General features: G+C 70.9%; 183 protein-coding genes and 12 pseudogenes (2 of these 195 running past the window's edge). 111 read left to right on the forward strand and 84 right to left on the reverse strand.

The window, feature by feature from the left end; genetic code table 11:
• From ACZ4N5_RS06135 to ACZ4N5_RS06150, 4 genes are all read left to right on the forward strand, one after another.
• A protein-coding gene (locus ACZ4N5_RS06135; protein WP_467755932.1) for a xanthine dehydrogenase family protein molybdopterin-binding subunit crosses the window boundary here: on the forward strand, positions 1-953 show its 3' portion. Its footprint begins 1,435 nt before the window's first position; 953 of the gene's 2,388 nt are visible here — the last part of the coding sequence; its start codon lies beyond the left edge, outside the window; its stop codon occupies positions 951-953.
• Positions 954-1,237: 284 nt separating this feature from the next.
• A complete protein-coding gene (locus tag ACZ4N5_RS06140; protein WP_467755933.1) occupies positions 1,238-2,695 on the forward strand; it encodes an NCS2 family permease in 1,458 nt (485 codons plus the stop codon).
• A 44-nt stretch (positions 2,696-2,739) separates the two neighbouring features.
• Complete coding sequence (locus tag ACZ4N5_RS06145; RefSeq protein ID WP_467755934.1) at positions 2,740-3,894, forward strand: XdhC family protein; 1,155 nt, start codon at positions 2,740-2,742, stop codon at positions 3,892-3,894.
• 192 nt (positions 3,895-4,086) lie between these two features.
• Entirely contained in the window at positions 4,087-5,262 is a 1,176-nt protein-coding gene (locus ACZ4N5_RS06150) for a glycoside hydrolase family 6 protein (protein WP_467755935.1), read from the forward strand.
• Positions 5,263-5,333: 71 nt separating this feature from the next.
• On the opposite strand, the gene ACZ4N5_RS06155 is transcribed toward ACZ4N5_RS06150, so the two are convergent.
• Positions 5,334-5,780 carry an SRPBCC family protein gene (locus ACZ4N5_RS06155; protein WP_467755936.1) on the reverse strand — a complete coding sequence of 149 codons (447 nt, stop codon included), beginning with the start codon at positions 5,778-5,780 and terminating at the stop codon, positions 5,334-5,336.
• A gap of 558 nt (positions 5,781-6,338) precedes the next feature.
• Here ACZ4N5_RS06155 and ACZ4N5_RS06160 point away from each other — a divergent pair.
• A complete protein-coding gene (locus ACZ4N5_RS06160) occupies positions 6,339-7,583 on the forward strand; it encodes a cytochrome P450 family protein (RefSeq protein ID WP_467755937.1) in 1,245 nt (414 codons plus the stop codon).
• Positions 7,584-7,678: 95 nt separating this feature from the next.
• Here ACZ4N5_RS06160 and ACZ4N5_RS06165 read toward each other — a convergent pair whose 3' ends face one another.
• The 3 genes and pseudogenes from ACZ4N5_RS06165 to ACZ4N5_RS06175 form a co-directional block, all read right to left on the reverse strand.
• Positions 7,679-8,485 carry a polysaccharide deacetylase family protein gene (locus ACZ4N5_RS06165; protein WP_467755938.1) on the reverse strand — a complete coding sequence of 269 codons (807 nt, stop codon included), beginning with the start codon at positions 8,483-8,485 and terminating at the stop codon, positions 7,679-7,681.
• Positions 8,486-8,690: 205 nt separating this feature from the next.
• Positions 8,691-10,055 (reverse strand): diacylglycerol/lipid kinase family protein, encoded by a 1,365-nt coding sequence (locus tag ACZ4N5_RS06170; protein ID WP_467755939.1) that lies wholly within the window; start codon positions 10,053-10,055, stop codon positions 8,691-8,693.
• A gap of 239 nt (positions 10,056-10,294) precedes the next feature.
• Positions 10,295-10,750, reverse strand: a pseudogene (locus tag ACZ4N5_RS06175) (winged helix-turn-helix transcriptional regulator); the annotation flags it as partial.
• 141 nt (positions 10,751-10,891) lie between these two features.
• Here ACZ4N5_RS06175 and ACZ4N5_RS06180 point away from each other — a divergent pair.
• From ACZ4N5_RS06180 to ACZ4N5_RS06205, 6 genes and pseudogenes are all read left to right on the forward strand, one after another.
• A complete protein-coding gene (locus ACZ4N5_RS06180; RefSeq protein ID WP_467755940.1) occupies positions 10,892-11,377 on the forward strand; it encodes a PaaI family thioesterase in 486 nt (161 codons plus the stop codon).
• A 126-nt stretch (positions 11,378-11,503) separates the two neighbouring features.
• Positions 11,504-12,145 carry a DUF1345 domain-containing protein gene (locus ACZ4N5_RS06185; RefSeq protein WP_467755941.1) on the forward strand — a complete coding sequence of 214 codons (642 nt, stop codon included), beginning with the start codon at positions 11,504-11,506 and terminating at the stop codon, positions 12,143-12,145.
• A gap of 134 nt (positions 12,146-12,279) precedes the next feature.
• Positions 12,280-13,317 (forward strand): Dyp-type peroxidase, encoded by a 1,038-nt coding sequence (locus ACZ4N5_RS06190; RefSeq protein ID WP_467755942.1) that lies wholly within the window; start codon positions 12,280-12,282, stop codon positions 13,315-13,317.
• Positions 13,314-14,177, forward strand: a complete 864-nt coding sequence (locus ACZ4N5_RS06195) for a family 1 encapsulin nanocompartment shell protein (RefSeq protein WP_467755943.1) — start codon at positions 13,314-13,316, stop codon at positions 14,175-14,177. The genes ACZ4N5_RS06190 and ACZ4N5_RS06195 overlap by 4 nt, the downstream gene beginning before the upstream one ends.
• Before the next feature lie 248 nt (positions 14,178-14,425).
• Positions 14,426-14,611 (forward strand): annotated as a pseudogene (locus ACZ4N5_RS06200) (hypothetical protein); the annotation flags it as partial.
• A 93-nt stretch (positions 14,612-14,704) separates the two neighbouring features.
• Positions 14,705-14,983 carry a hypothetical protein gene (locus ACZ4N5_RS06205; RefSeq protein ID WP_467755944.1) on the forward strand — a complete coding sequence of 93 codons (279 nt, stop codon included), beginning with the start codon at positions 14,705-14,707 and terminating at the stop codon, positions 14,981-14,983.
• 302 nt (positions 14,984-15,285) lie between these two features.
• Here ACZ4N5_RS06205 and ACZ4N5_RS06210 read toward each other — a convergent pair whose 3' ends face one another.
• On the reverse strand, positions 15,286-15,768 hold the full coding sequence (locus ACZ4N5_RS06210; protein ID WP_467755945.1) for a GreA/GreB family elongation factor: 483 nt from the start codon (positions 15,766-15,768) through the stop codon (positions 15,286-15,288).
• Between the two features lie 178 nt (positions 15,769-15,946).
• On the opposite strand from ACZ4N5_RS06210, the gene ACZ4N5_RS06215 reads away from it, so the two are divergent.
• Both ACZ4N5_RS06215 and ACZ4N5_RS06220 read left to right on the forward strand, forming a co-directional pair.
• Entirely contained in the window at positions 15,947-16,024 is a 78-nt protein-coding gene (locus tag ACZ4N5_RS06215) for a 50S ribosomal protein bL37 (protein ID WP_373287922.1), read from the forward strand.
• Between the two features lie 14 nt (positions 16,025-16,038).
• Positions 16,039-16,871 (forward strand): annotated as a pseudogene (locus ACZ4N5_RS06220) (molybdopterin-binding domain-containing protein); the annotation flags it as partial.
• A gap of 346 nt (positions 16,872-17,217) precedes the next feature.
• Here the strand turns inward: ACZ4N5_RS06220 and ACZ4N5_RS06225 are convergent.
• Together ACZ4N5_RS06225 and ACZ4N5_RS06230 are read right to left on the reverse strand one after the other, a co-directional pair.
• Positions 17,218-18,855: a trypsin-like serine protease gene (locus ACZ4N5_RS06225; RefSeq protein WP_467755946.1), complete on the reverse strand. Its 1,638-nt coding sequence runs from the start codon at positions 18,853-18,855 to the stop codon at positions 17,218-17,220.
• A gap of 317 nt (positions 18,856-19,172) precedes the next feature.
• On the reverse strand, positions 19,173-19,694 hold the full coding sequence (locus tag ACZ4N5_RS06230; protein ID WP_467755947.1) for a hypothetical protein: 522 nt from the start codon (positions 19,692-19,694) through the stop codon (positions 19,173-19,175).
• A 594-nt stretch (positions 19,695-20,288) separates the two neighbouring features.
• Here ACZ4N5_RS06230 and ACZ4N5_RS06235 point away from each other — a divergent pair.
• Both ACZ4N5_RS06235 and ACZ4N5_RS06240 read left to right on the forward strand, forming a co-directional pair.
• Positions 20,289-23,645, forward strand: coding sequence for an ALF repeat-containing protein (locus ACZ4N5_RS06235; protein ID WP_467756292.1), 3,357 nt, complete (start codon positions 20,289-20,291; stop codon positions 23,643-23,645).
• Between the two features lie 152 nt (positions 23,646-23,797).
• The gene (locus ACZ4N5_RS06240; protein ID WP_467755948.1) at positions 23,798-24,271 is read left to right on the forward strand and encodes a hypothetical protein; all 474 of its coding nucleotides are present in this window, start codon (positions 23,798-23,800) and stop codon (positions 24,269-24,271) included.
• 64 nt (positions 24,272-24,335) lie between these two features.
• Here the strand turns inward: ACZ4N5_RS06240 and ACZ4N5_RS06245 are convergent, their stop codons facing one another.
• Positions 24,336-25,046, reverse strand: a complete 711-nt coding sequence (locus tag ACZ4N5_RS06245) for an HRDC domain-containing protein (protein WP_467756293.1) — start codon at positions 25,044-25,046, stop codon at positions 24,336-24,338.
• Between ACZ4N5_RS06245 and ACZ4N5_RS06250 the strand changes: the two genes are divergently transcribed.
• The 3 genes and pseudogenes from ACZ4N5_RS06250 to ACZ4N5_RS06260 all read left to right on the forward strand — a co-directional run.
• Positions 25,030-25,305 (forward strand): hypothetical protein, encoded by a 276-nt coding sequence (locus ACZ4N5_RS06250; protein ID WP_467756325.1) that lies wholly within the window; start codon positions 25,030-25,032, stop codon positions 25,303-25,305. The two genes, ACZ4N5_RS06245 and ACZ4N5_RS06250, sit on opposite strands and share 17 nt — an antisense overlap.
• A gap of 286 nt (positions 25,306-25,591) precedes the next feature.
• Positions 25,592-26,551: pseudogene (locus ACZ4N5_RS06255) on the forward strand (glycoside hydrolase domain-containing protein); the annotation flags it as partial.
• A pseudogene (locus tag ACZ4N5_RS06260) lies at positions 26,544-26,921 on the forward strand (O-methyltransferase); the annotation flags it as partial. The pseudogenes ACZ4N5_RS06255 and ACZ4N5_RS06260, both read left to right, overlap by 8 nt.
• Positions 26,922-26,932: 11 nt before the next feature.
• Here the strand turns inward: ACZ4N5_RS06260 and ACZ4N5_RS06265 are convergent.
• Positions 26,933-27,751 (reverse strand): hypothetical protein, encoded by an 819-nt coding sequence (locus ACZ4N5_RS06265; protein ID WP_467755949.1) that lies wholly within the window; start codon positions 27,749-27,751, stop codon positions 26,933-26,935.
• A 271-nt stretch (positions 27,752-28,022) separates the two neighbouring features.
• Here ACZ4N5_RS06265 and ACZ4N5_RS06270 point away from each other — a divergent pair, with 271 nt between their 5' ends.
• Positions 28,023-28,175, forward strand: a complete 153-nt coding sequence (locus ACZ4N5_RS06270) for a hypothetical protein (protein WP_467756326.1) — start codon at positions 28,023-28,025, stop codon at positions 28,173-28,175.
• 211 nt (positions 28,176-28,386) lie between these two features.
• Here the strand turns inward: ACZ4N5_RS06270 and ACZ4N5_RS06275 are convergent.
• A pseudogene (locus tag ACZ4N5_RS06275) lies at positions 28,387-28,506 on the reverse strand (IS5/IS1182 family transposase); the annotation flags it as partial.
• Between the two features lie 199 nt (positions 28,507-28,705).
• The gene (locus ACZ4N5_RS06280) at positions 28,706-29,938 is read right to left on the reverse strand and encodes a magnesium and cobalt transport protein CorA (RefSeq protein ID WP_467755950.1); all 1,233 of its coding nucleotides are present in this window, start codon (positions 29,936-29,938) and stop codon (positions 28,706-28,708) included.
• 152 nt (positions 29,939-30,090) lie between these two features.
• Between ACZ4N5_RS06280 and ACZ4N5_RS06285 the strand changes: the two genes are divergently transcribed.
• The gene (locus ACZ4N5_RS06285) at positions 30,091-31,197 is read left to right on the forward strand and encodes a winged helix DNA-binding domain-containing protein (RefSeq protein ID WP_467755951.1); all 1,107 of its coding nucleotides are present in this window, start codon (positions 30,091-30,093) and stop codon (positions 31,195-31,197) included.
• Between the two features lie 238 nt (positions 31,198-31,435).
• Here ACZ4N5_RS06285 and ACZ4N5_RS06290 read toward each other — a convergent pair whose 3' ends face one another.
• The 3 genes from ACZ4N5_RS06290 to ACZ4N5_RS06300 form a co-directional block, all read right to left on the reverse strand.
• A complete protein-coding gene (locus tag ACZ4N5_RS06290; protein ID WP_467755952.1) occupies positions 31,436-32,227 on the reverse strand; it encodes a S1 family peptidase in 792 nt (263 codons plus the stop codon).
• 818 nt (positions 32,228-33,045) lie between these two features.
• Positions 33,046-35,895, reverse strand: a complete 2,850-nt coding sequence (locus ACZ4N5_RS06295; protein ID WP_467755953.1) for an AAA family ATPase — start codon at positions 35,893-35,895, stop codon at positions 33,046-33,048.
• A gap of 151 nt (positions 35,896-36,046) precedes the next feature.
• Positions 36,047-36,898 (reverse strand): helix-turn-helix transcriptional regulator, encoded by an 852-nt coding sequence (locus ACZ4N5_RS06300; protein WP_467755954.1) that lies wholly within the window; start codon positions 36,896-36,898, stop codon positions 36,047-36,049.
• 101 nt (positions 36,899-36,999) lie between these two features.
• Between ACZ4N5_RS06300 and ACZ4N5_RS06305 the strand changes: the two genes are divergently transcribed.
• Positions 37,000-38,679 carry an AMP-binding protein gene (locus tag ACZ4N5_RS06305; protein ID WP_467755955.1) on the forward strand — a complete coding sequence of 560 codons (1,680 nt, stop codon included), beginning with the start codon at positions 37,000-37,002 and terminating at the stop codon, positions 38,677-38,679.
• Positions 38,676-40,283, forward strand: a complete 1,608-nt coding sequence (locus tag ACZ4N5_RS06310; RefSeq protein ID WP_467755956.1) for an AMP-binding protein — start codon at positions 38,676-38,678, stop codon at positions 40,281-40,283. Before ACZ4N5_RS06305 ends, ACZ4N5_RS06310 begins: the two co-directional genes overlap by 4 nt.
• A 61-nt stretch (positions 40,284-40,344) precedes the next feature.
• Here ACZ4N5_RS06310 and ACZ4N5_RS06315 read toward each other — a convergent pair.
• Positions 40,345-40,728, reverse strand: a pseudogene (locus ACZ4N5_RS06315) (hypothetical protein); the annotation flags it as partial.
• Between the two features lie 1,155 nt (positions 40,729-41,883).
• On the opposite strand from ACZ4N5_RS06315, the gene gcl reads away from it, so the two are divergent.
• Positions 41,884-43,668: a glyoxylate carboligase gene (gcl, locus tag ACZ4N5_RS06320; protein WP_467755957.1), complete on the forward strand. Its 1,785-nt coding sequence runs from the start codon at positions 41,884-41,886 to the stop codon at positions 43,666-43,668.
• 98 nt (positions 43,669-43,766) lie between these two features.
• Entirely contained in the window at positions 43,767-44,675 is a 909-nt protein-coding gene (locus tag ACZ4N5_RS06325) for an alpha/beta fold hydrolase (protein WP_467755958.1), read from the forward strand.
• Here ACZ4N5_RS06325 and ACZ4N5_RS06330 read toward each other — a convergent pair.
• The 4 genes from ACZ4N5_RS06330 to ACZ4N5_RS06345 all read right to left on the reverse strand — a co-directional run bounded on the left by ACZ4N5_RS06330 (position 44,644) and on the right by ACZ4N5_RS06345 (position 48,504).
• Positions 44,644-45,231 carry a TIGR04222 domain-containing membrane protein gene (locus ACZ4N5_RS06330; protein ID WP_467755959.1) on the reverse strand — a complete coding sequence of 196 codons (588 nt, stop codon included), beginning with the start codon at positions 45,229-45,231 and terminating at the stop codon, positions 44,644-44,646. The two genes, ACZ4N5_RS06325 and ACZ4N5_RS06330, sit on opposite strands and share 32 nt — an antisense overlap.
• A gap of 256 nt (positions 45,232-45,487) precedes the next feature.
• Positions 45,488-45,727: a hypothetical protein gene (locus ACZ4N5_RS06335; RefSeq protein ID WP_467755960.1), complete on the reverse strand. Its 240-nt coding sequence runs from the start codon at positions 45,725-45,727 to the stop codon at positions 45,488-45,490.
• A 999-nt stretch (positions 45,728-46,726) separates the two neighbouring features.
• Positions 46,727-47,620 carry a 2-hydroxy-3-oxopropionate reductase gene (locus tag ACZ4N5_RS06340; RefSeq protein ID WP_467755961.1) on the reverse strand — a complete coding sequence of 298 codons (894 nt, stop codon included), beginning with the start codon at positions 47,618-47,620 and terminating at the stop codon, positions 46,727-46,729.
• A gap of 44 nt (positions 47,621-47,664) precedes the next feature.
• Positions 47,665-48,504, reverse strand: coding sequence for a TIM barrel protein (locus tag ACZ4N5_RS06345; RefSeq protein ID WP_467755962.1), 840 nt, complete (start codon positions 48,502-48,504; stop codon positions 47,665-47,667).
• Between the two features lie 238 nt (positions 48,505-48,742).
• Here ACZ4N5_RS06345 and ACZ4N5_RS06350 point away from each other — a divergent pair, with 238 nt between their 5' ends.
• Both ACZ4N5_RS06350 and ACZ4N5_RS06355 read left to right on the forward strand, forming a co-directional pair.
• Positions 48,743-49,003, forward strand: a complete 261-nt coding sequence (locus ACZ4N5_RS06350; RefSeq protein ID WP_467755963.1) for a YkoF family thiamine-binding protein — start codon at positions 48,743-48,745, stop codon at positions 49,001-49,003.
• Positions 49,000-49,413 (forward strand): helix-turn-helix domain-containing protein, encoded by a 414-nt coding sequence (locus ACZ4N5_RS06355; RefSeq protein ID WP_467755964.1) that lies wholly within the window; start codon positions 49,000-49,002, stop codon positions 49,411-49,413. The genes ACZ4N5_RS06350 and ACZ4N5_RS06355 overlap by 4 nt, the downstream gene beginning before the upstream one ends.
• Before the next feature lie 38 nt (positions 49,414-49,451).
• Here ACZ4N5_RS06355 and ACZ4N5_RS06360 read toward each other — a convergent pair whose 3' ends face one another.
• The 4 genes from ACZ4N5_RS06360 to ACZ4N5_RS06375 form a co-directional block, all read right to left on the reverse strand.
• Positions 49,452-50,075, reverse strand: a complete 624-nt coding sequence (locus tag ACZ4N5_RS06360; RefSeq protein ID WP_467755965.1) for a hypothetical protein — start codon at positions 50,073-50,075, stop codon at positions 49,452-49,454.
• Positions 50,076-50,404: 329 nt separating this feature from the next.
• Positions 50,405-50,710 (reverse strand): hypothetical protein, encoded by a 306-nt coding sequence (locus ACZ4N5_RS06365; RefSeq protein ID WP_467755966.1) that lies wholly within the window; start codon positions 50,708-50,710, stop codon positions 50,405-50,407.
• Entirely contained in the window at positions 50,691-61,415 is a 10,725-nt protein-coding gene (locus tag ACZ4N5_RS06370; RefSeq protein WP_467755967.1) for a LamG-like jellyroll fold domain-containing protein, read from the reverse strand. Before ACZ4N5_RS06370 ends, ACZ4N5_RS06365 begins: the two co-directional genes overlap by 20 nt.
• A 180-nt stretch (positions 61,416-61,595) precedes the next feature.
• A complete protein-coding gene (locus tag ACZ4N5_RS06375) occupies positions 61,596-62,060 on the reverse strand; it encodes a type 1 periplasmic-binding domain-containing protein (protein WP_467755968.1) in 465 nt (154 codons plus the stop codon).
• Between the two features lie 725 nt (positions 62,061-62,785).
• Between ACZ4N5_RS06375 and uraD the strand changes: the two genes are divergently transcribed.
• From uraD to ACZ4N5_RS06400, 5 genes are all read left to right on the forward strand, one after another.
• Positions 62,786-63,373, forward strand: coding sequence for a 2-oxo-4-hydroxy-4-carboxy-5-ureidoimidazoline decarboxylase (gene uraD, locus ACZ4N5_RS06380; RefSeq protein ID WP_467755969.1), 588 nt, complete (start codon positions 62,786-62,788; stop codon positions 63,371-63,373).
• Positions 63,370-63,771, forward strand: a complete 402-nt coding sequence (uraH, locus tag ACZ4N5_RS06385) for a hydroxyisourate hydrolase (protein ID WP_467755970.1) — start codon at positions 63,370-63,372, stop codon at positions 63,769-63,771. The genes uraD and uraH overlap by 4 nt, the downstream gene beginning before the upstream one ends.
• A 5-nt stretch (positions 63,772-63,776) precedes the next feature.
• On the forward strand, positions 63,777-64,724 hold the full coding sequence (pucL, locus tag ACZ4N5_RS06390) for a factor-independent urate hydroxylase (protein WP_467755971.1): 948 nt from the start codon (positions 63,777-63,779) through the stop codon (positions 64,722-64,724).
• Between the two features lie 183 nt (positions 64,725-64,907).
• Positions 64,908-66,284 (forward strand): 8-oxoguanine deaminase, encoded by a 1,377-nt coding sequence (locus tag ACZ4N5_RS06395; RefSeq protein WP_467755972.1) that lies wholly within the window; start codon positions 64,908-64,910, stop codon positions 66,282-66,284.
• Positions 66,285-66,746: 462 nt separating this feature from the next.
• Positions 66,747-68,081 carry a nucleobase:cation symporter-2 family protein gene (locus ACZ4N5_RS06400; RefSeq protein ID WP_467756294.1) on the forward strand — a complete coding sequence of 445 codons (1,335 nt, stop codon included), beginning with the start codon at positions 66,747-66,749 and terminating at the stop codon, positions 68,079-68,081.
• 96 nt (positions 68,082-68,177) lie between these two features.
• On the opposite strand, the gene ACZ4N5_RS06405 is transcribed toward ACZ4N5_RS06400, so the two are convergent.
• Positions 68,178-68,993, reverse strand: a complete 816-nt coding sequence (locus ACZ4N5_RS06405; protein WP_467755973.1) for a chitosanase — start codon at positions 68,991-68,993, stop codon at positions 68,178-68,180.
• Between the two features lie 267 nt (positions 68,994-69,260).
• Here ACZ4N5_RS06405 and ACZ4N5_RS06410 point away from each other — a divergent pair, with 267 nt between their 5' ends.
• A complete protein-coding gene (locus ACZ4N5_RS06410; RefSeq protein WP_467755974.1) occupies positions 69,261-69,899 on the forward strand; it encodes a TMEM175 family protein in 639 nt (212 codons plus the stop codon).
• Here ACZ4N5_RS06410 and ACZ4N5_RS06415 read toward each other — a convergent pair.
• Positions 69,827-71,365 carry an MFS transporter gene (locus ACZ4N5_RS06415; RefSeq protein ID WP_467756295.1) on the reverse strand — a complete coding sequence of 513 codons (1,539 nt, stop codon included), beginning with the start codon at positions 71,363-71,365 and terminating at the stop codon, positions 69,827-69,829. The genes ACZ4N5_RS06410 and ACZ4N5_RS06415 overlap by 73 nt on opposite strands.
• Positions 71,366-71,501: 136 nt before the next feature.
• Here ACZ4N5_RS06415 and ACZ4N5_RS06420 point away from each other — a divergent pair, with 136 nt between their 5' ends.
• Positions 71,502-71,903: a winged helix-turn-helix transcriptional regulator gene (locus ACZ4N5_RS06420; protein WP_467755975.1), complete on the forward strand. Its 402-nt coding sequence runs from the start codon at positions 71,502-71,504 to the stop codon at positions 71,901-71,903.
• Positions 71,904-71,930: 27 nt separating this feature from the next.
• Here ACZ4N5_RS06420 and ACZ4N5_RS06425 read toward each other — a convergent pair whose 3' ends face one another.
• The 4 genes from ACZ4N5_RS06425 to ACZ4N5_RS06440 all read right to left on the reverse strand — a co-directional run bounded on the left by ACZ4N5_RS06425 (position 71,931) and on the right by ACZ4N5_RS06440 (position 75,188).
• On the reverse strand, positions 71,931-72,353 hold the full coding sequence (locus ACZ4N5_RS06425) for an acyl-CoA thioesterase (protein ID WP_467755976.1): 423 nt from the start codon (positions 72,351-72,353) through the stop codon (positions 71,931-71,933).
• Between the two features lie 148 nt (positions 72,354-72,501).
• Positions 72,502-73,137 (reverse strand): hypothetical protein, encoded by a 636-nt coding sequence (locus tag ACZ4N5_RS06430; protein ID WP_467755977.1) that lies wholly within the window; start codon positions 73,135-73,137, stop codon positions 72,502-72,504.
• A 54-nt stretch (positions 73,138-73,191) separates the two neighbouring features.
• The gene (locus ACZ4N5_RS06435; RefSeq protein ID WP_467755978.1) at positions 73,192-73,842 is read right to left on the reverse strand and encodes a histidine phosphatase family protein; all 651 of its coding nucleotides are present in this window, start codon (positions 73,840-73,842) and stop codon (positions 73,192-73,194) included.
• Between the two features lie 137 nt (positions 73,843-73,979).
• Positions 73,980-75,188, reverse strand: coding sequence for a pyridoxal phosphate-dependent aminotransferase (locus ACZ4N5_RS06440; RefSeq protein WP_355211894.1), 1,209 nt, complete (start codon positions 75,186-75,188; stop codon positions 73,980-73,982).
• 84 nt (positions 75,189-75,272) lie between these two features.
• Here ACZ4N5_RS06440 and ACZ4N5_RS06445 point away from each other — a divergent pair, with 84 nt between their 5' ends.
• Positions 75,273-75,911, forward strand: coding sequence for a winged helix-turn-helix transcriptional regulator (locus ACZ4N5_RS06445; protein WP_467755979.1), 639 nt, complete (start codon positions 75,273-75,275; stop codon positions 75,909-75,911).
• A 171-nt stretch (positions 75,912-76,082) separates the two neighbouring features.
• On the opposite strand, the gene ACZ4N5_RS06450 is transcribed toward ACZ4N5_RS06445, so the two are convergent.
• The 3 genes from ACZ4N5_RS06450 to ACZ4N5_RS06460 are packed head-to-tail and all read right to left on the reverse strand — an operon-like array spanning position 76,083 to position 79,753.
• On the reverse strand, positions 76,083-76,925 hold the full coding sequence (locus ACZ4N5_RS06450; RefSeq protein WP_467755980.1) for a hypothetical protein: 843 nt from the start codon (positions 76,923-76,925) through the stop codon (positions 76,083-76,085).
• Entirely contained in the window at positions 76,925-78,187 is a 1,263-nt protein-coding gene (locus ACZ4N5_RS06455; protein WP_467755981.1) for a VWA domain-containing protein, read from the reverse strand. Before ACZ4N5_RS06455 ends, ACZ4N5_RS06450 begins: the two co-directional genes overlap by 1 nt.
• A 54-nt stretch (positions 78,188-78,241) precedes the next feature.
• Positions 78,242-79,753: an IucA/IucC family protein gene (locus tag ACZ4N5_RS06460; RefSeq protein WP_467755982.1), complete on the reverse strand. Its 1,512-nt coding sequence runs from the start codon at positions 79,751-79,753 to the stop codon at positions 78,242-78,244.
• A gap of 92 nt (positions 79,754-79,845) precedes the next feature.
• On the opposite strand from ACZ4N5_RS06460, the gene ACZ4N5_RS06465 reads away from it, so the two are divergent.
• Genes ACZ4N5_RS06465 through ACZ4N5_RS06475 form a run of 3 tightly spaced genes read left to right on the forward strand, consistent with a single transcriptional unit; the run spans position 79,846 to position 82,624 of the window.
• On the forward strand, positions 79,846-81,375 hold the full coding sequence (locus ACZ4N5_RS06465) for an IucA/IucC family protein (protein WP_467755983.1): 1,530 nt from the start codon (positions 79,846-79,848) through the stop codon (positions 81,373-81,375).
• Between the two features lie 41 nt (positions 81,376-81,416).
• A complete protein-coding gene (locus ACZ4N5_RS06470; protein ID WP_467755984.1) occupies positions 81,417-82,331 on the forward strand; it encodes a HipA family kinase in 915 nt (304 codons plus the stop codon).
• Positions 82,328-82,624 (forward strand): Rdx family protein, encoded by a 297-nt coding sequence (locus ACZ4N5_RS06475; RefSeq protein WP_467755985.1) that lies wholly within the window; start codon positions 82,328-82,330, stop codon positions 82,622-82,624. Before ACZ4N5_RS06470 ends, ACZ4N5_RS06475 begins: the two co-directional genes overlap by 4 nt.
• 92 nt (positions 82,625-82,716) lie before the next feature.
• Here ACZ4N5_RS06475 and aceB read toward each other — a convergent pair whose 3' ends face one another.
• Together aceB and ACZ4N5_RS06485 are read right to left on the reverse strand one after the other, a co-directional pair.
• A complete protein-coding gene (aceB, locus tag ACZ4N5_RS06480; RefSeq protein ID WP_467755986.1) occupies positions 82,717-84,351 on the reverse strand; it encodes a malate synthase A in 1,635 nt (544 codons plus the stop codon).
• Positions 84,352-84,641: 290 nt separating this feature from the next.
• Positions 84,642-85,241, reverse strand: a complete 600-nt coding sequence (locus ACZ4N5_RS06485) for a nucleotidyltransferase family protein (RefSeq protein ID WP_467755987.1) — start codon at positions 85,239-85,241, stop codon at positions 84,642-84,644.
• Between the two features lie 222 nt (positions 85,242-85,463).
• On the opposite strand from ACZ4N5_RS06485, the gene ACZ4N5_RS06490 reads away from it, so the two are divergent.
• Positions 85,464-85,787, forward strand: coding sequence for a DUF5955 family protein (locus ACZ4N5_RS06490; protein ID WP_467755988.1), 324 nt, complete (start codon positions 85,464-85,466; stop codon positions 85,785-85,787).
• 170 nt (positions 85,788-85,957) lie between these two features.
• Here ACZ4N5_RS06490 and ACZ4N5_RS06495 read toward each other — a convergent pair whose 3' ends face one another.
• Both ACZ4N5_RS06495 and ACZ4N5_RS06500 read right to left on the reverse strand, forming a co-directional pair.
• On the reverse strand, positions 85,958-86,590 hold the full coding sequence (locus ACZ4N5_RS06495) for a response regulator (protein WP_467755989.1): 633 nt from the start codon (positions 86,588-86,590) through the stop codon (positions 85,958-85,960).
• The gene (locus ACZ4N5_RS06500) at positions 86,587-87,855 is read right to left on the reverse strand and encodes a sensor histidine kinase (protein ID WP_467755990.1); all 1,269 of its coding nucleotides are present in this window, start codon (positions 87,853-87,855) and stop codon (positions 86,587-86,589) included. The genes ACZ4N5_RS06495 and ACZ4N5_RS06500 overlap by 4 nt, the downstream gene beginning before the upstream one ends.
• 223 nt (positions 87,856-88,078) lie before the next feature.
• Between ACZ4N5_RS06500 and ACZ4N5_RS06505 the strand changes: the two genes are divergently transcribed.
• Together ACZ4N5_RS06505 and ACZ4N5_RS06510 are read left to right on the forward strand one after the other, a co-directional pair.
• Positions 88,079-89,116, forward strand: coding sequence for an ABC transporter permease (locus tag ACZ4N5_RS06505; protein WP_467755991.1), 1,038 nt, complete (start codon positions 88,079-88,081; stop codon positions 89,114-89,116).
• 247 nt (positions 89,117-89,363) lie between these two features.
• Complete coding sequence (locus ACZ4N5_RS06510) at positions 89,364-90,050, forward strand: ABC transporter ATP-binding protein (RefSeq protein ID WP_467755992.1); 687 nt, start codon at positions 89,364-89,366, stop codon at positions 90,048-90,050.
• Between the two features lie 44 nt (positions 90,051-90,094).
• Here the strand turns inward: ACZ4N5_RS06510 and ACZ4N5_RS06515 are convergent, their stop codons facing one another.
• Positions 90,095-90,901: an IclR family transcriptional regulator gene (locus tag ACZ4N5_RS06515; RefSeq protein ID WP_467755993.1), complete on the reverse strand. Its 807-nt coding sequence runs from the start codon at positions 90,899-90,901 to the stop codon at positions 90,095-90,097.
• A 349-nt stretch (positions 90,902-91,250) separates the two neighbouring features.
• On the opposite strand from ACZ4N5_RS06515, the gene allB reads away from it, so the two are divergent.
• Together allB and alc are read left to right on the forward strand one after the other, a co-directional pair.
• A complete protein-coding gene (gene allB / locus ACZ4N5_RS06520) occupies positions 91,251-92,591 on the forward strand; it encodes an allantoinase AllB (RefSeq protein WP_467755994.1) in 1,341 nt (446 codons plus the stop codon).
• Positions 92,592-92,805: 214 nt separating this feature from the next.
• The gene (alc, locus tag ACZ4N5_RS06525) at positions 92,806-93,954 is read left to right on the forward strand and encodes an allantoicase (protein ID WP_467755995.1); all 1,149 of its coding nucleotides are present in this window, start codon (positions 92,806-92,808) and stop codon (positions 93,952-93,954) included.
• A gap of 240 nt (positions 93,955-94,194) precedes the next feature.
• On the opposite strand, the pseudogene ACZ4N5_RS06530 reads toward alc, so the two are convergent.
• A pseudogene (locus ACZ4N5_RS06530) lies at positions 94,195-94,580 on the reverse strand (SDR family oxidoreductase); the annotation flags it as partial.
• 143 nt (positions 94,581-94,723) lie between these two features.
• Here ACZ4N5_RS06530 and ACZ4N5_RS06535 point away from each other — a divergent pair.
• On the forward strand, positions 94,724-95,539 hold the full coding sequence (locus tag ACZ4N5_RS06535; RefSeq protein WP_467755996.1) for an AIM24 family protein: 816 nt from the start codon (positions 94,724-94,726) through the stop codon (positions 95,537-95,539).
• A gap of 205 nt (positions 95,540-95,744) precedes the next feature.
• Positions 95,745-96,353, forward strand: coding sequence for a dihydrofolate reductase family protein (locus ACZ4N5_RS06540; RefSeq protein ID WP_467755997.1), 609 nt, complete (start codon positions 95,745-95,747; stop codon positions 96,351-96,353).
• 271 nt (positions 96,354-96,624) lie between these two features.
• Here ACZ4N5_RS06540 and ACZ4N5_RS06545 read toward each other — a convergent pair whose 3' ends face one another.
• Together ACZ4N5_RS06545 and ACZ4N5_RS06550 are read right to left on the reverse strand one after the other, a co-directional pair.
• On the reverse strand, positions 96,625-97,239 hold the full coding sequence (locus ACZ4N5_RS06545) for an arsenate reductase/protein-tyrosine-phosphatase family protein (RefSeq protein WP_467755998.1): 615 nt from the start codon (positions 97,237-97,239) through the stop codon (positions 96,625-96,627).
• Positions 97,236-98,678 (reverse strand): tyrosine-protein kinase domain-containing protein, encoded by a 1,443-nt coding sequence (locus ACZ4N5_RS06550; protein WP_467755999.1) that lies wholly within the window; start codon positions 98,676-98,678, stop codon positions 97,236-97,238. The genes ACZ4N5_RS06545 and ACZ4N5_RS06550 overlap by 4 nt, the downstream gene beginning before the upstream one ends.
• 489 nt (positions 98,679-99,167) lie before the next feature.
• On the opposite strand from ACZ4N5_RS06550, the gene ACZ4N5_RS06555 reads away from it, so the two are divergent.
• From ACZ4N5_RS06555 to ACZ4N5_RS06570, 4 genes are all read left to right on the forward strand, one after another.
• Positions 99,168-99,677, forward strand: coding sequence for a hypothetical protein (locus tag ACZ4N5_RS06555; protein WP_467756000.1), 510 nt, complete (start codon positions 99,168-99,170; stop codon positions 99,675-99,677).
• Between the two features lie 62 nt (positions 99,678-99,739).
• Positions 99,740-101,554 carry a DUF4012 domain-containing protein gene (locus ACZ4N5_RS06560; RefSeq protein WP_467756001.1) on the forward strand — a complete coding sequence of 605 codons (1,815 nt, stop codon included), beginning with the start codon at positions 99,740-99,742 and terminating at the stop codon, positions 101,552-101,554.
• A gap of 352 nt (positions 101,555-101,906) precedes the next feature.
• Positions 101,907-103,379, forward strand: a complete 1,473-nt coding sequence (locus ACZ4N5_RS06565; RefSeq protein WP_467756296.1) for a sugar transferase — start codon at positions 101,907-101,909, stop codon at positions 103,377-103,379.
• 96 nt (positions 103,380-103,475) lie between these two features.
• On the forward strand, positions 103,476-104,741 hold the full coding sequence (locus ACZ4N5_RS06570; protein WP_467756002.1) for a hypothetical protein: 1,266 nt from the start codon (positions 103,476-103,478) through the stop codon (positions 104,739-104,741).
• On the opposite strand, the gene asnB is transcribed toward ACZ4N5_RS06570, so the two are convergent.
• Complete coding sequence (gene asnB / locus ACZ4N5_RS06575) at positions 104,717-106,624, reverse strand: asparagine synthase (glutamine-hydrolyzing) (protein WP_467756003.1); 1,908 nt, start codon at positions 106,622-106,624, stop codon at positions 104,717-104,719. The genes ACZ4N5_RS06570 and asnB overlap by 25 nt on opposite strands.
• Complete coding sequence (locus ACZ4N5_RS06580) at positions 106,624-108,921, reverse strand: bi-domain-containing oxidoreductase (protein ID WP_467756004.1); 2,298 nt, start codon at positions 108,919-108,921, stop codon at positions 106,624-106,626. Before ACZ4N5_RS06580 ends, asnB begins: the two co-directional genes overlap by 1 nt.
• Before the next feature lie 261 nt (positions 108,922-109,182).
• Between ACZ4N5_RS06580 and wecB the strand changes: the two genes are divergently transcribed.
• The gene (gene wecB / locus ACZ4N5_RS06585) at positions 109,183-110,511 is read left to right on the forward strand and encodes a non-hydrolyzing UDP-N-acetylglucosamine 2-epimerase (protein ID WP_467756005.1); all 1,329 of its coding nucleotides are present in this window, start codon (positions 109,183-109,185) and stop codon (positions 110,509-110,511) included.
• Here wecB and wecC read toward each other — a convergent pair.
• Both wecC and ACZ4N5_RS06595 read right to left on the reverse strand, forming a co-directional pair.
• Positions 110,413-111,591 (reverse strand): annotated as a pseudogene (wecC, locus tag ACZ4N5_RS06590) (UDP-N-acetyl-D-mannosamine dehydrogenase); the annotation flags it as partial. The gene wecB and the pseudogene wecC sit on opposite strands and share 99 nt — an antisense overlap.
• Before the next feature lie 73 nt (positions 111,592-111,664).
• Positions 111,665-112,573: a glycosyltransferase family A protein gene (locus tag ACZ4N5_RS06595; RefSeq protein ID WP_467756006.1), complete on the reverse strand. Its 909-nt coding sequence runs from the start codon at positions 112,571-112,573 to the stop codon at positions 111,665-111,667.
• A 579-nt stretch (positions 112,574-113,152) separates the two neighbouring features.
• On the opposite strand from ACZ4N5_RS06595, the gene ACZ4N5_RS06600 reads away from it, so the two are divergent.
• Entirely contained in the window at positions 113,153-114,205 is a 1,053-nt protein-coding gene (locus tag ACZ4N5_RS06600) for a glycosyltransferase (RefSeq protein WP_467756007.1), read from the forward strand.
• A 21-nt stretch (positions 114,206-114,226) separates the two neighbouring features.
• Here ACZ4N5_RS06600 and ACZ4N5_RS06605 read toward each other — a convergent pair whose 3' ends face one another.
• Entirely contained in the window at positions 114,227-115,633 is a 1,407-nt protein-coding gene (locus ACZ4N5_RS06605; protein ID WP_467756008.1) for a lipopolysaccharide biosynthesis protein, read from the reverse strand.
• A 343-nt stretch (positions 115,634-115,976) separates the two neighbouring features.
• Here ACZ4N5_RS06605 and ACZ4N5_RS06610 point away from each other — a divergent pair, with 343 nt between their 5' ends.
• Entirely contained in the window at positions 115,977-116,696 is a 720-nt protein-coding gene (locus ACZ4N5_RS06610; RefSeq protein WP_467756009.1) for a methyltransferase domain-containing protein, read from the forward strand.
• Between the two features lie 82 nt (positions 116,697-116,778).
• Here ACZ4N5_RS06610 and ACZ4N5_RS06615 read toward each other — a convergent pair whose 3' ends face one another.
• Both ACZ4N5_RS06615 and ACZ4N5_RS06620 read right to left on the reverse strand, forming a co-directional pair.
• Complete coding sequence (locus ACZ4N5_RS06615; protein ID WP_467756010.1) at positions 116,779-117,651, reverse strand: class I SAM-dependent methyltransferase; 873 nt, start codon at positions 117,649-117,651, stop codon at positions 116,779-116,781.
• A gap of 114 nt (positions 117,652-117,765) precedes the next feature.
• Positions 117,766-119,028, reverse strand: coding sequence for an O-antigen ligase family protein (locus ACZ4N5_RS06620; RefSeq protein WP_467756011.1), 1,263 nt, complete (start codon positions 119,026-119,028; stop codon positions 117,766-117,768).
• 462 nt (positions 119,029-119,490) lie between these two features.
• Here ACZ4N5_RS06620 and ACZ4N5_RS06625 point away from each other — a divergent pair, with 462 nt between their 5' ends.
• From ACZ4N5_RS06625 to ACZ4N5_RS06650, 6 genes are all read left to right on the forward strand, one after another.
• Positions 119,491-120,558, forward strand: coding sequence for a glycosyltransferase family 4 protein (locus tag ACZ4N5_RS06625; protein WP_467756012.1), 1,068 nt, complete (start codon positions 119,491-119,493; stop codon positions 120,556-120,558).
• Between the two features lie 138 nt (positions 120,559-120,696).
• Positions 120,697-121,392, forward strand: a complete 696-nt coding sequence (locus ACZ4N5_RS06630; RefSeq protein ID WP_467756013.1) for a WecB/TagA/CpsF family glycosyltransferase — start codon at positions 120,697-120,699, stop codon at positions 121,390-121,392.
• Between the two features lie 264 nt (positions 121,393-121,656).
• Entirely contained in the window at positions 121,657-122,907 is a 1,251-nt protein-coding gene (locus ACZ4N5_RS06635) for a sensor histidine kinase (protein WP_467756014.1), read from the forward strand.
• A gap of 165 nt (positions 122,908-123,072) precedes the next feature.
• Positions 123,073-123,744 carry a response regulator transcription factor gene (locus ACZ4N5_RS06640; protein WP_467756015.1) on the forward strand — a complete coding sequence of 224 codons (672 nt, stop codon included), beginning with the start codon at positions 123,073-123,075 and terminating at the stop codon, positions 123,742-123,744.
• 42 nt (positions 123,745-123,786) lie between these two features.
• Positions 123,787-124,962 (forward strand): cytochrome P450 family protein, encoded by a 1,176-nt coding sequence (locus ACZ4N5_RS06645; protein ID WP_467756016.1) that lies wholly within the window; start codon positions 123,787-123,789, stop codon positions 124,960-124,962.
• A gap of 31 nt (positions 124,963-124,993) precedes the next feature.
• A complete protein-coding gene (locus ACZ4N5_RS06650) occupies positions 124,994-125,485 on the forward strand; it encodes a hypothetical protein (protein ID WP_467756017.1) in 492 nt (163 codons plus the stop codon).
• A gap of 49 nt (positions 125,486-125,534) precedes the next feature.
• Here the strand turns inward: ACZ4N5_RS06650 and ACZ4N5_RS06655 are convergent, their stop codons facing one another.
• Entirely contained in the window at positions 125,535-126,548 is a 1,014-nt protein-coding gene (locus ACZ4N5_RS06655) for a Gfo/Idh/MocA family protein (RefSeq protein ID WP_467756018.1), read from the reverse strand.
• Between the two features lie 128 nt (positions 126,549-126,676).
• Between ACZ4N5_RS06655 and ACZ4N5_RS06660 the strand changes: the two genes are divergently transcribed.
• The 12 genes and pseudogenes from ACZ4N5_RS06660 to ACZ4N5_RS06715 all read left to right on the forward strand — a co-directional run.
• Positions 126,677-127,414 carry a GntR family transcriptional regulator gene (locus ACZ4N5_RS06660; RefSeq protein WP_261704626.1) on the forward strand — a complete coding sequence of 246 codons (738 nt, stop codon included), beginning with the start codon at positions 126,677-126,679 and terminating at the stop codon, positions 127,412-127,414.
• Positions 127,415-127,418: 4 nt separating this feature from the next.
• A pseudogene (locus tag ACZ4N5_RS06665) lies at positions 127,419-127,704 on the forward strand (P-loop NTPase family protein); the annotation flags it as partial.
• Positions 127,705-127,833: 129 nt separating this feature from the next.
• Complete coding sequence (locus ACZ4N5_RS06670; protein WP_467756019.1) at positions 127,834-129,021, forward strand: ROK family glucokinase; 1,188 nt, start codon at positions 127,834-127,836, stop codon at positions 129,019-129,021.
• Positions 129,018-129,599, forward strand: a complete 582-nt coding sequence (locus ACZ4N5_RS06675) for a sugar kinase (RefSeq protein WP_467756020.1) — start codon at positions 129,018-129,020, stop codon at positions 129,597-129,599. The genes ACZ4N5_RS06670 and ACZ4N5_RS06675 overlap by 4 nt, the downstream gene beginning before the upstream one ends.
• A 244-nt stretch (positions 129,600-129,843) precedes the next feature.
• Entirely contained in the window at positions 129,844-132,720 is a 2,877-nt protein-coding gene (locus tag ACZ4N5_RS06680; RefSeq protein ID WP_467756297.1) for a DEAD/DEAH box helicase, read from the forward strand.
• Between the two features lie 896 nt (positions 132,721-133,616).
• Complete coding sequence (locus ACZ4N5_RS06685) at positions 133,617-135,260, forward strand: SWIM zinc finger family protein (RefSeq protein WP_467756021.1); 1,644 nt, start codon at positions 133,617-133,619, stop codon at positions 135,258-135,260.
• Between the two features lie 250 nt (positions 135,261-135,510).
• Positions 135,511-136,806: a bifunctional 3-oxoadipate enol-lactonase/4-carboxymuconolactone decarboxylase PcaDC gene (gene pcaDC, locus ACZ4N5_RS06690; RefSeq protein ID WP_467756022.1), complete on the forward strand. Its 1,296-nt coding sequence runs from the start codon at positions 135,511-135,513 to the stop codon at positions 136,804-136,806.
• 75 nt (positions 136,807-136,881) lie between these two features.
• The gene (locus ACZ4N5_RS06695) at positions 136,882-137,517 is read left to right on the forward strand and encodes an MBL fold metallo-hydrolase (protein WP_467756023.1); all 636 of its coding nucleotides are present in this window, start codon (positions 136,882-136,884) and stop codon (positions 137,515-137,517) included.
• A 145-nt stretch (positions 137,518-137,662) separates the two neighbouring features.
• Positions 137,663-138,442 (forward strand): exodeoxyribonuclease III, encoded by a 780-nt coding sequence (locus ACZ4N5_RS06700; RefSeq protein WP_467756024.1) that lies wholly within the window; start codon positions 137,663-137,665, stop codon positions 138,440-138,442.
• Positions 138,443-138,776: 334 nt separating this feature from the next.
• The gene (locus tag ACZ4N5_RS06705) at positions 138,777-139,217 is read left to right on the forward strand and encodes a DUF6278 family protein (RefSeq protein ID WP_355840209.1); all 441 of its coding nucleotides are present in this window, start codon (positions 138,777-138,779) and stop codon (positions 139,215-139,217) included.
• Between the two features lie 164 nt (positions 139,218-139,381).
• Positions 139,382-139,519: pseudogene (locus tag ACZ4N5_RS06710) on the forward strand (amino acid ABC transporter ATP-binding protein); the annotation flags it as partial.
• A 245-nt stretch (positions 139,520-139,764) separates the two neighbouring features.
• Positions 139,765-140,010 (forward strand): annotated as a pseudogene (locus ACZ4N5_RS06715) (amino acid ABC transporter permease); the annotation flags it as partial.
• Between the two features lie 48 nt (positions 140,011-140,058).
• Here ACZ4N5_RS06715 and ACZ4N5_RS06720 read toward each other — a convergent pair.
• Positions 140,059-141,633, reverse strand: coding sequence for an alpha/beta fold hydrolase (locus ACZ4N5_RS06720; RefSeq protein ID WP_467756025.1), 1,575 nt, complete (start codon positions 141,631-141,633; stop codon positions 140,059-140,061).
• A 237-nt stretch (positions 141,634-141,870) separates the two neighbouring features.
• Positions 141,871-142,689 carry a hypothetical protein gene (locus ACZ4N5_RS06725; RefSeq protein WP_467756026.1) on the reverse strand — a complete coding sequence of 273 codons (819 nt, stop codon included), beginning with the start codon at positions 142,687-142,689 and terminating at the stop codon, positions 141,871-141,873.
• Positions 142,690-142,792: 103 nt separating this feature from the next.
• Between ACZ4N5_RS06725 and ggt the strand changes: the two genes are divergently transcribed.
• A complete protein-coding gene (ggt, locus tag ACZ4N5_RS06730) occupies positions 142,793-144,610 on the forward strand; it encodes a gamma-glutamyltransferase (protein ID WP_467756027.1) in 1,818 nt (605 codons plus the stop codon).
• Positions 144,611-144,691: 81 nt separating this feature from the next.
• Here ggt and map read toward each other — a convergent pair whose 3' ends face one another.
• A complete protein-coding gene (gene map / locus ACZ4N5_RS06735; RefSeq protein ID WP_467756028.1) occupies positions 144,692-145,459 on the reverse strand; it encodes a type I methionyl aminopeptidase in 768 nt (255 codons plus the stop codon).
• A 32-nt stretch (positions 145,460-145,491) separates the two neighbouring features.
• On the opposite strand from map, the gene ACZ4N5_RS06740 reads away from it, so the two are divergent.
• The 10 genes from ACZ4N5_RS06740 to ACZ4N5_RS06785 all read left to right on the forward strand — a co-directional run bounded on the left by ACZ4N5_RS06740 (position 145,492) and on the right by ACZ4N5_RS06785 (position 158,758).
• Positions 145,492-145,746, forward strand: coding sequence for a helix-turn-helix domain-containing protein (locus ACZ4N5_RS06740; protein WP_467756029.1), 255 nt, complete (start codon positions 145,492-145,494; stop codon positions 145,744-145,746).
• Positions 145,747-146,040: 294 nt separating this feature from the next.
• Positions 146,041-146,976: an HAD family hydrolase gene (locus ACZ4N5_RS06745; protein ID WP_467756030.1), complete on the forward strand. Its 936-nt coding sequence runs from the start codon at positions 146,041-146,043 to the stop codon at positions 146,974-146,976.
• 451 nt (positions 146,977-147,427) lie between these two features.
• Positions 147,428-149,230, forward strand: a complete 1,803-nt coding sequence (locus tag ACZ4N5_RS06750) for a hypothetical protein (RefSeq protein WP_467756031.1) — start codon at positions 147,428-147,430, stop codon at positions 149,228-149,230.
• 298 nt (positions 149,231-149,528) lie between these two features.
• Positions 149,529-150,371, forward strand: coding sequence for a nitrilase-related carbon-nitrogen hydrolase (locus ACZ4N5_RS06755; protein WP_467756032.1), 843 nt, complete (start codon positions 149,529-149,531; stop codon positions 150,369-150,371).
• Complete coding sequence (locus tag ACZ4N5_RS06760; protein ID WP_467756033.1) at positions 150,368-151,651, forward strand: aspartate aminotransferase family protein; 1,284 nt, start codon at positions 150,368-150,370, stop codon at positions 151,649-151,651. Before ACZ4N5_RS06755 ends, ACZ4N5_RS06760 begins: the two co-directional genes overlap by 4 nt.
• 151 nt (positions 151,652-151,802) lie before the next feature.
• On the forward strand, positions 151,803-153,359 hold the full coding sequence (locus tag ACZ4N5_RS06765) for a PucR family transcriptional regulator (RefSeq protein ID WP_467756034.1): 1,557 nt from the start codon (positions 151,803-151,805) through the stop codon (positions 153,357-153,359).
• A gap of 237 nt (positions 153,360-153,596) precedes the next feature.
• Positions 153,597-154,439, forward strand: a complete 843-nt coding sequence (locus ACZ4N5_RS06770; protein WP_467756035.1) for a nitrilase-related carbon-nitrogen hydrolase — start codon at positions 153,597-153,599, stop codon at positions 154,437-154,439.
• 221 nt (positions 154,440-154,660) lie between these two features.
• Positions 154,661-156,061: a dihydropyrimidinase gene (hydA, locus tag ACZ4N5_RS06775; protein ID WP_467756036.1), complete on the forward strand. Its 1,401-nt coding sequence runs from the start codon at positions 154,661-154,663 to the stop codon at positions 156,059-156,061.
• Between the two features lie 19 nt (positions 156,062-156,080).
• Complete coding sequence (locus tag ACZ4N5_RS06780) at positions 156,081-157,103, forward strand: TIGR03842 family LLM class F420-dependent oxidoreductase (RefSeq protein WP_467756037.1); 1,023 nt, start codon at positions 156,081-156,083, stop codon at positions 157,101-157,103.
• A 128-nt stretch (positions 157,104-157,231) separates the two neighbouring features.
• Positions 157,232-158,758: an NCS1 family nucleobase:cation symporter-1 gene (locus ACZ4N5_RS06785; protein ID WP_467756038.1), complete on the forward strand. Its 1,527-nt coding sequence runs from the start codon at positions 157,232-157,234 to the stop codon at positions 158,756-158,758.
• Positions 158,759-158,798: 40 nt separating this feature from the next.
• On the opposite strand, the gene ACZ4N5_RS06790 is transcribed toward ACZ4N5_RS06785, so the two are convergent.
• Both ACZ4N5_RS06790 and ACZ4N5_RS06795 read right to left on the reverse strand, forming a co-directional pair.
• Positions 158,799-159,467: a hypothetical protein gene (locus ACZ4N5_RS06790; protein ID WP_467756039.1), complete on the reverse strand. Its 669-nt coding sequence runs from the start codon at positions 159,465-159,467 to the stop codon at positions 158,799-158,801.
• A 246-nt stretch (positions 159,468-159,713) separates the two neighbouring features.
• Positions 159,714-160,709: a carboxymuconolactone decarboxylase family protein gene (locus ACZ4N5_RS06795; RefSeq protein WP_467756298.1), complete on the reverse strand. Its 996-nt coding sequence runs from the start codon at positions 160,707-160,709 to the stop codon at positions 159,714-159,716.
• A gap of 226 nt (positions 160,710-160,935) precedes the next feature.
• On the opposite strand from ACZ4N5_RS06795, the gene ACZ4N5_RS06800 reads away from it, so the two are divergent.
• Genes ACZ4N5_RS06800 through ACZ4N5_RS06810 form a run of 3 tightly spaced genes read left to right on the forward strand, consistent with a single transcriptional unit; the run spans position 160,936 to position 163,522 of the window.
• Positions 160,936-162,048, forward strand: coding sequence for a sensor histidine kinase (locus ACZ4N5_RS06800; RefSeq protein ID WP_467756040.1), 1,113 nt, complete (start codon positions 160,936-160,938; stop codon positions 162,046-162,048).
• The gene (locus ACZ4N5_RS06805) at positions 162,045-162,749 is read left to right on the forward strand and encodes a response regulator (protein ID WP_467756041.1); all 705 of its coding nucleotides are present in this window, start codon (positions 162,045-162,047) and stop codon (positions 162,747-162,749) included. Before ACZ4N5_RS06800 ends, ACZ4N5_RS06805 begins: the two co-directional genes overlap by 4 nt.
• Before the next feature lie 35 nt (positions 162,750-162,784).
• Positions 162,785-163,522 (forward strand): DUF4232 domain-containing protein, encoded by a 738-nt coding sequence (locus tag ACZ4N5_RS06810; RefSeq protein WP_467756042.1) that lies wholly within the window; start codon positions 162,785-162,787, stop codon positions 163,520-163,522.
• A gap of 324 nt (positions 163,523-163,846) precedes the next feature.
• Here the strand turns inward: ACZ4N5_RS06810 and ACZ4N5_RS06815 are convergent, their stop codons facing one another.
• Together ACZ4N5_RS06815 and ACZ4N5_RS06820 are read right to left on the reverse strand one after the other, a co-directional pair.
• Positions 163,847-164,584, reverse strand: coding sequence for an alpha/beta hydrolase family protein (locus ACZ4N5_RS06815; protein WP_467756043.1), 738 nt, complete (start codon positions 164,582-164,584; stop codon positions 163,847-163,849).
• Positions 164,585-165,175: 591 nt separating this feature from the next.
• Positions 165,176-166,009, reverse strand: a complete 834-nt coding sequence (locus ACZ4N5_RS06820) for a PIG-L family deacetylase (protein ID WP_467756044.1) — start codon at positions 166,007-166,009, stop codon at positions 165,176-165,178.
• 435 nt (positions 166,010-166,444) lie between these two features.
• Between ACZ4N5_RS06820 and ACZ4N5_RS06825 the strand changes: the two genes are divergently transcribed.
• From ACZ4N5_RS06825 to ACZ4N5_RS06840, 4 genes are all read left to right on the forward strand, one after another.
• Positions 166,445-168,265 (forward strand): gamma-glutamyltransferase family protein, encoded by a 1,821-nt coding sequence (locus ACZ4N5_RS06825; protein ID WP_467756045.1) that lies wholly within the window; start codon positions 166,445-166,447, stop codon positions 168,263-168,265.
• 363 nt (positions 168,266-168,628) lie between these two features.
• Positions 168,629-169,495, forward strand: a complete 867-nt coding sequence (locus ACZ4N5_RS06830) for an inositol monophosphatase family protein (RefSeq protein ID WP_467756046.1) — start codon at positions 168,629-168,631, stop codon at positions 169,493-169,495.
• A gap of 165 nt (positions 169,496-169,660) precedes the next feature.
• Positions 169,661-171,070 carry a phytoene desaturase family protein gene (locus ACZ4N5_RS06835; protein WP_467756047.1) on the forward strand — a complete coding sequence of 470 codons (1,410 nt, stop codon included), beginning with the start codon at positions 169,661-169,663 and terminating at the stop codon, positions 171,068-171,070.
• On the forward strand, positions 171,067-171,576 hold the full coding sequence (locus ACZ4N5_RS06840) for an O-acetyl-ADP-ribose deacetylase (protein WP_467756048.1): 510 nt from the start codon (positions 171,067-171,069) through the stop codon (positions 171,574-171,576). The genes ACZ4N5_RS06835 and ACZ4N5_RS06840 overlap by 4 nt, the downstream gene beginning before the upstream one ends.
• A gap of 279 nt (positions 171,577-171,855) precedes the next feature.
• Here ACZ4N5_RS06840 and ACZ4N5_RS06845 read toward each other — a convergent pair whose 3' ends face one another.
• From ACZ4N5_RS06845 to ACZ4N5_RS06855, 3 genes are read right to left on the reverse strand one after another with little or no spacing between them, the layout of a single operon-like run.
• A complete protein-coding gene (locus ACZ4N5_RS06845) occupies positions 171,856-172,809 on the reverse strand; it encodes an endonuclease/exonuclease/phosphatase family protein (RefSeq protein ID WP_467756049.1) in 954 nt (317 codons plus the stop codon).
• A 52-nt stretch (positions 172,810-172,861) separates the two neighbouring features.
• Positions 172,862-173,755, reverse strand: a complete 894-nt coding sequence (locus ACZ4N5_RS06850) for a M48 family metalloprotease (protein WP_467756050.1) — start codon at positions 173,753-173,755, stop codon at positions 172,862-172,864.
• On the reverse strand, positions 173,752-174,135 hold the full coding sequence (locus ACZ4N5_RS06855; RefSeq protein ID WP_467756051.1) for a BlaI/MecI/CopY family transcriptional regulator: 384 nt from the start codon (positions 174,133-174,135) through the stop codon (positions 173,752-173,754). The genes ACZ4N5_RS06850 and ACZ4N5_RS06855 overlap by 4 nt, the downstream gene beginning before the upstream one ends.
• Before the next feature lie 229 nt (positions 174,136-174,364).
• Here ACZ4N5_RS06855 and ACZ4N5_RS06860 point away from each other — a divergent pair, with 229 nt between their 5' ends.
• The 3 genes from ACZ4N5_RS06860 to ACZ4N5_RS06870 all read left to right on the forward strand — a co-directional run bounded on the left by ACZ4N5_RS06860 (position 174,365) and on the right by ACZ4N5_RS06870 (position 178,036).
• Positions 174,365-175,870 (forward strand): hypothetical protein, encoded by a 1,506-nt coding sequence (locus ACZ4N5_RS06860; RefSeq protein WP_467756052.1) that lies wholly within the window; start codon positions 174,365-174,367, stop codon positions 175,868-175,870.
• Between the two features lie 200 nt (positions 175,871-176,070).
• Positions 176,071-177,105, forward strand: a complete 1,035-nt coding sequence (locus ACZ4N5_RS06865; protein ID WP_467756299.1) for a lysylphosphatidylglycerol synthase transmembrane domain-containing protein — start codon at positions 176,071-176,073, stop codon at positions 177,103-177,105.
• A gap of 85 nt (positions 177,106-177,190) precedes the next feature.
• Entirely contained in the window at positions 177,191-178,036 is an 846-nt protein-coding gene (locus ACZ4N5_RS06870; protein WP_467756053.1) for a COG4705 family protein, read from the forward strand.
• A gap of 121 nt (positions 178,037-178,157) precedes the next feature.
• Here ACZ4N5_RS06870 and ACZ4N5_RS06875 read toward each other — a convergent pair whose 3' ends face one another.
• The 4 genes from ACZ4N5_RS06875 to ACZ4N5_RS06890 form a co-directional block, all read right to left on the reverse strand.
• A complete protein-coding gene (locus ACZ4N5_RS06875) occupies positions 178,158-179,525 on the reverse strand; it encodes a sensor histidine kinase (RefSeq protein WP_467756054.1) in 1,368 nt (455 codons plus the stop codon).
• A gap of 64 nt (positions 179,526-179,589) precedes the next feature.
• Positions 179,590-180,252, reverse strand: a complete 663-nt coding sequence (locus ACZ4N5_RS06880) for a response regulator transcription factor (protein WP_467756055.1) — start codon at positions 180,250-180,252, stop codon at positions 179,590-179,592.
• A 9-nt stretch (positions 180,253-180,261) separates the two neighbouring features.
• On the reverse strand, positions 180,262-180,885 hold the full coding sequence (locus ACZ4N5_RS06885) for a phosphatase PAP2 family protein (protein ID WP_467756056.1): 624 nt from the start codon (positions 180,883-180,885) through the stop codon (positions 180,262-180,264).
• Complete coding sequence (locus tag ACZ4N5_RS06890) at positions 180,882-181,553, reverse strand: DedA family protein (RefSeq protein WP_467756057.1); 672 nt, start codon at positions 181,551-181,553, stop codon at positions 180,882-180,884. The genes ACZ4N5_RS06885 and ACZ4N5_RS06890 overlap by 4 nt, the downstream gene beginning before the upstream one ends.
• A gap of 117 nt (positions 181,554-181,670) precedes the next feature.
• Between ACZ4N5_RS06890 and ACZ4N5_RS06895 the strand changes: the two genes are divergently transcribed.
• The 8 genes from ACZ4N5_RS06895 to ACZ4N5_RS06930 all read left to right on the forward strand — a co-directional run bounded on the left by ACZ4N5_RS06895 (position 181,671) and on the right by ACZ4N5_RS06930 (position 189,345).
• Positions 181,671-182,066: a BlaI/MecI/CopY family transcriptional regulator gene (locus ACZ4N5_RS06895; protein ID WP_467756058.1), complete on the forward strand. Its 396-nt coding sequence runs from the start codon at positions 181,671-181,673 to the stop codon at positions 182,064-182,066.
• The gene (locus tag ACZ4N5_RS06900) at positions 182,063-182,992 is read left to right on the forward strand and encodes a M48 family metalloprotease (RefSeq protein ID WP_467756059.1); all 930 of its coding nucleotides are present in this window, start codon (positions 182,063-182,065) and stop codon (positions 182,990-182,992) included. Before ACZ4N5_RS06895 ends, ACZ4N5_RS06900 begins: the two co-directional genes overlap by 4 nt.
• 253 nt (positions 182,993-183,245) lie before the next feature.
• On the forward strand, positions 183,246-184,835 hold the full coding sequence (locus ACZ4N5_RS06905) for an AlkA N-terminal domain-containing protein (RefSeq protein ID WP_467756060.1): 1,590 nt from the start codon (positions 183,246-183,248) through the stop codon (positions 184,833-184,835).
• Entirely contained in the window at positions 184,832-185,317 is a 486-nt protein-coding gene (locus ACZ4N5_RS06910; protein ID WP_467756061.1) for a methylated-DNA--[protein]-cysteine S-methyltransferase, read from the forward strand. The genes ACZ4N5_RS06905 and ACZ4N5_RS06910 overlap by 4 nt, the downstream gene beginning before the upstream one ends.
• Positions 185,318-185,682: 365 nt before the next feature.
• The gene (locus tag ACZ4N5_RS06915) at positions 185,683-186,321 is read left to right on the forward strand and encodes a hypothetical protein (protein WP_467756062.1); all 639 of its coding nucleotides are present in this window, start codon (positions 185,683-185,685) and stop codon (positions 186,319-186,321) included.
• Positions 186,322-186,430: 109 nt separating this feature from the next.
• On the forward strand, positions 186,431-186,688 hold the full coding sequence (locus ACZ4N5_RS06920) for a ferredoxin (protein WP_467756063.1): 258 nt from the start codon (positions 186,431-186,433) through the stop codon (positions 186,686-186,688).
• On the forward strand, positions 186,678-188,069 hold the full coding sequence (locus ACZ4N5_RS06925) for an NAD(P)/FAD-dependent oxidoreductase (protein WP_467756064.1): 1,392 nt from the start codon (positions 186,678-186,680) through the stop codon (positions 188,067-188,069). Before ACZ4N5_RS06920 ends, ACZ4N5_RS06925 begins: the two co-directional genes overlap by 11 nt.
• A gap of 40 nt (positions 188,070-188,109) precedes the next feature.
• A complete protein-coding gene (locus ACZ4N5_RS06930) occupies positions 188,110-189,345 on the forward strand; it encodes a cytochrome P450 (RefSeq protein ID WP_467756065.1) in 1,236 nt (411 codons plus the stop codon).
• A gap of 39 nt (positions 189,346-189,384) precedes the next feature.
• Here the strand turns inward: ACZ4N5_RS06930 and ACZ4N5_RS06935 are convergent, their stop codons facing one another.
• From ACZ4N5_RS06935 to ACZ4N5_RS06960, 6 genes are all read right to left on the reverse strand, one after another.
• On the reverse strand, positions 189,385-190,128 hold the full coding sequence (locus ACZ4N5_RS06935) for an SIR2 family NAD-dependent protein deacylase (protein ID WP_467756066.1): 744 nt from the start codon (positions 190,126-190,128) through the stop codon (positions 189,385-189,387).
• Between the two features lie 735 nt (positions 190,129-190,863).
• Positions 190,864-192,009: an MFS transporter gene (locus ACZ4N5_RS06940; protein ID WP_467756300.1), complete on the reverse strand. Its 1,146-nt coding sequence runs from the start codon at positions 192,007-192,009 to the stop codon at positions 190,864-190,866.
• Between the two features lie 278 nt (positions 192,010-192,287).
• Complete coding sequence (locus tag ACZ4N5_RS06945; RefSeq protein WP_467756067.1) at positions 192,288-194,105, reverse strand: glycoside hydrolase family 15 protein; 1,818 nt, start codon at positions 194,103-194,105, stop codon at positions 192,288-192,290.
• A gap of 22 nt (positions 194,106-194,127) precedes the next feature.
• Positions 194,128-195,546 (reverse strand): DUF2252 domain-containing protein, encoded by a 1,419-nt coding sequence (locus ACZ4N5_RS06950; RefSeq protein ID WP_467756068.1) that lies wholly within the window; start codon positions 195,544-195,546, stop codon positions 194,128-194,130.
• Positions 195,543-197,177, reverse strand: coding sequence for a GMC oxidoreductase (locus ACZ4N5_RS06955; RefSeq protein ID WP_467756069.1), 1,635 nt, complete (start codon positions 197,175-197,177; stop codon positions 195,543-195,545). Before ACZ4N5_RS06955 ends, ACZ4N5_RS06950 begins: the two co-directional genes overlap by 4 nt.
• 100 nt (positions 197,178-197,277) lie before the next feature.
• Complete coding sequence (locus ACZ4N5_RS06960) at positions 197,278-197,487, reverse strand: hypothetical protein (protein WP_467756070.1); 210 nt, start codon at positions 197,485-197,487, stop codon at positions 197,278-197,280.
• Between the two features lie 924 nt (positions 197,488-198,411).
• Between ACZ4N5_RS06960 and ACZ4N5_RS06965 the strand changes: the two genes are divergently transcribed.
• Positions 198,412-199,056, forward strand: coding sequence for a GAP family protein (locus ACZ4N5_RS06965; RefSeq protein ID WP_467756071.1), 645 nt, complete (start codon positions 198,412-198,414; stop codon positions 199,054-199,056).
• Positions 199,057-199,241: 185 nt separating this feature from the next.
• The gene (locus tag ACZ4N5_RS06970; RefSeq protein WP_467756301.1) at positions 199,242-199,661 is read left to right on the forward strand and encodes a DUF6325 family protein; all 420 of its coding nucleotides are present in this window, start codon (positions 199,242-199,244) and stop codon (positions 199,659-199,661) included.
• 393 nt (positions 199,662-200,054) lie between these two features.
• Here ACZ4N5_RS06970 and ACZ4N5_RS06975 read toward each other — a convergent pair whose 3' ends face one another.
• Complete coding sequence (locus ACZ4N5_RS06975; protein ID WP_467756072.1) at positions 200,055-200,483, reverse strand: DUF7144 family membrane protein; 429 nt, start codon at positions 200,481-200,483, stop codon at positions 200,055-200,057.
• 254 nt (positions 200,484-200,737) lie between these two features.
• Here ACZ4N5_RS06975 and ACZ4N5_RS06980 point away from each other — a divergent pair, with 254 nt between their 5' ends.
• Positions 200,738-201,025, forward strand: a complete 288-nt coding sequence (locus ACZ4N5_RS06980; protein ID WP_467756073.1) for an SHOCT domain-containing protein — start codon at positions 200,738-200,740, stop codon at positions 201,023-201,025.
• A gap of 197 nt (positions 201,026-201,222) precedes the next feature.
• On the opposite strand, the gene ACZ4N5_RS06985 is transcribed toward ACZ4N5_RS06980, so the two are convergent.
• Both ACZ4N5_RS06985 and ACZ4N5_RS06990 read right to left on the reverse strand, forming a co-directional pair.
• Positions 201,223-201,714 carry an NUDIX domain-containing protein gene (locus ACZ4N5_RS06985; RefSeq protein ID WP_467756074.1) on the reverse strand — a complete coding sequence of 164 codons (492 nt, stop codon included), beginning with the start codon at positions 201,712-201,714 and terminating at the stop codon, positions 201,223-201,225.
• A 162-nt stretch (positions 201,715-201,876) separates the two neighbouring features.
• Positions 201,877-202,956, reverse strand: coding sequence for an ADP-ribosylglycohydrolase family protein (locus ACZ4N5_RS06990; protein WP_467756075.1), 1,080 nt, complete (start codon positions 202,954-202,956; stop codon positions 201,877-201,879).
• Positions 202,957-203,217: 261 nt separating this feature from the next.
• On the opposite strand from ACZ4N5_RS06990, the gene ACZ4N5_RS06995 reads away from it, so the two are divergent.
• Positions 203,218-204,354 (forward strand): glycerate kinase, encoded by a 1,137-nt coding sequence (locus ACZ4N5_RS06995; RefSeq protein ID WP_467756076.1) that lies wholly within the window; start codon positions 203,218-203,220, stop codon positions 204,352-204,354.
• A 179-nt stretch (positions 204,355-204,533) separates the two neighbouring features.
• Here the strand turns inward: ACZ4N5_RS06995 and ACZ4N5_RS07000 are convergent, their stop codons facing one another.
• Entirely contained in the window at positions 204,534-205,763 is a 1,230-nt protein-coding gene (locus ACZ4N5_RS07000) for a PucR family transcriptional regulator (RefSeq protein WP_467756077.1), read from the reverse strand.
• A gap of 179 nt (positions 205,764-205,942) precedes the next feature.
• Here ACZ4N5_RS07000 and ACZ4N5_RS07005 point away from each other — a divergent pair, with 179 nt between their 5' ends.
• The 5 genes from ACZ4N5_RS07005 to ACZ4N5_RS07025 are packed head-to-tail and all read left to right on the forward strand — an operon-like array spanning position 205,943 to position 210,828.
• A complete protein-coding gene (locus ACZ4N5_RS07005; RefSeq protein WP_467756302.1) occupies positions 205,943-206,749 on the forward strand; it encodes an ABC transporter ATP-binding protein in 807 nt (268 codons plus the stop codon).
• A gap of 6 nt (positions 206,750-206,755) precedes the next feature.
• On the forward strand, positions 206,756-207,556 hold the full coding sequence (locus tag ACZ4N5_RS07010; RefSeq protein WP_467756078.1) for an ABC transporter ATP-binding protein: 801 nt from the start codon (positions 206,756-206,758) through the stop codon (positions 207,554-207,556).
• Positions 207,553-208,443, forward strand: coding sequence for a branched-chain amino acid ABC transporter permease (locus ACZ4N5_RS07015; RefSeq protein WP_467756079.1), 891 nt, complete (start codon positions 207,553-207,555; stop codon positions 208,441-208,443). Before ACZ4N5_RS07010 ends, ACZ4N5_RS07015 begins: the two co-directional genes overlap by 4 nt.
• On the forward strand, positions 208,436-209,569 hold the full coding sequence (locus tag ACZ4N5_RS07020; RefSeq protein ID WP_467756080.1) for a branched-chain amino acid ABC transporter permease: 1,134 nt from the start codon (positions 208,436-208,438) through the stop codon (positions 209,567-209,569). Before ACZ4N5_RS07015 ends, ACZ4N5_RS07020 begins: the two co-directional genes overlap by 8 nt.
• Complete coding sequence (locus ACZ4N5_RS07025; protein WP_467756081.1) at positions 209,566-210,828, forward strand: ABC transporter substrate-binding protein; 1,263 nt, start codon at positions 209,566-209,568, stop codon at positions 210,826-210,828. Before ACZ4N5_RS07020 ends, ACZ4N5_RS07025 begins: the two co-directional genes overlap by 4 nt.
• A 93-nt stretch (positions 210,829-210,921) precedes the next feature.
• Here ACZ4N5_RS07025 and pssA read toward each other — a convergent pair whose 3' ends face one another.
• The 9 genes from pssA to ACZ4N5_RS07070 all read right to left on the reverse strand — a co-directional run bounded on the left by pssA (position 210,922) and on the right by ACZ4N5_RS07070 (position 221,915).
• On the reverse strand, positions 210,922-211,704 hold the full coding sequence (gene pssA / locus ACZ4N5_RS07030; RefSeq protein WP_467756303.1) for a CDP-diacylglycerol--serine O-phosphatidyltransferase: 783 nt from the start codon (positions 211,702-211,704) through the stop codon (positions 210,922-210,924).
• 58 nt (positions 211,705-211,762) lie between these two features.
• Positions 211,763-212,410 (reverse strand): phosphatidylserine decarboxylase, encoded by a 648-nt coding sequence (locus ACZ4N5_RS07035; protein ID WP_328552592.1) that lies wholly within the window; start codon positions 212,408-212,410, stop codon positions 211,763-211,765.
• 170 nt (positions 212,411-212,580) lie between these two features.
• Positions 212,581-213,786 (reverse strand): acyl-CoA dehydrogenase family protein, encoded by a 1,206-nt coding sequence (locus ACZ4N5_RS07040; protein WP_355840279.1) that lies wholly within the window; start codon positions 213,784-213,786, stop codon positions 212,581-212,583.
• Between the two features lie 2 nt (positions 213,787-213,788).
• Positions 213,789-214,316 (reverse strand): MaoC family dehydratase, encoded by a 528-nt coding sequence (locus tag ACZ4N5_RS07045; RefSeq protein WP_261705053.1) that lies wholly within the window; start codon positions 214,314-214,316, stop codon positions 213,789-213,791.
• A gap of 5 nt (positions 214,317-214,321) precedes the next feature.
• Positions 214,322-215,287: an HpcH/HpaI aldolase/citrate lyase family protein gene (locus ACZ4N5_RS07050; protein WP_467756082.1), complete on the reverse strand. Its 966-nt coding sequence runs from the start codon at positions 215,285-215,287 to the stop codon at positions 214,322-214,324.
• Positions 215,284-217,332 (reverse strand): protein meaA, encoded by a 2,049-nt coding sequence (locus ACZ4N5_RS07055; RefSeq protein ID WP_467756083.1) that lies wholly within the window; start codon positions 217,330-217,332, stop codon positions 215,284-215,286. The genes ACZ4N5_RS07050 and ACZ4N5_RS07055 overlap by 4 nt, the downstream gene beginning before the upstream one ends.
• Before the next feature lie 9 nt (positions 217,333-217,341).
• Positions 217,342-218,679, reverse strand: coding sequence for a crotonyl-CoA carboxylase/reductase (gene ccrA, locus ACZ4N5_RS07060; protein WP_467756084.1), 1,338 nt, complete (start codon positions 218,677-218,679; stop codon positions 217,342-217,344).
• A gap of 481 nt (positions 218,680-219,160) precedes the next feature.
• On the reverse strand, positions 219,161-219,973 hold the full coding sequence (locus ACZ4N5_RS07065) for a TetR family transcriptional regulator (protein ID WP_467756085.1): 813 nt from the start codon (positions 219,971-219,973) through the stop codon (positions 219,161-219,163).
• A 136-nt stretch (positions 219,974-220,109) separates the two neighbouring features.
• Positions 220,110-221,915, reverse strand: coding sequence for a 3-hydroxyacyl-CoA dehydrogenase family protein (locus ACZ4N5_RS07070; RefSeq protein WP_467756086.1), 1,806 nt, complete (start codon positions 221,913-221,915; stop codon positions 220,110-220,112).
• Positions 221,916-222,284: 369 nt separating this feature from the next.
• On the opposite strand from ACZ4N5_RS07070, the gene ACZ4N5_RS07075 reads away from it, so the two are divergent.
• Positions 222,285-222,863 carry an adenylosuccinate lyase gene (locus ACZ4N5_RS07075; protein WP_467756087.1) on the forward strand — a complete coding sequence of 193 codons (579 nt, stop codon included), beginning with the start codon at positions 222,285-222,287 and terminating at the stop codon, positions 222,861-222,863.
• Between the two features lie 130 nt (positions 222,864-222,993).
• Here the strand turns inward: ACZ4N5_RS07075 and ACZ4N5_RS07080 are convergent, their stop codons facing one another.
• From ACZ4N5_RS07080 to ACZ4N5_RS07090, 3 genes are all read right to left on the reverse strand, one after another.
• Complete coding sequence (locus tag ACZ4N5_RS07080) at positions 222,994-223,527, reverse strand: GNAT family N-acetyltransferase (RefSeq protein WP_467756088.1); 534 nt, start codon at positions 223,525-223,527, stop codon at positions 222,994-222,996.
• Positions 223,528-223,709: 182 nt separating this feature from the next.
• Positions 223,710-225,299: an alpha/beta hydrolase gene (locus ACZ4N5_RS07085; RefSeq protein ID WP_467756089.1), complete on the reverse strand. Its 1,590-nt coding sequence runs from the start codon at positions 225,297-225,299 to the stop codon at positions 223,710-223,712.
• Between the two features lie 222 nt (positions 225,300-225,521).
• Positions 225,522-226,589, reverse strand: coding sequence for an Rv2578c family radical SAM protein (locus ACZ4N5_RS07090; protein ID WP_467756090.1), 1,068 nt, complete (start codon positions 226,587-226,589; stop codon positions 225,522-225,524).
• A 183-nt stretch (positions 226,590-226,772) separates the two neighbouring features.
• Here ACZ4N5_RS07090 and ACZ4N5_RS07095 point away from each other — a divergent pair, with 183 nt between their 5' ends.
• The 3 genes from ACZ4N5_RS07095 to ACZ4N5_RS07105 all read left to right on the forward strand — a co-directional run.
• A complete protein-coding gene (locus ACZ4N5_RS07095; protein ID WP_401331001.1) occupies positions 226,773-227,216 on the forward strand; it encodes an SRPBCC family protein in 444 nt (147 codons plus the stop codon).
• A 226-nt stretch (positions 227,217-227,442) separates the two neighbouring features.
• A complete protein-coding gene (locus ACZ4N5_RS07100; RefSeq protein WP_467756091.1) occupies positions 227,443-229,830 on the forward strand; it encodes an MFS transporter in 2,388 nt (795 codons plus the stop codon).
• Between the two features lie 246 nt (positions 229,831-230,076).
• On the forward strand, positions 230,077-230,686 hold the 5' portion of the coding sequence (locus tag ACZ4N5_RS07105; RefSeq protein ID WP_467756092.1) for a SpoIIE family protein phosphatase. Its footprint extends 1,844 nt past the window's final position; only the first 610 of its 2,454 coding nucleotides appear in the window; its start codon is at positions 230,077-230,079; its stop codon lies beyond the right edge, outside the window.

The following is a 230,686-nucleotide window of genomic DNA, read 5'->3' on the forward strand; positions in this document are numbered from 1 at the left end:
TCGGCATCAAGAACGTCGGCTTCTCCGAGGGCTTCGACGACTACTCGACCGCCCGGGTCCGTATGGAGGTCGTCGGCGGCGTGCCGGTCGCCACCGTGCACACCGCGATGGCGGAGGTCGGCCAGGGCGGCGTCACCGTCCACGCGCAGATCGCCCGCACCGAACTGGGCGTCGCGCAGGTGACCATCCAACCGGCCGACACCCAGGTGGGCAGCGCCGGTTCGACGTCCGCGTCGCGCCAGACATACGTCACCGGTGGCGCCGTCAAGAACTCCTGCGAGCTGGTCCGCGAGAAGGTCCTGGAACTCGGCCGCCGCAAGTTCGGCACGTACCACCCCGCGTGGGCCACCGCCGAACTCCTTCTGGAAGGCGGCAAGGTCGTCACCGACGGCGGCGAAGTCCTCGCCGATCTCGCCGATGTGCTCGAAGGGGAGGCCGTCGAGATCGAGGCCGAGTGGCGGCACCGTCCGACCGAGGCCTTCGACCTGCGCACCGGCCAGGGCAGCGGCCATGTCCAGTACTCGTTCGCCGCGCACCGCGCCGTCGTCGAGGTGGACACCGAACTCGGCCTGGTCAAGGTCATCGAACTGGCCTGCGCCCAGGACGTCGGCAAGGCTCTCAACCCGCTGTCCGTCATCGGCCAGATCCAGGGTGGCACCACCCAGGGCCTGGGCATCGCGGTCATGGAGGAGATCATCGTCGACCCGAAGACCGCCAAGGTGCGCAACCCCTCCTTCACGGACTACCTGATCCCCACCATCCTCGACACACCGACCATCCCCGTCGATGTGCTCGAACTCGCCGACGACCACGCCCCGTACGGGCTCCGTGGCATCGGCGAGGCCCCGACCCTGTCGTCCACCCCGGCCGTCCTCGCGGCGATCCGGAACGCGACGGGTCTGGAGCTCGACCGGACGCCGGTACGCCCCGAACACCTCACGGGTACCGCGTAGGCGCCGGGCAGTTCTCTCCGGGCGGCGCCGGTAACGTCATACTTCGCCGCGCCGTCCGGAGTACCCGGTCACCGCACCGCTCGCGGAACCGGGACCCAGCAGGGAGCAGCAAGCAACAGGCACGTACCGCAGGAGAGTTCATAGCGTTCTTCACGTTCGTCTCGGGCCGTCCCCCGGGTTCGTGCGGCCGAAGCGCCATCCCAAATCCCGCAACCGCTCCGGCGGTTGACCAGCCGTCAGGACGGCTGTCCGGGTGCCCCTTTGAACCTTGGGAGCAGGCCCACATGACCCAGCAGTCACTGGAGCCGAAGACCACCGCGCAGGACGCGGGCGCGGGCAGCCGCGTCCCGGCGGGACGGTCTTGGCTCGACCGGTACTTCCACATATCCCAGCGGGAAAGCTCGATCGCGCGTGAGGTGCGCGGCGGCGTCACCACCTTCATGGCGATGGCGTACATCCTGCTGCTCAACCCCCTCATCCTGTCCGGCAAGGACGTGGCGGGGGACATGCTCGGCCAGAAGGCCCTGATCACCGCGACCGCGTTCGCGGCGGCCTTCACCACACTTCTCATGGGGTTCGTCGGCAAGGTGCCGCTCGCCCTCGCCGCCGGACTCTCGGTGTCCGGTGTGCTCTCCTCGCAGGTCGTCCCGCAGATGACCTGGCCGCAGGCCATGGGCATGTGCGTGATGTACGGCGCGGTCATCATGCTCCTGGTCGTCACCGGGCTGCGCGAGATGATCATGAACGCGATCCCGCTGGCCCTCAAGCACGCCATCACCATGGGCATCGGCCTGTTCATCGCGCTGATCGGCCTGGTCAAGGCCGGCTTCGTGCACCAGGGCAAGGCGACTCCTCTCACCCTCGGCCCCACCGGTGAACTCGGGGGCTGGCCGGTACTGCTCTTCGCCGCCACCCTGCTGCTGATCTTCATGCTCCAGGCGCGCGGCATCCCCGGCGCGATCCTCATCGGCATCGTGTCCGGCACGGTCGCCTCCGTCGTCCTCGACGCCGCCGGGGTCATCGACCCGAAGCAATGGGCCGGCGGCGCTCCCGAACTGCACGGCAGCGCCGTCTCGATGCCGGACTTCTCGCTCTTCGGCAAGGTCGAGTTCGGCGGCTGGGGCCAGGTCGGCGCGATGACGGTGGGCATGATCGTCTTCACGCTCGTGCTCGCCGGGTTCTTCGACGCGATGGCCACCATCATCGGCGTCGGCACCGAGGCCGGACTCGCCGACGACAAGGGCCGGATGCCGGGCCTGTCGAAGGCGCTGTTCATCGACGGCGCGGGCGGAGCGGTCGGCGGGGTGGCCGGCGCCTCCGGTCAGACGGTCTTCGTCGAGTCCGCGACCGGCGTCGGCGAGGGGGCCCGTACCGGCCTCTCCGCCGTGGTCACCGGCCTCTTCTTCGCGGCCTGCCTGTTCTTCACCCCGCTCACGGCGATCGTCCCGGGCGAGATCGCGGCGGCGGCCCTGGTGGTCATCGGCGCCATGATGATGATGAACGCCCGCCATGTCGACTGGGCCGACCGCGCCACCGCCATCCCGGTCTTCCTGACCGTCGTGATCATGCCGTTCACCTACTCGATCACCGCGGGCGTGGCGGCCGGCGTGATCAGTTACGTCGCCATCAGGATCGCCCAGGGCAAGGCCCGGGAGATCGGGGCCTTCATGTGGGGTCTGACGGCGGTCTTCTTCGTCTACTTCGCGCTCCACCCGATCGAGAGCTGGCTGGGCGTCCACTGACGCCCGCGTTCCTTCCACGCAACCGCAGACCAGGAGGCCGACAGATGCTGGACATCGCCGAAGAGCTCCACCGGTGGGTCGAGCAGGGCCGCGACTTCGCCGTCGCCACCGTGGTGGCGGTCGGCGGCAGCGCGCCCCGTCAGCCGGGCGCCGCACTCGCCGTCGACTCCGACGGCACGGCGATCGGCTCGGTCTCCGGCGGTTGCGTGGAAGGAGCGGTCTACGAACTGTGCGTCCAGGCGCTGGAGGACGGCGAGACCGTCCTCGAACGCTTCGGCTACAGCGACGACGACGCCTTCGCGGTCGGCCTGACCTGCGGCGGCGTCATCGACATCCTGGTCACCCCGGTCCGCTCGCGGGACACCGCCCGCCGGACGGTGCTAGCGGCAGCGCTGGCCGCCGCGGCGGGCGGGGAGGCGGCGGCGCTCGCCCGCGTCGTGAGCGGGCCCGCCGAACTGATGGGACGCGCCCTCGTCGTGCGTTCCGACGGCTCGTACGAGGGCGGCTTCGGCGCCCACCCCGAACTCGACCGTACGGTGCTGGGCGAGGCGGCGGCCCAACTGGACGCCGGCCGCACCGGCACCCTGGAGATCGGAGAGCAGGGCTCTCGTTGCGGAGCGCCGCTCGCGGTCCTGGTGGAGTCGTCGGTCCCGCCCCCACGCATGATCGTCTTCGGTGCCATCGACTTCGCCTCCGCCCTCGTCCGCATGGGCAAGTTCCTCGGCTACCGGGTCACGGTGTGCGACGCCCGCCCGGTCTTCGCGACGGAGGCCCGCTTCCCGGACGCGGACGAGATCGTCGTGGACTGGCCCCACCGCTATCTGGAGCGCGCGGAGGTCGACTCCCGCACCGTCCTGTGCGTCCTCACCCACGACGCCAAGTTCGACGTCCCGCTGCTCAAGCTGGCGCTGCGGCTCCCGGTGGCGTACGTCGGCGCCATGGGCTCACGCCGCACCCACCTGGACCGCAACGAGCGGCTGCGCGAAGTCGGCGTGACCGAGATGGAGCTGGCCCGCCTCAGGTCACCCATCGGCCTGGACCTGGGAGCCCGCACGCCCGAGGAGACGGCACTGTCGATCGTCTCGGAGATCGTGGCCGACCGGCGCGGGGGAAGCGGGGTTTCCCTCACGGGGGCGCACACGCCGATCCATCACGACGCGTCCTCGGTTCCGGCGCGGCGGATCGGGTCGGTGGCCTGAGAAGCCGTTGCGGGAGGGGCGGCGGAACCAGCTTCCGTGCCTCCTCCTCCGGGCTCGTCCTCCGGGCCGGTCCGCTGTTTCTGCGCCTCTCTTCTGTGTCTTGTATTGACGCAGGCATGCCTCTCGGCGAATCTCCTGTGGGAGCGCTCCCGCAAGTCCCTCGTGACCGTTGCGAACCAGGAGTGAACGCGCATGAGACGACGTACCCCCACATGGCTCGCCGCCCTGTCCGTAGGGCTGGCCGCCCTCTTCGCCGTACCCCCGGCGCACGCCGCGCAGTCCACGGACCGCGGACCGTCGCTGTACGTCCCGGACCCGAACCCGGCGGCGTACCAGCAGGCCCTCGGCCTCGCCCGGGCCGGCTGGTTCCGCGACGCGGCCGGCATTCTGGCGATGGTGAACACCCCGCAGGCCGTGTGGTTCGGCGATCAGACACCGGCCGAGGTGGAGCGACTGGTCCGCGCGGTGGTGCGCGACGCGGGCCGTGACCACGCGATTCCCGTGCTGGCGCTGTACGACATCCCCGGCCGGGACTGCTCCAACTACTCGGCGGGCGGCGCCGCCGACACCGCCGAGTACGAGGCGTGGATCGACGCCGTGGGGCGTGGGATCGGGCGCGGCGACGCGATCGTCACCCTCGAACCCGACGCCCTCGCCCTGCTGCCCTCCGACTGCGGCCAGGACGACGCGCAGGGCACGAAGACAGCCGCGCGGTACACCGAGGTCAACTACGCGGTCGACGCCCTGGAGCCACTGCCCGGGACGCGGGTCTATCTCGACACCGGGCACCCGGGCTGGCACACCGTGAACTCCATCGTGCCGCGCCTGATCAAGGGCGGGGTGGCGCGGGCCTCCGGCTTCTACACCAATGCCTCGAACTACCACACCGATGACGCCAACTCCTGGTACGGCAAGCTGATCTCGTCCTGTCTGGCCTATGCCGACGGCGGTGGTGACGTCGCCGACTGTCCGAACCAGTGGTGGCCGCGGGCCGACGCGCAGGCCTGGCTCGACGCGCACGTGACGACGCCGCCCTCCCGGATGAAGCACTTCGTCACGGACTCCAGCCGCAACGGCCAGGGGACCTGGACCCCGCCCACGGGCAAGTACACGGACGCGCAGGACTGGTGCAACCCGCCGGACCGGGGTCTCGGCGCCCGCCCCACGCTGAGCACCGGCGACCCGCTCCAGGACGCCCGGTTGTGGATCAAGACGCCCGGCGAGTCGGACGGCCTCTGTCTGCGCGGAACGGCGGGGCCCGAGGACCCGGAGCGCGGGACGGTCGACCCGAAGGCGGGGGACTGGTTCCCGGAACAGGCGCTGGAACTGGCTCAGTTGGCCGATCCGCCCCTTCTTCCGGCGGGCTGACGGACGAGGGACGGGGTGGGGGCGTCGACCTGTCGGCCGCGTCCCGCCGCTCTCACCCCGACCCCGCCGCTCTACCCCCGCCCCAGCAACCCGTCCATCGCCCGTCCGAACATCCACCGCGCCGACCACCCCAGCGGCCGGTCGGTGAAACCGGGCAGCCCGCGCACGCTCAGATCCTCCCGCCAGACCACCCGTGAACCTCCGCCGTCGCCGTCCGCCGGGTGCACCTCGAACTCGGCCCAGCCCGTGACGAACGTGCCGCGCTTGACCAGCCGGCACGTTCCCGGGCCCCCGTCGCGCGGCGGCCGCCACGCGACGACCTCCATCGGGTCGTCGAAGGCGAGCGGCCCGAGCCCCGACCGCGCCACGAAGACCGTGCCCTCCCGCGTCGGCGGCGGTGTGCGCACGGTGACCCGGGTCAGCGGGACGACGTCCGCGTGCCGGGGCCAGTCGGTCAGGCGCCGCCAGTTCTCGGCGACGGAGTGCCGGGACACGCGTTCCAGGACGAAGAGGACCACGGCGTGATCGTAGGCGGCCGAGGGCCGTTCACCCGAAGGGGGACTCTCCCGCAACCGGATGAAATCGGCCGTACTCGCCCCGGCCTCGTCCCCGGGGAGCGGGCAATGCCGCCCCTCCCGCGCGGGGAGTTGGTCACCAGGTTCTGAAAGGCGTACGGGGTACTGATCGCACGGGCCTCGACACCCACCCGGCAGGGTGCGTCCAGCAGGCCCGGCGCCAATGCTGGACGGGATTGTTCCGAGGCTCCGCCGTCCCGCCCACGGCGCGGCCGGGAGCCCCGCTGCCCCGACCGGCCCCTCTCGATCGGGACCCCTGAGCTGTACCCGCTCGACTCCCCCTCTCGGTCGGGACCCCTGAGCTGTACCCGCTCGACTCCCCCTCTCGGTCGGGGCTCCTGATCCGTACCCGCTCGACTCCCCCTCGCGATAAGCGTGTTGAGCGCTCTCTCCGTGCTGCCCGGTCCGGAGGTCCACCCGTTACGATGTCGCCGAACGTGATCCACCGTTTGCCCGAGACACCGCACCTCGACTGGTGCCCCTCCCGCGACAGGAGCCCACGTGCCGGACCAGCCCTTCGTCATCGACCCCACAGGTGCCGACATCCATGGGGAGGCCGAGTGGTTAGGCGGTCTCCGTCGCACCCCGCACGACACGGGAGACGCCCCCGCCGCCGCCCTCGTCGAACTCCCGGGCGGGATGAGGGCCTGGTTCCCGACCCGGTACGACACGCTCAAGCAGCTCCTCGCCGACGACCGGGTCTCCAAGGACCCCAACCAGCACTGGCCCGCCTGGATCGACGGCGCCTACCGCGAGAGCTGGGTCAGCCTGTGGGTCGGCGTCACCAACATGTTCACCGCGTACGGCGCCAACCACCGCAGGCTGCGCAAGCTCGTCTCTCCCGCGTTCACGAAACGGCGTACGGACGCGCTGGGCCCCCGGATCGAGGAGATCGCCGCCGAGTTGCTCGACCACATGGCCGAAGCACCGGGCGACCGGGCCGACCTCCGGTCCGCCTACGCGCACCCGCTTCCGATGCGGGTGATCTGCGACCTGTTCGGCCTGCCGGAGGAGAAGCGGCCCGACATCGCGCGCCTCATCGAGGCGAACATGGACACCACCCTCACCCCCGAGCAGGCCATGACCACTTACCGGGAGATACACGAACTGCTCGCGCGGCTCGTCGAGTCGAAGCGGGAGCAGCCGGGCGACGACATGACGACCGCGCTCATCGCGGCCCGCGACGAGGAGGGATCACAGCTCGCCGAGGCCGAGTTGATCGACACTCTCCTCCTCGTCATCGGCGCGGGCCACGAGACGACCGTGAACCTCATCGGCAACGCGGTACACGCCCTGCTCGCCCACCCCGACCAGCTCGCCCGCGTGCTCGCCGGTGAGGTCGCGTGGAGCGAGGTCATCGAGGAGACCCTGCGCTGGGCCCCCTCGATCGCCAACCTCCCGCTCCGTTACGCCGTCGAGGACATCAAGCTCCCCGACGGCACCCTGATCCCGCGCGGTGACGCGATCCTGGCGACCTACGCGGCGGCCGGCCGCGACCCGTTGCGGCACGGCGAGAGCGCGGCCCGCTTCGACATCACCCGCGTGGACAAGGAGCATCTCGCCTTCGGCCACGGCGTCCACTACTGCATCGGCGCGCCACTGGCCCGGCTGGAGGCCTCCATCGCGCTCCCGGCACTCTTCGAGCGCTTTCCCACCCTGAGCGCGGACGCGTCACAGGGTCCGGCGCGCCTGGCCGAGTCGTTCATCGGCCACGGCTACCGGATGCTGCCCGTGCGCTGGAGCTGATCTCCCGTCAGGAGCCGGATTGGGAGCCGGGAGTGGGAACGGCGGCGGGGGAGCCGACCTCGGGGGCGAGTGATCGCGTCGGAGATGATGAACCGTCAGGGGCGGTACACCGTACCGGGCTCGGCCTTCCCCGGTGCCAGCAGTTGCGGCACCGTCACGAACACGTACCCGCGCTCCTTCAGCGCGTCGATGATCCCGGGTACCGCCGGTACGGTGCCCGGGTAGAGATCGTGCAGCAGGATGATCCCGTCCCGGGAGGACTGCTGCAGGACGCGCTCGCGTATCAGGCCGGAATCGTTCGTCCGGTAGTCCTTGGCGGTCACGCTCCACAGGACCTCGGCGAGACCCTGCTCGCGCGCGATCTTCTGCACCGTGTCGTTCGTCCGGCCCTGCGGCGGCCGCATCAGTGTCGGCCTGTGCCCGGTGAGGCGCTCTATCTCGTCGTTCGGACGGCGCAGTTCCTCTCGTATCTCCGCCGGCGAGATCCGGGTGAGGATCTTGTGGTCCCAGGTGTGGCTGGCGACCTCGTGGCCCTCGTCGGCCATGCGCCGCACCAGTTCCGGGTATTTCTCGATGTGCCGCTTGCCGAGCAGGAAGAAGGTCGCCTGGACCTTCTTCTCCTTGAGGATGTCGAGCAGCCGGGCCGAGTGTTCGCTCGGCCCGGCGTCGAAGGTCAGGGCGATGCACTTGGCCCTTCGGCAGTCCACCGCCCCGAACTGCGCCTGTCCGGCGGCTCCGGCGGCTCCCGTGGCTCCCGCTTGCGCCCTCGCGGCGCTCGGCGCGGTGGTGTTCATGGATGTGCACCCCGTCAGTGGCAGGGTCAGCGCGACGGCGGCGGAGATCGCGGCCGCCGCACGGAACCTGGTCGCCGGTCTTTTCATCTTCCTGGTCAGAGAAGGCATGCGGCGACTATATATGGAGTGTATACACTCGATGTATAGCGCTGTGAGCTGCGTAAACGCGCTGATCGGCTGATGTCGTCAGGAGTCCGCGTCGCGCCGTCCGGTGGTGCTCACGGGTTGTCGGATCGTTGCTACGGCGGTTGCTCCGACCCGTTGCTCCGACCGTGATTACGGCGGTTGCTCCGACCCGTTGCTGTGGCGGTTGCTACGGCCGCTGCACCGGCCTCGGTTTGTGGCCGGGGCGGTGTACGCCGGCCGTGCGGCTCACGAGCATCGCCATGGCGAGCAGTCGCCGCCAGTCCAGGGCGGGTTGGACCGTGGGGACACCCGGCCGTTTCTTCGGGACGCGGACGCGGAGCACGCCCGGTTCGACGCGGCAGTGCACCGGGATGGGCAGGATCATGGCCTCGCCGTCGATGCCGACCTCCAGCTCGTCGCTGTCGGCGCCGACGACCACTTCGTGCGCGGTGAGGACCGACAGGCCCTCCGGGTCCGGGGAGAGCAGCAGGGCGGCGGCCTCGACCGCGCTGTCCACCTTGACACCGAGGATGCCGAGCAGTCCCGTGTCGAGCCGTTCGCGGCGGCCCAGACCGGCCGGATCGTCCGTTCGGTAGGGGTTGTTGCTCACCAGCAGCGCCTGCGGCGCGTCGAGCGTCGTGCCGGCGGCCCGGGCGGTCAGCCGCGGTCCGCGCTGGCGGGTGAGCAGGTCCGGAAGGAGCTGCAGGATGGTGCCGATCTTGTCGTCCCGGTAGGCGGGATCCTGGACGACCGCCGCGTACGCGCCGAACGAGGCGTTGTTGACGAAGGGGTGCTTCCCGGCGAAACCGAGGTCCACCCGGAGTTCGACGCCGTTCGTCAGCGCGTCGAGGCAGGTCGCCGGATCGTCGCGGTCGAGGCCGAGGTCCATGGCGAAGTGGTTGCGGGTGCCGGCCGAGACGACGAGGAACGGCAGACCGTGCTCGGCGGCGACGGCCGCGACGAGAGCCTGTGTCCCGTCGCCGCCCGCGACGCCCAGCAGATCCGCTCCGTCCGCGACCGCCTCCCGGGCCAGCTCGGTGACGTCCTGGTGGTGCTCCGGGTCGAGGAGGACGACGCGGGCGCCGAGTCGCTCGGCCTTCTCCACGAGACCGAACCGCGCCACCTTGCCGCCGCCGGACCGGGGGTTCATGAGGACGAAGGGCCGCCGCGGCGGTGGGGTGCGGAGCTCCTTCATGGGCCGGACCCGGCCGCGGGCGCTCCGCAGCGCGTAACGGCCGGTCCACACGGCGACGATCCACAGCACGGGGGACAGCACCAGGGTCCACAGCAGTGTGACCGCGAGGGCCACGATGACGGCGATGGGCACGACGACCGCCAGCAGCCCCGCGATCCAGCGCACCGGGCCGCGCCGGGTCAGCATCCACCACAGCGCCGCCGCCGCGACGGCCATGCCGGCCAGAGCGGCGAGGAGGAGCAGGAAGCCGCGTACACCTCCGAAGACGAGCGGCAGCGCCACGGCGAGCGCCGCCGATGCCAGTGAGGCTCTCGCCGCCCACCGTTCGCGGGCCGACGGACCCGTATCCGTGCTCATCGTTCCTCCACTGGTCGGTCCCTCGCGCGCCGCGTCACCGGACGAGAGGCACCGTTCCATCCGTCACGCGAACCTGGCATCCGGGGGGTGGACGACCATGGCCGACGTGCCGGGACGGCCCGTATGAGGTCACGCTGTCACGAGCCGGGCTCCGGCACCACGAGGCGGCCTGTGTCCCGGCCCGTTTCCTGGCTCGCTTTCCGGCCGGATGTCGGTCGGCCGACGGCGGGGTCCGCGTGCCTCGCGGACGGGCCGGGGCGGGTGCGTGCCTCCGGCGGAATCAGCGCGCCGTGCCCGGCGCCGCACACGACCGCCGTGTGCACCTGCTCGCCGCAGTCCGCGTGCACGACCTCCAGGGGCGGACCCTCGGGATCCGCCGTGTAGCGGTCGCCCCACTGCTTGAGGGCGATCATGGCGGGCCACAGTTCCCAGCCCTTGCGGGTGAGCCGGTACTCGTACCGGGTACGGCTGCCGGGCTCGCTGTACGGCACGGTTTCCAGGATCCGGGCCGCGACCAGCTTCCGCAGCCGGTCCGCCAGCACGCTCTCGGAGAGCCCGACATGCCGCCGGAAGTCGTCGAAGCGCCGTACGCCGTTCATCGCGTCCCGCAGCACCAGCATCGACCACTTCTCGCCGACCAGGTCGAGTGTCCGCTGGATCGTGCAGTTCTCGGTACTTGTGTCGAGCCACGTCATGCGCCCCATCGTAGGCTGACTGTGAGATTGACAGCCAGGCGTCCCGCTGGCTAGCTTCGAAAAGCAGAGTCAGAGGGACGGAGCCGGATCGTGGAGAGACACGGAGCCGGATCGTCGACGAACAGGGAGAGTGGCAGAGCCATGGGCAGGTCTCGTACGTACGACTGGGAGGACCCGGCCGTCTCCGCGGCTGTCGTCGGCCAGTACAGCGGTCTCGAATTCCTCCGCGAGGTGCAGGCCGGACGGCTCCCCGCAGCGCCGATCTCGGCGACCCTCGGCATGACCCTCGAAGAGGTCGAGCACGGCCGGGTGGTCTTCGCCCTGGTTCCGGGGGAGGAGCACTACAACCCGATCGGAAGCGTCCACGGAGGCGTCTACGCCACCCTGCTCGACTCCGCGGCGGGCTGCGCGGTGCAGTCCGTGCTGCCCCGGGGCACCGGATACACCTCACTCGACCTGAACGTGAAGTTCCTGCGGCCGATCACCCTGGACACCGGCAAGGTCCGCGCGGTCGGCACCGTCCTCAACAGCGGCCGCCGTACCGCCCTCGCCCAGGCGGAGCTCTTCGACGCGGCCGACCGGCTGCTCGCCCACACCACCAGCAGCTGCCTGCTGTTCCCCGTCTGACCCGCTGCCCGCTGTTCCTCGTCCGAGGGCCGGGCGGGCGATGCGGCCGAGCGGTGCCCCCACCCTCGGTCATGGCGACGCGTTCCGCCGGGCCGGCCGGCGGTCCCGGGCATACCGTGGCGGCGTATGAGGACGAACCTTCCGCGCCTGCCCCTGAACGCCGTGCCGCGCCTGACCGGAGCGGTGGTCCTCGGTGCCGCGGTCGGCGCGGTCGTGGGACTGTCGACCGACGTCTTTCTGGGCCTGCTGGCGGGGATCGCCGCAACGGAACTGTTCTTCGTCCTGGCAGGCTGGGCGGTGCTGTGGCCGATGACCGCCACGGCCACCCGCGACAACGCGCGACGCGAGGACTTCCGCCCCCTGACCGACGAACTCGTGGTGGTCGCGGTCGCCCTGTGCGGGCTGTTCGCCATCGTGCTGCTGCTCCTGCGCGGCAAGTCCGACAACGGCCACGCCGCGGCCGTGACCGCCCTGTGCGGGGTGTTCCTTGCCTGGTCGGCCCTGCATCTGATGTACGCCACCCGCTACGCCTACGTGTACTACGAGGCCAACGGCGGCATCGACTTCAACACGGACAACCCCCCGGCGTACCGCGACTTCTTCTACTTCAGCTACAACCTCGGAATGACCTACCAGGTGTCCGACACCGGCGTTTCGAGCTCGAAGATCCGCTCGATCGTCCTGCGGCACTGCCTCCTGTCGTACGTGTTCGGCACCAGCATTCTCGCCACGGCCATCAACCTCGTCGTGGGACTCGTGGGCGGCTGACGGTACCGGCGGTGCGCTCGGTTCTGGTGCGGTTTGTCCCAGGACGAAGCAGGATGGGAGGAAGAACCGACCGGTCCGTGTACGAGGACACCGTGTACGACGGACACCTCCGCGTCTCATGAGGAGGCCGACTCTTGGCCGAGCCACAGGCTGTGATCTCCCGACCGGCCAGGGCCACCGTGTTCCTCGTGGTCACCGTCGCGCCGGGGCACGAGGACACGGTCCGTAGCCTCCTGGAGGATGTCTCGGGACTGCGCCGTTCCGTCTCCTTCCGGGCACCCGGCGACGACCTCGGGTGCGTCGTCGGTATCGGATCGGCGGCCTGGGACCGGCTGTTCAGCGGGCCTCGCCCCCAAGAACTGCATCCCTTCGTGGAGTTGGCGGGCAGGCGCCACCGGGCCCCGTCCACGCCGGGAGACCTCCTGTTCCACCTCCGGGCCCGCCGGATGGACCTCTGCTTCGAACTCGCCCGGCTGATCGTTGAACGACTCGACGGCGCGGTCACGGTGGTCGACGAGGTCCATGGGTTCAAGTACTTCGACGAGCGGGACCTGCTCGGATTCGTCGACGGCAGCGAGAACCCCGAGGGCCGTCCGGCCGCCGACGCCGTGTTCATCGGCGACGAGGACCCCGCCTTCGCGGGCGGCAGTTACGTGATCGTCCAGAAGTACCTGCACGACCTGCGGACATGGAACGCGCTGCCCGCGAACGAGCAGGAGAAGGTCATCGGGCGCACGAAGCTCGCCAACGTGGAACTGCCCGACGACGTCAAGCCGGCCGACTCCCATGTCGCGCTCAACACCATCACCGACGAGGACGGCGACGAACGCAAGATCGTGCGGGAGAACATGCCGTTCGGCACCCTGGGAGAGGGCGAGTTCGGCACCTTCTTCATCGGCTACGCCCGCACCCCCGAGGTGACCGAGCAGATGCTGCGGAACATGTTCCTCGGAGACGGCCGCGCCTCGCACGACCGCATCCTCGACTTCTCGACCGCGATCACCGGATGCCTCTTCCACGTGCCGACCGTCGACTTCCTCGACGACCTCCCCGCCGCCCCGGACCGGCAGGCGGCGGAACGGCAGCCGGCGGACCTCCCCGCCGCCTCCGGCGAGCGGGCGGCCGTGGACGGCTCACTGGGGATCGGCAGCCTCAAAGGAGTCCGCACATGACGACCACGCCCGATGCCGCCGCCTCCGCCACCAGCACCGGCAACCTGCACCGCGAACTCGCCCCCATCGCGCCCGCCGCATGGAACGAGATCGAGGACGAGGCGCGCCGCACCTTCCGCCGCAACCTCGCCGGCCGCCGCGCCGTGGACGTCTCGGGCCCCGACGGCCCCGGTCTCGCCGCCGTGGGGACCGGCCACCTGTCCGGCATCGACGGGCCGTCACCCGGTGTCTCGGCACGGCTGCGCCAGGTACAGCCCCTGGTCGAGCTGACGGTGCCGTTCAGGGTGAGCCGCGCCGCCGTCGACGACGTGGACCGTGGCGCCAAGGACTCCGACTGGCAACCGGTCAAGGACGCCGCCCGGACCATGGCCTTCGCCGAGGACCAGACCGTCTTCAACGGGTACACGGCGGCCCGTATCGACGGTCTTCGCGCACGCACCTCCAACCCCGTGCTCCGTCTTCCCGTCGAGCCGCGCGACTTCCCGGACGCCGTGAGTCATGCCCTGAGCACCCTCCGGCTGGCGGGCGTGCAGGGCCCGTACGCACTGCTGCTGGGCGCGGAGGCGTACACGGCGGTCAGCGAGACCTCCGACCACGGCTACCCCATCGCCGCCCACCTCGGCCGGATGCTCGACGGCCGGCTGATCTGGGCGCCCGCCATGGAAGGCGCCTTTCTGCTGACCACCCGGGGCGGCGACTACGAACTGCGGCTCGGTGAGGATCTGGCCATCGGCTACACGGCCCACGACGCCATCGGCATCGACCTGTACTTCCGCCAGACCCTGACCTTCCTGGTCCACACGGACGAGGCCGTGGTGGCACTCGACCCGTGGACCGACACGAGCACGGACACGGCCTGACCTCGCCGGGTGCGCGCTGCTCAGCGGGGGTCCGCCCCAGCCGCCGGCTCCATCTTCCGACGTCCCTCAACGCACCGTTCCCCTGAGCGAGTTGCGGCCTCTCCAGGGAAAGACCGCAGGCCAGGGCCCTCGCAGCGCAGATGTCCGCTCCAGTTGCGGAGCAATAGGCGCCGCGAAATGGTGGAAAGGACTCATCGCCGCACCGGGAGCTGCCCATGTCGATGTCGTCCTACGGTTTCGGGCCGTCCGACAGGATCGCGGAGCTCCTGCTAGGTGGCGAGGCCGAACCCGGCGACACGATCGTCGCCGACGACCGGGACGGCTCCGTTCACTGCACCGTGCGCAAGGCCGCCTCGGGCGACGGCGACCCGGGCGACGGCACGGACGCGGAGCGGGGGAGCGGAAAGCCCGCCGACGCCACGCAGAACGAGTGATCAACGTACGACGAAGGACGGGACGGAGGACTCCTGACACCGAAGACGTACCCGGGCGAGCGAACGCCGGGTAGTGGTTTGAGGAGGCTGCGCATGACGCACCACAAGTCCAACCGGGCTGTCGAAGGCGATCCGGAGCATGCCCACAACAGGGGAATGCCGCTGCGGTCCGATGATGACGAACTCCACGCACGTACGGTCCGTGAGCGGCGGGAAGCCGGTCTGCTGGGCGGTCCCATGGACGACCCCGAAGCCGCGTACAGGCGTGAGCGCGTGGAGATCGATCTAGAGGTGGGCGCCGGCCGGATCCCGACGGGCAACTTCACCCGGCGGACCCGGGACCCCTATCCGCCCTCCAGTTACGGGGACTGAATTCACCGTAGGACCGAGATCACCGTAGGACACCGTAGGACCGGGATCACCGCAGGACCGAGATCACCGCAGTACTCAAATCGCCGTGCCGAGGGGCGAGTTCACGGGCGCGACGGGTTCACGGGCGCGCGCCCGGTCCCGGAAATGACGCCTTTGCGCCGCGGACCGGGCAGCCGGACGCGCGCCTCGGCCTCGATCCCCGGCCTCTCCGCCTCCAGGTCGCCGGGCGCGGGTCGGTCAGGCGTGGCTTCGATCAGCGTCAGGGCCCGATCGGCTGCGGCTTCGGTCGGCGGCAGGACCGATCAGCCGCTGTCCCCCGGCGACTGGCCCAGGGAGACCACCACCGCGCTCTCCGATCCGTCGGGTGCCTGGAAACTGACGGTGTCTCCCGCCCTGTGGCCGAGGAGAGCACGACCGAGCGGGCTGTCGGCCGTGACGAGCGTCCGGTCCAACACCGCGGCGGTTTCGCCGATTTGAACGGTGTCCGTCGTGCCGTCCGAGAACCGGACCGTGACCGTGCTGCCCACGCCGACCAGGTCGGTGGGCGGCGGACCGGCCACGTCCGCCTGCTGGAGCCGCGTGGTGATCTCGGAGATACGGTCGTCCAGACGCAGGAGATCGTCGGCGCGCTGCAACTCGTCCGCTTCGTCGGCGCTGTCGCCCACCTCCGCGTCGGAGTCCCGCAGGGTCGCCGCGACCGTGGCGCGCTCGGCGTGGAGGTCGGTGAGTTCCTGCTCCAGGGCGTGCCGGGCAGCCTCGCTGATCGGTGCTGGTTCGCTGGGCATGCCTACTCCTCGGGTGCCGAAAGGTGAGTCGAATCGGAGCGATATCAGCATATCCATGTGCTTTGATGCGCTATCGAGTCGAATCGCGACGATATGTGATGTATGGAATCGTGGGTCCCTGGAATTCAGGACGCTTCCTGATGAGCTTCCTGATGTCCTGCGAACAAGGGAGGTCCCCATGTCCTCGAAGCGACGCCGGAAGAAGAAGAGCCGCCGCAAGCACGCCGCGAACCACGGGAAACGACCCCAGTCCTAGGCCCGGTGAGACTCTTGAACGCATCCCAGGACGGGCGGGACGGGCTGGAGCCCCATGTGGGGCCCGATCCCCTGGGCGAGCCGGAATTCCATCCGTACCGTCACCCGGCCGCCGGCTGGGGTGCGGCCAAGAGCGTGGGGCGGTTCCTGGTGCGCGAACGTGCCCTTGTGGACGGCCCGCGGGCGATCATGCGCATGAACCACGAGAACACGGGCTTCGACTGCCCCGGATGCGCATGGCCCGACGACACCAAGGGCCTGCACCTGGACATCTGCGAGAACGGCATCAAGCACGTCACCTGGGAGATGACGAACAAGCGGGTCGGCCGTGAGTTCTTCGCCGCCCACTCGGTGACCGAGCTGTTCGGCTGGAGCGACTACGACCTGGAGAACCAGGGCCGGCTGACCGAACCGATGGTCTACGACCCGGAGTCGGACCACTACGTGCCGATCAGCTGGCGCGCCGCGTTCGAACCCTCCAGCCGCGCATCGGCGGCGACATGGCGCTGCTGCGGGGCATGGCCAAGGCGATCCTGGAGCAGTCCGGCACCGACCCCAAGGCCCTGGACCAGGAGTTCATCGACCGGCACACGGCGTACTTCGACAAGTACCGCGCGGTGTGCGAGGCCACGTCCTGGGACGAGATCGAGCGCCAGTCCGGGATCGACCGGGACGGCATTCTCAAGGCGGCGCGGGTGTACCGCGACGCCGACCGCTCCATCATCAGCTGGTGCCTCGGTGTCAGTCAGCACGAACACGGCGTCGACACCGTGCGGGAGATCGTCAACCTCCTTCTGCTGCGCGGCAATCTGGGCCGGGAAGGCGCCGGTCCTTCACCGGTGCGCGGCGGGCTTGCCGGCGGGGACCTGCTGGCCGGGGGTCTGCGCGAAGCAGCTGGCGGCGGTGGCGATCCACCACTCGTCGACCAGGGTCGCGGTGCAGGCACGGGAGGTGGCCTCGTCGCCTATGTTCACTTTGCGGCGTGTGCGAACTGGCCGACGGCGGCCTCAGGACCGGTGACCGCCTGGGCGGGAGCACCCGAGATCAAGGCCAACGAAACCACGGTGGTGGAGACCAGGACACCGGCTGTCCGCGCCGAGCGCGGACGGGATGCAATCATGCCTTCTTCCTTCAGGATGCACTGCACACCGCATGCCGGTCCCCGCGGCGCCGCGGGGACCGGCATGCGGTGTGTCAGAGGGTGCCGACGAGGGAGATGGAGCCGAAGGTTCCGGTGACGCCCTGGGTGTTGACCCCTGTGGTCGGGGACCAGGTGCGGTCGGTGTGGCGCACGACGTGCAGGATCCGGTTGTCACTGGTCGTAACGGCGAGCTGGAGTTCGCCGTCGACGGTGCCCGCGCCGACGGACTTGGCCGTCACGGTGCCGAGAATGCCCCTCAGGTCGCCGAAGGGGGCCCAGGTGCCGTTGGCGTAGCGGATGGAGTGGTACTGCCGGGTGCCGTTGTCGGTGGCGATCACGATGTGGTTGTCGCCGCCCGCACCGGCCGTGCTCACGGACGAGATGGGGCCGGTGGCTCCGGCGGCCTGGGCGACGTCACCCCATACGACCCAGTGGCCGGTGGTCCGGCGGATGGTGTGGAAGGCCTTGCCGCCGCTGACGGCGATGACCTGGAGCTCGCCCCCGGCACTGGCGGTGGCGACGGAGGTGACGGCGCCGATCGGGCCGGTGGCGGCGGCGACGTCACCGAAGGCGGCCCAGTTCCCGGCGGCGGTGCGCACAGTGTGGAACACCTTGCCGCCCGCGACCACCACGACGTGGAGTTCGGTGCCGATGGACACGGTGGAGACCTGGGTGATGTTGCTGAGGGTGCCCGCCTCGGCGTTGAGGTCACCGAAGGTGCCCCAGGTGCCGTCCGCCTTGCGGATCGTGTGCCGCAAGCGCCCGTCGGTACCGAGCGCCACCACATGGGTGTCGCCATTGATCCCGGCGGCGGCGGCGGTGCGTACGCCGCCGATGTTCCCGGCCTTGGACTGGACGTCGGTGAAACCGGTCCAGGATCCGTCGGCCAGGCGGATGCCCTGGTAGAGGCCGGTGCCGGCCTGCACGAGGGTTTCGGCCTTCCAGCCCGGCGTCAGGGCCCTCACCTGCTGCACCCAGTCGCCCAGGTCGTCGATCCGCGCGGAGACGGCGCCGGTGCGGGTTTCAGTGGCGGCGGCGCCGAGGCAACCACCCTGCCAGGAACGGCTGTTGACGCCGACCAGTTCACCGGACGCGTTCAGGAGCGGGCCGCCGGTGTCGCCCTTGCAGATCGCGTCGGTGCCCTTGCCGGTGATGGTCAGGGTGGTGGCGTCGGCGGAGCCGACGGTGAAGGTGCCGGTGTGCAGCTTGTCGGGGACCCACTCGGTCTTCGTACGGCCGAACCCGGCCGAGGTGAGGTCGATGCCGGCGGCCGGGGCCGCGGCGCTGCGCTTGATGCCGGCGATGCCGGTGGCGGGGCTGGCGAGGCGGGCCAGAACCAGGTCGCGGTCCGTACGGGGCACGAGGTCGACGACCTCGACGGCCCGCCCGCTGCTCAGGGTGGCGGTGCTCTTCAGAGCGGGCTTGCCGGCGGGGACCTGCTGGCCGGGGGTCTGCGCGAAGCAGCTGGCGGCGGTGGCGATCCACCACTCGTCGACCAGGGTCGCGGTGCAGGCACGGGAGGTGGCTTCGTCGCCGATGTTCAGCTTCGCCACGGACGCGAGCTGGCCGGCGGCGGCTTCCGGACCGGTCATCGCCATGGCGGGAGCGGACGGGATCAGCCCGGCCGAAACAGCGGTGGCGGAGACCAGGAGACCGGCTATCCGGGCCGAACGCGGACGGGGTGCAAACATGCGTCTTCCTTCGGTTGATCAGGTGCGTAGGAAATCGGTCGAGGGTGCTGCCGCGATTGCCTCTTCGGCCGTCGCGCGCTGTGCGCCGGGTTCCGTCGAAGGCTCTTCGCCTCGACAACTCGTCGCCGAACGGCGGACGGTGATACACCGACCGTTCTCCCCGGACTTCAGATGCCTCAGGGAGCCGAGCCGCTGGTCGGATTCGATGACGACGGCCGCGAACCTCTGTCTCGGAGCAGATCGGATTAAACGTGAGGGAATCAGAGTCGACGATTCCGTGAACGGAAGTCTTCGATCGTCTTCGATTCCTACGCGTGTTACGCGGAGGTCCTGATTTCCATGAGCATGAAGTCACGCCCCTGCTCGTCCGCGCTCTCGCCGACCGGAGTCCAGGCGCCCTTGTTCACGTCGAACGTCTTCGATTCGGTGCCAACGGACATGTCGACCTGGGCGGAGTAGTTGTTGCCCTTGACGGCGAAGACCGAGGGAATCTCCAGGGTCAGGTAGCCCTTGGTGCCCGTGACACGGAAGCAGATTTTGTCGTTCGCACGAGACCAGACCTCAAGCAGGTCGGTCGCGCTCGCACAGTCGGCGAGGAGGATGTGGCCGTCGCCGCGCTTGAGCGTGATGTGCTGCTCCGCGAGGATCTTGTCGGCGTTCGGGTACCCGAAGTCCTCGATGGCGTATCCGGGGCCGTCTTCGGCGATCGCCTTCATGTCGTTGCCGCCCGCGGCCGCGGCGGTCCCGCCCGTCACACCGCCGGCGATCGCGACCCACGCCAAGGCGCCCGCGCCCACGGCCGCGCCAACAGTTCGCACAATTGCCTTGCGTACCTTCATCGCTGTCCTGTCGTCGGTCTCGGGGAAGACCCGAAACATGTACCAACGCGGAGGTGAAGGCCATGACTGACCAACGGGAAATGCACTCGCCGACGAGTGCATCACCCCCCGGAAGTCCCCCACTCCCAGCAAGATCGTAACTGCGCGCCCAGTCTGCCATAACCTCCGGGAAAGAAAAGGGCGTTGATGAAACAGCGGGGCGAGCACACCCTGGCGGTCCCCGGTATGAAAACACCCGCCCCGGTGCCCGTCCATCGATATATTTTGCGTGAACCAGGACAAGTTGGCCGTCTGGAACGTGACGTGCGCCACGTCGTCAAGAAATCGTCAGCTACCGGAATCTTGAATTCAAAACCCGCCGCCGGAAGATTTGATTCCAGTTTTCCTCACGGCCGGACCGTGTCTCGCCATTGCGTGGCGGCGGGTGTTCAATTCACTGATTGCCGCATAGGGTCATGCTGCGCATCTCCCGTGCCCCCCGACTTCCTTACGGGCTGGGGGACATGGGCACGGCCAAAACAACTCCCTGTCTGGCGATGCCGCCATGTGTGCGCCGCCCACAGGCACTGATTGCTAAGGACAGTTTTGGACACCATGTATTGGAGCAGGCGGCGCATCCTCGGTGCCGTCGCGGCCACCACGGCGGTCATCACCACCTCCAGCCTCGTGCTCAACCCCGCGGCCGCGTGGGCCGCCACGCCGCCTGCGGACGACAACGGTGACCCCTTCCTGCTGCCGGACACCGACCGGGCCAAGGTCGTCAAGGCGTGGCTGCTGGGCGGCAAGGCTGTTCGCGCGTCCGCGGCGGCGGCGCTGACCGGATCCGACGCTGAGGTACAGAACTTCCTGGCCGTCTTACTCCCTGCGGACACGGCCATGGACAACCGCGTCGCGATCATCACCTCCCTCGCGGGAGGCGGTAAGGGAAGTCGGCGCGAAGCCGCGGCCGCGATCAACGGGGGCGACTCGACCATCGCCGCCTACCTCGCGGGCGGCTTCAAGACCGCCATCGCCGAAGACCTGCGGGTGGCCACCGCCACCGTGATGGCCGTCGGTGGCAAGGCCGTGAACCGCGTCGGCAACACCGCCCTGAACGACGGCTCCCAGGCCGCGTTGGAGGCGTTCCTCACCGACGGGCAGTACACCGCCCGCCAGGAGGACATGCGCGTCGAGGCCTCCAAGATGATGGTGCAGGCGGGCCCGGAGGTGCAGAAGTACGCCTCCCGGGCACTGTCCGGCACCGCCGCCGACGTCGAGTGGTTCCTGGAGACCGGCCAGCACATCGCCCGTGCCCGCGACCAGGAGGCTTCGAAGATCCAGGAACTCGTGGCGGTCGTCCAGCGCGAAGGCAAGAAGGCCGACGCGATGACGAAGCAGGCCGAGGAGGCCGCCGCCCGTGCCATCGAGGCCGCGGCGAAGGCCAAGGAAGCGGCGGAGAACGCCGCGGCCGAGGCCCAGGCGGCCCAGGACGACGTGGCCAAGGCCGGCAAGGCGGCCCGCAAGGCCGGCGAGGCCGCGAAGGGTGCCGCCGACTCCGCGCGGGTCGCCATGAGCGCGTCCAACGCCGCTGTTCAGGCCTCGCGCCGAGCCGCCTACGCGGCCGCTGCCGCGAGCCAGGCGGCGGCCAGCGCGGGCTCCGCCGCCTCTCGGGCGTACGGCGCCGCCATCGCCGCCTCCAAGGACGCCTCCCAGGCAGCCGCCTGCAAGGACGCCGCCGTCGCCGCCCGCACCGCCGCGGCCCAGGCGCGCAGCGCCGCCACGGCCGCCGACTACGCCGCCAGTGCGGCGTCCCAGGCCGCGGGGGCCGGGGACGCCGCCGCTTCGGCAGCGCGCAACGCCTCCGCCGCCGCGAACGCTTCGGCCGCCGCGGCCAACGCCGCGGGTGCGGCCCAGGCCGAGGCCGCGGAGGCCCGGCGCGAAGCGCGGATCGCCGGCGCCAACGCCCAGATCGCGACCAACGCGGCGGGAACGGCGCAGCTCCTGGCGAACGCGGCGGCCACGGCCGCACGTACCGCACGCGACGCCGCGAACAGCGCGGCCACCCACGCGGAGAAGGCCGCGGCCGCCGCCGACTGGGCCGTCCAGTACGCCGGCCAGGCGGTGGACTACGCGAACAAGTCCACCGAGTTCGCCAACGAAGCCACCAAGGCCGCGAACACGGCCACCGACGCCGTCACCCAGGCGGTCGCGGTGGAGAAGAGCGCGCGGGAGGCCGAATGGCAGCGCCTGGACCAGGACACGAAGCAGGCGATCGAGGAGACCCGGCTGCTCGCGCAGGCCGAGGCCCAGGAGAAGGTGGCGTTCGCCGAGCGGCGGACCCAGGCCGAGCAGGCCGAGCAGGTCACGAAGGACTTCGTGACCCAGGCCGAGTCAGCGCTCAAGACGGGTGACATGGGAGGTGCGGCCGTCCTCGGACGCAAGGCCGCCATCGCCCTGATGAGCTCCAAGGGCTCCTGGTCGCAGGAGGCCGCGCGGTTCGCCCTGGCCGGCACGGACTCCGACGTCCACGTCTGGATCGACACCGACCGGCAGATCGCGCAGCGACTGGACGACCGGGAAACCAGCCTCTACCTCGCCAGGACCTGTACTCCGGACGTCGCCTCCGCCGCGACGACGGCGTTGGCGAGCACTGCCCCGGACGCCGCGACGAACTTCCTCAGCACCGGCGTGATCCAGGCCGCCGCGATGGACAACCGCGTCGCGGTCAGCCGCGTCCTGGCCAACAACCCCGGCCGCTCGGTGACGAACGCGGCGAACACCGCACTCAACGCCGGGACCCCCGAGGCCCTGTACGAATTCCTCGGCAGCACCTTCGAGGCGGCGCAGCAGGAGGACGACACCGTCGCCACCGCGACCCTCCTCCACACGGGAGGCCCGTACACCAAGGCCCACGCCCAGGCCGCGATGGAGGGCCCGGCATGGATGCGCCGCAACTTCATCACCTCGGTCCAGCACAAGACCGCGCAGCTCGACTACGACTCGGCCACCCACATCGCCGCGATGCAGGGGGCGATCGCCGCCGCCGCGAAGATCGCGTACAAGGCACAGGAGGACGCCGCCCGCGCCCAGGAGGCCGCGGCCAACGCCCGTAACGCCGCCAACGAAGCGCTGGACTGGGCGAACAAGGCGAAGAAGTCGGCCGCGCAGGCCGTCACCTCCGCGCAGCAGGCGAACACGTTCGCGAACAGCGCCGAGCAGTCGGCGGCGTCCGCGCAGGCGTCGGCCGACAAGGCGAAGCAGGCGGCCGCCACCGCGCGCACCGCCGCGCGCTCGGCGAACTACTCCGCCAACCGCGCCGTGGACGCCGCTTTCAACGCGGTCGCGTCCGCCAATGCGGCCCAGGCGTCGGCCGCTTCCGCTCACTCCTCCGCGGTTCAGGCCGGCCAGGACGCGAATGCGGCGGCGGCGGCCGCGAGCCAGGCCCACCAGATCGCCATGGACAAGCGGGTGGCTGAAGTCGCGGCGGCGGCCAAGAAGGCGGCCGATGACGCGAAGGCGGCCAAGGACGCCGGGCTGAATCCGTGCGACAAGCCGGAGAACGACAGCGTCAAGGGTGGCCTTCCCTGGTGGAAGGAGGACGCGCGGTGGCTGGCGGACGCCACGAACGCCCTCAGCATCATGTTCGGGCTCGCCTCCGCCTTCACCGGTCTGGCCGGTCTGGCCGTCGGTATGTTCTTCCCGCCGGCGGTCCCCTTCGTGGAGTCTCTCGCCGCGGGCTTCGGGTACACCTCCATGGCGTTCGCCGGACTCAACACGCTGTTCACCGGAATCGGCTACGGCTGGACGAGCAGCCAGTTCAAGTCCTCCCTCGCGAGCACCGCCCTGGGTGTCCTCACCTTCGGCCAGTCCAAGTGGATCGGCGCCATCGGCGCGGGTACCGTCGCCACGAAGATCACGCAGTTCGGGCACGATCTCGTTTCGCCGGTGACCAGCCTCCTGTCCCTCTTCTAAACGGACGGGGCGCGGCATCGCGTCAAGGGCCGGCGGCGGACATGCCGTCGGCCCTTGTCCACCCCGCGCCCGGGTGGACCATGTGATCAAATGAACCCGTGGGGTATGCGCACATGGCTCTGGGGCCATTGGAACTGGTCAACGGACACTGGGTGGTTGGGGATTCTCTCCGTCCCGGCGGATCCTGGCTGGAGTTCCGTACGGAGGGACTCTGCTGGCAGGGCCGCCTCGGGGGCGGCGAGTTGATCCCGTGGTCCAGGATCATGCTCGGGATCAGGGTCTACATCGGGCGCGGGTACCCGAACCACGGGCAGTACTCGCTGCTGGGGATGCTCGGCAACCTTTCCGGTCCCTTCAAGGGGCGCGGCGGTGGTCACATCGACATGACGCTCCGCCACCCCTACGAGGACCGCAAGCTGACCTTCGACCGGCATGCGCGCCCCTACCGTCTCCTCGACACCTTCCTTCTGGAGGAATTGCTGTCACAGGTCGTCGCCGCAGGCGAGGCGCACCGGCTCGGTGACCCCGACTGGCTGGGACACGTGCTCGGCCGCATGGCGCTGCTGACCCCTTGGCTGACTCGCCGCAAGCTCGGCGAAGCGGTGGAAGAGGCCTGGCGGGGCTGAAACACGCCCGCGCCGAGCGTCGTGGCCACCGGGACGGGCCGGCCCCGGCGGCCCTCGCCGCGGACTACTCCCAGTCGTCCCAGGGCGGGTCCATCTCGTCCAGGTCGAAGGGCGGCTCGTCGGCGTCGGACGCCGCGGGCCGGGCTGCCGCCGCGCGTACGGCGGGAGCCGGGCCGACGGGGGCCAGGCCTGCGGCGGCAGCCGGCGCGGACTCGGCCGGGGGCACGGCGGCCGGGGCGGGGACCGTGGCCGTCGGCGCGCCGGCACCGCACTCCGCCAGGGTGTCCAGAACACCCTCGGCGTACATGGTGAGCTTGGCCTCGCCGATCCTGCCGATCGTGCCCAGCTCCTCCGCCGTGGCGGGCGGCCGGGTCGCGATCTCCCGCAGCGTCGCGTCGTGGAAGACGACGTACGCCGGTACGCCCTGTTCCGTTGCCGTCGCGGCCCGCCAGGTACGCAGGGCCAGGAAGACCGGTTCGGCCGCGGCGGGTAGGTCGACCGGCACGCGCGCGCCCTTCCCGGAGCGCGATCCGGATTCCTTCCGGGCCGGACCGGCGACCGCCTTCTCCTTCCGCATGGAGACGGTGCGGCGCCCTCCCAGCACCTCGCCGCTGTCGTCCGCCGGCACGAGCGCCCCGTACTCGCCCTCCACCGACAGCAGCCGCAACACCAGCAGCTGACGCACGACCCCGCGCGACTCCGCGGTGCTCTGATCCGCCCCGACGTGGAACACCGAGAGGGCGTCGTGGTCGAACTGGATGACCTTGGCCGACATCTTCAACGACGAAGTATGGAAGCCCGCCCTCGCGAAGGCAGGCGTTATCCCCTTTCGGGAGAAGGGGAAGCGCTGGAAGGCATCTCGCAAGGACGGCTTCCAGGTGCGGCGCCTGGTCTGTACTGTGCTGGGCTGCCCTCGGCAGACCTTCCGCGAGCAGGTCCCCGAACTGTTGGAGCGGTACCAGCGCCGCACGACCCGCTTGGCTGGCCAACTCGGCTTCATAGTCAAGGGGTGGGCCTACTTTCGGCCGATTTGATGCGAGGTGACGCTCGGGCGACCCTTGCTCTTCACGGGGGATTCTCCGTGACCACAACAGGATCATGATGTCAGCCGACCGGTCGATGTATCGCTTTCGCGCCACAGGAGAGGGGCGATCTGCCGGTTTTCTCTTGCGTCTCAGGGATATCGCCTGCCTACAGTGGTCCCGCTCGCCTCGAACACGTCTGACCAACCGCTCGAAAAGAGGGGGGTATTGGCGCGGACCATGGGGGAGCCGCTTGCCTCTTCGTGTGATTTCCCCTGCCCGAAACGGAGGGGTGCCGATGGCCGACGAGATGGTGTTACAGGCGCAGAAATTCGTCAACGCGACTTATGGCAGCCGCATCGGCATGACCGTCAAGGAGGACGGGCAGACCAGCTGGAATACGATGGAGGCCCTCACTCGCGCCCTGCAGTGGGAGTTGGGGATCGCTTCCCTGTCCAACAGCTTCGGACCCGGAACATTGTCCGCTCTGCAGACGAAGCATCCGGTTGTCAACGCTTCCACGGCGCCGTCGGCGGACTTCATACGTATCGTTCAGTCTGCCCTGTACTGCAAGGGCTATGACGGCGGCGGCATCGACGGCAAGTTCAGTGACCGGGTCGCTTCTTCGATTTCGCTGCTCAAGCAGCGCATGGGCGTGGACCAGGTCTACGGGGGCAGCGATCTCGTACCGAAGGTGTTCAAGGGTCTGCTGAACATGGACGCCCATGTCGGCGTCGGCAACGGCTCCGACTCCGTCCGGAGCATTCAGCAGTGGCTCAACGGACGCTACGTCGACCGGCAGGACTTCTTCATCGTCCCATGTGACGGGATCTACTCGCGCGATGTGGCCAAGGCCGTGATCTACGCCGTGCAGTACGAGATAGGCATGGCCGACGGTACGGCCAACGGGAACTTCGGCTCCGGCACTCAGGAAGGCCTGAAGAGGCACACGATCACGGTCGGTGCGAGGGGCACCTGGGTCCTCTTGTTCACTGCGGCCATGATCTTCAACAGGCGTTACGGTGTGGCATTCGAGGGAAGTTTCACCGCCGGCCTGGCCGACGCGGTGCGCGAGTTCCCGGCGTACGTGAAATTGCCGGTCACCGGAGCGGGCGACTTCTCCACGTGGGCCTCGCTGCGGGTCTCCTTCGGCGACCAGTCCCGTAAGGGCGAGGCATGCGACTGCGTCACCAAGATCACGCCGACGCGTGCGGTGGCGCTCAAGGCGGAGGGCGTCAAGTACGTGGGCCGCTACCTGTAACATCGCGCGGGCGGGCCTCAACGCGCTCGTCCAGGTGTGGGTGGGCCCGGCCCTGGAGTCGCTGCCCAAGCTCGCCGACGAGAACCCGGCCCCTTCGACCTGGTCTTCATCGACGCCGACAAGAGCAACAACCCGCGGTACCTGGAGTGGGCGCTCCGCCTCCCCCAGCGCGGGCAGCCTGATCGTGGTCGACAACGTCGTACGGCAGGGCCAGGTCGCCGACGCCCGCAGCACCTCGCCGGACGTGGTGGGCAGCCGGGCCGTGATCGAACTGATCGGCAGCCACCCAAGGTTGACCGGCACGGCGCTGCAGACGGTGGGCAGCAAGGGCCACGACGGCTTCGCTCTGGCGCGCGTGCTGGCGTAGCCCCAGGCCGCTCAGCTCTTCGGGGTGAGGTCGAAGGCGGGGTAGGACGGCGTGGACAGCCCGAAGCCGGACGACGGGTAGCCGGACGGTGCGGGGGATGCCGTGGGGATGCCGTTGTCGTCGCAGAGCTGGGGCGCGGACGGCGCGAACACGTGGTAATCGACCACGCGCTTGGTCGGGAAGGTGACGTCGTCGCCGACGATCGTGTTGCCCGTGCTGATCTTGGTCGGCAGTTCGCGGTTCTTGAGCGGTGCGCCGACGTAGATCGCCTCCAGGAAGCCGTCACAGGGGCTGGCCTTGGCCGAGGCGAAGCCCTTCGGCGGCTTCACGTCGTGGACCTTGCGGCCGTCGATGTGCAGTTCGGTGCGCTTGAGGAACTGCAGGGCGTAGTCGTAGTTCACCTCCCTCGAAAGCGGGTCGGCGGCCGAAGTGGCGCTGGACGGCCGGTAGTTGACGCGCCAGTACTGGACCTGGACGGTCACCCGGTCGCACAGGGGCCCGTCGAAGCCGGGCATGGACTTGGGGAACCGGACCTCTCCCGGGCCCAGGGCCGGCGTGCCGACCTGCCCCCAGTCGACCCAGTCCACCGCCTTCGCCGTACTCCACTTCGCGTTCGGATGGCAGCCGGCCGCGTTCGTGGGGTAGATGTCCGACGGTTTGACCGCAGGGGTGGGCGAGGCCGTCGAAGGGGTGGTGGCCGGGGCCGCCGCGGTTGTCGTCGCGGAGGGGCTGGAAGCGGCGTCGTCACCGCCCCCGCCGGAACAGCCGGCGGCCGCCAGCACCGCCGCAACGATCACGGCCGCACGAACCCGTCTGTGCGCAGTGGTCATCCCGCTTTCCCCCCGTCCACCCGATGGGCCACCATGCTCCCAGGTGAAGTTGCCCGTCGGCCATGACGGAAAACTCACGTTTCGCGGGGTTCGAAGCGGGGCCGCGAGCCTCACCCGTGCCGCCCTTGGACGTACTGACAGCCCGTCAGGACGGGGCGGCACGGGCGGCCCCGGCATCGACCCGGGCTAGGGCCGTGCGGGGCCGGGAGCGTCGCCGATGTGGGCGGCGCGCTGACGAGCAGACCGGCGAGCGCGGACGGGAGGAGCCGCCATGATCCCTTCCCACCTGCTTCCCGAGGACAGGCTGAAGAACTACTGCCTCGGCTTCGCCGACACGCTGATCGCTCGCGCCGGACTGGAGGCCCGCAGCCAGGCGGCGATGAAGTCCAATCACGCCAAACTGTTCGCCGGCGGTTCGACCTGATGGGTTCCTGGATCTGGCGGTTCGCTCCATCTGCTTCGGCCTGGCCTTCGTACGCTTCCGCTGGGACCGATGGCTCCCCAGCCTGGTCGAGGCATCCGTCGCCACCGGAACCCTCTGCTACCTGCTCGGCTGGGCGCAGCTGTCCTTCGCCTTCTCCTCGCATGCGTGCCCCGACCACTTCGACCGGACCCCCATCGCGCGCTTCGACCGTCTCCGGGATCACTGCCTTGATGTTGCGTTGACGTAGGTGGGCCCGGTTGCCGCGGGACGAGTAGGCCTTATCGGCGGCGACCGCGTCCGGCCGGGTGCGAGGGCGGCCGAGCGTGAAGCGTGGGCCCGCCAGTCGTTTCTCCCCGGATTCTCCCCGGCGTTCACCGACGACCAAAAGACCAGGTCAGGGGCCCGCCGCCAGCAGGGCGAGGAGATCACCCGCATCACTTCTCCCGGGGACTCCCCACGGCCGATCCTCGCTCGATCCGCAGTGGATGCGTGAGCAAAGTGTGAACAGGAACTGAGCGTGGCGCGAGGGACTAGAGCCAGTCCCGTCGCTTGAAAATCACGTACAGACTGGCGCAAACCACCCCCATCAAGCCGATCGCGAAGGGGTATCCGAAGGTCCAGCCAAGCTCAGGCATGTGCTCAAAGTTCATGCCGTAGATAGTTCCTACGAGTGTGGGAGCAAAGAGAATCGCCGCCCAGGACGAGATCTTCTTGATCTCCTCGTTCTGTTCGAAGCCCGCCTCCGCCAACGCCCGCATCTCGGCGTTCTGTTGCTGGGTGACCAGCGTCGCGTTGACGGTGAGAATGTCGGTGAGGGCCTGGCGGAAGCCGTCCACGCGTTCGCTGGTGTGGGTGACGTGGTCGGCGACGTCGCGGAGGTAGCGCTGGAGCTCCTCGTCCGTGCGGTACTTGGCGAAGCCGGCCATCAGGCTGTGGAGCATGCCGACCAGCGGACGGGTGGCGCGCTGGAACTCGACCATCTCGCGCGAGAGTTCGTAGATACGGCGGGACACCGCGGGGTCGCCGCGGAAGACCTCGGTCTCGATCTCGTCGATGTCGTTCTGGACGCCGGTGACCACCGGGACGTAACCGTCGACGACCGAGTCGAGGATCGCGTAGAGGACGGCCTCCGGTCCGAGCCTCAGCAGTTCCGGGCTGCCTTCCATGCGGCGGCGCACCGCCGAGAGGTCCGGCGCGGCGCCGTGCCGGACCGTGATCACGAAGTCCGGTCCCACGAAGACGTGCAGCTCGCCGAAGTCGACCTCCTCGACCGCGTCCAGATAGCGGGCGGCGCTCAGCACGACGAAGAGCGTCTCGCCGTAGCGCTCCAGTTTCGGACGCTGATGCGCCTCCATCGCGTCCTCGACGGCCAGCGGATGCAGGTCGAACTCGGCCGCCAGCGAGAGGAGTTCGGCCTCCGTCGGACGGGCCAGGCCGATCCACGCCATGCCGTGCGGATGCTTGCGCAGCTCACGGAAGGTCTCGGCCAGCGACGTGGGCGTCGAGACCCGCACCCCGTCGCGGTACAGCGCTGACTGGACGACGCTGACGACATCGGCGGGCTCGGGCGCGGGAGCGGAGTCGTGCGGCGCCGGAGGCTGCGGCGGCGGCGCGGCCGGCGGGGTCAGGGCGCGGCGCCAGAGGGACTTCCGCACGGCCTTCGCACCGTTCGGAACCTCGGAGTTCTTCGTCTCCGCGGAGCTGTTCGTGTCCCGCGTGCTCTTCCGGTTCTTCGAGGCTTGGCGGGCGCGTCGCTCGGACATCGCGGCTGCCTCCAGGGTCGAACGTACATCTGTGTGATCACGGAGCAGGATATACGGGGCAAAGAGTCAGCGAGTGCCCGGCGGCGTCGGGATCGGGATCGGGCGAGAGTTGCGGACAGGAGGTGTCCGCAAGCAGCGTTAGCGTGCCGGACATGACGAAGACGACCGCGACGGCCCCCGTGCTCGGCACCCGCGCGCTCAACCGCGCGACCCTCGACCGTCAGCTCCTGCTCCGCCGCTCCCCGCTGTCCGCGACGGCCGCCGTCGAACACCTACTGGGCCTCCAGGCGCAGAACGTGAAGCCGCCGTACTACGCCCTCGCCGCCCGGGTGGACGGCTTCCGGCCCGAGCAGCTGTCGGCCGCCATGGAGGCACGCGAGGTCGTACGGATCGTCACCATGCGCTCCACCATCCACACGCACACCGCCGAGGACGCCCTCACCCTGCGCCCGCTGGTGCAGGCCGCCCGCGACCGGGAGCTGGGCCAGTTCCGCAAGGGGCTCACCGGCGTCGACCTGGAGCGGCTCGCCGCGGTCAGCCGTGAGCTGGTGGAGACCGAGCCGCGCACCATGAAGGAGCTGCGTGAGGCGCTGCTCGCCGAGTGGCCGGACGCCGATCCGTTCGCCCTGTCCATCGCGGCCCGCTGCACCCTGCCGCTCGTCCAGGTCACCCCGCGCGGTCTGTGGGGCCTCAGCGGCCAGGTCGCCCTCACCACCGCCGAGCACTGGCTGGGCCGCCCCGCCGAACCGGCCCCGGCACCCGACGGGACCGTGCTGCGCTATCTCGCCGCCTTCGGCCCCGCCTCGGTCAAGGACATGCAGACCTGGGCCGGCCTGACCCGGCTCCGCGAGGTCTTCGAACGGCTCCGGCCCCGCCTGACGACGTTCCGTGACGAGAACGGCGTGGAACTCTTCGACCTGCCCGACGCGTCCCGGCCCGACGCGGACACCCCTGCCCCGCCCCGCTTCCTGCCCGAGTTCGACAATCTGCTGCTGTCCCACGCCGACCGCTCCCGGGTCGTCCCCGCCGACCTCAAGGGGCGTTCCTGGCAGGGCAATCAGGCCTACTGCACCCTGCTCGTCGACGGATTCCTGTCCGGCCTGTGGAAGCTGGAGGCGGGCGAGCTCGTCGTCGAACCCTTCGGCCGGTTCACGAAGGCGCAGCGGGACGAGGTCACGGCGGAGGGGGAGCGGATGCTCGCGGCGATGCACGAGGGGGAGGGGTACGACCTCCGGTTCGGCACGGTCGCACGGCCTTGAAGCCCTGCCGCGGTGTGCGACCTGAAGTGCCGGCGGACGGTTGGGGGGCTGCGGGGAAGCAGCCGTCCGCCGGCAAGTGTGAGGGCCACCGAGCGGAGACCGAGGTGGAACCCGTGAGGAGGCCGAGGTGGAGGCCGAGGGGGAGGCCCAAGTGGATGAGGGGCGTTGCGGACCGCTCGTGGAGGCTCGCAACGCCCCTCGGCTTTTACCTGAGGGGTACTCAGGAGATCATTGGTTACTACGAGTTGACCTGCGCGGTCACCAGGCTGGAGAACGTCGTCAGGCGGGTGTAGACACCCGGGTAGCCGGCCTCGGCGCAGCCTTCGCCCCAGGAGGTGATGCCGGCCAGCACGCCACCGATGAGCAGCGGGCCGCCGCTGTCGCCCTGGCAGGTGTCGACGCCGCCGGCGGTGTAACCGGCGCAGACCATGTCGGAGGCCACGTAGTTGGAGCCGTACGAGCTCGCACAGCTGGAGTCGGACACGATCGGGACGGTCGCGGTGCGCAGCTGGTTGGAGGAGCTGCCGTTCTCCGCGGTGGTACCCCAGCCGACGATGCGTGCCGTGGTGCCGGTCGCGTACAGGCCGGTGTCCGAGGTGGAGACGTACTGCGCCGGGGTGTACGACATGGACGTGGACAGGGTCAGTACGGCCACGTCGTCGCCGTTGGTGGCGTCCGTGTAGTCGGGGTTGATCCAGATCTTGCTGACCTTGCTGACGGTGCCGTTCGTGCCGTTGAGGTAGGTTCGGCCACCCACCACGCGGATGCTGCCGGTGGTCTCGTCGGCCATGCAGTGGGCCGCGGTCACGACCTTGTTGGCGGCGACGAGGGTGCCGCCGCAGAACTGGTTCTGCGAGGCGTCGGTGATCTGCATCATGAACGGGTACGCGGTTGTCGTGGTCGTCGTGCCGCCGACGATGGGCTGGGGCGCGGCTGCGGCGGAGGGGGCGCCGAGCAGCGTGGTCGCGGCGGCTGCGGCGGTCGCCGCACAGACGGCGGCGGTCTTTTTGACGCGGTTGAGCCCGAACATCGGTCTCCTTGAAAGTTGCCGGTGGGGGGACGCGCGGGTGTGGGGGGTGAGTCACGACGCCCCTGGGTGGGGTGTCGTGTGCCCGAGCGAGCGGCACGCCCACACGCTAGGGCGTGGGACCGCTCCCTCCCAATGAGGGAACCCCCTAGTGGAGATGGGGGAGGGAAAACCCTTGCCCGGGGCGAGCGGTGTTTGACGCGGGCGCCGTCCGGTTGGTCCCGGCCCGGGGGCCCCGCCCGTCTGACGCCCGTTCACCCGAAGGAGTCACCCAGCAGCTCTACCGCCCTGGCCGGGAGCTCTACCGTTCCAGGCCGGAGTGTCACCGTTCCGGCCCGCAGTCTCACCGGTCCGGCCGCTTCCCGCCAGGGCCGCGTCACCGTCCCGGCCTGCACTTCCGCCGGCCCGGCCGCTTTCCGCCGCGGGCGGCGTCAACGTTTCGGCCCGCATCTCTGCCGGTCCCGCCGCTTACCGCGTGGGCGGCGTCACCGTCCCGGCCCGCGCCTCCGCCAATCCTGCTGCTTCCCGCCGCGGGCCGCGTCACCGTCCCGGCCCGCATCTCCGCCGGTCCAGCCGCTGCCCGCCGGGGCCGCGTCATCGGTCCGGCCCGTACTTCCGCCGGTCCGGCCGCTTACCGGCGGGGCTTCGTCACCGTTCCGGCCCGTACTTCCGCCGGTCCTGCCGCTTCCCCCCCCGGGGGGTGCGTCACAGACCCGGCGGCGGCGTCACCGGACGGCCCGCTTCGCACCGGAGGCGCATCGCGGTTCCGGTCAGCGGTCTCGCCGAACGGAGCCGCTTCCCGCCGTCATCCGCCGGAGGTCTCAGCCGGGCCTGCGCTCCGCCGCCAGCCGCACGATGTCCACCCGCGACCGTATCCCCAGCTTCCGGTACACCCGGGTGAGGGTGGCCTCCACGGTCTTGACGCTGATGAACAGGCGCGCGGCGATCTCCCGGTTGGTGGCGCCCTCCATGACGAGCGCGGCGACCTGGCGCTCGGTCGCCGCGAGGGTGTCGAGGGCGGCGGAGGCGAGGGGCGGAGCGGCCGGCCGGGGCGCGGACGCCGTCTCGACCTGACGGAGCCAGGGCAGCGCACGGCACCGGCGGAACAGCCGGGCCGCCTCGTCGTACGCCGTGGGTCCCGGGACGGGGGTCCCCCCTGCCCGAGCGGAGGCGAGAGCTTGGGGGAGGGTGCGCAGACCGGCGAGGGCGTACGCGGCGCGGGCCTCCTCCAGGCCGTAGCCCAGCTTGGCGAGACGGTCCTGCGCGGAGGCCAACTGGCGTTCCGCGGGCCCCTGTTCGCCGCGCGCGGCGCGGACCAGGGCCTCGGCACGGTCGAGCACGGCGAGCACGCTCTCGCGTTCCAGCCGCAGCGCGCGTCGGCGGGTCACGTCGATGACGTCCTGCGCCTCCGCGGTCTCGCCGATGCGGACCAGGGCCTCGGCGAGGTCCCCGTGCCAACGGCCCCGGGCGGGGTCGATGACACCGAGTCCCTCCTCCAACTCCCGGACCCGGCGCAGGGAGTGGACCGCGGCGGACGCGTCCCCGGCGACCAGCTGGGCGTGCCCGAGGGCGCCCAGGGCGCGTGAGAGGTAGACCAGGTCGCCGTCCTCCTCGGCGCGGTCCACCGCCTCGTGGGCGAGGGCGAGCGCCCGGTCCACGTCACCGCCCGCCGCCTCGGCGAGCGAGGTGAACATGGCGGTGGCCGCCTCGCCGATGCCGGTGTCGCGGGCCAGCCTGAGGCTCTCCCGGGCCAGGTCGAGGGCGCGGCCGCAATGTCCGGAGCGCAGTTCGGTCTCGGCGAGACCGCGCAGGAAGTGCAGCTCGCTCTCGACCATGCCGCGCCGCTGCACCTCGCGCAGCAGTGCGGTGATGGCCGTACGGGCCTCGGCGAGCCGGTCGCCCATGATGAGCCAGCGGAACCGGGCGGCGCCGGCGCCGTTGTGGTCGCAGGCGACCCGGGGGTCCTGCGGCTCGCGCATCGCCCGCTGGATGGTCGACGGCGCGTCCGGGTGCCCCATCAGGGTCTCCATCTGCGCCTGGAAGCCGAGCGCGAGGAGTTCGGTGCGCCGGTCCCCGGCACGTGCCGCGAGCCGCGCGGCCCGGGCGGCCTCCTCGCGGGCCTTGGTCATCTCGCCGTCCATGAGCAGGGCCCGCCAGGCGAGTTGGTAGCGGACGAGGGCGACCAGGCCGGGGTCGTCGCCCGCGTCGGCGAGCGCCTGCGGGAAGACGGCGTCGATCTCGGCCATGGCCTGCCCGGCGGCGTCGACGACGACCATCCAGGCCCGCACCCGGTCGGCGGGGGCGGTGGCCCGGGACAGCACCTGGCGCGCGATGTCCCGTGCGAGGTCCGTCTCCCCGGCCGTCAGCGCGTCCTCGGCCGCCTGCAGGCGCCGCTCGTCCGGGCCCGGCCGGGTGTCGGCCGGTGTGTGCCGGGCGGCGAGCAGCCCGAGCCCGACGGCGACGGAGGGGGCGCCGCGGTCACGGGCGGCGGCCGCGGCCTCGCCGAGCCGGGCGGCGACCGCGGGGTCCGTGCCGGTGGTGGCCAGGGCGAGGTGCCGGGCCCGTTCGATGGGATCGGAGGCCGCGCGGGACAGGGCGGCGTGCGCGGCGCGCCGTTCCTGGGCGTCGGCCTCCGCGTACAGGGCGGCCGAGACGAGGGGGTGCGCGAAGCGGATGCCCGGCGTCTCGCGTTCGGTGGCGAGGAGTCCGAGCGCGGTGGCCGAGGCCGTCTCCGCCTCGGCGTTCTCCCGGCCCGCGGCATGCAGCAGGGCCAGTGTCGGGCGGGCTCCCGCGCTCACCACCAGCAGGGTGCGGCGTGCCTCGGCGGACAGCATGTCGAGACGGCTGAGGACGAGCGCGCGCAGGGACGTCGGCACGGGGAGCGGCTCGCCCGGACTCGGCCGGGTCGGGGACTCGGCGAGGGCGCGGCCCAGCTCCAGGGCGAAGAGCGGGTTGCCGCCGCTGGTGCGGTGGATGTCGCGCACGGTGGAGCGGGGCAGACCGGTGTAGCCGCGCTGTCCGAGGAGTTCGGCCACCTGGGTGCGGGCCAGCGGGGCGACCCGCAGGGCGAGGGTCTCGGGCACAGACGCGCGCAGAAAGCGGTCGTGGTCCTGTTCCTGCGGCTCGGTCTCCGTACGGACCGCGCAGAGCATGCGGACCGGCGTGCCGCCGAGCCTGCGGGCGGCGAAGCCGAGCAGTTCGGCGCTGGCCGGGTCGAGCCACTGCAGGTCGTCGGCGACGATCAGTACCGGCCCCTGGGCGGCCAGGGCGCGGAACGCCGACAGCACCGCTAGCCGCAGCGCGAGACCGTCGCGCTGGAGGGTGGATTCGCCCCGGCCGGTGAGCGCCGACTCCAGGGCGGTGCGCTGCGGGGCGGGCAGCCGGTCGGCGATCTCGTCGACGACCAGACCGAGGAGGTCGGCCAGCGCGAGGAAGGGGAGATGGGATTCGGACTCGGTGGCCGAGCACCGCAAGACGGTCCGGGCCGATTCGGCGCATTCGGCGGCCAACGCCCGCAGGACGGTCGACTTTCCTATTCCCGCCGGCCCGTGCACGAGCACACTGCCACCGCCGGAGAGCTGTTCACGCGCCCCGGCGAAGAGTTCCTCCCGGCCGATGACCAGGTCGGGGCGCGGTCTCGCAGGTTCCTTGAAGTCCCCTCGCACGGTCACCGCTCCCCTCGTGTGTCGTGTCCTGGCCAATATTAGGCAAGGTCTCTTTGAATTTCGGACAGTCTGGGTGGTGAGGGAAATAACAGATGTCGCGCATAAGTCATTTCACGGTCCGGTCGATTGAATGGGGAGCGCCAGAACGGATGGTCCGCTAGGGCAGCACACCGGCCCGGCGCGCCGCGACGACCGCCTCCAGACGGGTATGCGCGCCGAGCCTGCGCATCGCCGAGCGCAGATACCCCTTCACGGTCTCCGGACGGAGCCCGAGCCGCTCGGCGGCGGCCGCGTTGGTCGCGCCCGCCGCGACACAGGCGAGGACGTCCACCTCCCGCGGAGCGAGTCCGACCTCGCGCTGCACCCCCGTGGACGGTGCCGCCGCGTCGGCCAACCGGCCGCACGCGGAGAGGAGTTCGGCCCGCAGCTCCGGGTCGGCGATCCGTGGCGCCAACGCCCGCAGCGTCCCGTGCGCCTCGCGCACCCGCTCCCATGCCGCACCTCCCGTCGCCGCCGTACCCGGGCCGGGCTCGCGGACGACGCCGAGCAGATCGCGTGCCTCGTCCCGGACGACGAGTGCCTGTTCCACGTCCCGGGCCGCCGCGACGGCCGCCCCCAGCGTGCGGTCGCCCAGGGGCTGCGCCGTCCGCAGGGCGCCGTACAACACCCCGCGCACCCGGCGCCGTACGACCACGGGAACCGCGAGGACGGAACACAGCCCCTCCGTCGCCACCGCCGTGTCGTACTCGTGGCTGATCTGCCGCGAGGCCGAGTAGTCGCTCACCGCGCAGGGCCGGGCGAGGGCCACCGCCTTGCCGCCCAGGCCGTTGCCCGAGGAGACCGCGAGCGCGCTCAGCGCGGGCGTCGCCGTACCGCTCAGCTCACTGATGCGCACCAGCCGGCCACCGGAGTCGACCAGGCCGCCGAAGGCGACCGGCAGCCCCGTGGCACGGCGCAGCCGTACCAGCGCTGCTCGCACTTCCACCGACTCGGCCGTGTCTGCTGCCACCTGCTCTCCCCTTCATCGCGGCCCACCCCCGTTCGGGGGTGGTGAGACCTGCATCACGGAATACACGATGGTAGGCGGCGGTCCGGCAACGAGGAGGACACATGACGGCGACAACGGGCAGGGCGGACGAGTTCCGCGTCGCACGGGACTTCCTGCTGGAGCACCGCGCGGACTACACCGCGGCCTACGAGGGCTTCAGCTGGCCCCGCCCGGAGCACTTCAACTGGGCCCTCGACTGGTTCGACGTCATCGCGCGGGACAACGACCGCACCGCCCTGCACATCGTGGAGGAGGACGGCGGACGTGTCGAGGTCTCCTTCGCCGCGATGTCCGAGCGCTCCGACCGGGTGGCCAACTGGCTGCGCGACCGGGGCGTACGGGCCGAGGACCGCATCCTCGTCATGCTCGGCAACCAGGTCGAGCTGTGGGAGACGGCCCTCGCCGCGATGAAGCTGCGCGCCGTCGTCATCCCGGCCACCCCGCTGCTCGGCCCCGCCGACCTGGCCGACCGGGTCGAACGCGGCCGGGTGCGACATGTCGTCGTGCGGGCCGAGGACACCGCGAAGTTCGACGAGGTGCCCGGCCGCTACACCCGGATCGCGGTCGGCGGCACGCGCCCGGGCTGGCAGGCGTACGAGGAGACGGCCGCCGCCGACGCCGCCTTCGAGCCGGACGGCCCCACCCACGCGGACGACCCCCTGATGCTCTACTTCACCTCGGGCACCACCGCCCAGCCCAAGCTGGTGGAGCACACCCACGTCTCGTACCCGATCGGCCACCTGGCCACCATGTACTGGATCGGGCTCAAGCCCGGGGACGTCCACCTGAACATCTCCTCACCCGGCTGGGCCAAGCACGCCTGGTCGAACCTCTTCGCGCCGTGGAACGCGGAGGCGACCGTCTTCCTGTACAACTACACCCGCTTCGACGCGGGCCGTCTGATGGCGGAGATGGACCGGGCCGGCGTCACCACCTTCTGCGCCCCGCCCACCGTGTGGCGCATGCTCATCCAGGCCGATCTGAGCCTGCTGCGGACCCCGCCGCGCGAGGTCGTCGCCGCGGGCGAGCCGCTGAACCCCGAGGTCATCGAGCAGGTCCGGCGCGTCTGGGGCGTCACCATCCGCGACGGCTTCGGACAGACGGAGACCGCCGTCCAGGTGTCCAACAGCCCCGGCCAGCCGCTCAAGACCGGCTCCATGGGCCGGCCCAGTCCCGGATTCCGCGTCGAGCTGCTGGATCCGGTCTCGGGCGCGCCCGGCGCGTCGGAGGGCGAGATCTCCCTCGACCTGTCCGAACACCCCGTGGGCCTGATGACCGGCTACCACGGCGACCCCGACCGTACGGCGGAGGCGATGGCGGGCGGCTACTACCGCACCGGGGACATCGGCGCGCGTGACGCCGACGGCTACATCACCTATGTCGGCCGCGCCGACGACGTGTTCAAGGCCTCCGACTACAAGATCTCGCCCTTCGAGCTGGAGAGCGCGCTCCTGGAGCACGAGGCGGTCGCCGAGGCCGCCGTGGTCCCGGCCCCCGACGAACTGCGCCTCGCCGTCCCGAAGGCGTACATCGTCCTCGCCGCCGGCTACGAGCCGGGCCCCGACACCGCCAAGGTGCTCTTCGAGCACGCCCGTACGGTCCTCGCGCCGTACAAGCGCATCCGCCGCCTGGAGTTCGGCGAGCTGCCCAAGACCGTCTCCGGCAAGATCCGCCGGATCGAGCTGCGCGAGGCCACGGCCGCCGGCTCGGACGCCGAGTACCGCGAGGAGGACTTCCGGTGAGTGAACTGTCGTACGCGCACGGGACGAGCGGCACGGCGCTGCTCGGCGACACCATCGGGGCCAACCTCGACCGGGCGGTCCAGGCCTGGCCGGATCGCGAGGCGCTCGTCGACGTGCCGTCCGGGCGACGCTGGACGTACGCCCAATTCGGCGCCGAGGTCGACCGGTTGGCGTGCGCCCTGCTCGCCGGTGGCATCGCCGAGGGCGACCGGGTGGGCATCTGGGCGGTCAACTGCCCCGAGTGGGTGCTCGTCCAGTACGCCACCGCCCGCATCGGCGCGATCATGGTGAACATCAACCCGGCGTACCGCACCCACGAGGTGGAGTACGTCCTCAACCAGGCCGGGATCTCCCTGCTGTTCGCCTCCCTCAGCCACAAGAGCAGTGACTACCGGGCGATGGTCGAGGAAGTGCGGGGCCGGTGCCCGCGGTTGCGGCAGGCCGTGTACTTCGGCGACCCGAGCTGGGACGCGCTGCTGAGGCGCGGAACCCCCGACCGGTACGACGAACTCCACGAGCGCGGCGCCGAGTTGTCCTGCGACGACCCGATCAACATCCAGTACACCTCGGGCACGACAGGTTTCCCGAAGGGGGCCACGCTCTCCCACCACAACATCCTCAACAACGGATATTTCGTGGGTGAGTTGATCGCCTACTCCGAGCAGGACCGGGTCTGCATCCCCGTGCCCTTCTACCACTGTTTCGGCATGGTGATGGGGAATCTGGCCGCCACCTCGCACGGCGCGTGCATGGTCATCCCCGCGCCGTCGTTCGACCCGGCGGCGACACTGAAGGCCGTACAGCAGGAGCGGTGCACATCGCTCTACGGTGTACCCACCATGTTCATCGCGGAGTTGAACCTCCCGGACTTCGGGGCGTACGACCTGTCCACTCTGCGCACCGGCATCATGGCGGGCTCGCCCTGCCCGGTCGAGGTGATGAAACGGGTGGTCGCCGAGATGCACATGGAGGAGGTCTCCATCTGCTACGGCATGACGGAGACCTCGCCCGTCTCGCTCCAGACCCGCCGGGACGACGATCTGGAACACCGCACCGGCACGGTCGGCCGGGTCCTGCCCCACCTGGAGGTGAAGGTCGTCGACCCGGTGGACGGGGTGACGCGGTCGCGCGGCACCGCGGGCGAGCTGTGCACCCGCGGCTACAGCGTGATGCTCGGCTACTGGAACGAGCCCGAGAAGACCGCCGAGGCTGTCGACGCGGGGCGCTGGATGCACACGGGCGACCTCGCGGTGATGCGTGAGGACGGGTACGTCGAGATCGTCGGCCGCATCAAGGACATGATCATCCGAGGCGGCGAGAACGTCTACCCGCGCGAGATCGAGGAGTTCCTGTACGCCCACCCGAAGATCGCCGACGTCCAGGTGGTGGGCATCCCCCACGAGCGCTACGGCGAGGAAGTGCTCGCCTGTGTCATCCCGCGCGATCCGGCCGACCCCCTCACCCTGGACGAGCTGCGCGCCTTCTGCGAGGGCCGGCTGGCGCACTACAAGATCCCCAGCCGGCTGCGCATCCTGGAGACCTTCCCGATGACGGTGTCGGGGAAGGTGCGGAAGATCGAACTACGGGAGACGTACGCGGAGTAGGCGCCCGGGGTGCCCGTGTTCTGCCCGTGCCCGGCCCCGCGTACGGCCTCGTGCCCGGTGGTCAGCCCGTGACGGCGATGAGCTCGTCGGCCGGGTTGTTCACCGGCTGCGGGGTGCCGGTGAGGTCCAGGACGAAGAGGGGGACGCCGAGGGTGTCGGCGCGGGCGCGGGCGTCGTCGGCGTACCCCGCCAGGGAGAAGAACACGCAGTCGGCGGACTCCGTCATGGCGGTCAGCCACAGACACTCCACATCACGCAGCGAGGCCGGTCGCACGGTGGGGTCCACCTGGGCCAGGATGCCGCGCGCGGCGAGCCCGATCCCGGACGGGGGCCGCTGGTCCGCGCGCCGGATGTCGCGATAGCCGAGCCAGCCGAGATAGAGCGCGGCGGCGGTGACGGCGTCGCGTGCGGTGCGGATGGTGACCGGCTGGAACGCCGGTCGGCGCTCGGGGGAGCCGTCGGGCCCACGCCCGCCGACGCCCCGGGCCGCACCGACCCCGGCACCCCGGTCAGGCGTCCGGGCCTGCACGGTGCCCCGGCGTGAGCCGGCCTCGGTGCCCTGGTCCCGGTTCTCGCCGTGGGCGGCGCTTCGGGGTGTGCGGGATTCGGTGTCCGGGTCCCGATCTCGGCCCCGGGAGGTGCGCCGTGGCGCTCGGGGTTCGGCGTCCCGGTCCTCGCCGCGGCCGGTGCCCCGAGGTGCCCCGGCCTCGGTGTCCCGGTCCCGGTCCTCGCTCCGGCCGGTGCCCTGAGGCGCGCCGGGCTTGATGTCCTGGCTCGGAGTCCGGGTCCGGACGCTGTCCTGGGGCGTGCCGATTCCGGCGGCCCTGTCCTGTTCCTGTTCCTCGCCCCTGTCCCCGTCGTTGTCGTTGTCCGGGAACGTGCCCCGGCCGGGGGCTCGATGGTCGCTTCCGGGCCCGTCCGGGGTGCTGCCCTGGCAGTCGGCTTCGCCGTTGTCGGGAGGGCCACCCACTCCCGCGCTCCGCCGGCCGCCCTCGCCGCCGGGCGTCGGCGCGTCGGTGCCGTCGCGCCGCGTGGTGTCGGCCGAGCCCGGCGCGCTCTCCGCACGCGGCGGACGGCCGACGCCTCGCGCTTCTCCGGCCCCGCGCAGCGGAATCCGCAGCGTCGTTCCGCAGGGGCAGCCCAGTTCCGGCTGCGGCCACTGGCTCTCGCGGCGGCAGACATCGCAGCGGACCGGGACCCAGTCGTCGTCCCACGCGCGATGGGTGACGGGGATCGGCTCCGCGAGGCGGTCGAGCGGGGCCGTCACGGGTGCTCCGCACACGCACGGATACGACGGGGCCGCGTAGACGTGCTCGCGGCGGCACGCCGGGCACCGCACCGGCACGCTCTCGGCCATGGCCCACTCCAGAAGGTCACCTCGGGTCAGCGCGTCCATCGTCCTCCTGCCGGGCGGCGTCCGGCAGCGAAACGCCGCGACGCGCACCGGCCCGGTCCGTCACGCAGCCCCACCCTTGACGCTCCTTGCCTCGACGCCTACATTGCTTCCAGATAGTAGAAGTTAGTTTCCATAATACGGAATAGCGACTCTTCGCGGGGCGCGACGGGAGCGCGAATCCGACAGCCGAAGCAGGAGTACTCCATGGCTCGTATGACCGCTGCCCGCGCGGCAGTCGAGATCCTCAAGCGCGAGGGCGTGACCGACGCGTTCGGCGTCCCGGGTGCGGCGATCAACCCCTTCTACGCGGCGCTCAAGGCGTCCGGAGGGATCAGTCACACCCTCGCCCGGCATGTCGAGGGCGCCTCGCACATGGCGGAGGGCTACACCCGGACCCACCCGGGCAACATCGGTGTCTGCATCGGCACATCGGGCCCCGCCGGCACCGACATGATCACCGGTCTCTACTCCGCGACCGGCGACTCGATCCCGATTCTGTGCATCACCGGCCAGGCGCCGACCGCGGTGATCCACAAGGAGGACTTCCAGGCCGTCGACATCGCCTCGATCGCGAGGCCCGTGACGAAGATGGCCGTCACCGTGCTGGAGGCCGCGCAGGTTCCCGGCGTCTTCCAGCAGGCCTTCCACCTCATGCGCTCCGGGCGCCCCGGGCCGGTTCTCATCGACCTGCCCATAGACGTCCAGCTCACCGAGATCGAGTTCGACCCCGACACGTACGAGCCGCTCCAGGCGTACAAGCCCGTCGCGACCCGCGCCCAGATCGAGAAGGCGATCGGGCTGCTGAACGCGTCCGAGCGTCCGCTGATCGTGGCCGGCGGCGGAGTCGTCAACGCCGACGCCGCCGAACTCCTAGTCGAGTTCGCCGAGTTGACGGGCACCCCGGTCGTCCCGACGCTCATGGGCTGGGGCGTGCTGCCCGACGACCACGAGCTCAACGCCGGCATGGTGGGCCTGCAGACCTCGCACCGCTACGGCAACGCGACCTTCCTGGAGTCCGACTTCGTCCTCGGCATCGGCAACCGCTGGGCCAACCGCCACACCGGCAACCTGGATGTCTACACGGCCGGACGGAAGTTCGTGCACGTCGACATCGAGCCCACCCAGCTCGGCAGGATCTTCGCCCCCGACTTCGGCATCGCCTCCGACGCCAGGGCCGCCCTGGAGCTCTTCGTCGAGGTGGCAAGGGAGTTGAAGGCCGCGGGCGGGCTGCCCGACCGTTCCGCGTGGGCAGCCTCCTCGCAGGAGAAGCGGGCCACGCTCCAGCGCCGGACGCACTTCGACGACATCCCGATCAAGCCGCAGCGCGTCTACGAGGAGATGAACAAGGCCTTCGGCCCGGAGACCCGGTACGTCACCACCATCGGCCTCTCGCAGATCGCCGGCGCCCAGATGCTGCACGTCTACCGGCCGCGCCACTGGATCAACTGCGGCCAGGCGGGCCCGCTCGGCTGGACCGTCCCGGCCGCGCTCGGCGTCGCCAAGGCCGACCCCGGCGCGCAGGTCGTCGCCCTCTCCGGCGACTACGACTTCCAGTTCATGATGGAGGAACTGGCCGTCGGCGCCCAGCACCGGATCCCGTACGTCCATGTCCTGGTGAACAACGCCTACCTGGGCCTGATCCGGCAGGCGCAGATCGGTCTGGACATCGACTTCCAGGTCAACCTGGAGTTCGAGAACATCAACTCCCCGGAGCTCGGCGTCTACGGCGTCGACCACATCAAGGTCGTCGAGGGCCTCGGCTGCAAGGCGATCCGTGTCACCGACCCGGGCGAACTCGGCGCCGCCTTCGAGCGGGCCAAGAAGCTCGCCGCCGAGTTCCAGGTCCCGGTCGTCGTCGAGGCGATCCTGGAGCGCGTCACCAACATCGCCATGAGCAGGACGAACGACATCGGAAACGTCGTGGAGTTCGAGGAGATCGCCACCGAGCCGGGCCACGCGCCCACCTCGATCAGGACGCTGAAGGTCTGACGCGGGCGCTCGTCCGCACGCAAGGGCGGCCCACCCCAAGTGATGGGCCGCCCCGGCGCGTTGTTCACAGGGGCGGGCGGGTCCGGCATGCTCGCCCCATGCGGATGACCGTCCCCACCCCCCTCGGCGACATCGCCGTACGCTGCCATCCCCCGTTTCCCGGCGCCCGCCCGGAGGGAGCCCGCGTACCGCCCGACGCCCCCGCGCTGCTGCTTCTGCACGCCAACCCCGGGGACGGCCGTGACTTCGACGCCGTGCTGCCCGCCCTCGCCGACCGGCACCGCACCTTTGTCGTGGACTGGCCCGGGTACGGCGACTCCACCGCGCCGGAACCCGCGCGGGTCACTCCCGAAGGGCTGGTGGAGGTCGCCGAGCGGGTGATCGACGCGCTCGCCGAGGAGCAGGGTGTGCGGGAGGTCGCCGTGCTCGGCAACAGCGTCGGCGGCTATGTGGCCTGCCGCCTCGCCGAGGGCCCCCGCGCCGCGTCGGTCACCGCGCTCGTCCTGGTCGACCCCGCGGGCTTCACCCGGCACACCGCGCTCACCCGCTGGTTCTGCCGTGAGGTGATGGGCCGCCCCGCCCGCGCCCGCCGGCTGGTCGTCCCACTGGCCCGCGCCTATCTGGGCGGGCTGGGCACGCCGAGCGCGCGGGAGACGTACGCCCGTGTCCGTCGACTGCCCCACGACGAGCGGAGACTGGCGGTGCACTGCGCGCTGTGGCGCGGTCTCGCCGACCCGGGATTCGGCCTCGCGGACCCGGCCGCCCTCGGCCTGCCGATCCTGCTCTTGTGGGGCACCCGTGACCCGGTCGTCCCCGCGTTCCTCGACGGCCGGCGTGCCCGGCGCGAGCTCCCCGCGGGCACGTCGAGCGTCCGGCTGCCCACGGCCCACGAGCCGTACAACGAACGCCCGGGTCTCTTCCTCCGGCATGTCCTGCCGTTCCTGGAGAATCCGCGGGCGGTCACCGCACGGAGTGTCAAGCCCCCCAGCCGCCCGCGCAGCCGGTGAAGCCATCGCCCCCCACGTCGCCGCTCCGGGGCATCCCGCGCTCCTCCCGGCCGCCGCGCCCCTTCAGACCGGCAGCCTCGGTGAAGCGCGGCACCAGCACGGTCAAGGCGGCGTCGCCGTACAGGGCGACCGCGAGCAGGACGTCGGCCGTGGACAGGCCCTCCGGTCCGGTGGGAGGCGGGACCGCGGCACGCAGCTCCCGGAGGACACGCCGGGCCGCGCGCGTCCGGCGCGGGGGCAGGCGGCGCAGCAGGCCGGCTGCTGCGGCCTCGCCGCGCAGCTCCGCCAGCGCCCGTCGCACGCGCGGCCGGTCCATCAACTCCCGCATTCCCGACGGGAGATAGAGCGAGCCGCGCAGGGCCCTCTCCAGGGGGAGCCCTGACACGAAGGGCGTCCCCGGGGGCGGGGTCGAGGTCCGTATCGTGACCGGCGGGCCCGGGACCACCGCGCCCCTCAGATACAGGGCGACCACGGCGACCTTCACGGCCGCGCGGGGCCCGCCACGCAGCAGCGCGACGGTCAAAGGCCCAGGCCCGACCGCCGCGCTCCCGCTCATGGTGCTTCCCCCGTACCCCCGTTCGGGACCCGCCGCCCCCGTGCCGGCGGGCCCCGTGTGCCGAGGATGTGCCTCATCCGGCGGGAGGTGAAGCCCCTGGGGCAGTGTTCAGAGGTTGATTTGAGGATTCCGTAGGCGTTCTACGCCCGCTTGTGTACGGACGGAGCCCGTTTGCCGCCCGTTTCCGCTCGTGGTCCGCGGTCCGCGGCTTACGTCCGGCGTCCAGGGTTCGACCGGTGGCCGATGCCCGCGGTCCTCATCCGTCCGAGTGTTCCGAGTGCTCCGAGAGGCCCGGCCAGTCGTCCGGACCACCGCCCTGCCACTCGATGATGTCGCTCTCCTCGACCTCGATCGCGTCGAGGTCGACATCCGCCTGACGCAGGATCTCGACCACGTCGTCGAGGTGGTACGCGATGCCGAGCATCCGGTCGCCCTCGGTGACCCGCCGCGACCCGTCCAGCGCCGGTGTGTGCACCACGATCCTGGGAAAAACCACGCCGTCAGCCTCCATGCTCCCAGGCTGCTGCGCGCGGCCGGAATCCGCACCCGGAGCCGGGCTCGCCGTGCTGCGGGGTGGTGGCCGTCCGACGGCGCGAGGCTGGGCGCGACAGTACGTTCGCGCCGCCGGACGGGGTCTGTGGCCCTTGAGGGCCGGTGGGGGCGGCCCCCGTGGGCCGGTGTGGCTGGGACCGCGGCGGATGCGACGGAACCGTGACACCGCTTCCCTCAGGTCGAGAAGCGGGTCCCGGGACCTTCACCACCGCACTGGCTCGCATGCCGCCGCGGTCCTCGCCTCGCCCGCGGTCCTGTCGTGCGGCCACCCCTCATCCGGGCCGCTCGATCCACCGCGGGCTACGCGTACCGTTCCTGACCTCCCGTCAGGGGCGGTACGCGAGCTGGGTTCTCAGTTCCCGACCGGCCGGTCTCGGCCGGGCCGTCGTGGGTGTTGGCTCGTGGCGGAGTTCCGGTGGTCGCAGACAGGGGCGCCGGACTCGGTCGTGAGCACGTGCTTCGACATCGTGGACCTTCCGTACGAGAGGGCGGCGGGTTCAGCGGAAATATTCTTCCGCCATGTGGATATCGTCCGCCCGGTGGAACCTAGGTTCGATGCGAACCGAACGTCAACAGTTTGTTGAAGTGGGCTCCTTGGAGCGGTCGGCTCAAGGCGGTAGGGGGTTCGGTGAGCGGATCCGGGCCGCGGCGGCGCCTGGGCGCGACAGGACAGGTGTCAGCGCCGCCGCGGCCCGGAAGTTCGAGATGCCCGGAAGTTCGAGATGCCCGGAAGTTCGAGAAGTCCGGGCCGGCCCGGCGGGGCATCCGGCCGTGTTCGGCCCTCGGCCGAGCCGGCGGAGTCGGCCATGGTTCGGCTCCAGGCCGTGGTGTCCAGGACCTGGCCTTTGCTCGGCTCTCGGCCGTGGTGTCCAGGACCTGGCCGTTGCTCGGCTCTCGGCCGTGGTGCCCAGGGCCTGGCCGTTGTTCGGCTCTCGGTCGTGGTTCAGATCTGTGCGCCGGAGAGGCGCTCGACCGCGCGCAGCAGCGCGGAGTGGTCCAGGCCGCCGTCGCCCTGTGCGCGCAGACTGGCGACGAGCTGGGCGACCACGGCGCCGACGGGCAGCGCGGCGCCCACGGTGCGGGCGGCGTCCGTGACGATGCCCATGTCCTTGTGGTGCAGGTCGATGCGGAAGCCCGGCTTGAAGTCGCGGTTCAGGAAGTTGTCCTTCTTGCGGGCCAGCACGGTGGAGCCCGCGAGGCCGCCGCCGAGGACGTCGAGCGCGGCCCTGAGGTCCACGCCGGACTTCTCCAGGAAGACGACGGCCTCGGCGCACGCCTGGATGTTCACGGCGACGATCAGCTGGTTGGCCGCCTTCACGGTCTGGCCCGAACCGTGCGGACCGCACAGCACGATGGTCCTCCCGAGCGCCTCGAACAGGGGCTCTGCCTCGTCGAAGTCCGCCTGATCGCCGCCGACCATGATCGACAGTACGGCCTCGATCGCACCGGCCTCACCGCCGGACACCGGGGCGTCCAGTACGCGAACGCCCTTCTCCGCACCGGCCTTCGCGAGGTCCACCGAGGTCTGCGGGGTGATCGAGGACATGTCGACCAGCAGCGCGCCGGACCGCGCGTTCTCCAGGATGCCGTCGGGGCCGTACGCGATGGCCTCGACCTGCGGGGAGGCGGGCACCATGGTGATCACCACGTCGGCGTCCCGCACGGCCTCGGCGATCGAACCGGCGGCGGTGCCGCCCGCGGCGGCCAGGCGCTCCAGCTTGTCCCGCTCCAGCGTGTAACCGGTGACGTCGTACCCGGCCCTGATCAGGTTCTCCGACATGGGCGAGCCCATGATGCCGAGACCGATCCATGCCACCTTGGGGAGGTTGTTGCTCATGAGGGTGCCTCTCTGAAATCTCTGCTGCGTCATCGGGATGCCGCTCAGCGGGCGGCTCGGGCGTCGGCGGGCAGCCAGTCGAAGGCCTCGGCGCTCGGCCGGTCGCCCGGCTTGTACTCCAGGCCGACCCAGCCCTCGTAACCGGCCTTGGCCAGCTGGTCGAGGAGCTCCTCCAACGGGAGGGTGCCGGTGCCCGGCGCGCCGCGGCCTGGGTTGTCGGCGATCTGCACATGACCGGTCCGGTCGGTGTGGTCGGCGATCACCCGCGGCAGGTCCTCGCCGTTCATGGAGAGGTGGTAGAGGTCCATGAGGAACCTGGCGTTGCCGAGGCCGGACGCCTCGTTGACCTTGTCGACGACGGCGACGCCGGCCGGGGCGGTCACCAGCGGGTAGCGCGGTGACTCCCGCTCGTTGAGGGTCTCGACGAGGAGGATCGCGCCGATCCGGTCGGCGGCGCGGGCCGCGAGGACCAGGTTCTCCAGGGCGAGCGCGTCCTGCTCGGCCGGGTCCACGCCCTCGACACGGTTGCCGTACAGGGCGTTGAGCGCCGTGCAGCCCAGCGACCCGGCGAACTCGGCGGCCACGTCGATGTTGGCGCGGAACCTGGCCGACTCCTCCCCGGGGATCGACAGGGCACCCCGGTCCGGACCGGGCAGCTGTCCGGCGTAGAAGTTCAGCCCCGTCAGCCGGACGCCCGCGTCCTCGATCGCCTTCTTCAGGGCGTCGAGCTCGGATTGCTCGGGGGTGGGGGAGTCGACCCAGGGCCACCACAGCTCGACCGCGGTGAAGCCCGCCGCGGCGGCTGCCGCGGGGCGCTCCAGGAGGGGGAGTTCCGTGAAGAGGATCGACAGGTTGACGTTGAAGCGCTGGTCCGCGAATCCCATGGGGGTCGGCGCTCCCTTCCGTACTGGCGGCCGTGCTGTCGGCCGGGCCGGCGATCAGTGCTATTCCGTATTGCGGAAGTTCGTTTCTGCTTAATGGAAGATTGCCGCCGTGTGGCGGGGCTTGTCAAGGGGGGTCGGTGGAAATCCGCAGTCGTGGCCCGCGCCGTACGGCGTGCCCACGGCCGCTCGGGCCACAGGGGGCTGCCGGGATGTCCGCGGCGCGCAGTAGGTTGAGCCCGTGCGATTGAGAGTGGAGTTCACGACCGAGCCCTTCGACCTCGACGAGGCGCCCCGGCACGCGCTGGTCGCCCGTGAGGTCATCGAGACGGCCGAGCTGGACGCCGTGGACGTCGGCCCGTTCGGCAACACCGCGGAAGGCGGCGCGGACGCCGTGCTCACCGCGGTCGACGCGCTGCTGCGCAAGGTCCTGGAGGCGGGCGCCACACGGGTCTCGCTCCAGGTCAACGTCGTGGGCGCGGCCGGGGAGGGCGATAAGTGACCGGATTCGGGGACGACCCCTTCGTCGCGGCGGTCAAGCCGCTGGTCGACGCCATGGGGGGCGAAATGCTGCCGCCCGAGCTGGCCGGCGTCGACGACGTCGTGCTGTCCTGGGAGGGCGCGGACGTCGTCGCCGTACGCCTGCCCCAGCTCGCCGACTCGCTCGACCGCATCCTCGCCGCCCTGGAGCGCAAGCGGGGCAAGCCGCTGGCGGAACTCGACCGCAAGGCCAAGCAGGACATCGTGCGCACACTGGAAGCGCGCGGGGCCTTCTCCGTGCGGCACGGCGTGGAAACCGTGGCGAGCGCGCTCGGCGTCAGCCGGTTCACCGTCTACAACTACATCAATTACGTCAACGAGCAGCGGGCCGAGGCGCATGCGGACGAGGGGCAGTCGCGACAGGACGGGTGACCGGGACAAATATCGGCAGGGTCACGCGAGCTGTCGCCTCATCGGCCCTGGCTCCAGGAGAGCCAGCGTTCGGCCCACTGCCGTTGCGCGGGCTCGACATGGTCATAGGATGCGCTTCGCCTTGCATGCTCCCGCAGTGCTGCAATGCGCTCCGGGTGTGAGGCTCCGGTGAACCCGATGCCGACCTGCCAGTACCCGGCAGTCATCATCACGTCACCACTCAACGATGTCGCGGCGAAGGTCGGGTTGTTCTCACCCGCCCCGAAGACTCCAGTCGCACAGCCGACGCCGGCCACGTCCCATTCATCGCAGAGCTGGACGCGCACCCATCGGTAGGAGGGAGGGACCTCCTCGTCTTCCACATTCGGCACATCGGCCGAAATGTCCAAGCCGAGCAGAAACTCCCGTCGGCCGTCGCTCGTTGTCGAGAACAGGCCGTGCTCCTGTGCCGCGCGCTCCCATTCCGCATTGAACCTGGCGCCCAGGTTCGGCTCGTCGTGTTCGATGACGACGTCCCAGCGGCCGTCTTCCAGCTGCAAGTACGTCACATACCGTGCGACGAGATAGGGCACGAGATCGTCACGGGTTTCGACGACTTCCAGGAATTTGAATCCTGCGCGGGAGAGTTTGCCCTCAAGTTCCCGAGGAAGTGCGGCCGTCACCCTTCGTTCCTTCTTTCCCGTCAGTAATTCAACTCGTCCGGCAACGCAGACGGCTCACGCCAGGATGGCCTGGCGTGAGCCGTCGATACTGCTGTGATGACTAGGCGTTTACTGCGGTGCGTACGATTGCACGTTTCAGACCCGCAGCAACCTCAACGACGTTCTCCTTGAAGAATCCCACTCGCATCATGAAGTCTTCCTCCGACGTGAAGAGCGCGGGAAGGGGAACGAGCATTGAGTGGATCATGTGAATGTCGTCAAGACATGCCCGAATGGCAGCCTTCCACGCGGGGGTCTACTGTTACAACCCCCGCGAAGCGCTCGGGCACTTAGATCCATTCACTGGGGCGAATCCACAGGTTCCCGTCACCGGGCCTGATTCTGACGGAATCACCGATCTCCAGATCTCTCATGACAGTGAAGATCTTGTCTAGGGCTACGTTCTTGGCGATGTCTTCGTCAACTTCGACGTCCAGATTCGTCTTTCCCTCGCCGGCTCCCGCGCCAGTCACTTCTCCGATGCCCGCCAACGCCTCATTTAGAGCGTCTTCAACGTCGTCCCGGTCGACCGGAATAGGACCGTCGAACCAAATTTCCACGAAATCCATTGCCACCTCACCGAGATAGGAGTTCATCAAAGAATGCGTCCATCATGTCCACGGATTTCCGTCCACGTGGAGCCTTGGAGAATCCGAGCGCTGGCGATGCAGGACTATTGAGCAAATTCGCACCACGCTGCGCGTATCCTTGCGTGAAGAATTCCTCTGCTCCCTTGTTCGCATCCATGCTCAGCTGGACATCGACGACATGAGGCGTGAGATCCGGGTTCTCCTTGAAAATGTCATGTCCGCGAGCGATTCGACCCTTCATGACCTGCTCGGGGTTGCCCTTGCCCTGGGCGCGTCCAACGTAGCGAACATTGCCCTCTGCGTCCTTTGCCACGTAGGTGATGTAACTCCGTCCGTTGGATGCCGACGGCTTGCTGAGGTCGAGATTGTCGCCAGGCTTCACCCCGAATGTATCGAATAGGTCCGCGTCTTCGTCCACACCGCAGTTGTTGTTGTGGACCAGTACCGGCGTGGCTCCGGCCAGCACATAGTAAGAGTGGAGTTGCTGGACAGTGAGGTTCCAGCGGTTTGCCGCGCCAGGGGTGGTTCGGGTGGCGACGACATAGGCGTGGCCGTTGGTGGCCGTGTTGAGGGCATCGCCGTGGTGAAGTCCACCAGCGGCGACCCAGGTGTGGGTGGTGTCGTTCCAGAAGGGATGGTTGGCGGTGGTGTGGAGGGTGGCGGTGTGGCCGTCCTTCGTTCGGACGGTCAGATCGAGCAGGTCGTGATCGTGGTTGATCCACACGTGCTGGACCGAGCGGGCGCCCTGGTGTTTACCCGTCTTGGAATTCGCGGACTCGACCTTGTCGCCGATCTTGATCTTTCCGATCGCCTTGGTCTTGCCGCCTCCCATCAGCACCTTGGTGTCGGGGGAGAAGCTGCACTTACACCCGGTGCACATGTTCGAGCCGTTACCGCCCGACTTCTTGGGCGCCTTGAGGCCGCCGCCCTCGCCCTCGGCCTCTCCGGCCCTGGAGGCTCCTCCGGCCGACTTCGGCGCGGCGGAGCTGACCGACTTGGCCGCGGAGGAGCCGGCTGCCGCTTCCTCTCCGGCAGAAGCCTCGACTGCGACTGCGCCTCCACCCGCCGCGGCCGCGACGCCGGCGCCCACGAGGGCTGATCCGCCTTCCGCGATCGCGGCGGTGATGCCGCCGGCGACCGCGCCTTCGACGCCGCCCATCGCGGCGCCTTCCAGCATGGCTCCGCCGATGGCTCCGATGCAGGCACCGGCGGTGGCGACGATGCAGACGGCCGCACCGACCACTGCCAGGGCGACGAGAGTTCCGACGATGGCGGTCTTGTGCTTCTTGATGAACTGGCCCGCGGCTCTCTTGGCCTTCTTCAGCTTGCTGCCGAGCGCCTTGCCCGCGTGCACGGCCGCTTTGACGCTGGCGTGGTAGTAGGTCTTCGCTCTCTTGATCGCATGGTGCACGATCTGCCGGGCGCGTTGGTACTTGTGCTTGACGTAGTGGTAGACGGCGGGATAGTGGTCGCGGACGTAGTGGGCGGCCTTGTGGGCGTAGTGCTTGGCCGCGCCGACGATGCCGTGCTTCTTGATCTGGTGGACGACGTTCCTGACGTGCTTGATGCCGGAGTGGATCGCGCGGCGCACGCTGGAGTGGTGCCAGGCCGAGGAGGCCTTCTTCTTGATCTTGTGTCCCACGGACTTGATGGCGCCCATGATCGACCAGTGACCGGTGGGGTCGGTGGCGGTCAGCGGGTTGTCGCTGCCGTAGGCGAAGCGGTCGGCGTCGACCGAGTCGGGGACGGGGTTGAGGCCGACGGTGTCGCGGGAGGCGAACTGGCCGGTGTTGGGGTTGTACCAACGGGCGGCCATGTCGACCTGGCTGGTGTCCGGGTCGGTCCACTCCGACTGGTAGCCCAGGGATCCGACCATGCCCAGCGTGGTGAGGACCTTGCCGAACGGGTCGTAGGTGGTCGAGCCGGTCAGGGCGGTGCCGGAGTCGGTGAACTGGCCCACCACGTCGTCGTGCACGTCGGTCATCGCCAGCACCTTGGTGCCGGAGGAGTTGATGCCGACCAGCGCGCCGCCGGGGTCGCGGCCGTAGGTGGTGCCGCCGTCGGAGGCCAGGTCGTTGCCCATGCCGGTGTAGGTGAAGGTCTGGTTGGAGCCTCCGATGCCGGCGGTGAGCATGCGGCCCAGGCCGTCGTAGGTATACGTCTTCGTTCCGGAGGTCGTCACCCGGTTGAAGGCGTCGGCGGCGGTGGTGGAGGTCTGGCCCCCGTTGGTGGTCGAGCTCAGGGTGCCGCGGGCCGTGTAGCTGTAGGTGCTGTGCCCGTCCGAGGTCAGCTCGTTGCGGGCGTTGTAGGTGTAGGTGTCCGCGCCGACGCGGGTGCGGTTGCCGGCGTTGTCGTAGCCGTAGGTGGCCGTGGTGGTGCCGTTGTTCCAGGAGGCGAGCCGGTCGGCCCAGTCGTAGGTGTAGGTGTTGGTGGCCGCCCCGGCGAATCCGGTGGTGGTCTTGGAGGTCTCGTTGTCGTTCAGGTCGTAGCCGTAGGCGACCGACGCCTCGGTTCCGCCCGCCGGTTTGGTGAGGGTGTCGCCGGTGAGCCGGTGCGCCCAGTCGTACTGCAGGGTGCGGCTGGCCTTGCCGGTGCCGTAGGAGATGGTCGACGGCAGCGACATCGTGTTGTAGCCGACGGTGGCGGTGGACCCGGTGGCCGCGTCGTTGATCGTCTTCAGACGGCCGGCCGTGTCGTAGCCGTAGGCGGACGTGCCCGCCGCGTCGGTGCGCGAGGTCATCTGCCCGTCGCCGCTGTAGGCGAAGGACGAGGCTCCCGACGGTCCGGCCGTGGACAGCAGGTCGCCGCGGTCGTCGTAGGAGAACGTGTCGTCCGTGCCCGGGGCGGCGGCGGAGGTGATGCGTCCGTCGGAGTCGTAGCTGAAGGTGCGGTCCGCGGTCGCCGCCTCGGCGCCGCTGCCGGTCTGCCTGGTCAGGTCACCGGTGGTCGAGTCGTAGGAGTCGACGACGGACACGCCGCCGGGGGACAGTTGCTTCGACACCCGCCCGCCGCCGTCGTAGACGGTGGTGTAGGTCCGGTCCGCGACCGCCGGATAGGTCGGCGTGGACGGTTCGATCTGCGACTCCGGCAGGCCCCACTTGTTGTACGTGGTCAGCCAGTCGTGCCCGGCCACGGGGTTGCCCGAGGCGTCGTAGCCGTTGCCGTCGGTGAACCGGGTGAGATTGCCGACCGCGTCGTAACCGAACGACGTGGTGATCGACTGCCCGGCCGCGACCGGCTGCACCTCCTTGGTCAGCATTCCCGTCGCATCGAGGGTGAAGGTGGTGGTGTGACCGTTGCCGTCCGTGGCGGAGGTCAGGTTCCCCGCCGCGTCGTACTGCGAGGACGTGGTGCGGCGCAGCATCGCGGTGGAGTCGTACTCCGCGGTGCCCACCGAGTTGCCGAAGGCGTCGTAGGTGGTCGTCGCGTAGGTGTTGTCCGGGTTGGTGACCTTGCTCGGCCTGCCGTCGAGGTCGTAGGCGTACTGGGTGGCGTTGTTCGCGCCGTCCACGACCTTGGTCTGCTCACCGACCGCGTTGTAGGTGAACGAGGTGGTCACACCGTTCGGCGACACCGACGAGGACAGCATGGCGCCGGGGCCGTCGTAGTGGTTGACGGCGGTGTACGCGGCCTGCGAGGGCCGCCGCTCGACGTCGGTCGAGGTGAGCTGGTGGCCCAGGTAGTCGTAGGTGGCCTGGGTCACCGCGCCGGTGGGGTCGGTCACCGACAGCAGATCGCCGTCGGTGTCGTAGGTGGAGTGCGACGTGCGTCCGCCCGGCAGGGTCTCGTTCACCTGGTCGCCGAGCTGGTCATAGGTGTAGGAGGTGACCTTGCCCAGCGCGTCGGTCTCGGTGGTGATCTGACCGGCGGCGTTGTACTGCGTGGAGGCCACCGGGGTGATCGCCGTCGAGGAGCCCGGCGGCGTGTACGACGGCAACGTCTGCGAGACCTGCTGGCCCAGCGGGTCGTACGCGGTCGTGACGACGTTGCCGTTCGGGTCCTTGGACTCCGCCACTTCGCCGTAGGTGTTGTAACCGGTGTACGCCACGGGGTGCGAGGCACTCACGCTCGAGGTGCCCGCCGCGGCGTCGACCGTCTCCGCGTTCGCCGTCGGCGCCGTGGTGACCGCGGCGTTCCCGGCCTCGTCGTAGGAGTAGGACGTGACGTTGCCGTTCGCGTCCGCCGCCCAGGTCGGGAGCCCCCGCTTGTCCAGGTGCGCCCGGGTGGTGTGCACGGTCGAGTTCGCCGCGGGAAGCGTTCCGCCGTACAGGCTGGAGGCCTGGGTGGCGGACAGTGCGTCGGAGTAGACCTGGACGTCCGAGATGGAGCCGTTGGCGTACTCGCCCCAGGTGCCCGCGGACAGCTTGCGGGCGATGTCGAAGGTGCTGGTGCCGTTCCAGGGGGTGGTGAAGGCCTTGGTGCCGGCCAGGGCGCCGTTGACGTAGAGGTTGAACTGGCCGGCGGCCGGGTCGTAGACACCGGTCAGGTGGGTCCACTGGCCCACGACGGGGGTGCCGCCATAGGCAGCGGTCCAGGTGGCGTCGGCGGTGTCGCCCGCATGGCCGCCGAAGGCCCAGTTGTTGGCTCCGGAGGAGTAGTAGAGCTGGAAGGCGCTGGTGGAGGTGCCGTTCTGGGAGACGAAGGTGGAGTTGGCCGCCGTGGAGTTGAGCTTGACCCACGCCGACACGGTGTAGCCGGTGGCGGTGTCCACGACGGGACTTGCGGTCTCGGCGTAGGACGTGGAGGTGCCGTTGAACACGGAGCTGCCGCCGTGGTCGGTGGACCTCGTCACCCCGCTCGCGACGGTTGCGGGGTTGTTCGCTCCGGAGGAGTCGGCCGCGTTGCTGCCCGAGGTCTCGTTGAGCTTCCAACGTCCGACCGGCGCGGTGGTGCCGTCGTGCACCGTGGCCGAAGTGGTGTTGCCGAGTGCGTCGTAGGAGTACGAGGTCGTCTCCGGGGTACCGGAGGCACCGGCGTGCGTGGAGGTGACCACGTGGTCGTCCGGGTCGTACGACACCGTGTCGCTGCGGTTCACACCCGAGGGGTCCAGCGTGGTCTTGGTGGTGCGGGACGCCGCGTCCACCGCGTAGGTGGTCGTGGTCGTTCCGTCGTTGGAGATCTCCTTGGTCAGGTTGCCGGCCGCGTCATAGGTGTTGGCCTGCTGCACGAACGACTTCGGATTGTTCGGGTCCGTCACCGCGTCCGTGCGCGTGACCGTCGCCGGCAGCCCGTTGTCGGTGTAGGTGTAGGACGTGGTGAAGCCCATCGAGTCCGTGACCGAGGCCAGCCGTCCGGCCGGGTCGTAGGCCCGCGAGTCCAGCGTCAGCGTCCGCGCCGTCGACGGGTGGTCCGGGTCGCCGGTGTAGCCGGGCTGCGTGGCGCTGATCTGACGGTTGTCGGCGTCGAAGGTGTAGTCCGTCTCGTTCCCCGACGCGTCGACCTCGGTGACCACGTTTCCGTACACGTCATACGTGTACGTCGTGGTCTGGAGCGTCTTGTCCGAGCCGTCGGCGTTGAACGCCGACACCTGCGACTCGGTGTTCTTCCGGTTGCCCGAGTCGTACGTCCACTCCGTGCGCCGCGGACCGTCACCGCCGGTGAGATCCTTGATCGTCTCGGAGGTGGCGTTGCCGTCGGCGTCGTAGACCGTCGTCGTCTGAGCGGTGTGCGTCGCACCCGTGACACGGTCGGTGACGGCCGGGGCGGTATCGGAAATGACCTGGTCGTCCTTGTCGTACGCGTACGACGTCGTCAGACCCGACGGATAACTGTCCGATGTCTCGGTCTTGGTCCGCCGGCGGCCGATGTTGTCGTAGCCGTACGTCACCGACGCACCATTGGCATCGGTCTGCTTCGCCAGGTCACCGGTGTGGTTGTAGGTGTACGTCGTGGTCGCGCCGCCCGGCGTGATCGTGGACGCCTCCAGGTACGCCGGCGCGTTCCCGCTGTCCGCAGCGGGCGTGGTCGGCGTGGTGTACGTCGTGGTGGCGGTACGGCCGCTGGGGAAACCCGGCACCGGCGGGGTGGTCACCGTCGTCTGGTTGCCGTACGCGTCGTAGGCGTAGCTCGTCAGGTACGTGTTGTCCGTCGGGCCGGAGGAACGCCCGTCCCGCTCGGTCAGCAGCAGGTCGTTACGCGGGTCCGGCGCCGGGTTCGCGGTCGTGTCGTCCGGATAGTAGGTGTAGTAGTCCGTCTCGCACAGGTTCTGCGCCTGGTTCTGGCACGTCGACTTCGACACCACGTTGCCGCGCACATCGTGCCCGGTCGTGGTCGTGTTCCCGTCCGGGTCGGTGGTGGTGTAGAGGAAGCCGGAGGTGTCGTAGCCGTACGTGGTGCGGTTGCCCAGGGCGTCGGTCTGGGAGAGGACCCGGTCGCCGTTGTCGACGTCGTAGCCGTAGGTGATGTACTTCGTCGACCCGTCGGGGGTCGGCACCTGGATCTGCACCGTCCGCACCGGCGCGACACCGGAGGAGGACTTGTACGCCGCCCACTGCTGCGACACCTGAGCGGCGCTCAGGGCCGAGCGGAAGACCGCGACCTCGGCGAGTGATCCGTTCCAGTAGTCGGTCTCGCTCCCCGCCTTCAAGCCGCGTCCGATCTGTAGAGCGCCGGTCGCGGACCACACGTTCGGCCGCGCGATCGTGCCCTGGAGCGTGCCGTTGACGTAGAGCGCGAGCAGCCCGCTCGTGGCGTCGTAGCTGGCCGCGAGGTGGGTCCACTGGCCGGTCGTCGCGATGGCGGTCGAGTACACGGCCTGCGTGGTCAGGTTGCCGCTCGAGGAGTCGGCCGTCGGCACCCGCAGCGCCCACTTGTTCTGGCTCTGCTGGTAACCGAGGTAGAACCCGGCGTGGTACGTGCCGTCCTGGCTGACGGCCGTGTAGTCGCGGGTGGTCGAGCCGAGGTTCACCCAGGCCGAGACGCTGAAGCTCTTGGAGGTGTCGACCTCCGAAGTGCCGGGGCTCGCCCAGGAGCTGGAGGCGTTCGCGAACGAGGCCGCCTTCACGTCGGCGGACCCGAACGGGCCGGTGTCGCCGAGGGTGACGTTGTTGTAGGTGGCGTGGCCGGTGTTGACCTCGTTGGCCGCGGCGGAACCCGAGGTGTCGCTCAGCCGCCAGTAGCCGGAGGGCCTGGCGCCCATCACCGACGAGCGGTAGACCTGCGAGGATCCGGTGACCGTGGGCGGGGCCAGCTTCCAGACGCCGCCGTTGTTGTCCGTCTCCTGGGAGATGGTGTCGTCGACCGCGTTGTACTGCACGGTGTTCTGGGTCTTGCCCGAGGGCAGCGTGATGGTCTGCAGCACCTTCGAGGCCGCCGTTGCAGCCGTGTACTGGTTGGCGATCGTCGTCGCGTTCAGCGGCTGGTTGAAGATCGCCGCCTCGGCCATCAGACCGTTGTAGTGCCCGAGGGTGTCGGCGGGCATGTCGGGCCAGCCATTGGTGTCCACGCCCGCGCCGAAGGTGACGTACGGCTGGTTCCACGACCACAGGCTGCCGGCCATGGTGCCGGTCAGGGCGCCGTCGAGGTACATCGACTGGGTGTTGCCGGCGGAGGTGAGCACCACCTGGTGCCAGGCGTTGTTGTTGACCGTGCTCGCGGACTGGAGCGTGGTGTTGCAGCCCGCGGCCTTCGCGAAGCAGCCGTGCAGCTTGCCGTTGGTGCCGATGTAGATCGCCGGAGTGTTGTACTTGGTGTTGGCGACCGGGTCGGAGTCGGTCAGCGGCTTGTCACCGTAGTAGAACAGCACCCCGCCGGCCTGCGACGTCTTGAACCAGAGCGACACCGACGCGTACGTGCGCGTCGCGCCCGGCGTGGACGGTATCGACAGGTACGAGCTGGTGCCGTTGAACGACGCGGCGTGGCTGCTCGCCAGCGGTCCGGTCGAACCCAGGGTGACATTGTGGTACGTGCCGTTGAGGTTGCCCTCGTTGGTGTCCACGCCGTCGGCGGCCGTCGTGCCGGCCGTCTCACCCATGCGCCAGTAGGCGAACGGGTCCGCGTCCAGCACCGTGGTGCGGTAGTGGTTGCCGTTGGCGTAGCCGTAGGAGGTGCAGTGCGTGGGGTCCGCCGGCGGGCAGACCTTCGTCAGGCTGTCACCGGTGTAGTTGTAGTTCCAGGTCTCGATCGTGCTCGAGTCCCCTGTCGTCGCGGCGTCGGTCGCCACCGTCGCCACATGCGGGGTGGTCGCGCCCGAGGGCGTGGACCAGGTGAAGTTCAGCTTCCGGCCCGAGACCAGCGAGGTGATCGTGGTGAGCTGACCGGAGGTGTAGGCGAAGGTCTCCGCGCGGCCCGCGTAGTCCGTGATCGAGGTGATCGCGTACGCGCCGGTCCTGCCCGTGATCCCCGTCTGGAAGACATAGGCGGTGTCGTCCTTGTCGACCAGCTTGTAGCCGACGGCCGGGGTGGTGGTCGCGGTCAGCGACGCCCAGCGTCCCGGCGGCGGGGTGAAGGAGCCGTCGGCGTTCTTGCCGAAGCCGACCTGCGAGCCGTCGGGGTAGGTGATGTTGACACTCGTCACCGCGCCCGAGGAGTCCTTGACCTCCGTGGCCTCCATGTCCGCGACCGTCGACCAGCCCGCGCCGAACGCGCCGTCCACCCGCGGGTCCAGGGAGTTGTAGTCACGCTCGACCGACAGCGACGGGCCCACCGTCTGCACGTCGGCGTCGGTGTCGGAGGTGGTGTAGTTGCCGACACTGGGATCGAAGTCGTGCCCGTCGGTGTTCTGCGACAGACCCGAGGTCACCACGGGCTGCGGCACCACGGCCGTGAGCTCGCTCTGCGTCCACGGCGAGTAGAGCAGGCTGTCGTAGGTGCGCACCTGCCACAGGTAGGTGCCGCCCCAGGTCATCTTCCCCGAGGGGACGCTCCAGTCACCGCCGCTGATCAGCCCCGAGTCGGAGATCACCGCACCGGTGGAGGCGTCCAGGAGCTGGAACTGGTACTTCAGCGCCGAACCCGGGTAGTTGTCCGAGTCGTACCCGTACGCCACCAGTTCCGGCTTCAGCGTCTGGGTGTTGTAGTTGTCCGGCGGGTACGAGGCGTCGATCTGCGGGGCCACGTTCCCGTTCAGCGTCAGGTCCAGATAAGGCCGGTAGCTGGTGGGGGCGTTGACCGAGTCGAACTGCTTCCAGTGCAGGGCGTCGCTGTTCGTCGAGTACAGCGCGAGACCGTGGTTGCTCACCGTTCCGCCGGCGATGCCGTTGAACCAGGAGCTGTTCAGCGGCACGTTCATCCACGTACCCGTGGACCGCGAACCGCCGGAGTTCGTGCACGCCGCACCCGGGTTGGCGGTCAGCTGTCCCAGCGCGGTGCTGTCCCACGCCGGGCCCGGGTAGGAGGTGACCGCCGAACCCGTCCACGAGGCACTGATCGGCGCGACGGAGAACGGCTCGGCGGTGCAGGTCGCGGCCCAGATGTCGAAGAGGTGCAGGCTCGCCGCCGAAACGGTCTGACCGGTGATCATGCCGGTCAGGCCTGTCAGGTGCAGGAACGAGTTCGCGCTGTGCGTGCCGGAGTCGTAGGACCCGACCTTCAGCACGTCCTCCGTCGAGTGGTCGCCCGCGAGGCCGCTCTCGGCGTACGTGCTGTCGCTCACGGCCAGCGTCGGGTCCACCGTGATCGGCCACACCCGGTTCTTGGCGCCCAGCCACGACCGGTCCGCCGTCATGGTCAGGATCCAGGCGTCGCCGGACCGCGAGAGTCCGTACTCCACCGCCTGCGACCTCGCCGGCTCCCCGGACCTGCGGTTCAGGTGCGAGTCCTGCATGAACGCGTGCGGGATCCGCTCCACCACGGCACCCGACGCGTCGGTGAACTCGACCGATCCCTTGTCGGCGAGCCGCGGCTTCAGACCCTTGGCGTCCAGCTTGAACGACCACGACGTCGGCGCCTTCGCCGAGGACAGGACGATCTTCTCCTTGACGCCGTCCGCCAGCGGTACGAGCTTCAGGTCCGTGTCCGGCAGTACACCGGCGTAGGTGACGGTGCCGTCCGCGTCCGTGACGCCCGGCACGTCCTGCGCGCCATTGAGCGCGTACGCCACCTGGTGCCCGGAATCGGACTCCACCGATGCCAGCCGTGCGTCCCCCGCACCATCGGCGACGTTCACCGCCACGTCGTTGGCCTTCTCCCGCCAACGTCCCGCGGACTTCACCAGCGTGGTGTCGATCGGCTTCCAGGAGCCGTCGGAGGCATGGAAGTTGTGGCGGGAGAAGTACACGCGCTTGGTCGTCGTGCCGTTCGCGTTGTGGAACAGGTCCGTCGACGCCGATGACTTGGCCGCATCACGCTTGCTCGTCGACGCATGGAACCCGTCACGGCCGTTGGCCACGGCCGCGCCCGTGGTCACCGTCTTTTTGCCGTGTCTGTGCCGGGTGTACTCGGGCAGTTCCCCCTTGCCCTTGCCCGGCTTGTGCCCGCGCCCGCCCTTCGCCCGGGTGTGAGCCGCCGACGTGGTGTGCTTGAGCCCGCCGGCCGAACCGCCGAGCTGCTTGGGCAGTTTCAGATGCGGGGAGCGCAGCCAGTCCCACAAACCCGTCACCGACAGCTTCGGCATGCTCAGCGCCGACAGTGTCATCCCCTGCGCCACCGCCTCCTCGGCGGTCGGCGTGAACGACAGGAGGAAACAGACCACCAGCACGACCACGCGCGCCGCCCTGCGGCGGGGTGACCAGGGTGGCGGCTGGGAGGAGCGGCGACGTAGGAAGGGAGACATGGATGATCCTTTGCGGATACGTATCGATCATGAAAGCGACTCGATAGTTCCGTAAACGATCACGCTCTGACCATAGTCAGTTGATCTTCTTACCTGATCCTTATGTTTCGAGTCGGTGGCCGCTCGGTTTTCCCAAAAGGACACACCCGAAACCGAGTTGAACCGACCATTGGCGGTGAATCAGGATCTACCGGTCAGAGAGGTCAGAAGCCCGCGTATGCGGTCCCGTACCTCCGACTGGTCGCCCTCTCCCACCACCGAGACGTTCGCCGATCCCGGTCCGTCCCCCACGACGACGAAGCGCACCTGCTTCTGACGGGGCGCCACCGCACGCGCCGCCTGGACCGGCGTCGTGCCGACAGCCACCACCACCGAACACTGCTCCTGCACGAGGGAGTTGACATACGGCACCACGTTCGCCCGGGTGTCCGGCCCCGTCGCCGGCAGGAAACTCACCCGCACCCTGGTCGAGCGGGAGGCCTCCTGCATGCCGGCCCAAACCGGTGCCGCCGGCGCGCCCGGCACAACTCCGCGACTGTCGGTGAGGAGGCAGGCGTCCACGTCCCGATACACCCGGGCCGTCGGCATCTCGCCTCCGTCGGCGGACGGCCACAAGCAGACTCCCGCCACCACGACGGCGACCATGCCCCCCAGTCCTGCGCCGAGAGCCACCCGACGCCTGCGCAACGCTCCGGGCAAAGCCGACCGAATCAGCCTGAACCGCCGGGATGACCACCGCATGTCTGCACCCTTCAACAAGGCCCTCGGGGCGACCGCCGCCCGCGAAGAGGTGAGCATAAGACAGCCTCTCCACCCCGGAACCTTCGAGAGGTCCCAGGTGAGCGGTTCATTCGCCCAGCATGTGACCCACTGTCTTGTGTCCGGCAACGGCTGGTCACCGACGCGCTCAAGGCGGTGGTCGGCGCCCGGGGTGCCAATGGCCTGTGCGGGGTGGTCTTCCGCGGCGGCGATCGAGAGCCGGTCGCAGACGGGCGGTCGAGATAGTGTGGAGCGGAGGCGATCGGCTGCGGTTACCCACGGGCTCACATGTGGCCTGGCCGCGCGGTGCCGCGGTGCTGCCTCTGGTCGACCATGAGCGCGGGGCGCTGCTGCCGTGCAGAGTGGACATGACGTTCTCGGTCTACAACTACCTGAATCGCGAAAAGGACGCCTGAACGGCGAAAACGCTCCTCAGTGCGGCAGGGGTACGCCCGCCGTGACCCGCCGTGACCCGCCGTTCACCCGCCGCCGTCCGGAACGATCGGGCGGCGGTTTCCGTAACCCGAAGTTTTCAACAAAGTGTTGACGTGGTGTTTCCGAGGGCGTTAGCTGTCCGCAGCCCGTCCAGCACAAGGCCACGGAGGCTTCCCGTGACGTCGAGTACGACATCTGGCGGCCTAGCCCGCTTCAACGCCCTTCAGGAGCGCGCGGCCTTCGCCGTCCTCCACGAGGCGTGCGCCTCCCGCGCGTGGGCCGAGCGACTGCTCGCCGCCCGCCCCTACGCCACCGCCGACGACCTGTACACCGCGAGCGACGCCGCCACGGCCGAACTCACCGCGGCGGACCTCGCGGAGGCGATGGCCGGGCACCCGCCCATCGGGCGGCCGAGGCCCGGCGACCCGACCTCCTCCCGCGAGCAGCGCGGCATGGCCGGTGCCTCCGCGGAGCTCAAGGAGGAGATGCTCGAACTGAACCTGGCCTACCAGGAGAAGTTCGGCCATGTCTTCCTCATCTGCGCCACCGGCCGGACCGGCGAGCAGATGCGTGACGCGGCCAAGGAGCGGATCGGCAACTCGCCCGAGCGGGAGCGGGAGATCGTCCGCGTCGAACTGGGGAAGATCAACCGCATCCGGCTCGGCAATCTCGTACAGGAGGAAGCCGGCGGTCTGGTAAAGGATGAGGCCGCCGGTTCCGTGCAGGGAGAACCCGGCAGCCCCGTACAGGAAGAAGAGGCATGAGCACCGACACCACGGCCTCCGTGTCCACCCACATCCTGGACACCAGCGCGGGCCGCCCCGCCGAGGGCGTCGCCGTCCAACTCGCCGCCCGCGCGGGGCGCGAGGGCGACTGGCGGACGCTCGGCGGTTCCGCGACCGACGCGGACGGCCGGTGCAAGGATCTTCCGGCGCTGCCGGAGGGCACGACCCATGTACGCCTCGACTTCGCGGTCGAGCAGTACTTCGAGTCGCATTCAGCGACACAGCAAGCCGATGCGCAGCAGGACGCCCCCGCGAATCGGGACAGCGAGACGTTCTTCCCCGAGGTGACGATCACCTTCGCCGTCAGGCCGGGCGAGCACTACCACGTACCGCTGCTGCTCAACCCGTTCGGCTACTCCGTTTACCGAGGGAGCTAGCAGACATGACTGACCCATCCCACCGCGGCCACCCTGTACTCCTGGGACAGAACCAGTACGGCAAGGCCGAGAACCGCGTCGTCAAGATCACCCGCGACGGCGACACCCACCACATCAAGGACCTGAACGTGTCCGTCGCGCTGAGCGGCGACATGCAGGAGGTCCACCTCTCAGGCTCCAACGCGAACGTCCTGCCGACGGACACCACCAAGAACACGGTGTACGCGTTCGCCAAGGAGTACGGCATCGAGTCCGCCGAACAGTTCGGCATCCATCTGGCACGGCACTTCGTCACCAGTCAGGAGCCGATCAAGCGGGCGCGCATCCGCATCGAGGAGTACGCCTGGGAGCGGATCGAGGCCTCGGACGCGGGCTCCCGGGTCGTCGGCGCGGACGAGGCCAAGCACTCGTTCGTACGCAAGGGCCAGGAGACGCGCGTCACCCAGATCACCTACGACGGTGAGACGTGGGAGGTCGTCTCGGGCCTGAAGGACCTCGTCGTGATGAACTCGACGAACTCCGAGTTCTGGGGCTACGTCAAGGACAAGTACACGACGCTCCAGGAGGCGTACGACCGCATCCTGGCCACCCAGGTCTCCAGCCGCTGGCGCTTCAACTGGACCGGCGACGAGCAGGAGATGCCCAACTGGGACAAGTCCTACGACCAGGTCAGGAAGCACATGCTCCAGGCCTTCGCGGAGACCTACTCCCTCTCGCTCCAGCAGACCCTGTACCAAATGGGCGCGCGGATCATCGACCACCGCAGCGAGATCGACGAGGTCCGCTTCTCGCTCCCGAACAAGCACCACTTCCTGGTGGACCTGACGCCGTTCGGCCTCGAGAACGACAACGAGGTCTACTTCGCGGCCGACCGTCCGTACGGGCTCATCGAGGGCACCGTCCTGCGCGACGGCTGCGAGCCCCGCATCCCGGTGGACCTCACCAACCTGTAGGACCGCACCCGGCGGTCCGTCCGGACCGCCACCGCGGTACTGCCGCTGTACCCCCGACGCGCGCGCCGGCGTCACGTCCCAGGGGAGAGCGGGGGCATCTGCGCAACGACAGCACCACGGACCCGGTCGTCACCCCGCTCGGCCCCCGGGTCCGTCCGCCAATGGGAAGAACGAGGAACCGCCGTGGCAGTCCAGCGCATCGTCATCGAGAACTGCGCCATCGCGACCGTGGACGCGGGCGACACCGAGTACGCCTCGGGCCACATCGTCGTCGCCGACAACAAAATCGAGTCGGTGGGCGCCGGGAAGGCCCCCGAGAACCTGCAGAACGTGGTCCGCCGCGTCGACGGCACCGGGCATCTGGCCACGCCCGGTCTGGTGAACACCCACCACCACTTCTACCAGTGGATCACCCGCGGCCTCGCCACGGACCACAACCTCTTCGACTGGCTCGTCGCGCTGTACCCGACCTGGGCGCGCATCGACGAGCGGATGGTCTACGCGGCCGCCCAGGGCTCCCTCGCCATGATGGCCCGCGGCGGAGTCACCACGGCCATGGACCACCACTACGTCTTCCCGAAGGGCTCCGGCGACCTGTCCGGCGCCATCATCCGGGCCGCCCGCGAGACCGGTGTCCGCTTCACCCTCGCCCGCGGCTCCATGGACCGCAGCGAGAAGGACGGCGGACTGCCGCCGGACTTCGCCGTCGAGACCCTCGAAGGGGCGCTCGCCGCCACCGAGGCGACGGTCGACGAGCACCACGACGCCTCCTTCGACAGCATGACCCAGGTCGCCGTCGCACCCTGCTCGCCCTTCTCCGTCTCCACCGAACTCATGAAGCAGGGCGCCGAGTTGGCCCGCCGCAAGGGGGTACGGCTGCACACGCACGGTTCGGAGACCGTGGAGGAGGAGCAGTTCTGCAAGGAACTGTTCGGCATGGGTCCGACCGACTACTTCGAGTCGACCGGCTGGCTCGGCGAGGACGTGTGGATGGCGCACTGCGTCCACATGAACGACTCCGACATCGCCGCCTTCGCCCGCACGAAGACGGGAGTCGCGCACTGTCCGTCCTCGAACGCCCGGCTGGCCGCGGGCATCGCCCGGGTCCCCGACATGCTGGCGGCCGGCGTTCCGGTCGGCCTCGGCGTCGACGGCACCGCGTCGAACGAGTCGGGCGAACTCCACACCGAGTTGCGCAACGCCCTGCTCATCAACCGGCTCGGCGCCCACCGCGAGGCCGCCCTGAACGCCCGTCAGGCGCTGCGCCTCGGCACCTACGGAGGGGCCCAGGTCCTCGGCCGCGCGAGCCAGATCGGCTCTTTGGAAGCGGGCAAGCTCGCCGACCTGGTGCTGTGGAAGCTGGACACCCTGGCGCACGCCTCGATCGCCGACCCGGTGACGGCGCTGGTCTTCGGCGCCGCAGCCCCGGTCACCCTCTCGCTCGTGAACGGCAGGCCGGTCGTCGAGGACAGCCACCTGCTGCACGTCGACGAGGACGCCATCGCCCGCTCCACGCGCGATGAGGCACAGCGCCTGGCGCGGATCACCGCGCAGGCCTGACCACCACAGAACTCCGGCCGAGGGGGACGGCCCTCGGCCGGTAGCCGTGGACCCGAGCGGGGTCCACGGCGGCCGTAGCCGGGGCGTGCATGGACGTGCGCGCCCCGGAACGGTCTCCGCCGCGCGGACGCCGTGTCCGCGCGGTGGGCATCGTCCCGGTCCCGCACGACCGCGCATCACCTCCCTGACACCCACGTCGACGGCGACGTGTACCCGACCGGAGGAGCCGCCGTGGCCGCCCAGCCCGAGCCCAGCACCGATGCACGACCAACTGGATCAACGGAAACAACTCAAACAACGGAAACAACCGGGACAGCCGGATCAACCGGATCGACCGAAGCGAGTGGATCGACCGGAGGAACAGGACCCGTCGAGGTAAGTGGATCAACCGCGGCGACGGGATCGCCCGGATCAACCGGCCCGTCGGTGCACCCGGTTGACGAGAGACTGCCCGCGCTGAAGATGGCGGCCAGCGGTCTGCAGCACGTGGCCGCCATGTACGCCGGAGTCGTCGCCCCGCCCCTGATCGTCGGCGCCGCGGTCGGTCTCTCCGCGACCGAACTCACCTTCCTCACCGGCGCCTGCCTGTTCACCGCGGGGCTCGCCACCTTCCTGCAGACCCTCGGCTTCTGGAAGATCGGAGCCCGGCTGCCCTTCGTCAACGGCGTCACGTTCGCCGGCGTCGCCCCGATGACCGCGGTCGTCGCCTCCGCCAAGGAGAAGAGCGACGCCCTGCCGGTCATCTTCGGCGCGGTCGTCGTCGCCGGCGTCCTCGGATTCATCGCGGCCCCCTACTTCAGCAAGGCCGTCCGCTTCTTCCCGCCCGTTGTCACCGGCAGCGTGATCACGCTCATCGGTGTCTCGCTGCTGCCGGTCGCCTTCGGCTGGGCCCAGGGCCCGAACCCCGCGGCGGACGACTACGGTTCACGGACCTACCTGGGACTCGCGGCGGTCACGCTCGTCATCGTCCTGCTGCTGCGCCGCTTCACCCGCGGCTTCGTCAAACAGATCGCGGTCCTGCTCGGGCTGGTCGTCGGCACGCTCGTGGCGATCCCCTTCGGCGTCACGGACTTCGGACCGGTGGCCGACGCGGACGTGGTCGGCTTCCCGACGCCGTTCCACTTCGGCGCCCCGCAGTTCCACCTCGCCGCGATCCTCTCGCTCTGCGTGGTGATGGTCGTCTCGATGACCGAATCGACCGCGGACATGCTGGCGTTGGGCGAGATCGTGGAGCGCCCCGCCGACGAGCGGACCATCGCGGCCGGACTTCGCGCCGACACCCTCGGCTCGGCGCTGAGCCCGCTCTTCAACGGCTTCATGTGCAGCGCCTTCGCCCAGAACATCGGCCTCGTCGCGATGACGAGGATCCGCAGCCGGTACGTCGTCGCCACCGGCGGCGGCTTCCTGGTGCTGATGGGGCTGTGCCCGATGGCCGCGTCGCTGATCGCCGTCGTCCCGCGCCCGGTGCTCGGCGGGGCCGGTGTCGTCCTCTTCGGCTCGGTCGCGGCCAGCGGCATCCAGACGCTGGTCAGGGCGGGCCTGGAGAAGGACAACAACGTGCTGATCGTGGCCGTCTCCCTCGCGGTCGGCATCATCCCGATCACCGCGCCCGGGTTCTACCACGCGTTCCCGGAGACCGTACGGATCGTCCTCGACTCCGGCATCTCGACGGGCTGCGTCGCGGCCGTCGTCCTCAACCTCGTCTTCAACCACCTCGGCGGAGGACGCGAGGACGCGGGCGAGGTGACCCACCCCATGGAGGCGGGCGAGGACCTCAAGGCGGTACCGGCCCACTGACCGGCCGGACCGGAACGGACACACGGGGGGCGCGGTACGAGGAGACGGAGGGCGCGGCACGAGAACCGTGCCGCGCCCTCCGCCGTGCCGCGCCCGTCAGCCGATGTGGTAGCTGTCGCCGTAGACCTTCCAGTCCAGCGGTGTGTTGAGGTTCAGGTTCCGGTTGCGTACGAAGACCCGCTGCTCGGTGTCGACCCGGGTGGTGTCGGAGTGGGCCTCCTCCTGCTTCATGGCCCAGACCCGGGCGTCGAGGAAGGCGTTCAGATACGTCACCTCGTCGCCGCCCTGGGCCGGCGGCCTGGCCTTCGCCAGCGCGCGCCGCCGGATGTTGCTGAAGCTGGTGCTGTCGTCGCCGTCGCCGTGCATCACGATGGCGTCGTAGTACGTGAACTGGCCGAGGACACCGATGCCGTCGGCCTTGCCCTGCCCTACGGCGGGGTTGAAGTAGACGCGGTCGCGCTCGTCGTTCTGGGCCTGCTGGAACGCCGAGTCCTGCGCGGCCCTGCGCCAGTCGGCCGGGAACCCGGGATCCAGGCCCTCGTGGGAGTCGCTGCCGTCGACCGCACGCAGCGCCGGCAGGTACTTGGCCAGCACGTTGCCGGGCTTGCGCTGCGTGTACAGCTCGACGAGGTCGAGCATGTCGTGGGTGCCCGAGCAGAAGCCGATGATCCCGGCGGTGTAGCCGCGCCCGTCGCCGATGTCCTCGATGTACTTGTACTGCGCCTTCCAGTCCAGCGAGGAGTTCTCCGCGCTGGAGACCAGCTTCATGGCGATCTCCTTCTTCGCCGGGTCGTCCAGGCCGACGGCAGCGGCGGTCGCGGTCTGGGTGGCGATCAGGGGGCCTGCCACCAGTGAGGCTCCGATCAGGGTGAGCAGGGTGCGACGCGAAGTGCCTATGTGGGGGGTGTGCACGGTACCTCCGATGGGGGAGTGGTGTTGCCGCGTACTGTTAGGAAAGTTTCCTACCAGAGATTGAAGGCGGCGTATACCCGTCAGGGGAGGGCGAGTTGAGGATGCGGAGCCGAAGGCGAACCGCGTTGGGCTACGGTCTGAGCGCACAGCGGCACGAGCGGCACGAGCGGCACGGACGGTACGAAGGGCACGGACGGCACACAGGTCGCGCGGCAGACTCCGCGCGGAAAAAATGTGCGGACGCGGTCACAACGGGGAGAGTCGGTCATGAACGAGTCGGGCCGGGTGGAGGCCTTCAGCGACGGCGTCTTCGCCATCGCCATCACGCTGCTGATCCTGGAGATCAAGGTCCCCGAGGTCGGTGAGAGCGGCGGACTGTGGCATGCGCTCGGACAGCAGTGGCCCTCGTACGCTGCCTACGTCGTCAGCTTCCTGGTGATCGGCATCATGTGGATCAACCACCATCAGGTGTTCAGTTACGTCGCCCGGGTCGACCGCACCCTGATGTTCCTGAACCTGCTCCTGCTGATGGTGGTGGCCGCGATCCCCTGGCCCACGGCGATGCTCGCGGAGTACCTGCGCGAGGGCAGGGCGTCCCATGTCGCCGCCGCCGTCTACAGCTTGGTCATGGTGGCCATGGCCCTCGCGTTCACGGCCGTGTGGTGGCACCTCACCCGCACCGGACGCCTTCTCGACAGCCGCGTCGACGTCGAGGGCGCCCGGCGGACCCGCGTCCGCTTCGCCCTCGGCTCTCTGGTCTATCCGGGGACGGTCGCGCTCTCCTTCGTCTCGGCGCCGCTGACCCTGGCCGCGCATGGGCTGCTCGCGGTCTACTACGGCTTCAACCAGGTGCCGGTGCCGATGCGTTCGTCCGAGACGGCCGGGTCGGCAGAAGAGGGCGTGTGAGGACGTACTTCCTCCGTCGAAGCAGTTGAGGCGGCCGAGGAGGTTCGGTCGGGCCGCAGGAGGGCGGCGGCCAGGGTCAGGGCCGTGGCCGCGATGACCGTGGCCACCGTGAACGCCAGCCGGTAGCCGTCCGCCGTCGCGGCGACGACGTGCTCGCCCGCGCCGGTCAGCCGCTCGGTGCGACTCGCCGCCAGTGTCGTCAGCACGGCGAGGCCCAGTGAACCGCCCACCACCTGCGTGGTGTTGAAGAGTCCGGAGGCCAGGCCGGCGTCTTCCGCACGGGCGCCCGACATGGCGAGCCCGGTCACCGCGGGCATCGCGGCCGCGAATCCCGCGGAGAGCAGGAGCAGCGGGGGCAGCACGTCGGTGACGTACGACCCTTCGACCGGGGCGCGGCTGAGCAGGGCGAGGCCCGCCGTGATGAGGGCGAGTCCGGCGAGCAGGACGCGGTACGGGCCGAAGCGGGCGATCGTGCGCGCCGACAGGCTCAGCATCAGCACGCCGATGGTGATCGGCGCGGGCAGGAACGCCGTGCCTGTGAGCAACTCGCTGTAGCCGAGGACGCGTTGGAGGTAGAGCGCGCCGAGGTACTGGAAGCCGTACATCCCGGCGATCATCAGGATCTGTACGCCGTTCGCGCTCGTCAGGGTCCGGGAGCGCAGCAGTCGCAGCCGCAGCAGGGGGCGGGCGGCCCGCGCCTGGCGCAGGGTGAAGCCGGCGAACAGGGCGAGCGCGAGCACGCCGAGCGCGAGTGTGCCGCCGAGGCCGCGCTCCCCGGCGCCGACGATCGCGTACACCGTCAGCATCAGCGCGCTGGTGACCAGGGCCGCGCCCGGACAGTCGGCGCCGCTGCCGAGACCGGCTCCGGTGTCCGCGGTGAGAATCCGCAGTGCGGCGACCAAGGCCAGTACGCCGATCGGCACGTTGATCAGAAAGATCCAGTGCCAGTCGAGGGCCTGTGTCAGCGCGCCGCCGAGGAAGGTGCCGAGGGCCCCGCCCGCCGCGCCGACCGCGCTGAACACCGCGATGGCGCGGCCCTGTTCGCGGGGCTCGGGGAAGAGCGCCACCAGCATGCCGAGGACCACGGCCGAGGTCATGGCCCCGCCGACCCCCTGGAGGGCGCGGGCCGCGACCAGCATGCCCTGCCCGTCGGCGACCCCGCACAGCACGGACGCCGCGGTGAACACGACGAGCCCGGCCGTGAACATCCGCTTGCGGCCCACCAGATCGCCGAGCCTGCCCACGAGCAGCAACAGCCCCCCGAACGGGATCAGATACGCGTTCACGACCCAGGCGAGCCCGGGGGCGGAGAAGCCGAGGTCGCTCTGGACGGCGGGCATGGCTACGGTGACGATGTTCCCGTCCAGGATCGTCATCAGCGTGCCGGCGCACAGGACGACGAGCGAGGCCCACCGGGAGTACGTTCGTGGTGTCGACGGCCTTGCCGGTTCGGTCCGGGACAGCATGACGATGACCTCCGTGTTCTCCGTGGACCGCGTCGATATGGACCGCGTCGGTTCCACGGACGTTCTCCCTTGGTGCACGACTTGTAACGGGGTACATCGTCAGTGACCATGGAGACCGGCGTAAGGAGGCACTTCGATGTCCCAGGGGAACACCGGTGTTACCTCGCAGGCAGTGCTCGCGCAGGCGTGCCCGGTCCGCGAGGTTCTTGACAGGGTCGCCGGAAAATGGAGCGTGCTGATCATCGTGGCCGCCGCGCACGGCCCGATCCGCTTCACGGAGCTGGAGCGCAGCATCGAGGGGATCAGCCGTCGCATGCTGACCCTGACCCTGCGCAACCTCGAGCGCGACGGCCTCGTCACACGCACCGTGCATCCGACCGTACCGCCGAAGGTCGAGTACGAACTCACCCCGGTGGCTCGCGAGTTGCACGCGACGCTGCTCTCCCTGACCGACTGGGCCGAGCGGCACCGTGTCACGATCGCCGAATCCCGCGCGGCCTACGACGCCGAGCACCGGCCGGAGCCGGTCGACGCGTAGGCCGCCCGGCGGCGCGGTCCGCAGAGGTCAGGACTCGAAATAACTGGGGTCGGTGGCCAGGGACTTGAAGACGTCCCGGGGGTCCGGCAGGAGCCGGCGTTCCGTGAGGTCCATCAGACCGCAGACCGCCGTGATCTCGGCGGACACCGTGCCGTCGGCCTTCCGGATGGTCTGCTCCATGCGGAAGCTCTTGCCCTCACCCCAGATGAAGGCGCACGTCACCTCGACCTCGTCGCCGGCGAGCAGCTCGCGCCGATAGCGGATGGTCGTCTCCAGCACGACCGGGCCCACGCGCCGGTCCGCCAGCTCCGGCTGGCTGATCCCCGCCGCGTGCAGCAACGACCAGCGGGCGTGCTCGGCGTATTGCAGATACACGCTCTGGTTCAGATGCCCCTGCACGTCGGTCTCGTATCCGCGAACGGTCACGGGGACGGAAAACGGCTCTGCCACGACTTTCCCTTCGACGACTGCGACTGCCTCTACGACTGCGACTGCCTCTATGAACGCGACTGCTGCCACGACCGCAACTGCCTGCCCGACCGCGACGGTGGCACGACCGCAACTGCCGGGCGCCCTCGGGGTGCTGCCGCCGGGCGCCTCACGTCCGCCGGGGCGAGGCCAGCGCGTACCGGGTGCCCGTGCGCGGTTCCGTGTGTTCGCCGACCTGCCAGCCCGCCTTCTCCAGGGTGGCCGCGCAGGCTCGCAGCGTCTCCGGGTCCGGCTCGCGCACGGCGACGGCCTCCGGCTGCGGTGTCGCCCGTACCCGGTAGCCGCCGCCCTCCGCTCCGGCGGGCCGGTGCCCCGCCGCCTCCAGCGCGAGCGCGGCGGCCTGCACCAGATGGGTGCGCTCCCAGGCGCAGGGAAGGTCGGTGGCGCCGTCAGGACGGGTCATCCGGCGCAGCTCCAGGAGCCCCTGCCAGGCGCTGTGCACCTCCCGCAGCCGCGCGGGGCCCGCCTCGGGCCCCTCGTCGCCGCCGATCCGCGCGGCGAACACGCCGGACGCCGCCGGGGCGGACACCTCGGCGGCATGGGCAGGCTCGGGAGTCCCGGGTGCCTCGCGCAGCCGATGCCCGGCCGGTGTCAGGAAGTGGTCGCGCGGCGGACGCGGATGGCGGAAGGCGAGCCCCCGCTGCACCAGGGCCGCGAGCTGGGCCTCGGTGCCCTTCAGCCGCCCGGTCACGGGGTCGGCGGCATCGATGAGGCGCCGCTGCGCGGCGGTCGGCGGTCGTGTCACGGCGCGCTCCCTCCACCACCGGGTGGCGCCACGGCGCTTCTGCCCGGCCGCGGCTCAGTGTTTCTCCGACCTCTCTCCCGCCGGGGAGAGCGGTCCATGGGAACAGTACGCGTCGGGTCTGACATTCCAGCCGGCCACCACATGCCGCCGGTGTTCGGTGCTCAACCGGCTCATCGTCCCGGTGGCGAGCTGGAAGAGGGCGCCGGACTGGGCGGTCAGCCCGAGCCGGCGCGCGGTCAGCACCCGCAGGAAGTGGCCGTGCGAGACGACGACCACGCTGCCCTCCGACTCGGCGAGCGCCGCGTCGATCCTGGCCAGGATCCGCTCGGCGCGCGCCCCGACCTCGTCCGGGGTCTCCCCGGGGTGCTCGGGCGGCCCGGCCGCGACGCCGTCCGTGAACAGGAACCAGTCGGGCCGCTCCCGGTGGATCTCGACGGTCGTGATCCCCTCGTACCCGCCGTAGTCCCACTCGCGGAGGTCGGCGTCGACCCGTGCGCCGACGACCCCCGCCAGCTCGGCCGTCTCCCGCGCCCGGCGCATCGGACTGACGAACGCCGCCGCGATGTGGTGCCGGGCGATCAGCGGACCGAGCCGCCGTGCCTGCTCGCGGCCGTTGTCGGTCAGCGGGACATCGGTCGACCCCGTGTGCCGCCCGGACATCGACCATTCGGTCTCACCGTGCCGTACGAGGAGCAGGTCACCCATCGCCGCGCCCTTCCGTCCGTGCGTCAGCTGCTGTCCCTCGTACGGTGACACCGGCCGGGCCGGGCCGCAGCACCGGCTCCTCCGACCGGCCCCACCCCTCCACACCCTCCCCGTCCACCCCGGCCCCGCCCGGTTCCCTACTGCCGGTACCCGCTCAGGAACCGTCCGATCCGGCTGATCGCCGCGTCCAGGTCGTCGGCGTGCGGGAGCGTGAGGATGCGGAAGTGGTCGGGTCGCGGCCAGTTGAAGCCGGTGCCCTGGACGACCTGGATCTTCTCGCGCAGCAGCAGGTCGAGGACGAACTTCTCGTCGTCGTGGATTGGATGCACGGCGGGGTCGATGCGCGGGAACGCGTACAGCGCGCCCTTGGGTTTGACGCACGAGACGCCGGGGATCTCGTTGAGCTTCTCCCAGGCGCGGTCGCGCTGCTCGCGGAGCCGGCCGCCGGGCCCGGTCAGCTCGTGGATCGACTGGCGGCCGCCGAGCGCGGCCTGAATGGCGTACTGCGCCGGAGCGTTGGCGCACAGCCGCATGGAGGCCAGCATCGTCAGCCCCTCCAGGTAGTTGCGCGCATGCTGCTTGGGGCCAGTGACGACCAGCCAGCCGGAACGGAATCCGGCGACGCGGTACGTCTTGGACAGACCGCAGAAGGTGAGGACCACCAGGTCGGGGGCGAGGGCCGCGGCCGAGTGGTGCACGGCGTCGTCGTAGAGGATCTGGTCGTAGATCTCGTCGGCGAACACCATCAGGCCGTGCCGACGGGCGAGATCGAGGATGCCCTCGACGATCTCCTTCGGATAGACCGCGCCCGTCGGGTTGTTGGGGTTGATGATGACGACCGCGCGCGTCCGGTCGGTGATCTTCGCCGCCATGTCGTCCAGGTCCGGGTACCACTCGGACTGTTCGTCGCAGAGGTAGTGCACCGCCTTGCCGCCGGCGAGGGTGGTGACGGCCGTCCAGAGCGGGAAGTCCGGGGCGGGGATGAGGACTTCGTCACCGTCCTCGACCAGGGCCTGTACGGCCATGGAGACCAGCTCCGAGACGCCGTTGCCGAGGAAGACGTCGTCCACGCCGACGTCCAGGCCCCGGTCCTGGTAGCGCTGGGCGACGGCCCGACGGGCGGACAGGACGCCGCGCGAGTCGGTGTAGCCGTGTGCCCGGGGCAGCATCCGGATCATGTCCTGGAGGATCTCCTCCGGCGCCTCGAAACCGAAGAGGGCCGGGTTGCCGGTGTTCAGGCGCAGCACGCTGTGGCCCGCCGCCTCCAGTGCGTCGGCGTGCTCGATCACCGGGCCGCGGATCTCGTAACAGACCTCGCTGAGCTTGCTCGACTGCCGGAACTCCATGCGCTGCGCCCTCCGGTTGTGGTGTTGCTTGGTTTTACCAAGTGGGAGCTTGGAAAGTCCAACAAGATAGCTAGACTGCGTCGCATGTCACCGCGCCGAAGCTACGACCAGTACTGTTCCGCCGCCCGTGCCCTCGACGCCGTCGGGGACCGGTGGACCCTCCTGATCGTCCGTGAACTGCTCGGCGGACCGCGCCGCTACACCGATCTGCACGCCGATCTGCCGGGCGTCAGCACCGACGTCCTCGCCTCCCGGCTCAAGGACATGGAGCGCGACGGCCTGGCCACGCGGCGCCGCCTGCCGCCGCCGGGCGCGGCCTACGTCTATGAACTCACCGTACGCGGACAGGAGTTGCTACCCGTCCTCCAGGCGCTCGGAGAGTGGGGCGCGCCCGCGCTGGGCGAGCGGCGGCCCACCGACGCCGTACGGGCGCACTGGTTCGCGCTGCCGCTGCTGCGGGGGCTGGGCGCCGCCGGGGCGGGGGAGGGGCTGGTCGAAGTGCACCTGGACGAGGGCCGGTTCCATGTGTGGCTGGGCTCCGAGGAAGGGCCGCTCTACGGGGACGGGCCCGCTCCACGGGAGCCGGACGCCCGGCTGACGCTGGACACGCGGACGGGCGAGGCCATGAACCGGGGAACTTTGAAGCTGCTCGACGCGCTGCGCGAACGGAGCGTCGACGTGACGGGAGACGGACCCCTCGCCAAGGCGCTCCGCGAGGCGTGACGCCGCACGGCGGACTCCGTGCCACCGCCGCCCGTCGGAGGGACCTGGCGGGCCGCTGGAGGGACTTGGCGGCCCGCTGGAGGGGGCCGGAGGGGAAGCTGGGACCGAAGGCAGAGGCCCGCCACGCTCCCCGGCGGGGAACGCGGCGGGCCTCGGCCCGCGGCCTACGGGTCAGGCGCCCGGCGGAATCCGGGACGGGCGTCCGGTGCCCCGCGTCAGCGCGTATCCGCCGATGCCCGCGAGGGCCGCGAGGATGCCGCCGATCGCGGTCCACACCCAGCGGTCGGACCACCAGCCGGAGGTCCAGCCGTCGTCGGGTTCGAGCGAGGACAGCACCGCCGTCCTGGAGTCGGAACTGTCGTCGGACTTCTCGGACGTCGTGGCGATGCCCGGGACCAACGGCTTGGCGAGCGAGCCGTCGACCGCCGCCGAACCGCCGATGTCCTTGGAGTCCACCCGGAGTTCCGTGCTCATCGGCAGACCCAGATCGGCCGCCCCGAGACCGGTGGCGGTGAGCCGGATGTAATACGTGCCCGGCAGCGGGTCGTTGGACCAGGTCTCCGACCAGGCGCGGACGGTGCGCAGGGTGCAGGACAGCTCCACGGTGGACGCGTCCGCCGCCGCCGTCCGTGTCTGCGCCCCGTACTGGCAGGCCTGACGGCGCCGCAGACCGTCGTACACGTCGATCTGCCAGGTCTCGCCGGAGGCGCGCTTGGACGCCTCGGGCAGCTTCACCGTCGCCTTCACGGTGGGCCGCTGCCCGGCGTCCGCGGGGAACTGCCAGTACAGGTAGTCACCCGTGGAGGCGCCTGCGGTGGCCTGCACTCCCTGCTCGATCTCGGTCGCCGTACGGAACGACGTACCGGCCTCGGTCGGCGTGGCGGCGTCACTCGAGGGGCTCGCGGAAGGCGAGGCGTCGGCGAAGGCCGGGGAAGCGGCCGCACCGAGCAGCGCGGGCGCCGCGGCGACCCCCGCGAGAAGGACGGCGGTGCTCAGCACACGTCGGATACGCATCAGTTGGTCCTCCAGACCGAGAACCGCCAGCGAGAGATCCAGCCCCACAGCACACCCGCGAGGAAGCCGATGAGCACCAGCGCGCCCAGCAGCCACCAGCCGCGCCCGAGGCCGAAGGAGGCCACGTCGCCCGCCTGGTCGGGGCCGCCGACGACGTCGACGGTCAGTTCCAGCGGCAGTCCGGGCGTGGTCTTCACACCGGGCGCGGCCGAGAAGGAGTTGGACACCTGCAGACACACGACCTCGGCGGGCGCGTTGTCGTCGTCGCTCTCGGCCTTCGGGTAGCGCAGACCGGTCGAGACGACGTCGGTGCGGCCGTTCCCGGCCGCCTCGCCGCGCACGATCTCCCGGCCGTGCACGGTGACGGCACGCAGCAGCACCCCGTAGTCGGGGTTGACCTGACGGTCGGCCGCGATGCTCACCGAGGCGCGCAGCTCCTTGCCCGGCGCGACCTCCACGCGGTACCAGCGGTGCTGCGCGAACTCCTCGCGGTCGGTGTAGATGCCCGACTTGACGGCGGGAGCGCCGGTGCACGAGTCGGCACCTTCCACGGCCACCGGCTTCACCACCGGATCGGCGGCCCGGTCCACCAACTGGTTGACGCGGTCGCTGAGTTGCTCCTTGTGCTCCACCGAGGTGTACGTGCCACCGGTGGCCTCGGCGATGCAGCTCAGCTGCTTGCTCACCTTGACGTCGGGGACCAGCCCCAGGGTGTCGATGGTCAGGTCGATGCCCTTGGCCGCGATCTCGCGGGCCACCTGGCACGGGTCGAGCGGCTGGCAGGTGTCCTCGCCGTCGCTGATGAGCACGATGCGACGGGTGCCCTCACCGCCGTTGAGGTCGTCGGCCGCCTTGAGCAGGGCGGGGCCTATCGGGGTCCAGCCGGTCGGGTTGAGGGTCGCGACGGCGGTCTTCGCCTCGGTGCGGTCCAGGGTCCCCACCGGATACAGCTGGGCCGTGTCCTTGCAGCCCGTCTTGCGGTCGTCCCCCGGATAGTTGGCGCCGAGGGTGCGGATGCCGAGCTGCACCTCCTGCGGCGTCGCGTCGAGCACTTCGTTGAACGCCTGCTTGGCCGCGGACATCCGCGACTCGCCGTCGATGTCCCGGGCACGCATCGAACCGCTGACGTCCAGCAGGAGTTCGACCTTGGGAGCGGTAGCCGTGGTTTCGTCGGCGACCGCTCCGGCCGGGAAGGCGATCCCGGCGGCCAGGGCGGCGAGCAGGGCGCAGACGCCCGCCGCCAGCCGTTGTCTTGTGATCATCGGCGGATCCTATTGATCAAAGGTGCCGCGCGTAAAAACGAGAGGTGTCCCGCGTCATGACGAGCCGGGGCCGGCGAGCGGCTGAGGGAGCCGTGTCCACAGGTCACCGGGGGTCTCGGGGGACAGCCGCATCAAGGTCAGCGCTTTGGTGGGGAGCGGCTCGCGCAGGAGCGCGGGGAGGTCCGTGGTGCGCGGAAGATCCGGTGCGACCGTCTCAAGGGCCTCGCGGAGCGCGGCCGTCGAGCCCGCCGTCGCGCCCAGCGCGCCCCCGACGAGGGAACCGAAGAGCTTGCGGCGCAGGACGGTCTCGTCGTCGGTCACGATGCGTCCGGACAGCCGCGGGACCGGGATGCCGTGGCGGGCCAGCCGGGCCGGGCTCACCCGGATGTCGGCCAGGTCGCGGTATACGAGCCGGACGGGGGAGCCGGCGCGGTCGAGAACCACGAGCAGGTTCTGGCCGTGCGCCTCCAGGGCCACCCCGAGCTCCAGCAACCGCAGCCCCACAGTGAGGACGAGACGGGTGAACTCGGCCAGCCAGGAGGCCTTTTCGGGCAGTGCGGTCAACGGAAGGGCGGCCACCGGGACACACCGCTCGCCCGCACCCGCGTACCCGTCCGGCGACTCCCGTACCACCGCGGCGAGATCGGGGAGACCGGCGGTGGCCGCGCCGAGGGTGCGGGTGATGTGCAGCGGCACGTCCAGGCGTGCCGTCATCTCTTCCATGAAGGCCGAAACCGTGTCGGCCGTCTCCACCGAGTACACCGAGATGTCCCGCACCGACGAGGTCAGCCGGGCGCTCAACGCCGTCTTCACATGCGGCCCGTCCGGCACCGCCAGGGTGCGCAGGGACATCAACGGGCGGGCGGTGAAACCCTCCTGGACCGGGGCATCGAGCACATGAGCGCTCTGCCAGGGATGCACCGGGATCAGTACCCGCTTCCCGTCGCGCAGCCACTTCGGCCATTCGCCCGTGACGAGAGCGTCGTCCACCGCCACCAGACCCAGGTCCACCGACGGCCGGTGCTCCGGCCCGTACGCGAGCTGCTCGGCCACCGAGAACCCGGGCCGCGCACGGCAGTTGGGGTGGTAGGGATGCCCGTCGACGATCCGCTGCTCCCACACCCAGCTCGCCTCGGACGCTCCAGGAGTGTCATCGGACGCCCGGTCCGCCCGCGACAGCGCCAAGGAGGCCACACTGTCGCCGAGTTCGACCGCGAAGACACCGCCGTGCGGCACATCGAGGGCGTCGACGAGCAGCTCCGGACGGTCGTACGCCCGCTCGCCGAGCCGCACTTCGGTGACGTACGCGGAAGTGGCGTACGGGTCGGGGCGCGGTCCGTGCAGCCGGCGGCCGTCGGCCAGGCGGACCGTGAGGCCGTCGCGGTCCGTGTCCCGGCCGGCGATCCACGGCAGCGGCTCGTACGCCAGCGCCCGCCACAACCGGGTCAGCACGGCGGCCCGAGCGCCCGGCAGCGCCTCCGCGTACGGCGCCGACAGATCGGGGCGTACGACGCTCAGTTCCTCGGCGAACGCCGCCTCGGTGTCGGGCGTGGAGGGAGGGTGCACAGGCGGGCTCCTTGGGTACGGGACTGCATCGTGATCGTCCGCCGCGGCAGACATACTGATCACCAGTGCACCGTATGGATCGAATGAACCGGATGGATCGCGTGGACTTCAAGCCGACCGTGTTTCCCCAGCTCACCCGGGGCGACACGGACGAGGCCGCAGACGCGTACGCCGCCGCGCCGTTGCTCAATTGTCTCCTTCGCGAACTGGCGGAGCCCACCGGGGAACCGGGCGTCCACCGGCTGCGCGCGAGCGGCCGGCTGCTGCGCGTGCGGGGGACGCGGCGCCCCTTCGGACCGGAGGCGCACGCCGACGGGACCTGGCATCGGCTCACTCACCCGGAACTGGTCGCACTCGCCGCCGAGGAGCTGCGCCGGTTCACCGGCGTGGCCAACCCGGGGCTGCCCGGGGAGATGACCGACAGCCGGGACGTGGTCGCGGCCCTCCTCCGGGCCCGCGCCCGCACGACGCCGCCCGAGGACCCGTACCTGCGCTCCGAACAGGCCCTGATCATGGGGCACCCGTACCACCCGGCGCCCAAGACCCGCGGCGGCGGCCCGGCCACCGGCTGGCTGCCGTACGCCCCCGAGGCGTACACCCGCTTCCCGCTGGAGCTGCTCGCCGTGCGCGAGGACGCGGTCGTCGAGGAGGGCGACACGACGGCGCTCGACGCGCTGGGCCAGGCCCCGCCGGGCTACCGGCTGCTGCCCGCCCACCCCTGGCAGCTCGCCCTGACCGGCACCCACCCGGCGATCCGGGACGCCTTCGCGGACGGCCGGCTCGTACGCCTCGGACCCACCGCCCGCCCGTTCCGGCCGACGGCCGCCGTCCGCACGCTCTACGCCCCCGAGGACGACCTGTTCGTCAAGTTCAGCCTCGATGTCCGCATCACCAACGACATCCGCCGGCTGTGGAAGCACGACCTGCTCAAGATGCGCGCCACCGACGCGGCGACCGCCGCCGCCTTCGCCGCGCAACCGGGGCCCGCCGCCTGGCTGAGCGACCGCGGCTACCGCACCGCCGACTTCGCGTTCGAGGAACTCGCCGTCCTGGTCCGCGACGGACTGCGCGGCCACCTCGTCCCCGGCGCGACCCCGCTGCTCGCCGCCGCCCTCGTGGAGGGCTTCGACGGCAGCCCGCTCGACAGACTCACCAACCCCGCCGCCTGGTGGGCCGCGTACCTGCGCCAGGTGGTGCCCCCGGTGCTGGAGGCGTTCGCCCGCCACGGAGTCGTCGTCGAGGCCCATCTGCAGAACACGGTGGTGGCCGTGGACGGAGCCGGTATGCCCGTCCAGGCCCTGTTCCGGGACGCGGAAGGCGTGAAACTGCTGCCGGGGGTGACCCGCCCGGCCGGCTGGGAACGGCTCGTGTACACCCTGATCGTCAACCACCTCATCGAGCTGGCCGCCCTCCTCGCCGAACGGTTCCCGGGCACGGACCCCTGGCCCGCCGTACGGGAGGAACTCCACCGCTACGGCACGGACCACGACCTCCCCGAGATCGCCGCGCTGCTCTCCTCGCCCACCCTCCCGGGCAAGACCAATCTGCTGCTCCGCTGGACGGACGCGGACGGCGCCGACGCGCGCTATGTGGCGCTGCCGAACCCACTGGCAGGCACCTGACGCCCGGGGGCCGGGCGACCGGCTGTCCTACAGTGTGATGTGTGCTCCGCGACGTGACCGCTGTTCGATACGTGACCCCGCTGACGGCGGGCGGCTCCGTGCCCGGAGTCGTCGAGGCCGACGACCTGGGCACCTATGTCGTGAAGTTCACGGGTGCCGCCCAGGGCCACAAGGCGCTGGTCGCCGAGATCATCGTCGGTGAGCTGGCCCGGGCCCTCGGGCTGCGGTTCCCCGAGCTGGTCCTCGTCCACTTCGACCCGGCCGTCGGCGGGCACGAGCCCCACCAGGAGGTCCAGGACCTGCTGCGGGCCAGTGCCGGGCTCAACCTCGGCATGGACTATCTGCCGGGCGCGAAGGACTTCACCCCGGAGATCGCGAGGACCTTCCCCGTCGACCCGCTGGAGGCGGGCCGGGTGATCTGGCTGGACGCCCTCACGGTCAACGTGGACCGTACGGTGCACAGCTCGAACCTGATGATCTGGCCCACCCTCGGCATCGCGCCGCCGCGGCTCTGGCTGATCGACCACGGCGCCGCCCTCGTCTTCCACCACCGCTGGGACGCCTCGTCGCCGGAGAAGGCGTACGACTTCCGGCGCCACGCGCTCGGCGGCCACCACCCCGACACCCGCGCAGCCGACGCCGAGCTGGCGCCCCGGGTGACCGAGGAACTGCTGCGCGCGATCCTGGCCGAGGTGCCCGACGCCTGGCTCACCGACGAGCCCGGTTTCGCGAGCCCCGACGCGGTCCGCGAGGCGTACGCCGGCTATCTGCTAGCCCGGGTGAGGGCCTCCGCGGCCTGGCTCCCCACGGACTTCCCGACCCGCGAGCAGCTCGCAGCCGAGGACGCCGACCGCGCGGAGCGGACCCAGCGGGGGCGGCCGGACTGGCTCAAAACGGTCCCTGACCTGCACGGCAAACCGGCGGCTGAACAGGATTGGTCGGTGCATCTCGGATGACGGACGTCCAGCGGGTCCAGATCGAGTACTGCACCCAGTGCCGCTGGCTGCCCCGCGCGGCCTGGCTGGCCCAGGAACTGCTCACCACCTTCGAGGCGGAGCTCGACGAGCTGTCGCTGAAGCCCGGCACCGGCGGCGTGTTCGTCGTCCGGGTCAACGACGAGGTGATCTGGGACCGCCGCGAGCAGGGGTTCCCCGAGCCCACGGCCGTCAAGCGCCTCGTACGCGACCGAGTGGCCCCGGAGAGATCCCTGGGCCACTCGGACAGAAACTCGGACGAACCGGCGAACTGAGACGGGACGGACGGACACGGCCGGCGAAGTGATACCGGACGGACGGACGGACCGGAGCACGAGACCGGGGCCGCCGGCGGGTCTCTACCGGGTCAGCCGGTCAGCTGCTCGTACGCGGGCAGCGTCAGGAAGTCCGCGTAGTCCTCGTCCAGCGCGACCTTCAGGAGCAGGTCGTGCGCCTGCTGCCAGCGGCCGGCCGCGAAGGCCTCCTCGCCGATCTCGGCGCGGATGTCCGCGAGTTCCCGCGCGGCGATCTCGCGGGCCAGCTCCGGGGTGGCCGCCACGGTCTTTCCATCGTGCTCGAAGACGACACCGGCGTTGATCCACTGCCAGATCTGCGAGCGCGAGATCTCGGCGGTGGCGGCGTCCTCCATGAGGTTGAAGATGGCGACCGCGCCGAGCCCGCGCAGCCAGGCCTCGATGTAACGGATGCCGACCTGCACGGCGTTGACCAGACCGTCGTACGTCGGCCGGGCGTCGAGCGAGTCCACGGCGATGAGGTCGCCGGGCGCGACCGACACGTCCTCGCGCAGCCGGTCCTTCTGGTTCGGCCGGTCGCCGAGGACGGCGTCGAAGGAGGCCATCGCGATCGGGACGAGGTCGGGGTGGGCCACCCACGAGCCGTCGAATCCGTCGCCCGCCTCACGGTCCTTGTCGGCCTTGACCTTCTCGAAGGCGACCTTGTTGACCTCTTCGTCGCGCCGCGAGGGGATGAACGCGGCCATCCCGCCGATCGCGTGGGCGCCGCGCTTGTGGCAGGTGCGGACGAGGAGTTCGGTGTACGCGCGCATGAACGGGGCCGTCATCGTCACCGCGTTGCGGTCCGGCAGGACGAACTTGGTTCCCCCGTCACGGAAGTTCTTGACGATGGAGAAGAGGTAGTCCCAGCGGCCCGCGTTCAACCCGGCGGCGTGGTCGCGGAGTTCGTAGAGGATCTCGTCCATCTCGTACGCGGCCGTGATCGTCTCGATCAGGACGGTCGCCCGGACCGTGCCCTGCGGGATGCCGACGTAGTCCTGCGCGAAGACGAACACGTCGTTCCACAGGCGGGCTTCGAGGTGGGACTCCGTCTTCGGCAGATAGAAGTACGGGCCCTTGCCGAGGTCGAGCAGCCGCTGGGCGTTGTGGAAGAAGTAGAGGCCGAAGTCGACCAGCGCGCCGGGCACGGGCGTGCCGTCGGCGGCGACGAGGTGGCGCTCGTTCAGATGCCAGCCGCGCGGCCGCATCACGACGGTCGCGAGCTCGTCGTCCGGCCCGAGGACGTACGACTTGCCGGAGCCCGGGTCGGTGAAGTCGATGCTGCGGGTGTACGCGTCGATCAGGTTCAGCTGACCGAGGACCACGTTCTCCCAGGTGGGCGCCGAGGCGTCCTCGAAGTCCGCGAGCCACACCCGGGCGCCGGAGTTGAGGGCGTTGATCGTCATCTTGCGGTCGGTGGGGCCGGTGATCTCGACACGGCGGTCGTTCAGCGCGGCCGGAGCGGGGGCCACCCTCCAGGAGTCGTCCGCGCGGATCGCGGCGGTCTCCGGGAGGAAGTCGAGCGTGGAGGTGCGGGCGATCTCGGCGCGGCGCTCCGCGCGGCGGGCGAGGAGTTCGTCACGCCGGGGCGTGAACAGCCGGTGCAGCTCGGCCACGAAGGCGAGGGCCGCGTCAGTGAGGACCTCCTCCTGCCGGGGCAGGGGCTCGGCGTCGACGATGGCCAGCGGGGACGGCGCTGGTGCTGACATGAGCTGTCACTTCCTTCAGCGAGCTATGTGCGGGCGAGCTGCATACGAGCGAACTGTCGGCGGGCGGACTGCGTGCGGGCGGGCTGCACAGGGCCATGCGAGCCAACCATGTGCGGCGTCACCGCGCCTGGCACCCGGTGCCGTGGCGCGCGGGGACGGCGCCGGGCGCCCTCGACCCGACGGGGCGCTTCTGAGCAGTGGATACTAATTTCCTCATGGTGGAAGTTCAATGGTTTGTTGATGTCGAGATTCTCCGGGTCGACAGAAGGTGGCGCTCGGTGCCATCCCGCTCACTCAAGGTGGACCAGGTCGGCCTCCGTGTCGATGTCGTACGCCCGCGCCACATCCCCGCACTCCACGAGGGTGATCGCGTCCTCGTGGGCCTTCAGATAGGCGCGCGCTCCCCGGTCGCCGGTGGCGGTCGCCGCGATCCCGGCCCAGTGACCGGCCCCGAAGAGCACCGGATGGCCGCGTTCCCCGTCGTAGGCCGCCGCGGCGAGCGTCAGCGGGGAGGCGTACGCGGCGAGCACCCGGGCGACCGCTTCCCGGCCGATCCCCGGCTGGTCGACCAGCGACACCAGCGCGGCCCGTGCCCCCGATTCGGCCAGTGAGTCGAGCCCCGCCCGCAGCGAGGAACCCATGCCCTCCTCCCATCGTGGGTTGTCCACGAGGACACACCCGGCCAGCGACGCCTGATCCCGTACGGCCTCCGCACCCGCCCCGAGGACGACATGGACGCGGGCGCAGCCGCCGGCGCGCAGCACCCCGACCGCATGTTCGACGAGCGGCCGTCCCCGGTGGGACAGGAGTGCCTTGGGGCGGCCCCCGAGGCGCCGTCCGCCTCCGGCCGCCAGAAGCAGCCCGGCCACCTCGTCCTTGTTCTCCGTCATCTCCCCTGCATACCCGACCGGGCCCGAGCGCGCCCCGGAACCCGGGCCGTCACCCCGGTGTCCCCAGGGCTGAATTTCGGTCCGCGCAGTGGCGCCCGGCGCACCGGGTGGCGTTTACTGGCCCGCGTCCCCCGGCGCCCGACCACCGCCACGGGGAGCTCGGGCCGACTTGAGGCCGTCGTAAGAGGGACCGACGCAGAACGGCGCGTGAGGGGGAGAGCTGTGTTGCGGAGCTTGGGGCAGAGGCCAGTGACCGGCAGCGACGAGGATCCGAGGGTGGCGGGGTTACTCACCGCCGTCTCCCGGCTGCGCCGTGAACTCGCCGCGCATCCGGCCGAGTTCCCCGACCGCGGCATCGCCGAGGACGAGCTCGCGGCCCTTGCCGCGATGGCCGCCGGAGGCATCCCGGAGATCCCCCGGCTGCGCCGCTCGCTCCTCCTGGTCGCGGGCGCGATCGGCTCGGTGAGCGCCCTGGCGACCCGCCTCGCGGACGTCCGAGACGCGGTCGAACTCTTCGGAGAGCCCCCGCGCCGAACCCTGCGGTGATCGCGCCGAACCCTGCGGTGATCGCACCGAACCGGGCGCTGATCGCGCCGGAGGACTCCGCGTCGAACCGGGCGGTGACCCCGTCGAACCGGGCGGTGACCGCGTCGAACCGGGCGGCGACCGTGCCGAAACCTCCCGTCCCGTCCAGGCCCGTCCCGTCCAGGCCCGGTTCAGCCCCGGCTGCGGATGACACCCCGCTCGGTGGCCGCCGCCACCGCCGAGGTGCGGGAGTCCACGCCCAACTTCGCGTAGATGTGCACCAGATGGGACTTCACCGTCGCCTGGCTCAGGAACAGCTTCTTGCTGATCTGCAGGTTCGAGAGACCGTCCTTGACCAGTTCGAGGACTTCCAGCTCGCGACGGCTGAGGGCGGCGGCGGGGGTGCGCATGCGGTCCATGAGGCGGTCGGCGACCTTCGGGGCGAGCGCCGAGTGACCCGAGGCGGCGGTGCGCACGGCGGTGGACAGCTCCTCGGGAGGGGCGTCCTTGAGGAGGTAGCCGGAGGCGCCCGCCTCGACCGCGGCGAGGATGTCCGCGTCGGTGTCGTACGTGGTGAGGACGAGGACCCGGGGCGCGCCGGGGCGTGCCGTGATGGCCGCCGTGGCCTCCGCTCCGTGCATCCCGGCGCCGAACTGGAGGTCCATCAGGACGACGTCCACACCGCCGGCCGCGGCGCGCTCCACCGCGGCCTCCGCCGTCGGCGCCTCCGCGACGATCTCGAATTCCGGCTCCGCGGACAGTACGGCGCGCAGTCCGGCGCGGACGACGGGATGGTCGTCCGCGAGCAGCAGGCGGATGGTCACGTCCGGTTCCCCGCGGCGTGCGGCAGCGGAAGCCGATCGGTGTCCAGGGACACCGTCTCCGGTGGCTCCCCTGTCTCCGGTGGCTCCCCTGTGACGGGCAGCGGCAGGGTGACCGCCACGGCCGTGCCCTGTCCGGGCGCCGACTCGACGGTGAACGTCCCGCCCAGCGACTCCGCCCGCGAGCGCATCGCGGGGAGACCGAAGCCCCCGTCCGTACGGTCCTGGTCCGGCCGTACGCCGCCGGGGGCGAAGCCGGCACCGTCGTCGACCACGTCCAGGGCGACCGAGGTGTCCATGAAGCTGAGGGTGATCTCCGCGCGGTCGGCGCGCGCGTGGCGCAGCGTGTTGCCGAGCGCCGACTGGGCGATCCGCAGCAGCGCCACCTCGTACGGGGTCGGAAGCTCGGCGGGCGGTCCGCTCACCGAGAAGCGGATCTTCGGCGTGTCGACGGCGGCCGACCGGCACAGCCGTTCCAGCGCGGCGGCCAGCGAGCCGTGTTCCAGGTCTGGAGGGGTGAGCGCGCGGACGAAGCGGCGGGCCTCGGCGAGGTTGTCCTGGGCGGTGGCGCGGGCCTGCTCCAGATGCGGGGCGGCCGGGGAGTCCACGGGCAGCAGACGCTGGGCGGCGCGCAGCAGGAGCTGGATGCTGGAGAGGCCCTGGGCGAGCGTGTCGTGGATCTCGCGGGCGAGCCGCTCCCGTTCGGCGAGCGTGCCCGCGGTGCGCTCGGCCTCGGCCAGCTCGGCGCGGGCGTCGATGAGCTCCTCGATCAGCTCGCGGCGGCGCTCGCTCTCCCGGTACAGCGCCTCGTACCCGAGGACCGTGGCGACCGCGACCGCCGCCCCGAGCAGCGGGCCGATGAACGCGCCGGGTGTGAGGGGCGCGCCGTGCGCCACGAAGCTCGCGATGGCCGCTCCGGCGGTCAGGGCGACCGCGGGCAGGCTCCAGCGCACCGGCAGCAGGTGCAGCTGCAGGAAGTAGAGCGGGAACGCCACCCACAGTCCGTCCGGTGAGAGCGTGACCAGCACCAGCCAGCTCGCGCTCAGGGCGGCCACCCATACCGCGGCCGCACGCCGTGAGCGGTGCACCGCCGGGCCGACGGCGCCTGCCGCCAGCACCGCGCCGGTCACGAGGACCGACAGGACGACCGCCGTCGGGTGGCCGCTGTCCCCCGAACGGAGGGCGGCCAGCAGCAGAAGCCCCGCGAGCAGGGCGTACAGGCACAGGCGCAGGGTGGCGACGACGGGGGAGTGGCGGCGGACATCCATGGTCGTTCCAGGGTAGGCGGGTCAGGGCCGGCCCCGGTCAACCGAAAGGTTGAAAGCGGTCTGCTCCCTTTGTCCGCGCGGCCTCCCTCCCGCGTCCGAGCGCCTTCGTTCCTCCGGTTCCGGCCGGTCCGTCTCCCGATGGCGCGGGCGCCCCTCTTTCGGCGCGGGTGAACCATGCCGTGGCGCGATGCCCCGGACACGGTCCGGGCAGCAGGGTTGAGCCATGTTCGTCGCATGGAGAGATCTACGGTTCGCCAAGGGGCGGTTCACCCTCATGGGAGCCGTGGTCCTACTGATCACCCTGCTCGTGGGCCTGCTGTCCGGGCTGACCGCCGGGCTCGCCGAGGAGAACACCTCCGCGGTCACCGGGCTGCCCGCCGACCACCTCGCCTTCGCCGCGCCACCCGCGGGGCAGTCGGTGTCCTTCACCGGCTCGGAGGTGTCCGCTCGTGCGCGGGGGACCTGGGCCCAGAGGCCCGGCGTCACCTCGGCCGAGCCCATCGGCATCCGCACCCTGAACGCGGCCGCCGGGAACCGTACGGCCGCGGTGTCCTCCTTCGCCGTGCGGCCGGGCTCCGGGATCGCCCCGGCCGGGGTCGCCCCGGGCCGTGTCGTGCTGTCCGAGAAGGCCGCCGCCGCGCTCGACGTCACGCCCGGGGACCGGGTGCGGCTCGGCGGCACCGCGCTGACCGTCGCGGCCGTGGCGGGCCATGCCTCGTACAGCCACACCCCCGTCGTGTGGACCGACCTCTCCGGTCCGGCGACCGTGCTCGCCCTCCGCACCGCCGGCGCCGACCTGCCGGCGGCCGACCGTGCGGCCGGAACGAAGACCCTCACCAGGGACGACGCCCTCACCGCCATCGGCTCCTACCGGGCCGAGAACGGCTCCCTCCAGCTCATGCGCGGATTCCTCTTCGTCATCTCGGCGCTCGTCATAGGGGCGTTCTTCACGGTCTGGACGATTCAGCGGTCGCCCGACATCGCCGTCCTGAAGGCGCTGGGCGCCTCCACGCCGTACCTGCTGCGGGACGCGCTCGGACAGGCGGTGCTCATGCTCGCCGTCGGGACGCTGCTCGGTACCGGGCTCGCCGCCGGAGCCGGCGTACTCGTGCGGGGCGGCGACGTGCCGTTCGTGCTGGACGGGCCGACCGTGCTCGGACCCGCCGCCGTGATGATCGCCCTCGGGGCGCTCGGCGCGGGCCTGTCCGTCCGGCGCATCACCGCCGTCGACCCACTGACCGCGCTGGGAGGCGCCCGATGAGGGCGCCGGGAGTCCCAGACGAAGGTGCCCGAGATTGCCGGATGAAGGCGCCGGGAGTGCCGGATGAGTGTGCCCGGGGGTGCCGGACGAAGGCGCCGGGAGTGCCCGATGAAGGAGCTGGGAGGCGCCCGTTGAGGGCGCCCGGGAATAGCGGATGAGGGCGCCCGGGAGTGCCCGATGACGGGTGCCAGGGAGTGCCCGGCGACGGCGCGCGGAAGCGCCGGACCGACCCACGAGAGAGTGCCCCATGAGCCTGACCCTTGACGACATCACCCTCACCTACCCGGACGGCGACGGCCGCCTGACCGCCCTGGACGGTGTCGGTCTCCGGGTGCCGGCAGGGACCATGACGGCCGTCGTCGGCCCCTCCGGATCCGGCAAGTCCAGCCTCCTCGCGGTCGCGGCGACCCTGGTCTCCCCGGACCGCGGCCGCGTTCTCGTCGGCGGTACGGAGACGGGGACGCTGACCTCCGCCGAGCGCGCCGTCCTGCGGCGGCGCGAGATCGGGATCGTGTTCCAGCAGCCGAACCTGCTGCCCTCGCTGACCGCGCTGGAGCAGCTCCAGGTGATGGGCCACCTGGACGGACGCCGCCAAGTGGTGGACCGGGCGAGGGAGTTGCTCGCCGCGGTCGGACTCGGCGACCTGGCGCACCGGCGCCCCCACCAGCTCTCCGGCGGCCAGCGGCAGCGCGTGAACATCGCCCGCGCGCTGGTCAACGAGCCGTCGGTACTCCTGGTCGACGAGCCGACCAGCGCCCTCGACCACGAACGCGGCACGGCGGTGCTCGACCTGCTGGTCCGGCTCACCCGTGAACGCGCCACGGCGACCGTCCTCGTGACACACGACCGCGCCCACCTCGGCGAGGCGGACGCGGTGCGGGAGATGACGGACGGGCGCCTGGAAGCACCCGTCGGAGCCTCGGGACCGGACTGAGGCGGTGCGGGTGGGTGAGCGCCCGGAGCAGGGCGGGACTCAGCTCAGTTGGCGCCCGGACCCGAACTGGCCAGGGCCTCCGACAGCTCGGCCGCGACCTGCTGGAGCACCGGCACGATCTTCTCGGTGGCGGCCTCGGTGACCCGGCCGGCCGGGCCGGAGATCGAGATGGCGGCCGCGGTCGGGGAGTCGGGCACGGAGACTGCCAGGCAGCGGACGCCGATCTCCTGCTCGTTGTCGTCGACCGCGTAGCCCGTCCTGCGCACCTCGTCGAGCGCGGCGAGGAAGCCGTCCGGCGTGGTGATCGTCTTCTCCGTCGCGGCGGGCATCCCGGTACGGGAGAGCAGCGCGCGCACCTCGTCGTCCGGGGTGTGCGCCAGCAGCGCCTTGCCGACGCCGGTGGAGTGCGGCAGCACCCGGCGGCCCACCTCGGTGAACATGCGCATGGAGTGCTTGGACGGCACCTGGGCGACGTAGACGATCTCGTCCCCGTCGAGCAGCGCCATGTTCGCGGTCTCGCCGGTCTCCTCGACCAGGCGCGCCAGATAGGGGCGGGCCCAGGTGCCGAGCAGCCGGGAGGCGGACTCGCCGAGGCGGATCAGACGGGGACCGAGCGCGTACCTGCGGTTGGTCTGCTGGCGTACGTATCCGCAGGCCACCAGGGTGCGCATGAGCCGGTGAATGGTGGGCAGCGGCAGCCCGCTGCTCGCCGAGAGCTCGCTCAGGCCGACTTCGCCCCCGGCGTCCGCCATGCGCTCCAGCAGATCGAAGGCGCGCTCGAGGGACTGGACGCCGCCACTGGGAGCGGAGGATTTGGCGGCGTCGGTGGTGCTGGCGCTGGACGGCGGCACGGCGGCGGTCCTTTCGGGGCGCGGGATCGAGCGGGGTGACCCGAAGAGTCTCGAAGGGGGCGGCGGCGGGTGGCGGGCGGGCAGAGACGCAGCCTACCCGGCAGTCGATCGACTCCCGGGTTGTACGTCACTACATTCTACTGGTCGGAAGTTGACTTCCGCCTTGTGGAAACATCCAGAGTCGAGCAGGCCGGAGGCGGAAGTGGGCCAGGTGGAGGCAGGGTGGAGAAATGAACCCTTGACGGCGCGAGGGTCGGAGTGAAGACTTCTTCAACAGAAAGTTGAATTCCGTTACGCGGAAGTAAACCGGCGACAGCGGGAGTCAATGGCAGCGGAGAGAGGGGTCCGGGTGTCCGATGTCGAACTGGTGCTGCGCTCGACGCGCGTCATCACGCCCGAAGGGACGCGCGCCGCTTCGGTCGCGGTCGCCGCGGGGAAGATCACGGCCGTGCTCCCGTACGACGCCGAGGTACCGTCCGGCGCCCGGTTCGAGGACTTCGGCGACGACGTCCTGCTGCCCGGCCTCGTCGACACCCACGTCCATGTGAACGACCCCGGCCGCACCGAGTGGGAGGGCTTCTGGACCGCGACGCGTGCCGCGGCCGCCGGCGGCATCACCACCCTGATCGACATGCCGCTCAACTCCCTCCCGCCGACGACGACGGTCGGCAACCTCCGTACGAAGAAGGAGGTCGCCCGCTCCAAGGCACACATCGACGTCGGCTTCTGGGGCGGCGCGCTGCCCGACAACGTCAAGGACCTGCGCCCCCTGCACGACGCCGGTGTCTTCGGGTTCAAGGCGTTCCTGTCGCCCTCCGGGGTCGACGAGTTCCCCGAACTGGACCAGGAGCAGCTCGCCCGGTCCCTCGCCGAGATCGCCGGCTTCGGCGGCCTGCTGATCGTGCACGCCGAGGACCCGCACCACCTGGCCGCCGCCCCGCAGAAGGGCGGCCGCAAGTACGCCGACTTCCTCGCCTCGCGGCCCCGCGACGCCGAGGACACCGCCATCGCGAGCCTCGTCGCGCAGGCCAAACGCCTTGACGCGCGCGTGCACGTACTGCACCTGTCGTCGAGCGACGCGCTCCCGCTGATCGCCGCCGCGAAGGCCGACGGCGTACGGCTCACCGTGGAGACCTGCCCGCACTACCTCACCCTGACCGCCGAGGAAGTCCCCGACGGCGCCAGCGAGTTCAAGTGCTGCCCGCCCATCCGCGAGGCCGCCAACCAGGACCTGCTGTGGCAGGCGCTGGCCGACGGCACGATCGACTGCGTGGTCACCGACCACTCGCCGTCGACCGCCGACCTCAAGACGGACGACTTCGCGACCGCGTGGGGCGGCATCTCCGGCCTTCAACTGAGCCTGTCCGCCGTCTGGACCGAGGCCCGCAGGCGCGGCCACGGCCTGGAGGACGTGGTCCGCTGGATGTCCTCCCGTACGGCCGAACTGGTCGGCCTCGGCGACCGCAAGGGCGCCATCGAGGCAGGCCGCGACGCCGACTTCGCGGTGCTCGCACCTGACGAGACCTTCACCGTCGACCCCGCCGCGCTCCAGCACCGCAACCGGGTGACGGCCTACGCGGGCAGGACCCTCAGCGGCGTCGTGAAGTCGACCTGGCTGCGCGGCGAACGCATCGCAGCCGAGGGCCGGTTCACCGAACCCACCGGGCACCTCCTCACCCGAAACCCGTAAGCCCACCGGACCTCTCCTCCCTCGCCGCCCGCCGGCCGACCGCCGTTTCCCACCGCCGATCCGCACAACTCCGATCCGCATCACCGGCTCCCACGACCCATCCGCACCACCGATCCGCACCACCGATCCGTACACCGACCGCCGCACCGCACTCCGGCACCCGCACCGCATCCGCACCCGCAACGGCCGACCCCCGAAAGGCAGATCGATCATCGTGACGGCGCAGCGCTCACCCGTTCCGGCCACCTTCACCGGAGACGCGAACCCCTACGGAGGCGGCGACCCGTACGCGGACTACCGCACCGCCGACTTCCCCTTCACCCAGTACGTCGACCTCGCCGACCGGCAGCTCGGCGCCGGGGTCGTCGCCGCCAACGACGAGTTCTTCGCCCAGCGCGAGAACCTTCTCGTGGCCGAGGCCGCCGAATTCGACCCCGAGCACTTCGGCCACAAGGGCAAGATCATGGATGGCTGGGAGACCCGGCGGCGCCGTGGCGCCTCGGCCGAGCACCCGTGGCCGACCGCTGAGGACCACGACTGGGCCCTGGTACGCCTCGGCGCCCCCGGTGTGATCCGCGGGATCGTCGTCGACACGGCCCACTTCCGCGGCAACTATCCGCAGGCGGTGTCGGTCGAGGGCGCGTCGGTGCCCGGTTCGCCGTCTCCCGAGGAACTCCTCGCGGACGACGTGAAGTGGACGGCCCTCGTGCCGCGCACGCCGGTCGGCGGTCACGCGGCCAACGGATTCGCCGTCTCCGTCGAACAGCGCTTCACGCACGTGCGCGTCAACCAGCACCCCGACGGGGGCATCGCGCGACTGCGTGTGTACGGCGAGGTCGTGCCCGACCCACGCTGGCTGTCCGTCCTCGGCACCTTCGACGTGGTCGCCCTGGAGAACGGCGGACAGGTCGAGGACGCCTCCAACCTCTTCTACTCACCCGCCACCAACACCATCCAGCCAGGCCGCTCCCGCAAGATGGACGACGGCTGGGAGACCCGCCGACGCCGCGACAACGGCAACGACTGGATCCGCTACCGGCTCGTCGCCCAGTCCGAGATCCGCGCCATCGAGATCGACACGGCGTACCTGAAGGGCAACAGCGCCGGATGGGCCGCCGTGTCGGTGAGGAACGGCGGCGAAAGCGGCGAAGGAGAGGCAGGGGAGTGGACGGAGATCCTGCCCCGCACCCGCCTCCAGCCCGACACCAACCACCGCTTCACCCTCACCGCGCCCGTCGTCGGCACCCACGCGCGCGTGGACATCTTCCCGGACGGCGGCATCTCCCGCCTGCGCCTCTTCGGCTCCCTGACGGAGGAGGGCGCGTCCCGCCTGACGGCACGCCACCAGGAACTGGGCGGCTGAACCTTCCGGAGCCCGCATCCGGAGCCGTCATCCGGAGCCGTGGGGCCTGTGGCGGCGGACCTGGTCCTGGGGCCTCTGGTCCAGCGGTCCCGCGGTCTTGCGGGTCGTGCGGTCCCGTGGGGGCGCGCCGATGCCGGTGGGCAGCCCCACGGACCGTGGTCCGGCTTGTGCCATGTACCACGCCTGTCCTGGTAGTCCCGGTAGTCCAGGTATCGGGACTACCGGGCGTGACGTGCCGCGCTACGCCGTGTGGCCTCCGCCCACCGCGAACTCCGCCCCGTCACCTACCCCGCCTCGCTTCCCGTCAGATACACGACCGTCGAGGCGACCTCGTCGGCGGCGCCGAAGTGGCCGAGGGCGGTCATCGCGGTCTGGCCCGGTGCGTACGGACCGTCCGCCGGATTCATGTCCGTGTCGGTGGGGCCGGGATGGACGACGTCGGCGGTGATCCCCCGGGCGCCCAGTTCCCGGGCCAGTGCCTTGGTGAGGCCGATCAGCGCGGACTTGCTCATGGCGTAGAGCGTCGGCCCGGGGCCGGAGACCCGCTGTGTCATGCAGCTGCCGATCGTGATGTTCCGCCCTCCCGCCCCGAGGTGCGGCGCGGCAGACCGGGAGGCCGGAAAGACCCGGTTCCTTGAGAAGTCATGCGTCCATCCCAGCGGCCCCGCGCGGCAGGCGCCGGCGGCGAACGGACGCCGATTCGCCCGGCGCCGCCGCACCTCACCCGACCGGCCGGAACTCTTTGCTCCGTCTCCCGCGTTCTTTCGGCGTGACACTTCAGCAAGAAATCGTCGGCAACGCCATGCAGATGGCGGTGGTCAACCTGCGCCTCGGCCAGACCGTGTACTGCGAAGCGGGAAAGTTCCTGTTCAAGACGACCAACGTGACCATGGAGACGCGGCTCTCCGGGCCGTCGGGCGGCGGTGGCGGCGGTCAGCAGGGCGGTGGCGGTGGCATGGGCGGCATGCTGCGCCAGGCCGTGGGCACCGCCATGCAGGCCGGCCAGCGTGCCCTCGCGGGCGAGTCGCTGGCGTTCCAGTACTTCACGTCGACGGGCGGCGAGGGCACCGTCGGTTTCGCGGGCGTGCTGCCCGGCGAGATGCGCGCCCTGGAGCTCGACGGCACGCGCGCGTGGTTCGCGGAGAAGGACGCCTTCGTGGCGGCGGAATCGAGCGTGCAGTTCGGCATCGCCTTCCAGGGCGGCCGGACCGGGCGCAGCGGCGGCGAGGGATTCGTCCTGGAGAAGTTCACCGGGCAGGGCACGGTGATCATCGCGGGCGCGGGCAACTTCATCGACCTGAACCCGGCCGACTTCGGCGGCCGCATCGAGGTCGACACGGGCTGTGTCGTCGCCTTCGAGGAGGGCATTCATTACGGCGTCCAGCGCATCGGAGGGCTCAACCGGCAGGGGCTGATGAACGCGGTCTTCGGCGGCGAGGGCCTGTCGCTGGCCACCCTGGAGGGCAACGGACGGGTGATCCTTCAGTCCCTCACCATCGAGAGCCTCGCCAACGCCCTGAGAAAGGCCCAGGGCGGCGACAAGCAGGGCCCGACGGGCGGGCTCTTCTCGACCAACGAGGGGTGAACCGTCGGCCGATCGAAGCGGGGTGACGCGTCGGCCGACGGGGGGCGGGTTCTCGACCGGCCCGGGGTGGGCCGGCCGCGGGACCGCTGAACGGATGCCGGGGGACTGATGCCGGGTGACTCCGTCGTGGGACCGATGAGTTGCGGGCGTCGATGGGGTCTGCCCTGATGACAGCAGACCCCACCGCAAGGAAGTAGGCACCGTCATGGGCAAGCTCACCCTTACCGCTTTCGTCACTCTCGACGGAGTCCACCAGGCGCCGGGCGGTCCGGAGGAGGACCCGAGCGGCGGCTTCGACCAGGGCGGCTGGAGCGTCCCCTACGGCGACGAGGACTTCGGGCGCTTCGTCACCGACGGCTTCTCCCGCGTGGACGCCTTTCTGCTGGGCAGGCGCACGTACGAGATTTTCGCGGGCTACTGGCCGAAGATCACCGACCCGGACAACCTGATCGCCTCCAAGCTGAACTCGCTGCCGAAGTACGTCCCCTCCTCGACTCTCAAGGAGCCCGCCTGGGAGGGCACGACCGTCATCACCGGCGAGCTGGGCAAGGAGGTCAACGCCCTCAAGGAGCGCACCGAGGGCGAGGTCCAGATCCACGGCAGCGCCGCGCTCGCCCAGTCCCTGTTCGCGCTCGGCCTGATCGACACCCTGCACCTGATGACCTTCCCCGTCGTGCTCGGCGCGGGCCGCCGCCTCTTCGCCGAGGGCGCCGTCCCCACCGCGTTCCGGCACGCCGGCGGTACGACCACCGGCGCGGGTGTCGCCATCCACACGTACGAGCGCGAAGGCCGCCCCACGTACGGCAGCTACTAGGCGTATCGCCCGCCCGTCGCCCGTCGCCCGTTGCCCGTCGTCCGGCACCGAGCCGCTGTGGGTCGTTCACACAGGTATCGCGCTCGGCGGTGAGCGTCTCGGGCGACGGGCCTGGTGGGTGGTGTCGCGGTGCTTGCGGGGGCCGCGTGTGGGCCCTGCGCGACAAGTAGCGGCAACACGATTGCGAGCCCCGCACCTTCGGTCCGCCGCGGTCCTGGCGTGTCCTTGACCCCCACTCCCAGCCACGTGAGGTCCCTCGCGGACTTTCGGCTCAGAGGCTCGCTCCGCCGCCCAGCAACCGGGCGAGCGTGCTTACCGTCCCGTCGATCTCGCGGGCGCACCCGTGCAGCACGGAGTGGGGCCTCCCCCACGGGTCCGAGATGTCGTCCTCGGCCGGCGGGACCGGGGCGGCGGCACCCCGACGACGGGCCGTGGCCGCGACCACGACGTCCAGACCGTCCGCGACCGGCGCGGCTTGCCCACCCGGTACGTCGCCATGCGTGGTCGCCGTACCTTTCACGTCACGCACTGTGTTGACTCTCCCCGAAGCGAGACGTACGAACTCCTTCAGGGTGAAGCAGCGCCGCAGCGCTGTCGGCGCGAGCCGTACGGCGGCCTCCCGGTGTTCGTGCGCGAGCCCGAGGACCAGCGCTGCTTTCGCGACGAGCTGCGCGGTGAGCGGGCGGGCCGCAAAACCGGAACCGTCGCCGCCCAGTTCCTCCAGCACCGCCCTGGTGGAGGCATCCATGCCGGACCAGGGCCGCGCCTGCGTTCCGGCGCTCTCCGGCCGTAGGACCGAACCGGGCGGAAGTCTCGCGGTCAGCAGCCGCTCGGCCAGCACCGAGCGGTGCACGTTGCCCGTGCAGATGAACAGGACCCGGGTCACTCCTCCCCCGCGAGACGTGTGGCCGCCGCGGCCTCCTTCGCGGGGTCCGACACACGAGGAGCGGGCAGCTCGCCGTACGAGCCGTAGGTGCCGTAGCCATTGCCCCGGGGTACCGGAGCCATGTTGAAGACGGTGCCGAGGACGCGGACACTCACGCGGTCCAGCGATTCCGCGGCGGTGCGGACCTGCTCCCGGCTGGTCTTGGCGGCACGGACGACGAGCAGTGCGCCGTGGGTGAAGGAGGCGAGTCCGAGGGTGTCGGCGACCGGCAGCAGCGGTGCGGTGTCGACGATCACGACGTCGTAGGTGTCCGCCAGTTCGCGCAGTACCTCTTCCATGCGCGCCGAGGCGAGCAGCTCCGTGGGGTTCGGTGGTACGGCGCCGCTGGCGAGAACCGAGAGCCCGTCGCCGGCCTGCTGCATCACCTCCTCGATACGAGCCTGTCCGATGAGCACGGTGGTCAGACCGGCGTCCTGGACGAGACCGAAGGACGAGGCCACGCACGGTCGGCGCAGGTCGCCGTCCACGAGGCAGGTGGAGAGACCTGCCTCGGCGAGCGAGAGGGCGAGGTTCACCGAGGTATTGGTCTTGCCCTCGCCAGGCACCGAACTTGTCACCGCGATGATCCGGGGAGGCTCGTCGACCTGCGAGAACTGCAGGTTGGTGCGCAGTTTGCGGAAGGCCTCGGCACGCTGGGAGTGCTCGTCGGCGCTGACGAGCGGTTGCCTGGGGACGTTCCTGTCGTACGGGATGGTGCCGAGCCCCGGCAGCGTCGTGAACTCGTCCAGCGCCTCGCTGGTCTTGAGCGTGGTGTCGAGAGTCTCGCGCAGGGCGACGAGTCCGGCACCGAGCAGCAGGCCGCCGAGCACTCCCGCGACCAGGTTCAGCATCGGGCGGGGTGAGACCGGACCTGCCGGGGCGACGGCTTCCTGGGTGACGCCAAGGGAGACGGGCGAGGTCCCGGCGTCCGTACGGCGGCTCTTTCCTGTCTGCTCCGAGCCGGGCGTCTCCAGCCGCTCGACGACTGCGCTGAACCGCTGGGCCACGGCGTTGGCGATGCGCGCCGCACGCTTGGGCTCGGCATCCCGGACGGTGATGTCGATCAGCACGGTGTTGAGGGGGGCGGCGGCGGTGATCCGCGACGCCAGTTCCTCCGGAGTGGTGTGCAGTCGCAGCTCCTTCACCACGGGCCGGGTCACCTGGCGGGTGGTCACGATCGCGGCGTACGACTGGACGCGCGCCTGCGAGAAGCTCTGCCCCTGGTTCATCTGGGCGGTGTCGTCACCGGTGCGGGTGGCGACGAAGAGCTGGGTCTTCGCCTCGTAGACGGGTGTGCTCAAACTCGTCGCGGCGAGCGCCGCCCCGGTCGCGAGAACGAGACAGACCACGACGGTCGGCCAACGTCCGGCAAGAGCCTTCAGGAATCCGTGGAGATCCAAGCTGCACCCCTCATGGGACCGAGGGAACCGCCCGAAATGGAATGTTCTGTTCCCTGTGTACGCGGCCGACGATAGGGACTCGCGCGCGTCAATCGGGGGAGCCACCCCTGTGTCGGCCCGCCAAAAAACGACCCGGGTGACGCACACGGCCCCGCCGGGGTGGCGGCATGGGCCATCGAGAGGCAAGCGCTACGCCATCGGGTGACTTCTGGGCAGTGTCACGCCAATCGGTGTCATATATCCCATTTATTCCATGTATCTAGATGTTGGTATCCACATCTTGCTTACGGCCGACGTTGCGGCCCGGCCCGACTGAAGTTGAGGAGAGCGAAGAAGATGACGACATCGCCCAGATGGCGGGTTGCCTTGGCGTCAGCGGCATCAGCTGCTGTGCTTGTTGCCGCACCGCTGGTGGGGGCGCAAGCCGCCCACGCGCAGCCGACTTCCCCAACGTGCCACGCGTACCCGCCGGTGCCCCCGCAGCTCACCTTGAGCCGCACCGTGTTGCCCGCCGGGGACACGCTGACATTCCGTGGCAATTGCTTCGCCCCCTTCGAGCAGGTCGTGGCGGAACTGCACTCGCATGAGGTCGTCCTCGGCAGGTTCAGGGCGAGCGCGCAGGGAGTTGTCAGGGGCGAGGTGACCATCCCGCGGAAGACCGAGCCGGGTTACCACACCCTCGAGCTGGAGGGCCGCAAGTCCGGGCTGGAGCTCTCCGCCCGGATCAAGGTGCTGCGCGCGAAGCACGAGCAGGGTCACAGCGGGCACGAGCAGTCCGGTTGGTCCCCCTGGTCCCCCTGGTCGAATGGATCCGACCGTCCTGACGGACAGGGTGGGCCTGGCTGGCACGACTCCGACGTACGGGGCAACTCCCATCATTCCTCGGGCCTGGCTGTCACCGGCAGCGAGCAGGCCGTGGCAGTGAGCGGCATCGCGGCCGGGCCGCTCGCGGCCGGCGCGGGCATGATGTTGGTCGTGCGCCGTCGCCGCAGTTCATGACGGAACAGGACATCAGCCCGGCGCAACCACGGCGTCCCGGTTCCGGCCGAAACGCCTTCCGCATGCGCAGGCCCGGCTGCTCCCGTGAGGGGGTGCCGGGCCGCCGTCGCGTGGTCAGGAACATCCTGCTGGCCGCAGCGGCGCTCCCACTGACCGGCGTTGTCTGGATCGGTGTCACCGGGCTGCTCGCCCGTTCGGAGTTGACGGCGGCCGGGCGGGACCTCGATGCACTGCGGCAGTCGGTGGCGTCAGTGCCCGGCGCCGCCCCTGGTGCCGTGCCGGCGTCCGCCCGGGAGCGGGAGGTGCGTTCCGCCGCCGCCCACGCCGCTCGGGCGCATCGCCTCACCACCGGCCCGGCCTGGTACCCCGCAGCCGAGCTGCCCTTTCTCGGCGGCCCGGTCAGGACCGTGCGCGGAGCCGCGTACGCGGCCGACCGGCTGGCAGACGATGTGCTGTCCCCGCTGGTGCGAGCCCTGCCACCACCCACGCCGGACAGCCGCGGTGACGGGATGTCCGAGGCCCTCATGACCTTGCAGAAGCACGCGCCGGAAGTCGTTCGGGCCGCCCGCGCTGCGGTCGAGGTGCAGGCCGACGTCCGCGGGCTGCCCCGGTCCACCTGGTTGTCGGCCGTCGACCGGGCCCGGGCCGGTCTCGCGCGACAGGTCGACCGCCTCGGCCCGGTGATGGCCGACGCCTCCCTCGCGGCCCGCGTCCTGCCGCCCATGCTCGGCGCGCGAGGGCAACGGCGCTATTTCCTCGCGTTCCAGAACATCGCCGAGGCGCGTGGTACCGGGGGCGTTCCGGGGGCTTTCGCCGTGCTGTCGGCCGACCGGGGCCATCTGTCCTTCGAACGGTTCGGCAACAACACCGAGATGGCCACGGCGAAGACGGCCCTCGACCTGGGAGCCGGCTTCGCGGCCCGCTACCAGAGCAGCGAGCCCACCCGAGTGTGGGCCAACTCCAACATGAGCCCGCACTTCCCCTACGCGGCCCGCATCTGGGCCGCGGCGTGGCGCGAGCACACCGGCGAGCGCGTGGACGGTGTGTTCGCCGTCGACCCCGCCACGTTGAGCCGCTTCCTGCGCGTCACCGGCCCGGCCCGCATGGCGGGCGGCACCGAGCTCACCGCCGACAATGTCGTGGACCTCACCGAACGGGCCAGCTACGCGATGTACGACGACGTGGCGCGGCGCAAGGCGTTCTTCGTCGAGGCGGCCCGCGCCGCCGCCGGCCCCCTGATCACCGCGACGGGCGACATGCGCCGACTGCCCGCCCTGCTCGTCGCCCTGAACGACGCCCAGCGGGACGGGCGGCTGAAGGTGTGGAGCGCGCATGCGGCGGAGCAACGTCTCATCCAGTCGCGCCCGTATTCGGGCACGCTCCCGGAGGCTCCCGGCCCGTTCGCGGGGCTGGTGGTGAACAACGCGGCCGGCTCCAAACTGGACTACTACCTCGACCGGAGCCTGGTCTGGGAAGCGAACGGCTGCTCCAGCGGCGACCGCCCGGTCACCGTGACCGTGACCCTGACCAACCGGGCCCCGGTCTCCGGGCTGCCCGGTTACGTCACGCTGCGGGAGGACTCCCCGCCCTACCGCACCCGACCGGGTGACAACCGGCTCCTGGTGTCGTACTACGCGGGCGTCGGCGCCACGCTGACCGGCGCCACCCTGGACGGCCGCCCGGCGGAGGTCGCGCCCGGTGTCGAACGCGGCCACTCCGTGTACACGCTGGACCTGGAGCTGCCCGCCCACTCCAGCCGCACGCTGGTGCTGCACCTGCTGGAACCGCACGCGGACCGCGCCCCCGTCCTCCTGCGGCAGTCCCTGGTGACGCCACTGCGAGCCACACTGAAAGCGACCGCATCCTGCCACGTCTGAGCGTGCCGCACCGGCGCGGTGTTCCTGAGCTGTGCGGCTGCTCGCGTCGTGCGCGACGGGAGAGCACGCCCCGGACGATCCGGCGGGCCGGGCCGCGGCGGGTCATCGCGCATCGTAACCGGACGGCCATCGAGCGCGACGGGCGGCTCCGCACACCTTTTCGGTGCCCTCCTCGGGCCTCTCGCCCCCGTGGCCGGGTGTGTGCATATGCACGAGGCATGACGCTCTGCTCATCGGGTGAGAGTTGCGCGCAGTCCAGCGTCGCGCCTCCCCTGTTCAGTGGGCAGTCATACACACTCGCATAGTCCTTTTTGTTGCGCTTGGAGGGCGAATGCGGCTGTTCGGGGAGACGATGCCCCATGTGCCAGTGGCAAGACCTGCGCAGACACAGGTTGTCCGGGAGCAGCCGCCGACCGGGCGCCGCACGGGCAAGCCCGTCTGGTACGCGACGGCCGCTGTCATCGGCGACGTGACCGGCGCCGCCGTACCGGTGTATCTGGCCTTCGCGCTGGCCGGGAACATGCATGCCGCGGCCTACGCGATAGTGGCGGCCGCGGCATGGCTGCTCGTACGCGGCGCACGGGACCGCTACGGCGAGCGCGGTGTCGGTGAGCGCGACACCGTCGGTCCGGCACTGCAGGACTGGCTGGTGCTGGTCGGACTGCTCGCGGTGGTGCGGGCGGCGACAGGCGAGGAGTCCCCGTTCCCCCTTGCGCTGGCCGCCCTGGTGCCCTGCGCCCCGATGAGCGCCGTCGTACAGACTCTGATCCACCGTCATCTGGCCGCCCGACGCCGCGACGGCCTGACCGCCCGCCGGGTCCTGGTGATCGGGGAGGCGAACGCTGTCGACGGATTGGTGAGTCACCTCGCGAAGCGGACCGACCACGAATTCGTCGTCGTCGGGGTGTGCCCGATCGGCGACGAGGACCCGCACGCACTGGCCCCGGTCGCCACCCGAATCGGCCGGCAGGCACCGCCACGCCCGTCGGCCGACTCCGCCCCGGTACTGGTGGCGGCCCGACGGCTCTCCGCGGACGTGGTCCTTGTCGTGCCGGGACCGTACATGAGCGGAACGCGCCTGCGGCGGCTGTCGTGGGCCCTGCACGGCGCGGAGTGCCCGCTCGTGGTCGTACCGGGACTGACCGAGGTTGCCGGGCGCCGGGTGGGCGTCGTCTCCGTGGCGGGGCTCACCATGCTGACCGTGGCCCCGCCCCTGAGGCGGGGGCTTGCGATGCTGCTCAAGTCGGTGACGGACCGGCTGGGTGCGGCGCTGCTGATCGTGCTGCTCGCCCCGGTGTTCGTGGCGGTGGCTCTCGCCGTACGGATGGACTCCCCGGGCCCCGCCGTGCATCGGCAGACGCGCATCGGACACGGCGGAAAGCCGTTCACCATGGCCAAGTTCCGCACCATGGTCGCCGATGCGGAGCGGCTGAGGCATCAGCTGACCGGGACCAACGAGCAGGACGGCCGCATGTTCAAGATCCGCCGCGATCCGCGGATCACCCGTGTCGGACGGGTGCTGCGCCGCTGTTCCCTGGACGAACTGCCCCAGCTGTTCAACGTGGTGCGGGGACACATGTCCCTGGTCGGGCCGCGCCCGCCGCTGCCCGACGAGGCCGCCGGTTACGACGAGGTGGAGCGGCGCCGGCTGGCCGTCAAGCCGGGGCTCACCGGCCTGTGGCAGGTCAGCGGACGCTCCGACCTCTCCTGGGACGAGACGGTCGCCCTGGACCTCAGGTACGTGGACAACTGGTCCCCGTCGGGGGACCTCGGGGTGCTGTGCCGGACGGTGGGAGCCGTCGTGGCGGGCAGGGGCGCCTACTGAGCGACTGCCCGCCCCGCCACCAGGCCCGACAGCACCGATGACATCCACCGATGTCCACGGACATCCACCAGTACCGGCGATCCTCCTGGAGGGCCCATGCCGCCCGGAAGCCCCATCGACCACTCGCCCCGGGACCGGTTCGGACCGGACCACCACGCCGCGGGGGACCGCGTCGGCCCGCCAGCGGAGGCCACGGACGTACTCGTCCTTGCAGACCGGCTCTTCCGATGGGCCGACGCCCGCGACTGGGCCGGCCCGGACCCGTACGACGGCCTGACCGGCCCGCTGGGACGGCTGGCCGTGCACCGCGTGCTTCGGCAGGTGGTCCTCCAGGCCGTCAAACGCAGCCGGATCGACCTGCGTCCGGTCCTGGGCATCCACCCGCTGCGCACCGCGACGGCCGTCGGCACCGCGGCCGGTGCCTGCGCCAGGCTCTCGGCCTTCCCCGTATGGCGGGAGCGCGCCCTGTGCCTGGGCCGTTCGGCCGCCGACGAGCAGCTGTCCGGGCGCTACGCCGGTCTGTGGCGCTACGAGTTCGACGTGCAGACCCGCTGGGCGTACTACCCCGCCTCCGTCCCGAACCTCGTGGCCACCACCTTCTGCGCGGACGGCTGTCTGGACACCGGGACGCTCGGCGACGAGGCGGTACGCTCCCTCGCTCACGGGCTCCTGGAACACCTGCACAACGGCGAGTTCTTCACCTACACACCGACCAGCGGTGTCCTGGTCCACAACGCCAACCTCATGGGTGCCGCGCTCGCCGCCCGCCTGGCCCGCACCGGGACGCTGCCCGGCGCTCTGACGGACCGCCTGGCCGATGCCGCCCGCGGCGCGGTCCAGGTGAGCCTGGACGGGCAGCGCCCCGACGGCTCCTGGCCTTACGGACGGGGCCCGAGGCTGGGATGGGTGGACGGCTTCCACACGGGGTACGTGCTGCTGCGGCTCGAACAGGCGGGAACGCTGCTCGGCGTCGACGTCCGGCGCCCCCTCGAACGGGGAGCGGACCATTATCTGCGGCACCTGTTCGACGGCCCGCTGCCCCGCTACTTCGCGGACGGCGGGAGCAGACGGGACCCGAACAACGACGCGACGGCGGTACGGATGGCGGCCTGGGCGGCCCATCACGGTTTCGTCCGGGACGGCTTCCCCCGGGCCGTGCTGGCGGCCGTGGTGGACCGCTATCCCGGTCTCGGCTCGGACAAGCGGGCCGTGGGCTCCCGGCGGAACAGGTCCCTGTGGCAGTCGCCCCGGTGGAGCGCCGCTCCCCTTCTGGACGCGCTGACCGCCCTCCACGCCGTCCTGCCGGGCGGCCGGCACCCCGCCGCCCCGGCCGCCGATCAGCCGACGACGGTCGCCTCGTAGCCCGCCAGGACGTCCGCGGTCCGCCCCGCGTCTCCCGCCGCGTTCCGCTCCCACCACACGGCCGCGCAGAACAGCCCGAACACGGCGAGCCCCCGGTCGCGCCGGCCCTGGACGTGTTCGGCGACGAAGCGGTCGGCGGCCCGCCGGTCGAAGAGGTCGTCGAACACGGGGGAGCGCCGCACCTCGGCCCACAGACGGGCGCCGTGCTCGCGCAGCAGCGACCGCACTGGTGCCCCGAACCCCGTCTTGGGGCGCCTGGCGACGAACTCCGGCACACCTGACGCCACGGCTGCCGCGCGGAAGCGCGCCTTGCCGTCGCCCAGCCGCAGCTGTTCCTCCGCGACGGCGCCGAGGGCGGCGGCCACCACCGGCTCCCCCAGGAACGGCACCCGTAGCTCCACGCTCGCCCGCATAGACGCGCGGTCGCCGTACAGCAGGTTCAGCCCCGGCAGGAACAGCCGCCGGTCGCATTCCGCCAGCGCCGCCAGGGGCGTTCCGCCCGCGTCCAGCACGCCGCCCGCCACCTCGCGATGCCGCTCGGTGACCGCCTCCAGCCCGACGAGCGGCGACAGCGCCGCCCACTCCCGCCCGGAGTAGTACGCCTGCGTCGCCCACGACCAGTCCCGGGGGCCGAGCTGGAGCAGGCGCCCGAACTTGTCGGCCCGTCCCCGGTAGCGCCGGGGTCCGGGGACCATGGTGGTCGCGCCGAGTGCGGGACGTGCCCAGGCGGGGAGCCGTTGCAGCAGCAGCACGGCCTGGTAGCGCTCGTAGCCGAGGAACAGCTCCTCGACCCCGAGCCCCGACAGCAGCACGGTGGCCTCACCGCGGGCGGCGCGGGAGAGCTGCATGAGGGCGACGGCGGCCGGATCCCCGAAAGGGAGCTCCATGGTGGTGACCAGCTCCGGGATCCGGCGCAGTACATCGACGTCGAGGTCGACCCATGTCAGCGGCAGGCCCAGCTGCCGGGCGACCCGGGCGGCGTACGGGGCGTCGTCCTCGAAGGGCTCCGAGGCGGTCGCCGTGGTGCGCGCTCTGGCGGCGAAGGCGGGTCCGGCAAAGCCTTCGCGGCTCATCTCCACGCCCAGCCACGTGCTGTCCAGCCCACCGCTCAGCAACAGCCCCACCGTCACGTCCGCGCGCACCTGCCGGGCGACCGAGGCGCGCACCGCGGCACCGATGTCCCCGGCGGGCACCGCGGCACCGGCCCGCCACCAGGGTGACGCCGCGGCATAGCCGGGAGCCCGCCGGGACAGCACCGTTCCGGCCGGTACGGCGTGAACGCGCTGCCAGCCGGTCCGCGGTGGCGGCGTCCACAGGAACATGGCGCCCTGCGCCACGGCGACCGGGTCGGCACCGCCGGTCAGCCCGGCGGCCCGCAGCGGTTCGATCTCACTGGCGAGCGCGACCGTGCGGCCCGCCGCGTCGACCGCCGCGTACAGCGGTTTGACGCCCAGTCGGTCCCGTCCGTAGCGCAGCTCGCCGTCGGGCATGAGGAGGACGAAGGCGAACATGCCGTCCACCCGGTCGAGCAGTCGGGGCGCGTCGGGCTGCAGCAGCAGTTCGTAGAGAACCTCGGTGTCGCCCTCGGTCGTGAACGTCACGTGCCGCTTCCGCAGCACCTCGCGCAGGTGCGCGGCGTTGTAGATCTCGCCGTTGTAGACCAGCACTCCCCGCGTCGGGGAGCCGAAGGGCTGGTCGCTCCTCGGATCGAGGTCCACGACGGCCAGGCGGCGGAAGTGCAGTGCCGCGTGCCAGTTGCCACCGCCGAGGTCCAGGTGTCCGCTCGCGTCGGGGCCGCGGTGCGCGAGCGCCGCGCACGGGTCCTCGTGCGACGGCGGCAGGTGACGCCCGGCCTGGTTCAACAGGACCACGAAACCGCACATCAGAGTGCCGTCGTGGTCGAAGCGGAACCACCGGCCGGGCGGGCCGCCTGGCCGCCCGGCTTCGGCACGGCGGCGGCGACGCCGGGACCGGGCGGCGGACAGCCCAGCGCCCTGGCCAGAGCCGGCGTGCTGGGGGAGGTCCCCACGACGCCGTCCTCCGTGAGCGAGCGGGCCGCACGGCAGGCGACCAGGGAACTCCACAGCGCGGAACCGAAGTCGGCGGCGGCAGCGGTCTCCTCGCCGAGGGGTTCGCCCCGGACGAGACGGACGAGGGAGTGCATCTCGGCCGCGTGTCCCTTCGGGCCGCCGCGGTACTTCGTCGTGACCGCCCTGCCCCCCTTCCACACGGTGAGCGAGCGGAAGTCGTCGATCCTGGCCGCCACCCCGTCGGTGGCCACCTCCAGGAGTTCCTTGGGAGCGCCGGGCGGCGTCAGCCCCCCGTACAGGATGGAGGCGGCCGACCCGTCGTCGTAGGTGATCTGCACGGTGAGGCTCTGCGCGGCGGCCGGGTCCCGCGTATCCACGCCGACCGCCCGCACACCGACCGGCCGGCCGGGGACCAGGAAGCCCGCCGTGTCGATGAAATGGCACACCTCGCCGAGCAGCCGGCCACCCTGCCCCGCGTCGAAGTACCAGTGGCCGGCCGGGAGCCGACCCGCGAACACCCGGTGGACGACCTGGATTGGCGCGCCCGCGGGGAGCACGGCGCGAAGGTCCCGCACCGAGGGGGCGAACCGCCGGTTGAACCCCGCCATCGCCGGGGCACCGGAGATCAGCCACGCGTCCGCGATGTCCTCCAGCTCCGTCTCCGTCAGGCCCAGCGGCTTCTCGCAGTACAGGGCGGCACCCTCGCGCAGGACCCGCGCCGCGTACCGGCCGTGGCTGTCGTGGCGGCTGAGCACCATCACGCAGTCCGCGTCGCCCGACACGAGTCCGGTGTCGACGCTTTCGGCCACGGTACGAAAACCCCACCGCCGGCCCTGGTGCGCGGCGGACAGCCCCCGTCCGCCGGCGACCCACGAGAAGGCGACGCCGGGTTCCCTTTCCAGCTCGGGGAAGAGCGTCCTGGTGGCGAAGTTGCCCGCGCCGATCGCCGCGAGCCGCAAGGTGCCACGGGGGGCGGTCCACGTGCGGGAGGCTGCCTCCGGAGCCGGCCGGGAGGGGAGTTGAGCGGTTCCGGAGTACCGCAGCAGCAGGGCGACACTGCGTCCGGCGGACGACGGCTTCAGCGCCTCGTACGCGCCGGCCGCGTCCTCGACGGGGAAGACCCGCGGCTTGAGCCGGGCGAAGTCCACCGCGCCCGTGGACAGGAGCCGCAGCACTTCGGCGAGGTTGCGCCGTTCCGTCCAGGGGACATAGCCCTCCGGGTACGGATGGCCGTCCTCTTCGAACCGTGCGTCGTACCGGCCGGGGCCGTAGGACCGGGCATAACGGATCGTCAATTCCTTGTGGTAGTAGGACGACCGTGGCGGTGCGACGTTGACGTCACCGACGACCACCACGGTGGCGCGGTCACGGGCGAGGAGGCCGGCGAACTCGACGGGGTCGGAGCTGGACGTGGCGGCGGTGATGAGCACCGCGTCCGCGTCGGAGCCTGCCCAGTGCCGGGAGACGTCGCCGGGCAGGCCGTCCGCCTCCCGCGGGAAGGCCACAAGACCCGCCGACTCGGCGAGCGCCACCATGACGGGGTCGGGATCGATGCCCACCCCGTCGTATCCGTAGGCGCGCAGCAGTTGGAGCGTGATCTGGCCGACCAGGCCGAGGCCGATGACGGCGATCCGTGAGCCCGGCACCACCTCGGCCTGGTGGATGCCCTGAAGCGCGATCGCGCCGACCGTGGCGAAGGCGGCCCATTGGGTGTCCACGGCGTCCGGCACAGGGACGACAAGGTTGCGGGGCACGGCGACGATCTCCGCGTGCGACGCGTAGCGGGCCCCGGCGGCAGCCACCCGCATCCCGGGGCGGATGTCGTCGACCCCCTCACCCGTCCGCAGGACCGTGCCCGCGCAGGAGTACCCGAGCTGCACCGGACGGTCCAGGCGGTCCTGGACCGTCCGGTAGGTCTCCACGAGGCCCGTTCGCTTCACGCTGTCGAGTACTTGCGCCACCTGCTCGGGCCGCTGCCGGGCCTTGCCGAGAAGGCTCTGCGCGCCGGTCGAGACGGTGGCCCGTTCCGTGCCGGCGCTGATGAGCGACCAGTCGTTGCGGATCACCACCACACCGGCGGCTGCTTCGGGGGCGGGAATCTCTCCCACCGTGATGGCACCGGTGCGCGGGGACAGGAGCACTGTCTTCATTTCCTGCCTTTACGGGAGGGGAACGCGGCCCAGCGCACTGTAGGGAGGCCGCATCACCGGCTCGTGCACTTCACCCGTGGAACGGACCAGACGGACGAACATCTCCATGCGGCGGGGTGAACATGCCACCGGCATGATGCGCGTTGTCGCGGAATACCGATTCCCTGGCGCTCGGCGAGCGCGTGTTCCGCTCCCGGGACCACGGCCGCCGATGGGTGACGCCCCGGCAGAGGCCGGGTGTCGCCCTGGAAGGAGAATCGGGTGAAGCAGGTGATGGTCGTCTACGGAACGAGACCGGAGGCCATCAAAATGGCCCCCGTGATCGAGGCACTCGACCGGTCCCCGATATTCCGACCGACCGTCACGGTGACCGCTCAGCACCGCGGACTGCTCGACCAGGTCCACGCGTTGTTCGGCATCCGAGCCGACCACGATCTGGACATCCTCAGCGAGCGCCAGTCCCTCGCCGACATCACCGTGCGTGTCCTCGACGGGCTGTGTCCGCTGCTGCTGCAGGAGCGCCCGGAGGCGGTGCTGGTCCAGGGCGACACCACCACCGCGTTCACGGGGGCCCTCGCCGCCTTCTACAGCCGGATCCCCGTGGTCCACCTGGAGGCGGGGCTGCGTACCGGCGACCGGTACTCGCCCTTCCCCGAGGAGATCAACCGCCGGCTCGCGACCCAGCTTGCATCCCTGCATCTGGCTCCCACGCCTCACGCACGGGACAACCTGCTGCGGGACGGCGTCCCCGCGTCGTCCGTCGTCGTCACCGGGAACACGGTCATCGACGCCCTGCTCTGGGCGGTCGGACGCAAGGCGCATTACGGCGATCCGGCCCTGGCCGACCTCGACGACACCGCCCGCCGGGTCCTGCTGGTGACGGCCCATCGAAGGGAGTCGTGGGGAGGCGGAATGGAGTCCATCGGCCGCGCCCTCGCCGATCTGGCGCGTGCCGAACCCGACCTGCTCATCGTGCTGCCGCTGCACCCCAATCCGGTCGTACGGGCGGCGATCCTGCCCCAGGTCGCCCACATCGGCAGCATCCGCCTGACGGAACCGCTGGCCTACGGGGCGTTCGCCCGGCTGATGAATCGCGCGCACATCATCCTGACCGACAGCGGAGGCATCCAGGAGGAGGGGCCGGGCCTCGGCAAGCCCGTGCTGGTCATAAGGGACACCACGGAGCGCCCCGAGGCACTCCGGGCCGGAACGAGCCGTCTGGTGGGAACCGACCGCGAGCGCATCGTGAAGCAGGTACGCCTGCTGCTGCACGACCGTGCGGCATACGCGGCCATGGCGAAGGCCGTGAACCCGTACGGCGACGGGCGCGCCGCGGACCGTACCGTACGGGCGATCGGGCACTGGATGGGCCTGTGCGGGCGTCCTGCGGAGTTCGGCGACGCGCCGGTCTCCGCAGGCGACTCGGTGTCAGCTCCAGATGCCGCGGGTGTCGAAGACGGCCTTGCCGCGCAGCGCGGTCCGTTTGACGCCTCGGAAGGCATCGTGGTCCACGAGCAGGACGACGACGTCGGCGTCCCGCACCGCGGTGGTGACGTCGACGAGTTCGGCCACGCCCGTCTGCGCCAGTGAGTCCGGCAGTTCCCTGATGTGTGGTTCCGCGACCAGCAGCCGGCCGAGCTGACGCTCGGCCAGCTGCGTGACGATGTGCAGGGCGGGGCTCTCCCGGAGGTCGTCGATGTTCGCCTTGAAGGCCAGACCGAGGCAGGCGATCACCGGGTCCTTGAACCGGCCGGCCGTCCGGGCGACCTCGCCGAGCACGTAGTCCGGCCGCTCGTCGTTGACCTCGCGGGCGAGCCGGATGAGACGGGACTGCCGGGGCGCGGTGCCGACGATGAACCAGGGATCGACGGCGATGCAGTGCCCGCCGACGCCCGGCCCCGGGCGCAGGATGTCGACCCGCGGGTGACGGTTGGCCAGGGCGATGACGTCGCCCGCGTCGATGCCGATGTGGTCGCAGACCATGGACAGTTCGTTGGCGAAAGCGATGTTGACGTCCCGGAACGCGTTCTCGCTGAGCTTCGCCATCTCCGCCGTGGTGGCGTCGGTCAGCAGGCACTCCCCTTTGGCGAACACCTCGTAGAGCGTGCGCGCCCGCTCGGCGCAGCCCTCGCCCACACCTCCGACGACCCGGTCGTTGGTCACGATCTCGATCATCGTCCGGCCCGGCAGGACGCGTTCCGGGCAGTGGGCGACCCGTACGTCGGGCACGTCGCCCGCGTCGTGCGGGAAGGTCAGGTCGGGCCGGTGCTTGCCGAGCCACCGGGACAGCTCGACGGTGGTCCCGGGTGGCGAGGTCGACTCGAGGATGACGAGGTCACCGGCTTTGAGCACCGCGGCCACCGAGGCCGCGGCGCTGCGCACGTAGGACAGGTCCGCCGTGCGGTCCTCCTGGAGCGGGGTGGGGACGGCGATGATGAAGGCGTCGGCGGCCTCGGGTGTGCCCGTCGCGCGCAGCCGCCCCATGGCCACGGCGCCACTGACGGCGACCGCCAGATCCGGTTCGACGAAGGGGGCACGGCCGGCGTTGATGAGCTCGACGGCGGCGGGGTTGACGTCGACACCGACGACGTCGATGCCGTGGGTGGCGAGGGCGGCGGCGGTGGGGAGGCCGATGTAGCCGAGGCCGATGACGCAGACGGTGGAGAACACCTGCAGAACTTCCCTTTCAGCGGATGACGGCGACTTGCCCGAGGGGACCCGGCCACGGAGGTCGGCACCGCGTTCAGACCGGGACTCCCTTGACGGCCTCGACGACGCCGACGCCGTTCGCGATCGCCTGGCGCAGGTGCGTGCGCGACCGGAAGACAACGGTCATGGCCAGCAGCATGAGTGTGTCCCCCATGACGGCGTAGAGCACCGCCGGACGGTTCACCGGTCTCACACCGATCCGGGCGAGCCGCCAGCGGGACCGGACGACGCGGCGCCTCACGAGCAGTTCGTCGTCCCGGTTGATGTCCGATGCGCTGTGGTGGAGGAAGGCACGTGGAGTCCAGACGAGTTCGGTTCTCGCCGCCACACGAGCCGAGAAGTCCAAGTCCATTCCCGACCCCGCCCGGGCGCGGGTCTCGTCGAACCGCAACTCCGCGATGGCCTGGCGGCGGTAGGACATCGAGCAACCGGAGAGCCAGTCGACCCGGTACGGTCCGCTGCCGGTCCGGCACATCGTGTTCATGCCGGACGGCAGAAGCGCACCCTGGCGTGCACTGTCGAGCAGGAACACCCGGCGGCACCATCGCACGGGGCCCCTGGCCCGGCGGGGCGGCAGATCCGCGATCCGGCCTCCCACACCGCCACAGTTCGGATGGGCTTCGAACGTCGACAAGATCTCCGCCAGGTACTCGCGGTCCAGCGCTACATCGTCGTCGGTGAAGTGCACGATGTCCGCCGAGTTCTCCAGCAGTTCTAGGGCCGCGTTCATCTGCACGGTCTTCCTGGCGGGACCGCGGGTGAACGTGACCGGAAGGCCGGAGCTCTGCTCGAAGAGTTCGACCACACGCCTGGTGGCATCCGTGTCGCTGCTGTCGACGACGATCAGACGATCAGGACGTCTCGTCTGTGCCGCTACCGACTCCAGGCACTTTCGTAGCTCGTCCTCGCGGTTACGAGTGCAGATGACCAATTCATGACGCATACGACACCGTCCCATTCACTACCGACGACAGCCTCTTGGTGGGGGACGCACGATGGACGTGCCGGACCTCGTGCTCATCGGCCCCAGCAGATCAGGCGCGGAGATGCAAGCCCGCGCCCCCGGTCATCTCCACGTGGCTTCCGCCCCCGGGTTACGCACGGAGTTCCCGATGACCGGGATTGGCGCTCGCGGTCAGTCAACAGAGAAACAGGAGCAGCAGACCTCCGACACGGCGGGCCGTGGAATTCTTGCCCGGAAAGCAGTACTCGCCCGCATGGATTCACGGGGCGCGGTCCCGCCGCTCTGCAGGGACAGCGTGTCGAACCATCGAAACAGCTCATTGACCCCTAGGTTCCGGCGTGATCGCCGGCATGGCAGGCAGTGTCGCCGTTTTCGTACGACCGGGCATCCGTCGGATGGTCACCAAATTCCCGTACGCATGCCGAAAACAACATAAGATGTAGAGATCGCACGCCTGGAATCGGAGAACAAATGCCACCCCGAATTGCGTGGTACACCGAATGCGTCCTCCCAGCCTCGGAGACCTTCGTTGCCAACCAACTCAAGGCGCTCAGTGACGTGGAATCCATCCTCTTCGGAATCAGCACGGTACCCGGCATCGAGGTACCTGCCCGAACATTCATCCTCGACCGGGACCGTACGCTCGGCTCGCTGGAGAAGCGGACCTGGAGCGCATTCCGCAGCGCTCCCAGGTTTTCCGCGGCTATCCAGGATTTTGCACCCGACTTGCTGATCGCACACCATTTGCAACATGCCTGGCGTATCGCGCGGCTCGCCAAGAAGTGCAGAATCCCTCTGGTTGTCGTGTGTCACGGATCGGACATCCTGGAAATGTCGGCCGGTGAATCGCTCAGATATAGAGGGATGCGGCAGCTCGCCGACAACTGGGACAAGCTCACTGATATGGTGCGACTCTTTCTGCCGGTATCCCACTTCCTCGGCAGCCGCCTTCTCGCGGCGGGCGTTCCCGGGTCTCGCGTCGTTCCTCACTACCTGGGCGTTCCTCTTCCCGACGGCCAGAATCTCGGGAGCCCGACCGAGGGATCGGACGTCCTCTTCGTGGGGAGGCTGGTCGAGAACAAGGGCTGTCACCTGTTGCTCGAGGCGCTGGGGGAAGTCGGGCGACGCCGTCCAGTCACCGCGACCGTGATCGGGGACGGACCCCAAAGATGTCGCTTGCAGAGCGAGGCCGCCGACCTGCCGTCCGGCGTCACCGTCCGGTTCCTAGGAAGCCTGCCGCACCAATCCGTCCGCCGGTTGATGAGGGAGAGCCGCGTGGTCTGCGTCCCCAGCGTCGAGGTGGCCTCTGGAGCCTCTGAAGGCCTCGGGCTCGTGGCCTGTGAAGCGGCGGCGCACGCCCGGCCGGTGGTCGTTTTCGACACAGGCGGGCTGCCGGAAACCGTCGTGCACGGGAAGACGGGGGTGCTTGTCCCGCAGCGCGACACCGCCGCACTGGCCGACGCACTCGAGTACGTACTCACCGATGACGTTGGGGCAGAGGCGATGGGTCGGGCTGCTCGGCAGTTGGCCGAAACGAAGTTCGACCTGACGCTCCAGGGAAAGCGGCTGCGCGAAACACTGTCCCGGCACGGGCTTCTGGGTCCAGCGTGAAACCTGGTGAATCCGGAAGGGTCATGTATGGAGGTCATGCAAACTCTTCAGGCGCCGGTGCGCGTAGAAGGCACTGGGGACGAGCACCACGGACAACTGCGTGATGACTGTCGCCCAGAGAGGACCTGGAAGACCCCACCGATTGACCGCCTGGATCGACACCATCAGGTTCAGCACTGCCATGGAGACACCGAGCCAGAGCTGTACCCGGAGGACCCCCAGCGCGCGAAGCAGAATGTTCACGACATAACTCGCGCACATGACCAGCACATTGCAGGCGAGGACCACCCTCAGTCCCAGTGAGGGTGAGGCAACTTCGTCCCCGACCCACATCCGCAGCATTGCGGGCGTCGCGACAACGAGCAGGACGACGACCAGCGCCGTGATCATGAGGGTGCCCCCCATGCATCGCGTGTAAGCGCTTCTGACCCAGCCGTGATCGTCCTTTGCGAGCGCATCACGATAAGCCGTCCACAAGGGCGTCGTGAAAATAGACACAAAGACCGATACCATGGAAAAGATATTGAAAGCAAGGGAAAAGTCAGGCACGCGCTCCGCACCCAGGTAGTGACCGATGACAAATCCGTCCGTGCGAAACGCGATGAAACCGGTCACGTTCAGAACGAAGAATTGAACGCCATCCTGGAAGAGGCCCCTGGAGGTCGCTGCGTCGACATGACGAAGGCGGGGCCGGATTTCTGGTGCGGAGCGTCCGAACAAATAGATGGTGCTCGTTGCACCGGCAGTCAGAGTGGTGATCAGGTACGCGGCGAAGAGCCAACGGATGTCATACCTGAGACTCGCGACGGCCAGAAGGGACACCCCCTGCAGGGCGATGCCACTCATGGCATGGATTGCCATGACGTGGCCACGCTGAAGGGCCTGGTACACACAACCCGCCACGGTCAGGGGAAGGTTCAAGGCGGCCGCAGCAGCGAGAGCGAACACCATCCGGCGCACCAGCGCGCCGGAGACTCGGTCCTCGACACCGAGAACGTGGGCCCAGTCGAGTGCCATGACGAGAACACCCGAGAGCGCCAACATGAGGAGGCCGGCACCGCACAGCATCAGGAAACCCGTGCTCACCAGACGCTTCACGGCAGCCAAGTCATCGTCCGCGCGAGCCGCCGTCACCTGTCCGACGACTGCGAGGCCGACGCCGAAATCCACAAGTCCCAGCAGCCCCATGGCAGCGGTCAGATTGATCCACAGACCGAACTCACCGGGTCCGAGGCTGCCGGCCACGACGGGCACGAACGCAAAGCCGGCCACTATCGACAACGCACGTGCCAACGTTGCGGCGGTCCCGGCCGTGATAACTCCCCGCCACCGGCCGATCGGCTCCGACACGAGCAGTCGGCTTCGCCCGGAGTAGGATTCTTCCGCATACGGCGGCGCGGGCGTTCCGTGGATTGGTCGAGCCTTCACCACTCGCTCCTTCCTCAACGAGATGTGCGACGGAAGAACGCTCTTGCCCTCGGATCTTCCTGAGTCTTCGGGTACGCGCGTCTGCAATTCACCCGAGTTCTGCGATGACGCTTCGGATCCCAGGATGCCGTGATGAAGCTGATGCATCGCCGGATGCCGTCGCCGGCTTCATCCCTTCGCCCAGGACATAGAAACCCGCAATTCTGCTACAAACTCATTTAAGGTGACGGCTCCCGCGATCGCGCGCCGCTCCGTCGAACTTCGACGAAATTAGATCATTGTTCTCCGGGGGGCGCAGTATGCTGCATCGCAAGCCATTGTCGACCGACAGATCAGGGAAACCATGACCATCACCGAGGCGATGAAGAAAAACCTGCAGGAGATGCCGGTCGCGGGCTCAGTGGCCGCCATGATTTCAAGAGTTGTCACCAGACATCGCTTCCCGGGGTCGGGGGGCTACTGGGAGCGGCGTTACGCGGAAGGGGGCACATCCGGCCATGGCTCCGAGGGAGCGCTGGCCCAGTTCAAGGCGGAATTTCTGAATGCCTTCGTCAAAGAGAACGGCGTTTCCTGTCTCATCGAGTTCGGATGTGGCGACGGACGACAGTTGCAGCTCGCCGAATACCCGCGGTATCTAGGCTTCGACGTCTCAGGGGCGGGTCTGCAGCAGGCCACGGCCCGGTTCTCCGACGATGCCACCAAGAGCTTCCTCAGGTACGATCCGCGCGGCTTCAAGGACGGGGCACGTTTCCTGACGGCGGATCTGTCGCTCTCGCTCGATGTCATCTACCACTTGGTGGAAGACGAGGTTTATCTGCTGCACCTCAAACACCTTTTCGGGGTATCCGACCGGTTCGTCGTTCTCTACACGAGCGATTCGAGTAGCCTCAATGTCAACGAATACGTTCCCCCGCATGTGCGACACCGCCCTGTAGTACGGGACATCGAGAACGAGTTCCCAGGATGGCGCCTACGGGAACGGGTGAAGAACCCCTACCCGCATGCCACCGGGGACAGTAGGTTCACCTCCTTCGCCGACTTCTACATCTACGAGGCCATCTGAAGGACCTCCCGTGGACACATGGACGTCGATGTGCACCGACGTCCGGTTCCACCGAGCGACTCGCGGGCCCCTCCCATCGCTTTTAGGTGGACTGCCTAGGCGTCATTTGCACCCATAGGTGCCAGCCCAGAAGCCTTTCACCTGGGAACCCACGTACCGGGAAGGGAGGGGCGTGCATGAACCATTTTTCGGCTTGGACCACGGAGAACGCCGAGAAGTCGGCGCGAACTCTTGGAAGGTCATAAACCCGTGAGTACGGATTGTTGGGGCCGTCCGTATTTCGGTGAATGAACTCGGCCAAAGGCAGGTATGCGAACAGGCCGCGCCGCCTGGCGTTCTCCAGATGAGCGCCCATAAGCCCGTCGGGCTGCCGGACCACGCCCGCCCGGACCAGGGGGTACGCCACCAGGAGTGCGGCACGACGCAACAAGCCGATGGAGACCAGGTAGTTCAAGGACCAACGCGCGTACAACATGACCACGAGCTTCCCGCCCGGCTTGAGGACCCGTTTGATCTCGCGCTGAGCACGGTCGATGTCCGGCACGTGATGGAGCACACCGTGGCTGAAGACGACGTCGAAGGACTCGTCCGGGAACGGCAGGTCGAGAACGCTGGCCTGGTGCAGCCCGTCGTACGGTAGTTCGCGCAGGGCGAGCCGGGTTCTCGTTCTCCTGACCGCAGTCCCGGTCAGATCGACGCCCGTCCACCGGGCACCTCGCCGGATCAACTGCTCGGCCTCCGAGCCCTGCCCGAGCCCGATCTCCAGAAGGCGCCGACCGGAGACATCGAGGCTGTCCAGACGAGCCGGAATATGGTGTTCGAGCCGGTACTTCGCGGCGTCGTACCGTGAGAAGAACTCCTCGTAATCGTGTGGCTCGTTTCCGCCCGGCGCTCCGAAGACGTTGTCGCCACACGGGTGGGCGGACCAGAACTCCTTGATGTCCGGCTCAAGCACGGGATTCTCCTGCCGTTTTCGCACATGTACCCATGGGGGCGCTGCGTGTGGGTGACCAGAGGGGGGTTGGGAAGCGGCGGTTCGTGGGCGGTGGCCCGAGGACCATTCATCGGGTCAGGAACCGGTGGGCACCGCCGGAGAGGTAGGCAGCGGGCGCTCAGTGCAGGGACCAGAGCCGCCAGGGGCGGGAACGAGATGGCCGGAGGCCGTGGGCGGGGAACCCCTGCTGACTTCCCGCTCCAGCGGGACTCCGATGCGTGCGTAGGCGGAAGCCAGTACCAGCCACGACGGCAGACCGATGAAGGTGACCTCCAGAGCGACGTTGGTCAGGGCGGTGATGCAGACTCCGACGGTTGCTCCGAACCAGGCTGAGGCGACCGGGTGGTGGCGTGCCCGCCACGTCCGGCGCAGGGTCGCGCCGACCAGGAGCACCAGGGCGATTCCGGCGGGCCACCCCAGGTAGTAGACGTATCCCACGAACGAGTTGTGAGGGCCCGAGCGAAGGTCGTTCAGAGGGTGGCCTTCGAACACCACGTCGATCGGACGTCCCGTCCCCGCTCCCAGAAGCGGCTCCTTCCCGGCCTCCTTCAGGGCTTCCTGCCACATCGCGAACCGGAGTTCGACGTTGTTGGCCGCTTCGCTGCCAGGATCCTGGGTGCCGGCCTCCAGCCGGGTGGCCAGACCGCCCACTACCGGGACATCCGAAAGGCGTTCCTGTGACGCGGAGTAGCTGACAACCGCTACCAGTGCCAGCGCGACGAGGGACAACGACAGGACCGGCCCTCGCCCGAGGCGCCGACCGCCGGTCCGGAGGGCGACGGCGGTCGCGGCCATGGCGGCCAGCACGGCCAGCAGCGGGCCGCGCTTGCTGGCGGCAGCCGTGAGTAGGGCCGTGCCCATCAGCGTCACGAGCAGCAGCCGACTGCGCCCGAGGCACCGCATCCCAACACCGAACGCTCCCGCGATCGCCAGATACAGTCCCGAAGCCGCGGACGTCATCGGCACGTGGAACACCACGTGCACCAGAACACCGAGGGCCGGCACGTACAGAACCCAGCGCAGTCGGATCAGTTCCTCGCCCGCCCGAGTGAGCAGCCAGGTCGCCGCAAGCCAGCCGACGACGGGATACAGGCCGAGAATCACCCCCTTGAGGGGGTCGGGATAATCCGCCGCGATTCCCCGGCACACCGCGGGGACGGTTACGACGGCCAGCAGTAGGGCGACCCGGCGGAATCCTCGCAGTCGCTCTTCCGAGAAAGCCCGGGGCGCCCAGGTGCCTGCCGCCGCAAGCAGTGCCAGAGCGGCGAGGCAGTCCATGAGATAGAACGGCGCGACACCCACCGTCGCATAGGTCCTGCCCAGTAGGAAAAGGGGCACCAGGCAGGCGGTCCACAGAAATGACGCTGCCCCGCGGACACAGACCGCCAGAAGGCCGCCACCTGCTGCGCACAGTGCTGCGAAGGCGAGCCAGAACAGCTGATCAGCGTCGCCCGGCATCATTTCCGGCACCTTCTTTCATCAATTTAGAAACAATCTTCTATCACGTCGGACGTCGGACGTGAAGTGCCTGCCCTGTAAGTTTCCATATTCAGTTTCTGCATATTCTATGAACAGTGAGAAACGGGCGTGTCACGCTGGACTCAATAATTCACACATGATGCCGTGACGGATCGGCATATCCGAGGAAATTGTTTTTGTGGTTTCCAGGGTTCTTCCGCCCTCTTCTCACTCCCCGGTCGCCAGCCCTTCCGGGTTCCGATCCAGTCCATATGGAGGGACGGAGTCATGTTCCCGATCCGCCCGAGGCGTCCACGGCGACCCTCGGCGCCGACCATCCTTGTGCTGAGGCACAGTGCGGACCTCGGCGGCATGGGCAGGGCTGCCGAGTTCTTCACCCCGGCACTCAGGCGCCTGTGTCCGATCGTGGCCGTCGTCTCCCTTTCCGCGAAACGCACGTCCGACGGCTTCGAGGCGTCCTGGCCCGCGAAGGTCGGCGCCACGGCCTCGGCCGTGGGGCGCTGCGCCAGGGTGCTGATCAGGGAATCCCCTGACGCCGTCTACCTGCCAATCGCCCAATGGGGTCTCCCCCTCCTGCGGGACGCCCTCGTCGTCGCGCTCGCCAGGGCCACCGGAAGCACTCCGGTGCTGCACCTTCACGGCGCCCAGCTGCCGGCCCGGCTCTCCGCCGCCCTGCCCCTGCGGAAGGCACTGGGAGGAGCCCACTGGATCGTCCTGAGCGAGGACGTGGCCACGGACCTGCAGGCCAGTGGCTGCCGCACGAGATCGGTGACGGTGATCCGGAACCCGGCGCCGGCCCCCGAAGCTCACGCCCGTCCCCAGCAGAACGGCGGTCCACCAACGGCATCGTGCGCTTCGCGGCCGCTGCGAGTCGGATGGCTCGGCACGATGTGCCGGGCCAAGGGCTTCGACGTCCTGTGCGATGCCGTGTACCGGGAAAAACGGCGTGACGCCGCCGTGGAGTTCTCCGTCGCCGGGATGCGACTGGACGTGCCGCGCTCCCGGATGGGCTGCGTGGACCGAGATCTCGGCGTGGTCCATCAGGCGGACGTCCCAGTGTTCTGGTCCACCGTGGACGTCTTCGTCCTTCCGGCCCGCTGGGCGGAAGGGCTCCCCTTCGTGCTGCTCGAGGCGTTGCAGGCGGGCTGCGTCGTGGCGGCGACCCGCTCCTCCGGCAGCGCGGAACTCTTCCGTCACGGGTGTGTGGACGGCATCGAGCCCACGGTCGACTCGGTCACCGGCTTCCTCGAGGCGTGCCGGACCGACCTCGACGGCGTCCGGCGCCGTCAGCAGAAGGCGTGGCATCAACTGCGACCGCTCTACGCGCCCGAGCGCGTCGAGGGGGCGTTCGCGCGGTTCTGGGAGACCGCGCCTTTCGGGCAGGGATGACGATCCGTTGGAGGCAAGGTGCACACACTGCAGGGGCCAGGGCAAGAGGGCGAGGCTATGGCGACCGGGACGGTGGGTCCCTGCCCGCCCGTGACCGTGTGCGGGCTGCCTGTTCATCCTCTGACGCTGGAGGAGTCCGTGGCCGCCGCCGAGGCACTCATCGCGGACGGCGGCCCCCACCAGCATGTCGTGCTGAACGCTGCCAAGATCGTCCAGGCGCACGACGACCCGGAACTGGCGCGGATCATCCGCTCGTGCTCGCTCGTCAACGCCGACGGGCAGTCGGTCGTGTGGGCGGGCCGCCTCCTGGGAAGTCCTCTGCCCGAGCGGGTCGCGGGCATCGACTTCATGCTGGCGCTGTGGCGCAGCGCCGCACGCAAGGGATACCGCGTGTACCTTCTGGGCGCCGAACCGGAAGCGGTCGAGGCGACCGCGCGCATCGCCGCCGGGCAGGGCGTCGAGGTCGTCGGACACCGGGACGGCTACTGGGACGAGAGCGAGGAGGCACGGGTGGTGGCGGCCGTTCGCGAGGCGCGCCCGGACATCCTGTTCCTCGCCGTGCCGAGTCCACGCAAGGAGTACTTCCTCGCCCGCCGGCAGAAGGACCTGGGCTGTGCCCTGGTGGTCGGTGTCGGCGGATCCTTCGACGTGGTGGCGGGACTCCGCAGCAGGGCGCCGCGGTGGATGCAGCGCGCCGGTCTTGAATGGTTCCACCGGCTGGTTCAGGAGCCGCGCCGCATGTTCCTGCGCTACGCGGTGGGCAACACCCGATTCGTGGCCCTCACCGCCAGGTATTGGGCGCGGCTGTCGACCGGCCGCGGGGGCGACGCGTAGGGCCGACGGCCCGCACCGGCATCGGCCGGCCATGCCGTGCAAGGCAGTTGGGACGCCGAGCGCGTTTTCCGGCTGCTGCACAGCCACAGCCGCCGGCCGCGCGGTCACCGCACCCTGCAATGCCTGACTCGCCCATCGTCGCGCCCTCGGTCGGACGAAAGTCTGAAGCGGCCCGACTTTGGTCGGTCACAGTGCTCGCGGGGAGGTGGCGGCGGGTTCGGCTGCGTAGATTTGTCGACCGTGAGTGGTGACAATCCAGCGCCTGTGCCGCGTGACGTTGCAGCGCCGAACCTGCCCGGCCGGCGCTGGCTGCTGCCGTCGGCCGTGGCCGCGGAACTCGACCCCGACGCCGAGCGGGCGGGGCCCTCCGGGCGGCCGCGGCGCACCGTGCGTGACTGGGTCGTGGACTTCGGCTGCTTCCTGCTGGCCGTCGCCATCGGCCTCGCAGCCGCGAACACCGTGACCGACGATCCGAACATCCCGCACGCCTACGCCGTCGCCGACCAGCTGATCGGCGCGCTCGCCTGTGCGGCGGTCTGGCTGCGCCGACGGTGGCCGCTGGGGTTCGCCGTCGCCATGATCCCGGTCGGGCTGGTCTCCAACACGGCGGGCGGTGCGGGTCTGGTCGCCCTCTTCACCCTCGCCGTGCACCGGCCCTTCCGATACGTGGCCTGCGTCGCCGGCGTCCAGCTCGCTCTGCTCCCGGCGTTCTTCTGGCTGCGGCCCGACCCCGACCTGCCGTACCTCGCCGCCCTCGCCGTCACCGCGCTGCTCACCTCCGCGGTGGTCGGCTGGGGCATGTTCGTACGGTCCAAGCGCCAGCTCATGCTGAGTCTGCGGGACCGTGCGCGGCGGGCCGAGACCGAGGCGGCGCTGCGGGCCGAGCAGGCGCAGCGGCTCGCCCGTGAGGCGATCGCGCGCGAGATGCACGACGTGCTCGCGCACCGGCTCACGCTGCTGAGTGTGCACGCGGGAGCGCTGGAGTTCCGGCCCGACGCTCCCCGGGAGGAGGTCGCCCGGGCCGCGGGGGTCATCCGGGAGAGTGCGCACGAGGCCCTGCAGGATCTGCGCGAGATCATCGGGGTGCTGCGGGCCGGGGAATCCGACGACGCGGGGCGGCCGCAGCCGACGCTCGCGGCGCTCGACGGGCTGGTCGCCGAGTCGCGCTCCGCCGGCGCGAAGGTCGTCCTCGACAACCGTGTCGCCGACCCGGCCGACGTGCCCGCGTCCGTCGGCCGCACCGCGTACCGCATCGCCCAGGAGGGGTTGACGAACGCCCGCAAGCACGCGCCGGGAGCGGAGGTCACGGTGACGGTCCTGGGGGCCGCCGGACACGGCCTGTCCGTGACGGTCGCCAATCCCGCGCCGCCGGGGCCCGTGCCGAAGGTTCCGGGGTCCGGGCAGGGGCTGATCGGGCTGACGGAGCGGGCGACGCTGGCGGGAGGGCGGCTTGAGCACGGGGCGGTGGGGGACGGCGGGTTCCGGGTTCGGGCGTGGTTGCCGTGGGGTGGGTGAGAGTTCGAATGCCCCTTCCGGGTGCGGGTTCGTTTGCGGGCGAGTCGCGGGCGATATTCAACCCCTCCGTCGTTTGAGGAGCGGGGTCCGGGACGAAGCCCCGGGGCGGGTCCGGTAGGGGCGGCGGGGGCGATGAACCGCTGGGGAGCTGGTTGGGTGGGGTTCATGACTGCGATTCGGCTGCTGCTCGTCGACGACGACCCCTTGGTGCGAGCTGGGCTGGCTCTCATGATGGGCGGCGCCGAGGATGTCGAGATCGTCGGTGAGGCCGCCGACGGCAGTGAGGTGGAGGAACTCGTCGACCGCACCCGGCCCGTTGTCGTCCTGATGGACATCAGGATGCCGGGCGTCGACGGACTGACCGCCACCGAGCGGCTGCGTGGACGCAAGGAGGCGCCCCAGGTCGTGGTCCTGACGACGTTTCACGCCGACGAGCAGGTGTTGCGCGCGCTGCGTGCGGGCGCGGCCGGATTCGTCCTCAAGGACACACCGCCCGCGGAGATCCTGGCGGCGGTGCGCCGGGTCGCGGCGGGAGATCCGGTGCTGTCGCCCACCGTGACCCGCCAGTTGATGCGGCACGCCGCGGGTTCCTCACTCGACACCCGCAGGTCCGGCGCCCGTTCGCGGATGGCCGTCCTGAACGAGCGTGAGCGCGAGGTCGCCGTCGCGGTCGGCCGGGGCAGTTCGAACGCGGAGATCGCCGCGGAACTGTTCATGAGCGTCGCCACGGTCAAGACCCACGTCTCCCGCATCCTCGCCAAGCTCGACCTCAACAACCGAGTGCAGATCGCGTTGTTGACGTACGACGCCGGAATGCTGGAGGGGGACGGGCACTGATCGGGGCCCTCGCGCGTTCGATCGGTAACGGGAGGGGCCGTCGTGATCGATCTGGAGAAGTACGGAGCGCGGTTCAACGAGAACCCGCATCCGGTCTACGCCGAGTTACGCGCACTCGGCCCCGTGCACCGGGTGCGCCTGCCGCCGCCGGCCGCGTCCCACGAGACCTGGCTCGTCGTGGGGCACGAGGAGGCGCGGGCGGCGCTCGCCGACCCGCGGCTCGCCAAGGACGCGGACAAAATAGGGGTCACGTTCTACGACGAAGAGCTGATCGGCAAGCATCTCCTGGTCGCCGACCCGCCGCAGCACACCCGGCTACGGACGCTCGTCGCGGGCGAGTTCACCGGCCGGCGGGTCGCGGCACTGCGCCCGCGGATCCAGGAGATCACCGATGAGCTGCTCGACGCGATGCTGCCGAGCGGACGCGCCGACCTCGTCGAGTCGTTCGCCTATCCGCTCCCGCTGACCGTCATCTGCGAGCTGCTCGGGGTGCCCGAACCCGACCGGGCCGCCTTCCGGGCGCTGTCCACGGAGACGGTCGCGCCCACCAGCGCCGAGAACGAGTACCAGGCCATCGTTCAACTTGCCGCCTATCTAACCGATTTGATCGAGGACAAGCGGTGCGCGGGTCCCACGGACGACCTGCTCAGCGGTCTCGTCCGTACCACCGCGGCGGACGGTGACCGGCTCTCTCCGCAGGAGCTGCGCGGCATGGCGTTCCTGCTCCTCATCGCCGGGCACGAGACGACGGTCAACCTCATCTCCGGCGCGGTCCGGGTCCTGCTCGGCCACCCCGACCAACTCGCCGCGGTGCGCGCGGATATGACGCTGCTCGACGGCGCCATCGAGGAAACGCTGCGCTACGAGGGGCCGGTGGAGAACGCGACCTTCCGCTACGCCGCGGAGCCCCTGGACATCGGTGGCACTGCGATCGCGTCCGGGGAAGAGGTGATGATCGGCCTCACCGCGGCCGACCGTGACGGGGTGCGCTATCCGGCGCCGGACCGCTTCGACATCCGGCGCGAGACCCGCGGCCATCTCGCCTTCGGGCACGGTATCCACTACTGTCTGGGCGCGCCGCTGGCCCGGCTCGAAGCCCAAGTGGCTCTCCGCTCACTGCTGGGGCGGTGCCCGGACCTGGCGCTCGACGGACCGCCGAGCGGCTGGCTGCCCGGCATGCTGATGCGAGGCGTGCGCCGTATGCCGGTGCGCTGGTGAGCGGCCCGGTGCCGCGAGAGGAGCGTCGACCGTGCTGCGTACGGCGGATATCACCGCGGAGCTGACCGGCCTGGAGAAATCCCATCAGCTCTACTGGCGCTCCCAGTTGGAGTTCAGCCTCGACTGCTTCATCTGTGAACGGACCGGGCGGACGACGGTGTTCGAGCGCGGGGCCGAGCAGGCTCTGTGCTCCGGCAGCCGCAGCGGATTCAAGCGCCATCACACCGCCGCCAGGATCGCGGGGTTCGACACGACGAGCGGCCGGGAGCGGCTGGCGGTCCGGGCTCTGGTCGACTTCTGGTGGGCGCCTTTCACCGACACCCGGGACGGCCGGAAGGCCGCCGCGCCCACCAGCCACCCCTGGGTGCGGCTGCACCTCGCCTATCACTGCCCGGAGGCGAAGGAGTCGGGTACCGGCAGCATCCAGACCAACCTGGTCCGGCCGTACCGCCTGACGTGCAAGCACTGCGACCGGCTGCTCGGCGTCGACACGGAATCCCCGGCCGTACGGCTCCTCGGATGAGGGACGGCGCGGCCGGGGCTCGGTAGCAGGGCGCCGTGCGCGCCCCGTCTCAGTGCCGGCCGCCCAGGATCTCCGCCGGTGAGACCGGGCGGCGCTCGCGCCGGGACAGCTCGCAGGCCTCGGCGACGCGCAGCGCCTCCAGTGCCTCACGGCCGTCGCAGGGGTTGGCGCGCTCGCCGCGGACCACCTCGACGAAGGCGGCGAGCTCCGCCTCGTACGCGGGGCCGAAGCGTTCCAGGAAGCCCATCCACGGCTTGTCCGCGGGCGGCGGCCCTGCCGGTTCGGTCGAGGCGATCGGCGTACGGTCGTCCAGGCCGACGGCGATCTGGTCCAGTTCGCCGGAGAGTTCCATACGGACGTCGTAGCCCGCGCCGTTCACCCGGGTGGCGGTCGCCGTCGCGAGCATGCCGTCGTCGAAGGTGAGGACGGCCGCGCCGGTGTCGATGTCGCCCGCCTCGCGGAACATCGCGGGCCCGGCGTCGGAGCCGGTCGCGTACACCTGGACCACCTCGCGGCCGCTGACCCAGCGCAGCATGTCGAAGTCGTGGATCAGACAGTCCCGGTAGAGCCCGCCGGAGAGCGGGAGGTAGTCGGCCGGGGGCGGCGCCTGGTCCGACGTCATCGCGCGCACGGTGTGCAGCCGGCCGAGCCGGCCCGACCGCACCGCCTCGCGGGCGGCCGTGTAGCCCACGTCGAAGCGACGCTGGAAGCCCATCTGCAGAACTGTTCCGGCGGCGTCGACCTCGGCGAGGGCGGCCAGCGTGCCCGGCAGGTCGAGGGCTATGGGCTTCTCGCAGAAGACCGGGAGTCCGGAGCGGGCTGCCCGACCGATCAGTTCGGCGTGGGCCGAAGTGGCGGCGGTGATGACCACCGCGTCCACACCCCAGGTGAAGATCTCGTTCACGCTGGGCGCCGCCGTCGCGCCCAGCCGGTCCGCCAGCCGCTGAGCTCTTGTGGGGTCCGCGTCCGTGACGATGAGGGAGCCGCCGACCTCACGGTGACGGCTGAGAGTGGTCGCATGAAATGTACCGATACGACCCGCTCCGATAAGTCCGATGCGCATGGGAACAAAGTGAGGGCCGACCCGTCGTGCTGTCAATGCTTTGTCCGGACAATCGAACTTCACAACTTCCCGTCAACATCTCCCGGAGCTACGCTCGAGCCGTGGCCAAACCAGATGTGGATCCGACCGTGTCGCTCCAGCTCAGCGTCGACCGCAGCAGCCCGGTCCCGCTCTACTTCCAGCTGTCGCAGCAACTCGAGGCCGCCATCGAGCACGGAGCACTGACCCCGGGCAGCCTGCTCGGCAACGAGATCGAGCTGGCCGCTCGGCTCGGCCTGTCCCGCCCCACGGTCCGCCAGGCCATCCAGTCCCTCGTCGACAAGGGCCTGCTCGTACGACGTCGAGGCGTCGGCACCCAGGTCGTGCACAGCCAGGTCAAGCGCCCCCTCGAACTCAGCAGCCTCTACGACGACCTGGAATCGGCGGGCCAGCGCCCCGCGACCCAGGTGGTCCTCAACACCGTCGAACCGGCCTCCACCGAGGTCGCGGCCGCGCTCGGGGTGGCCGAGGGCAGCGAGGTCCACCGTGTCGAGCGGCTGCGTCTCGCGCACGGCGAACCGATGGCGTACCTCTGCAACTTCCTGCCTCCAAAGCTGCTGGAGCTCGACAGCGACCGGATGGAGGCCACCGGCCTGTACCGGCTGATGCGCGGCGCCGGCATCACGCTCCACAGCGCCCGCCAGTCCGTCGGCGCCCGCGCGGCCAGCGCGGACGAGGGCGAGCGGCTCGGCGAGCCGGCCGGGGCTCCCGTGCTCACCATGCAGCGCACCACCTTCGACGACACCGGCCGCGCCGTCGAGTTCGGGTCCCACATCTACCGCGCCTCGCGCTACTCCTTCGAGTTCCAGCTCCTCGTACGACCCTGATCCGCTGCTCGTTCTCGACGAGCCCACTGGCGCCCTCGGTGTGAAGCAGTCCGGTGTGGTCCTCAAATATGTGGCCGCCGCACGGGACGCCGGACCGGGTGTTGTGTTCATCACCCGTAATCCGCATCAGGCCACCCTGATGGGAGATCGTTTCGTCCCGCTGAAGCGCGGCACCAGGTCGGGCAGCCCACACCCGGGACGGGATCACGCTGGACGAGCCGACGCGCCGGATGGCGGGCGGAAGCGAGCCGGACGACCTGCGGCACGAGCTGGAGAACCGTGCCGTGTGAGGGGTGCGGGGCCGTGACCCGTACGGCTCCGCCGGTCGGCCGGGACCGGCCACAGACGGCCCACGGGTCACACGCGTCCCCGCGCTTCCACGGTGCGGCCCTGGTCCGGCGTAGGGCAGAATCGGCGCGATGAGCACCTACCGCGACCTCGCGCTGCCCCGAGCTCTCGGCTCCGCTCGAGCAGGGGGCACCCCCATCGGCTCCGCGCGGGCCACCGTCCTGCGGACCGTGGGGACACGCGAGCGCCGTTCCCATCTGACGGCACCCCGCGTCCCCACCGTCGGCATCGACATCGGTGGCACGAAGGTGATGGCGGGTGTCGTGGACGCCGACGGCAACATTCTGGAGAAGGTCCGCGCCGAGACGCCGGACAAGTCCAAGAGTCCCAAGGTCGTCGAGGACACCATCGTCGAACTGGTGCTGGACCTCTCCGACCGGCACGACGTGCACGCCGTCGGCATCGGCGCGGCCGGCTGGGTCGACGCCGAGCGGAACCGCATCCTGTTCGCCCCCCACCTGTCCTGGCGCAACGAGCCGCTGCGCGACCGCCTCGCCGGGCGGCTCGCGGTGCCCGTCCTGGTCGACAACGACGCCAACGCCGCCGCCTGGGCCGAGTGGCGCTTCGGCGCCGGGCGCGGCGAGGACCACCTCGTGATGATCACGCTCGGCACCGGCATCGGCGGCGCGATCCTGGAGGACGGCCAGGTCAAGCGCGGCAAGTTCGGTGTCGCCGGCGAATTCGGCCATATGCAGGTCGTGCCCGGGGGCCACCGCTGCCCGTGCGGCAACCGCGGCTGCTGGGAGCAGTACAGCTCCGGCAACGCGCTGGTCCGCGAGGCCCGCGAGCTCGCCGCGGCCGACTCCCCGGTGGCGTACGGGCTCATCGAGCACGTCAAGGGCAACATCGCCGACATCACCGGCCCGATGATCACCGAGCTGGCCCGCGAGGGCGACGCCATGTGCGTCGAACTCCTCCAGGACATCGGTCAGTGGCTCGGCGTCGGCATCGCCAACCTGGCCGCCGCCCTGGACCCCTCCTGCTTCGTCATCGGCGGCGGCGTCAGCGCGGCCGACGACCTGTTGATCGGCCCCGCCCGCGAGGCCTTCCGCCGGCACCTCACGGGCCGCGGCTACCGCCCCGAGGCACGGATCGCGCGCGCCCAGCTCGGCCCCGAGGCCGGCATGGTCGGCGCCGCCGACCTCGCGCGTCTCGTCGCCCGCCGTTTCCGGCGCGCCAAGCGGCGTCGCGTGGAGCGCTACGAGCGGTACGAGCGATACGCCGAGTCCCGTCGCACGACGCAGCAGGAGTCACGGTGACCGCCTCGCTCCCTCGTCAGGCGTCGTCTCCGGACGAGCCACGGCGTCCGCCGGAGGACCCGCGCCACAAGTTCCGCCGCCGCGCTCTGACCCTGCTGATCATCGTGCTGCTCATCGGCGTACCGGCCGGCTACCTGGTGATCTCCGCCGACCAGAGCCGCAACAGCGGCAAGGACAAGGAGGCGAAGTACTCGGCGACCGGCCTCACCGCGGGCTGGCCCTCGCGCGTCCAGCGCCGTCTCTACCAGGTGCCCATCCCCGGCAACGCCACCGACGTCGCGTACTACGAGACGAACAACTGGAAGACCAGCCGGCTGTACGTCCAGTTCAGCACCACCCAGGCAGGTCTCGACCAGTTCTTCAAGGGCGTCGGCACCACCCGCGCCGCCCTGAAGAGGGACCACATCACCATCAGCGAGCGCAACCAGAAGGTCGTCGGCTGGGAAATCACCGGCCCCGGTCCCTGGTGGGGACTCGGCCACGACCAGAAGGACCCCGCGCCCACCCAGGACATCGTCGTGAACGGTTCCGTGCCCGGCCACCCCATGGTGTACGTCGTCTCGCGCACGATCCCGTAGCCCGGCCCCGCCGGGTCCGCGCCCGGCCGGCGCGGCCGTGGGAGCCGATTGTCAGACCGCGCCCGTAGAGTCGAAGACAACTGATTCGACCGAGGGGCGGGAGGTGACCGGGCGTATGCGGAACGGGGCGGACGTGGCGACCGCGCGGGTGCCTTCCGCGGGGACGCCTTCGGCATGGGCACGTCCCGCGTCAGCGGCGGATCCCCGATCGCGGGAGCACTCCGCGCAGCCCCGTCCCGACCAGCTGCCCTCCGTGCGGCTCGCCGCCGTCTTCCTTCCCGCGCCGCTGCCCCGCGACGGACGGATCGCGTTCTGGGACCCGGAGGGCGACCCCCTGCCCACCGAGGACCACGGGGAAGACCACCGGGACGGGTCTCCGACGGGGGAGTACCCCGAACGCGCGCCGTCGGACGCACCCCGCGCGGGAGCGTCCGCGCGCGAGCACACCGAACTGACGGTCGTACGGCCGCACGGCTCGGGAGTCCGCAGGAGCATCGTCCCCGCACTGACCCTCTCCGTCGCCGAAGCCCTGCCGCTGCTGGCCGGGGCCCGGCGGAACCCCGCGGCGCATCCCGCCACCGCCTGCTGGGGAGCGGCAGCGCTGCACGCGTTGCGGCTCGTGGCCCGCGGGCGGCTGCTGCCGGGGCTCACCCCCGACGGCTTCGACTCCTGGCGCGCGGGCCCGCTGGACCAGGACGACATCGCCCACCTGAGGTCCGTCGCCGCGGCCCTTCCGTACGAAGGACACGCGGTACCACTGCCCGGCAAGGGACCGATCCGGCTGCCCGAGCCGGAAGCGCTGATGCGGTCCTTCCTGGACGCGGTCGCCGACACCCTGCCCCGCACCCCCGCCGCGCCCCACACCTCCGGCAAACCCTTCGCGGCGCGCGAGCCGCAGCGGCTGACCGGCGCCCACGACTGGGCCGCCGAGGTCGCCGCGGGCATGGACGCGGGGGTGCGGATCTCGCTGCGCCTGGACCTGTCCGCCCACCAGCTCTTCGACGACGGCGAGGGGGCGCGGCGCGCAGGCGCCGCCGTCGTCCAGGTGCACAGCCTCGCCGACCCCACCCTCGTCGCCGACGCGGCCGCGCTGTGGTCGGGGGACGCCGACACGGTGTTCGGACCCCGCGCCCGCGTCGACGCCGCCCTCGCCGTCCGTCGCGCCGCCCGGGTCTGGCCACCCCTGGACCGCCTGTCCGAACAGGACGTGCCCGATGTGCTCGCCCTCTCCGAGGAGGAGCTGTCGGATCTGCTCGGGGTCGTGGCGACGCGGCTCGGCGCGGCCGGTGTCGCCGTGCACTGGCCGCGGGATCTGGCGCACGACCTGAGCGCCGCCGCGGTGGTGCGCCCCGCGCCCGGGTCGGCGACCGACGGGACAGGATTCTTCGAGAGCGAGGAACTCCTCCAGTTCCGTTGGCAGTTGGCCCTCGGCGGAGATCCGCTCAGCGAGGCCGAGATGGACGCCCTGGCCGAGGCCCACCGGCCGGTCGTCCGGCTTCGCGACCAGTGGGTCCTGGTCGACCCGGCGCTCGTCCGCAAGGCCCGCAAGCGCGAACTGGGCCTGCTCGACCCCGTGGACGCCCTGTCCGTCGCGCTCACCGGAACCGCCGAGGTCGACGGCGAGACCGTCGAGGCGGTGCCGGTCGGCGCCCTCGCCACACTGCGCGATCGCCTCACGGCCGGCGTGACCCCCGTCGAGCCGCCGCCCGGCCTGGACGCCCGCCTGCGGGACTACCAACTGCGCGGCCTCGCCTGGCTGGACCTCATGACCTCCCTCGGCCTCGGCGGCTGCCTCGCCGACGACATGGGACTCGGCAAGACCGTCACGCTCATCGCGCTCCACCTGCGGCGGGCCCGCAGCGAGCCGACCCTGGTGATCTGCCCCGCGTCGCTCCTCGGCAACTGGCAGCGGGAGATCACCCGCTTCGCGCCCGGCGTCCCCGTGCGCCGGTTCCACGGCCCCGACCGCACCCTCGAAGGTCTCGGCGGCGGCTTCGTCCTCACCACCTACGGCACGATGCGGTCGGCCGCCGCCCACCTCGCCGACCAGCGCTGGGGCATGGTCGTCGCCGACGAGGCGCAGCACGTCAAGAACCCGTACTCCGCGACGGCGAAGGCCCTGCGGACGATCCCGGCCCCCGCGCGCGTCGCGCTCACCGGCACACCAGTGGAGAACAACCTCTCCGAACTGTGGGCACTTCTGGACTGGACGACCCCCGGACTGCTCGGCCCCCTCAAGTCCTTCCGCGCCCGGCACGCGCGCGCCGTGGAGAACGGCGAGGACGAGGAGGCGGTGGCCCGGCTGGCCCGGCTGATCCGCCCGTTCCTGCTCCGCCGCAAGAAGTCCGACCCCGGCATCGTCCCCGAGCTGCCACCCAAGACGGAGACGGACCACCCGGTCCCGCTCACCCGGGAACAGGCCTCTCTCTACGAGGCGGTGGTCCGCGAATCCATGTTGGCGATCGAGACCACCGACGGCATCGCCCGCCGGGGACTGGTCCTCAAGCTCCTGACCTCCCTCAAACAGATCTGCAACCACCCTGCCCTGTTCCTGAAGGAGGACGCGCAGGCCGTCGCGCAGGGCACCTCCGCCCGCTCGGGCAAACTGGCGCTGCTCGACGAGCTGTTGGACACCCTGCTCGCCGAGGACGGCTCCGCACTGATTTTCACGCAGTACGTGGGCATGGCCCGCCTCATCACGGCACACCTGACCGCCCGCGCCGTCCCGGTGGAGCTCCTGCACGGCGGCACACCGGTCGCCGACCGCGAACACATGGTGGACCGCTTCCAGAGCGGGGCGACCCCGGTCCTGGTGCTCTCCCTCAAAGCCGCCGGCACCGGGTTGAACCTCACGCGCGCGGGCCATGTCGTCCACTTCGACCGCTGGTGGAACCCCGCGGTCGAGGAGCAGGCCACCGACCGCGCCTACCGCATCGGCCAGACCCAGCCCGTCCAGGTCCACCGGCTCATCACCGAGGGCACGGTGGAGGACCGCATCGCCGAGATGCTCGAAGCGAAGCGGGCCCTCGCCGACGCGATCCTCGGCTCCGGCGAGGCGTCCCTGACGGAGCTGACCGACCGCGAGCTGTCGGACCTCGTGTCTCTTCGGAGGCCGACATGAGCGGGACCGAGGAAGAGGAGCCTCGTGTGGCGGAGGCCGGGGGCGGCGAACCGGCCGACGGCGCCGATCGACCTCGTCCCGTGACCGGAGACCGTCCCGCGGACGAGGCCCGTCGGGCGTTGCGCGCCGCGCGGGAGGCTGCGGCGGCCGACGAGCACTCGGGCTCGGGCTCGGGTGTGGGCGCGGGCGCGGGTGCAGGTGCGGGTGCTGAGCGGGAGGCGGCGACCGGTACGTCGTCCGTGTCGTCCACACCGTCCCCTCCCGCTCCCCCTTCCCCTTCGTCCCGGGCGCCCGAGGTGCCCAGGGCGCCCGAGGCGACACCAAGGGCGTCCGCCCCGGGATCGAGGCCGAGTGACGCGGCCCGCGAGGCCCTACGACGGGCGACCGCGGCGGCGAAGATTGCTGGTGCTGCTGCGGGGGCCGGTGTCGGTGACGGCGAGGGTGTCGGGGCCGGTGCCAGTGCCATCGCGCAGCCGGCTGAGAACGTGCACCCCGACGCGGGTTCGGACACGGACGCCGGGGCTCGTGTGCGTGGTGTGAGCGGTGTGCGTGGTGTGTCCGACGCGCGTGATGGGGTGCTTCCGGCATCCGGCGGTGCGGCCGAGACCGGCTCGGGGCAGCGCCCCGCGGGGGCCTCGGCGGGACGCCCGGAGGCGAAGGAGCCAGCCACGACCGGCCGTTCCGGTGAGGAGACCACGGGAGGCGCACGCCCCGGTGACATCGCCCGCGAGGCGTTGCGTGCCGCGCGGGACGAGGCGAGGCGGCTTCGCTCCGAAAGCGCGGACGACAGCGGGAAGCGGACGACAGAGCCTGATGGCAAGGGAGTTGGCCCTAGGCGTCGGTCCGCCAGGACGTCACCTGCCGGCTCCCGGGGGCGACGGAGTCCCGTGCACCCCGTGAACACGGAGCGGGCATCCCGGGAGCGGGAACTGCGCGAACTGCTCGCGGGTGCTTTCCAGTTGCCTCCCGACGTGGCCGCCATCACCGGGCACCCGACGCATCCCGCCGACGACACCGGCGAGGCGACGCGCGACCGGGACCACGGCCAACCCGCGGACCCTGTGCCCGAGCGGGAGACACCGGCGGCCCCCGAGCCCTTCACACCCGGCTCTCTCGACCCTGCTCCCTTCACGCCCAAGTCCTTCACGTCCGGGACCTTCACCCCGGGGTCTCTCGACGCCGGGGCCGCCCCGTACCCGCCACCCGGCGCCCTCGATCCGACCGACACCACCGGCGAGCCGGTCACATCCCTCCCCGCCGAGCGGCTCCCTCGCTCCATGGCATCCCCCGGCCGGGACGGCGAGTTGCGCCGTACCTTCCCCGCCTTCCCCGCGCGGGTTCGGGAGACCGGTGGGTTCGCGGAGACATGGTGGGGCAACGCGTGGGTCACGGCCTTGGAGGAAGGGGCCTTGGACGCGGCGCGCCTGGCGCGTGGGCGGACGTATGCCGGCCAGGGGTACGTCGACGCCATCACCGTCACCCCGGGTCTGGTGCTCGCGTATGTGCACGGGAGCCGGCCGCGGCCGTACCGCGTCCAGGTCAGGGTGCGGACCCTGTCCGACGACGACTGGGACCGTTTTCTCGACGCCGCGGCGGAGCGGCCCGGACACATCGCCGCGCTGCTCGACAAGGAGATGCCCAAGTCGCTGGCGGACTGCGGTGTCGAACTGCTCCCCGGCCCCGGCGAACTCGAACCGCACTGCAGCTGCCCCGACTTCGGGCACCCCTGCAAGCACGCGGCCGCGCTCTGCTACCAGATGGCGCGGCTGCTGGACCAGGACCCCTTCGTATTGTTCCTGTTGCGCGGCCGTGGCGAGCGCGAGCTGCTCGATGCGCTGTCGCGGCGCAACGCCGCCCGCGCGGCCCGCGCCGCCCAGGAGCGGGAACCGGCGCCGCTGCCCGGCGTACGCGCACGCGACGCCCTCGTGCGACGCGTGCTGCCACCCCTCCCGGCTCCGCTGCCGCCGCCCGCGCATCCCGAGCAGCCGCCGACCTACCCGGCAGCGCCGGGCGGCCCCGACCCGTTCGCGCTGGACCAGCTGGCCACGGACGCGGCCGCCCGCGCGCACGCACTGCTCACCTCGGGCCGCGATCCCGTAGCGGACCTGACGCTCTGGCAGGACGCGGTGCGCATCGCCGCGGCCCGCCCCGGATCGGGTCTCACGGCCGCCACCCGCGCCCTGTACTCCTCGCTCGCCTCCGCGACCGGCCGTACCCCGGCCGATCTGGCACGGGCGGTCGCGGCCTGGCGGCAGGGCGGGTTCGAGGCGCTCAGCGTGCTCGAAGAACCCTGGGACCCCCCGGCGGGCCGGTTCGACCGGGCCCGGCCGTTGCTGACGGCCGCCGACTTCCCGGCCTTCCGCCCGTGGCGCAACCACCTCACCCACCCGCGCGGCCACGCCCAGTTGCGCCTCGGCCGCAACGGCCTGTGGTACGCCTACGAGTCCGAGCCGGGCCACGACGACTGGTGGCCCCGCGGCACCCCCGACCTCGACCCGGTCGGTGCCCTGACGGGCCTCGGCGCACCGGGCGAGTTCTGACGCGGACCGGATTCCCGGGCCGGGCCGTGATTCCGGGGCCGGGCCGTGACTCCGGGGCCGGGCCGTGATTCCGGGGCCGGGCCGTGATTCCGGGGCCGGGCCGTGATTTCCGAGCCGTGCCGAGCGGGTCCGGCGGATCAGCCGCGAGCGGTCCGACCACGGCGTGGAAACATGTGGCGACCCCGTGTGGGCGACGTGGACGAATGGGCCGCATTTCCGCCCGCACGGGGTCGGAAGTTAGCGTGTGGCGGTGAGTGAGACGAAGACCCCCGCCCTCCAGTACCGCATCGACGGCCCGGAAGATGCCCCGGTCCTCATACTCGGACCCTCGCTCGGCACCACCTGGCACATGTGGGACAGGCAGGTCCCGGAGCTCGCGAGGAGCTGGCGGGTCTTCCGTTTCGACCTGCCGGGACACGGCGGAGCCCCCGCCTACCCGGCCGGATCGGTGGCCGAACTCGCCGGGCGGCTCCTCGCCACGCTCGACCGGCTCGGCATCCAGCGTTTCGGGTACGCGGGCTGCGCGTTCGGCGGAGCCCTCGGGATCGAGCTGGCGCTGCGCCGTCCGGAGCGGGTCGCCTCCCTCGCGCTGATCGCCGCCTCGCCCCGCTTCGGCACGGCCGACGAGTTCCGGCAGCGCGGAGTGATCGTGAGGACCAACGGCCTCGACCCGATCGCCCGTACCTCACCCGAACGCTGGTTCACGGGCGGCTTCGCCGCGGCCCAGCCCGCGATCACCGAGTGGGCCGTGCAGATGGTGCGCACCACCGACCCCGGCTGCTACATCGCGGCCTGCGAGGCGCTCGCCGCCTTCGACGTGCGGGCCGAACTGGGCATGGTGGGGGTGCCCACCCTCGTCCTGGCCGGCTCCGACGACCAGGTCACCGGGCCCGCGGAGGCGCGCACACTGGTCGCCGGGATACCGGACGCCCGCCTCGCGGTCGTCCCCGGTGCCTCGCACCTGGTTCCCGTGGAACAGCCCGCCGCCGTCACGGATCTGCTCGTACGGCACTTCTCCGGCGCCTGGCAGCCCGCCTTCGACTCGTCCACCGGCCAGATGGCGATCCCGGCGGCACCGACCTACCCCGTGCAGGCCGCCCCGTCGCCGGTCGCGCCCTTCGCCGAGATCGCCCCGGCCCCCGCACCGCCCGAGATCATGGGGAGGGCGGATGCCTTCGAGGTCGGCATCAAGGTGCGCCGCGAGGTGCTGGGAGACGCGCATGTCGACCGGGCGATGGCCTCGGCGGACGAGTTCTCCGGGGACTTCCAGGAGTTCATCACCCGATACGCGTGGGGCGAGATCTGGGACCGGCCGGGCCTCGACCGGCGCTCGCGCAGCTGTGTCACGCTCACCGCCCTGGTCGCGGGCGGCCACCTCGACGAGCTCGCCGTCCACACCCGTGCCGCGCTGCGCAACGGTCTCACCCCGGTGGAGATCAAGGAGGTGCTGCTGCAGACGGCCGTCTACTGCGGCGTTCCGGCGGCGAACAGCGCTTTCCGAGTGGCGCAGAAGATCATCCGTGAGGAGACGACACCCCAGGAGTGAGCGGGCGGAGTCGTCCACAGTGGTGTGCCTCCGAAGCAGTGCGCCTCCGCGCGGGTGCGGGGGCAGGATGGACTCATGAAGCTCACGAAGAAGTCGCACGCCTGCGTCCGTCTCGAAAAGGACGGGCGCACGCTCGTCATCGATCCCGGGGGTTTCAGCGAGGAGGACGCCGCCCTGGGCGCGGACGCCCTCCTCGTCACGCACGAGCACCCCGACCATTTCGACGAGGAGCGGCTGCGGGTGGCCATGGAGGCCAACCCGGCGGCCGAGATCTGGACACTGCGGTCGGTGGCGGAGAAGATCTCCGCCGCCTTCCCCGGCCGGGTTCACACCGTCGGCCACGGCGACACGTTCGGCGCCGCCGGCTTCGACGTCCAGGTGCACGGCGAACTGCACGCCGTGATCCACCCGGACATCCCGCGCATCACCAACGTCGGCTATCTCGTCGACGGCGGCCGGGTCTTCCACCCCGGCGACGCCCTCACCGTCCCCGACCAGCCGGTCGAGACGCTGATGCTGCCGGTCATGGCCCCCTGGAACAAGATCTCCGAGGTCATCGAGTACGTCCGCGAGGTCAAGCCGCAACGCGCGTACGACATCCACGACGCCCTGCTCACGGACCTCGCCCGGCCGATCTACGACCGCCAGATCGGGGCCCTCGGCGGCTCGGAACACCTGCGGCTCACGCCGGGAGCGTCGGCGGAGATCTGAGCCGGTCGTGCGGCGACCCGTGGAGCTCCCGCCGGGCACCTCAAGATCGACCCTCTCGCCCTGGCCGGGCCGACCCGGCGGCGAAGGGGTGGACCGGGTGTCTTCGGCGGACCCGTTGTCATACCCGCCCGGTAGGTTGTGAGGCATGCGCATCGCCACCTGGAACGTGAACTCGATCACCGCCCGCCTCCCGAGGCTGCTGGCCTGGCTGGAGAGCAGCGGCACGGACGTGCTGTGCCTCCAGGAGGCCAAGGTCGCCGCCGAGCAGTTCCCGACCGAACAGCTGCGCGAGCTGGGTTACGAGGCGGCCGTGCACGCCACGGGACGGTGGAACGGCGTGGCGGTGATCTCCCGGGTCGGCCTGGAGGACGTGGTCAAGGGCCTCCCCGGCGGCCCCGGATACGAGGGTGCGGAGGAACCCCGGGCCGTCTCCGCGACCTGCGGCCCGGTCCGCGTCTGGTCGGTGTACGTGCCGAACGGCCGCGAGGTGGATCACGCCCACTACGCGTACAAGCTCCAGTGGTTGGAGGCCCTGCGAGCCGCGGTGGCGCGCGACGCGGCGGGCAGTCGGCCGTTCGCGGTGCTGGGCGACTACAACGTGGCACCCACGGACGACGACGTCTACGACGTGGCCGCTTTCGACGGCCTGACCCATGTGACTCCGGCCGAGCGCGCCGCACTGGCCGCCCTGCGCGAGGAGGGCCTGACGGACGTGGTCCCGCGCCCCCTCAAGTACGAGCACCCGTTCACGTACTGGGACTACCGCCAGCTCTGCTTCCCGAAGAACCGCGGCATGCGCATCGACCTCGTCTACGGCAACGAAGCGTTCTCGACGGCGGTCAAGGACGCGTACGTCGACCGCGAGGAACGCAAGGGCAAGGGCGCCTCGGACCACGCACCGGTCGTCGTGGACCTGGACGTCTAGGAACGGCCCCACCGGCGATCACTGAACACCTGGCCCCGGCGGCACCCTTGGAGCTCCCCGACCGCCCGCGGCTCAGCGGCCGCTGAGCCGCGGCTCACGCACGTCCCTGGGGACATCGAACGCGGCTCACCGTGTGATCGCGAACTGCCCCGGACGCAACCGGTCATGACAAGGGTGCGCCTCGTCCCGTCGGGGAAGGAGAGTGGTGAGACCAGGAGGCGGTCCGATGGGCGTCACAATTCGCCTGTTTCCGTGATCAACTGCCGCAAGCTACATTTTGTTCACATGCCGGGAACGCGGAGCCTCGGCGACCGCACCCACGGAGAGGCCGGTCATGAACATTTCCTTCTTGGACAAGTGGCTCAAGCGGCAGCCGGTGCGCCGGGACCAGCCCCTCGCCGTTGCCTTCGAGGACGATCCGGCGGGTGTGGCCGAGCTGCTCTCGGAATGCGAACTGCTCCGCTCCCAGGCGGCGGCCGTCGGCCTCGAACTGGACGACTCCCCGGCCTCGTTGGTGGCGCTCGACCAGCTCCTGCCGTTGTGGCGCGACGACCCCGAGGCGCTGCCCTGGCTCGGCAACGACGCGGGCCTCTATCTCGGCACGGTCGTGGTGCGCACGGTGCCGGGTGCCGCCTGGCACGTCTGGCCCGGCGGCAGTCCCGCGGTCCGTCTCCCCTCGGGCCGCGAGATCCCGGTCGTCGAGGCCGGTCTCGACTGGGCCGTGCAGGGCGTCCCTGAGCTGTCCCAGATGTACGCCGAGGCCGCGGAGGCCTGAGGCGTGCCCGGAGCGGCATCCGGGGGATCGCCCGGAGTGTCGTGATCCGCTCGTCATCCAGCCGCAAATACGGTTAATTGCCCCGCGTGCGTGTCGCCCGTTATGTGCCGATTTACGCCGATAGTTTGCGCTGACCGACACAGCTGCGAGTGGGCAGGACCGGAATGGCCGTCGATCCGTTGATCGAGCTGCACGACGTCAACAAGTACTTCGGGGAGCTGCATGTTCTGCAGGACGTCAACCTCACCGTCGGCAAGGGAGAGGTGGTCGTGATCACGGGCCCGCCGGGGTCCGGTACATCGGCGAACAGATCCTCAACTGCCGAGTGAGGCAAGGGAATCGGCATTCGGACCGACGGGCCCGTCCGTGGGCGTGCGGTCGCGTACTCCTCACCGCCGGCGGCGAAGCGGCCCGGCCGTACGGCGATCGCGTCCCGCGCGTGGACAACGCGCCGAGCCCCGCCGCCCGGAAGCACCAACTCATGCCCGTACCGGCGGTGGTGATTCTCCTGGCACCGGGGATGCGGCAAGGGCCCGCGCCCTTCGCCTACGAAGACTTCCTCGGTGCTGGGAAGCTGATCGCGTCGATCCTCGACTACGATTTGCCGTTCATCCCCGTGGTGACGGTGATCGCGCCGATCTGCATCGGGATGTGTGTGCCGCTCTCCTGGTTCGCCCTGTGGGCGATCGGGTGGGAGCGGCGCAGTCCCGAGACCGAGGCCGTGGACGTGGCTCCGGCCGAACCAGGGACGCTGCTGCCGGGTGGGGTACCCCCCACAGCCCCGAGACTGTAGGGGGAGCAGCAGCTCAAAGGGCCAGGCCCGGCCGGCGGCAGCCGGAGATCACTGCTCGCGCAGGGGCACCGACACATAGGACGGGTCGTGCTCCGGCGAGGAGAAGGTCAGCTGCGCGCCGGACGGGTTGTGCTCGATGTAGAGCGGGTCGACCGTGTCGACGACCAGGGCGAGACGATGCCCTGCCGGGACGTCGTAGGCCGTGGAGAACAAGTCCAGGTCCACACCGAACGGCTCGCCGGGCGTCTGCCCGTGGAAGGTGTACGGCGCGTTGCTGACCAGCTTGCCGAGGCCGAGCGGGCCCACGTCGTAGAGGTAGGCGACGAGGGTGCCGCTCTCCTTGGTGCCGGTGACCGTGGTGTGCAGCCTGACGCTGCCCCGTATGTGCTGGGCGCTCGCGTACCGCTCCGACTGCCACACCGCGGCCCAGTAGCGCGGCAGCAGCGGGATCGCGGCCATCGGCGGAATCCGCGTGAGCTGGTCGAGGATGCTGGACAGGAAGATGACCCCGCCGTCCGCGCCCGAGTCGACGTTCGTGTGGATCCTGGTGGTGCCCTCCAGGGCGAACTTCATTGTGGTGGCGCCGACCGATTTCCAGTCCGGGTAGCCCTCGTAGCCGCCCGTGGAGCGGGACTTGAGCTGCACCGGCTGCTCGCGCTCGACGCCGTTCCTCTCGCCCGCCAGATAGTGGTCGAACCAGCGGCCGGTGTCGGTCCACACGTCGTTGGGGAGCCCGAACAGGCCGGTCAGCTCGGCTGTGACGTGGTCGCCGGGGCGGAGCTCCAGCCGCTTGGGCCCGGTCAGCTCCTCGTAGAACTTCGTGTACTGGTTGGCCGAGAAGATCGTGTCGCCCCAGGCGTTGGCCATGAAGACGGCGGCGCCGTTCTTGTTGAGCTGATCGACGTAGGTCTCGGGAGAACGTTTCTTCCCCCAGTCGATCAGATCCTGCTCCTTCGACAGGTTCGAGGCGAAGAAGTCCTTGAACACCTGCTGGGTCTCGGCGCTGGGACGGCCGACGATGTTTCCGACGCCGTCCAACAGGGCGGCCGCCTGGACGTGTTCGGTACGGCCGGAGTAGATGGACTCGGTCAGGTCCCCCCAGCCGCTCAGGGCGGCGACCGCCTTGATGCGCTTGTCGTGCGCGGCGGCGAGCAGGCTGATTCCGGCGCCGTACGAGACGCCCGCCACGCCGACCTTCCGTGGATCGGCAGAGGTGTTGGCGAGCGCCCAGTCGATCACCTTGGACACGTCGGCGGTGTCGTGGGGGCCCGCGACGTCGATCTCCCCGCCCGACTGCCAGAAGCCGCGGACGTTGTAACTGACCACCACATAGCCGGAGTTCGCCAGCTTCTGGGCTTGTGCGAGGTACTCGACCTGCGGCAGGCCCCAGCTCGTGGGCAGCACGATGAGCGGGTAGGCGCGGGTGCCGTCGGCTTCCGCGGGGGTGACGACGTTGGCCTTGAGGGTTGTGCCGCCGTCACCGGAGATGTCGACGAAGCGGACGGCGTTGATGCTGTCGGCGGCCTGGGCGGCGGGTGCCAGGCCCAGGCCCGCGGCGGCGATCAGTGTCGCGGAGACGGCACCGACGGCGGATGTGCGCAGGGCGTTGCGACCGTTTCCCAACGGGTCACTCCTCACTTGGTCAGTGCAAGGTGACCCGACGGTAACCTCGGCCGCTTACTTGAAGTAACCCGTCGGTAAGTTACGTGCGAGTAACGATTGTTGAAGTGTTCATTTCCAGCGGTCGGGGCTTCGCCGGCGGGCGCACGCGCGGACAGCCGGAAAGTGTCGGTGTCCTGCGGGCAAGGCGAAGGGCGAGCTGGTGGTCAGGGGCGTGCCGGTGGGCGGGGACGCCAGACGTCATGTACGCCGGCGCGGCCGAGGCGTGGCCGGTTTCGCCGCGGACGCCTCGTCCGGCTTGGGGTCCGATGCCGGGTCCGGGTCCGGTGCCGGTGGCGTCGGCAGCGGGGTCTGGGCGGTGCGGGTGACGTCCGCGACGACTTCGACGACATCGGGGCCGTACGCCTGGGAGTTCACGACCTTCAGGAGCAGGACGAAGCTGCTGCCGCCGTGCTTGCGGGCCAGGCGCGTGTGATTGCGGGCGAGATAGCGGGTCGCCGCCTGGTTGGTGATCGCGCGCTGGCCGCAGAAGAGGAAGACCGGTCTCACGTCACGGCTCTGGCCCGCGGTGAGCCGGGCGAGGATCACGTACTCGGCCTTGCCCGACTCCAGGCGGTAGTGGTCGCTGCCGATCTGGAAGGCGCCCCGGTCGGGCCCCGGTTCGGAGTCGACGTTGACATGTATGCCGGGCAGCAGGGAGTGCAGATGCGCGGCCATGCGCCGGTTCGACGCCGGCCCGCCCACACAGAACTCCGTCCGCTCGCCGAAACCCTGCTGGGTCGCGTCGTGCGCGATGACCTGGGCGTGCGCGCCGCAGTCCTTGATCAGTGCGGACAGTTCGAGGAGTGCGAACACGTCGTGGCGCATCACCGTGAGCTCGGGGCCGCCCGCCTCGCGGTTCACCACCAGCAGCGACTCGGAGTTGTCGGGCAGCCCGAAGAACGCCTGCTTGCGGCGGAGCTTGCGCCGCCACAGATAGGTGCGGGCGAGCCAGCCGAGCGCGGCACTGATGCCGGCCGCCAGGACGCCGAGGACGATGTTGCGCACGTCGTCAGTCATGTGCGCGCATGCTAGCGGGCCCACGGAACGGTGTTCGAGGGGGCCTGACGCGGGCACGGCGGTGAAGTTACGCTGCGCAGACGGCTGTTGACTGGAGGTACGGATGCGACGCCCTCTTGCGCGGAATCTGACGGTCTTGGCGGTTTCGGCCGCGACGGTGCTGGTCGGTGCGGCGGCGCCACCCGGGTCACCGGCCGCGGGCACGGTCGCGAGAACGCCCGTCGCGAAGGTGCCCGTCGCGGTCGGCTACGGAGGCGCCGTCGCGAGCGTCGACGCGGACGCGTCCGCCGCCGGCATCGAGGTGCTGAAGAAGGGCGGCAACGCCGTCGACGCGGCCGTCGCCACGGCGGCGGCCCTCGGCGTCACCGAGCCCTATTCGTCCGGCATCGGCGGGGGTGGCTACTTCGTCTACTACGACGCCAAGTCCCGAACGGTGCACACGATCGACGGACGTGAGACGGCACCCCTGACCGCCGACTCCGGGCTGTTCCTGGAGAACGGCAAGCCGCTCGCCTTCGCGGACGCCGTCACCAGCGGCCTGAGCGTGGGCACACCGGGCACGCCCGCGACCTGGCAGACAGCCCTGGACACCTGGGGCAGCGAACGCCTGGGCAGCGTCCTGAAACCGGCCGAGCGCATCGCCCGCGCAGGGTTCACGGTCGACGCGACCTTCCGCTCGCAGACCGAGTTGAACCAGGACCGCTTCAAGAACTTCCCCGACACCGCGAAGCTCTTCCTGCCCGGCGGCTCGCTGCCGGTCGTCGGATCGACCTTCAAGAACCCCGATCTGGCGCGTACGTACGAGGAACTGGGCAGGAAGGGCACCGGGGCGGTCTACGACGGCGACCTCGGCCGGGAGATCGTCGACACCGTCGACAAGCCGCCCGTGGACCCGGCGTCCGGCTACAACGCCCGCCCCGGCAAGCTGTCCCTGAAGGACCTCGCGGCGTACGAGGCGAAGCGCCAGGCGCCCACCAGGACCTCGTACCGCGGTCTGAACGTGTACTCGATCGCCCCCTCCTCCTCCGGCGGCACGACCGTCGGCGAAGCGCTCAACATCCTGGAGAAGACGGACCTCTCGAAGGCGAGCGAGGCGCAGTACTTGCACCACTACATCGAGGCGAGCCGGATCGCGTTCGCGGACCGGGGTCGCTGGGTGGGCGACCCGGCCTTCGAGGACGTACCCACCAAGGGCCTGCTCTCGCAGAAGTACGCGGACGGTCGAGCCTGCCTCATCAAGGACGACGCGGTGCTGACGAGCCCGCTCGCGCCGGGCGACCCGAGCAGTCCCACCGCCTGTGCCGCCGCCGGGACGGCCGCCCCGACGACGTACGAGGGCGAGAACACGACCCACCTGACGGTGGCCGACAAGTGGGGCAACGTCGTCGCCTACACGCTGACGATCGAGCAGACCGGCGGCAGCGGCATCACCGTCCCTGGACGCGGCTTCCTCCTCAACAACGAGCTGACGGACTTCTCCTTCGCGCCGGCCAACCCGGCCGTGCACGACCCCAATCTGCCGGGTCCGGGCAAGCGCCCGCGCTCGTCGATCTCGCCGACCATCGTGCTCGACCGGTACAACAAGCCGGTCGTGGCGCTCGGTTCGCCGGGCGGCGCGAGCATCATCACGACCGTTCTGCAGACACTGACCGAGTTCGTCGACCGGGGTCTCCCGCTGGTCGACGCGATCGCCACGCCACGCGCCAGCCAGCGCAACGCCGCCCAGACCGAGCTCGAACCCGGCCTGTACGACAGCCCGTTGAGGGCGCAGCTCGAAGCCATCGGCCACTCCTTCAAGGTGAACCCGGAGATCGGCGCGGCAACGGGCGTCCAGCGCCTCGCGAACGGCAAGTGGCTGGCCGCGGCGGAGACGGTCCGGCGGGGCGGAGGATCGGCCATGGTCGTGCGGCCCACGCACTAGCGGTCGTGCGGCCCACGCCGTAGCGGTCGTGCCGCGGGGCAGGAACGCCCTTCCGCCCCGCGGCAGTCGACGCCCGAGCGGTCAGCGCGCCGTCAGGATGCGAGGGCCCGAGTCCGTGATGGCCACCGTGTGCTCCGCGTGGGCCGCTCGGGAGCCGTCGTCGGTGCGCAGGGTCCAGCCGTCGGGGGCCGCGTGGTAGCCGTCCGTGCCGCCGCCGATGAGCATGGGCTCGATGGCGAGGACCATGCCGTGCCGCAGTGGCAGTCCGCGGCCCGGTCGGCCCTCGTTCGGGACCGGCGGGTCCTCGTGCATCCGGCGGCCCACCCCGTGCCCGCCGAAGCCGTCCGGGATTCCGTACCCCGCCGCGCGGCACACCGTGCCGACGGCGTGCGCGATGTCCCCGATGCGGTTGCCGACGACGGCCGCCTCGATACCCGCGGCCAGCGCCCGCTCGGCGGTCTCCACGAGTCGCACGTCGGCTGCGCGCGGCTTGCCGACGATGAAGCTGATCGCCGAGTCGCCCACCCAGCCGCCCAGTTCGGCGCCGAAGTCGATGGAGACCAGGTCGCCGTCGCGCAGCCGGTGCTTCGTCGGGATGCCGTGCACGATCGCCTCGTTCACTGAGGCGCAGATGACCGCGGGGAAGGGCGTGGGCGCGAAGGAGGGGCGATAACCGAGGAAGGGCGAGGTCGCGCCCGCGTCACGCAGGACCTGGTGCGCCACCTCGTCCAGCTCCAGCAGGGAGACACCCACGCCGGCCGCCTCCCGTACCGCCGTGAGTGCCTTGCCCACGACCTGGCCGGCCGCGTACATCTCGTCGATCGATGTGTCCGTCTTCAGTTCCACCATGCCAATTACTATACCGGTATTAGAATGGGGTCATGGTGCGAAACCCCCTGACCCCCGAAGAGCGCGAACGCGGCGAGCGGCTCGGCCGGTTGCTGCGCGAGGCCCGTGCAGGCCGCAGCATGGCGGACGTCGCGGGGGTGGCCGGGATCTCCGCGGAGACGCTGCGCAAGATCGAGACCGGGCGGGCGCCCACGCCGGCCTTCTTCACGGTCGCGGCGCTGGCGCGGGTCCTCGGCATCTCGATGGACGACCTCGTCGTGCGGTGCGCGTTGGTGCCCGTGGTCTGACGGTCCCCCCGGTTGTCGCGGTCGACCGTTCCTGCCGGTCGGCTGTCTCTGTCGGTCACTGCGCTCACCGCGCTCACTGTGCTCACCGCGCTCCCCGCGCGATCGCGCCCGGTCGGGGCGGTTCGGTCGGTGCGGGCGCGGGTGCCGGCACCCGCGCCCGCACCGGGTGCCAGGGGGTGTGAGTGGGGGTCGCGCGTGCCGTATCGGGCGCCGGTGGTCGTGCGTGATCAAGAGATTGTTGAATTCATGGAATATTCCCTTGTCGTCTACGCGCGTAGTCATTAACCTCCGGCCATGTCGAACACCAACGCCCGCTCCGGCGTGGCGACTTCGCAGGAGCCGCCTCTGGGCGAGACGCGGCTTTCCACCCGTACGGAACCCACGGCCGGGCGCGGGCGCCGCGCACGACCGGTCGTCCGGCTCGTCTGCACCGACCTCGACGGCACCCTGCTCGACTCGGCCGGCGTCATCCGCGAGCGCACCCTGAGCACGCTCGCGGAGGCGGCGCGGGCCGGTGTCGCGGTGGTGGGGGTGACCGGACGGCCCGTCCGGGACACCTTGGACCTGGCCCGGCGCTACGGGCTCACGGGGCCCGTGGTGTGCAGCAACGGCGCGGTGACCGTCGACATCGCGTCGGGGCGGCTGCTGGACTGCCAGGGGTTCGGCCCCGGCGACGCGGCGGAGATCCTGCGCGAGGTACGGGACGCGGTGCCCGGGGTCGCCGTCGGGGTCGACTCCGTGTCCGGGCTCCGGCTGGAGACGGCCTTCGTGCGGCTGGTGCCGAACCCCTGGTGTCACATGACGCCGGAGGGCGTCTCCGCGCCGGTGGACGCCGACCCGGTGGTCAAGATCCTCGCCGCCCACCCGATGCTGCTCGTGGACGAACTGGCCGCCGTGCTCGCCGCGGTCGTCGGTGACCGCGCGGTGATCACCAGGTCCACCGGCGACTTCCTCGAACTGTCCGCCCCCGGCGTCGACAAGGGGGAGGCGCTGCGGCTGCTCGCCGAGCGGCGCGGACTCCCGCCGGAACACACCGCCGCCGTCGGTGACATGCCCAACGACATCCCCATGCTGCGCGCGGCCGGGCTCGCCGCCGCCGTCGCCAACGCCCACGAGGACACCCTGCGAGCAGCCGACATCGTGCTGCCCAGCAATGACGACGAAGGTGTCGCCGCCCTCATCCGGCTCGTCCTGCCCCGCGGGGCCGCGGGGGAGGCGTGCCGCGTCTGAGGTCGCCGCAACGTCCGCCGCTGCGTCCGCTGCTCCGGCGGGAGTTCGGGTGGGAGCTCCCGGTGGGGGTTCGCGCGGATGCTCGGCATGCGCGAAGGCCCGCGTCTTGCGCCGTGCGTCCGGCCGCTCCCGCGCGTACGAGCCCCCCGGCCCGAACTCCCGCCGGAGCGGCGGTCCTCGCGCGTGCCGGGCATCGGCTCCCGCGTGTCGGGCGCCGGTCCCGCAGTGCCGGACCGGCTGGGCGCGCGGTGGCGTGATGGCTCGTCTTCGACACGGGGACGGGGGAGGGGCGTGAGGCCTCGCGGCATTCGGCGTGCTCGTACGGGAGTGCGACGAGGTGTCCAGCGCTGAGGGCTCTGCGTCCGTGCCGAAAACTCCCCGTAGTCGATCCGTAACACGGCTGGTGTTTTCTATCGGGTCGGAGCACTCACGTCGGGCGGGGAGTTGGGTGATGGCTGTAGAACAACTCCCGGGACAGGTACTGGAGTTCGCCAGGTACCTGAACGGGCTGGTGGACCGACTCGACCGCGGCGGCGGTTGGTGCGGAGTCTTCTTTCAACGCGACCCCGACGGCATGCGGGCGTGCCTGGAGGGCTGGGAGGTGCCGCCCTGGGACGTCGTGGAAGCGCTTCTCCAGGACGTCGTCGCGCAGTACGGGGAGCGTGCCGCCGCTCAGGAGACCGAACGGGCCCGCGCCCTGCACCGCGCCTCGCTGGCGGCGTACGACGCCCGTCCGGGCGGCCGGGACGCCCTCGGCGACCGCCTCGACGTCATGCTCCGCGAACAGCGCTACGCCGCCGAACGCCAGGGCGAACTGAGCAGGCTGCTCCCCTCGGCCGCCTCCCGGGAAGAGGCCGAGGCGATCCACCTGGACCTTGCCTGGGCTCAGGACGATCACGAACGCGCCACGGCCCGCTGCACCGAACTGCGCCAGCGTATGAACGACGTCGACCGCCGCGCCCTGCGCACCCGCGCGCAGGGCGCGCTGAGCTTTCCTGCCCCCGCCACCGGGGACGGCGCATGGACGCGGCAGCCGGAGAGCTGGGCGGACCCCTCCGAAGGAGATCTGCCCAAGGGGGACCTGCCCGAATGGGACCCGACCGGAGGGAACCCGTCCGAAACGGGAGGCGCCCGGCGCGGCCCGGAGGCGGGAACTCCCGGCGTACGCTCCGACGCGGACGCGTACGCCACGCATGCCGGGCGCGAGGAGCCGTACGCAGGGCGTGAAGGTGGCGGCCCCGGGGGCGCGCCCGGCGTATTACAGCGGCAAGGGCATGCGTACGACCCGACCGCGCGCCCTGAAGACGCCTATGCGCCTTCCGGACACGCCGACCGCACCCGGCCCACCCCTGAGCGTCCCGCGCCTCCCCCGGAGCACCCAGCGCCTCCCGCCCCGGAGCAACGCTCCAAGCTCCGCCCCCGGGGCAGCGCCCGCTTCGCCGGGATGACGGCGCCGGAGTCGGCGCCCATGGCCGTACCGGAGACGGCGCCGGTGGCGCCCGCCCCGCCCGCGCAGGGCAGGCGTGCGCCGCGCCCCCGGGGCAGCGCCCGCTTCGCCGGGATGACCGCGCCGGACGCGGCGCCCGCGGCCGTACCGGCGACGGCACCGGTGTCGCCGGCCCCGCCCGCGCCGGACAGGCGTACGCCCCGCGGCGCCCGCTTCGCGGGGGCCGCCGAGGAACCCGCCCGCCCGCGGACGAAGCCGGAGACGGAGTCGCAGGACGAGGGCACGCGACAGCTCACCGCGGAGACCGTGAGGACCCTCACGCGGCTGCGGAGCGAGGGCCGAAGCGGCGAGGCGCACGCTCTGCTCGTCGAAGCGGCGTACTGGCCCCCCGCACGTTTCCCCCTGCTCGCCGCCGAACTCCAGCAGGCCGGCCTCGACGCGGACTGGGCCACCCTCCTTTGGGAGGCGGCCTCGCTGCCCGCCGACCGGCTGGTCGCCGCGGCCGACGCGCTCACCACCGCCGGCCGTACCGCCGACGGCCGGCAGATGCTGCGCCAGGGCGTCACCCGGCCCGCGCCCGAGATCGGGGCCGCCGTGCTCGGCCTCGCCGACGAGGGCCGTGCACGCGAGATCGGCGCCCTCCTCGACGCGTACGTGCGCGTACGCACCCCGGAGGAGGCCGCCCGCAGCGTCGAGAGGGACCCGCAGCGCCTCGTACCGCTGCTCCTGCAGGCGGCCCGGAGCGTGTCCGACGAATGCCAGTGGGACCTGGTCCATGCCTTGCGCGTCGCGGGCTTCACGGCGTGACCGTCCGCCCGGCGAGACGGCCACGCCACCCGGCCGCCCCGCCCCCGTCCCCGCGCGCGCCCGCGCTCCCGGAGGGCGGTGCGCGCGCGAGTGCCGATGACCGCCCGGTCCTCCGATCGGCCGCACCGTCCGGCCCCACCGGCCACGTCACTCACCCGTGGGGGTCAGAAACGTGATCGACTCAGCGGGTTAACGACGATGGTCTTGGCAAGGCTGTCCGGGGGGCTTACTTTCGAGCCTCTACAGCCTTTGTCTACGGGCGTAGAGGCTCTCTGACGTCCCGTCGAAGGAGCAGCTCATGGCCAACGTCGTACGTGCCGCCCTGGTCCAGGCCACCTGGACCGGCGACACCGCATCCATGGTCGCCAAGCACGAGGAACACGCCCGCGAGGCGGCCCGGCAGGGTGCCAAGGTCATCGGATTCCAGGAAGTCTTCAACGCCCCCTACTTCTGCCAGGTCCAGGAGCCGGAGCACTACAGCTGGGCCGAGCCGGTCCCCGACGGGCCCACCGTCACCCGTATGAGGGAGCTCGCGCGCGAGACCGGCATGGTGATCGTCGTACCCGTGTTCGAGGTCGAGCAGTCCGGTTTCTACTTCAACACCGCGGCCGTGATCGACGCGGACGGCACCTACCTCGGCAAGTACCGCAAGCACCACATCCCGCAGGTGAAGGGCTTCTGGGAGAAGTACTACTTCAAGCCCGGCAACCTCGGCTGGCCCGTCTTCGACACGGCCGTCGGCCGGGTCGGCGTCTACATCTGCTACGACCGGCACTTCCCCGAAGGCTGGCGGCAGCTCGGCCTGAACGGCGCCCAGCTCGTGTACAACCCCTCCGCCACCTCCCGCGGCCTCTCCGCCCACCTCTGGCAGCTGGAACAGCCCGCCGCGGCCGTCGCCAACGAGTACTTCATCGCCGCGATCAACCGGGTCGGGCAGGAGGAGTACGGCGACAACGACTTCTACGGAACCTCGTACTTCGTCGACCCGCGCGGACAGTTCGTCGGCGAGACGGCGAGCGACAAGGCCGAGGAACTCATCGTCCGCGACCTGGACTTCGACCTCATCGAGGAAGTACGCCAGCAGTGGGCGTTCTACCGCGACCGGCGCCCCGACGCCTACGAAGGGCTGGTGCAGCCATGACCGACCTGTACACCCGCCACCAGGCCGTCATGCCCGACTGGCTCGCCCTCTACTACGAGGACCCGATCGAGATCACCCACGGCGAGGGCCGCCACGTCTGGGACGCCAAGGGCAACAAGTACCTCGACTTCTTCGGCGGCATCCTCACCACGATGACCGCTCATGCCCTGCCCGAGGTGACGAAGGCGGTCAGTGAGCAGGCCGGCCGGATCATCCACTCCTCGACGCTCTACCTCAACCGGCCGATGGTCGAACTCGCCGAGCGCATCGCCCATTTGTCGGGCATCCCCGACGCCCGCGTCTTCTTCACCACCTCCGGCACGGAGGCCAACGACACCGCCCTGCTGCTCGCCACCGCCCACCGGCGGAGCAACCAGATCCTGGCCATGCGCAACAGCTACCACGGCCGCTCGTTCAGCGCGGTCGGGATCACCGGCAACAAGGGCTGGTCGCCCACCGCCCTGTCGCCGCTCCAGACGCTGTACGTGCACGGCGGTGTCCGCACCCGCGGACCCTACGCCGACCTCGGCGACGACGCGTTCATCGACGCCTGCGTCGACGACCTCAAGGACCTGCTCGGCCATGTCCGCCCGCCCGCAGCGCTGATCGCCGAACCCGTCCAGGGCGTCGGCGGCTTCACCGCGCCGCCCGACGGTCTGTACGCGGCCTTCCGCGAGGTCCTCCAGCAGCACGGCATCCTCTGGATCTCCGACGAGGTGCAGACGGGCTGGGGCCGCACCGGCGAGCACTTCTGGGGCTGGCAGGCCCACGCCGCCTCCGGACCGCCCGACATGCTCACCTTCGCCAAGGGCATCGGCAACGGCATGTCCATCGGCGGCGTCGTCGCCCGCGCCGAGATCATGAACTGCCTCGACTCCAACTCCATCTCGACCTTCGGCGGTTCACCGGTCACGATGGCGGCGGGGCTGGCGAACCTCTCCTACCTCCTCGAACACGACCTCCAGGGCAACGCCCGGCGCGTCGGCGGACTGCTCATCGAACGGCTCCGCGCGGTCACCGCGCAGTTCGACGGCGTACGCGAGGTGCGTGGGCGCGGACTGATGATCGGCGTCGAACTGGTCGAGCCCGGCACCGACCGGGCGAACCCCCAAGCAGCCGCGGCTGTACTCGAAGCGGCCCGCGAGGAAGGCCTGTTGATCGGCAAGGGCGGCGCTCACGACACCAGCGTGCTGCGCATCGCACCGCCGCTCTCCCTCACCGTCGCGGAGGCGGAGGAGGGCGCGGCGATCCTGGAACGCGCCCTGAGGCGGGCCCAGTAACAGTTCGTGAGCAAGGGCGGGTGAGCCGAAGGGGCGGACGGGGTCGAAGACCCGGCGCGCGAAGACCCGAAGGGCGGGTACGCGTCGAATCTCGACGACGGCCGCAGCGCTCCGGAGGCGAACCGAGCCACAGATAAAGGGGAACGCCGCCATGACCACCGCCTTGGAACCCGCGCTGTCGGTACGCCAGGTCCTCGCCCTGGACCGGGTGCTCGCCGGAGAGCCCGAGGTGGTGGCCGGCGCCGGCCACCTCGACCGGTCCGTCCGCTGGGTGCACGTCGCCGAGGCCGCCGACGTGGGGGTCATGCTCAGCGGCGGCGAAATGGTCCTCACCACAGGGGTGCTGCTCGCGGGCAACCCCGACGCCCAGGCCGAGTACATCCGCTCGCTGCACCGTGCCGAGGCCGCGGCCGTCGTCCTCGGACTGGGCCGGGCCTTCCCCGCACCCCCGGACGTGATGCGCCGGGCCGCCGAACGCTGCGGACTTCCCATGGTGGTGCTCCACCGGCCCTTCCCCTTCGCCGAGTTGACGGAGGAGGTGCAGTCCCGGCTGGTGCGGAGCAAGTTCGCGGCCGTGAGCCTCTCCGAGGCCGTACGCACGGCGCTCACCGGGCTCATCACCACCGGTGCCCCGCTTCAGCGCATGCTCGACGAGATCGCCGTGCACGCGGCCTGTCCCGTCGTCGTCACCAACCTCGCCCACCGGGTGCTCGCCACCGCCGGTGAACGCTCCGCCGTCGACGACGTGTTGCGAGACTGGGACCGCATCGCCCGGCAGGCGGGCGGCAGCGAGGGCGACGGATGGATCCGCGCGGAGCTCGGCGGACGGGGCGAGAGATGGGGCCGCATCGTGCTGTGCGGCCACCGGGGCGACGCGGCGACCGGTCGGCTGCTCGCCGACCGTGCCGCCGAAGCCCTGGTCCTGCACCGCATGCTCGGCGGCTCCGCCCACACCTGGGAGGAGGAGTCCGCGCAGGGCCTGCTGACCGACCTGGTGAGCGGTGTCGTACCGGCCCGCCAGCTCCTTCCCCGAGCGCGGGCCGCCGGACTGCCCGTCAACCGCCGCACGTTCGTACCCCTGGTGGTACGGAACGGCGATCCCGCCCAACTCGATCGCGTACTAAGGCTGCTGGGGCTGCCGGGGCTGGTCGCCGAACTGTCCGACGGGGCCACCGCCCTGCTGCTCAGCCTCGCCCGGGACCAGGACGCGGACGCCCTGGCCGCGCACTTCGCGGTACGGCTGCGGCACGAGACCGGCGCCCCCACCACCGTGGCCGCCGCCGGCCCGCGCACCGCCTGGGACGACGTCCCCGCCGGCCTGCGCGAAGCCCTGCACGTCGCCGAGGCCGCCGCCGATACACCCGCCGACCAGGACCAACCCGCACTGGTGCGGCTGCGTGACGTCCATCTGCGCGGCCTCGTCCGGCTGCTCCGGGACGACCCGCACGTCCAGTCCTTCGCGGAACGGGAACTCGACGGGCTGCTCTGCGGGCCTCGGGCGGACCCGCGGCTGCTGCCCGTGCTGCGGACCTATCTCGCCACCGGCCGCAACAAGTCGCGCACCGCCCAGCTCCACCACGTCAGCCGGCCCGCGCTCTACCGCCGTCTGGAGGCCATACAGGCGCGCCTCGGTGTCGACCTCGACGACTTCGAACAGGCCGCGTCCGTCCACATCGCCCTGCTCGCGCACGACGCACAACAACGGTGAAGCTCGATGTACGACAACGGTGAAGTCCCCTGCGGACCGACGGGAAGCCCGATGCACGGCAACGGTGACAACCCGGCGCGCAACCACGGTGAAACACACGACGACTCAGCTGAAACACGGGACAACGCGGAGGTGACACCGTGGAACGGCACAGCACTTCGGACGTGACACGGTGCAACTCAAAGACCCGGTCCGGGCTTTCTAGGCTCCTCGCACACCGAGCGACCGGAGGTCCCGATGAGCAGAGTGATCCGCGCCGCCGTCTTCCAGACCGCATGGACCGGCGACAAGGAATCGATGATCCAGGTCCACGAGCAGGCGGCCCGCGACGCGGCCGCGCAGGGCGCGCAGGTCCTGTGCTTCCAGGAGCTGTTCTACGGACCCTACTTCTGCCAGGTCCAGGACAAGGAGTTCTACGCGTACGCCGAGCAGATCCCCGAAGGCCCGATCGTGCGGCGCTTCCAGGCGCTTGCAAAGGAACTGGGCCTCGTCCTCGTCCTGCCGATGTACGAGGAGGAACAGCCCGGCGTCCTGTACAACACCGCGGCCGTGATCGACGCCGACGGCTCCTACCTGGGCAAGTACCGCAAGACCCACATTCCCCAAGTCCCCGGATTCTGGGAGAAGTTCTACTTCCGTCCCGGAAACTCCGGCTGGCCCGTCTTCGACACCGCCGTCGGCCGGATCGGCGTCTACATCTGCTACGACCGGCACTTCCCGGAAGGCTGGCGGGCGCTCGGCCTCGCGGGTGCCGAGATCGTCTTCAACCCGTCGGCGACCTCACGTGGTCTGTCCGGCTACCTCTGGCAGTTGGAGCAGCCGGCCGCGGCCGTCGCCAACGAGTACTTCGTGGGCGCGATCAACCGCGTGGGCGTCGAGGAGTACGGCGACAACGACTTCTACGGGACCTCGTACTTCGTGGACCCCGAAGCGCAGTTCGTCGGCGAGGTGGCGAGCGACAAGGAGACCGAACTCGTCGTCCGCGACCTGGACATGGCCAGACTCCGCGAGGTCCGCGACCGGTGGCAGTTCTACCGCGACCGCGCCCCGGGGACCTACGGACCGCTGACCGCGCCCTAGGGACTCACCGGGCCGCGAGCACGGAGGCTTTCCGGGCCGCGGGCCCGGTCCGGCTCCGGGCGCCGGACGGCGGCGCCCGGAGCCACCCGTGGCACGCCGGTCGGCACGGGGGGCCGTCCCGCGAACCGCCCCCCCCGAGTTTCCCCACCGGGATTGCCGACCTCAGCCCCTGACAGCCTCACAACCCCCTCAGTGCACGCACGACCGGAAGGAGAGGGAGCATGAGCCGTACCGTCATCCGGGGTGGTCTCGTCATCACCGCGTCCGACGAGATCCACGCCGACGTCCTGATCGAGGACGGCCGGATCGCCGCCCTCGCCGCGACGGGCACGCCCGCGGCCGAGTCGTGGACGGCCGAGCGCACCATCGACGCCACCGGCAAGTACGTCATCCCGGGCGGCGTCGACGCCCACACCCACATGGAACTGCCCTTCGGCGGCACCTTCGCCTCCGACACCTTCGAGACCGGCACCCGGGCCGCCGCCTGGGGCGGCACCACCACCATCATCGACTTCGCCGTCCAGAGCGTCGGCCACTCCCTGCGCGAGGGCCTCGACGCCTGGAACGCCAAGGCCGACGGCAACTGCGCCATCGACTACGCCTTCCACATGATCGTCTCCGACGTCAACCAGGAGACGCTCAAGGAGATGGACCTGCTGGTCGAGGAGGGCGTCACCTCCTTCAAGCAGTTCATGGCCTACCCGGGCGTCTTCTACAGCGACGACGGCCAGATCCTGCGCGCCATGCAGCGCTCCGCCGAGAACGGCGGCCTCATCATGATGCACGCCGAGAACGGCATCGCGATCGACGTGCTCGTCGAACAGGCGCTGGCCCGCGGCGAGACCGACCCGCGCTACCACGGAGAGGTGCGCAAGGCGCTCCTGGAGGCGGAGGCCACCCACCGCGCCATCAAGCTCGCCCAGGTCGCGGGTGCTCCGCTGTACGTCGTGCACGTCTCGGCCACCGAGGCCGTCGCCGAGATCGCCCGCGCGCGCGACGAGGGCCTGAACGTCTTCGGCGAGACCTGCCCCCAGTACCTGTTCCTGTCGACCGACAACCTCGCGGAACCGGACTTCGAGGGCGCCAAGTACGTGTGCAGTACGCCCCTTCGGCCCAAGGAGCACCAGGCGGCCCTGTGGCGCGGCCTGCGAACCAACGACCTCCAGGTCGTGTCGACCGACCACTGCCCGTTCTGCTTCGTAGGCCAGAAGGAACTCGGCCGCGGCGACTTCTCGAAGATCCCCAACGGCCTTCCCGGCGTCGAGAACCGCATGGACCTGCTCCACCAGGCCGTCGTCGACGGGCACATCTCCCGGCGCCGCTGGATCGAGATCGCCTGTGCCACGCCGGCCCGGATGTTCGGCCTGTACCCGAAGAAGGGCACCATCGCGCCCGGTGCCGACGCCGACGTCGTGATCTACGACCCGCACGCCGAGCAGATCATGTCGGTCGAGACCCATCACATGAACGTCGACTACTCGGCGTACGAGGGCAAACGCGTCACCGGACGGGTCGAGACCGTGCTCTCGCGTGGCGAACCGGTCATCACCGAGCGGGAGTTCACCGGACGCGCGGGCCACGGCGTCTACACCCCCCGTTCCACCTGTCAGTACCTTCTCTGAGCGACCAGGAGTGGCGCCAATGGACTTCGGACTCGTCCTGCAGACAGACCCCCCGGCCTCCCGCGTCATCGACCTGATGAAGCGGGCCGAGGCCAACGGCTTCACGTACGGCTGGACCTTCGACTCGGCCGTGCTCTGGCAGGAACCCTTTGTGATCTACAGTCAGATTCTCGCCAACACCGAGAAGCTGACGGTCGGCCCGATGGTCACCAACCCGGGCACCCGCACCTGGGAGGTCACCGCCTCCACCTTCGCGACGCTCAACGACATGTACGGCAACCGCACGGTGTGCGGCATCGGGCGCGGCGACTCGGCGATGCGCGTCGCCGGGCGCAAGCCCAACACGCTCGCCCGGATAAGCGGTGCGATGAAGGTCATCCGCGCCCTCGGCCGGGGTGACGAGGCCGACCTCGGCGGCACGGTCATCAAGTTCCCCTGGGTCAAGCCGGGTGCCGAACTGCCCGTCTGGATGGCCGCGTACGGTCCGAAGGCCCTCAAGATGACCGGCGAGGAGGCCGACGGCTTCATCCTCCAGCTCGCCGACCTCTACCTCACCGAATACATGGTCAAGGCCGTCAAGGACGCGGCGGCCGGGGCCGGGCGCGACCCCGCCGAGGTGAAGATCTGCGTGGCCGCGCCCGCGTACATCACCGAGGACGACTCGCCCGAGGCGCTCGCCCACGCCCGCGAGCAGTGCCGGTGGTTCGGCGGCATGGTGGGCAACCACGTCGCCGACCTGGTGTCCAAGTACGGCGAGCACTCGGCCGCCGTACCCGACGAACTCACCGAGTACATCAAGGCCCGTGAGGGGTACGACTACTCCCACCACGGACGGGCCGACAACCCCGACACGGCGTTCGTGCCCGACGAGATCGTCGACCGGTTCTGTCTGATCGGCACGGCCGAGCGGCACATCGAGAAGCTGAACGCGCTGCGCGAGCTGGGCGTCGACCAGTTCGCGGTCTACGACATGCACGACGCCCAGGAGGCCACCATCGACGCGTACGGAACGCGGGTCATCCCCGGCATCAACGGGCAGTAACCGAAGGCCGACCCCCTCATTCTCCCCTTCCCGCCGTCCCGGGAAGGGGACCAGGGCGCTCCCCGCGCACCCCCCGCAGCTCGTCCCCGCACGGCCTCTCCCGTCACTCCTCATTGATTGGCCTGCTCATGACAGAAACCGTCCCCCCGGACAGCCCGCCCACCGGGCAAGTCACGCTCCCCGACGGCCGGGTGGAGATCGCGCCCGACGCTCCCGCGCCCACCGGCCCCTACGCCAACGAGGACCTGCTGCCGGTTCCGGTCGAGAAGCGCACCTGGACCACGTACAACTTCTCGGCCCTGTGGGTCGGCATGGCCCACAACACCGCTTCCTGGACGCTGGCTTCGGGCCTGATAGCCGTCGGCATGGACTGGAAGCAGGCCGTCCTCACCATCGCCCTCGCCAACCTGATCGTGCTGGTCCCGATGCTGCTCACCGGGCACGCGGGGCCGAAGTACGGCATCCCCTTCCCGGTGTTCGCCCGCGCCTCCTTCGGGGTCCGCGGGGCCAACCTCCCCGCTGTCGTACGGGCGTTGGTGGCGTGCGGCTGGTTCGGCATCCAGACCTGGATCGGCGGCGAGGCGATCTACTTCCTCGCAGGCAAGCTCTTCGGCGACGGCTGGCGGAACGCCTCACAGGTCGGCGGCCACGCCTGGACCATGTGGCTGTCGTTCGCGATCTTCTGGGTGCTCCAGGTCGCCATCATCTACCGGGGCATGGAGACCATCCGCCGGTTCGAGAACTGGGCCGCGCCCTTCGTGCTCGTCGGTGCCGGCGTGATGCTGTGGTGGATGAGCAGCAAGGCCGGCGGCTTCGGGCCGCTGCTCGACCAGCCGTCGAAGCTCGGCTGGGGCGGTGACTTCTGGAAGCTGTTCTGGCCGTCGCTGATGGGCATGATCGGCTTCTGGTCCACCCTGTCGCTGAACATCCCGGACTTCACCCGGTACGGCAAGAGCCAGAAGGCGCAGACCTGGGGGCAGGCGCTCGGACTTCCCACCACGATGACGCTGTTCGCGTTCCTGTCCGTCATGGTGACCTCGGGCTCGCAGGCCGTGTACGGCAAGGCCATCTGGGACCCGGTCCAGCTGGCCGCCAAGACGGACAACGTCGCCGGGATCATCTTCGCGCTGGTCACCGTGCTGGTCGCGACGCTGTCCGTGAACATCGCGGCGAACCTGGTCTCGCCGGCCTTCGACTTCTCCAACATCGCGCCGCGGAAGATCAATTTCCGTACCGGCGCGCTCGCCACCTGTGTCCTGGGCGTACTGATCTTCCCGTGGAAGCTGTACTCCGACCCGCAGGGCTACATCTTCACCTGGCTCGGCCTGGTCGGCGGACTGCTCGGGACGGTCGCCGGCATCCTCATCGCCGACTACTGGATCCTGCGCCGCACCAAGCTCGACCTCGCCGACCTGTACCGCACGGGCGGCCGCTACTGGTACGACGGAGGCTGGAACTGGCGGGCCGTGGTCGCCTTCGTCACCGGCGGCGTGCTGGCCGTCGGCGGCGCGGACTTCCATCCGCTGATCGACGGACGACCCATCCCTGCGCTGGAGTCGCTCGCCGACTACGGATGGGCGGTCGGCCTCGGCACGTCGATGGTGCTGTACGTGGTGTTGATGCTGCTGCGCGGAAAGGACAGAACCACGGTCTGACCGCGGCGACCGGAGGACGGTCAGTTCTGCTGGCCGTCCTTCAGCTCTTCTGGCCGCTCTTCAACGCCGCCGTCGCGTCCTTGGCCGCCTTGATGGCACCCTTGTTGATCTCTTCGGTGCCGGGCGCCTTCTTGGTCTCGAAGTCGCTGCCGTTGTAGGTGACGACCACCAGCGCGTTGGACGCCTGGACGATCACCACGCCCTCGCGGGTCTGCTGCTTGTCCTCGGTGCTGAGGTTGACCACGGAGTAGGCGGAGTCGCCGACACCCGGCACCGCCCCGCCACCGCTCTTGTCGGCGACGCGATCCTTGTAGGCCTTCTCCGCCGCGGCGTCCGATTCCTTGATCTCGTAGGAGACGTCGAGCCAGCGGTAGTCGAAGCCCTTCAGCGCGTTCCACGAGCAGGTGCGGCGCAGCGCCTTGTCGGTCGACGCGATCTCCTGGCCGGCTGTCTTGGCGCCGGGGACCAGGGACTTGATCGTCGAGACCTGGATGCTGCCACAGGGGGCGGGTGACGCGGCGAACGTCTTGACCGCGGCCGACGCCGAAGGAGCCGACGTCGAGCCGTTTGTCTGCTTCTGCGTCGATTTATCCTCGGCGTTGGGGGTCGCTGCGGACGGACCGGCGGCCAGGGCCCAGCCCGCGGAGGCGAGCAGAGCGACCGGAAGCAGGCGCGCGGCGAGCGCGAGCGGCAGAGGAAGAGAACCCAAAGCGCACTTCTCGTGGGGGATGGTGCGGAGATGGTCCGCACTGCGGACGGGACGCCAGTGTCACACGAGACGCTGTGGTGCGGAAGGGCCGACCGGCTTCGTGCCCGTGTAGTGACAGTGACTCACCTTGGCGTCGATTGACTGATGCTGTGGCAGGATGTCTGTTTTGTTCGTCCTGGTGATCGCTTCCTTCTCCGTATCCCGTGACCCCCGTGATCCCGTCGTCCCGTCGCATCGCGATCACGGCTACCGCTTCGAGGCGCGGACCGGGAGAGCCCGCTCGACGCGGTCGACGGCCGCGAACGCGCCGTAGGCCACGAGGCGCACCAGGCGGCGGTCGGAATGGTCCGGTTTGCGCCAGGCTGTCACGTCCTCGTCCGTGATGCGGTACGGGGCGAGGGCGGCCAGCAGTGCCAGCCGCGCGCCGGGACGCGAGCGGTCGGGGAGACCGTCCCACGCGAGTGACGGATGCGCGCCGTCCCATCCCTGGAGCGTTTCCCGTACGAGGGCACGGTCCGCCTCGTCGAGCAGCTCTCCGCCCGCGGTGGCGGCGTCGCGCAGGGCGGCGTAGGCGGGGCCTACGGAGGTACCCCGCGCCCAGTCGGGACCGGGACCCGGGGCGTCGAGCAGCGTGAGAGCCGCACCCGGCGCGGGCCGGCGGCGCACCGTCCTGGCCAGCGACCGCCCGCCCAGACTCCGTACCGCCCGGAACCGCTGAGCGTTGCCCGGAAGGAGGCTCTCGGTCAGCAGCGCCGACGCGATCCGGTTGATGAAGTGGAACGTGAGCATGGTGCCGATGTACGCGGGAGCGTGCGCGGCGGGGAACGGGTACGGCATCAACCCGGGTGCTCCGGGCGTCCGGCTCGACCGGCCCCAGGCCAGCACGCGCGCATGCCCCTCGTCCGAGGGCGTCTCTCCGCGCGCGATGGCCTCGGCGAGGGAATGGTCCCCGGTGGCGTGCAGCAGCATCGTGTGCGCGTCCACGCAGAAGGGGCACCGGTTGGCCAACGACACTCCGAGCGCGGCGAGTTCCTTCCCGGTCCTGTCGCCCTCACCCGCGATCAGCGACTCCCGCATCAACGCCCATGCGGAGGTGAGGAGTTCGGGCGCGGAGGAGAGTACGACGAAGGTGGCCGGACGCTCCATGCCGAAGTCCGAGGCGAGCTGGGCGTAGACGTCGGCGGTCGCGCCGGTGGCGGACTTCCGTGCCGGTGGGGTGGTGTACCTGAAGGGTGTGGAGATGGACATGGCCATGGGTGCCTCCTGAGTCGACCGGGTGGTTGCCGGGTGACCGGCGACCACGGTCAACGATGGCCCGGTGGAGGAGTCGCGGGCGTCGTACGGCCGGGGGTGATCCGGGCTACCGCCGTCGGCCCGGTGCCCGTCGCCGGCTACTCCGACGGGAGTAGCCGCACAGCCGTCCACAGGTCTGACGCGGTGGTCGGCACGCCCGCATAGAGTGCCGGACATGCAGCTCGACCAGGTCGTCCGCAGGCGTCCGGCCGACGCGGCCATCGCGGTCGTGGTCGGCGCCCTGGTGGTGACCGCGGCCGCGTTCGACGACGGCACCACCGCCCTCGACTACACCTTGATCGCTCTCGGTTCGCTGACGCTGGCGGCCTACCGCAGTGCCCCGCGCGTCGTACTGGCGATCACCACCGCCACCACGACGGGGTATGTCGTGCACGCCCACCCCGGCACCCTGTCCGCCCTTCCGGTCCTCGGCGCGGTGCACACGGCCGCCAGAGCCGGCCACCGGGGCGTCGCGGCGCTCGCGAGCGCCGTGTTCCTGGCCGGATTCGTGGCGACGGGACCGGGGACGCGGGAAGTGGTGGAGCGGACGGTGCTGCTCGCCGGCTGGTTCCTGTGCGCCCTGGTCACTGGCCTCGCCGACCGCACCTGGCAGGCTTACCTGCGCCAGAGCGAACAACGCGCCCTGGAGGCCGAACGAACCCGTGAGGAAGCGGCGTTGCGCCGCGCCGGTGAGGAGCGCCTGCGCATCGCGAGGGAGTTGCACGACTCGCTCACGCACAGCATCTCGATCGTCAGGCTCCAGGCGGGGGTCGCCGTCCATCTGGCGCGCAAGCGCGGCGAGGAGGTGCCGCCCGCACTGCTCGCCATCCAGCAGGCCGGCGGTGAGGCGATGCGTGAACTGCGCGCCACGCTGGAGGTGTTGCGCACCGACGAGCCGACCGGCACACCGGCGCTGCTGGTCGAGCGGGCCCGTGCCGCGGGCCTCGCCGTCGACCTGCGGGTGACCGGAGAGGAGCGCCCGCTCGCCGCGACCGTGGACCGCGCCGCGTACCGCATCGTCCAGGAGGCCCTGACGAACGCCGCCCGGCACGCGGGCCCGGCCAAGGTGACGGTCGAACTCGGCTATGCACCGGACGAGTTGACGATCGGCGTGCATGACGACGGCGTGGCTCGGCAGTCCCGGCCGCCGACCCCGGGTATCGGCCTCACCGGCATGCGCGAGCGCGTCACCGCCCTCGGAGGCACCCTGAATGCCGCCCCGCGCGCCGAGGGCGGCTTCTCGGTCCGGGCCGAACTGCCCCTGTACGCACCGGAGGAGGTGCGATGAGCGACCCGGACACGCCGACCGCCGCGGGCCGCCTGATCAGGGTCGCACTGGTCGACGACCAGGCCCTCATGCGCGCCGGTTTCCGCGCTCTGCTGGACGCCGAGGAGGGCATCGAGGTGGTGGGCGAGGCGGCCGACGGGGCGCAGGGGCTCGCCCTGGTCCGCGCCGAGCTGCCGGATGTCGCCCTGGTCGACGTGCAGATGCCCGTGATGACGGGCATCGAGGCCACCCGCCGTATCGCCGCCGATCCGGAGCTCGCCGGGGTACGCGTCGTCATCCTCACCAACTACGGCCTGGACGAGTACGTCTTCGAGGCGCTGCGGGCCGGGGCGAGCGGATTCCTGCTCAAGGACACCGAGCCCGCCGATCTGCTCCAGGCCATCGAAGTCGTCGCCCACGGCGAGGCGTTGCTGTCGCCTTCGGTGACACGCACTCTCATCGGGGAGTTCGTGGCCCGGCCCCCCGACCGGGCCACGGCGCCGGGCCTCGAAGGCCTCACCCGCCGCGAACGCGAGGTCACCGCGCTCGCCGCGCGTGGCCTGAGCAACGAGGAGATCGCCGCGCACATGGTCATCAGCCCCCTGACGGCCAAGACCCACATCAGCCGCGCGATGACGAAGCTGGCCGCCCGCGACCGGGCCCAACTCGTCGTCTTCGCCTACGAGTCGGGCCTGGTGACGGCGCGAGGACAGGTGGACTGATGCCCTCCGCCGAGCTTCCGTGCCATGATCGGCCCGTGATCGCGACAAGCCCGAAACGGGTCGGCGCGGCAGCCGCCGCCGATCGTCCGAGGCGGTCCGGTGCCCGGACCGTCGTCGTACCTCCGCGTGGTGGCGGTTCCCGCACCGCCGGCATTCGGGCGAAGTGGGTCCGCCCGGTCGCCCTCGCCTGTTTGGTCGCGACGGTCACCAGCGGGTGCGGCCTGTCCGCCGAGCTCGACCGTGAGCGCGACCCCGGGCGGACAGCCGTCCCGGACCCGACCAGGACCTCCACCGCGAAGCCGCCCGTCATCGAGCCACCCGAACCCTCGCAGACGGTGCCGGTGCAACAGGGCCGTGGCTGCCCGCCGTCCGGCATGCGCCTCGACACCGGACCCGTCGACGCGGCCATGGGCCTGCGTGCCATGACGCTGACCCTCACCAACTGCGGCAAGCGGCCGTACAAGGTGAACGGCCACCCGGCCGTCGCCCAGGTCCTCGACGAGGAGGGTGCCCCGATCACCGGAGTGCACAGCGTGGTGGGGACGGACAAAGTGCCCATGGCGCCCGCCGACCCCGGCCCCCAGCCCTTCACGCTGAACCCGGGCGACAGCGCGCGGGCGGCCCTCTACTGGCGGATGGCGGCCCAGTACGGCTTCTATCTGCGCGTCGCACCGCAGAAAGGGCAGGACGCCGTCACCCTGCGGCTGCCGGACTTCCTCGACATCGGCCCGGAGAACACGCTGGGGACCACTGCCTGGGCGCCCGCGTCCTGAACGCCGGTCCGCTCCGAGCCCCGCACGGCGGCTCGATCCCACCCCTCCCTTCCACTTTCCCTCCCTCCCTCCCGCTCTCCCCGGACCGCACGCCCGCCCGCCCTGCCGTTTTGGGCCCGGCTGAATGCCACAGCCCGCGCGCCGTACGCCGCCACGCCTTCGCGCCGCCCCGACCGCCCGGTACCGCCGTTGGCCGGTACCGCCGCGATCGGGGCGGTTGTGCATCTGCCGGGCGCCGTCATCGAGGAGGGCCGGGACCTGTCCTCGATGACGGCGTCATGGCCGACGTCGCTCACCGTCTGCTGCCGGCCTGACGGCCCGGCCTCACTTCAGGTGCCGGGCGAAGAACCGAGCCCCGTCCTCCATCTCGGACCGCGGGACGCCCGTGTGCCCGCCGAGGTTGGCGTGCAGGGACTTCTCCTTGGAGCCGAAGGCGTCGAACAGGTCGAGGGCCGCCTGCCGGTCGTTCCCCTCGTCGTCCCACTGCAACAGGACCCGCAGCGGAATGGTGACCTGGCGGGCCTCCTCGAAGATGGCGGCGGGGACGAGACTCCCGGCGAAGAAGCCGGCAACCGCGATGCGCGGCTCGACCACCGCAAGGCGGACACCGATGGAGATCACTCCCCCCTCGAACCCGACCGGGCCGCCGATCTCCGGCAGCGAAAGGAGCGCGTCCAGGGCGGCCTGCCATTCCGGGACCGCCTTTTCGACCAGCGGGAGGACGAGGGCGTCGACGATCTCGTCGCCTACCGGCTTGCCGGCCTCCATGGCCCGGCGCAGGTCGGCGCGGGCCTGCTCGACGGCGGCCCAACGGGGCCGGTCACCGCTCCCGGGGAGCTCGATGGTGGCCGCGGCCCAGCCGTACTCCGTCGCGTAGTGCCGGGCCCGCCCCGCCAGCCGGGGGTACATCCTGCGCAGTCCGAGGGGAGGGTGGCCGATCAGGATCAGCGGCGTCGGTGCGGATGCGGATGCGGGCGTCCACAGGATGCCGGGGATCTCGCCAAGGGTGAATTCGCGTTCGAGGACGCCGTCGTCGAGGCGCTGCTCAGAAGTGAATTGCATGGTCGTGCCTTTCGGGAGTGCTCATGTACGGCGCTCCCGGACGACCTATCGCCCGACCGTGACCCCGGAGGAGAGCACCCATGTCAATACGTTCACGGGTACCACCTCCTCGTTCTGTCGCACGGCCTCCCGAAAGTTAGCAGCGGTCTCCGTGGTCCGCCAAACGGTTTTTGCGAAGGCCCTGTGGCCGGACGCCACGGAGCCACTCGCCCGAAGACCGAGGCCGTGTGGTGACGAAGCCGGCCCGCTGTTTCGACACCCACTGGTTCATGAGCTACGGGGAAAGTGGCTGAGCTTCGTGTCGCATCCCCGGCGGTCTGTCGTGATCGGAGCAGACCGCCGGGGACGTGACCTGGGCTGTCGCGCACCTTCCGAGTCAGCAGCCCGCAGGTGTCCCACCTGCGCGGTTGCCAGGTGGCCCGCAGGCGAGCGTGCTGTCGGGGCGGAAGTGCGGGCACGCCTCGACGCCGCCGGCGAGGGCCGGACGCGAGCTGCCGGAGCGGAACTCGCGTGGACAGGCCTCCGGTTAGGTGACCCGCTCGATCGCGCCGCACGGTCGATGAGCCTTCCCCGGCCGGTCGGTTGGGAGGATCAGCGCAGTCCGGCGAAGAGATCGTTCTCGGGTACGGCCGCGCCGGTGGCGTCCTGGACACGTACGAAGGTCTCCATGCCCATCAGCTCGCCGAACCTCTCCTTGCCCATCTTGAGGAAGAAGATGTTCTCGCCCTGACTGGCATGCGCGGCCAACGCGTCGAACTTCTGACCGCTGAACGCGGTGGTGTCCACCCACGTGGTGATCTCATCGTCGGGGAGGCCGATCTTGGCCATCGCGGCGGCCTCGGCAGGATCCGGCTCCGGCATGTCCTCATGGAACTCACGCATGATCTCGCCGAACCGCTGCATCCCCGAGCGGGGCATCGTGGTCCAGTACACCTTCGGTGTCAGCGTGGTCATCTCCAGCGCCGCCATCGTGATGCGGTGGGCCTGGATGTGGTCGGGGTGGCCGTAGAAGCCGTTCTCGTCGTAGGTGACGACCACATCAGGTCGGTAGTGCCGCATGAGTTCCGCCAGTCGGGCCGCGCCTTCCTGCACGGGGGTCTGCCAGAAGGAACCGGGGGCGTCGTTGCTCGGCCAGCCCATCATCCCGGAGTCGGCATAGTCCAGCATCTCCAGATCGCTGACCTTCAGGACATCACAGCTCGCCTCAAGTTCTTGACGGCGCATCAAGGCGACCGCCGCCGGATCGTGCCCGGGATCGCCCGGCTTGACACCCTCCGGTCCGTCACCGCAACCGCCGTCGGTACACGTCACCAGAACCGTGCGGATGCCTTCCGCCGCGTATCGCGCGAGGACCCCTCCGGTCCCCGTGGCCTCGTCGTCGGGGTGGGCGTGTACTGCCATGAGCGTCAAGGGCCGGTCAGTCATGAAACAGTCCTCCTGCGGAAATACGTCTTGGTCCGAGTGCGCGGCGGGCTTACCGCGATCCCGGGGCCCGGATCCTGGTGGGGCGGACGACCCTGTGGTCTCCGTGTTCCCCGCCCGTGCGGCGCCGGTCCCTGATCCGATGCAACCGCGCCGACCGGACCGGCTGTTCCCGGCGCGGCCGCTCGGCCTTCCAGGCGTCGGCGTTCCAGGCCAACGAGGCACAGGCGCGACCCGCATGTCTCAGCGCCACGTCGGAGCCGAACTCCGTCCGGCACCAGCCGTGAGATTCCGACACGGGGCGCAGAGCGATCGACAGCCTTCTGGGGGAGCGGGGGAAGGGGACCCCCGGCGCAAACTCCCCAGATTCTCACCAGGACCCGTCCTGAGCGCCTATCATCCGGGCCGATGCACGTAAGCAGTGAGGTGAGAGGCCCTGTGTTCACGACCCGACCCACCCTCCAGGGCACCTTCGGCATGGTGTCCTCCACGCACTGGCTCGCCTCGCAGTCCGCGATGGCCGTCCTGGAGGACGGCGGCAACGCCTACGACGCCGCGGTCGCGGCCGGATTCGTCCTCCACGTCGTCGAACCCCACCTCAACGGACCCGCGGGCGAGGTCCCGATCATTCTCGCCCCCGCGGACGGTGCCGTGCGGGTGCTGTGCGGACAGGGCGTCGCACCCGCCGGGGCGACGATCGCCCACTACAGGGGACTGGGTCTGGATCTCGTACCCGGTACCGGCCCGCTCGCCGCCGCCGTGCCGGGCGCGTTCGACGCCTGGATGCTGCTGCTGCGCGACCACGGCACCAAGCCGCTCGCCGACGTCCTGAAGTACGCCATCGGATACGCCGAGGACGGGCACGCGCCCGTGGAGCGCGTCGGCGAGACGGTGGAGGCCGTACGGGCGCTGTTCGAGACGGAGTGGACCTCGTCGGCCCAGGTGTATCTGCCGGACGGCAGGTCACCGCGCCCCGGCGAGCTGTTCCGCAATCCGGCTCTCGCCGCGACCTGGCGACGGCTCCTCGACGAGGTCGCCGGCGCGGGGGACCGGGTGGCCGAGATCGACGCGGCACGGGATGTGTGGCGGTCCGGCTTCATCGCGGAGGCCCTGGTCCGGCAGGCCCGGCGGCCCACCATGGACACCAGCGGTGAGCGCCACACCGGCACCCTGAGGGCCGCCGACCTGGCCGGCTGGTCCGCGACCTACGAGGCCCCGGCGACGTACGACTGGCGGGGCTGGACCCTGTGCAAGGCGGGCCCCTGGAGCCAGGGCCCGGTCCTCCTCCAGCAACTGGCGCTGCTCCCGCCCGAACTGCCCCGCTACGGTTCCGCCGAGTACGTCCACCTGCTCGTCGAGGGCTGCAAGCTCGCCATGGCCGACCGGGAGGCCTGGTACGGCGACGCGGCCGAGGTGCCGCTCGACGAACTGCTGTCGGAGCCCTACAACGCCGCCCGGCGGGCGCTCGTGGGGGACAAGGCGTCGTACGAACTGCGTCCCGGCAGTCCGGGCGGCCGTGATCCACGACTCAGCGGGCACGCGCGCGTGGTGGCCGCCGAGGAGCCCGGCTTCGACGCCCTCGCGGTGCCGGGCGCCGGTGAGCCCACCATGGCCCGCGCGGCGGCGGAACCCGAGGTGGCACCCGACGGTGGCACCCGGGGCGACACCTGCCACCTGGACGTCGTCGACCGCTGGGGCAACATGGTCGCCGCCACCCCCAGCGGCGGCTGGCTCCAGTCCAACCCGGTCGTCCCCGAACTGGGTTTCCCGCTCGGCACCCGGCTCCAGATGGCCTGGCTGGAGGAGGGACTGCCCAACTCCCTGACCCCGGGCCGCCGTCCGCGCACCACCCTGACGCCCTCCCTGGCGCTGCGCGACGGCGTGCCGGTCATGGCGTTCGGCACCCCCGGCGGCGACCAGCAGGACCAGTGGCAGACGCACTTCTTCCTGTCCGTGGCGCTGCGCCCGCAGGTGCGCGGCGGACTCGACCTCCAGGGCGCGATCGACGCCCCGAACTGGCACAACGACAGCTTTCCCGGCTCCTTCTACCCGCGCGGCATGCGCCCCGGCAGCCTGACCGTCGAGTCCCGCACGGACGAGGCGGTCGTGGAGGAACTGCGCCGCCGGGGCCACGACGTCACGGTCGCCGAGTCGTGGTCCGAGGGGCGGCTCTGCGCGGTGGCCCGGAATCCCGCGACGGGCGTCCTGTCGGCGGGGGCCAATCCGCGCGGGATGCAGGGGTACGCGGTCGGACGGTGAGGCCCGGCCCGGCACCGGTCCCCCCGGGCCGGTCGCGCGCACCGGGCCCCGCGCCGGTCGCCTGCATCGGGCCCCTGGGCCGGTCACCCGCACCGGGCTCCCGCATCGGGCCCCCGCGCCGGTCGCCTGCGCCGGTCGTCCGCACCGGGCCCTCCGGGCCGCCCCGCGCCGGTCGCCCGCACCGGACCCCCGCATTGGACCCCCGAATCGGGACTGCGTCCCGGCGGCCCGTCCGACGGTCTCGCCGGGGCCGTGATCACGGCCCGGTGCCAGTGATCGTCCGGCCCCGGGAATTCATGGTGATTCCACCCTGAGTACCCCGGAGGGGTGGGGATTGTCAGTGGCGCGTGCTGTCATGGAGCCATGATCGAAGAAATCGAAACCATCGACGAGTTTCTCGCACAGCGCGCGACCGACGTGGAACACGCCATACGCAAGGCCGCCGCAACCGAGATCATGCCCCGGTTCCGGCAGCTCGCCGCGCACGAGATCGACCAGAAGTCCGGCCCGCACGACCTCGTGACGGACGCCGACCGTCTGGCCGAGAAGTACCTCACCGAGGCCCTCACCGCGCTGCTGCCCGGCTCGGTCGTGGTCGGCGAGGAGGCGGTGCACGCCGACCCGGCGAGCTACGAGGCGATCCGCGGCACGGCGCCGGTCTGGATCGTCGACCCCGTCGACGGCACCCGGCAGTTCGTGCACGGCGACTCCGGGTTCTGCACGCTGGTCGCGCTCGTGCTGGACGGCGTGGTGCACGCCTCGTGGACGTACGCGCCCGCGCGCGACGAGTTCGCGACCGCGATCCGGGGCCGCGGCGCCGTGCTCGACGGCGTGCCGCTGCGCTCCGGTTCGCCCGAGCCCGGCCGCGACCTCGACATAGCGACCTCCCACCCGGACTACACCACGGACGAGCAGAAGCGCGCGCTCCTGGGCCTGCGCGTCGACGGCGTCCTCCCGCGCCCGTGCGGCTCGGCCGGCCTGGAATATCTGGCTGTCGCCCGAGGCGAGTTGGATGCCACCGCATTCAGCTGGGAGGCGGCTTGGGATCACGCGGCGGGACTGCTGCTGGTCGAGGAGGCGGGCGGCGCCCATCTGACGCTTCGCGGCGAGCCGTTCCGTGTCACGGGGGGCAACGCGCTGCCGTTCACGGCGGCCCGTGACGAGGCCACGGCCCGCCGGGTGACGGCCCTGCTGGCGGCACAGCCCGAACAGGTGGCGGCCGGGGCCTGAGCGGGAGCTCCGCGGCCCGCGAGGGTTCCGGTTCCCGTCCGGCGGTCGGCACGCGGTTCCGGGGCGTTGTCTTCCAACGCCCCGTGCCGCCAAGGCTGTCAGTCCTCCGGCATATCCTGATCCTCAGTGGCCGTCGGCTGACAAAGGAGTCCGAAGGTGCCGTCGATGCTCGATACGGTCGTGGTGGGTGCGGGGCCGAACGGACTGACGGCTGCCGTGGAGCTGGCCCGCCGGGGCTTCTCCGTGGCCGTGTTCGAGGCCCGCGACACGGTGGGCGGGGGAGCGCGCACCGAAGAGCTGACCCTGCCCGGTTTCCGGCACGACCCGTGCGCGGCGGCGCATCCGCTGGGCGTCAACTCGCCCGCCTTCCGGGCGATGCCCCTGGAGCGGTTCGGCCTGGAGTGGCTGCACGCCGAGCTTCCGATGGCGCACCCGTTCCCGGACGGCTCGGCGGCGGTGCTCTCGCGGTCGGTGGCCGAGACGGCGGCTTCCTTCGGGCCGCGCGACGCGGGCGCGTACCGCAGGCTCGTCGCGCCGTTCCTGAGCAAGTGGGACACCCTGGCGCACGACTTCATGTCGCTGCCACTGACCTCGCTGCCCCGGGACCCGGTCACCCTCGCCCGATTCGGTCTCGCCGGGCTGCCGCCGTCGACCTGGCTGATGCGCCGCTTCCGCGACGAGCGGGCCAAAGCCCTGTTCGCCGGTCTGGTGGCGCACGTCATGGCGCCGCTGGAGGGCGTCGGCACGGGCGCCGTCGGCCTGGTCTTCGCGCTGGCCGCGCACGCCCGGGGCTGGCCGGTGGCGCGCGGCGGCTCCCAGTCCATCTCGGACGCGCTCACCGCGTATCTCAAGGACCTCGGCGGCACCGTCCACACCGACTACGAGGTGAAGCGCCTCGACGATCTGCCTCCCGCGCGCGCGTACGTCTTCGACACCTCGCCCAAGGCGCTGGCCCGTATCGCGGGGTTCGGGCGGTACTACGAGGGATACCGGTACGGGGCGGGCGCTTTCAAGATCGACTACGCGCTGGACGGCCCCATGCCCTGGACCGCGGAGAAGGCTCGCGTCGCCGGGACGGTGCAGGTCGGGGCGAGCAGAGCGGAGATCGGCAGCGCGCTGCGCGCAGCCTCGCGCGAGGGCCGGGCACCCGACGCACCGTTCCTGATCACGGTGCAGCCGAGCGTCATGGACCCGTCCCGGGCACCCGAGGGCAAACAGGTCTTCTGGGCGTACGGCCATGTCCCGAACGGCTGGACCGGAGACCTCACCGACGCGATCGAGCGCCAGCTGGAGCGGTTCGCGCCGGGCTTCCGTGACCGCGTACTGGCCCGCGCGACCGCCGGACCGCCCGAACTCGCCGCCCGCAACGCCAACTACGTGGGCGGTGACATCGCCTGCGGTGCCGCCTCCGGACTCCAGCTCATGCTCCGCCCCAAGCTGTCCCTGTCCCCGTACAGCACCCCGCACCCCGCCGTCTTCCTCTGTTCCTCGGCCACCCCGCCCGGTCCCGGTGTGCACGGCATGTCGGGGCACAACGCGGCGAAGGCCGTCTGGAGGAGGCTGAGAGAGTCATGACCACGATCACGCTGGTGCAGGGCGACATCACCCGGCAGAGCGTCGACGCCGTCGTCAACGCGGCGAACTCCTCACTGCTCGGTGGCGGAGGCGTCGACGGGGCCATCCACCGCCGCGGCGGCCCGGCCATCCTCGCCGAGTGCCGCGAGCTGCGCGCCGGTCACTACGGCAAGGGACTGCCGACCGGCCGGGCGATCGCCACGACGGCGGGCGACCTCGACGCCCGCTGGGTGATCCACACCGTGGGTCCCCGCTATGCCCAGGAGGAGGACCGGTCGCAGTTGCTGGCGTCCTGCTACCGGGAATCGCTGCGCGTCGCCGACGAGCTGGGCGCCCGTACCGTCGCCTTCCCCGCCGTCTCCGCGGGCATCTACGGCTGGCCGATGGACGACGCGGCGCGCATCGCGGTGGAGACCGTCCGGGCCACGAAGACCGACGTCGAGGAGGTTCGCTTCGTGCTCTTCGACGAACGGGCGTACGACGCGTTCGCCGGGCAGCTGAGCTGACGGGCCGGACGCCGCACACAGCCGCCTGAGCGAACCGGGTCGGCCGGGGCCGCGCGACCACACCTTTCCCGGGGTTGCCGTGCTGCGGTGGCGGAGCGGGCGGGCCGGTGCGCCCCCTGACTCACACGGCCGGGTGGACAACGGCCTTCGGGGCACCGGGCTGAGCGGACCGCGGCGCGCTCGGCACGTGGGAGCTGAGCCCGCATGCGGCCGGGGGGAATGTGCGGGTGGCCCGGCCGGGGCCGTCCGGGCGCGGGGGCGCATCGGCCGTGCGGCCGGTCACAGGTGCAGTTCGACCACCAGTGGCCGGTGATCCGAGATCGCGGTGCCCGGGGCGCGCACCCCACGGACCGCGCCCGCCTCGATTCCGGTGGCTAGTACATGGTCCAGCTGGACGAGGGGACGGTGCGCCGGATAGGTGGGCGTACGGGCCAGATCCCGCCAGCCGCGCGGCAGCGGCGGGGTGCTTTCCGGCCGGGTCCGGCGGAGCCCGCTGCCGCCGAACGGGCCGGCCGGGTCCAGGACCGCCCGCGGAAGCGCGCCAGGCAGGTTGAAGTCGCCGAGAAGCACCTGGGGCCGGGGCAGGTCGGCGATCCAGGCGCGGACGGTGAGCAACTGGCGGATGTTCCAGCCGGGCACGAACGACAGGTGCAGCGCCACGACGGTGAACGGCCCGCGGTCCCCTTCCACGACGGCGGCCAGCGCCGCCCGCGGCTGGTCCCTGGACACGGTGAGTCCGCGGCGTCCGGGCGTCCGCAGCGGCATGGGGATCGGCGCCGGCGCCAGCCGCCGTGCTCTCCAGTGCCGTACGGGCAGCCGGGACAGCAGGGCGATGCCGTGCGAAGGGACACCGCCGCCCGCGTCGGCCTCGCGCGGGCCGTACACCCGCAACCCCGGTTCGGACAGCGCCGGGATCCACCCGCCGCCCGTCTGCGCGGCGCCGTGGAACGCGGACGCGTAGCGCCAGTGGCGTGCGCCGGACCCCGCGGCGGCGGCCGCCGCCTGGTCCACCCCGCCCGAGCGTTCCTGCAGCCGGTCCAGCTCCTGAAGCGCCAGGACGTCGGCGTCCAGCGACGCGACGGCCCGGGCGAGCGGCGCCTCGGGGCCGCTCGTGGCCGGGACGGAGACGGGCGCGCCGTCCACCATCGGCCGGCCGTGCAGCACGTTGAACGTCGCGAACCGCACCCGCCCGGAGCGCGAGGGGCCGGGGTGAACCGTCTCGGAAGGTGTCATGAGCGCGACCGTATCGAGCGGGAGCCGTGAGCGGTGGCCCGGTCTCCTACACTCAGGGCAGCGTTTCGCCCAGCAGCCGCAGCAGATCGCCCGTGGCGTCGGCCGCACCCAGCGCGGGCAGGGCACCGAGCGCGAGAACGGCCGCACCGACGGACCGCATGACGGGCGGCGGAGCGGTCTGCAGGGCCGCGATCCGGCGGGTGACGGCGTGCTCGGAGAAGTGCAGGGCGCATCCCGGACGGGCGCGCTGGGAGACGAGGGCGGCACGCGCCAGGGCGCGGGCCGTCGTGCGCCGGTCCCCGACGGTGTTCGCGGCCTCCTCGTCGGCCCAGCGCTCCAGCAGGAAGGCGACGGTGTCGCGGACGGGCGCGAGCAGGGGGTTCGCCGCCGCGGCCAGGGCGACGGCGGTCGACAGTGCCGAGTGCCGGTGGGTGAGATGGGCGCGTTCGTGGGCGAGCAGAACACGCCGTTCGGCGGGCTCCAGCGCACCGAGCATCGCGGCCGTGACCAGGATCCGACCCGGCTTGCCCGGGATGGCGAAGGCGTGCGGGGTCGGCGAGGCGGCGACGACGAGCTCACTGTCGGGCGGGTGCCCCTCGCAGAGCCTGAGCAGGACGCGGCGGGTCGCGATATGTGCTCGTACGACACGTAGGAGCCGGTGGGCGAGCACGGCGAGGGCGGCCACCGCCAGGACGGCCACGGCCTCCGGGACGGGCTCGGGCAGCGTCCGACCCTCCTCGCCGGCCTCGGCGATCACCATCGGTGCCTGGTCGATCAGGGTGGCCCCGAGCAGCAGCAGCGCCCAGGTCGAGGCGGCCGCGGTCAGCACGGCGGCTGCCGTGAGGACGCGGGCCGCCAGGGCCGGCGACACCCGTCTGCCGACCTGCGGGGCGATTCCGGTGAGGAGCAGCGCCAGTACGAGCGGAACGTAGACGTCGATCCTCATGGACCGTTCCCTCCGAGGAGGTCGCGCAGGGCTTCCTCCTCCTGGCGGCTGAGCCCGGTGACGAACTGCTGGAGCGCTGCGATGGGGTCGGGTCCGCGGTCGAGCGCCTCGTGCATGGCCTCGGCGGTCAGCTGGGCCGCGTTCTTGGCGGGCCGGTACGCGCCGCGCCGGCCGTCAACGTCACGGAGCACAAGGCCCTTGTCGTACAGACGTTTGAGGATGGTGTGCACCGTGTTGTAGGCGAGTCCGCCGCCGATCTCGGCCTGGATCTCGGCGGGAGTGAGCGCGTCGTCGGTGGCCCACAGGGCGGCGAGGACTTCGCTCTCCAGCTCGCCCGCGCTGCGCCGTTCCACCCTTCCACGGGGACCTGTGCCAGCCATGCCCGTCACCTTACAGCGTGTAGGGGAGCTGGAAAGGGTGTCGATGCCGGGCGTACGCCCGGGGCACAAGGGGTCGCATACCACCCCCGGGTACTTCCTCGAATGCCCGTCCCGTTCAGCGCCTTCTTCCGGTGGGCGGTAGTTTGTCCATGACTCCCCGACTCCCGCCCTCACCCTACGTCTTGTAGGGTGAGGAAACCCTACAGCGTGTAGGGCTGAAGGGTGGACGATGGCCAAGACCCTGAACGTCCCGCTCATCGGCGCCCGGCGGCCCAAACCGCCGGATGGGGCGGCCCGCGTGTCCCGGCGCCCTGGCGAAGTGGGCCTGCTCGCCCTGGTCGCGGCCGCCTTCACGCTGGCCCAACTGGTCCTCGTGCACCCCGGGATGGGCCTCGGCTGGGACGAGACGGTGTACGTCAGCCAGATCTCCCCGCATGCCCCCGCGGCCTTCTTCAGCGCGCCACGGGCGCGCGGCGTCTCCCTGCTCGTGGCGCCGATCGCCTCCTGGTCGTCGTCCACCATCCTGCTGCGGGTCTACCTCGCCCTGCTCTCCGGACTCGGCCTGTTCGTGGCCCTGCGCGTCTGGCGCGGACTGTTCCCGGTGCGCGTCCTCGCCCTGGCGGGCGCCCTGTTCGCGACGCTGTGGGTGACCCTCTTCTACGGCCCGCAGGCCATGCCCAACTACTGGGTCGCGATCGGCGCCCTCGTCTGCGTCGGGTGTTTTCTGCGCGCCCAGGCGGGCGGCCGCGATCGGGCGGCCCTGTGGGGGATCGGGCTGAGTGCCGCGCTGATGGCCTGGATGCGGCCCCCCGACGCGGTCTGGGTGACGCTGCCGCTCCTCGTCATCGCGGTGGCCGTACCCCGATGGCGGCGGGTCAGGCCGCTTCTCGCCCTGGTCGCGGGCCTGCTGGCCGGGGCGGCCGAGTGGATCATCGAGGCCTACGTCAGCTACGGCGGCCTGGGGCAACGGCTCTCGGACGGTTCACGCATCCAGGGCGGCCTCGGCTGGAACGTCGCCGTCGGCGACCAGATGCGCAGCCTCGGCGGACGCGTGCTGTGCAGGCCCTGCGCCGGGGCGATGCCGAACCCCGTGGTGATGGCGTGGTGGTTCGTCCTGCCGCTGATCGCCGTCCTCGGCCTGGTGATCGCCGTCAGGGCCCGTCGTACGGCACCCACCCTGCTGCTCCTGGCCTGCGCCACGACAGCCGGAATCCCGTACCTCTTCATGATCGGATACGCGGCCCCGCGCTTCCTGCTGCCCCTCTACGCCCTCGTCGCGATCCCCGTCGCCGACGCCCTCGTCCACCTGGTCACCGTCCCCGGCCGATCCCGGCGACCCGTGATCGTGACCCTGGTGGCCGTCGGTCTCGCCGGGCACCTGGCCGTGCAGTTCGCGGTCCTGCAGGCCACGGTGCGGCGCACCACCGACAGCCACCACGGCTGGGCGGTGACGGCGGCGGAGCTGCACCGGCTCGGTGTCCGGCCGCCCTGCGCGCTGACCGGGCATCAGTCCGTCCCCATCGCCTTCTACGCCGGCTGTTCCTCCTGGGCGGTGGGCGGACACAACGCCAACGCCACCCCGGAGAGCATCACGCGTTCCGCCGGGCACATGCCGGTCGCCGTCGTCACCACTCCGGGGAGCAAACCGCCCGGATACGCCCGCACCTGGGCACCCCATCGCGTCGGTGACCTGAACGTCTACGTCTCTCCGGGAGCGGGGAGCCGTACGCCGTGACCCTTCCGCCGGAGACGCCTTCGCCGGCGCAGAGTGGGCAGGCCGCCCGCAGCGGTCGAGCGGTCGGCCTCGGCCGGCCTCCCGGCGGCGAACCGGTGGGCGCTCCGACGCGAGGACCGGCCGGGAACGGGCGGGCCGGCCGCGCACCGGTGTCCGTCGCCGGCGGTGGCCCGGTCGCCGGGCCGACGACCGACGGCCGGATGCCGCCGCCCGAGCCGCGGTGCGGGCCGCCCGAGCCGCTGTCCGGACCGGGCGGGCCGTCGTCCTCCGCGGTGTCCGACGGCAGGTGGACGACCGTCGGCCGGCGACTGTCCGTGGGCGACGGGCGAGTGGGCTGGCACGCCGGGCTTTCACTGGTCGTGCTGGTGTGCGCCGGGTTTCTCGCCCACCGGCACTGGCCGGTGATCGAGGCCGGAGCCGGCCGGCTCACCCATGCCGACCGGGGCTGGCTGCTGGTGGCGACCGCCGCCACCCTGGGGACCTGGGCGTGCTCGGCCCTCGCCCAACAGGGCGCGGTGGCGGAGCCACTGCCCGCCGGGCGTCTGGTGGCGGTGCAGTTCGCGGCCGCCTCGGCCAACCACGTACTGCCCTCGGGACTCGGCGCGGGAGCCGTCAATCTGCGCTTCCTGACCCGCTGCGGACTGCCCGTCACCCGTTCCGCGACCGCGCTCGCGGTCAAGGCCGGCGCCGGAACCGTCGTACGCGGCTGTCTGATCGGCGCGCTCGCCCTGGCCTGCCCCGGCGCGCTCCGTCTTCCCCGGGTGCCGGCGAACCCCTGGACCGTGACCGCCTGGACGACGGCCGTCGTGGTGGCCGCCGTCGCCGCGGCGCTCCTGGCGGGCCCGCTGCGGCGCGCGCTGCGTTCCGTACTGCTGGACGTCCGCGCCGTACACGAACTCCCCGTGCGGGCCGCCGCGCTGTGGGGCGGTTCGCTCGCCTTCGCCGCGCTGCACGCCACCGTGGTCATCGCCGTCGCGCAGGCCATCGACCTGCCGCTGTCCCCGGCACGCGTGGCGCTCGCCTACCTCGCGGCGAGCAGCGCCGCCGTTCTGCTGCCGACTCCGGGCGGCCTCGGCTCCCTGGACGCCGCCCTCGCGCTGGCCCTCACGCTCGCCGGGGCGTCCGGCGGCGCGGCGGCGTCGACCGTTCTCGGCTACCGGCTGCTCACCGTGTGGCTTCCGCTGCTGCCCGGGCTGGTGGCGCTGGGGGTGCTGATCCGCCGCCGAGTGCTGTGAGGGCGAGCGCTGTGAATGGGGGCGTGTTCGGGGGGCGTACGGCAGTCAGGATGCGTTCAGACTTCCGCTGACACCCTCGGGCCTCATGACCTACGAGACAACAGAGACCTCCGGGACTCCTGAGGCGTACGGCCACCCCGGCGCCCCGGCCGCCGGGCAGCGCCTGCGCTGGAACAAGGTGCCCGAAGTCACCGCGTACTTCTGGATCATCAAGGTGCTGTGCACGACGGTCGGCGAGACGGCCGCCGACCTCCTGAACGAGAACCTGGGCATGGGCCTGACCGGTGTGTCGCTGCTGATGAGCGGGCTGCTGGCGATCGTCCTGGTGGTCCAGTTCCGTACGAAGACCTACCAGGCGGGCGTGTACTGGCTCGCCGTGGCGCTGATCAGCGTCGTGGGGACGTTGATCAGCGACAACCTCACCGACAACCTGGGCGTGCCGCTGGAGACCAGCACCGCCGTGTTCGCGGTCGCCCTCGCCGTGACCTTCTTCGTCTGGTACCGCCGCGAGGGGACGCTGTCCATCCACAGCGTCGACACGCTCTCCCGCGAGGCCTACTACTGGCTGGCGGTGCTGTTCACCTTCGCGCTCGGCACCGCGGCCGGTGACCTGGTCGCCGAGCGCATGGCCCTCGGATACTGGGTCTCCGCCGTGCTGTTCGGACTCGCGATCGCCGCGGTCGCCGTCGCGCACTTCGCGCTCGGCCTGAACGCCGTGCTGAGCTTCTGGATCGCGTACATCCTGACCCGTCCGCTGGGCGCGTCGATCGGCGACTACCTCTCGCAGCCGACCGGCGACGGAGGACTCGGCTTCGGCACCGTCGTCACCAGCGCGCTGTTCCTGACGGTCATCCTCGGCATGGTCGTCTACCTCTCGATCACCCGCCGCGACGTCACGACCGCCGACCGGCCCACCCTTCAGGCGGGCTGACCACCGACGGGCTGACCACCGACGGGGTGACGCCCGCTTCCGGCCTCACCCTCTCGGAATCCCGGGCCGCGCTCCGGTGAGCCTCGCGGCCAGGCCGGAGGCCGGTCCGCCCGCGGAGTCCTCACCCCGACGGAAGGCCGACCACGAACATCGCGCCCGTGGCGTGTGCCTCCTGGTGGTGCACCTCGCCGCCGGCGGAGCGGGCCAGGCGTCGCGCCAGCGGCAGACCGAGGCCCGCTCCGCCGTGTCCGTCCGCGGGATCGGCGCGGCGCCCCGGCTGGAAGAGCTGGGGCGCGAACGACGCGGGTACGCCGGGCCCGTCGTCCATGACCTCCACACGGACGCCACCGGGCCCCCCGGCGGCCCGCAGCTCGACCCGGGCGGACGCGTGCCGCAGCGCGTTGTCGAGCAGGGGGCTGACGATGCGCTCCAGCAGGGCGTCCGGCACCCCGGCCACCAGATCCGTCCCCGGGCCGGTGGTGACGGCGATCTCCACCTCCGGCCGCGCCGTGACGGCACGGTCCGCGAGCCGGCGCAGTACGGATACGACCTCGCTGGTGCCCGGCGCCGCGGACGCGCCGTCACGGGCGTCGTCGAGCAGCGTGTCGCAGATCGTGCGCATGGACCTGGCGGCGTCCGCTATGGCCTCCTGAGTGGTCCGGGTCTCCTCGGCGGAGCGTGGCCGGGACTGCCACCAGTCGAGCTCGGCGATGATCCGGGCGAGGGGATTGCGCAGCTCGTGCGACAGCTCCTGGGTGAGCTGCCGCTCATGGCGCAGCAGGGCCCGGATGCGGTCCAGGAGCGCGTCCAGCGATCCGCCCAGCCGGGCGAGTTCGACGGGCCGGGCGATGCTCCCGAAGCGTTCCTCGGAGGCCACGGCGCTCCACCGGGTGGCTTGGTCGGTCATCGTGCGCACGGGACGCAGGGCGCGACCCACCGCGAGGCGTGTCAGCGCGTACGTACAGGCGAGCATGGCGGCGTCGAGGGCGAGGGACGCGAGGAGCAGGGTGTCGGCCGAACTGCGGTACGGGGACAGGTCGAGGGCGGTGACGACGGTCGCGCGGGTGCTGTTGCCCGGCACCGGCCGCGCGCACAGCCGGACCGGGCCGTGGGCGCCGGCGGTGACGCAGTGCGTCCCGCCCCGTCCGGCGAGTGCGTCGGCCGCGCGGGTGAGCGGGCCGGCGGCGGTGGCCGAGGGCGGCTTCTCCAGGAGCCGGTCGCCCGCGTAGATCCACACGTTGGCGTCGAGCAGCTCCTCGCCCGGCGTCTCCAGGACACGTACCCGGGCGCCGCCGGTGTCGACCGTCGCGGCGACGGCGGTGCCCCGGGTGCGCAGCTCGTCGTCCGCCTGGTGCTGGAGGTGCCGTCGTACGACGGTGTTGAACGCCACCGTGAGGATCACCATGAGCAGGGTGGCGGTGGTCAGCGCGACCAGCGAGAGCCGGCCGCGCAGGGTCTGCGGACGCCAACCGGATGCGAACGTTCTCATGAGCGCACGCCTCCGGCCGTGAAACCCGCCGCGGCGGTCGGCCGGGCGTGTGAAGGTCCCGGTCTCATGACAGGCGGTGCCCGATACCGCGCGCGGTCGTGACCGTCAGCTCGCTGCCGCCGTCCCGCAGCTTGCGGCGCAGCCGGGTCAGATACTGGTCGAGCGTGTTGTCACTGACCTGGGCTCCCTCCGGCCAGCCGGCCCTGATCAGCTCCCGTCGGCCGACGATCGCCCCGGACGCCGCCATCAGCCCCGCCAGCAGGCGGAACTCCGTCGGGGTCAGCGCGACGTGATGACCCCGCACGGTCAGGCTGTGCGCGACCGGGTCCAGCACCAGGTCACCGGCCGTACCGGACGGACCCGGTCCGGCGCGCTTGAGGGCCGCCCGCAGCCGGGCCGCCAGCTCCGTCAGATGGAACGGCTTGGGCAGGTAGTCGTCGCCGCCGGCCGAGAAGCCGGCCAGCCGGTCGGTGAGGTGGTGGTGGGCCGTCAGGAAGATCACGGGGGAGAGGAAGCCGTTGGCCCGGATCGCCTGGCACACGTCCCGACCGTCGGCGTCGGGCAGGCCGACGTCGAGGACGGCCGCGTCGATGTCGGCCCCGGCGAGCCGCAGCGCGGCCGCGCCGTCCTGGGCCGGCACCGTGTCGAAGCCCTCGTCCCGCAGCCCGCGCCGCAGGACGTCACGCAGCGCGTGGTCGTCCTCGACGACCAGGATCCGCCGGCGCATGCTCTCCGCTCACCCGCTCTTCGCGAGCCGGGACGCGATGAGCAGGGGGCCGAGCCGAGAAGCGGCAAGCCGGTGCTCCGACACGTCGGGCAGCCTGTGGAGGACGGCCGTCATCGCCACCGCGACCAGCGTGCCGATGAGCACACCGGCCGCGACGTCGTGCGGATAGTGCGCGCCGACCCAGACCCGGGAGGCTGCCATCGCGCCCGCGGCCACGATCGCGACGGTGCCGAGGAGGCGCGAGACGAAGAACAGCGCGACCGCCGCCGCGGCCGCGATCGCCGCGTGATTGCTGGGGAACGACCAGTCGCCCGGCGCCGGGCACGCCTCCAGCGTCGCCACCCGCAGGCTCTGACAGGGCCGGTCCTCGCGCACCAGCAGCTTCACGCCGAGATCCACCCCGTACGCCACGACCACGACGACCGGGACGGCGAGCGCGGCCAGCGCGGCCCGCGGGCTCTCGCGCCGCGACCGCCACCAGCCCAGCACCATCAGTACGGCGAACAGTCCGAGCCCGTACGTCGACCACACCGACACCACGCTGTCGAACCACGAGGGGGAGTCCTGAGCGAGGTCGATCACATACCGGTAGGCGGAGCCGTCGACTGAGGCGCCGTCGAATGCCAGGATCATCCCTGGGCCTCCTTGGTCGCGGCGCCCTGCCGACGGGAGCGGTACAGCTCAGCGGCGAGCGGGGCCAGGGACACGAGGACGATGACCGCGATGATCGGGAGCAGATAGCGGTCGACGTTCGGGATGGAGGAACCCAGCGCGTACCCGCCGAGGGTGAGGCCGATGCTCCAGACGAGGCCGCCGACCACCTGCCACACGGTGAAGGTCCGCACGGGCACGCGCAGGGCGCCCGCCATCGGGTTCAGCACCGTACGCACCACGGGGACGAAGCGGGCCAGCACGATAGCCTTGGCGTAGCCGTACTTCTCCAGCAGCTCCTCGGCGCGGTGCGCGCCCGCTTGGAGCCGTGGGGCGGAATCGCGGGACAGGAGGGCGCCGCCCGCCTTCCGCCCGATCAGATATCCGGTCTGCGCGCCGACCAGCGCGCCCACGGCCGCGGCGATCAGCAGCGGGGGAAGCGACAGCTTCAGACCGTTGTGCCCCGATCCCGTGCAGAGCAGGCCCGCCGTGAACAGCAGTGAGTCCCCGGGCAGGAAGAAGCCGATCAACAGGCCGGTCTCCGCGAACATCACCACGCCCACCCCCAGTACGCCGAAGGCGGCGAGCAGGGACTGGGCGCTGAGAATATTCACGGCGAGGTGTGACGCTGTGAACAAAGATGCGGCCATCGTCGCGGGCCCTCTCATACTGGATGCGCGGGCACGGTCGATACTCGTACCCGGATGACTACAATTCTGTAGACGGTCTACTGAACTGTAGACGAAGGTGGGGTGAGGATCGTTCCCATGAGCAGTGACAAGGACGAACGCCGACCGGCGGGTGAGCTGGAGGCCAGCGTGATGGCAGCTCTATGGGCCGCCGGTGTGCCGCTCACGCCGGGACGCGTGCAACGCGAGCTGGACTCCGGTCTGGCCCGCACGACGGTGACGACGATCCTGTCCCGGCTGCACGAGAAGGGCATCGTCGGCCGCGAGCGGCTGGGCCGGGGCTACGCGTACTTCCCCGTCCAGGACCCGCACGGCCTCACCGCACGCCGCATGCACAGCGAGCTCGACCGGGACGACGACCGGGAGACCGCGCTGGCCCGATTCGTCGCCCAGCTCAGCCCGGACGACGAGCGGCTCCTGCGGGATCTGCTGGAACCGGATCTCGACGTACGTCCGGAACCGGGTGAGGGATGATCCTTCTGCTGCTGGTCCCCTTGCTGGTCCCCTTCGCACTGGGCCCGCTGGCCCGCCGCTGCCTCGACCGGCTCACCCCGGTGGCCGCGCTGTGGTCGGTGACCCTCGCCCTCGTCGTGCTGGCCGGCGCCTCCGTGGCCTCGCTGGGCGCGCTGGTCCTGACGGGGCTGCTCAAGCTGCCCCTGCTCGCGGGCCTCGGCGACCTCGTCCACCCCCTGCGCACGGCCTCGGACCTCGTCGTCCTGCCCGCGGCCGCCGCCGCGACCGGCGCGCTCACCCTCGGTGCCTGGACCGTCGTCCGCTCGGCCCTGCGCCAGTTGCGCGCCTTCCGCTCCGCGCGCAGCCAGGCCGACCGCCGCCCCGCCGCGGGCGACCTGTGCGTCATCGAATCGCCGCACCCCGACGCCTACGCGCTCCCCGGCCGGCCGCACCGCATCGTCGTCACCACCGCGATGCTGCGCAGCCTCGGAGCCGACGAGCGCGAGGCCCTCTTCGCCCACGAGCGGGCCCACAACGCCGGCGGCCATCACCGCTTCCTCGTCGTGGCGGAACTCGCGGCCCACTGCCACCCGGGCCTGCGTCCGGTCCGCGCGACCGTGGCGCTCGCCGCGGAGCGCGCCGCGGACGAAGCCGCCGCGGTCGCCGTGGGGGACCGCAGGCTCATCGCCCGCGCCATCGCCCGCGCCGCCCTCGCCGTCGGCGACGCCCGCTGCGACCGTCCCGACTTCGCCCCCGCGGCCACCACGGGTCCCGTCCCCCAGCGGGTCGCGGCCCTCCTCTCCACTCCCCAGCACCGCCCCCGCGCCGCCGCCTGGATCGCCGTCCTTCTCGCCGTCTGCGCCGCCGTCTCGGCCGGTGCGTCGGGAGCCGGTGTCGTCGCCTTCCACCACCAGGTGGAGGTCGCGCAGGGCGAGGCGGCTCGCTGAGGGCCTTCGGTACGCGTGTCGGCCCAGTCCCACTGGGCGCGGGGCGGTGTCCCCGGTGGGAGGCGCCCCGGCCCTGCGGTTGCCGGGAACCACTCAGGCGAGTGCCGAACCGGGGATCTGGATCCGTAGGGGTCCGGGAGCAAGAGCGGGAGGGGCGCGGGAGCGCGAGGGGGTGCGGGCCGACCGCAGGCCGGGCAAGCTAGATGTCGGATTCTCGCCAGCCCTGTCCTTCGGGGTGCCCGATGCTTGAGGCATGCAGAACGGGATGCACACGGACACGGAGCGCTGCGTACGTGCCGTCCAGTCGAAGGACGCGCGCTTCGACGGATGGTTCTTCACCGCTGTGACGACGACGAAGATCTACTGCCGGCCCAGCTGCCCGGTCGTGCCGCCGAAGCCGCAGAACATGACCTTCTACCCGAGCGCGGCCGCCTGTCAGCAGGCCGGATTCCGGGCCTGCAAGCGGTGCCGCCCGGACACCAGCCCCGGCTCACCCGAATGGAACCACCGCGCCGATCTCGTGGCCCGCGCGATGCGGCTGATCGGCGACGGCGTCGTCGACCGCGACGGCGTACCGGGCCTGGCCACCCGGCTCGGTTACAGCACCCGCCAGATCGAGCGGCAGCTCCTGGCCGAGCTGGGCGCGGGGCCCCTGGCGCTCGCCCGTGCCCAGCGGGCCCAGACGGCCCGGCTGCTCATCGAGACGACACCGCTCCCGATGGCCGAGATCGCCTTCGCCGCCGGCTTCTCCTCGATCCGCACCTTCAACGACACCGTCCGCGAGGTCTTCGCGCTGTCCCCGAGCGAGCTGCGCGCCCGTCTGCCCAGGAACAGGGCCGGAGCCGCGGCGGGAACCCCGGGCCTGCCCGGCGTGCTGAACCTCCGGCTCCCCTTCCGCGCCCCACTCAACCCGGACAACCTCTTCGGACACCTCGCGGCGACCGCCGTACCCGGGGTCGAGGAGTGGCGCGACGGCGCGTACCGGCGGACCCTGCGGCTGCCGTACGGCCACGGGATCGCCGGCCTGACACCGATGCCGGACCACATCGCGTGCCGCCTGACCCTCAGCGACCTGCGCGACCTGTCCGTCGCGATCAGCCGTTGCCGCCGCCTGCTGGACCTGGACGCCGATCCGGTGGCGGTCGACGACCAGTTGCGTACGGATCCGCTGCTGGCGCCGCTGGTCGACAAGGCCCCAGGCCGCCGGGTACCGCGCACGGTGGACGAGGCCGAGTTCGCCGTACGTGCGGTGCTGGGGCAGCAGGTCTCCACGGCCGCCGCGCGTACCCACGCCGCCCGCCTGGTCGCCGCTCACGGCGTCCCGGTGGACGACCCGGAAGGCGGCCTCAACCATCTCTTCCCCTCGCCGGAGGCGCTCGCCGCACTCGACCCCGAGTCGCTCGCGATGCCCCGCACCCGACGCACCACGTTCACCACGCTGGTGGGCCAACTCGCCGAAGGGACACTTCATTTGGGGGTGGAGAACGACTGGGCGCAGGCCAGGGCCAGGCTTCTCGCGCTCCCCGGCTTCGGCCCCTGGACCGCCGACGTGATCGCGATGCGCGCCCTCGGCGACCCGGACGCCTTCCTCCCCACCGACCTCGGAATCCGGCGCGCGGCCCAGGGGCTGGGGCTCCCGTCCACACCCGCCGCCCTGACGGCCCGCGCCGCGGCCTGGCGTCCCTGGCGGGCCTACGCGGTCCAGTACCTGTGGGCGACGGACACCCACCCGATCAACTTCCTCCCGTCACAGGCCGGCACCCCACACCCCCCGCACCCCACGAAGCCCGCACCCCGCACTTCACGCACCCCACGGACTTCACGCATCAAGGACGCTCAGTGAAACGGCACACGGTCATCGACAGCCCCTACGATCCCCTCACTCTCGTCGCCGACGACGACGGTGTGCTGTGCGGCCTCCATATGGTCGGCCAGCGTCACCGCCCGCCGGAGGAGAGCTTCGGCGAGCGCGACGACACGCTCTTCGACGAGGTGACGGAGCAGCTGCACGCCTACTTCGAGGGTGAGTTGAAGGAGTTCACCGTCGAACTGCGCATGGTCGGAACTCCCTTCCAGCTCGGCGTGTGGGGCCAACTGCGGCAGATCCCCTACGGCGAGACCCGTTCGTACGGCGAACTCGCGGAATCCCTCGGCAACATGGGCGCCTCCCGCGCGGTCGGCCTCGCCAACGGCAAGAACCCGATCGGCATCATCGTGCCCTGCCATCGCGTGATCGGCGCGAGCGGCAGCCTCACCGGCTACGGCGGCGGCCTGGACCGCAAGAGGCAACTCCTGGACTTCGAGAGCGGAGCAGCACTCTTCTGACCCGGCTCGGCCGTCGTACGGGGTTCGGCGATCAGCGCATGGGTCCTGCGCCGCATCCGCGAGGCGCTGCGCCCGACCCCGGGGGCGGCCATGCCGTACTCGTAGGCGACGAGCTTCTCGGCTTCGGGGTCGCGCCGGCACAGGCCGTTCGGGCCGTGACAGTCAGGGATTCCGGAATCGCGAGGCATCGGCGGATGTGACAGCGGCCAGGTGCAGGCAGCTCATCGTCGGGGGCGGCACGGATTCGACCGGCGGCCATGACCTGAATGGCGCACCGCGGTCTTCCTCCCGGGTGACCCCGGTGGCGTGAGCCCCGCGATCACTGGTGTCTGGACTGAGGGAGAGCCGGCAGAAAGCGGGAGACCATGGAGCGGATGCACAAGGGCCTCGCGACACCCCGGGCCGCCGGGGCGGCCGGGGTGGTGTTCGCGGTCCTGATGGCCGCGGCGATCGTGCTGGTGCGCGTCGCTCTGCCCGGCGGCGGGGACAGCGTGACCCTCGACGCCGGACAGCGGAGCGGCGTGCGGACGGCGCTGGAGCTGGTGCCGTTCGCCGGGATCGCGTTCCTGTGGTTCATGGGCGCCCTCCGCGAGCAGGCCGGCCGGGCCGAGGACCGGTTCGTCGCCACCGTGTTCCTGGGCAGCGGCGTGGTCTTCGTCGCCATGCTGTTCGGTGCCGCCGCGGCGGCCGGGACCGTGCTCGGCGAAAGCCCGCAGGGCCCCACCCCTTCCTTCGGCAGCCACTTCGCCTACGCCCTGCTGACCACGTACGCCATGCGGATGGCGGCGGTGTTCATCATCACGACGTCGACCATCGGCCGCCGGCTCGGCGTGTTCCCGCGCCCGCTCGTCGGCGTCGGCTATCTCGCGGGCCTGACACTGCTCGTGGCGGGAACGGGCGTTCCCTGGTCCGAGCTGGTGTTCCCGGCCTGGGCGCTGCTCCTCAGCCTGAACATCCTGTGGGGCCGTCGCCCCTCCACGGCACCGCCCGCCGCTCCGGCCTGATCCGGCCGCACCGCTCACTCGAACGGTCCGCTCCTCGTCGCCGCTTCCCGCCCGGCCGCCGAGAGTGGTCGCAGGAGGCTTGACCGGGCCCTTGGAGAGGACCGATCCCGTGGTAAGGATTGCCGTCGATCTGAACCGCTGTCAGGGGTACGCGCAGTGTGCGTTCCTCGCTCCCGAGATCTTCACCATGCACGGCGACGAGGCGCTGCTGTACGACCCGGAGCCCGACGAGGCGCTGCGCGAGAAGCTGGACCGGGCCGCCGCGGCCTGTCCGGTCCAGGCCGTCCTCGTCGATGCGGTGGAACCCGACGGTGTGGAACCCGACGCCGTGGACGTACCGGCCGAGGGGGTGTCGCATGCTCAGTGACGGATCCCTTGACCGGCTCAAACGCGATGGCCGCATCGTCGTCGTCGGCGCCTCGCTGGCCGGCCTGCGGGCCGCCGAGACCTTGCGAGAAAAGGGCTTCACGGGTTCGCTCACCATGATCGGCGACGAGCCCTGCGAACCGTACGACCGGCCCCCGCTGTCCAAGCAGGTGCTGCTGGGCCGGGCGAGCGCCGACCGCACCGCACTGCCCAGGCTCCGGTCCGTCGACGCGAACTGGCGACTCGGCACCCCGGCCACCGGTCTGGACATGGCCGCCCGACGGGTGCGGCTGGCCGACGGCGACGAGGTGCCGTACGACCGGCTGTTGATCAGCACCGGCGTACGGGCGCGGCCGTGGCCGCACGAGGCCGAGGCGGACCTCGACGGAGTCTTCGTGCTGCGCGGCCGGGACGACAGTGCCGCGCTCGCGCGGCGGCTGGAGGCGGGCCCCAAGCGGGTCCTGGTCATCGGGGCCGGATTCACCGGCTCGGAGATCGCCTCCGCCTGCCGTGAGCGCGGTCTCCCCGTCACCGTCACCGAACGCGGCGCCGCGCCCCTGGTCGGCGCACTCGGCGGGGTGGTCGGCGCGGTCGCCGCCGAGATGCAGCGCGAGCACGGCGTGGACCTGCGGACCGGGGTCATGGTGACCGCCCTGGAGGGCGACGCCTCGGGAAGGGTGCGCGCGGCCCAGCTGTCCGACGGCTCCTCCGTGGAGGCCGACGTGGTGGTCGTCTCGCTCGGCGCCCTGCGCAACACCGATTGGCTCGCCGGGTCCGGACTCGGCGCGGGTCCCCGTGGCATCGCCTGTGACGCCGGCTGCCGCGCCTTCGACATCCGCGGGATCGTCACCGACGACATCTACGCGGCCGGCGACGTCGCCCGGTGCCCGCACCCCCTGTTCGGCTACCAGTTCCTGTCCCTGGAGCACTGGGGCAACGCCGTCTCACAAGCCCGGATCGCGGCGCACAACATGCTCAGCGAGAGCACCGACCGCCTGCCCCACATGGAGGTGCCGGCCTTCTGGTCCTCCCAGTTCGGAGTCAACATCAAGTCCGTCGGGATCCCCTCGATGGGGACGGAGATCCTCATCTCCCAGGGCTCGTTGGCGGATCACCGGTTCCTCGGCGTGTACGGGTACCAGGGGCGTGTGATCGGCGCCGTCGCCTTCGACCACGGCCGGTGGCTGCCGTTCTACCAGGGGCTGATCGAGACCACCGCGCCGTTCCCGCCGCCGTTCGCCACGGTCGACCGGCGCCCGGACGGACAGCGGCCGCTCGACGCGGACTTCCCCGACCCCTCGGTCCCCACCCACGGCCCCACCGTGACCGTCAGCGGATACTCGCCGGCCGACCGCCGGATGACGTTCACCCCGGCGCACTGACCGCACTGACCGCACGGCCACGAGGACCCTAGGACTCGCCATGACGCAATCCCTGCTGCACCAGATCCTGGACTACGCCAACCGGGCCGACCCGTACCCGATCTACGAGGAGCTGCGGAAGACTCCGGTCCACCACGAGGCCGACGGGCCGTACGTGGTCAGCACGTACTACGAGATCCGCAGCCTTCTGCACGATCCCCGGATCAGCTCCGACGCCCGCAACCTGGCCTCGAACGCCGCCGACCCACTGGCCGAGGCGCCGCAGGAGGAGAGCACTCTGCCGCCGGGCTTCCTGCGGCTCGACCCGCCGGAGCACGACCGGCTGCGGCGCATGACGAACCGCCCCTTCGGTCCGCCGCACTCCCCCCACCGGGTCGACGGGATGCGCGGAGAGCTCCGCGACATCGTCACCGGCCTCATCGACGGCATCGGCGACCCGGACCGGATCGACCTGGTGGAACAGTTCTCGTACCCCTTCCCGGTGACGGTGATCTGCCGGCTGCTCGGGGTGCCGCGCGAGGACGAGGCGCGCTTCCACACCTGGGCGGACACCCTCGCCGCCAACCTCGATCCCGACCCGGACGCCGATCCCGCCGAGCGGGGCCAGGGTGCGCAGGACGCCCGGATGCAGTTGGGCATGTACCTGGCCGGCCTGATCGAGGAGCGCCGCAAGAACCCGGGGGAGGACATGCTCTCCCAGCTGGCGACGGCCAAGGGCGAGGACGGCCCGATGACCACGATGGAACTGCTCAGCACCGCGGCGCTGCTGCTCATCGCGGGACACGAGACCACGGTCAACCTGATCACCAACGGCATGCTGACCCTGCTGCGCAATCCCGGCGTCCTCCAGCGGCTGCGTGCCGATCCGCGGCTCGCCGTGCCCATCGTCGAGGAGCTGCTGCGGTTCGAGCCGCCGGTGCAACTGGTACCGCAGCGCACCACCCTCGCCGACATCGAGGTCCGCGGGGTCACCATCCCCAAGGGCGCCACCCTGTGGCTGGTCCTGGCGTCGGGCAACCGTGACCCCCAGCGCTTCGACAACCCGGACCGCTTCGACCCGGACCGCCCGGACATCCAGCACCTCGGCCTGGGCAGCGGCATCCACAGCTGCTTCGGCGCACCGCTCGCCCGGCTGGAGACCCAGTTCGCCCTGTCGGAGCTGGCCCGGAGGCTGGAGAACCCGCGTCTGTTGGACGACCCGCCCCCGTACCGGAAGAACGCCGTGCTGCGCGGGCCGCGGCAACTGCACGTCGCCTGCGACGGGATCCGTGCCTAGCGGGCCGCCCGCGAGTAGTCCCGCGAACAACGCTTCAGGTCACCGCACTTGACCGCTGTCCCCGCGGAGTCGGCCCAGCAGCTCCGGCAGGGCGGTGCCGATCGGTTCGCGGACGACTTCGTCGGCGCGGTCGTCGTAGGGGGTCGGTTCGGCGTTGACGATGACGAGCCGCGCCCCGTGGTCGGCGGCGACGCCGGCGAGGCCCGCCGCCGGCTGGACCTGGAGGCTGCTGCCGACGGCGATGAAGACCTGGCAGGCCTTGGTGATGGCGGCGGCCTGGCCGAGGACGACGGGGTCGAGGCGTTCGCCGAACATCACCGTCGCCGGCTTGAGGATCCCGCCGCACTCCAGGCACGACGGATCGTCCTCCCCGGCCTCGACGCGGGCGAGCGCGTCCTCCATGGGTGCCTTGGCGTGGCACCGGGTGCACACCACGGTCCGCGCGGTGCCGTGGAGTTCGAGGACCTTGCGCGTGGGCATGCCGGCGAGCTGGTGCAGCCCGTCCACGTTCTGTGTGATGACGCGCACCGGGATCCCGGACTTCTCCAGCTCGGTGACGGCCCGGTGCGCGGCGTTGGGTTCGGCCATCAGTGCATGGGTCTTGCGCCGCATCTGCCAGGACCGGCGCCTGATCTCGGGATCACCCATGTAGTACTCGTACGTGACGAGCTTCTCGGCCTCGGGGTCGCGCCGCCACAGGCCGTTGGGGCCGCGATAGTCGGGGATTCCGGAGTCGGTGGAGACACCGGCGCCGCTGAGGACGGCGACGAGAGGCCTGTTCATGGGCCGAGAGTAGGACGCTTGCCCGCTCGGAGCGAGCGGTTATCAGGGTGTGGTGGCCCGCGCCGACCTGCTGGGCCGGGTGGCCGAGATCCCCGTCCCGGCCTGCTGGGCCGGATGGCCGAGATCCACATCGGCCTGCCTGCCACAAGCCCCTTCTTGATTCGAGCCTTCGTCGGGTGGGCGCGAAGAACCAGGCAGGCGACTCCGCTGTGCGCGGCCGCGCCTGGCCGTCTTCGCTGACCCGGGCCTCCCGCTCGGAGTCCGTTCCGACAGGAAAGGGACTTGGCCACCCGGCCGTGCACAAGGGTGCGCCGGGCCGCGGTTCATGGCTGACCGGGCGGCGCGCGAAGGTGGGTCAGCGGCGGCGCAGCAGCATGACGACAGCGACGATGACGATGATGAGGACGACGGTACCCAGACCTATGTACACAGGTTTCTCTTTCCCTCGGGGGAACGGCACCCGTTGGTGCCGCAGGAAGCCGAGTGCCCCGATCGGGGCCTTTCAGGCCACCCGGGTGATTCTGTTGCCCCGCCGTGACCTGCACCCGTACCCACACCCCACCGGTTTGAGGCGAACCGCACCGGGCTCGGCGCGGGACCGGGCCCGGCACTCGTGGCCGCGGTCGCCGCCTCGCACGGCGGAACGGCCCGCGCCGCGAACATCCCACCGGGAGACGCGGGAGGCGCGGGAAATACGGGAGCTGCGGTCATGCTCGACTTGCCCTGCTGAGGCGGTCAGCGGGAGGCGTGCGACGCGGTCGCTCGGTGTACGAGAGCGGCCGCGGGGGCGATGGCGAGGAGCGCGGCCAGGGTCGCGTAGCCGTGGTCGAGGGTGGTGAGCGTGGCGACGGCGGCGACGAGCAACGGGCCGCCCGCGTCGCCGAGTTCGCGGCCGAGCTCGGCCGCGCCCATCGTCTGGCCGAGCCGCTCGGCGGGAGTCGAGGCGGCCAGGGCCGCGAAGCCGAGCGGGGTGATCAGGCCGGTTCCGGTGCCGATCAGGGCCGCGCCGGACAGCACGCCGGGCACGCCCGGCAGGGTCGCGCAGCCGAGACCTGCGGCGGCGAGCAGGAGCCCCGCCATGATGCCGCCGCGCGCGGTGAGGCGCCCGGCGTCCAGGGCGCGTCCGGCCCGGGGCTGAACGACGGCGGCACAGGCCGCGAGCACCGACACGGCCGCACCGGTCGCGACCGTGCCCAGGCCGGCCGCACGGCCGGAGACGGGCAGGAAGCCCACACCGACGGAGAGGGCGGCGGTCGCGGCGGCCAGCGCCGCGGTCGGCCGGAGGAAGTCCGGACGGCCGAGCCGTCTGGCGAGGTCCAGCACCGTCTGCCGGGCCCTCGGCAATGGTGGCACCACGGGAACGGCGAGCGCCGCCCACACGGCGACCGCCGCGCCGAGCACCGCCAGGACCGCGAACAGCAGCCGAAGCCCGCCCGCCCACACGAGCACTCCGCCGAGCAGCGGGCCGAGGGTGTAGCCGACCGACTTGTAGAAGCCGTAACTGCCGAAGGCCCTGCCGTGCTTCGCCGCCGGGTTCAGCCGGGCGACCAGCGCGGAGGCCGAGGGCGAGAAGGCGGACGCGGCGGCGCCCTGGCCGAGGCGCGCCGCCCACAGCAGGCCGGGGCTGTCCGCGAGTGCGTACACGGCGGAGGCGGCGGCGAACGCGACGAGCCCGCCGAGCAGGACCGGGCGGGCGCCGACACGGTCCGCCAGTGTGCCGAAGACCGGCTTGAGCAGCACCTCGGCGCCGTCGTACAGGGCGAGCAGACCGCCGAGCACCATCAGCGAGGTGACCGCGCCGCTCCCCTGGCCGCCGAGGTTCGCGGCGATGCCGTGGGCGCCGAACGCGGTGGTGAATCCGGCCGCGTACAACGGCCCCATCTGCCGGGCCGGGGCCACCCGGGTGCCGGGGGTACCAGGAGTGCCAGGGATACCAGCAGTGCCGGGGGTGCCGGGGGTGTCGGTCATCGGCTCCGCTCCAGTGTTCCGCGCGGGGCGCGGAAGACCTGCTCCGCGTGGTCTTCGCGGATGGTCGCGCACTGCTGGAGGTTTTCGCCGGTCATGGCGCGAGGTTACGTCCGCCGGGGACCTGCCGGGCCGAGATGACCGCGCCGGCCCACGGGAGGTGCGGGTGGCGCGTGGCCCGGACATCCCGCCGTTCAGGGACGCAGCCGGTCGAGCGCATCGTCCAGCGTCGTCGCGGCCATGATGAGCGAGAGATGGGTGAACGCCTGCGGGAAGTTGCCCAGTTGCTCCCCACTGGGGCCGATCTCCTCGGCGAACAGGCCGACATGGTTGGCGTACGTCTGCATCTTCTCGAAGGTGTAGCGGGCCTGGGGGAGCCGTCCCGCTCGGGCGAGCGCGTCGACGTACAGGAACGTGCAGAGACTGAACGTCCCCTCGGAGCCGCGCAGTCCGTCCGGCGAGGCCTGCGGGTCGTAGCGGTAGACGAGGCTGTCGGAGACGAGGACCCGATCCATGGCGTCCAGGGTGCTCAGCCAGCCGGGGCTGCGCGGGGAGACGAAGCCGACGCGGGGGGCCAGCAGCAGGGACGCGTCCAGCACGTCGCCGTCGTAGTGCTGGACGATCGCCTGATGCTTGTCGTTCCAGCCGCGCGCCATGACCTGTTCGAGGATCGCGTCCCGGGCCGCGGTCCAGCGGGCGGTGTCGGCCGGTCGGCTGAACTCGGCGGCCAGCTTCAGGCCCCGGTCGAACGCGGCCCAGCACATCACCCGGCTGTACGTGAAGTCCTTGCGCCCGCCGCGGGTCTCCCAGATGCCCTCGTCGGGCCGGTCCCAGGAGTCCGCGAGCCAGTCGAGGATGCCGGCCAGCCCCTTCCAGCCGTGGTAGCCGGCCTGTTCGCCCACCGCACGGCCCTCGGCCAGGGCGTAGAGGGCCTCGCCGTAGATGTCGAGCTGCAACTGGTCGGAGGCCGCGTTGCCGACGCGCACCGGGTACGAGCCGCGGTAGCCCTCGAAGTGCTCCAGGATCTCCTCCGTCAGATGCGGGTCGCCGTCGACCCGGTACATGATCTGGAGGATTTCGTCGTCCGGTCCCTCGCGTGCATGGAGGCGGTCGCCGAGCCAGCGGGTGAACTGGGTCGCCTCCTCCACGAATCCGAGGTCGAGCAGCGCCCGTACCGACAGCGAGCCGTCCCGCACCCACGTGTACCGGTAGTCCCAGTTGCGCTCACCGCCGACCTGCTCGGGCAGTCCCATGGTGGCGGCGGCGACCGGCGCGCCCGTCGGGGCGTAGGTGAGGAGCTTGAGGGTGATCGCGGAGCGGTGCACCATCTCCGTCCAGCGGCCCCGGTAGTTCGAGGTGCGCACCCACTTCTGCCAGAAGTCGACGTTGTTCCACAGGTCCTCGGTGATCCCGTCGATCGTGGGGGGCGGCGGCGCTTCGCCGTCGGGCCCGCACACCGTGAACACCACGGCCGCCTGCTCGCCGTTGTCGAGGGTGATGCCGCCCCGGACGTCCTGCCCGTCGCGCTCGAACGGGATGTCGCCCTGGAGGTAGGCGGTCGCGCCCGGTGACCGGAACGTCGCCGTGCCGGGGGTCAGGTCGAGTTCGTGGGTGGCCCGCGCGTAGTCGAACCGCGGCCGGCACTCCAGAGCGAAGTGCACGGTGCCGCGCACCGATCGCACGACGCGCACCAGACTGTGCCGGTCGGTCGGGGTCGGGCCCGGCAGGACCGGCATGTAGTCGATGATCTCGCCCACGCCGTCCGGGGACATGAAACGGGTCACCACGAGGGCCGTGTCCGGGTAGTAGAGCTGCCGCCAGGTTCCCTCGGGGTGATCGGGCGCGAGGCGGAAGTAGCCGCCGCCGTCGTGGTCCAGCAGCGAGGCGAAGACACTGGGGGAGTCGAAGCGTGGTGCCGGGAACCAGTTGACCACGCCCTGGGACGACACCAGGGCCGCGGTCTGCAGGTCCCCGATCAGGCCGTGGTCGGCGATGGGCGGATAGCGATCCATGCTGGCCTCCTTGTCGGGCTCGTCAGGCCGCTTCGGCCTCGACGCGCCCCGAACCGACGGCGTCGACGAGCGCCCGGTGGTCCTTCTCGTTCTGGTCGGCGTAGCTCTCGGCGAAGGGGACCAGCGCCCGGTCGAAGACGTCACCGCCGCCCAGATAGGAGGCGATGGCGATCCGGTCGCCCGACCTCGCGTGTGCGCGGGCCAGCGTGGCACCGCACAGTTCGCCGAAGGCCCGCAAGCCGGACGGCACCATGGCCTCGGGTTCGGCGATCCCCTTCCAGTCCCGCAACTGCCGTACATAGAAGTCCCGTCGGCGGCCGTCGATGCCGTCGGCCCGTTCCCAGCCCAGGAAGATGTCACTGGTGGCCTGCATGAGCCGCTGGCCGGCGACCACGCGCTCGCCCTGCGTCCGGTACTCGCTCGCGCCGGCGAACGGCGCCAGTACCGACTCGTCTGCCTCCTTGGCCTGGAGGAGCAGCGGATCCGTGTCGTCCCGGCCGAGCAGGAGAATGATCCAGCAGCGGGTGCCCACACTGCCGACGCCGACCACCTTGCGGGCCACGTCGGCGATTTGGTACTGCTCCAGCAGGAACCGCCGGTCCGAGTTCAGACTGCGGCCGTAGCGTTCGATCAGCCGGCGGATCTGCTTCTCCAGGGCGCTGCGTTCCACATCCGGAAGCAGATCTTGCAACGGCGTGATGAGCGGCGGATCCGGGGCGATGCGGGCCTTGCCGTCGACCAGGTGGGTGAGCTTGGCGAAGGCCTGGAGACTGTCCCGGGTACGCGCCTTGGCCGTCGTCCTGGACCATCGCTCGCGCGCCCGCGCGCTCAACTCCCCGGCGATATGGGTCCGTACCCACTCCTCGTCGAAATGCGTGTACCACACGGGGAGATTGCCCAGACCGGCGAAGCGTCTCATCCACTCGCGGTACGACCGCACCGTCGTACGGACGATGTCGGCGCGCTCCTTGCCGCCGAAGCCGTTCGCCCGGCCCGCGATGACGAAGCTGGTGGACAGCCGCTTGACGTCCCACTCCCAGGGGCCGGGCAGCGTCTCGTCGAAGTCGTTGATGTCGAACATCATGCGGCGCTCGGGCGAGGCCAGCAGCCGGAAGTTCAACAGATGTGCGTCACCGCATAGTTGGACTCTGATCCCGGACCGTGGGGTGTCGGCGAGGTCCCCGGCCATGATGGCGGCGGCCCCGCGGTAGAACCGGAAGGGTGACTCGGTCATCCTGCCGTAGCGGATCGGTACGAGCTCGGGCACCCGGGTCGCCGACTGTCCCTCCACGACGTCCACCGGGTCGGTCCGCTTCGGCGAGGGGGTGAAGTCGGCATGACTGGAACGGGGTACGGCGGACCGGGCGGCCCTGCCCAGCGCGGCTCGCTCCGCCGGTGTGTGGTGCGGAGGATGGCTGCCGGCCGGGTGTTTGGGGGTCACTGCAGACGCTCCGCGATGTGGTCGCCGACTCGGAGCGCGTTGGCGATCGCGGTCAGCGAGGGATTCACCGCGCCGATGCTCGGGAAGAAGCTCGTGTCGACGACGTAGAGGTTGTCGAGGTCGTGGGCCCTGCAGTTGATGTCGAGGGCCGAATCGGCGGGGTCGTGGCCGAAGCGGACCGTCCCCGCCTGGTGCGCCGTCGCGCCGATGGGCATGCCCTTGTGCAGATAGATGCTGTGCGACAGGAGATGGTGCTCGCGCATGCCCAAGTGGCCGAGCATGCGCTGCAGTTCGTGCCGCAGGCGCTGGAGTCCGGCGATGTTGTTCTTCTCGTCGAGGGCGAGATGGATGGCGCCGTCCCCGTCCAGGGTGACGCGGTTGTCCGCGACGGGCAGGTCCTCTCCGCACAGCCAGAAGTCGACGGCGTGGTGGGCGAGTACCTCGAAAGGCATGTCGGGCGAGACGGCTCCCGCCCAGCGCGGTGCCTCGCCGTGGATCTGCTCGGAGTCGGACTTGCCGAGCATCTGGATGCCGCCGAGGGGGTAGTCCCAGTCGTCGGACCCCAGGTACCAGTCGTGCAGCGCCAGCGTCTTCTGGAACTTGGTGTCGTTCGGTTCCTTGGATATGGCCATCAGGGCGAGGTTGTTGTGCCGCATGTAGTGACGGCCCACCACGTCCGAGCTGTTGGCCAGGCCCCGCGGATGCCGGTCGTTCGCCGAACGCAGCAGCAGGGCTGCCGAGTTGACGGCACCACAGGCGACGATCACGATGTCCGCGCTGAATTCGACCGTCGTACCACCGGCTGAACCGTTGCCGTCACCGTTCTCGCCACTGCCACTGCCACTGTCTCCGTCTCCCAGCGTGGCGACGACAGAGGTGACGCTCCGGCCCGTGGGGTCGGTGTCGAGCCGTCGTACGTTCGCGTGGGTGACCATCTCCACGTTGGGGTGTTCGAGGGCGGGGTCGACACAGATGACCTGCGCGTCGGACTTCGCGCCGACCAGACAGGGGAAGCCGTCGACGCGGTCGCAGCGGATGCAGGCGCTGGCGTGCGTGGCCCCGCCCCGGTCGTCCTGGGTGAGGTTCACCCCGATCGGGAGGTGGAAGGGGTGCAGCCCCCGCTTCTCCAGGTCGTCACTGAGCTGCTGGATGCGCGGCTCGTGCCGGACCGGCGGATAGGCGTACTGGGCGCTGGCGGGTCCTTCGGTCGGGTCCTCTCCGTGGCGGCCGTGCACGAGGTAGAGGTGTTCGGCCTGGGTGTAGTACGGCTCCAGGTCCTGGTAGCCGAGAGGCCAGGCGGGGGAGATGCCGTCGTGGTGGCGGAGCTCGCCGAAGTCCTCCGGGCGCAGCCGGAAGAGCGCGGCGCCGTAGAACTTGGTGTTGCCGCCCACGTAGTAGTTGACCTCGGGCGGGAACTGGTCGCCGTGCCGGTCATACCAGAACTCCGGGGCCCGGTACTTGCCCTTGACGAACACCGCGGTGGAGTCCCAGTTGTCGCGTTCGCGCGGGAGGTAGCCACCGCGTTCGAGGAGGAGAATCCGCTTGCCGGTGGGAGCCAGCCGATGGGCGATGGTCCCGCCGCCCGCGCCGGTTCCGATAACGATGACGTCGTAGTGACGTGAGTCGGTCATGCCGGCCACCGTCCTTGGATTGTGGTGCGGGACTGCCGTGGAAGGGGGCATGCGGCCCGATCACCAAGGTAGCTCTGGGCCATATGTCCGGCGAGTTGAGCTAATCGGGCGAGCCCAGGCGGCGGACCACGGCGGGTTCCCGTGCGATGACGGCACCGGCGGTGATGCCCACGGAGATGACGACGCACAGTCCGATCAGCCAGGGCAGCACGGTGAAGACCGCGCCCAGCGAGCCGTAGCGTTCCAGGCTGTGGTTGAGCGCGTAGGGTACGTACACCTTGGCGATCACCGACAGCACGGTCAGGGCCACACCGGTCACGATCGCGCCGGGCAGCAGCGGCAGCCAGGGGACGCGCCCCGCGAGCAGCAGGTGCTGGGTCCACCACCAGACGCCGATCTCGGTGAACAGGAGCAGCGGGAAGCCGAGCCAGGACCCCCACGCCGAAGCCGGTCCGCAGCGGTCCCTGCAGGGCGATGACGACCAGCAGGGTCACGATCCAGACGAACCAGCGCCAGACGGCGATCCGCGCACTCGCGGCCGGCAGCAGCCAGGCGCGCTGACAGAGCCGCTGCATCGCCCGGCTGCACGCGGTGGCGGACAGCAGCACCATCAGAAGGCTGACCGCCCCGGTGCTCTGCCGCAGGCCCGCGGAGTCGGCTCCGTACACCTTCTTCAGCTGCTGGTCGGCGCTGCCGGTGATGCCGAGGATGTCGTGCACGGAGTCGACTATCTCCTTGCGTACCGACTCAGGGGCGAAGGAGGCGACCACGAAGAGCAGCGGAACGGCGGTCAGAAAGGCCTGGGCGGCGAGCCGGGTCGCGGAATCCAGCAGGTTCACGGCGATGAGATGGGAGGAGAGGCGGGTGATGACCGGGAACCGCGTCTCGGCGCCCGTGCGCATTCCCAGCAGCCGGGCCCGCAGCGCCGCCGTCCGCCGGCGCAGCCGGCTCCGGCCGCCGCCGGCGTTCGAGCCCGGTTCTTCGCCTGTGCGCATGCCGCTCCCCGTGTCGGGCCTTGGCCGGGCACTCCGTCGGGGGTGACCGCGCCACAAGGGTGCAGTCCGGCGCGGTCGCCGGGCTCGCGGCGCGAGCGCCGTTGGGCCGTACGGGGGTGGCGGCGGGCCGTGGTGTGCCGGGCGGAACGGTGGATTTGTGGAGGTCGGCGGGGGAGGTGACGATGAAGGCATGTGCGATGCCGCGGCTCTGAGCCGCGCGAGACCACGCGGGGGCGGCGATGGTCCTTGACCTGGTCCTCATCGGTCTGGTGATCGCCCTGGACCCGCTGCCGGTCACCGGATTCGTGCTGGTGCTGTCGTCGCGCAACGGAATCTGGAAGGGCCTCGCCTTCATCCTCACCTGGCTGGCCACGTTCGTCGGCATCATCGCCGCGGTGCTGCTCATGACCGGCGGTCAGCCACCGCCCGCGAAATCCGCGCCGTCCACGGCCGCGCTGGCCGCCAAACTGGCCATCGGTGTCGGAATGGTCTGCTACGCGGAGCGCACCCGCCGCAACATCGGCAAGCGGCCCAAGTCCTCCGGCTTCATGTCGCGGATCGAGCGGATCTCCCCTTGGTCCGCGGCCGGACTGGCGCTGCTGCTCCAGCCGTGGGGGATGGTCGCGGCCGGAGCGGCCACCGTCGTGGAAGCCGACCTCTCGCACGCCGCGTCGTACGCGGCGCTGATGGGCTACGTCCTGCTCGCCACTTCCAGCATCTTGACGATGGAGCTCTACGCGACGTTCGCCCCGCGATCGGCCCATGTCCGGCTCGGGAAGCTGCGTGCGTGGCTGGAGGGGCACCAGGATCAGGCGCTGGTGTCGCTGGTGCTGTTCCTGGGGCTGTGGCTGGTGGGCAAGAGCATCTACCAGCTGACCGCGTGAACCACCCGTACGGCCCGAACGGCCCTGTTCGCCAGGGGTGCGAGGAGGGTCGTCAGCGGCTGGAGGGAGCCGTCGCACCGAAGTGCGGCGGCTTCCGTCCGGTGCTGCAATGGCATTGACGAGGGGCAGGGGGACCACCATGACCATGCAGGGGTGAAGCCGTGAGCGAAGATGAATTCGTCGAGATGGGACCGATCGACTATGTGGTCGTGGAGTTTCCCGGTAACCGAATGACCGGTGAGGGATTTCCGATCCTGGTCGATCTGGTGGACCGCGGCGTCATTCGGATTCTCGACCTTTTGTTCGTGAGGAAGGACAAGGACGGCTCTGTGGTCGGCATGGAGATCGCCGACTTCGACGGAGACGGAGCGCTCGACCTCGCCGTCTTCGAGGGTGTGTCCTCCGGCCTGCTGGGCGAGGACGACATCGAGGAGGCAGGGAGGGCCCTGGAACCCGGCAACTCCGCCGGAATCCTGGTCTACGAGAACGTGTGGGCGGCGCCCTTCGCCACCGCCCTGCGCCGCGGCGGTGCCCAGATGGTCGCCTCCGGGCGCATTCCGGTGCCGGCCGTGCTGGCCGCGCTCGAAGAGACGGATGCCGGATAGACGACACGGAGGCCGGACGGCCGCCGACGGCGGAGCGGTCCGGCCACGACCGCGACCGCGCCCCCGGACCCGCCGATCGGCGGAAGGTCCGGGGGCGCGGTCGTAGCCGTGGGGCCTGTCGGGTTGTGTCCGTGCCGCGTCTCGGGTCGTGGCCGTGGGGCCTGTCGGGCTGTGGCCGTGCCGCCTGTCGGGTCGCGGCCGTGCCGCCCTCAGGCTGTGTCCGTGCCGCCTGTCAGAGCGTGCCCGCCGCGCTCGTCAGGGAGGCCCCGTGCCCGCCGTGCGTGCGGTCCCGGTCTGTCGGGCGCGGGCGTGAGGGAAAGGGTCGAACCGGCAGTGGCCCCGCATCTCGGTGCGGGGCCACTGCCGGCCGGAGAGTCCTGGGGGAGCGGTCGGTTACTCGGTACGTGCGTCCCGGCTGGGCCCGACGCACAGCGCCCAGATGACGAAGGCGTCGACGGCGATCAGCACGCTGGACCACACGGGGGAGTACGGCAGCCACATGAAGTTGGCGACCATGGCCAGGCCCGCCAGGGCGATACCGATGATGCGGGCCCACAGCATGCCGCGGAACACGGCGATGCCGGCGAAGACGACCAGGACCCCGAGGGTGAGGTGGATCCAGCCCCAACTCGTGAGGTTGAAGCTGTAGACGTAGTTGCGGGTCGTGACAAAGACGTCGTCCTTGGCGATCGCGGCGATGCCCTGGAATATGGCCATCGCACCGCCGAAGATCATCATGACCGCGGCGAAGGCGGTCCAACCGGACACCCACGCTCCCGTACTGTCACCGGCTTCGTGCCGGTGCATACCCGTCGTAGCCATTGCGAGCTCCTCTTGCCTAGACCTCGCCACTGACCGGGCTACGGTCGGTGGCCCACATTTCAGCTTGCCATGGGAATGACGGACCGGCAGATCGTCGGAAATCGCGCCGGGCGGGGCCGAGATCGATGTGCGGGAGAATCCGTTCGGTGTTCCAATGAATATGTCCGGTGCGCTGAGAATGAATTCGGCGCGCACAAGGGATCGAATCCCTTTCGGGCTCATTCCGTATGCCTCGTGCCGGAAAGGAAACCACCGTGCCAGGTCTCCTCCGCGGGGTCGCCCGCACCGCCGTGGTGGCCGGTACGGCCACCGCCGTCTCGAACCGTGTGTCACGTCGTCAGCAGGGGCGATGGGCCCAGCAGGAAGCCCAGCAGCAGTATCAGGAGCCCCCGCCCGCCGCCGAGCCCGCACCCGCGCCCGCCGCGCCGGCCGACGACATGACCAGCAAGATCGATCAACTGAAGCAACTGGGGGACCTCAAGGCCCAGGGCGTGCTCAACGAAGCCGAGTTCGAGGAACAGAAGCGCAAGATCCTCGGCTGACCCGGGCACGGTCCTCGACGAGAAAACCGCTACGAGACCACGACGAGAAGCCATCACGAGAAGCCACGACGAGAAGCAACGACGAGCACACAGGCCCGGCGGCCGAGGGATCAGCCCTCGGCCGCCGAGGCGTGACGAGGGCCCAACGCCGGGCTGTGAGGCGGACCCGGGTGCCCGCGGGTGGGATGACCCCGGGGTCATCCCACCCGGTGACCGTTCTCCAGTTCCGCCGTTCCCGAGTTCTCCGCCAGGACGTCGAGTGCGGCGAGGACACGACGGCCCGAGGCGCCCGGCAGATGCGTGGCCAGTTCCTCGCGCGGCACCAGCCGCCAGGACAGCAGTTCCTCCTCCTGCAGCCGGATCGCCTTGAGGTCCCGTTCGCCGAGTACGCCGCCGTCGTACAGATATGCCACCAGCGGCGGGCGCGCGGGCCACTGGACCCAGTCGACGGCCAGGAGTCGTCCGAGCTCCACGTCGAGGCCGATCTCCTCGGCCGTCTCGCGGCGCGCACCCTGCCGTGGGCTCTCCCCGTCGTCGGACTCCACCGTTCCGCCCGGCAACGTCCACCCCTCCCGGTAGTTCGGCTCTACGAGGAGCACCCGCCCCTCGGCGTCGCGGAAGAGGGCGGCGGCCCCGACGAGGACACGGGGCAGGCCGGCGAGGTATGCGGCGAAGTCCGAAGTGGTCACTCCGGAAGGGTAACGAGCGGACACCGGACTTTCCCGGGCTCCGGCACCGACCCGGTGTCCGGGACCGACCCGGGCTGCGGCTCCGACCCGGTGTCCGGCACCGACCCGGGCTCCACCGACCCGGGCTCCAGCACCGCCACCCCTCCCGACCCTGACCCCGGCTCAGGCCCTGGCCCCCGCTTCCGCCAACGCGACCGTGCGTGAGGCGAGCTCGCTGATCCGGACCCCGTCGAAGCCGAACACCGCGCTGCGGACGGTGTCCTCCAGCGGGTCCTTCCACTGCGGGGGAATCGCCTCCGCCCCGCACAGGACGCCCGCGACGGAGCCCGCGGTCGCGCCGTTCGAGTCGGTGTCCAGACCGCCGCGGACGGTCAGCGTGATGGTGCGGGTGAAGTCGCCGTCGCCGTACAGCAGCCCGGCCGTCAGCACCGCCGCGTTCGGGACCGTGTGGATCCAGCCCATCCCGGCTGTCTCCTCGGACACCGTGGTCAGCGTGTCCTCCCAGGTCATCCGGGTCTCGTGGAGCGTGAGCACCCGGCGTACCGTGCGGGCCAGGCGACTGCTCGCGGGGATCACGGTGAGCGCCGTGTCGAGCGCGTCCCGTACGGACGGGGCGGTGAAGGCCGCGGCGATCAGCGCCGCCGCCCACATCGCGCCGTAGACGCCGTTGCCGGTGTGGGAGAGGACGGCGTCACGGCGGGCCAGGGAGGCCGCGCGCTGCGGCAGCCCCGGGGACGTCCAGCCGTAGACATCGGCGCGGATCAGCGCGCCGATCCACTCCTGGTACGGATTCTCGTACGTCGCCGTCACCGGAGGCTTCAGACCCTGGGCGAGGTTGCGGTACGCGGCCCGCTCCGCCGTGAACGTCTGGAGATACGGAAGGCGCAGCAGCCACAGGTCACCGACCTGCTCGGTGCTGAACGAGAAGCCGTGCGTCTCCAGGAGGTCGAGTCCGAGGATCGCGTAGTCCACGTCGTCGTCACGGCAGCTGCCGTGGATGCGGCCGCGCACGCAGCTGCGCCACTCGGGCCGCAGCTCGAACTCCCCACCGGCACCGTCGTCGGCGGGCCCGGGGAGATAGTCGGTCAGGGGCAGGGCCGCCGCCTGCCGCAGATAGCGGTCGATCCGGTCCCGCGTCCAGTGGTCGCCCTGCTCGACCGGTTTGCCGAGCATGTTGCCCGCGATCCGGCCCAGCCAGCCCCCGAGGACGCGGTCGGCGATGTCGGTGCCCACAGGGGTCATGGCTCCGGTCTACCCAATTCCGGGCGGGCGTGCGCGCCGGGGCGATACGGAATCGGGTGCTCCGGGAGTACCCGAGGCCGCCGGTGTCCCGCGCCGGGCAGCCTGCGGCGACCGGTCCCCGAGCCGGTCCCGGGGCTCGTCCCGCAGGCTGGGCAGGGGCATGACGGCGGGGGCTCCCTCCGGTTAAGGTCGCAGCGGCGCGACTGCCTTGACGTGTGCAAGGCCCGGAAGCAAGGGGAATGCAAGGTGGCGGACGCTGCAGTGAATCGGACCCCGCGGGTGCTCATCGCCGCGGACAAGTTCAAGGGATCGCTGACGGCCATACAGGTCGCGGAACGCGTGACGGCCGGACTGCGCCGGGTCGCGCCCCAGGTCGTGGTCGAGTCGCTGCCCGTGGCCGACGGCGGCGACGGCACCGTCGACGCGGCGGTCGCGGCCGGATTCGAGCGCCGCGAGGTGCGCGTCGCCGGACCGCTGGGCGACGAGGTGACCGCCGCGTTCGCGCTGCGCGGGGACACCGCGGTCGTGGAGATGGCCGAGGCGAGCGGGCTGCAGCGGCTGCCCAGGGGCGTCTTCGCACCGCTCTCGTCGTCGACGTACGGCTCAGGGGAACTGCTGCGCGCCGCGCTGGACGCCGGCGCGCGCACCATCGTCTTCGGCGTGGGCGGCAGCGCGACGACGGACGGCGGCGCGGGCATGCTGTCCGCGCTCGGCGCGCGCTTCCTCGACCCGGAGGGTGAGCCGGTGGCTCCCGGCGGCGCCGCGCTGTCCGACGTGGAGACGGCCGATCTGTCCGGCCTGGACGACCGGCTCGGCGCGGTCGATCTCGTCCTCGCCAGCGACGTGGACAACCCGTTGACGGGACCCAAGGGCGCGCCCGCCGTCTACGGCCCCCAGAAGGGCGCGGGTCCCGACGACGTGGCGGTGCTGGACACCGCCCTCGCCCACTTCGCCGCCGTCCTGGAGAAGGAGATCGGGCCGAAGGCCGCCGGGTACGCCGCGGCGCCCGGCGCGGGCGCCGCGGGCGGTGTCGGTTACGGGGCCCTGGTCCTCGGCGCCCGCTTCCGGCCCGGCATCGAGGTGATGCTCGACGTGCTCGGTTTCGCGCCCGCGCTGGAGCGCGCCACGCTGGTGATCACCGGTGAGGGGTCCCTCGACGAGCAGACCCTGCACGGCAAGGCACCCGCCGGAGTCGCGGCGGCCGCCCGAGCCGGGGGCAAGGAGGTCGTCGCGGTCTGCGGCCGGCTCGCGCTCCGGCCCGAGGCGCTCGGCAGGGCCGGCATCCGGCGTGCGTACCCCCTCACCGAGGTCGAGCCCGACATCGCGAAGTGCATCTCCGACGCAGGGCCGATCCTTGAGCGGGTGGCGGAGAACATCGGGCGGGACTTCCTGCGCTGAGGCCCGAGGGGTTCATCGCTTCCTCGGCCCGAGGGTGATCTTCGGCCCGAGGGCGGTCCGTCGCTCCGTCGGTCCGAGGGCGGTCCATTGCTCCTTCGGTCGCTCCCTCGGGCCGAGGAGTTCGTCGCTCCCTCGGGCCAGGGCGGTCCGCCGCCCCCGCCGTCGTGGCCGCTGTCGTCTCACCGCCCCGGTCCGGCTCCCGTGACCGCCGCGGCGCCCGCCAACCGGTAGGCGTCCAGGGCCAAGGTCATCTCGATCAGGTCGCGGGGGCGGGCCAGTGAGCGCGAGGTCACCTGTTCCAGCCGGCGCAGGCGGTTGAAGACGGTGTTCCGGTGGCAGTACAGGCGTCCGGCCGCCCGTCCCGCGGAGCCCTCGCACGCCAGCCACATGTCCAGCGTCTCGATCAGTACGGCCCGGTCGCCCGGTTCGAGCTCCAGCAACGTACCGAACACGTCCGACACCAGCCGGCCCGCCAGCTCCGGCTGGCTCACGACGAGCGCCGTCGGCATCCGCTGATCGAGGCGTACGACGCCGGTGGCGTCCGGCGGACAGGTACGCAGCGCCAGTTCGGCCCACCGCCGGGCGCGTCCCAGTTCGCCCAGACCCGAGACCACGGGACTGATACCGCCCGGACCCGAGCGCCGACCGTCCAGCAGCCGGGCGACCTCGTCCAGGTCCTGTTCGGCGCCCAGCGCCACCACCGCTATCTCGCAGTCGGCCCGCATCCGCCAGATGAACCGCAGCCCCGCCCCCACCATCGGCCGGACGCAGACGTCCCGTCCGTCGTGCCGCTCCGTCCGCAGCACGACGACGGCATACGGTCCGTGCTCGGGCAGATCGAGCCCGGCCGCCGCCCGCGCCGCGAGCCCCGGTGCCTCCTGACCCTCCAGCAGCGCGTCGAGCAGCGCCTGCAACTGCTCGTCGGTGCGCCGCCGCAACTCCCGTTCCGTGGCCAGGTAGGACTCCGACGCGGTCGCGGCCTGGGCGTCCACGGCCGACCACACCATCGTGGCGCACCGCATGAGCACCGCGAGCCGCTCGGGCTCCCGGCTCGCCGCGCTCTCCATCAGCGCGTCCCACACCAGATAGCCGGCGGCACGGTAGGCGTGCACCAGGAGTTCGAGCGGCAGCCCCTGCTGGGCCCGCCGCCGGCCCGCCTCCTCGGCGTGCTCCAGATCGCGGCGCGGTGAGTCCCGGGGTGCGGAGATCGCCTTGATGCCGATGCGCATCGCGGTCTCCGCCTCCCGCCACTGCTGGTCGTGCGGCAGCACCTGTCCGTAGACGGGGGAGTACTCGGTGAGCTGCCTGATGTGCTCGTCGACGAGCTCGGGCAGCCGTTCCAGCAGAGCCACACACGACTCCGCGAGCAGCTTCCAGTCATGACCGGTCCGCGGTCTGCGCCCTCCCATGGCCGGAGGATCCCACCCGGACACGGGTCGCACAGGCCCCTGACACGCGGTGTTGTGCGCATGCACAACGGGCGGGCGCCACCGGTGGGCTCCCGCCGCGTATCGGCCGCAGCCCGTGGACGGGGGTGTCCACCGGTGCTGAGGTGAGCGCCACACCGAGCGAGGACAAGGGAGATGCCATGGGCGGTTCCGCTCTGCTCGTGCGGGAACTGTCGGTCGGATACGGTCCCGTACGCGCACTGCGTCATGTGTCGTTGGAGGTGCCCGAGGGAGCCGTGGTGACGGTCCTCGGCAGCAACGGCGCGGGCAAGTCGACGCTGCTGAGGGCGGTGTGCCGGACCCTCTCCTTCCATGGGGGAGCGGTCACCGGCGGCACGGTCACGCTGGGCGGACGGCCGTTGGACCGGCTGCCGCCGGACCGGGTGGTGGCCGTCGGGGTGTCCCAAGTCCCGGAAGGCCGAAGGGTGTTCAGCCGGATGACGGTCGCGGACAATCTGCGCGCCGGAGCACTGGGCGGCACCGGCGGCCGCGCGGACAGGGCGCGCGCCCTGCGGCGCGTGCACGAGTTGTTCCCCGTCCTCGCCGACCGCGCCCAGCAGCGGGCGGGGCTGCTGTCCGGCGGGGAGCAGCAGATGCTCGCGGTCGGCCGGGCGCTCATGGGCGCCCCCAAGGTGCTGCTGCTCGACGAACCCTCGCTCGGGCTCGCCCCGTTGATGGCCGCGCGGATCGCCGACACGGTGCGGGAGATCAACGAACAGGGCACCTCCGTCCTGCTCGTCGAACAGAACGCCGCCCTCGCCCTGCGGCTCGCCTCCAGTGCCTATGTCCTGGAGGTCGGCGAGGTGACCCTGTCCGGTCCCGCGGACGACCTCGCCGCCTCCGACGAGGTGCGCCGCCGCTATCTGGGTGTGGTCGACGAGGACGCCGCGGCCGACGGAGCCTCCGCGCGCGGCGCCCTCCCGTCCCTGTCCCGTTGGAAGGGGTGACCCACGGTGGAAGAACGCGACATTCCCTCGCTCGACGTCAGGGACGTGACCGTCCGCTTCGCGGGGCTGACCGCGCTCGACGCGGTGAGCTTCACCGTGCGGCCCGGCACCGTGCACGCCCTCATCGGCCCCAACGGGGCAGGAAAGTCCACCTGTTTCAACGTGCTGTCCGGTGTCTGCCGGCCCGCCGCCGGAAGCGTCCGCCTCGGTGAGCACGAACTCACCGGACTGCCGCCCCACCGGATCGCCGGGCTGGGCGTGGCCCGCATCTTCCAGAACCTCGCCCTGCCCCCGCACGCCACCGTCGAGGACTGCCTGCTGCTCGGCCGGCACCGGCTGACCCGCGCCGGATTCCTCGCCGCCGGGCTGCGGCTGCCCTCGGCGGCCCGCGAGGACCGGCGGCACCGCGAACGCGTCCGCGAGATCGCCGCGTTCGTGGGCCTGGAGCGCCAACTCGACCAGCCCGCCGGTTCGCTCCCGTACGGACAGCAGAAGCTCGCCGAGCTCGCCCGGGCCCTGTGCATGGAGCCCCGGGTCCTGCTCCTGGACGAACCCGTCGCGGGCATGACCGCCGACGAACGACGCCGAACCGCCGCGGTCGTCGCGGGAGTTCGCGACAGCCTCGGCATCTCGATCGTGCTGGTGGAACACGACATGGGGGTCGTGATGCGGCTCGCGGACGCGGTGACCGTACTGGACTTCGGGCGCCGTATCGCCGACGGCGCCCCCGCAGACGTACAGAACGATCCGGCGGTGGTACGCGCCTATCTGGGCGAGAGCGCCGGCCCAGAGGAGACCGCTTCATGAGCACCTTCGCCGAACTCCTGCTCAACGGCCTGTCGTTGGGCTCCGTCTACGCCCTCATCGCGCTCGGATTCGTCGTCATCTTCCGGGCCACCGAGGTCGTCAACTTCGCGCACGCCTCCCTGCTGCTCGCGGGCGGCTATGTCACCGCGACCCTCCACGACGACATCGGCTTCTGGCCCGCGCTGCTCGCCGGCGTCGCGGGCGCCGCGCTGGTGGGAGCCGCCGTGGAGTTCCTGGTGATGCGCCGCTACCGGGGATCCGACCAGAGCGTCCTCGCCATCGTCACCATCGGCGTCGACATCCTGCTCACCACCGAACTGACCCGCCGTATCGGCACGGACGTCCTGGCGATGGGCGACCCCTGGGGCAACGCCGTCCTCACCGTCGGGCCGGTCTCCGTCGCCCACACCCGGATCGCGGCGTTCGTCACGGCGTCCCTGCTCATCTCGGCCTTTCTGCTGGCCTTCCGCTACACGTCCTGGGGCGTGGCGATGCGCGCCGCCGCGGAGAGCCCGGAGACCGCCGCCCTGATGGGGGTCAGGCTCGGCCGGGTGTCGCTGGGGGCCTGGGCGGTGGCGGGCGGCCTCGCGGCCGTCGCCGCGCTGTTCCTGACCGTCTTCCCGACCCCCGGACTGGAACGCGCCACCTCGCTGGCCGCGCTCAAGGCGTTCCCCGCGGCGATCCTCGGCGGCCTCGACTCGACGACGGGCGCGCTGGTCGGCGGGCTCCTTGTCGGTGTCACCGAATCCCTGGCCACCGGCTACCAGAGCGACCTCACCTTCCTCGGGCGCGGCCTCGGCGATCTCGCGCCCTACGTGGTGATGGTCGCGATCCTGCTCATCCGGCCCGCCGGGCTGTTCGGCACGAAGGAGCTCGCCCGTGTCTGAGGTCCTCACCCGCGACGAGGCGGCCGGCGCACCCCGGCCCGCCCGCCACCGCACGATCCGGCTGCCCGGCGCCCGGACCGCGATCGGGGCCGTCGGCGCCGTCCTGCTGCTCGCGCTGCCCTTCTACGTCGACCGCTTCTGGCTGGAGGCCGGTCTGTTCGCGATGGCCGCCGCGATCGGCGCGATCGGCCTCAACCTCCTCACCGGCGCGACCGGGCAGCTCTCCATGGGGCACGCCTTCTTCCTCGCGGTCGGTGCGTACGGCTACTGCGTGTTCGCCGCCGACGGGGGCGACGGGCTGACCGGTCTGGGCCTGCCGACCTGGCTCGCGGCCGTGCTCGCCGTGGCCGTCTCCGGAATCGCCGGAGGCCTGTTCAGCCCGATCGCGGGACGGCTGCGCGGTGCCTATCTCGGCATCGCCACCCTCGCCCTGATCTTCATCGGACAGCACGTCCTGTTCAACGCCCGGGATCTGACGGGCGGCTTCAACGGCCGCGACGTACCGCCGCTCAGCCTCTTCGGTCTCACCTTCGACGACCGTGAGCTCGTCGTCGCCGCCGTGCCGTTCGGCTCGGCCGAGAAACTCTGGTACGTCGGTCTGGCGGTACTCCTCGGCTGCGGGCTCTTCGCCCGAGGGGTGCTGCGCGGACGCCCCGGCCGGGCGATGAACGCGATCCGCGACCACCGGATCGCGGCCGGGGTGATCGGCGTGCCCGTCGCCCGGTACCGCGCCGCCGTCTTCGTCCTGTCCTCGATGTACGCGGGCCTGGCCGGGGTGCTGCTCGCCCTGGTCTTCCAGCGCACCGTGCCCGACTACTTCGGGATCACGCTCTCGCTCGACTACCTCGCCATGATCGTCATCGGCGGGCTCGGCTCGGTCGCCGGGGCGGTCGCCGGGGCCGCGTTCGTCTCGCTGCTGCCGCAGCTGCTGACCCGCTACAGCGACACCCTGCCCCTGGTCTCCGACCCGGGCATGGGCGGGATCGCGCCCGGCGAGGCGGCCCGGTACCTGTACGGCGCCGCCGTCGTGGCGGTGGTGCTCTTTCTTCCGGGCGGCCTGGTCAGGGTGGCCGCCCGGCGTCGCGTCAAGCCCCGTCCCGGGGCCACTCCAGGGGAGGAACGATGAGAACGACACACACCGCGCGGCTGGCCGCCGGGGCGCTGGCCGCCCTGCTCGTGCTGGCCGGATGCAGCTCCAAGGCCAAGGACGACAACGCCGACAAGCAGGCGGCCGGCGGGGTGAAGACCGGCGAGGGGATCTCCGGGAAGACGATCAGCCTCGGAGCGCTCACCGACATGAGCGGTGTCTACGCGACGCTCGGCAAGAGCGTCACCCAGGCCCAGCAGCTCTATGTGAAGCAGACCAACGACGCCGGCGGCGTCTGCGGCTACAAGCTGGCGCTGACGGTCCGCGACCACGGGTACGACCCGCAGAAGGCCGTCTCCGGCTACACGGAGCTGGCGCCGAAGGTGCTGGGCTTCACCCAGTTCATCGGCTCGCCGTTCGTCGCGGCCGTCAAGCAGCGCATCGACGGCCAGGACAAGGGTCTGGTCCTGCCGCAGGCCTGGTCGGCCACCCTGCTGGGCAGCTCGTACATCCGGCCCATCGGCTCCACGTACGACATCGAGACGATCAACGCGATCGACTTCCTGATGAAGGAGAAGGGCCTCAAGAAGGGCGACAGCATCGGCCATGTCTACTTCGAGGGGGACTACGGCGAGAACGCCCTGACGGGCTCCCGGTACATGGCGAAGCAGTCGGGGCTCAAGGTCGTCGAGCAGAAGATCAAGCCGACGGACAACGACATGACCGGCCAGGTCGTCGCGCTGAAGAAGGCCGGGGTGAAGGCCATCGTGATCAGCGCGGGCCCGCGGCAGGCCGCCTCGCTCGTCGGGGTCGCAGCGGCCCTCAAGTTCAATGTGCCGGTCATCGGCAACAACTCGGCGTTCGCCCCGCAGCTCCTCGCCACCGCGGCAGCCCCGGCCCTGGAGGCGAACTACTACGTGGCCAATCCCTCGCTGCCGGTCGGGGCGGACACCCCGAAGGCGAAGAAGCTGGTCGCGGACTACCGGGCCGCCTATCCGAAGGACTCCCTGGACAACGGCGTGGTGGCCGGCTGGACGGCCGCGTCGGCGTTCGGTGAGGCGCTGAAGAAGGCCTGTGCGGCCAAGGACCTCACCCGCGAGGGCGTCGACAAGGCCCTGCTGACCATCGACGCGTTCGACCCGGGGTTCGGCATTCCCCAGAACTTCACCGACCCGAAGTCGGCGTCGTCGAAGGAGAGCGTCATCCTGCAGCCCGACAAGGACGCCGTGGGCGGGATGAAGGTCGTCCGTGAGGCCGAGGCCTCGTCCGTCGCCCAGGGATACACGCCCGGCGCGTGACCCCGGCCGCTCCCGCGCGGGGCGCGAGAGGCTCCGCCCACGCACAAGGGCCCCGAACCGTGTGGTTCGGGGCCCTTCGTGTCGTACGGGGTGTTACGGGAGCTGTGCGGCTCGTGCCTCACGGCGGTTGCCCCGGAAGTTGTGCACCCGGCGAGCCGTGGCGAACAACGGGATCACCGCGCCCATGACCAGCTGCAGCGCACAGCCCGTCTGGAGGAGCAGCTGGCCGCCCGGGGCGTCGAACGCCCACGCCGCCAGGAGACCCATCGAGAGCACGATCCAGGAGAGCATCGCGACCGCGAGGCGACCGCGCGGCTTGGGGTACTCGACCCGGCTCACCATCAGCCAGGCGGTGCCCATGATCGCCATGAGCGTGGCGACGAAGGGCAGCTCGAGCAGGATGATGGAGACCACCGTCAGGGCGCCGAAGGGGCTCGGCATGCCCTGGAACGTGCCGTCCTTCACCGTGACGCAGGAGAATCTCGCGAGCCTCAGCACCACGGCCAGGAGCACCACGATCGCTCCGACCGCCGCCACCTTCTGGTACGCGTCGTCCGCGACCATGCCGTACACGAGCACGAAGTACGCCGGCGCGAGACCGAAGCTGATCAGGTCGGACAGGTTGTCCAACTCGGCGCCCATGGGGGAGGAGCGCAGCTTGCGGGCCACCAGGCCGTCGAACAGGTCGAACACCGCGGCGCACAGCATGAGGATCACGGCCGTGGCGGCGGAGTGACGGGCCATGCCCGACTCGTCGCTGCCCGTGAGGTGCGGGATCAGGATGCCGGTGGTGGTGAAGTACACCGCCATGAAACCGCAGGTGGCGTTGCCGAGGGTGAGCGTGTCCGCTATCGAGAGGCGGAGCGAGAGGGGCATCTCCTCCTCGTCGTCCGCCTCATCGGCCTCGGGAACCCAGCCGGCCTGTGTCTCGGGATCAATCACGGTCAATTCGAGTCACCCCAGCCACGGTCTTCTGACCGACCTCCACGTCGACCTCGACACCCTCGGGGAGATAGATGTCCACGCGCGAGCCGAAGCGGATCAGGCCGATCCGGTCACCCTGCTCGACCTTCGTGCCCTGAGGGATGTAGGGGACGATGCGACGGGCGACCGCGCCGGCGATCTGGATCATCTCGATGTCACCGAGCTCGGTGTCGAAGTGCCAGACGACGCGCTCGTTGTTCTCGCTCTCCTTGTTGAACGCCGGAACGAACCCACCGGGGATGTGCTCGACCGACGTCACCGTGCCGGAGAGGGGCGCGCGGTTGACGTGGACGTTGAGCGGGCTCATGAAGATCGCGACACGGGTGCGTCCGTCCTTCCACGGCATGATGCTCTGCACCACACCGTCGGCGGGCGAGATGACACGGCCCTGCGTGATCTCACGCTCGGGATCGCGGAAGAACCACAGCATCCCGGCCGCGAGCGCGGTGACGGGTACGGCCACGGCCTTGGCCGCGCCGGAACGGCGCGAACGAGCCAGGCTGAGTGCTGCGGTGGCAACGGTCGGGAGAAGCCACGGCGATGCTCCGCGCGCGAGGCGGACCCGGCCGCGAGGTGCAGAGGTTTGGCTGTGGGGCATGGATGACCTTCGTAGCGGATGATGCCGCGCTCGAACGGGGGACGGCGGCTTTCACGCGATCGTACCGGTCGCAGACCGCAACTGGGCAAGCCAAGATGCGGAGTCGACGGCCGAAGAGTGCTGACGGGGTGTGATCTTCTTCGCGAAGAAAACACCCCGAACCCGGACATCTAGCCCTGGAGTCGATACTCTTCGAGCAGTCGGCGCCCGATGATCATTTTCTGAATTTCGGCGGTACCTTCGCCGATCAGCAGCATCGGCGCCTCACGGTAGAGGCGCTCGATCTCGTACTCCTTGGAGAAGCCGTAGCCGCCGTGGATCCGGAAAGCATCTTCCACTACCTCTTTGCAGTACTCGGAGGCGAGGTACTTCGCCATCCCTGCTTCGAGGTCGTTTCGTTCCCCGGAGTCCTTTTTGCGAGCCGCGTTCACCATCATTGCATGGGCGGCCTCGACCTTGGTAGCCATTTCGGCCAGCTTGAACTGGATCGCCTGGTGCTGGGCGATGGCCTTGCCGAAAGTGTGCCGTTGCTGGGCATATGAGACGCCGAGCTCAAAAGCACGCTGTGCGACGCCGCAGCCACGAGCCGCGACATTGACGCGGCCGACCTCGACTCCGTCCATCATTTGGTAAAACCCTCGGCCGGTGGTTCCGCCGAGTACGCGATCGGCCGGAATGCGCAGTCCGTCCATGATGAGTTCGGTGGTGTCGACCCCCTTGTAACCCATCTTGTCGATCTTCCCGGGAATGGTGAGGCCGGGGCGGACCTCTCCGAAGCCGGGCTCCTTCTCCACCAGGAAGGTCGTCATCGACTTGTGGGGCGCCGTGCCCTCGGGGTGTCCTTCGTCACTTCGGACCAGAACGGCCACCAGATTCGATGATCCACCGTTCGTCAGCCACATCTTCTGGCCGTTCAGGACGTACTCGTCGCCGTCCTTGACCGCCTTCGACGAGATCGCCGACACATCCGAGCCGAGCGCCGGCTCCGACATCGAGAAGGCGCCGCGCGTCTCACCGAGCGCCATGCGGGGCAGGAAGTGGTCCTTCTGCTCCTGCGTGCCGTGCTGCTTGATCATGTACGCCACGATGAAGTGGGTGTTGATGATGCCGGAGACCGACATCCAGCCACGGGCGATCTCCTCGACGCACAGCGCGTACGTCAGGAGGGACTCGCCCAGGCCGCCGTACTCCTCGGGGATCATCAGCCCGAAGAGGCCCAGCTCCTTGAGGCCGTCGACGATGGCTTGGGGGTACTCGTCGCGGTGCTCCAGCTCGGTCGCGACCGGGATGATCTCCTTGTCCACGAAGTCGCGGACGGTGGAGAGGATCTCCTGCTGGACGTCGGTCAGACCGGCGGTCTGGGCGAGTCGCGCCATGACTACTTCTCCGTCTTCTTTTCCGCGGGTGCGGTGAGTTCGGGCCGGCCGGGCTGCTCGCCGCCGCGCTCCTTGATGTACGTCTCGGTGGGAACCATCACCTTGCGGCGGAACACGCAGACCAGCGTGCCGTCCTGCTTGTAACCCTTGGTCTCGACGTAGACGATCCCGCGGTCCGACTTGGACCGGGAGGGCGTCTTGTCGAGGACCGTGGTCTCGCCGTAGATCGTGTCGCCGTGGAAGGTCGGCGCCACGTGCTTCAGCGACTCGACCTCCAGGTTGGCGATCGCCTTGCCCGAGACGTCCGGCACGGACATCCCGAGGAGCAGCGAGTAGATGTAGTTCCCGACGACGACGTTCTTGCCGAAATCGGTCGTCTTCTCCGCGTAGTTGCTGTCCATGTGGAGCGGGTGGTGGTTCATGGTCAGCAGACAGAAGAGGTGGTCGTCGTACTCCGTGACCGTCTTCCCGGGCCAGTGCTTGTAGACCGCCCCGACCTCGAACTCTTCGTAGGTGCGTCCGAACTGCATGGTGCTCAGGCCTCCGGGGCTTCGAACGTGGTCGTGCGCTGCATGCCGGCGGCCCGGCCCTTGCCCGAGATGACGAGCGCCATCTTGCGGCTGGCCTCGTCGATCATCTCGTCGCCGAGCATCGCGGAGCCCTTCTTGCCGCCCGCCTCGGACGTGTAGTAGTCGTACGCGTCCAGGATCAGCTCGGCGTGGTCGAAGTCCTCCTGCGAGGGGGAGAAGATCTCGTTGGAGGCCTCCACCTGACCCGGGTGCAGGACCCACTTGCCGTCGAAGCCGAGGGCGGCGGCACGCTGGGCGACCGCGCGGTAGCCGTCGATGTTGCGGATCTGCAGGTAGGGACCGTCGATCGCCTGGAGGTTGTTGGCGCGGGCGGCCATCAGGATCTTCATCAGGATGTAGTGGTAGGCGTCCGCCGGGTAGCCGGGCGGCTGCTCACCCACGACCAGCGACTTCATGTTGATCGACGCCATGAAGTCGGCCGGGCCGAAGATGATCGTCTCCACGCGCTGCGAAGCGGTGGCGATCTCGTTGACGTTGTTCAGGCCCTGGGCGTTCTCGATCTGCGCCTCGATGCCGATCTTGCCGACCTCGAAGCCCATCGTCTTCTCGATCTGCGTCAGCAGCAGATCCAGCGCCACGACCTGCTGGGCGGTCTGGACCTTCGGCAGCATGATGCAGTCGAGGTTCTGCCCCGCGCCCTCGACGACCGTGACGACATCGCGGTACGTCCACTCGGTCGTCCAGTCGTTGACGCGCACGACCCGCGTCTTGCCGGTCCAGTCACCCTCGTTGAGGAACTTGACGATGGTGTGCCGGGCGTCGGGCTTGGCCAGCGGCGCGCACGCGTCCTCCAGGTCGAGGAAGACCTGGTCCGCGGGGAGCCCCTGGGCCTTCTCCAGGAACCGGGGGTTGCTGCCCGGCACCGCCAGGCAGGAGCGTCGCGGACGCAGACGGTTGACGGGCGTGGTCATGCGGGGACCTCCAGGGGGTCGAGCTTGTTCGCTTTCCGGATCTCGTCGACGATACGGCCGATGATTCCGGTGATGTCGAAGTCCTTCGGTGTGAAGACCGCGGCCACTCCCGCGGCCCGCAGCTGTTCGGCGTCGGCGTTCGGGATGATCCCGCCCGCGATCACCGGAATGTCGCCCGCGCCGGCCGTGCGCATCTTCTCCAGGACGTCCGGCACCAGCTGGGCGTGCGAGCCGGACAGGATGGACAGGCCGACAGCGTGCACGTCCTCGGCCACGGCCGCGTCCACGATCTGCTCCGGGGTGAGCCGGATGCCCTGGTACACGACCTCGAAGCCGGCGTCGCGGGCCCGCACGGCGATCTGCTCGGCGCCGTTGGAGTGCCCGTCCAGGCCCGGCTTGCCCACCAGGAACCGGAGGTTGCCGACGCCCAGGTCCTTCGCGGTCAGCTCCACCTTGCGGCGCACCAGCGCCAGCGCGGTGCCCTCCTCGGCGGTGACCGCGACGGGCGCGGACGAGACGCCGGTCGGGGCGCGGAACTCGCCGAACACCTCGCGCAGGGCCCCGGCCCACTCGCCGGTCGTGACACCGGCGCGGGCGCACTCCAGGGTGGCCTCCATGAGGTTGGCGGTGCCCTTCGCGGCCTCCTTCAGCCGCTCCAGCGCCTTGCACGGGCGCGGGTGGTTGAAGGGAGGCTGGTAGCGCGTGTCGCGCCAGGTCCCCAGCGCGGAGATCACCCGGGCCTCGACCGCGGGGTCGACCGTCATGATCGCCGCGTCCAGGTCGGCCGTGAGCGGGTTCGGCTCGGTCGACTGGAAGATGTTGACGCCGACGATCTTGTCGGTGCCGCCCTCGATACGGCCCCGGCGCTCGGCGTGCGAGGAGACGAGCTGCGACTTGAGGTAGCCGGACTCGACGGCGGCCATCGCGCCGCCCATCGCCTCGATGCGGTCGATCTCGGCCAGCGACTCCTCGACGAGGGACGCCACCTTGGCCTCGATGACGTGCGAGCCCTCGAAGATGTCCTCGTACTCCAGCAGGTCGCTCTCGTGCGCCAGCACCTGCTGGATGCGCAGCGACCACTGCTGGTCCCACGGACGGGGCAGGCCCAACGCCTCGTTCCAGGCAGGCAGTTGGACGGCACGCGCGCGGGCGTCCTTGGACAGGGTGACGGCCAGCATCTCCAGCACGATCCGCTGGACGTTGTTCTCCGGCTGCGCCTCGGTCAGACCGAGGGAGTTGACCTGGACGCCGTACCGGAAACGCCGCTGCTTGGGGTCCTCGATGCCGTACCGCTCACGCGTGATCTTGTCCCAGATCCGCCCGAACGCCCGCATCTTGCACATCTCCTCGATGAAGCGGACACCCGCGTTCACGAAGAAGGAGATACGGGCCACGACCTCGCCCTTGCGGTCCTCGGCGATCTGCCCGGACGCGAACACCGCGTCCAGGACGGCGATCGCGGTGGACATCGCGTACGCGATCTCCTGGACCGGCGTGGCGCCCGCCTCCTGCAGGTGGTAGCTGCAGATGTTGATCGGGTTCCACTTGGGGATGTGGTTGACCGTGTACGTGATCATGTCCGTCGTGAGACGGAGGGAGGGCACCGGCGGGAAGACGTGCGTCCCCCGCGAGAGGTACTCCTTCACGATGTCGTTCTGGGTCGTCCCCTGGAGCTGGGTGATGTCGGCGCCCTGCTCCTCGGCGACGACCTGATAGAGCGCCAGCAGCCACATGGCGGTGGCGTTGATGGTCATCGAGGTGTTCATCTGCTCCAGGGGGATGTCCTGGAACAGCCGGCGCATGTCACCGAGGTGCGAGACCGGCACGCCGACCCGGCCGACCTCGCCGCGGGCGAGGATGTGGTCGGGGTCGTAGCCCGTCTGTGTCGGCAGGTCGAAGGCCACGGAGAGCCCTGTCTGCCCCTTGGCGAGGTTGCGCCGGTACAACTCGTTGGACGCCTCGGCCGTGGAGTGGCCGGCGTACGTCCGCATGAGCCACGGCCGGTCCTTCACCCTCTGCCCGTCGGCTGTCTGACGCTCTGTCATGGATGGACCTCAGACGTTCCGGAAGCGGTTGATGGCGTCGATGTGCTGGGCGCGCTTCTCCTCGTCGCGCACGCCCAGGCCCTCCTGGGGCGCCAGCGCGAGCACGCCGACCTTGCCCTGGTGGAGGTTGCGGTGCACGTCGTAGGCGGCCTGCCCGGTCTCCTCCAGGGAGTAGACCTTGGAGAGCGTCGGGTGGATCTTGCCCTTGGCGACGAGGCGGTTGGCCTCCCAGGCCTCGCGGTAGTTCGCGAAGTGCGAGCCGATGATCCGCTTCAGCGACATCCACAGGTAGCGGTTGTCGTACTCGTGGTTGTAGCCCGAGGTCGAGGCACAGGTGACGATGGTGCCGCCCTTGCGGGTGACGTACACCGAGGCGCCGAAGGTCTCGCGGCCCGGGTGCTCGAAGACGATGTCCACGTCCTCGCCGCCGGTGAGCTCGCGGATGCGCTTGCCGAAGCGCTTCCACTCCTTGGGGTCCTGGTTGTGCTCGTCCTTCCAGAACTTGTAGTCCTCGGCGTTGCGGTCGATGATCGCCTCCGCGCCCATCTTCCGGCAGATGTCCGCCTTCTGCTCGCTGGAGACGACGCAGATGGGGTTGGCGCCGCCGGCGAGCGCGAACTGCGTGGCGTACGAGCCGAGTCCGCCGCTCGCGCCCCAGATGAGCACGTTGTCGCCCTGCTTCATGCCGGCGCCGTTGCGGGAGACCAGCTGCCGGTACGCGGTGGAGTTCACGAGCCCGGGAGCGGCGGCCTCCTCCCAGCTCAGGTGGCCCGGCTTGGGCATCAGCTGGTTGGACTTGACGAGCGCGATCTCGGCGAGGCCGCCGAAGTTGGTCTCGAAGCCCCAGATGCGCTGCTCGGGGTCGAGCATCGTGTCGTTGTGGCCGTCGGAGGATTCCAGCTCGACGGACAGGCAGTGCGCGACGACCTCGTCGCCGGGCTTCCAGGAGTTCACTCCCGGGCCGGTGCGCAGGACGACGCCCGCGAGGTCCGAGCCGATGATGTGGTACGGCAGGTCGTGGCGCTTGCTGAGCTCGCTGAGGCGCCCGTAGCGCTCCAGGAAGCCGAAGGTCGACACCGGCTCGAAGATCGACGTCCAGACCGAGTTGTAGTTCACGGAGGACGCCATGACGGCGACCAGGGCCTCGCCCGGTCCGAGCTCCGGCACCGGCACGTCGTCCAGGTGGATCGACTTGCGGGGGTCCTTGTCGCGGCTGCTGAGCCCGGCGAACATCTCCGCCTCGTCCTTGTGCACGGTGATCGCGCGGTAGGACTCGGGGAGCGGAAGTGCTGCGAAGTCGGCGGACGTGGCGGTCCGCGACTGAATCGCGTCCAGGATTTCCTTCACGGTGTTGCCTCCGGCGATGCGCGTTCTGAGGGGGGAACGCTGAGGGTTACGTCGGTGCTGCTGCTGAGGGGTGTGCCGTCGGTTCGGCGGAGGTGGTGCTGTGGCAGCGCTGTGGTTGGCGCAGGAGGTTGCCTGTGACGCAGGCGTCCGGGCGCGCAGGCCATGGGGCTTGCGGGGACAGCCGGCGTACGAATGGTCTCTGCACGCCGGCCGCCCGGACTCCTTCAACGTATGGCACGCCGTGTCACCTGACAAGGCACGGAGTGCCAGAAGTTGCGCTCAGGTGAAATCTTTACGTAACACGTGAGCGATGATCGATCAGACTGGGGGCGAAAACGCCCGTATTGGGGCGCAAAAACGCCGGACGCGCTCGAATTGAGCACGTCCGGCGAAGGGGGCGATCCGTCCGACGAGTGTGAACGGGCGGTGTTGCCGAGGGTGGGTGGTGAGGGGCTGGACGGTGGCCTGGCCCAGGAGGCCGCTAGGACCGTTCCTTGAGGGCCTGCTCGATCGTGCGCATCACCTGGTCCAGCGGAGCGTCGACGCGGGCCACGGTCACCAGCACGTCCCCCTCGGTGAAGGACGACGCCGGCGCCGATCGCGGCGCGGTCTCCCGTCCCGCGCCGATCCCGGTGCCGAAGGTCTTGCGGACGATGGCGAAGGCGTGGTCCAGCTGCGTCTCCACATCGCCCTGGCCGCCCGCCCTCAGCCAGCGCCGCAGCACGTGGTTGTGGGCCGTGACCACGGCCGACGCGGCGACCTCGGCGAGCAGCGGATCGTCGTTGGCGTCGTCGTCGTGCGCGTGCTCGTCGAAGTGGCCGAGCAGGTAGCGGGTGAAGAGCCGCTCGTAGCGGGCCACGGAGGCGATCTCGGCCTCGCGCAGCGTCGGCACCTCGCGCGTCAGCTTGTAGCGCGAGACGGAGATCTCCGGCTGGGCCGCGTACATCTTCATGACTTCCTTGATGCCGCGGCACACGGTGTCGAGCGGATGCTCGTGCGCGGGCGCCGCGTTGAGCACCGCCTCGGCCCGGATCAGGGTGTCGTCGTGATCGGGGAAGATCGCCTCTTCCTTGGAGCGGAAGTGGCGGAAGAAGGTGCGGCGGGCAACCCCGGCCTGGGCCGCGATCTCGTCGACGGTGGTCGCCTCGTACCCCTTGGCCGCGAACAGCTCCATGGCCGCGGCCGCCAGCTCACGGCGCATCTTGAGGCGTTGGGCTGCCGCGCGACTGCCCGCGGCACTCTCCGGCGCGTCGGGCGTGGCTGGTGTACGTGAGGACTTGGCGGGCTGGGGCATGCCCCGAACGTACTGCATGTGCGCAGGAGAGCGCGCATGTCCGGGGATCCCCCCGCCCTGGACGGGCGGGGGGTATCCGGCGGGGCCGAGGAGTCCGCCCCAGTCCGCGTCGGCCGCGAACCAGTCGCCCGGACGCTCAGCGGCGGGCATATTCGCGGAAGCCGCGGCCCGTCTTGCGGCCGAGGCAGCCCGCGGCCACCAGGTGCTCCAGGAGCGGGGCCGGGGCGAGTCCCGGGTCGCGGAACTCGCGGTGCAGGACCTTCTCGATGGCCAGCGAGACATCGAGCCCGACCACGTCGAGCAGCTCGAAGGGCCCCATCGGGTATCCGCCGCCCAGCTTCATCGCCGCGTCGATGTCGTCCAGCGAGGCGTAGTGCTCCTGCACCATCTTGATCGCGTTGTTCAGGTACGGGAAGAGCAGCGCGTTCACGATGAAGCCGGCCCGGTCACCGCAGTCCACCGGGTGCTTGCGGATCTTCGCGCAGACCTCGCGCACGGTGGCGTGCACGTCGTCCGCGGTCAGCACGGTCCGCACGACCTCGACGAGCTTCATCGCCGGGGCCGGGTTGAAGAAGTGCATGCCGATCACGTCCTGCGGGCGCGAGGTGGCGCGGGCGCAGGCGACGACGGGCAGCGAGGAGGTGGTGGTGGCCAGGATCGCGCCGGGCTTGCAGACCTTGTCGAACGTGCCGAACAGCTGCTGCTTGATCTCCAGGTCCTCGGCGACCGCCTCCAGTGCCAGATCGACCTCGGCGAAGTCGTCGTAGCTGCCGGTCGGTGTGATCAGCTCCAGGGTCCGCGCCGCAGCCTCGGCCGTCATCCGGCCCTTGTCGACGGAACGGGAGAGCGACTTGCCGATACGGGCCTTCGCGGTCTGCGCCTTCTCTTCCGTACGGGCCGCGAGGACGACCTCGTATCCGGCCTTCGCGAAGACTTCCGCGATACCGGAGGCCATCGTGCCGGAGCCGGCGACCCCGACCGAGCGGATCGTGCGGCCCGGCGCCAGGACGGCACCGTCGAGCGGCGTCAGCGCGTCCCGAACGACGGCGTCGCTGCCCGGGGCGTCGTACGAGTAGAAGCCGCGGCCGGACTTGCGCCCGGTCAGGCCCGCCTCGCTGAGCTGCTTGAGGATGGGCGCGGGGGCGTGCAGCCGGTCGCGCGACTCGGAGTACATCGCCTCCAGGACGGTCCGCGCGGTGTCCACACCGATCAGGTCGAGCAGCGCGAGCGGGCCCATGGGCAGCCCGCAGCCGAGCTTCATCGCCGCGTCGATGTCCTCGCGGGAGGCGTACTTCGCCTCGTACATCGCGGCCGCCTGGTTGAGGTAGCCGAAGAGCAGCCCGTCGGCGACGAAACCGGGGCGGTCGCCGACCGCGACGGGCTCCTTGCCGAGTTCGAGCGCCAGGTCGGTGACCGCGGCGACGGCCGCCGGCGCGGTCAGCACCGAGGAGACGACCTCGACGAGCTTCATCGCGGGCGCCGGGTTGAAGAAGTGCAGACCGAGCACGCGCTCGGGGTGGGCCGAGTCGGCGGCCAGACGCGTCACGGACAGCGCGTTGGTTCCCGTCGCGAGGATCGCCTCGGGGCGCACGATGGTGTCGAGAGCCCGGAAGACCTGCTGCTTGGTGTCGTACGACTCCGGGGTCACCTCGATGACGAGGTCGGCGTCGGCGGCGGCCGCGAGGTCGGTGAAGGTACGGAAGCGGGCGAGGGCGTCGGTGCGCTCCGCGTCGCTCATGTGCTCGCGGCGCACGGCGCGGGCGGTGGAGGCTTCGAGGGTGGCCACGGCCTGGGCGGCCGCGGCTTCGCTGATGTCGATGCCGATGACGTCACGGCCGGCTCGGGCCAGGACTTCGGCGATGCCGGTGCCCATGGTGCCGAGGCCGATGACGGCGACGGTCTTCAGCGGGGACAGAGGGGTGTCGGACAGGGGAGTGGCCATCGCGGGACTCCTGGAAGAGGTGACGTCTGAGGAGCGCACGCGGGTACGCCGACAGGCGCACGGCGTGCGGAGGTTGCGGGTGTTTCCGGGCTGACGAGCGCACACGCCCGGTGCCGTCCCGAAGCGCCGACGAACGGGCGCCCATGGGCGGTGAAAGCCGACAGGCCCTGTCCCGGAGCCATGTCGTACTGAGGTACCTGAGGTACCGAACCGACTGCTCTCACGATGGCTGCGTCACCAGGCCACCGAGAGGTTCGACGCGAGTGGGTAACTCGCTCGTCTGAGCTTAACTCGTCAGTAACGAGCACGCCAGTCCCCGACTTTGTGATGTACGTCCCCGCACCTCACGGGCTTCCCTAAGCTCAGCCCATGGACGAAGCGTTGCGATCGCTCACGGAGCGTCTACGGAGCGAGTCCGGAGCCTTGGGGCCATACGAACGTCTTGTGGCGACCGAGGACGCCGACGTGTTGGCCGCCGCGCTGACCGAGCCCGGACAGCCGCTCTGGGCTCGGGAGTTGGCAGCCTTCCGGCTCGGCACGGCCGGGGACCGGCGGGCCTTCGAAGCGCTCGTCCTGCTGCTCAACCACCGCGATCCGCAGCGCTGCGCGTCCGCCGCACAAGCCCTGTCCCGGCTCGGCGACCCGCGCACGGCCCGCGCCGCCGCGGCGCTCGCCACGAACGAGCTGCGGGTCGCCTACGCCCTCCAGCCGGTACGGCTGCTGGTCGAACTGCGCGCGCCCGAAGCCGTACCCGCGCTGATCACCACCCTGGAACGCAGGCTGCGTCCGCACGACCCGTACCGAAGGGTCGCCCTCGCGTGCGCGGAAGGCCTGGGCGTCCTGGGCGACGTCCGCGCGAGACCGGTCCTGAACGAGGCACTGGCCCACCCGGCGCTCGCGGAGACGGCCGTGCGCGCCCTGGCCCGGTTGCCCAAGGAACAGGTTTAGGCGTAGGTGCGGCTCTGGGCGTACCTGCCTGTACGCCCGCCCGCTCACGTCGGCCGGCGCGGGTGTGCCGGTGCCGACGTACGCGGCCCGGCGTCAGCGCGAACCGTGCGTCCGTCGGTCGAGTCCGGCGTCAGTGCGAACCGGGCGTCCGTCGGTCGAGCCCGGTGCCGGTCAGCAGGCGTGCGTAGCGCACCTCGGGTACCTCGACCCCGGCCGCCTCGAAGGGCTCCTCGGCGCCGTCGGGACGGAAGCCGGCCCGTTCGTAGAAACGGCGGGCCGTGGCGTTCTCCTTGAGGACCCACAGCAGCATGCGCTCGCGCCCGGCCGCCGCACAGCGGTCGGCGGACTCCCGGAGCAGGGCGTGCCCGACCCCCTGGCCCAGGTGGTCGGGATGCACGTAGATCGCGTACAACTCGACGTCCCCGGCGCGCACTTCGCTGTCGCGGTGCGGTCCGTGGCAGGCCCAGCCGACCACGGAGCCGTCCCGCTCCGCGACCAGGTTGACGACGCTGTCGTCGCCCTGTTCGAAGTAGCGGCGGCGGCGCGCCGCGTCCTCGGCCACGCTGAGCCCGTCCAGGTACGACTGCGGTATCAGGCCCCTGTACGCGCTCTGCCAGCCGCGCACCCGGATCTCGGCCACCCGCGGACAGTCGTGGAGGGTCATCTCACGAACCCGTAGCCCGCTCACGCGCCGACCACCCTGTACGCCTCGGTCTCCACGGCGCGGGAGTGCGCGGCGGCTGGGGCGAGCCCGTCGGGGGCGGAGACGCGTGTCGGCCTGCTCATGGGTCCATGGTGGACCATGGGTCCGACAACGCCCCCGACGGGCTTCGCTGCGGGGGAGGTTCAGCCCCGGTAGCCGAGCAGTCCGTGCAGCGTCGAACCCCGCGAGGAGGCGGACGCGGCCTTCGCGGTCAGCGGCTTCGGGTCGGGCAGTGTCCTGCACACCGCGTCGGCCTCGCCGCTGCCGTGCGGCACCTTGCCGTTGGTCAGATACGCCGCCAGGTACTTGTCCAGGCAGGCGTTGCCGCTCAGTGTGATGCCGTGGTTCCCGCCGCCCTGCTCGACCACCAGGCTGGAGCCGCGCAGTTGGTGATGGACGGTGACGCCCCCCTCGTAGGGAGTGGCCGCGTCGTTGGTGGCCTGGAAGAGCAGGGTCGGCGGCAGGTGGCGGTTGGAGATGTCCACCGGCCGGAGCGAGTCCGTGGGCCAGAACGCGCACGGCGCGTTGTACCAGGCGTTGTTCCAGGCCATGAACGGCGCCTTGTCGTACACCGCCCAGTTGTCCTCGCGCCACTGGCGCCAGTCGCGCGGCCAGGACGCGTCACGGCACTGCACCGACGTGTAGATGCTGTAGCCGTTGTCGCCCGAGGCGTCGACGGCGGCGAAGTTGTCGTAGGCCTCGACGAGCGCGTCCGAGTTCTTGCTGTTCACATAGGACGCGAACGCCTCGGCGAGGTAGGGCCAGTAACCGTTGTAGTAACCGCCCGGGATGAAGGTGTCCTCCAGTTCGGAGGCGCCCACCTTCTTCTGCGCGGGGTTCTTGGCGAGCGCCGCGCGCATCGCGTACCACTTGGCCTCGACCTTGGCCGGGTCGGTGCCGAGCTTGTAGGCCGCGTTGTTCTTGGCGACCCACGCCAGGAACGCCAGGTGACGGTCGTTGAAGGCGTAGTCCTGGCTGAGGTTGTCGTCGTACCACACACCGGTGGGGTCGACGATGGAGTCCAGGACCAGTCGGCGGACCCGCTGCGGGTAGAGCTTGGCGTACACGGCCCCCAGATAGGTGCCGTACGAGTAGCCGAAGTAGTTGATCTTCTTGGCGCCGAGCGCGCCGCGGATCGCGTCCATGTCCCGGACCGCGCTCACCGTGTCCATGTACGGCAGCAGCTTCGCGTACTTCGTGCCGCACGCCTCGGCGAAGGCCTTGGCGCGGCGGAGGTTGGCCTTCTCGATGGCCCGGGTGCTCGGGACGGTGTCGGGGCGGACGGGCTTGAAGTGCCCCGGCTTGCAGTCCAGCGCGGGCCTGCTCGCGCCGACCCCGCGCGGGTCGAAGCCGATGACGTCGTACTGCGCCGCCACGGCCTTGGGCAGCGTGGAGGCGACGAATCCGGCCAGCGTGAGCCCGCTGCCGCCGGGACCGCCCGGGTTGACCAGCAGCGGCCCCTGGTACGTCTTCGCGGTGTGCGGGACGCGGGACAGGGCGAGAGTGATCCGCTCGCTGTACGGGTTCGTGTGGTCCAGCGGCACCTTCAGGGACGCGCATTGGAGCGTCGGGTAGTCGCTGGTGCCGCACTTCTTCCAGCTGGGTTTCGCGGTCGGGATGGAGGTGGTGCGCGGTGCGGCAGCGGAGCCGGCGCTCGCGTCGGCGGGGATCGAAGTGATCACCCCGGCCAGCACGGCGGCCGCCCCGCACAGAGCAGCTGCGCGTTTCTTCACAAGGCCTCCCAGGACGGAGGATTTGAGCCGTGCACGCCACGGCCTTCGCCGTATCGTCCCGGACGGGGGTCCCGGAAGAACGCGTTCCGGCAAGACTCGACCCGATTGGATCGCCGGATGCGCTCGGATGCCGTCACACGAGCTCCCGGCGGCCGTCAGGGATCTGACGGCTTCGCGGAAGCGTGCGAACCCCCCGCTGTGGTGGATCGCCGTGATGGATCGTCAGAGCAGCGTCAGCTGAGTCGGTCCGGGCGCAGTGGACGCCGACGACACCGTGGGCGCCGAGGGGACCGCGGGCTCGGAGGCGGTGATCCGGCGCGGCATTCCCGCGCGCGTGGGACCGATGCCGTACTCCTGTGCCAGCTCGTGGACCTGACGGGTGATCCGGCGCTGGTACCACTTCGGGGCGTAGGCACCCTCCGCGTACAGCCGCTCGTAGCGCGGTACGAGGTGGGGGTGGTGGCGCTCCAGCCAGGCCATGAACCACTCACGGGCGCCGGGCCGCAAGTGCAGCACCAGCGGGGTCACCGAGGTCGCCCCCGAGGCCGCTACGGCCCGCACGGTGGCGCGCAGCTGGGCGGGGTGGTCGCCCAGGAAGGGGATCACGGGGGCCATCAGGACCCCGCAGCCGATGCCGTGGTCCGTCAGGGCGCGGACGACGTCCAGGCGGCGCTCAGGGGCCGGTGTGCCCGGCTCCACGGTGCGCCACAGCTCGGTGTCGGTGAAGCCCACGGAGACGGAGATCCCGACGTCGGTGACCTCGGACGCCTGCCTCAGGAGGTCGAGGTCGCGCAGGATGAGCGTGCCCTTCGTCAGGATCGAGAAGGGGTTCGCGTGGTCGCGCAGGGCCGCGATGATGCCCGGCATGAGCCCGTACCGGCCCTCCGCGCGCTGGTAGCAGTCGACGTTCGTGCCCATCGCGATGTGCTCGCCGTGCCAGCGGCGTGAGGCGAGCTGGCGGCGCAGCAGTTCCGGGGCGTTCACCTTCACCACGATCTGGGAGTCGAAGTCGATTCCTGTGTCGAGGTCCAGATAGCTGTGCGTCTTGCGGGCGAAGCAGTAGACGCACGCGTGCGAGCAGCCCCGATAGGGGTTCACCGTCCACTCGAAGGGCATGCGGGAGGCCCCCGGCACCCGGTTCACGATCGATCGTGCCCGGATCTCGTGGAACGTGATTCCCCGGAACTCCGGAGTGTCGAAGGTTCGTGTGGTCACCGCGTCCGCGCCGAACAGGGCGGCGTCCCGGGCGGGGCCCCCGGCGGGGTCCACGGTCAGGTTCTCCCAGCGCATGGCGCCTCCTCGATAGCACTGGACAGAGAATAGAACACATGTTCCCTTGATCGTGCGACCTGTTTCCCGCGGCACCCCGTCGGCGCCGCCCGCACCCCACGGGCACCCCGATTTGGGCGGCCGGGGCGCCGGGTGGTTGGCTGGCCGCACACCCCCGAGGAACCAAGTGCTGGAGGAAGTGCCATGGCGCAGGTCGAGGCCACGACGGAGCGGGTCATCGCGGCGGACGCGGAGGCGGTGTTCGACGCCCTGGCCGACTACAGCGGCACCCGCCCGAAGCTGCTGCCCGAGCACTTCAGCGAGTACGAGGTGCGCGAGGGCGGCGACGGCGAGGGCACCCTCGTCCACTGGAAGCTCCAGGCCACCAGCAAGCGCGTCCGTGACTGTCTCCTGGAGGTGAGCGAGCCCACCGACGGCGAGCTCGTCGAGAAGGACCGCAACTCCTCGATGGTCACCACGTGGCGTGTCACCCCGGCAGGAGAGGGCAAGTCGCGCGTCGTCGTCACCAGCGTCTGGAACGGCGCGGGCGGCATCGGCGGCTTCTTCGAGAGGACCTTCGCGCCCAAGGGTCTCGGCCGCATCTACGACGCCCTGCTCGCCAACCTCGCGACGCAGACCGAGAAGTAGCCCCGGAGACGCGGAGGCATGTGACTCCCGGGGGTCGAGGTGCGGCCCCCGGACGGCGACTTGGCGGGCGCGTCCGCCAAAAGGCCGTGCCCGAGGGCGTGTTGTGTCCTCACCGTTTCGGGTGGATCTCCTTTTCGCCTGGCAGTACGCCGTAACTCGTCACGCTTGCTCGCAGTTGTCGCGATTAGCGGGAATTGTGCGGTGGGTGCGACGAGGGGAGCGGTACGTGGGCGGGATCACTCTGGTGCAGGACGAACCGGCCGTCGCACTCGCGCGCAAGCCCCCTCCGGTGGCCGCCGAGCCCGTCCGACCCGCCCCGCGTCAGGTGCGGTTGATCTTCTGCGGGCTGATCCCGGCCCTGCTCCTCGCCGCACTTGAGCAGATGATCGTGGCCACCGCGCTCCCGAAGATCGTCGGAGAGCTGCACGGCCTCGACCGGATGTCCTGGGCGATCACCGCCTATCTGCTCACCTCCACCGTCGGACTCCCCGTCTACGGCAAGCTCGGCGACCTCTACGGCCGCAAGGGCGTCTTCCAGTTCGCCATCGTCGTCTTCGTCATCGGCTCCGCGCTCGCCGGACGGGCACGGACCATGGACCAGCTGATCGCCTTCCGCGCGGTCCAGGGCATCGGCGCCGGCGGCCTCATGATCGGCGTGCAGGCGATCATCGCGGACATCGTGCCGCCGCGCCGACGGGGCCGGTTCATGGGGCTGATCGGCGCCGCGTTCGGACTCGCCTCGGTCGCGGGACCCCTGCTGGGCGGCTACTTCACCGACCATCTGTCCTGGCGCTGGTGCTTCTACATCAACGTGCCCTTCGGACTGGTCACGCTGGCCGTCGTCACCGTCGTACTGAAACTGCCGAAGCCCGCCGTCCGAGGACGTGTCGACGTCCTCGGGGTGGTGCTCCTCGCCGCCGCGTCGAGCTGCGTGGTCCTGCTGACCAGTTGGGGCGGCACCGAGTACGCCTGGGGCTCACGGGTCGTCCTCGGACTCGCGGTGGGCGCGGTCGCCACGACGGTGCTCTTTCTCGTCGTCGAGCGCTTCGCGGTCGAACCCCTCATCCCGCTGAGGCTGTTCCGGGACCCCGTCTTCAACGTCACCGCGCTCGTCGGTCTGGTCGTCGGAGCCGCACTGTTCGGGGCTGCCGGATATCTCCCTACGTTTCTTCAGATGGTGGATGGCGCGGGCGCCACCGAATCCGGGCTCCTGATGCTCCCCATGATGGGCGGCATCGTCGTCGCCTCCGTGGTCTCCGGGCAGCTCATCAGCCGTACCGGCCGCTACAAGGTCTTCCCGGTCCTCGGCTGCGCCCTCTCGGCCGTCGGCATGTGGCTGCTGTCCCGCCTCGACATCGGCACGTCCCGGCTGCACTACAGCATCTGGATGGGGGTCCTCGGCGTGGGCATCGGCATGGTGATGCCGGTGCTGGTGGTCGCCGTGCAGAACTCCGTGCGACCGGCGGACCTCGGCACCGCGACCAGCGCCAACAACTACTTCCGGCAGATCGGCGGCAGCGTCGGAGCCGCCGTCTTCGGCACGCTCTTCGCCGACCGGCTGGCCGACGCGCTCGCCGACCGCCTCCCCACGCGCGCGGGGACGACCCCCGACTCCGAGTCCATCACCCCGCAGCTCGTCCACGCGATGCCCGCCGCGCTGCGCGACCGGTACATCGGCGCCTACGCGGACGCCATGCCGCGGATCTTCCTCTACCTCGTGCCGGTACTCGTCCTCGGCCTGTTCATCGCCTTCTTCCTCAAGGAGAGACCGCTGGTGTCCCACAACGCATCCACCTCCGACCCGGAGGCCGCGCGGATGAACGACCGCATCCCGCAGGCCCGTTCGGGGTACGCCGCCGGGATCCCCGTCTGCGGCACGGTGCAGCACCCCGACGGCACCGCCGTGGCGCGCGCCGCGCTCACCCTCATCGACATCGGGGGACAGCAGATCGGGCGGGGCGCCAGCGCGGAGGACGGCCGGTACGCGCTGTCCACGCCCGGCGCGGGCTCGTACGTGCTGATCGCCGCGGCCGGAGGCCACCAGCCGCAGGCCGTCTCGGTGACCGTCGGCGAACGGCCGGTGGAACTCGACGTCGTGCTCGGCGGCGCGGGGCGCCTCGCCGGCAGCGTGCTGACCGCGGACGGCACCCCGGTGCGGGAGGCCACCGTCACCCTCACCAACGTGCACGGCGAGGTGGTGGCCACCACCCGCAGCGGACGCGAGGGCGGTTACGTCTTCACGGAACTGGTGGCAGGCGAGTACACCCTCGCCGCCGGCGCACCCGCGTTCCGTCCCGCCGCGCTCCCGGTGACCGTCCAGGCGGCCCGGGAGACCCGCCAGGACGTCGAACTCGCCGGTGGCGCCGTGCTGCGCGGCACCGTCCGGGCGGGCGGCGGACGGCCCGTCGAGGACGCGCGCGTGACGCTGCTGGACGCCGCGGGCAATGTGGTGGACACCCTCACCACCGGCCCTGACGGAACGTTCCGGTTCATCGATCTGTCGTCCGGCGAGTACACCGTGATCGCGGCGGGCTATCCGCCGGTGGCCACCGTGCTCCAGGTCGCCGGGGGCGACCGGACGGAACGGGACCTGCAACTCGGGCACGAGGACTGACACAGGGTCACGCGCGATCCGGGTGGGCGAGCCGGTGTGCGGGCCGGGCACGCGATGCGGGTACCCGGGCCGGGTGCACGGGCCGGGCGGACCGGATCAACCGGCGTCCCGGGGGGCGCGCCGCGCGCCGGAGCCGCCCCCGCGGAGGTCAATTCCCCCGTTGCCACACATCGCGACGAGCCGCCGCCGTACGGTAGTGGGGGCGGCACAGATCTTGCGGAGCCGTGGGGAGAGAGGGCCTGGGCCATGGACCGTGGCACGGAAGTGGGCGCAGCTCCCAGCCGCGGAGCTGGGAACGGCGCGGTGGAGCACGCCGCCGCCGGACGCATCCCGCTCGCCGTGGTCGTCGTGGATCGCGACGGGCTCGTCTCCCACTGGAGCAGCGGCGCGCGTCGTATGTTCGGCGCCCCCAAGGAAGAAGCGCTGGGCCGGCACGTCGTCGACCTGCTCCCCGTCTCCGGCGCGCTCCCCGAGGACACGGACGCGGCCCCCTTCGGGAGTTGGGCGACGTACGACGGACTCGGGCCCGGCCTGGAGTCCTCCCTGGGCGGGCGGCTCTCCTATCCGGCCGCCGGACGCGCCCGGCTCACCGTGGCGGGTCCCGACCGGATCGACGTCCTGTGGTGGGCCTACCCGCTGGTCGGCCCCGGCAAGGAGCGGCTCCTCGTGCTCGCCGCCGACGCGGCCGCGATGCGCCACGACGACGACGTCTCCTTCGAGCGCATCGCGCCCGGCTTCGCACTGCACACCGACTTTCCCGGCGCCGAGGAGCTGGCCCGCCGGCTGCCCGAGATCCTGCCCAGCATGAGCGTCGGCGAGAGCGCTCGCATCGTGTCGCAGGTTCTGGAACTGGGCT

Source organism: Streptomyces sp. NPDC026500 (genome assembly GCF_055567635.1).

What these genes read in the sequence shown, in the direction of transcription:
- ACZ4N5_RS06740 (WP_467756029.1), top strand. Translation starts at nt 145,492, where the DNA reads ATGGTGCGAAACCCCCTGACCCCCGAAGAGCGCGAACGCGGCGAGCGG.
- ACZ4N5_RS06330 (WP_467755959.1), bottom strand. Translation starts at nt 45,231, where the DNA reads ATGAGCGGGAGCGCGGCGGTCGGGCCTGGGCCTTTGACCGTCGCGCTG.
- ACZ4N5_RS06815 (WP_467756043.1), bottom strand. Translation starts at nt 164,584, where the DNA reads ATGCAATTCACTTCTGAGCAGCGCCTCGACGACGGCGTCCTCGAACGC.
- ACZ4N5_RS06755 (WP_467756032.1), top strand. Translation starts at nt 149,529, where the DNA reads ATGGCCAACGTCGTACGTGCCGCCCTGGTCCAGGCCACCTGGACCGGC.
- ACZ4N5_RS06975 (WP_467756072.1), bottom strand. Translation starts at nt 200,483, where the DNA reads ATGGCTACGACGGGTATGCACCGGCACGAAGCCGGTGACAGTACGGGA.
- ACZ4N5_RS06215 (WP_373287922.1), top strand. Translation starts at nt 15,947, where the DNA reads ATGTCCTCGAAGCGACGCCGGAAGAAGAAGAGCCGCCGCAAGCACGCC.
- ACZ4N5_RS06140 (WP_467755933.1), top strand. Translation starts at nt 1,238, where the DNA reads ATGACCCAGCAGTCACTGGAGCCGAAGACCACCGCGCAGGACGCGGGC.
- ACZ4N5_RS07090 (WP_467756090.1), bottom strand. Translation starts at nt 226,589, where the DNA reads ATGCGCTGGGAGAACCTGACCGTGGACCCCGCCGGGGGCCCCGCCCGG.
- ACZ4N5_RS06170 (WP_467755939.1), bottom strand. Translation starts at nt 10,055, where the DNA reads ATGAGCACGGATACGGGTCCGTCGGCCCGCGAACGGTGGGCGGCGAGA.
- ACZ4N5_RS06890 (WP_467756057.1), bottom strand. Translation starts at nt 181,553, where the DNA reads ATGGCCGCATCTTTGTTCACAGCGTCACACCTCGCCGTGAATATTCTC.
- ACZ4N5_RS06925 (WP_467756064.1), top strand. Translation starts at nt 186,678, where the DNA reads ATGCTCAGTGACGGATCCCTTGACCGGCTCAAACGCGATGGCCGCATC.
- map (WP_467756028.1), bottom strand. Translation starts at nt 145,459, where the DNA reads ATGGTGGAACTGAAGACGGACACATCGATCGACGAGATGTACGCGGCC.
- ACZ4N5_RS06930 (WP_467756065.1), top strand. Translation starts at nt 188,110, where the DNA reads ATGACGCAATCCCTGCTGCACCAGATCCTGGACTACGCCAACCGGGCC.
- ACZ4N5_RS06570 (WP_467756002.1), top strand. Translation starts at nt 103,476, where the DNA reads ATGCCGCCCGGAAGCCCCATCGACCACTCGCCCCGGGACCGGTTCGGA.
- pucL (WP_467755971.1), top strand. Translation starts at nt 63,777, where the DNA reads ATGACTGACCCATCCCACCGCGGCCACCCTGTACTCCTGGGACAGAAC.
- ACZ4N5_RS06185 (WP_467755941.1), top strand. Translation starts at nt 11,504, where the DNA reads ATGAGGACGAACCTTCCGCGCCTGCCCCTGAACGCCGTGCCGCGCCTG.
- ACZ4N5_RS06785 (WP_467756038.1), top strand. Translation starts at nt 157,232, where the DNA reads ATGACAGAAACCGTCCCCCCGGACAGCCCGCCCACCGGGCAAGTCACG.
- ACZ4N5_RS06880 (WP_467756055.1), bottom strand. Translation starts at nt 180,252, where the DNA reads ATGCGCCGGCGGATCCTGGTCGTCGAGGACGACCACGCGCTGCGTGAC.
- ggt (WP_467756027.1), top strand. Translation starts at nt 142,793, where the DNA reads ATGCGACGCCCTCTTGCGCGGAATCTGACGGTCTTGGCGGTTTCGGCC.
- ACZ4N5_RS07095 (WP_401331001.1), top strand. Translation starts at nt 226,773, where the DNA reads ATGGCGCAGGTCGAGGCCACGACGGAGCGGGTCATCGCGGCGGACGCG.
- ACZ4N5_RS06150 (WP_467755935.1), top strand. Translation starts at nt 4,087, where the DNA reads ATGAGACGACGTACCCCCACATGGCTCGCCGCCCTGTCCGTAGGGCTG.
- ACZ4N5_RS06865 (WP_467756299.1), top strand. Translation starts at nt 176,071, where the DNA reads ATGCCGCCGCCCGAGCCGCGGTGCGGGCCGCCCGAGCCGCTGTCCGGA.
- asnB (WP_467756003.1), bottom strand. Translation starts at nt 106,624, where the DNA reads ATGTGCGGTTTCGTGGTCCTGTTGAACCAGGCCGGGCGTCACCTGCCG.
- ACZ4N5_RS06345 (WP_467755962.1), bottom strand. Translation starts at nt 48,504, where the DNA reads ATGGGATTCGCGGACCAGCGCTTCAACGTCAACCTGTCGATCCTCTTC.
- ACZ4N5_RS06290 (WP_467755952.1), bottom strand. Translation starts at nt 32,227, where the DNA reads ATGTTCGGGCTCAACCGCGTCAAAAAGACCGCCGCCGTCTGTGCGGCG.
- ACZ4N5_RS06435 (WP_467755978.1), bottom strand. Translation starts at nt 73,842, where the DNA reads ATGGGTGACCTGCTCCTCGTACGGCACGGTGAGACCGAATGGTCGATG.
- ACZ4N5_RS06565 (WP_467756296.1), top strand. Translation starts at nt 101,907, where the DNA reads ATGCCCCATGTGCCAGTGGCAAGACCTGCGCAGACACAGGTTGTCCGG.
- ACZ4N5_RS06955 (WP_467756069.1), bottom strand. Translation starts at nt 197,177, where the DNA reads ATGACCGACTCACGTCACTACGACGTCATCGTTATCGGAACCGGCGCG.
- hydA (WP_467756036.1), top strand. Translation starts at nt 154,661, where the DNA reads ATGAGCCGTACCGTCATCCGGGGTGGTCTCGTCATCACCGCGTCCGAC.
- ACZ4N5_RS06760 (WP_467756033.1), top strand. Translation starts at nt 150,368, where the DNA reads ATGACCGACCTGTACACCCGCCACCAGGCCGTCATGCCCGACTGGCTC.
- ACZ4N5_RS06640 (WP_467756015.1), top strand. Translation starts at nt 123,073, where the DNA reads ATGACTGCGATTCGGCTGCTGCTCGTCGACGACGACCCCTTGGTGCGA.
- ACZ4N5_RS07080 (WP_467756088.1), bottom strand. Translation starts at nt 223,527, where the DNA reads ATGACCCTCCACGACTGTCCGCGGGTGGCCGAGATCCGGGTGCGCGGC.
- ACZ4N5_RS06970 (WP_467756301.1), top strand. Translation starts at nt 199,242, where the DNA reads ATGGGACCGATCGACTATGTGGTCGTGGAGTTTCCCGGTAACCGAATG.
- ACZ4N5_RS06505 (WP_467755991.1), top strand. Translation starts at nt 88,079, where the DNA reads ATGTTCGTCGCATGGAGAGATCTACGGTTCGCCAAGGGGCGGTTCACC.
- ACZ4N5_RS06885 (WP_467756056.1), bottom strand. Translation starts at nt 180,885, where the DNA reads ATGATCCTGGCATTCGACGGCGCCTCAGTCGACGGCTCCGCCTACCGG.
- ACZ4N5_RS06835 (WP_467756047.1), top strand. Translation starts at nt 169,661, where the DNA reads ATGCTCGATACGGTCGTGGTGGGTGCGGGGCCGAACGGACTGACGGCT.
- ACZ4N5_RS07065 (WP_467756085.1), bottom strand. Translation starts at nt 219,973, where the DNA reads ATGCCCCAGCCCGCCAAGTCCTCACGTACACCAGCCACGCCCGACGCG.
- ACZ4N5_RS06860 (WP_467756052.1), top strand. Translation starts at nt 174,365, where the DNA reads ATGGCCAAGACCCTGAACGTCCCGCTCATCGGCGCCCGGCGGCCCAAA.
- ACZ4N5_RS06855 (WP_467756051.1), bottom strand. Translation starts at nt 174,135, where the DNA reads ATGGCTGGCACAGGTCCCCGTGGAAGGGTGGAACGGCGCAGCGCGGGC.
- ACZ4N5_RS06965 (WP_467756071.1), top strand. Translation starts at nt 198,412, where the DNA reads ATGGTCCTTGACCTGGTCCTCATCGGTCTGGTGATCGCCCTGGACCCG.
- ACZ4N5_RS06870 (WP_467756053.1), top strand. Translation starts at nt 177,191, where the DNA reads ATGACCTACGAGACAACAGAGACCTCCGGGACTCCTGAGGCGTACGGC.
- ACZ4N5_RS06935 (WP_467756066.1), bottom strand. Translation starts at nt 190,128, where the DNA reads ATGAACAGGCCTCTCGTCGCCGTCCTCAGCGGCGCCGGTGTCTCCACC.
- ACZ4N5_RS06945 (WP_467756067.1), bottom strand. Translation starts at nt 194,105, where the DNA reads ATGGATCGCTATCCGCCCATCGCCGACCACGGCCTGATCGGGGACCTG.
- ACZ4N5_RS06700 (WP_467756024.1), top strand. Translation starts at nt 137,663, where the DNA reads ATGCGCATCGCCACCTGGAACGTGAACTCGATCACCGCCCGCCTCCCG.
- ACZ4N5_RS07000 (WP_467756077.1), bottom strand. Translation starts at nt 205,763, where the DNA reads ATGGGAGGGCGCAGACCGCGGACCGGTCATGACTGGAAGCTGCTCGCG.
- ACZ4N5_RS06940 (WP_467756300.1), bottom strand. Translation starts at nt 192,009, where the DNA reads ATGGGGCCGTTGTACGCGGCCGGATTCACCACCGCGTTCGGCGCCCAC.
- ACZ4N5_RS07045 (WP_261705053.1), bottom strand. Translation starts at nt 214,316, where the DNA reads ATGCAGTTCGGACGCACCTACGAAGAGTTCGAGGTCGGGGCGGTCTAC.
- ACZ4N5_RS06270 (WP_467756326.1), top strand. Translation starts at nt 28,023, where the DNA reads ATGATCCCTTCCCACCTGCTTCCCGAGGACAGGCTGAAGAACTACTGC.
- ACZ4N5_RS06450 (WP_467755980.1), bottom strand. Translation starts at nt 76,925, where the DNA reads ATGCGTATCCGACGTGTGCTGAGCACCGCCGTCCTTCTCGCGGGGGTC.
- ACZ4N5_RS06820 (WP_467756044.1), bottom strand. Translation starts at nt 166,009, where the DNA reads ATGACTGACCGGCCCTTGACGCTCATGGCAGTACACGCCCACCCCGAC.
- ACZ4N5_RS06750 (WP_467756031.1), top strand. Translation starts at nt 147,428, where the DNA reads ATGGCTGTAGAACAACTCCCGGGACAGGTACTGGAGTTCGCCAGGTAC.
- ACZ4N5_RS06340 (WP_467755961.1), bottom strand. Translation starts at nt 47,620, where the DNA reads ATGAGCAACAACCTCCCCAAGGTGGCATGGATCGGTCTCGGCATCATG.
- ACZ4N5_RS06595 (WP_467756006.1), bottom strand. Translation starts at nt 112,573, where the DNA reads ATGCGTCATGAATTGGTCATCTGCACTCGTAACCGCGAGGACGAGCTA.
- ACZ4N5_RS06500 (WP_467755990.1), bottom strand. Translation starts at nt 87,855, where the DNA reads ATGGATGTCCGCCGCCACTCCCCCGTCGTCGCCACCCTGCGCCTGTGC.
- ACZ4N5_RS07055 (WP_467756083.1), bottom strand. Translation starts at nt 217,332, where the DNA reads ATGACAGAGCGTCAGACAGCCGACGGGCAGAGGGTGAAGGACCGGCCG.
- ACZ4N5_RS06375 (WP_467755968.1), bottom strand. Translation starts at nt 62,060, where the DNA reads ATGGTCGCCGTCGTGGTGGCGGGAGTCTGCTTGTGGCCGTCCGCCGAC.
- ACZ4N5_RS06580 (WP_467756004.1), bottom strand. Translation starts at nt 108,921, where the DNA reads ATGAAGACAGTGCTCCTGTCCCCGCGCACCGGTGCCATCACGGTGGGA.
- ACZ4N5_RS06475 (WP_467755985.1), top strand. Translation starts at nt 82,328, where the DNA reads ATGACGGACGTCCAGCGGGTCCAGATCGAGTACTGCACCCAGTGCCGC.
- ACZ4N5_RS06280 (WP_467755950.1), bottom strand. Translation starts at nt 29,938, where the DNA reads ATGTCCGAGCGACGCGCCCGCCAAGCCTCGAAGAACCGGAAGAGCACG.
- ACZ4N5_RS06990 (WP_467756075.1), bottom strand. Translation starts at nt 202,956, where the DNA reads ATGACCCCTGTGGGCACCGACATCGCCGACCGCGTCCTCGGGGGCTGG.
- ACZ4N5_RS06420 (WP_467755975.1), top strand. Translation starts at nt 71,502, where the DNA reads ATGTCCCAGGGGAACACCGGTGTTACCTCGCAGGCAGTGCTCGCGCAG.
- ACZ4N5_RS06695 (WP_467756023.1), top strand. Translation starts at nt 136,882, where the DNA reads ATGAAGCTCACGAAGAAGTCGCACGCCTGCGTCCGTCTCGAAAAGGAC.
- ACZ4N5_RS06305 (WP_467755955.1), top strand. Translation starts at nt 37,000, where the DNA reads ATGACGGCGACAACGGGCAGGGCGGACGAGTTCCGCGTCGCACGGGAC.
- ACZ4N5_RS06145 (WP_467755934.1), top strand. Translation starts at nt 2,740, where the DNA reads ATGCTGGACATCGCCGAAGAGCTCCACCGGTGGGTCGAGCAGGGCCGC.
- ACZ4N5_RS06905 (WP_467756060.1), top strand. Translation starts at nt 183,246, where the DNA reads ATGCAGAACGGGATGCACACGGACACGGAGCGCTGCGTACGTGCCGTC.
- ACZ4N5_RS06230 (WP_467755947.1), bottom strand. Translation starts at nt 19,694, where the DNA reads ATGAAGGTACGCAAGGCAATTGTGCGAACTGTTGGCGCGGCCGTGGGC.
- ACZ4N5_RS06705 (WP_355840209.1), top strand. Translation starts at nt 138,777, where the DNA reads ATGAACATTTCCTTCTTGGACAAGTGGCTCAAGCGGCAGCCGGTGCGC.
- ACZ4N5_RS06875 (WP_467756054.1), bottom strand. Translation starts at nt 179,525, where the DNA reads ATGAGAACGTTCGCATCCGGTTGGCGTCCGCAGACCCTGCGCGGCCGG.
- ACZ4N5_RS06250 (WP_467756325.1), top strand. Translation starts at nt 25,030, where the DNA reads ATGACCTTGGCCGACATCTTCAACGACGAAGTATGGAAGCCCGCCCTC.
- ACZ4N5_RS06745 (WP_467756030.1), top strand. Translation starts at nt 146,041, where the DNA reads ATGTCGAACACCAACGCCCGCTCCGGCGTGGCGACTTCGCAGGAGCCG.
- ACZ4N5_RS06410 (WP_467755974.1), top strand. Translation starts at nt 69,261, where the DNA reads ATGAACGAGTCGGGCCGGGTGGAGGCCTTCAGCGACGGCGTCTTCGCC.
- ACZ4N5_RS06165 (WP_467755938.1), bottom strand. Translation starts at nt 8,485, where the DNA reads ATGCCTTCTCTGACCAGGAAGATGAAAAGACCGGCGACCAGGTTCCGT.
- ACZ4N5_RS06465 (WP_467755983.1), top strand. Translation starts at nt 79,846, where the DNA reads ATGGATCGCGTGGACTTCAAGCCGACCGTGTTTCCCCAGCTCACCCGG.
- ACZ4N5_RS06235 (WP_467756292.1), top strand. Translation starts at nt 20,289, where the DNA reads ATGTATTGGAGCAGGCGGCGCATCCTCGGTGCCGTCGCGGCCACCACG.
- ACZ4N5_RS06830 (WP_467756046.1), top strand. Translation starts at nt 168,629, where the DNA reads ATGATCGAAGAAATCGAAACCATCGACGAGTTTCTCGCACAGCGCGCG.
- ACZ4N5_RS06765 (WP_467756034.1), top strand. Translation starts at nt 151,803, where the DNA reads ATGACCACCGCCTTGGAACCCGCGCTGTCGGTACGCCAGGTCCTCGCC.
- ACZ4N5_RS06225 (WP_467755946.1), bottom strand. Translation starts at nt 18,855, where the DNA reads ATGTTTGCACCCCGTCCGCGTTCGGCCCGGATAGCCGGTCTCCTGGTC.
- ACZ4N5_RS06610 (WP_467756009.1), top strand. Translation starts at nt 115,977, where the DNA reads ATGACCATCACCGAGGCGATGAAGAAAAACCTGCAGGAGATGCCGGTC.
- ACZ4N5_RS06800 (WP_467756040.1), top strand. Translation starts at nt 160,936, where the DNA reads ATGCAGCTCGACCAGGTCGTCCGCAGGCGTCCGGCCGACGCGGCCATC.
- ACZ4N5_RS07035 (WP_328552592.1), bottom strand. Translation starts at nt 212,410, where the DNA reads ATGCCCCACAGCCAAACCTCTGCACCTCGCGGCCGGGTCCGCCTCGCG.
- ACZ4N5_RS06845 (WP_467756049.1), bottom strand. Translation starts at nt 172,809, where the DNA reads ATGACACCTTCCGAGACGGTTCACCCCGGCCCCTCGCGCTCCGGGCGG.
- ACZ4N5_RS06245 (WP_467756293.1), bottom strand. Translation starts at nt 25,046, where the DNA reads ATGTCGGCCAAGGTCATCCAGTTCGACCACGACGCCCTCTCGGTGTTC.
- ACZ4N5_RS06205 (WP_467755944.1), top strand. Translation starts at nt 14,705, where the DNA reads ATGACGCACCACAAGTCCAACCGGGCTGTCGAAGGCGATCCGGAGCAT.
- ACZ4N5_RS06915 (WP_467756062.1), top strand. Translation starts at nt 185,683, where the DNA reads ATGGAGCGGATGCACAAGGGCCTCGCGACACCCCGGGCCGCCGGGGCG.
- ACZ4N5_RS06400 (WP_467756294.1), top strand. Translation starts at nt 66,747, where the DNA reads ATGGCGGCCAGCGGTCTGCAGCACGTGGCCGCCATGTACGCCGGAGTC.
- ACZ4N5_RS06670 (WP_467756019.1), top strand. Translation starts at nt 127,834, where the DNA reads ATGAGCACCTACCGCGACCTCGCGCTGCCCCGAGCTCTCGGCTCCGCT.
- ACZ4N5_RS07005 (WP_467756302.1), top strand. Translation starts at nt 205,943, where the DNA reads ATGGGCGGTTCCGCTCTGCTCGTGCGGGAACTGTCGGTCGGATACGGT.
- gcl (WP_467755957.1), top strand. Translation starts at nt 41,884, where the DNA reads ATGGCTCGTATGACCGCTGCCCGCGCGGCAGTCGAGATCCTCAAGCGC.
- ACZ4N5_RS06540 (WP_467755997.1), top strand. Translation starts at nt 95,745, where the DNA reads ATGGGCAAGCTCACCCTTACCGCTTTCGTCACTCTCGACGGAGTCCAC.
- ACZ4N5_RS06195 (WP_467755943.1), top strand. Translation starts at nt 13,314, where the DNA reads ATGACGACCACGCCCGATGCCGCCGCCTCCGCCACCAGCACCGGCAAC.
- ACZ4N5_RS06440 (WP_355211894.1), bottom strand. Translation starts at nt 75,188, where the DNA reads ATGGAGTTCCGGCAGTCGAGCAAGCTCAGCGAGGTCTGTTACGAGATC.
- ACZ4N5_RS06265 (WP_467755949.1), bottom strand. Translation starts at nt 27,751, where the DNA reads ATGACCACTGCGCACAGACGGGTTCGTGCGGCCGTGATCGTTGCGGCG.
- ACZ4N5_RS06445 (WP_467755979.1), top strand. Translation starts at nt 75,273, where the DNA reads ATGTCACCGCGCCGAAGCTACGACCAGTACTGTTCCGCCGCCCGTGCC.
- ACZ4N5_RS06895 (WP_467756058.1), top strand. Translation starts at nt 181,671, where the DNA reads ATGAGCAGTGACAAGGACGAACGCCGACCGGCGGGTGAGCTGGAGGCC.
- ACZ4N5_RS06325 (WP_467755958.1), top strand. Translation starts at nt 43,767, where the DNA reads ATGCGGATGACCGTCCCCACCCCCCTCGGCGACATCGCCGTACGCTGC.
- ACZ4N5_RS06455 (WP_467755981.1), bottom strand. Translation starts at nt 78,187, where the DNA reads ATGATCACAAGACAACGGCTGGCGGCGGGCGTCTGCGCCCTGCTCGCC.
- ACZ4N5_RS06725 (WP_467756026.1), bottom strand. Translation starts at nt 142,689, where the DNA reads ATGACTGACGACGTGCGCAACATCGTCCTCGGCGTCCTGGCGGCCGGC.
- ACZ4N5_RS06560 (WP_467756001.1), top strand. Translation starts at nt 99,740, where the DNA reads ATGCGCAGGCCCGGCTGCTCCCGTGAGGGGGTGCCGGGCCGCCGTCGC.
- ACZ4N5_RS07050 (WP_467756082.1), bottom strand. Translation starts at nt 215,287, where the DNA reads ATGACCACGCCCGTCAACCGTCTGCGTCCGCGACGCTCCTGCCTGGCG.
- ACZ4N5_RS06805 (WP_467756041.1), top strand. Translation starts at nt 162,045, where the DNA reads ATGAGCGACCCGGACACGCCGACCGCCGCGGGCCGCCTGATCAGGGTC.
- ACZ4N5_RS06850 (WP_467756050.1), bottom strand. Translation starts at nt 173,755, where the DNA reads ATGAGGATCGACGTCTACGTTCCGCTCGTACTGGCGCTGCTCCTCACC.
- ACZ4N5_RS07015 (WP_467756079.1), top strand. Translation starts at nt 207,553, where the DNA reads ATGAGCACCTTCGCCGAACTCCTGCTCAACGGCCTGTCGTTGGGCTCC.
- ACZ4N5_RS06210 (WP_467755945.1), bottom strand. Translation starts at nt 15,768, where the DNA reads ATGCCCAGCGAACCAGCACCGATCAGCGAGGCTGCCCGGCACGCCCTG.
- ACZ4N5_RS06510 (WP_467755992.1), top strand. Translation starts at nt 89,364, where the DNA reads ATGAGCCTGACCCTTGACGACATCACCCTCACCTACCCGGACGGCGAC.
- ACZ4N5_RS06840 (WP_467756048.1), top strand. Translation starts at nt 171,067, where the DNA reads ATGACCACGATCACGCTGGTGCAGGGCGACATCACCCGGCAGAGCGTC.
- ACZ4N5_RS06770 (WP_467756035.1), top strand. Translation starts at nt 153,597, where the DNA reads ATGAGCAGAGTGATCCGCGCCGCCGTCTTCCAGACCGCATGGACCGGC.
- ACZ4N5_RS06285 (WP_467755951.1), top strand. Translation starts at nt 30,091, where the DNA reads ATGACGAAGACGACCGCGACGGCCCCCGTGCTCGGCACCCGCGCGCTC.
- ACZ4N5_RS06180 (WP_467755940.1), top strand. Translation starts at nt 10,892, where the DNA reads ATGGGCAGGTCTCGTACGTACGACTGGGAGGACCCGGCCGTCTCCGCG.
- pssA (WP_467756303.1), bottom strand. Translation starts at nt 211,704, where the DNA reads ATGCCCCTCTCGCTCCGCCTCTCGATAGCGGACACGCTCACCCTCGGC.
- ACZ4N5_RS06485 (WP_467755987.1), bottom strand. Translation starts at nt 85,241, where the DNA reads ATGACGGAGAACAAGGACGAGGTGGCCGGGCTGCTTCTGGCGGCCGGA.
- ACZ4N5_RS06655 (WP_467756018.1), bottom strand. Translation starts at nt 126,548, where the DNA reads ATGCGCATCGGACTTATCGGAGCGGGTCGTATCGGTACATTTCATGCG.
- ACZ4N5_RS07070 (WP_467756086.1), bottom strand. Translation starts at nt 221,915, where the DNA reads ATGGCCACTCCCCTGTCCGACACCCCTCTGTCCCCGCTGAAGACCGTC.
- ACZ4N5_RS07025 (WP_467756081.1), top strand. Translation starts at nt 209,566, where the DNA reads ATGAGAACGACACACACCGCGCGGCTGGCCGCCGGGGCGCTGGCCGCC.
- ACZ4N5_RS06370 (WP_467755967.1), bottom strand. Translation starts at nt 61,415, where the DNA reads ATGTCTCCCTTCCTACGTCGCCGCTCCTCCCAGCCGCCACCCTGGTCA.
- aceB (WP_467755986.1), bottom strand. Translation starts at nt 84,351, where the DNA reads ATGTCAGCACCAGCGCCGTCCCCGCTGGCCATCGTCGACGCCGAGCCC.
- ACZ4N5_RS06365 (WP_467755966.1), bottom strand. Translation starts at nt 50,710, where the DNA reads ATGAACTCCTATCTCGGTGAGGTGGCAATGGATTTCGTGGAAATTTGG.
- ACZ4N5_RS07075 (WP_467756087.1), top strand. Translation starts at nt 222,285, where the DNA reads ATGGACGAAGCGTTGCGATCGCTCACGGAGCGTCTACGGAGCGAGTCC.
- ACZ4N5_RS06780 (WP_467756037.1), top strand. Translation starts at nt 156,081, where the DNA reads ATGGACTTCGGACTCGTCCTGCAGACAGACCCCCCGGCCTCCCGCGTC.
- ACZ4N5_RS06415 (WP_467756295.1), bottom strand. Translation starts at nt 71,365, where the DNA reads ATGCTGTCCCGGACCGAACCGGCAAGGCCGTCGACACCACGAACGTAC.
- ACZ4N5_RS06900 (WP_467756059.1), top strand. Translation starts at nt 182,063, where the DNA reads ATGATCCTTCTGCTGCTGGTCCCCTTGCTGGTCCCCTTCGCACTGGGC.
- ACZ4N5_RS07040 (WP_355840279.1), bottom strand. Translation starts at nt 213,786, where the DNA reads ATGGCGCGACTCGCCCAGACCGCCGGTCTGACCGACGTCCAGCAGGAG.
- uraH (WP_467755970.1), top strand. Translation starts at nt 63,370, where the DNA reads ATGAGCACCGACACCACGGCCTCCGTGTCCACCCACATCCTGGACACC.